215 protein-coding genes, 1 tRNA gene, 6 pseudogenes and 1 riboswitch (2 of these 223 cut by a window edge) are annotated in these 230,686 nt (G+C 69.2%); of the genes and pseudogenes, 109 read left to right on the forward strand and 113 right to left on the reverse strand.

Features of this window, described 5'->3' with window-relative positions; translation table 11 throughout:
• The 6 genes from QE449_RS14825 to dapE form a co-directional block, all read right to left on the reverse strand.
• Nucleotides 1-315 carry the beginning of a glucosyl-3-phosphoglycerate synthase gene (locus QE449_RS14825; protein ID WP_307109048.1) on the reverse strand. It extends 633 nt beyond the left edge of the window, so the window shows 315 of its 948 coding nt (coding positions 1-315); the start codon lies at nt 313-315; its stop codon lies off the left edge, out of view.
• Nucleotides 316-326: 11 nt separating this feature from the next.
• Nucleotides 327-1,139 carry a dihydropteroate synthase gene (gene folP / locus QE449_RS14830; protein WP_081821090.1) on the reverse strand — a complete coding sequence of 271 codons (813 nt, stop codon included), beginning with the start codon at nt 1,137-1,139 and terminating at the stop codon, nt 327-329.
• Between the two features lie 106 nt (nt 1,140-1,245).
• Nucleotides 1,246-3,018, reverse strand: a complete 1,773-nt coding sequence (locus QE449_RS14835; RefSeq protein ID WP_027503865.1) for a long-chain-acyl-CoA synthetase — start codon at nt 3,016-3,018, stop codon at nt 1,246-1,248.
• A gap of 57 nt (nt 3,019-3,075) precedes the next feature.
• Complete coding sequence (locus QE449_RS14840) at nt 3,076-3,654, reverse strand: TIGR00730 family Rossman fold protein (RefSeq protein WP_056447448.1); 579 nt, start codon at nt 3,652-3,654, stop codon at nt 3,076-3,078.
• Nucleotides 3,651-4,448 (reverse strand): TIGR00730 family Rossman fold protein, encoded by a 798-nt coding sequence (locus QE449_RS14845; protein ID WP_027503866.1) that lies wholly within the window; start codon nt 4,446-4,448, stop codon nt 3,651-3,653. Before QE449_RS14845 ends, QE449_RS14840 begins: the two co-directional genes overlap by 4 nt.
• 10 nt (nt 4,449-4,458) lie before the next feature.
• Nucleotides 4,459-5,571, reverse strand: a complete 1,113-nt coding sequence (dapE, locus tag QE449_RS14850) for a succinyl-diaminopimelate desuccinylase (protein WP_307109049.1) — start codon at nt 5,569-5,571, stop codon at nt 4,459-4,461.
• Between the two features lie 54 nt (nt 5,572-5,625).
• Between dapE and dapD the strand changes: the two genes are divergently transcribed.
• The 7 genes from dapD to QE449_RS14885 all read left to right on the forward strand — a co-directional run bounded on the left by dapD (nt 5,626) and on the right by QE449_RS14885 (nt 14,182).
• A complete protein-coding gene (gene dapD, locus QE449_RS14855) occupies nt 5,626-6,576 on the forward strand; it encodes a 2,3,4,5-tetrahydropyridine-2,6-dicarboxylate N-succinyltransferase (RefSeq protein ID WP_307109050.1) in 951 nt (316 codons plus the stop codon).
• Between the two features lie 33 nt (nt 6,577-6,609).
• Entirely contained in the window at nt 6,610-7,167 is a 558-nt protein-coding gene (locus QE449_RS14860) for a GNAT family N-acetyltransferase (RefSeq protein WP_051612925.1), read from the forward strand.
• Nucleotides 7,168-7,240: 73 nt separating this feature from the next.
• The gene (locus tag QE449_RS14865) at nt 7,241-7,864 is read left to right on the forward strand and encodes a TetR/AcrR family transcriptional regulator (protein ID WP_307109051.1); all 624 of its coding nucleotides are present in this window, start codon (nt 7,241-7,243) and stop codon (nt 7,862-7,864) included.
• Complete coding sequence (locus QE449_RS14870; protein ID WP_307109052.1) at nt 7,861-9,498, forward strand: acyl-CoA dehydrogenase family protein; 1,638 nt, start codon at nt 7,861-7,863, stop codon at nt 9,496-9,498. The genes QE449_RS14865 and QE449_RS14870 overlap by 4 nt, the downstream gene beginning before the upstream one ends.
• Complete coding sequence (locus tag QE449_RS14875) at nt 9,495-10,481, forward strand: crotonase/enoyl-CoA hydratase family protein (protein ID WP_307109053.1); 987 nt, start codon at nt 9,495-9,497, stop codon at nt 10,479-10,481. The genes QE449_RS14870 and QE449_RS14875 overlap by 4 nt, the downstream gene beginning before the upstream one ends.
• Before the next feature lie 91 nt (nt 10,482-10,572).
• Nucleotides 10,573-12,378: an ABC transporter ATP-binding protein gene (locus tag QE449_RS14880; protein ID WP_307109054.1), complete on the forward strand. Its 1,806-nt coding sequence runs from the start codon at nt 10,573-10,575 to the stop codon at nt 12,376-12,378.
• Nucleotides 12,371-14,182, forward strand: a complete 1,812-nt coding sequence (locus QE449_RS14885; RefSeq protein ID WP_307109055.1) for an ABC transporter ATP-binding protein — start codon at nt 12,371-12,373, stop codon at nt 14,180-14,182. Before QE449_RS14880 ends, QE449_RS14885 begins: the two co-directional genes overlap by 8 nt.
• A 15-nt stretch (nt 14,183-14,197) precedes the next feature.
• On the opposite strand, the gene QE449_RS14890 is transcribed toward QE449_RS14885, so the two are convergent.
• From QE449_RS14890 to QE449_RS14930, 9 genes are read right to left on the reverse strand one after another with little or no spacing between them, the layout of a single operon-like run.
• A complete protein-coding gene (locus tag QE449_RS14890) occupies nt 14,198-15,382 on the reverse strand; it encodes an alpha/beta fold hydrolase (RefSeq protein WP_307109056.1) in 1,185 nt (394 codons plus the stop codon).
• Between the two features lie 16 nt (nt 15,383-15,398).
• Nucleotides 15,399-16,415, reverse strand: a complete 1,017-nt coding sequence (locus QE449_RS14895) for an NADP-dependent oxidoreductase (protein WP_307109057.1) — start codon at nt 16,413-16,415, stop codon at nt 15,399-15,401.
• Between the two features lie 11 nt (nt 16,416-16,426).
• Nucleotides 16,427-17,824: an acyl-CoA synthetase gene (locus tag QE449_RS14900; protein WP_285188425.1), complete on the reverse strand. Its 1,398-nt coding sequence runs from the start codon at nt 17,822-17,824 to the stop codon at nt 16,427-16,429.
• Between the two features lie 13 nt (nt 17,825-17,837).
• A complete protein-coding gene (locus QE449_RS14905) occupies nt 17,838-18,050 on the reverse strand; it encodes a hypothetical protein (RefSeq protein ID WP_056447430.1) in 213 nt (70 codons plus the stop codon).
• A 56-nt stretch (nt 18,051-18,106) separates the two neighbouring features.
• Nucleotides 18,107-18,646 carry a DUF6584 family protein gene (locus QE449_RS14910; RefSeq protein ID WP_056447428.1) on the reverse strand — a complete coding sequence of 180 codons (540 nt, stop codon included), beginning with the start codon at nt 18,644-18,646 and terminating at the stop codon, nt 18,107-18,109.
• An 8-nt stretch (nt 18,647-18,654) separates the two neighbouring features.
• On the reverse strand, nt 18,655-19,743 hold the full coding sequence (dapC, locus tag QE449_RS14915; RefSeq protein ID WP_222650504.1) for a succinyldiaminopimelate transaminase: 1,089 nt from the start codon (nt 19,741-19,743) through the stop codon (nt 18,655-18,657).
• A gap of 53 nt (nt 19,744-19,796) precedes the next feature.
• The gene (gene fdxA / locus QE449_RS14920) at nt 19,797-20,120 is read right to left on the reverse strand and encodes a ferredoxin (protein ID WP_027503879.1); all 324 of its coding nucleotides are present in this window, start codon (nt 20,118-20,120) and stop codon (nt 19,797-19,799) included.
• An 11-nt stretch (nt 20,121-20,131) separates the two neighbouring features.
• Complete coding sequence (locus QE449_RS14925; protein WP_222638170.1) at nt 20,132-20,959, reverse strand: hypothetical protein; 828 nt, start codon at nt 20,957-20,959, stop codon at nt 20,132-20,134.
• Complete coding sequence (locus tag QE449_RS14930) at nt 20,956-23,523, reverse strand: bifunctional FO biosynthesis protein CofGH (RefSeq protein ID WP_307109733.1); 2,568 nt, start codon at nt 23,521-23,523, stop codon at nt 20,956-20,958. The genes QE449_RS14925 and QE449_RS14930 overlap by 4 nt, the downstream gene beginning before the upstream one ends.
• 60 nt (nt 23,524-23,583) lie before the next feature.
• Here QE449_RS14930 and QE449_RS14935 point away from each other — a divergent pair, with 60 nt between their 5' ends.
• From QE449_RS14935 to QE449_RS14945, 3 genes are read left to right on the forward strand one after another with little or no spacing between them, the layout of a single operon-like run.
• Nucleotides 23,584-24,102 (forward strand): PH domain-containing protein, encoded by a 519-nt coding sequence (locus tag QE449_RS14935; RefSeq protein WP_307109058.1) that lies wholly within the window; start codon nt 23,584-23,586, stop codon nt 24,100-24,102.
• Nucleotides 24,103-24,158: 56 nt separating this feature from the next.
• Complete coding sequence (locus QE449_RS14940) at nt 24,159-25,613, forward strand: PH domain-containing protein (protein ID WP_081821091.1); 1,455 nt, start codon at nt 24,159-24,161, stop codon at nt 25,611-25,613.
• Nucleotides 25,610-26,368 carry a uracil-DNA glycosylase gene (locus QE449_RS14945; protein WP_307109059.1) on the forward strand — a complete coding sequence of 253 codons (759 nt, stop codon included), beginning with the start codon at nt 25,610-25,612 and terminating at the stop codon, nt 26,366-26,368. The genes QE449_RS14940 and QE449_RS14945 overlap by 4 nt, the downstream gene beginning before the upstream one ends.
• Here the strand turns inward: QE449_RS14945 and QE449_RS14950 are convergent.
• From QE449_RS14950 to typA, 5 genes are all read right to left on the reverse strand, one after another.
• A complete protein-coding gene (locus tag QE449_RS14950; protein WP_027503883.1) occupies nt 26,341-26,742 on the reverse strand; it encodes a hypothetical protein in 402 nt (133 codons plus the stop codon). The genes QE449_RS14945 and QE449_RS14950 overlap by 28 nt on opposite strands.
• A gap of 28 nt (nt 26,743-26,770) precedes the next feature.
• Entirely contained in the window at nt 26,771-26,923 is a 153-nt protein-coding gene (locus QE449_RS14955; protein ID WP_162246780.1) for a glycoside hydrolase family 6 protein, read from the reverse strand.
• Between the two features lie 129 nt (nt 26,924-27,052).
• The gene (gene mshB, locus QE449_RS14960; protein WP_307109060.1) at nt 27,053-27,934 is read right to left on the reverse strand and encodes an N-acetyl-1-D-myo-inositol-2-amino-2-deoxy-alpha-D-glucopyranoside deacetylase; all 882 of its coding nucleotides are present in this window, start codon (nt 27,932-27,934) and stop codon (nt 27,053-27,055) included.
• Nucleotides 27,931-29,685: an ABC transporter family substrate-binding protein gene (locus tag QE449_RS14965; RefSeq protein ID WP_307109061.1), complete on the reverse strand. Its 1,755-nt coding sequence runs from the start codon at nt 29,683-29,685 to the stop codon at nt 27,931-27,933. Before QE449_RS14965 ends, mshB begins: the two co-directional genes overlap by 4 nt.
• A 2-nt stretch (nt 29,686-29,687) precedes the next feature.
• The gene (gene typA, locus QE449_RS14970; protein ID WP_037183854.1) at nt 29,688-31,619 is read right to left on the reverse strand and encodes a translational GTPase TypA; all 1,932 of its coding nucleotides are present in this window, start codon (nt 31,617-31,619) and stop codon (nt 29,688-29,690) included.
• Nucleotides 31,620-31,797: 178 nt separating this feature from the next.
• On the opposite strand from typA, the gene QE449_RS14975 reads away from it, so the two are divergent.
• Nucleotides 31,798-31,968, forward strand: coding sequence for a hypothetical protein (locus tag QE449_RS14975; protein ID WP_307109062.1), 171 nt, complete (start codon nt 31,798-31,800; stop codon nt 31,966-31,968).
• Here QE449_RS14975 and QE449_RS14980 read toward each other — a convergent pair whose 3' ends face one another.
• Entirely contained in the window at nt 31,969-32,361 is a 393-nt protein-coding gene (locus QE449_RS14980; RefSeq protein WP_269320087.1) for a (deoxy)nucleoside triphosphate pyrophosphohydrolase, read from the reverse strand.
• 9 nt (nt 32,362-32,370) lie between these two features.
• On the opposite strand from QE449_RS14980, the gene QE449_RS14985 reads away from it, so the two are divergent.
• Nucleotides 32,371-32,655 carry a 4a-hydroxytetrahydrobiopterin dehydratase gene (locus QE449_RS14985; protein WP_027503888.1) on the forward strand — a complete coding sequence of 95 codons (285 nt, stop codon included), beginning with the start codon at nt 32,371-32,373 and terminating at the stop codon, nt 32,653-32,655.
• Here QE449_RS14985 and QE449_RS14990 read toward each other — a convergent pair.
• Nucleotides 32,603-33,832: a mannosyltransferase gene (locus tag QE449_RS14990; RefSeq protein WP_307109063.1), complete on the reverse strand. Its 1,230-nt coding sequence runs from the start codon at nt 33,830-33,832 to the stop codon at nt 32,603-32,605. The two genes, QE449_RS14985 and QE449_RS14990, sit on opposite strands and share 53 nt — an antisense overlap.
• A gap of 350 nt (nt 33,833-34,182) precedes the next feature.
• Between QE449_RS14990 and QE449_RS14995 the strand changes: the two genes are divergently transcribed.
• Nucleotides 34,183-34,950: a hypothetical protein gene (locus QE449_RS14995; protein WP_155956892.1), complete on the forward strand. Its 768-nt coding sequence runs from the start codon at nt 34,183-34,185 to the stop codon at nt 34,948-34,950.
• A gap of 158 nt (nt 34,951-35,108) precedes the next feature.
• On the opposite strand, the gene QE449_RS15000 is transcribed toward QE449_RS14995, so the two are convergent.
• The 8 genes from QE449_RS15000 to QE449_RS15035 form a co-directional block, all read right to left on the reverse strand.
• Nucleotides 35,109-35,846 carry a DUF1906 domain-containing protein gene (locus QE449_RS15000; protein ID WP_307109064.1) on the reverse strand — a complete coding sequence of 246 codons (738 nt, stop codon included), beginning with the start codon at nt 35,844-35,846 and terminating at the stop codon, nt 35,109-35,111.
• A gap of 140 nt (nt 35,847-35,986) precedes the next feature.
• Complete coding sequence (locus QE449_RS15005) at nt 35,987-36,760, reverse strand: site-2 protease family protein (protein ID WP_222650262.1); 774 nt, start codon at nt 36,758-36,760, stop codon at nt 35,987-35,989.
• 18 nt (nt 36,761-36,778) lie between these two features.
• Nucleotides 36,779-38,113, reverse strand: a complete 1,335-nt coding sequence (locus QE449_RS15010; RefSeq protein ID WP_307109065.1) for a wax ester/triacylglycerol synthase domain-containing protein — start codon at nt 38,111-38,113, stop codon at nt 36,779-36,781.
• A gap of 1 nt (nt 38,114) precedes the next feature.
• Nucleotides 38,115-38,594 carry an SRPBCC family protein gene (locus tag QE449_RS15015; RefSeq protein WP_027503893.1) on the reverse strand — a complete coding sequence of 160 codons (480 nt, stop codon included), beginning with the start codon at nt 38,592-38,594 and terminating at the stop codon, nt 38,115-38,117.
• Nucleotides 38,595-38,617: 23 nt separating this feature from the next.
• Entirely contained in the window at nt 38,618-38,983 is a 366-nt protein-coding gene (locus tag QE449_RS15020) for a VOC family protein (RefSeq protein WP_027503894.1), read from the reverse strand.
• 9 nt (nt 38,984-38,992) lie between these two features.
• Nucleotides 38,993-39,607 carry a bifunctional 2-polyprenyl-6-hydroxyphenol methylase/3-demethylubiquinol 3-O-methyltransferase UbiG gene (locus QE449_RS15025; protein ID WP_027503895.1) on the reverse strand — a complete coding sequence of 205 codons (615 nt, stop codon included), beginning with the start codon at nt 39,605-39,607 and terminating at the stop codon, nt 38,993-38,995.
• Nucleotides 39,604-39,894 carry a hypothetical protein gene (locus QE449_RS15030; protein WP_027503896.1) on the reverse strand — a complete coding sequence of 97 codons (291 nt, stop codon included), beginning with the start codon at nt 39,892-39,894 and terminating at the stop codon, nt 39,604-39,606. The genes QE449_RS15025 and QE449_RS15030 overlap by 4 nt, the downstream gene beginning before the upstream one ends.
• 10 nt (nt 39,895-39,904) lie before the next feature.
• Nucleotides 39,905-41,143 carry an acyl-CoA dehydrogenase family protein gene (locus QE449_RS15035; protein ID WP_051612928.1) on the reverse strand — a complete coding sequence of 413 codons (1,239 nt, stop codon included), beginning with the start codon at nt 41,141-41,143 and terminating at the stop codon, nt 39,905-39,907.
• A gap of 108 nt (nt 41,144-41,251) precedes the next feature.
• Here QE449_RS15035 and QE449_RS15040 point away from each other — a divergent pair, with 108 nt between their 5' ends.
• Nucleotides 41,252-42,418, forward strand: coding sequence for a lipase family protein (locus QE449_RS15040; RefSeq protein WP_307109066.1), 1,167 nt, complete (start codon nt 41,252-41,254; stop codon nt 42,416-42,418).
• On the opposite strand, the gene QE449_RS15045 is transcribed toward QE449_RS15040, so the two are convergent.
• A complete protein-coding gene (locus QE449_RS15045) occupies nt 42,415-44,325 on the reverse strand; it encodes an alpha-amylase family protein (RefSeq protein ID WP_051612929.1) in 1,911 nt (636 codons plus the stop codon). The genes QE449_RS15040 and QE449_RS15045 overlap by 4 nt on opposite strands.
• A gap of 73 nt (nt 44,326-44,398) precedes the next feature.
• Between QE449_RS15045 and QE449_RS15050 the strand changes: the two genes are divergently transcribed.
• From QE449_RS15050 to QE449_RS15060, 3 genes are all read left to right on the forward strand, one after another.
• The gene (locus tag QE449_RS15050) at nt 44,399-44,593 is read left to right on the forward strand and encodes an antitoxin (RefSeq protein ID WP_037183861.1); all 195 of its coding nucleotides are present in this window, start codon (nt 44,399-44,401) and stop codon (nt 44,591-44,593) included.
• A gap of 8 nt (nt 44,594-44,601) precedes the next feature.
• Nucleotides 44,602-45,567, forward strand: coding sequence for an SDR family NAD(P)-dependent oxidoreductase (locus tag QE449_RS15055; protein ID WP_231476100.1), 966 nt, complete (start codon nt 44,602-44,604; stop codon nt 45,565-45,567).
• Nucleotides 45,568-45,865: 298 nt separating this feature from the next.
• Nucleotides 45,866-47,368, forward strand: coding sequence for a DUF222 domain-containing protein (locus QE449_RS15060; RefSeq protein ID WP_027503901.1), 1,503 nt, complete (start codon nt 45,866-45,868; stop codon nt 47,366-47,368).
• Nucleotides 47,369-47,375: 7 nt separating this feature from the next.
• On the opposite strand, the pseudogene QE449_RS15065 reads toward QE449_RS15060, so the two are convergent.
• Nucleotides 47,376-47,814 (reverse strand): annotated as a pseudogene (locus QE449_RS15065) (VOC family protein).
• A 71-nt stretch (nt 47,815-47,885) separates the two neighbouring features.
• On the opposite strand from QE449_RS15065, the gene QE449_RS15070 reads away from it, so the two are divergent.
• Nucleotides 47,886-48,905: an LLM class flavin-dependent oxidoreductase gene (locus QE449_RS15070; protein ID WP_027503903.1), complete on the forward strand. Its 1,020-nt coding sequence runs from the start codon at nt 47,886-47,888 to the stop codon at nt 48,903-48,905.
• Between the two features lie 9 nt (nt 48,906-48,914).
• Here the strand turns inward: QE449_RS15070 and ychF are convergent, their stop codons facing one another.
• Nucleotides 48,915-49,994, reverse strand: a complete 1,080-nt coding sequence (gene ychF / locus QE449_RS15075) for a redox-regulated ATPase YchF (RefSeq protein WP_027503913.1) — start codon at nt 49,992-49,994, stop codon at nt 48,915-48,917.
• Between the two features lie 37 nt (nt 49,995-50,031).
• A complete protein-coding gene (locus tag QE449_RS15080) occupies nt 50,032-50,460 on the reverse strand; it encodes a CD225/dispanin family protein (protein ID WP_027503914.1) in 429 nt (142 codons plus the stop codon).
• Nucleotides 50,461-50,659: 199 nt separating this feature from the next.
• Here QE449_RS15080 and QE449_RS15085 point away from each other — a divergent pair, with 199 nt between their 5' ends.
• The 4 genes from QE449_RS15085 (at nt 50,660) to QE449_RS15100 (ending at nt 55,444) form a co-directional block, all read left to right on the forward strand.
• On the forward strand, nt 50,660-52,933 hold the full coding sequence (locus QE449_RS15085; RefSeq protein ID WP_027503915.1) for a carbon starvation CstA family protein: 2,274 nt from the start codon (nt 50,660-50,662) through the stop codon (nt 52,931-52,933).
• 1 nt (nt 52,934) lies between these two features.
• Entirely contained in the window at nt 52,935-53,126 is a 192-nt protein-coding gene (locus QE449_RS15090; protein WP_051612930.1) for a YbdD/YjiX family protein, read from the forward strand.
• A 12-nt stretch (nt 53,127-53,138) separates the two neighbouring features.
• Nucleotides 53,139-54,050 (forward strand): DNA-3-methyladenine glycosylase, encoded by a 912-nt coding sequence (locus QE449_RS15095; RefSeq protein WP_051612931.1) that lies wholly within the window; start codon nt 53,139-53,141, stop codon nt 54,048-54,050.
• A 98-nt stretch (nt 54,051-54,148) separates the two neighbouring features.
• Nucleotides 54,149-55,444: an AI-2E family transporter gene (locus QE449_RS15100; RefSeq protein WP_082544615.1), complete on the forward strand. Its 1,296-nt coding sequence runs from the start codon at nt 54,149-54,151 to the stop codon at nt 55,442-55,444.
• Nucleotides 55,445-55,448: 4 nt separating this feature from the next.
• Here QE449_RS15100 and QE449_RS15105 read toward each other — a convergent pair whose 3' ends face one another.
• Nucleotides 55,449-58,430, reverse strand: coding sequence for an SMC family ATPase (locus QE449_RS15105; RefSeq protein WP_307109067.1), 2,982 nt, complete (start codon nt 58,428-58,430; stop codon nt 55,449-55,451).
• Nucleotides 58,427-59,611 (reverse strand): exonuclease SbcCD subunit D, encoded by a 1,185-nt coding sequence (locus tag QE449_RS15110; RefSeq protein ID WP_307109068.1) that lies wholly within the window; start codon nt 59,609-59,611, stop codon nt 58,427-58,429. The genes QE449_RS15105 and QE449_RS15110 overlap by 4 nt, the downstream gene beginning before the upstream one ends.
• A gap of 79 nt (nt 59,612-59,690) precedes the next feature.
• Between QE449_RS15110 and QE449_RS15115 the strand changes: the two genes are divergently transcribed.
• Both QE449_RS15115 and QE449_RS15120 read left to right on the forward strand, forming a co-directional pair.
• On the forward strand, nt 59,691-60,869 hold the full coding sequence (locus QE449_RS15115; protein ID WP_307109069.1) for a DNA recombination protein RmuC: 1,179 nt from the start codon (nt 59,691-59,693) through the stop codon (nt 60,867-60,869).
• Between the two features lie 20 nt (nt 60,870-60,889).
• Nucleotides 60,890-61,723, forward strand: a complete 834-nt coding sequence (locus tag QE449_RS15120) for a DUF6542 domain-containing protein (RefSeq protein ID WP_307109070.1) — start codon at nt 60,890-60,892, stop codon at nt 61,721-61,723.
• Between the two features lie 19 nt (nt 61,724-61,742).
• On the opposite strand, the gene QE449_RS15125 is transcribed toward QE449_RS15120, so the two are convergent.
• A complete protein-coding gene (locus tag QE449_RS15125) occupies nt 61,743-62,789 on the reverse strand; it encodes a 4-hydroxy-3-methylbut-2-enyl diphosphate reductase (protein WP_307095077.1) in 1,047 nt (348 codons plus the stop codon).
• An 87-nt stretch (nt 62,790-62,876) separates the two neighbouring features.
• Between QE449_RS15125 and QE449_RS15130 the strand changes: the two genes are divergently transcribed.
• From QE449_RS15130 to QE449_RS15140, 3 genes are read left to right on the forward strand one after another with little or no spacing between them, the layout of a single operon-like run.
• On the forward strand, nt 62,877-63,500 hold the full coding sequence (locus QE449_RS15130; RefSeq protein WP_027503920.1) for a lipid droplet-associated protein: 624 nt from the start codon (nt 62,877-62,879) through the stop codon (nt 63,498-63,500).
• Nucleotides 63,501-63,513: 13 nt separating this feature from the next.
• The gene (gene xseA, locus QE449_RS15135) at nt 63,514-64,755 is read left to right on the forward strand and encodes an exodeoxyribonuclease VII large subunit (protein WP_307109071.1); all 1,242 of its coding nucleotides are present in this window, start codon (nt 63,514-63,516) and stop codon (nt 64,753-64,755) included.
• A gap of 39 nt (nt 64,756-64,794) precedes the next feature.
• The gene (locus QE449_RS15140) at nt 64,795-65,004 is read left to right on the forward strand and encodes an exodeoxyribonuclease VII small subunit (RefSeq protein ID WP_027503922.1); all 210 of its coding nucleotides are present in this window, start codon (nt 64,795-64,797) and stop codon (nt 65,002-65,004) included.
• Nucleotides 65,005-65,013: 9 nt separating this feature from the next.
• On the opposite strand, the gene QE449_RS15145 is transcribed toward QE449_RS15140, so the two are convergent.
• Nucleotides 65,014-65,586, reverse strand: a complete 573-nt coding sequence (locus QE449_RS15145; RefSeq protein ID WP_222650248.1) for a DUF4245 domain-containing protein — start codon at nt 65,584-65,586, stop codon at nt 65,014-65,016.
• 193 nt (nt 65,587-65,779) lie between these two features.
• Here QE449_RS15145 and glpX point away from each other — a divergent pair, with 193 nt between their 5' ends.
• The 3 genes from glpX (at nt 65,780) to QE449_RS15160 (ending at nt 68,747) form a co-directional block, all read left to right on the forward strand.
• Nucleotides 65,780-66,820, forward strand: a complete 1,041-nt coding sequence (glpX, locus tag QE449_RS15150) for a class II fructose-bisphosphatase (RefSeq protein WP_027503924.1) — start codon at nt 65,780-65,782, stop codon at nt 66,818-66,820.
• A gap of 44 nt (nt 66,821-66,864) precedes the next feature.
• Complete coding sequence (locus QE449_RS15155) at nt 66,865-68,265, forward strand: class II fumarate hydratase (protein ID WP_204866711.1); 1,401 nt, start codon at nt 66,865-66,867, stop codon at nt 68,263-68,265.
• A gap of 71 nt (nt 68,266-68,336) precedes the next feature.
• Nucleotides 68,337-68,747, forward strand: a complete 411-nt coding sequence (locus tag QE449_RS15160; protein WP_222638193.1) for a hypothetical protein — start codon at nt 68,337-68,339, stop codon at nt 68,745-68,747.
• On the opposite strand, the gene QE449_RS15165 is transcribed toward QE449_RS15160, so the two are convergent.
• Both QE449_RS15165 and QE449_RS15170 read right to left on the reverse strand, forming a co-directional pair.
• The gene (locus QE449_RS15165) at nt 68,748-69,614 is read right to left on the reverse strand and encodes an acyl-ACP desaturase (protein ID WP_027503927.1); all 867 of its coding nucleotides are present in this window, start codon (nt 69,612-69,614) and stop codon (nt 68,748-68,750) included. It abuts the gene before it with no gap.
• A 146-nt stretch (nt 69,615-69,760) separates the two neighbouring features.
• Nucleotides 69,761-71,077, reverse strand: coding sequence for a PhoH family protein (locus tag QE449_RS15170; protein ID WP_307109072.1), 1,317 nt, complete (start codon nt 71,075-71,077; stop codon nt 69,761-69,763).
• 304 nt (nt 71,078-71,381) lie between these two features.
• Here QE449_RS15170 and QE449_RS15175 point away from each other — a divergent pair, with 304 nt between their 5' ends.
• Nucleotides 71,382-72,206, forward strand: coding sequence for an alpha/beta hydrolase (locus tag QE449_RS15175; RefSeq protein ID WP_261781646.1), 825 nt, complete (start codon nt 71,382-71,384; stop codon nt 72,204-72,206).
• Here the strand turns inward: QE449_RS15175 and QE449_RS15180 are convergent.
• The 3 genes from QE449_RS15180 to QE449_RS15190 are packed head-to-tail and all read right to left on the reverse strand — an operon-like array spanning nt 72,193 to nt 75,524.
• Nucleotides 72,193-72,996, reverse strand: coding sequence for a carbon-nitrogen hydrolase family protein (locus QE449_RS15180; RefSeq protein WP_307109073.1), 804 nt, complete (start codon nt 72,994-72,996; stop codon nt 72,193-72,195). The genes QE449_RS15175 and QE449_RS15180 overlap by 14 nt on opposite strands.
• A 6-nt stretch (nt 72,997-73,002) precedes the next feature.
• Entirely contained in the window at nt 73,003-74,307 is a 1,305-nt protein-coding gene (gene glyA, locus QE449_RS15185; protein WP_027503931.1) for a serine hydroxymethyltransferase, read from the reverse strand.
• Between the two features lie 23 nt (nt 74,308-74,330).
• Nucleotides 74,331-75,524: a DUF885 domain-containing protein gene (locus tag QE449_RS15190; RefSeq protein WP_307109074.1), complete on the reverse strand. Its 1,194-nt coding sequence runs from the start codon at nt 75,522-75,524 to the stop codon at nt 74,331-74,333.
• A 78-nt stretch (nt 75,525-75,602) separates the two neighbouring features.
• On the opposite strand from QE449_RS15190, the gene coaA reads away from it, so the two are divergent.
• Complete coding sequence (gene coaA / locus QE449_RS15195) at nt 75,603-76,535, forward strand: type I pantothenate kinase (RefSeq protein ID WP_027503933.1); 933 nt, start codon at nt 75,603-75,605, stop codon at nt 76,533-76,535.
• 30 nt (nt 76,536-76,565) lie between these two features.
• On the opposite strand, the pseudogene QE449_RS15200 reads toward coaA, so the two are convergent.
• Nucleotides 76,566-77,335, reverse strand: a pseudogene (locus tag QE449_RS15200) (isoprenyl transferase).
• A 156-nt stretch (nt 77,336-77,491) separates the two neighbouring features.
• Here QE449_RS15200 and QE449_RS15205 point away from each other — a divergent pair.
• Genes QE449_RS15205 through QE449_RS15215 form a run of 3 tightly spaced genes read left to right on the forward strand, consistent with a single transcriptional unit; the run spans nt 77,492 to nt 80,241 of the window.
• A complete protein-coding gene (locus QE449_RS15205; protein ID WP_307109075.1) occupies nt 77,492-77,932 on the forward strand; it encodes an SRPBCC family protein in 441 nt (146 codons plus the stop codon).
• On the forward strand, nt 77,929-79,530 hold the full coding sequence (locus QE449_RS15210; protein WP_307109076.1) for an NAD(P)/FAD-dependent oxidoreductase: 1,602 nt from the start codon (nt 77,929-77,931) through the stop codon (nt 79,528-79,530). The genes QE449_RS15205 and QE449_RS15210 overlap by 4 nt, the downstream gene beginning before the upstream one ends.
• 42 nt (nt 79,531-79,572) lie before the next feature.
• Nucleotides 79,573-80,241 carry a hemolysin III family protein gene (locus QE449_RS15215; RefSeq protein ID WP_027503937.1) on the forward strand — a complete coding sequence of 223 codons (669 nt, stop codon included), beginning with the start codon at nt 79,573-79,575 and terminating at the stop codon, nt 80,239-80,241.
• A gap of 7 nt (nt 80,242-80,248) precedes the next feature.
• On the opposite strand, the pseudogene QE449_RS15220 reads toward QE449_RS15215, so the two are convergent.
• From QE449_RS15220 to mca, 3 genes and pseudogenes are all read right to left on the reverse strand, one after another.
• A pseudogene (locus QE449_RS15220) lies at nt 80,249-82,259 on the reverse strand (thioredoxin domain-containing protein).
• Nucleotides 82,260-82,314: 55 nt separating this feature from the next.
• Nucleotides 82,315-82,554, reverse strand: coding sequence for a hypothetical protein (locus tag QE449_RS15225; protein WP_204866685.1), 240 nt, complete (start codon nt 82,552-82,554; stop codon nt 82,315-82,317).
• On the reverse strand, nt 82,555-83,403 hold the full coding sequence (gene mca, locus QE449_RS15230; RefSeq protein WP_037184227.1) for a mycothiol conjugate amidase Mca: 849 nt from the start codon (nt 83,401-83,403) through the stop codon (nt 82,555-82,557).
• Between the two features lie 136 nt (nt 83,404-83,539).
• Here mca and QE449_RS15235 point away from each other — a divergent pair, with 136 nt between their 5' ends.
• The 3 genes from QE449_RS15235 to QE449_RS15245 all read left to right on the forward strand — a co-directional run bounded on the left by QE449_RS15235 (nt 83,540) and on the right by QE449_RS15245 (nt 85,621).
• Nucleotides 83,540-83,971, forward strand: a complete 432-nt coding sequence (locus tag QE449_RS15235) for a DUF4307 domain-containing protein (RefSeq protein WP_027503941.1) — start codon at nt 83,540-83,542, stop codon at nt 83,969-83,971.
• 288 nt (nt 83,972-84,259) lie between these two features.
• Nucleotides 84,260-84,754, forward strand: coding sequence for a transcription elongation factor GreA (gene greA / locus QE449_RS15240; protein WP_027503942.1), 495 nt, complete (start codon nt 84,260-84,262; stop codon nt 84,752-84,754).
• A 144-nt stretch (nt 84,755-84,898) separates the two neighbouring features.
• On the forward strand, nt 84,899-85,621 hold the full coding sequence (locus QE449_RS15245) for an FAD:protein FMN transferase (protein ID WP_222638199.1): 723 nt from the start codon (nt 84,899-84,901) through the stop codon (nt 85,619-85,621).
• On the opposite strand, the gene ilvA is transcribed toward QE449_RS15245, so the two are convergent.
• The 3 genes from ilvA to QE449_RS15260 all read right to left on the reverse strand — a co-directional run bounded on the left by ilvA (nt 85,622) and on the right by QE449_RS15260 (nt 89,516).
• Nucleotides 85,622-86,839, reverse strand: a complete 1,218-nt coding sequence (gene ilvA / locus QE449_RS15250; protein WP_027503943.1) for a threonine ammonia-lyase — start codon at nt 86,837-86,839, stop codon at nt 85,622-85,624. It abuts the gene before it with no gap.
• Between the two features lie 55 nt (nt 86,840-86,894).
• The gene (locus QE449_RS15255) at nt 86,895-88,067 is read right to left on the reverse strand and encodes a cystathionine gamma-synthase (RefSeq protein WP_307109077.1); all 1,173 of its coding nucleotides are present in this window, start codon (nt 88,065-88,067) and stop codon (nt 86,895-86,897) included.
• 63 nt (nt 88,068-88,130) lie between these two features.
• Nucleotides 88,131-89,516, reverse strand: coding sequence for a cystathionine beta-synthase (locus tag QE449_RS15260; protein ID WP_027503945.1), 1,386 nt, complete (start codon nt 89,514-89,516; stop codon nt 88,131-88,133).
• Between the two features lie 118 nt (nt 89,517-89,634).
• On the opposite strand from QE449_RS15260, the gene QE449_RS15265 reads away from it, so the two are divergent.
• Both QE449_RS15265 and QE449_RS15270 read left to right on the forward strand, forming a co-directional pair.
• Nucleotides 89,635-90,609, forward strand: coding sequence for an SGNH/GDSL hydrolase family protein (locus QE449_RS15265; RefSeq protein WP_051613045.1), 975 nt, complete (start codon nt 89,635-89,637; stop codon nt 90,607-90,609).
• Nucleotides 90,610-90,673: 64 nt separating this feature from the next.
• Nucleotides 90,674-91,891, forward strand: coding sequence for an acetyl-CoA C-acetyltransferase (locus QE449_RS15270; protein WP_222638200.1), 1,218 nt, complete (start codon nt 90,674-90,676; stop codon nt 91,889-91,891).
• 78 nt (nt 91,892-91,969) lie between these two features.
• On the opposite strand, the gene QE449_RS15275 is transcribed toward QE449_RS15270, so the two are convergent.
• Entirely contained in the window at nt 91,970-92,818 is an 849-nt protein-coding gene (locus QE449_RS15275) for a Bax inhibitor-1/YccA family protein (protein ID WP_027503947.1), read from the reverse strand.
• A 200-nt stretch (nt 92,819-93,018) separates the two neighbouring features.
• Here QE449_RS15275 and QE449_RS15280 point away from each other — a divergent pair, with 200 nt between their 5' ends.
• Complete coding sequence (locus tag QE449_RS15280) at nt 93,019-93,474, forward strand: hypothetical protein (RefSeq protein WP_222638201.1); 456 nt, start codon at nt 93,019-93,021, stop codon at nt 93,472-93,474.
• Nucleotides 93,475-93,513: 39 nt separating this feature from the next.
• Here the strand turns inward: QE449_RS15280 and QE449_RS15285 are convergent, their stop codons facing one another.
• A complete protein-coding gene (locus tag QE449_RS15285) occupies nt 93,514-94,635 on the reverse strand; it encodes a class I SAM-dependent methyltransferase (RefSeq protein ID WP_222646082.1) in 1,122 nt (373 codons plus the stop codon).
• Between the two features lie 65 nt (nt 94,636-94,700).
• On the opposite strand from QE449_RS15285, the pseudogene QE449_RS15290 reads away from it, so the two are divergent.
• The 7 genes and pseudogenes from QE449_RS15290 to QE449_RS15320 all read left to right on the forward strand — a co-directional run bounded on the left by QE449_RS15290 (nt 94,701) and on the right by QE449_RS15320 (nt 101,387).
• Nucleotides 94,701-95,686 (forward strand): annotated as a pseudogene (locus tag QE449_RS15290) (NAD-dependent epimerase/dehydratase family protein).
• 106 nt (nt 95,687-95,792) lie between these two features.
• On the forward strand, nt 95,793-96,380 hold the full coding sequence (locus QE449_RS15295) for a biotin transporter BioY (protein ID WP_037183888.1): 588 nt from the start codon (nt 95,793-95,795) through the stop codon (nt 96,378-96,380).
• Between the two features lies 1 nt (nt 96,381).
• Nucleotides 96,382-97,512 (forward strand): thiolase family protein, encoded by a 1,131-nt coding sequence (locus QE449_RS15300; protein ID WP_027503951.1) that lies wholly within the window; start codon nt 96,382-96,384, stop codon nt 97,510-97,512.
• Nucleotides 97,509-98,189 carry an energy-coupling factor ABC transporter ATP-binding protein gene (locus QE449_RS15305; RefSeq protein ID WP_027503952.1) on the forward strand — a complete coding sequence of 227 codons (681 nt, stop codon included), beginning with the start codon at nt 97,509-97,511 and terminating at the stop codon, nt 98,187-98,189. The genes QE449_RS15300 and QE449_RS15305 overlap by 4 nt, the downstream gene beginning before the upstream one ends.
• Entirely contained in the window at nt 98,186-98,803 is a 618-nt protein-coding gene (locus tag QE449_RS15310; RefSeq protein WP_222627477.1) for an energy-coupling factor transporter transmembrane protein EcfT, read from the forward strand. Before QE449_RS15305 ends, QE449_RS15310 begins: the two co-directional genes overlap by 4 nt.
• Nucleotides 98,800-100,209, forward strand: a complete 1,410-nt coding sequence (locus QE449_RS15315; RefSeq protein WP_307109078.1) for a class I adenylate-forming enzyme family protein — start codon at nt 98,800-98,802, stop codon at nt 100,207-100,209. Before QE449_RS15310 ends, QE449_RS15315 begins: the two co-directional genes overlap by 4 nt.
• A 170-nt stretch (nt 100,210-100,379) precedes the next feature.
• Nucleotides 100,380-101,387: a substrate-binding domain-containing protein gene (locus QE449_RS15320; RefSeq protein WP_027503955.1), complete on the forward strand. Its 1,008-nt coding sequence runs from the start codon at nt 100,380-100,382 to the stop codon at nt 101,385-101,387.
• Nucleotides 101,388-101,467: 80 nt separating this feature from the next.
• Here the strand turns inward: QE449_RS15320 and QE449_RS15325 are convergent, their stop codons facing one another.
• Nucleotides 101,468-102,820 (reverse strand): MFS transporter, encoded by a 1,353-nt coding sequence (locus QE449_RS15325; protein WP_222627478.1) that lies wholly within the window; start codon nt 102,818-102,820, stop codon nt 101,468-101,470.
• 138 nt (nt 102,821-102,958) lie between these two features.
• Here QE449_RS15325 and QE449_RS15330 point away from each other — a divergent pair, with 138 nt between their 5' ends.
• Together QE449_RS15330 and QE449_RS15335 are read left to right on the forward strand one after the other, a co-directional pair.
• Nucleotides 102,959-104,344, forward strand: a complete 1,386-nt coding sequence (locus QE449_RS15330) for an FAD-binding oxidoreductase (RefSeq protein ID WP_222646087.1) — start codon at nt 102,959-102,961, stop codon at nt 104,342-104,344.
• Between the two features lie 23 nt (nt 104,345-104,367).
• Entirely contained in the window at nt 104,368-105,012 is a 645-nt protein-coding gene (locus QE449_RS15335; protein ID WP_307109734.1) for a class I SAM-dependent methyltransferase, read from the forward strand.
• Here QE449_RS15335 and QE449_RS15340 read toward each other — a convergent pair.
• Genes QE449_RS15340 through QE449_RS15350 form a run of 3 tightly spaced genes read right to left on the reverse strand, consistent with a single transcriptional unit; the run spans nt 104,988 to nt 108,065 of the window.
• Nucleotides 104,988-106,085, reverse strand: a complete 1,098-nt coding sequence (locus QE449_RS15340) for a prenyltransferase (protein WP_307109079.1) — start codon at nt 106,083-106,085, stop codon at nt 104,988-104,990. The genes QE449_RS15335 and QE449_RS15340 overlap by 25 nt on opposite strands.
• On the reverse strand, nt 106,072-106,824 hold the full coding sequence (locus tag QE449_RS15345; RefSeq protein WP_027503960.1) for a class I SAM-dependent methyltransferase: 753 nt from the start codon (nt 106,822-106,824) through the stop codon (nt 106,072-106,074). The genes QE449_RS15340 and QE449_RS15345 overlap by 14 nt, the downstream gene beginning before the upstream one ends.
• Nucleotides 106,818-108,065, reverse strand: a complete 1,248-nt coding sequence (locus tag QE449_RS15350) for a glycosyltransferase family 4 protein (RefSeq protein ID WP_056447340.1) — start codon at nt 108,063-108,065, stop codon at nt 106,818-106,820. Before QE449_RS15350 ends, QE449_RS15345 begins: the two co-directional genes overlap by 7 nt.
• 173 nt (nt 108,066-108,238) lie before the next feature.
• Here QE449_RS15350 and QE449_RS15355 point away from each other — a divergent pair, with 173 nt between their 5' ends.
• Nucleotides 108,239-108,718, forward strand: a complete 480-nt coding sequence (locus tag QE449_RS15355; RefSeq protein WP_027503962.1) for an SRPBCC family protein — start codon at nt 108,239-108,241, stop codon at nt 108,716-108,718.
• 8 nt (nt 108,719-108,726) lie between these two features.
• Here QE449_RS15355 and QE449_RS15360 read toward each other — a convergent pair whose 3' ends face one another.
• Genes QE449_RS15360 through QE449_RS15375 form a run of 4 tightly spaced genes read right to left on the reverse strand, consistent with a single transcriptional unit; the run spans nt 108,727 to nt 113,238 of the window.
• Entirely contained in the window at nt 108,727-110,820 is a 2,094-nt protein-coding gene (locus QE449_RS15360) for a xanthine dehydrogenase family protein molybdopterin-binding subunit (RefSeq protein WP_307109080.1), read from the reverse strand.
• On the reverse strand, nt 110,817-111,836 hold the full coding sequence (locus QE449_RS15365; RefSeq protein ID WP_307109081.1) for a xanthine dehydrogenase family protein subunit M: 1,020 nt from the start codon (nt 111,834-111,836) through the stop codon (nt 110,817-110,819). Before QE449_RS15365 ends, QE449_RS15360 begins: the two co-directional genes overlap by 4 nt.
• On the reverse strand, nt 111,833-112,390 hold the full coding sequence (locus tag QE449_RS15370) for a 2Fe-2S iron-sulfur cluster-binding protein (protein WP_307109082.1): 558 nt from the start codon (nt 112,388-112,390) through the stop codon (nt 111,833-111,835). The genes QE449_RS15365 and QE449_RS15370 overlap by 4 nt, the downstream gene beginning before the upstream one ends.
• Before the next feature lie 50 nt (nt 112,391-112,440).
• A complete protein-coding gene (locus QE449_RS15375; protein WP_222638212.1) occupies nt 112,441-113,238 on the reverse strand; it encodes a PIG-L family deacetylase in 798 nt (265 codons plus the stop codon).
• A 118-nt stretch (nt 113,239-113,356) separates the two neighbouring features.
• Here QE449_RS15375 and QE449_RS15380 point away from each other — a divergent pair, with 118 nt between their 5' ends.
• The 5 genes from QE449_RS15380 (at nt 113,357) to QE449_RS15400 (ending at nt 117,732) form a co-directional block, all read left to right on the forward strand.
• Nucleotides 113,357-113,692: a DUF3140 domain-containing protein gene (locus tag QE449_RS15380; RefSeq protein ID WP_307109083.1), complete on the forward strand. Its 336-nt coding sequence runs from the start codon at nt 113,357-113,359 to the stop codon at nt 113,690-113,692.
• A 278-nt stretch (nt 113,693-113,970) separates the two neighbouring features.
• On the forward strand, nt 113,971-115,209 hold the full coding sequence (locus tag QE449_RS15385) for a glycosyltransferase (protein WP_307109084.1): 1,239 nt from the start codon (nt 113,971-113,973) through the stop codon (nt 115,207-115,209).
• A 185-nt stretch (nt 115,210-115,394) separates the two neighbouring features.
• Nucleotides 115,395-115,787, forward strand: coding sequence for an STAS domain-containing protein (locus QE449_RS15390; RefSeq protein WP_051612937.1), 393 nt, complete (start codon nt 115,395-115,397; stop codon nt 115,785-115,787).
• Nucleotides 115,784-116,293, forward strand: a complete 510-nt coding sequence (locus QE449_RS15395; protein WP_204866650.1) for an ATP-binding protein — start codon at nt 115,784-115,786, stop codon at nt 116,291-116,293. Before QE449_RS15390 ends, QE449_RS15395 begins: the two co-directional genes overlap by 4 nt.
• 89 nt (nt 116,294-116,382) lie before the next feature.
• The gene (locus QE449_RS15400) at nt 116,383-117,732 is read left to right on the forward strand and encodes a PP2C family protein-serine/threonine phosphatase (RefSeq protein ID WP_307109085.1); all 1,350 of its coding nucleotides are present in this window, start codon (nt 116,383-116,385) and stop codon (nt 117,730-117,732) included.
• On the opposite strand, the gene QE449_RS15405 is transcribed toward QE449_RS15400, so the two are convergent.
• Nucleotides 117,712-118,263: a CinA family protein gene (locus QE449_RS15405; RefSeq protein ID WP_081821031.1), complete on the reverse strand. Its 552-nt coding sequence runs from the start codon at nt 118,261-118,263 to the stop codon at nt 117,712-117,714. The genes QE449_RS15400 and QE449_RS15405 overlap by 21 nt on opposite strands.
• 108 nt (nt 118,264-118,371) lie before the next feature.
• Between QE449_RS15405 and nadE the strand changes: the two genes are divergently transcribed.
• Nucleotides 118,372-119,196 (forward strand): ammonia-dependent NAD(+) synthetase, encoded by an 825-nt coding sequence (gene nadE, locus QE449_RS15410; protein ID WP_027503969.1) that lies wholly within the window; start codon nt 118,372-118,374, stop codon nt 119,194-119,196.
• 343 nt (nt 119,197-119,539) lie between these two features.
• Here nadE and QE449_RS15415 read toward each other — a convergent pair whose 3' ends face one another.
• The gene (locus tag QE449_RS15415; RefSeq protein WP_307109086.1) at nt 119,540-120,514 is read right to left on the reverse strand and encodes a ferritin-like domain-containing protein; all 975 of its coding nucleotides are present in this window, start codon (nt 120,512-120,514) and stop codon (nt 119,540-119,542) included.
• A 154-nt stretch (nt 120,515-120,668) separates the two neighbouring features.
• On the opposite strand from QE449_RS15415, the gene QE449_RS15420 reads away from it, so the two are divergent.
• Nucleotides 120,669-120,923 carry a hypothetical protein gene (locus QE449_RS15420; RefSeq protein WP_027503971.1) on the forward strand — a complete coding sequence of 85 codons (255 nt, stop codon included), beginning with the start codon at nt 120,669-120,671 and terminating at the stop codon, nt 120,921-120,923.
• Nucleotides 120,924-121,053: 130 nt separating this feature from the next.
• Here QE449_RS15420 and QE449_RS15425 read toward each other — a convergent pair whose 3' ends face one another.
• On the reverse strand, nt 121,054-121,521 hold the full coding sequence (locus QE449_RS15425; RefSeq protein WP_307109087.1) for an NUDIX domain-containing protein: 468 nt from the start codon (nt 121,519-121,521) through the stop codon (nt 121,054-121,056).
• 98 nt (nt 121,522-121,619) lie between these two features.
• Between QE449_RS15425 and QE449_RS15430 the strand changes: the two genes are divergently transcribed.
• Nucleotides 121,620-123,278, forward strand: a complete 1,659-nt coding sequence (locus QE449_RS15430; RefSeq protein ID WP_222638228.1) for a catalase — start codon at nt 121,620-121,622, stop codon at nt 123,276-123,278.
• Between the two features lie 253 nt (nt 123,279-123,531).
• On the opposite strand, the gene QE449_RS15435 is transcribed toward QE449_RS15430, so the two are convergent.
• Nucleotides 123,532-124,443 carry a manganese catalase family protein gene (locus QE449_RS15435; RefSeq protein WP_307095137.1) on the reverse strand — a complete coding sequence of 304 codons (912 nt, stop codon included), beginning with the start codon at nt 124,441-124,443 and terminating at the stop codon, nt 123,532-123,534.
• A 132-nt stretch (nt 124,444-124,575) separates the two neighbouring features.
• Here QE449_RS15435 and QE449_RS15440 point away from each other — a divergent pair, with 132 nt between their 5' ends.
• From QE449_RS15440 to QE449_RS15490, 11 genes are all read left to right on the forward strand, one after another.
• Nucleotides 124,576-125,922, forward strand: coding sequence for an APC family permease (locus QE449_RS15440; protein WP_307109088.1), 1,347 nt, complete (start codon nt 124,576-124,578; stop codon nt 125,920-125,922).
• Nucleotides 125,923-126,006: 84 nt separating this feature from the next.
• Complete coding sequence (locus QE449_RS15445; protein ID WP_027503975.1) at nt 126,007-126,264, forward strand: hypothetical protein; 258 nt, start codon at nt 126,007-126,009, stop codon at nt 126,262-126,264.
• Nucleotides 126,261-127,520, forward strand: a complete 1,260-nt coding sequence (locus QE449_RS15450) for a cupin domain-containing protein (protein WP_307109089.1) — start codon at nt 126,261-126,263, stop codon at nt 127,518-127,520. The genes QE449_RS15445 and QE449_RS15450 overlap by 4 nt, the downstream gene beginning before the upstream one ends.
• Before the next feature lie 8 nt (nt 127,521-127,528).
• Entirely contained in the window at nt 127,529-128,431 is a 903-nt protein-coding gene (locus QE449_RS15455; protein ID WP_307109090.1) for a sucrase ferredoxin, read from the forward strand.
• A gap of 51 nt (nt 128,432-128,482) precedes the next feature.
• Nucleotides 128,483-129,064, forward strand: coding sequence for an isopentenyl-diphosphate Delta-isomerase (idi, locus tag QE449_RS15460; protein WP_027503978.1), 582 nt, complete (start codon nt 128,483-128,485; stop codon nt 129,062-129,064).
• Between the two features lie 59 nt (nt 129,065-129,123).
• Nucleotides 129,124-130,782, forward strand: a complete 1,659-nt coding sequence (locus QE449_RS15465; RefSeq protein WP_307109735.1) for a phospholipase D family protein — start codon at nt 129,124-129,126, stop codon at nt 130,780-130,782.
• 51 nt (nt 130,783-130,833) lie between these two features.
• On the forward strand, nt 130,834-131,400 hold the full coding sequence (locus QE449_RS15470) for a DEAD/DEAH box helicase (protein WP_307109091.1): 567 nt from the start codon (nt 130,834-130,836) through the stop codon (nt 131,398-131,400).
• A gap of 22 nt (nt 131,401-131,422) precedes the next feature.
• Nucleotides 131,423-132,496, forward strand: a complete 1,074-nt coding sequence (locus QE449_RS15475) for a DUF3553 domain-containing protein (RefSeq protein ID WP_307109092.1) — start codon at nt 131,423-131,425, stop codon at nt 132,494-132,496.
• A 221-nt stretch (nt 132,497-132,717) separates the two neighbouring features.
• Nucleotides 132,718-133,578 carry a cyclopropane mycolic acid synthase family methyltransferase gene (locus QE449_RS15480; RefSeq protein ID WP_222646100.1) on the forward strand — a complete coding sequence of 287 codons (861 nt, stop codon included), beginning with the start codon at nt 132,718-132,720 and terminating at the stop codon, nt 133,576-133,578.
• 90 nt (nt 133,579-133,668) lie between these two features.
• Nucleotides 133,669-134,448: an MBL fold metallo-hydrolase gene (locus QE449_RS15485; RefSeq protein WP_373428303.1), complete on the forward strand. Its 780-nt coding sequence runs from the start codon at nt 133,669-133,671 to the stop codon at nt 134,446-134,448.
• An 86-nt stretch (nt 134,449-134,534) separates the two neighbouring features.
• Nucleotides 134,535-134,954, forward strand: a complete 420-nt coding sequence (locus QE449_RS15490) for a ChaB family protein (RefSeq protein ID WP_307109093.1) — start codon at nt 134,535-134,537, stop codon at nt 134,952-134,954.
• A 4-nt stretch (nt 134,955-134,958) separates the two neighbouring features.
• Here QE449_RS15490 and QE449_RS15495 read toward each other — a convergent pair whose 3' ends face one another.
• From QE449_RS15495 to QE449_RS15505, 3 genes are all read right to left on the reverse strand, one after another.
• Nucleotides 134,959-136,152 (reverse strand): acyl-CoA dehydrogenase family protein, encoded by a 1,194-nt coding sequence (locus tag QE449_RS15495; RefSeq protein WP_307109094.1) that lies wholly within the window; start codon nt 136,150-136,152, stop codon nt 134,959-134,961.
• Between the two features lie 10 nt (nt 136,153-136,162).
• Entirely contained in the window at nt 136,163-138,277 is a 2,115-nt protein-coding gene (locus QE449_RS15500; RefSeq protein ID WP_307109737.1) for a cation-translocating P-type ATPase, read from the reverse strand.
• A gap of 101 nt (nt 138,278-138,378) precedes the next feature.
• Entirely contained in the window at nt 138,379-138,660 is a 282-nt protein-coding gene (locus tag QE449_RS15505) for a DUF1490 family protein (protein ID WP_307109095.1), read from the reverse strand.
• Nucleotides 138,661-138,870: 210 nt separating this feature from the next.
• On the opposite strand from QE449_RS15505, the gene QE449_RS15510 reads away from it, so the two are divergent.
• Genes QE449_RS15510 through QE449_RS15530 form a run of 5 tightly spaced genes read left to right on the forward strand, consistent with a single transcriptional unit; the run spans nt 138,871 to nt 145,046 of the window.
• Nucleotides 138,871-139,656 carry an ABC transporter ATP-binding protein gene (locus tag QE449_RS15510; RefSeq protein ID WP_222627502.1) on the forward strand — a complete coding sequence of 262 codons (786 nt, stop codon included), beginning with the start codon at nt 138,871-138,873 and terminating at the stop codon, nt 139,654-139,656.
• On the forward strand, nt 139,653-140,429 hold the full coding sequence (locus QE449_RS15515; protein WP_307109096.1) for an ABC transporter ATP-binding protein: 777 nt from the start codon (nt 139,653-139,655) through the stop codon (nt 140,427-140,429). The genes QE449_RS15510 and QE449_RS15515 overlap by 4 nt, the downstream gene beginning before the upstream one ends.
• A gap of 35 nt (nt 140,430-140,464) precedes the next feature.
• Nucleotides 140,465-141,958, forward strand: a complete 1,494-nt coding sequence (locus QE449_RS15520) for an ABC transporter substrate-binding protein (protein ID WP_307109097.1) — start codon at nt 140,465-140,467, stop codon at nt 141,956-141,958.
• A complete protein-coding gene (locus QE449_RS15525) occupies nt 141,955-143,733 on the forward strand; it encodes an ABC transporter permease subunit (RefSeq protein ID WP_307109098.1) in 1,779 nt (592 codons plus the stop codon). Before QE449_RS15520 ends, QE449_RS15525 begins: the two co-directional genes overlap by 4 nt.
• A gap of 59 nt (nt 143,734-143,792) precedes the next feature.
• Nucleotides 143,793-145,046 carry an MFS transporter gene (locus tag QE449_RS15530; RefSeq protein ID WP_307109099.1) on the forward strand — a complete coding sequence of 418 codons (1,254 nt, stop codon included), beginning with the start codon at nt 143,793-143,795 and terminating at the stop codon, nt 145,044-145,046.
• Here QE449_RS15530 and QE449_RS15535 read toward each other — a convergent pair.
• The 9 genes and pseudogenes from QE449_RS15535 to QE449_RS15575 all read right to left on the reverse strand — a co-directional run bounded on the left by QE449_RS15535 (nt 144,994) and on the right by QE449_RS15575 (nt 155,428).
• The gene (locus QE449_RS15535) at nt 144,994-145,623 is read right to left on the reverse strand and encodes a hypothetical protein (RefSeq protein ID WP_222650219.1); all 630 of its coding nucleotides are present in this window, start codon (nt 145,621-145,623) and stop codon (nt 144,994-144,996) included. The genes QE449_RS15530 and QE449_RS15535 overlap by 53 nt on opposite strands.
• 556 nt (nt 145,624-146,179) lie before the next feature.
• Nucleotides 146,180-147,664 (reverse strand): 4Fe-4S binding protein, encoded by a 1,485-nt coding sequence (locus QE449_RS15540; protein ID WP_307109100.1) that lies wholly within the window; start codon nt 147,662-147,664, stop codon nt 146,180-146,182.
• A gap of 7 nt (nt 147,665-147,671) precedes the next feature.
• Nucleotides 147,672-148,580 carry a diiron oxygenase gene (locus tag QE449_RS15545; protein ID WP_056447281.1) on the reverse strand — a complete coding sequence of 303 codons (909 nt, stop codon included), beginning with the start codon at nt 148,578-148,580 and terminating at the stop codon, nt 147,672-147,674.
• A 109-nt stretch (nt 148,581-148,689) separates the two neighbouring features.
• Entirely contained in the window at nt 148,690-149,322 is a 633-nt protein-coding gene (locus QE449_RS15550) for a TetR/AcrR family transcriptional regulator (protein ID WP_056447278.1), read from the reverse strand.
• Between the two features lie 68 nt (nt 149,323-149,390).
• On the reverse strand, nt 149,391-150,044 hold the full coding sequence (locus tag QE449_RS15555) for a TetR/AcrR family transcriptional regulator (protein ID WP_307109101.1): 654 nt from the start codon (nt 150,042-150,044) through the stop codon (nt 149,391-149,393).
• Nucleotides 150,041-151,516 carry an MFS transporter gene (locus QE449_RS15560; protein ID WP_307109102.1) on the reverse strand — a complete coding sequence of 492 codons (1,476 nt, stop codon included), beginning with the start codon at nt 151,514-151,516 and terminating at the stop codon, nt 150,041-150,043. The genes QE449_RS15555 and QE449_RS15560 overlap by 4 nt, the downstream gene beginning before the upstream one ends.
• A gap of 105 nt (nt 151,517-151,621) precedes the next feature.
• Nucleotides 151,622-153,350: pseudogene (locus tag QE449_RS15565) on the reverse strand (cholesterol oxidase substrate-binding domain-containing protein).
• Nucleotides 153,351-153,503: 153 nt separating this feature from the next.
• The gene (locus QE449_RS15570) at nt 153,504-154,073 is read right to left on the reverse strand and encodes a TetR/AcrR family transcriptional regulator (RefSeq protein ID WP_056447269.1); all 570 of its coding nucleotides are present in this window, start codon (nt 154,071-154,073) and stop codon (nt 153,504-153,506) included.
• Nucleotides 154,052-155,428, reverse strand: coding sequence for an AarF/ABC1/UbiB kinase family protein (locus tag QE449_RS15575; protein ID WP_222627512.1), 1,377 nt, complete (start codon nt 155,426-155,428; stop codon nt 154,052-154,054). Before QE449_RS15575 ends, QE449_RS15570 begins: the two co-directional genes overlap by 22 nt.
• Nucleotides 155,429-155,628: 200 nt before the next feature.
• Here QE449_RS15575 and car point away from each other — a divergent pair.
• Nucleotides 155,629-159,181 (forward strand): annotated as a pseudogene (gene car, locus QE449_RS15580) (carboxylic acid reductase).
• A gap of 7 nt (nt 159,182-159,188) precedes the next feature.
• Here car and QE449_RS15585 read toward each other — a convergent pair.
• The gene (locus QE449_RS15585) at nt 159,189-160,544 is read right to left on the reverse strand and encodes an NADH:flavin oxidoreductase/NADH oxidase family protein (RefSeq protein WP_307109103.1); all 1,356 of its coding nucleotides are present in this window, start codon (nt 160,542-160,544) and stop codon (nt 159,189-159,191) included.
• A gap of 126 nt (nt 160,545-160,670) precedes the next feature.
• On the opposite strand from QE449_RS15585, the gene QE449_RS15590 reads away from it, so the two are divergent.
• The 4 genes from QE449_RS15590 to QE449_RS15605 all read left to right on the forward strand — a co-directional run bounded on the left by QE449_RS15590 (nt 160,671) and on the right by QE449_RS15605 (nt 165,236).
• Nucleotides 160,671-163,031, forward strand: a complete 2,361-nt coding sequence (locus QE449_RS15590; RefSeq protein ID WP_307109104.1) for an SDR family NAD(P)-dependent oxidoreductase — start codon at nt 160,671-160,673, stop codon at nt 163,029-163,031.
• An 81-nt stretch (nt 163,032-163,112) separates the two neighbouring features.
• Nucleotides 163,113-164,264, forward strand: coding sequence for a diguanylate cyclase (locus QE449_RS15595; RefSeq protein ID WP_307109105.1), 1,152 nt, complete (start codon nt 163,113-163,115; stop codon nt 164,262-164,264).
• A gap of 8 nt (nt 164,265-164,272) precedes the next feature.
• A complete protein-coding gene (locus tag QE449_RS15600; RefSeq protein ID WP_307109106.1) occupies nt 164,273-164,911 on the forward strand; it encodes a TetR/AcrR family transcriptional regulator in 639 nt (212 codons plus the stop codon).
• Between the two features lie 106 nt (nt 164,912-165,017).
• A complete protein-coding gene (locus QE449_RS15605; protein WP_027503999.1) occupies nt 165,018-165,236 on the forward strand; it encodes a hypothetical protein in 219 nt (72 codons plus the stop codon).
• A 1-nt stretch (nt 165,237) separates the two neighbouring features.
• Here QE449_RS15605 and QE449_RS15610 read toward each other — a convergent pair whose 3' ends face one another.
• Complete coding sequence (locus tag QE449_RS15610) at nt 165,238-165,849, reverse strand: TetR/AcrR family transcriptional regulator (protein ID WP_307109107.1); 612 nt, start codon at nt 165,847-165,849, stop codon at nt 165,238-165,240.
• A 267-nt stretch (nt 165,850-166,116) separates the two neighbouring features.
• Here QE449_RS15610 and QE449_RS15615 point away from each other — a divergent pair, with 267 nt between their 5' ends.
• The 6 genes from QE449_RS15615 (at nt 166,117) to QE449_RS15640 (ending at nt 172,066) form a co-directional block, all read left to right on the forward strand.
• Nucleotides 166,117-166,788, forward strand: coding sequence for an HAD-IA family hydrolase (locus QE449_RS15615; protein WP_027504000.1), 672 nt, complete (start codon nt 166,117-166,119; stop codon nt 166,786-166,788).
• A gap of 103 nt (nt 166,789-166,891) precedes the next feature.
• Complete coding sequence (locus QE449_RS15620; RefSeq protein ID WP_027504001.1) at nt 166,892-168,133, forward strand: sedoheptulose 7-phosphate cyclase; 1,242 nt, start codon at nt 166,892-166,894, stop codon at nt 168,131-168,133.
• Entirely contained in the window at nt 168,126-168,920 is a 795-nt protein-coding gene (locus tag QE449_RS15625; protein WP_307109108.1) for an O-methyltransferase, read from the forward strand. Before QE449_RS15620 ends, QE449_RS15625 begins: the two co-directional genes overlap by 8 nt.
• Complete coding sequence (locus tag QE449_RS15630; RefSeq protein WP_056447245.1) at nt 168,917-170,209, forward strand: ATP-grasp enzyme; 1,293 nt, start codon at nt 168,917-168,919, stop codon at nt 170,207-170,209. The genes QE449_RS15625 and QE449_RS15630 overlap by 4 nt, the downstream gene beginning before the upstream one ends.
• A complete protein-coding gene (locus QE449_RS15635; protein ID WP_307109109.1) occupies nt 170,202-171,287 on the forward strand; it encodes a D-alanine--D-alanine ligase in 1,086 nt (361 codons plus the stop codon). The genes QE449_RS15630 and QE449_RS15635 overlap by 8 nt, the downstream gene beginning before the upstream one ends.
• Complete coding sequence (locus QE449_RS15640) at nt 171,284-172,066, forward strand: TauD/TfdA family dioxygenase (protein ID WP_307109110.1); 783 nt, start codon at nt 171,284-171,286, stop codon at nt 172,064-172,066. The genes QE449_RS15635 and QE449_RS15640 overlap by 4 nt, the downstream gene beginning before the upstream one ends.
• A gap of 9 nt (nt 172,067-172,075) precedes the next feature.
• Here QE449_RS15640 and QE449_RS15645 read toward each other — a convergent pair whose 3' ends face one another.
• Nucleotides 172,076-172,984, reverse strand: coding sequence for a LysR family transcriptional regulator (locus QE449_RS15645; RefSeq protein WP_222627529.1), 909 nt, complete (start codon nt 172,982-172,984; stop codon nt 172,076-172,078).
• An 85-nt stretch (nt 172,985-173,069) separates the two neighbouring features.
• Between QE449_RS15645 and QE449_RS15650 the strand changes: the two genes are divergently transcribed.
• A complete protein-coding gene (locus QE449_RS15650) occupies nt 173,070-174,296 on the forward strand; it encodes an MFS transporter (RefSeq protein WP_307109111.1) in 1,227 nt (408 codons plus the stop codon).
• Here QE449_RS15650 and QE449_RS15655 read toward each other — a convergent pair.
• A complete protein-coding gene (locus QE449_RS15655) occupies nt 174,284-175,111 on the reverse strand; it encodes an SDR family oxidoreductase (protein ID WP_056447585.1) in 828 nt (275 codons plus the stop codon). The genes QE449_RS15650 and QE449_RS15655 overlap by 13 nt on opposite strands.
• A 64-nt stretch (nt 175,112-175,175) precedes the next feature.
• Between QE449_RS15655 and QE449_RS15660 the strand changes: the two genes are divergently transcribed.
• Together QE449_RS15660 and QE449_RS15665 are read left to right on the forward strand one after the other, a co-directional pair.
• On the forward strand, nt 175,176-175,904 hold the full coding sequence (locus QE449_RS15660) for a pirin family protein (protein WP_027504008.1): 729 nt from the start codon (nt 175,176-175,178) through the stop codon (nt 175,902-175,904).
• 220 nt (nt 175,905-176,124) lie between these two features.
• Entirely contained in the window at nt 176,125-176,925 is an 801-nt protein-coding gene (locus tag QE449_RS15665; RefSeq protein WP_307109112.1) for a HugZ family protein, read from the forward strand.
• 30 nt (nt 176,926-176,955) lie between these two features.
• On the opposite strand, the gene msrA is transcribed toward QE449_RS15665, so the two are convergent.
• From msrA to QE449_RS15680, 3 genes are all read right to left on the reverse strand, one after another.
• On the reverse strand, nt 176,956-177,492 hold the full coding sequence (gene msrA, locus QE449_RS15670; RefSeq protein WP_307109113.1) for a peptide-methionine (S)-S-oxide reductase MsrA: 537 nt from the start codon (nt 177,490-177,492) through the stop codon (nt 176,956-176,958).
• 85 nt (nt 177,493-177,577) lie between these two features.
• Nucleotides 177,578-178,378, reverse strand: coding sequence for a GAF and ANTAR domain-containing protein (locus tag QE449_RS15675; RefSeq protein WP_261769686.1), 801 nt, complete (start codon nt 178,376-178,378; stop codon nt 177,578-177,580).
• Between the two features lie 109 nt (nt 178,379-178,487).
• Nucleotides 178,488-179,003 (reverse strand): helix-turn-helix domain-containing protein, encoded by a 516-nt coding sequence (locus QE449_RS15680; RefSeq protein WP_056447228.1) that lies wholly within the window; start codon nt 179,001-179,003, stop codon nt 178,488-178,490.
• Between the two features lie 80 nt (nt 179,004-179,083).
• Between QE449_RS15680 and QE449_RS15685 the strand changes: the two genes are divergently transcribed.
• Complete coding sequence (locus QE449_RS15685) at nt 179,084-180,457, forward strand: MFS transporter (RefSeq protein WP_285188272.1); 1,374 nt, start codon at nt 179,084-179,086, stop codon at nt 180,455-180,457.
• A 185-nt stretch (nt 180,458-180,642) separates the two neighbouring features.
• Here the strand turns inward: QE449_RS15685 and QE449_RS15690 are convergent, their stop codons facing one another.
• From QE449_RS15690 to QE449_RS15725, 8 genes are read right to left on the reverse strand one after another with little or no spacing between them, the layout of a single operon-like run.
• Entirely contained in the window at nt 180,643-182,271 is a 1,629-nt protein-coding gene (locus tag QE449_RS15690; protein WP_307109114.1) for an ABC transporter ATP-binding protein, read from the reverse strand.
• Nucleotides 182,268-183,152 carry an ABC transporter permease gene (locus QE449_RS15695; RefSeq protein WP_027504014.1) on the reverse strand — a complete coding sequence of 295 codons (885 nt, stop codon included), beginning with the start codon at nt 183,150-183,152 and terminating at the stop codon, nt 182,268-182,270. Before QE449_RS15695 ends, QE449_RS15690 begins: the two co-directional genes overlap by 4 nt.
• Nucleotides 183,145-184,116: an ABC transporter permease gene (locus QE449_RS15700; protein ID WP_222638255.1), complete on the reverse strand. Its 972-nt coding sequence runs from the start codon at nt 184,114-184,116 to the stop codon at nt 183,145-183,147. Before QE449_RS15700 ends, QE449_RS15695 begins: the two co-directional genes overlap by 8 nt.
• A 1-nt stretch (nt 184,117) precedes the next feature.
• Complete coding sequence (locus QE449_RS15705; protein ID WP_307109115.1) at nt 184,118-185,746, reverse strand: ABC transporter substrate-binding protein; 1,629 nt, start codon at nt 185,744-185,746, stop codon at nt 184,118-184,120.
• Between the two features lie 45 nt (nt 185,747-185,791).
• Nucleotides 185,792-186,295, reverse strand: coding sequence for a GNAT family N-acetyltransferase (locus tag QE449_RS15710; RefSeq protein ID WP_051612945.1), 504 nt, complete (start codon nt 186,293-186,295; stop codon nt 185,792-185,794).
• 23 nt (nt 186,296-186,318) lie between these two features.
• The gene (locus tag QE449_RS15715; RefSeq protein WP_027504017.1) at nt 186,319-187,287 is read right to left on the reverse strand and encodes an ABC transporter substrate-binding protein; all 969 of its coding nucleotides are present in this window, start codon (nt 187,285-187,287) and stop codon (nt 186,319-186,321) included.
• A 36-nt stretch (nt 187,288-187,323) separates the two neighbouring features.
• Complete coding sequence (locus QE449_RS15720) at nt 187,324-188,106, reverse strand: amino acid ABC transporter ATP-binding protein (RefSeq protein ID WP_027504018.1); 783 nt, start codon at nt 188,104-188,106, stop codon at nt 187,324-187,326.
• Nucleotides 188,103-189,059, reverse strand: a complete 957-nt coding sequence (locus tag QE449_RS15725; protein ID WP_307109116.1) for an amino acid ABC transporter permease — start codon at nt 189,057-189,059, stop codon at nt 188,103-188,105. Before QE449_RS15725 ends, QE449_RS15720 begins: the two co-directional genes overlap by 4 nt.
• Before the next feature lie 169 nt (nt 189,060-189,228).
• A riboswitch (SAM riboswitch) is annotated at nt 189,229-189,325 on the reverse strand.
• A gap of 254 nt (nt 189,326-189,579) precedes the next feature.
• Here QE449_RS15725 and QE449_RS15730 point away from each other — a divergent pair.
• On the forward strand, nt 189,580-191,133 hold the full coding sequence (locus QE449_RS15730) for a GGDEF domain-containing protein (RefSeq protein ID WP_307109117.1): 1,554 nt from the start codon (nt 189,580-189,582) through the stop codon (nt 191,131-191,133).
• A gap of 38 nt (nt 191,134-191,171) precedes the next feature.
• Nucleotides 191,172-191,242 (forward strand) — tRNA-Cys (locus tag QE449_RS15735).
• Nucleotides 191,243-191,250: 8 nt separating this feature from the next.
• Here QE449_RS15735 and QE449_RS15740 read toward each other — a convergent pair.
• Nucleotides 191,251-192,873, reverse strand: coding sequence for a GMC oxidoreductase (locus QE449_RS15740; protein WP_307109118.1), 1,623 nt, complete (start codon nt 192,871-192,873; stop codon nt 191,251-191,253).
• 350 nt (nt 192,874-193,223) lie between these two features.
• Here QE449_RS15740 and QE449_RS15745 point away from each other — a divergent pair, with 350 nt between their 5' ends.
• Complete coding sequence (locus tag QE449_RS15745; RefSeq protein ID WP_056447203.1) at nt 193,224-194,303, forward strand: SDR family oxidoreductase; 1,080 nt, start codon at nt 193,224-193,226, stop codon at nt 194,301-194,303.
• Between the two features lie 310 nt (nt 194,304-194,613).
• Here the strand turns inward: QE449_RS15745 and QE449_RS15750 are convergent, their stop codons facing one another.
• Complete coding sequence (locus QE449_RS15750) at nt 194,614-195,696, reverse strand: tartrate dehydrogenase (RefSeq protein WP_056447200.1); 1,083 nt, start codon at nt 195,694-195,696, stop codon at nt 194,614-194,616.
• 142 nt (nt 195,697-195,838) lie between these two features.
• Here QE449_RS15750 and QE449_RS15755 point away from each other — a divergent pair, with 142 nt between their 5' ends.
• A complete protein-coding gene (locus tag QE449_RS15755) occupies nt 195,839-197,437 on the forward strand; it encodes a GMC oxidoreductase (RefSeq protein ID WP_307109119.1) in 1,599 nt (532 codons plus the stop codon).
• A 7-nt stretch (nt 197,438-197,444) separates the two neighbouring features.
• Here QE449_RS15755 and QE449_RS15760 read toward each other — a convergent pair whose 3' ends face one another.
• Both QE449_RS15760 and QE449_RS15765 read right to left on the reverse strand, forming a co-directional pair.
• Complete coding sequence (locus QE449_RS15760) at nt 197,445-198,086, reverse strand: ANTAR domain-containing protein (protein ID WP_285188248.1); 642 nt, start codon at nt 198,084-198,086, stop codon at nt 197,445-197,447.
• A 45-nt stretch (nt 198,087-198,131) separates the two neighbouring features.
• Nucleotides 198,132-199,109 carry a Gfo/Idh/MocA family protein gene (locus QE449_RS15765; protein ID WP_307109120.1) on the reverse strand — a complete coding sequence of 326 codons (978 nt, stop codon included), beginning with the start codon at nt 199,107-199,109 and terminating at the stop codon, nt 198,132-198,134.
• 62 nt (nt 199,110-199,171) lie between these two features.
• Here QE449_RS15765 and QE449_RS15770 point away from each other — a divergent pair, with 62 nt between their 5' ends.
• Entirely contained in the window at nt 199,172-200,182 is a 1,011-nt protein-coding gene (locus QE449_RS15770; protein ID WP_307109121.1) for a Gfo/Idh/MocA family protein, read from the forward strand.
• Here QE449_RS15770 and QE449_RS15775 read toward each other — a convergent pair.
• From QE449_RS15775 to QE449_RS15785, 3 genes are all read right to left on the reverse strand, one after another.
• Nucleotides 200,175-200,804, reverse strand: a complete 630-nt coding sequence (locus tag QE449_RS15775) for a class F sortase (RefSeq protein ID WP_307095228.1) — start codon at nt 200,802-200,804, stop codon at nt 200,175-200,177. The two genes, QE449_RS15770 and QE449_RS15775, sit on opposite strands and share 8 nt — an antisense overlap.
• Before the next feature lies 1 nt (nt 200,805).
• Nucleotides 200,806-202,080 carry an ice-binding family protein gene (locus QE449_RS15780; protein WP_307109122.1) on the reverse strand — a complete coding sequence of 425 codons (1,275 nt, stop codon included), beginning with the start codon at nt 202,078-202,080 and terminating at the stop codon, nt 200,806-200,808.
• Between the two features lie 445 nt (nt 202,081-202,525).
• On the reverse strand, nt 202,526-203,278 hold the full coding sequence (locus QE449_RS15785) for an IclR family transcriptional regulator (protein WP_056447183.1): 753 nt from the start codon (nt 203,276-203,278) through the stop codon (nt 202,526-202,528).
• Between the two features lie 193 nt (nt 203,279-203,471).
• Here QE449_RS15785 and QE449_RS15790 point away from each other — a divergent pair, with 193 nt between their 5' ends.
• Nucleotides 203,472-204,236: a CoA transferase subunit A gene (locus QE449_RS15790; RefSeq protein WP_056447180.1), complete on the forward strand. Its 765-nt coding sequence runs from the start codon at nt 203,472-203,474 to the stop codon at nt 204,234-204,236.
• Nucleotides 204,233-204,898 (forward strand): 3-oxoacid CoA-transferase subunit B, encoded by a 666-nt coding sequence (locus QE449_RS15795; protein ID WP_307109123.1) that lies wholly within the window; start codon nt 204,233-204,235, stop codon nt 204,896-204,898. Before QE449_RS15790 ends, QE449_RS15795 begins: the two co-directional genes overlap by 4 nt.
• Nucleotides 204,899-204,915: 17 nt before the next feature.
• Here the strand turns inward: QE449_RS15795 and QE449_RS15800 are convergent, their stop codons facing one another.
• From QE449_RS15800 to QE449_RS15810, 3 genes are read right to left on the reverse strand one after another with little or no spacing between them, the layout of a single operon-like run.
• Complete coding sequence (locus tag QE449_RS15800; protein WP_307109738.1) at nt 204,916-205,941, reverse strand: NAD(P)-dependent alcohol dehydrogenase; 1,026 nt, start codon at nt 205,939-205,941, stop codon at nt 204,916-204,918.
• 37 nt (nt 205,942-205,978) lie between these two features.
• On the reverse strand, nt 205,979-206,683 hold the full coding sequence (locus tag QE449_RS15805) for an iron-sulfur cluster assembly protein (RefSeq protein ID WP_307109124.1): 705 nt from the start codon (nt 206,681-206,683) through the stop codon (nt 205,979-205,981).
• 1 nt (nt 206,684) lies between these two features.
• Nucleotides 206,685-207,737, reverse strand: a complete 1,053-nt coding sequence (locus QE449_RS15810; RefSeq protein ID WP_056447174.1) for an amidohydrolase family protein — start codon at nt 207,735-207,737, stop codon at nt 206,685-206,687.
• Nucleotides 207,738-207,905: 168 nt separating this feature from the next.
• Between QE449_RS15810 and QE449_RS15815 the strand changes: the two genes are divergently transcribed.
• Entirely contained in the window at nt 207,906-209,369 is a 1,464-nt protein-coding gene (locus tag QE449_RS15815) for a helix-turn-helix domain-containing protein (protein ID WP_307095238.1), read from the forward strand.
• Between the two features lie 59 nt (nt 209,370-209,428).
• Entirely contained in the window at nt 209,429-210,196 is a 768-nt protein-coding gene (locus QE449_RS15820) for an ANTAR domain-containing protein (RefSeq protein ID WP_307109125.1), read from the forward strand.
• A 7-nt stretch (nt 210,197-210,203) separates the two neighbouring features.
• Here the strand turns inward: QE449_RS15820 and QE449_RS15825 are convergent, their stop codons facing one another.
• On the reverse strand, nt 210,204-210,983 hold the full coding sequence (locus QE449_RS15825) for a TIM barrel protein (protein ID WP_307109126.1): 780 nt from the start codon (nt 210,981-210,983) through the stop codon (nt 210,204-210,206).
• Nucleotides 210,980-212,026, reverse strand: a complete 1,047-nt coding sequence (locus tag QE449_RS15830; protein WP_307109127.1) for a Gfo/Idh/MocA family oxidoreductase — start codon at nt 212,024-212,026, stop codon at nt 210,980-210,982. Before QE449_RS15830 ends, QE449_RS15825 begins: the two co-directional genes overlap by 4 nt.
• A gap of 126 nt (nt 212,027-212,152) precedes the next feature.
• Between QE449_RS15830 and QE449_RS15835 the strand changes: the two genes are divergently transcribed.
• On the forward strand, nt 212,153-213,130 hold the full coding sequence (locus QE449_RS15835) for a LacI family DNA-binding transcriptional regulator (RefSeq protein ID WP_307109739.1): 978 nt from the start codon (nt 212,153-212,155) through the stop codon (nt 213,128-213,130).
• On the opposite strand, the gene QE449_RS15840 is transcribed toward QE449_RS15835, so the two are convergent.
• A complete protein-coding gene (locus QE449_RS15840; RefSeq protein ID WP_235578814.1) occupies nt 213,120-213,776 on the reverse strand; it encodes a TetR/AcrR family transcriptional regulator in 657 nt (218 codons plus the stop codon). The two genes, QE449_RS15835 and QE449_RS15840, sit on opposite strands and share 11 nt — an antisense overlap.
• A gap of 112 nt (nt 213,777-213,888) precedes the next feature.
• Here QE449_RS15840 and QE449_RS15845 point away from each other — a divergent pair, with 112 nt between their 5' ends.
• Nucleotides 213,889-215,343, forward strand: a complete 1,455-nt coding sequence (locus QE449_RS15845; RefSeq protein WP_307109128.1) for an MDR family MFS transporter — start codon at nt 213,889-213,891, stop codon at nt 215,341-215,343.
• Nucleotides 215,344-215,391: 48 nt separating this feature from the next.
• Nucleotides 215,392-216,144 carry a GAF and ANTAR domain-containing protein gene (locus tag QE449_RS15850; RefSeq protein ID WP_307109129.1) on the forward strand — a complete coding sequence of 251 codons (753 nt, stop codon included), beginning with the start codon at nt 215,392-215,394 and terminating at the stop codon, nt 216,142-216,144.
• Nucleotides 216,145-216,160: 16 nt separating this feature from the next.
• Here QE449_RS15850 and QE449_RS15855 read toward each other — a convergent pair whose 3' ends face one another.
• From QE449_RS15855 to QE449_RS15875, 5 genes are all read right to left on the reverse strand, one after another.
• Complete coding sequence (locus QE449_RS15855; protein ID WP_307109130.1) at nt 216,161-217,003, reverse strand: pentapeptide repeat-containing protein; 843 nt, start codon at nt 217,001-217,003, stop codon at nt 216,161-216,163.
• 177 nt (nt 217,004-217,180) lie between these two features.
• Nucleotides 217,181-217,792 (reverse strand): vitamin K epoxide reductase family protein, encoded by a 612-nt coding sequence (locus QE449_RS15860; RefSeq protein ID WP_373428304.1) that lies wholly within the window; start codon nt 217,790-217,792, stop codon nt 217,181-217,183.
• An 81-nt stretch (nt 217,793-217,873) separates the two neighbouring features.
• Nucleotides 217,874-219,415, reverse strand: a complete 1,542-nt coding sequence (locus QE449_RS15865) for an AMP-binding protein (protein WP_307109131.1) — start codon at nt 219,413-219,415, stop codon at nt 217,874-217,876.
• A 40-nt stretch (nt 219,416-219,455) separates the two neighbouring features.
• On the reverse strand, nt 219,456-220,040 hold the full coding sequence (locus tag QE449_RS15870) for a TetR/AcrR family transcriptional regulator (protein WP_307109132.1): 585 nt from the start codon (nt 220,038-220,040) through the stop codon (nt 219,456-219,458).
• A 48-nt stretch (nt 220,041-220,088) separates the two neighbouring features.
• The gene (locus QE449_RS15875) at nt 220,089-220,937 is read right to left on the reverse strand and encodes an SDR family oxidoreductase (RefSeq protein ID WP_222638274.1); all 849 of its coding nucleotides are present in this window, start codon (nt 220,935-220,937) and stop codon (nt 220,089-220,091) included.
• A 58-nt stretch (nt 220,938-220,995) separates the two neighbouring features.
• Between QE449_RS15875 and QE449_RS15880 the strand changes: the two genes are divergently transcribed.
• On the forward strand, nt 220,996-221,892 hold the full coding sequence (locus tag QE449_RS15880; protein ID WP_027504044.1) for an alpha/beta hydrolase fold domain-containing protein: 897 nt from the start codon (nt 220,996-220,998) through the stop codon (nt 221,890-221,892).
• 10 nt (nt 221,893-221,902) lie between these two features.
• Here QE449_RS15880 and QE449_RS15885 read toward each other — a convergent pair whose 3' ends face one another.
• Nucleotides 221,903-222,136 carry a hypothetical protein gene (locus tag QE449_RS15885; protein ID WP_155956902.1) on the reverse strand — a complete coding sequence of 78 codons (234 nt, stop codon included), beginning with the start codon at nt 222,134-222,136 and terminating at the stop codon, nt 221,903-221,905.
• 156 nt (nt 222,137-222,292) lie between these two features.
• On the opposite strand from QE449_RS15885, the gene QE449_RS15890 reads away from it, so the two are divergent.
• From QE449_RS15890 to QE449_RS15900, 3 genes are read left to right on the forward strand one after another with little or no spacing between them, the layout of a single operon-like run.
• Nucleotides 222,293-223,006 (forward strand): SDR family oxidoreductase, encoded by a 714-nt coding sequence (locus QE449_RS15890; RefSeq protein WP_307109133.1) that lies wholly within the window; start codon nt 222,293-222,295, stop codon nt 223,004-223,006.
• A 34-nt stretch (nt 223,007-223,040) separates the two neighbouring features.
• Complete coding sequence (locus QE449_RS15895) at nt 223,041-224,039, forward strand: NADP-dependent oxidoreductase (protein WP_027504047.1); 999 nt, start codon at nt 223,041-223,043, stop codon at nt 224,037-224,039.
• Nucleotides 224,040-224,069: 30 nt separating this feature from the next.
• Nucleotides 224,070-225,662, forward strand: a complete 1,593-nt coding sequence (locus QE449_RS15900; RefSeq protein ID WP_027504048.1) for an ABC-F family ATP-binding cassette domain-containing protein — start codon at nt 224,070-224,072, stop codon at nt 225,660-225,662.
• Nucleotides 225,663-225,674: 12 nt separating this feature from the next.
• Here the strand turns inward: QE449_RS15900 and QE449_RS15905 are convergent, their stop codons facing one another.
• Complete coding sequence (locus QE449_RS15905) at nt 225,675-226,889, reverse strand: EAL domain-containing protein (protein ID WP_307109134.1); 1,215 nt, start codon at nt 226,887-226,889, stop codon at nt 225,675-225,677.
• Between the two features lie 158 nt (nt 226,890-227,047).
• Here QE449_RS15905 and QE449_RS15910 point away from each other — a divergent pair, with 158 nt between their 5' ends.
• Complete coding sequence (locus tag QE449_RS15910; protein WP_307109135.1) at nt 227,048-228,307, forward strand: serine/threonine-protein kinase; 1,260 nt, start codon at nt 227,048-227,050, stop codon at nt 228,305-228,307.
• Nucleotides 228,308-228,353: 46 nt separating this feature from the next.
• Entirely contained in the window at nt 228,354-228,692 is a 339-nt protein-coding gene (locus QE449_RS15915) for a hypothetical protein (RefSeq protein ID WP_222627582.1), read from the forward strand.
• 22 nt (nt 228,693-228,714) lie between these two features.
• On the opposite strand, the gene QE449_RS15920 is transcribed toward QE449_RS15915, so the two are convergent.
• A complete protein-coding gene (locus tag QE449_RS15920; RefSeq protein WP_027504051.1) occupies nt 228,715-229,131 on the reverse strand; it encodes a hypothetical protein in 417 nt (138 codons plus the stop codon).
• Between the two features lie 24 nt (nt 229,132-229,155).
• Nucleotides 229,156-230,085 (reverse strand): glycoside hydrolase family 43 protein, encoded by a 930-nt coding sequence (locus QE449_RS15925; RefSeq protein WP_051612951.1) that lies wholly within the window; start codon nt 230,083-230,085, stop codon nt 229,156-229,158.
• Nucleotides 230,086-230,261: 176 nt separating this feature from the next.
• Here QE449_RS15925 and QE449_RS15930 point away from each other — a divergent pair, with 176 nt between their 5' ends.
• On the forward strand, nt 230,262-230,686 hold the beginning of the coding sequence (locus QE449_RS15930; protein ID WP_373428306.1) for a DUF3500 domain-containing protein. It continues 805 nt past the right edge of the window; only the first 425 of its 1,230 coding nucleotides appear in the window; its start codon is at nt 230,262-230,264; its stop codon lies beyond the right edge, outside the window.

Here is a 230,686-nt window from a genome sequence, read left to right on the forward strand (position 1 = left end):
CACCTCCCCCTTGCCGGGAGCGGGGGCGAGTTCGGGAACCGCCTCCTCCCGGGAGACGACGGTGGCTCCGGCGGCCGTCGCACGCACGGCGGTCCGGTCGGTCGACCCGGAGTCGAGCACCACCAACTCGTCGACCAGTCGCCCGAGGAGCGGCGAGATGGTGTCGAGGACACCGGCGACGGTCTCCTCCTCGTTCAGTGCGGGAAGCACGACCGAGACGGTCCGGTCACCCTTCGCCGCCTCGAGCTCCTCGAGGGTCCAGGAGGGTGATTCCCAGCTGTTCTCGCGATCCCAGTCGGTCGCGGGGGCAAGCATGCCTGCGAGTGTCATGCCAGACCCCGTACCGTCCGGGCGGGAGCCCTGGTGCCTGCTATCGCTGCCACCATGTCGACCACCCGTCTCGTCGCTGCCACCTCGTGCACCCGGAACATCCGAGCACCCTGTGATGCCGTCAAAGCTGTCGCGGCCAATGTTCCCTCCAACCGTTCGGCAAGTCCTACACCCAGAGTCTCCCCGATGAAATCCTTGTTGCTCAGTGCCATCAGGACAGGCCATCCGGTGTTTACAAGACTGTCGATCCGACGCAACAGTTCGAGCCCGTGATAGGTGTTCTTACCGAAATCGTGGGTCGGATCGATGATGATCCCGTCCGCTCGCACGCCCGCGGCCAGAGCGTTCTCGGCCGATCGAGTCACCTCGGAGAGCACGTCGGCGACCACGTCGGGGTAGCGAACGCGGTGCGGCCGGGTCCGGGGAACGGCTCCGCCGGTGTGCGAACAGACGATGCCGGCACCGACCTCGGCGGCGACGTGCACGAGCTCGGGGTCCGCGCCGGCCCATGTGTCGTTGATCAGATCGGCGCCCTCGGCGCACGCGAGCCGAGCGACCTCGGCCCGCCAGGTGTCCACGCTGATCACCAGATCCGGGTACGCGGCGCGGATGGCGGCGACGAACGGCACGACCCGTCGGGTCTCCTCGGCGGCGTCGACGGTGGCGCCGGGTCCGGCCTTCACACCGCCGATGTCGACGAGGTCGGCACCCTCGTCCACCGCACGGCGGACCGCGTCCATCGCGGCGTCGTCCTCGAACGTCGCGCCGCGGTCGTAGAAGCTGTCGGGGGTGCGGTTGACGATGGCCATGACCAGCGCACGGTCGGTCGCGACCGGTCGACCGCACAGGGTGTCGGCGGGGACGGACGTCTCGGGTGCGCTCACACCACCATGATGCCCGTCCCCGGGGGCCACCTCAGCCCTTGGGCAGCTTGCCGGCACCGACCTCGTCGACGTACTCGTCGTAGCTCTCGACGTAACCGCCGGACTTGCCCTTCAGGACGAACAGGTCGCCGTCCCCGTCGCCGTAGCCCACCTTGCGGAGCTCGACCTTCTTGCTCTTGAACGTGGACGTGGCCTCGAGCGAGTCCACGACGCGGATGAACAGCGGCACGGCGTAGCCGGGCAGGTTCTTGTAGGCGTGCTCGGCGAAGCTCGCGCCGTCGAAGCTCTTGTCGTGGCGCAGGGTCACCGCCGCCATGCCCGCCTTGCCGTCGGTACCGGGAACGTCGACACCGAAGACCACGGCCTGATCGACGTCGGGGTGCGAATTGAGCGCGCCCTCCACCTGGGTGGTGGCGACGTTCTCGCCCTTCCACCGGAATGTGTCGCCGAGACGGTCGACGAACGCCACGTGCCGGAAGCCCTGCTGACGCACCAGGTCTCCGGTGTCGAACCAGCAGTCGCCGTCCTTGAACCCGTCCTTGAGGAGCTTCTTGTTCGTGGCCTCCTCGTCGGAATACCCGTCGAACGGGGCGCGGTCGGTGATCTTCGACAGCAGCAGGCCCACGCCGCCGGACCCGACCTTGCGCAGCCGACCGTTGTCGTCCCGCTTGGCCTTGCCCGTCTCGTCGTCGTACTCGACGACGGCGTACGGCAACGGGCAGAAGCCTGCGGTGCGGTCGATGTTGAAGGCGTTGATGAACGCGATGTTGCACTCGCTGGCGCCGTAGAACTCCGCCACGCGCTCGATGCCGAAGCGGGTGGTGAACTCCTCCCAGATCTCCGGGCGCAGCCCGTTACCCACGATCAGCTTGATCGTGTTGTCGGAGTCCTGCGGGGTCTCGTCCTGCGTCAGCAGGTAGCGGCACAGCTCACCGATGTAGGTGAACGCGGTGGCCTCGTTCTCGCGTACGTCCTTCCAGAAGTTGGACACCGAGAACTGCTTGCCGATGGCGATGGTGGCACCGGACGCCAGCACGGACGACAGGGACACCGTCAGCGCGTTGTTGTGATAGAGCGGGAGGCAGCAGTAGAGGACGTCGTTCTTGTCCAGACGCACGCCCATGCTGCCGAGACCGGACATGGACTTCATCCAGCGGAAGTGGCTCATCAGGCTGGCTTTGGGCATGCCCGTGGTGCCGGAGGTGAAGATGTAGAACGCCTTCTCCTTGGCCTGGACCTCGGCCGTGGTGGCAGGGTTCTCCGCGCTCGCCGACGCCGCCTTCTCGTCCAGCTCGTCCGCGTGCAGGATGACCTTCTCCGGGAGCGCCTCGTCGAGGGACTCGAGGGCCTCGACGCAGTCGCCGTCCACGACGAGGACGCGCGCGTCGAGGATGCCGAGACTGTGCTCGAGCACGTCGCCGCGCTGATTGAAGTTCAGCATTCCGGCCGTGGCGCCGAGCTTGACGGTGGCCAGGGCCACCAGCAGCGTGCGCATCGAGTTCTTGGCCAGCACACCGACGACGTCACCGCGCCGGACGCCGCGGTCGGTGAGCACGCTCGCGTACCGGTTCACCAGATCGTTGGCCTGGCCGTACGTGAGGGTGTCGCCCTCGAAACGTACGAACGGGTGGTCCGGCGTCTTCGCCGCGACGCGCTGGAAGATGTGGCCGATCGACTCCTTGTCGTCGGGCTTGCGCAGGAACCCGGGCACACCCCGGAGGACACTGGGCAGCGCCGCCGTCATCTTCGGAAGTGTGGCGGCGATGTCGAGCAATCCGACCTTGTGACGAGCCTCGGCACCCATGCTGTGATTCCCTCCCCTGGCGAGCCGGCTGCGTCTCCGGCTGTGACGACGCTTACCTTACTGATTGGTAATGTTCACGGTGCGCGTGCCCTGCACGAGCCCACACGCCGTCAGAGCCGTGTCCACGTCCGCCGTGACGACCAGGCGATCGAGCGAGCGCTCGGAGACGAATCCCGTCCCGACGAGCGAGCGCATCCAGTCGAACAGCGGTGTGAAGTGGTTCACGGGATCCAAGACTACGACCGGTTTGTCGTGCATTCCCAGATATCCGGCGGTCCAGGTCTCGAACAGTTCCTCGAGCGTGCCGATACCGCCCGGGAGCGTGATGAACGCGTCCGCCCGGTCGTCCATGATGCGTTTGCGCTCGCGCATCGTCTCGGTGACCACCAGCTCGTCGGCATCGATGTCCGCCACCTCGCGGTGCACCAGGGCCTGCGGGATGACTCCCACCGTGAATGCCCCCGCGGCGCGTGCGGCCGCCGCGACGGCGCCCATCATGGAGACGTTGCCGCCCCCGGACACCAACGTGCCGCCGCGACGTCCGATCTCGGTGCCCACGGCGGCGGCCAGATCGAGGTGATGCTGCTCCACCGGGCCGGACGCGCAGTAGACACAGACCGCGATCGACCCGGTCACTGCTCGGTCTCGCTCGCCCGCGACTCGGTCGCCGCGATCTCGGCCGCCCGGCTCTCGTCGACCCAGCGGACCACCTCCGCGACACTGTCCGTGCAGCGGATCAGCTCGAGATCCGCCTCGGACACCGTGCCGGCGGCCACCAGCGTGGTGCGGATCCAGTCGAGCAGCCCGCCCCAGAACTGCGTGCCGAACAGGATGATGGGGAACCGGGTGACCTTGCGGGTCTGCACCAGCGTGAGTGCCTCGAACAACTCGTCGAGCGTGCCGAATCCGCCCGGCATGCAGACGAAGGCCTGCGAGTACTTGACGAACATCGTCTTGCGGACGAAGAAGTAGCGGAAGTTGACGCCGAGGTCCACCCACTCGTTGAGCGACTGCTCGAAGGGCAGCTCGATACCGAGGCCGACCGAGAACCCGCCCGATTCGCAGGCCCCCTTGTTGGCGGCCTCCATCGCGCCCGGTCCCCCGCCCGTCACCACGGCGTAGCCGGCGCCGGCCAACGCGGTGCCCAGTTCGACGCCGAGCGCGTACTCCGCGGACTCGCGCGACGTCCGTGCCGACCCGAACACCGTGACGGCCCGAGGCAGTTCCGCCAGTGCGCCGAAGCCCTCGACGAACTCGCTCTGGATCCGCAGCACACGCCACGGATCGGTGTGCAGCCAGTCGGCGGAGCCCCGCGAGTCGAGGAGCCGCTGATCGGTGGTGGACCCACCGAACTCCCGTCGGTCCATGACGGGCCCGCGGTAGTTCGTGGACCTCTCGCCGGCGTTCTCCCGGCTCTCGTGCGCTCCCATGAGGGAGAGGCTAGTGGGCGTCGGTGGCGATCAGATACCGGCGCAGGACGTCGGCGACATCGGTGATCTGCTGCACCGGTACACGCTCGTCGCGCTTGTGCGCGAGGTTGGGATCGCCGGGACCGTAGTTCACCGCCGGGATGCCCAGCGCGGAGAACCGGGAGACGTCGGTCCAGCCGTACTTGGCGCGGAACTCTCCCCCCGCCGCCGCGACCAGCGCCGCTGCCGCGGGTGCGGCCAGACCCGGCAGCGCGCCCGGCGACCTGTCGGTCACCTCGACGGTGAGATCGAGATGCTCCGCGTCGGTCGCCTCGCGCACGTGCTCGATCGCCTGCTCCACACTGCGGTCGGGGGCGAAGCGGAAGTTGACGTCGACGAATGCCTCGTCGGGGACCACGTTCCCGGCGACGCCGCCGCTGACACGGACCGCCTGCAGTCCCTCCCGGTACACGCAGCCGTCGATGTCCACGCTGCGCGGCGTGTACGCGGCGAGCCGGTCGAACAGCGGGCCCAGCTTGTGGATCGCGTTGTCTCCCAGCCACGATCGGGCCGAGTGGGCGCGCGTCCCCGTCGCGGTGAACCGCATGCGGAGCGTCCCCTGGCACCCCGCCTCGATGAAGCCACCCGACGGCTCGCCGAGAATCGCGACGTCTCCGCGCAGCCACTCGGGCATCTCCCGCTCGATGCGACCCAGACCGTTGGCCGACGCCTCGATCTCCTCGCAGTCGTAGAAGATCAGCGTCAGGTCCGCGGTGGGCTCAGCGACTGTCGCCGCCAGGTGCAGGAACACCGCGTCCCCCGACTTCATGTCGACGGTTCCGCATCCGTGGAGGACGTCGCCCTCGGCGTGCCCGCGCTCGCGACGACTCGGCACGTTGTCGGCGATGGGGACCGTGTCCAGGTGACCCGCGAGGATCACCCGCGTCGGGAGCCCCCGGTTCGTCCTGGCCAGCACGGCGTCGCCCGAGCGCACGATCTCGAATCCCGTGGTCTGCTCGCGCAGCGCCCGCTCCACCGCGTCGGCCAGCGTGGCCTCGTCTCGCGAGACGCTGGGAACGTCCACCAGCGCCGCCGTGAGGTCGACGGGATCGGCGTGCAGGTCCAGGGAGATCGGTGCGCTCACGCAGCCGACCTTACGTTCGCCCGGCCGTCCGGTCGTCCTCTAGGCTCGGTCCCCGTGACCACAGGAGCATCGGCAGTCGGCATCGCACACATCACCTCGTCGGGAACGGTGCTGGACACCTGGTTCCCCGCTCCCGAGCTCGCCGAGGTGGCCGAGACCGGCACCGCACGGCTCGACGCGGCGGACGTTCCCCCGGAACTGGCCGCGCTGGTCGGACACGACGACGCCCGCGACCTCGACATCGTCGCGGTGCGGACCACCATCTCCTCCCTCGACGACGCCCCGGTCGACGCGCACGACGTCTACCTGCGCCTGCACCTGCTCTCGCATCGCCTCGTCCGGCCGCACGGCCTCAACCTGGACGGCCAGTTCGGCCTGCTGTCCAACGTGGTGTGGACCAACCACGGCCCGGCGGCCGTCGACGGCTTCGAGGCGACGCGCGCCCGTCTCCGTGCACGGGGCGCCGTCACCGTCTTCAGCGTCGACAAGTTCCCGCGACTCGTCGACTACGTGCTCCCCACCGGTGTCCGCATCGGCGACGCCGGTCGCGTGCGCCTCGGCGCCCACCTCGCGTCCGGCACGACGGTCATGCACGAGGGTTTCGTGAACTTCAATGCCGGCACGCTCGGCTCGTCCATGGTCGAGGGCCGCATCTCCGCCGGCGTCGTCGTCGACGACGGCTCCGACGTGGGCGGCGGCGCCTCGATCATGGGCACCCTGTCCGGCGGCGGCAAGGCCGTCATCTCGGTGGGACAGCGTTGCCTGCTCGGCGCCAACGCGGGCCTCGGCATCTCCCTCGGCGACGACTGCGTCGTCGAGGCGGGCCTCTACATCACCGCGGGCACCAAGGTCACCGGCCCGGACGGCACCGTCGTCAAGGCGGCCGATCTCAGTGGGCAGTCGAACATGCTCTTTCGTCGTAACTCCGTTTCCGGTGCCGTCGAGGTCGTGCCGTGGAAGGGTACGGGCGTCGAGCTCAACTCGATCCTGCACGCCAACGACTGAGCGATTCGGCGGCAGGCTGCGTCCGGGGGGGCCGTGAGCCAGGAAGCGATACAGCAGGAACCGCGACTCGAGTCGGTGATCACCGACGATCTGGGTGACGCGGACGCCCACACGTGCGAGGGGCTGGTGCGCGGCGCCTTCGGCGAGCGCTTCACCCCGCACGACTGGCAGCACGCCCTGGGCGGTACCCACGTGATCCTCCGCGACGGCGACCGCATCATCGGCCATGCCGCCGTGGTGCCGCGCCTTCTCCACCACGGCGGCGACGAGTTCGACGGCGGCTTCGTCGAGGCCGTCGCCCTGGACCCGGAGTTCCGGGGCACCGGGCTGGGTGCGCGGCTCATGGCCGCGATCGAGGAGCAGATCGAGTCGGACGACGTGGTCGGCGTGCTCAATTCCCTTCCCGACGCCGTCGGGTTCTACGAGCGGCGCGGTTGGGTGCTGTGGCGCGGACTGCTCGGCGGCATCGGCAACACGGAGGAGCCGACACCGCCCGACGAGGACGACGCCGTCATGGTGTTCCGTCCCGAGTCCCGTCTCGATCCGGACGGCACGCTGCTGGTCAACAATCGCGTCGGGTCGCGCTGGTAGTCCTGCCCTCCCGAACATGTGAATCACCGTTCCGTCCTTGACACCAGTGCGGAACAGGCGTTCACTTCTTGCCATGGTGTACCGACGGACCGCTGCGGTCCAGGAGCGGCTCGATGCCGCCCGATCTCGAATCGTCACCGCTGCACTGTCTCTCGTGGCCGAGCGGGGGTACGCCGCATGTTCGATGGCCGACGTGGCCGCCCGCGCCGGCATCGGTGTGGGCACCGTCTACCGCTACTTCCCCGGCAAGGGCGAACTGTTCGCCGAGGTCTTCCGCGACGCCTGCAGCCGCGAGGTGGCCGCCGCGACAGCGGCGGGTGCGCGCGCCGCCGCGACCGGCACCCACACCGACAGCCTGCTCGCCTCGGTCCGCACCTTCTGCGATCGCGCCTGTCGCGCACCGACTCTCGCGTACGCGCTGCTGGCCGAGCCCATCGACGCCCTCGTCGACACCGAGCGTCTCGCCTTCCGGCAGTCGTTCGCGGACGCGTTCGCCGCCGCCATCCGTGCCGCCGCCCTGGCCGGTGAACTCCCGGACCAGGACGCGCCCCTGACGGCGGCGTGCATCGTCGGCGCCATCGGCGAGGCACTGGTCGTCCCACTCGCCCGCGGCGAGGCCGACGCTCGCGTTCTCGCCGCACTCGAGACCTTCACACTCCGCGCCCTCGGCGCCCCGACCGACAGGAGAGCGTCATGACCCCCACGCACACCGTCACCAATCAGGTTCCGCCACTCATCGGCCACGACGTCGCCGACCACCCGGTCGTCCTGGAGGCCCTGCACCGCGAGGGCGCCGACGACGCGCTCGACGAGCTGCACCGGCTCGGTCGGCTGGCCGGGAGCGAGCAGGCGCAGCGCTGGGGCGATCTCGCCGAGGAGCATCCGCCCGTCCTGCACACGCACGACCGCTACGGGAACCGCATCGACGAGGTGGTCTACGATCCGGCGTACCACGAGTTGATGCGCACGGCAGTCGAATTCGGCATGCACGGGGCGCCGTGGCGCGACCCGTCACCGAACGCGCATCTGATCCGTGCCGCGAAGTTCAGCGTGTGGGGCGCGGTGGACGCGGGGCACGGGTGCCCGATCTCCATGACGTACGCCGTCGTTCCCGCACTCCGAGCGAACGCGGAACTGTCCGCGCTGTACGAACCTCTGCTCACCTCGTCGACGTACGACCCCTCGTACCGTCCTCCCGCGACCAAGACGGGTCTGATCGCGGGCATGTCCATGACCGAGAAGCAGGGCGGTTCCGACGTCCGGGCGAACCGCACGACGGCCGTGCCGCAGCCGGACGGCTCGTACCGGATCACCGGCCACAAGTGGTTCACGTCGGCGCCGATGTCGGACGTCCTGCTGGTCCTCGCGCAGGCGCCCGGCGGCCTGTCGTGCTTCTTCCTGCCCCGCGTCCTCCCGGACGGCACCCGCAACGCCATGGCGATCCAGCGCCTGAAGGACAAGCTGGGCAACCATTCCAACGCCTCGAGCGAGGTGGAGTACGACGACGCGACCGCCTGGCTCGTCGGCGACGAGGGTCGCGGCGTGCGGACCATCATCGAGATGGTCAACATGACGAGGCTCGACTGCACCCTGGGGTCGGCCACGGGAATGCGGGCGGGCACCGCTCAGGCCGTGCATCATGCGGTGCACCGGCAGGCGTTCGGGAAGAACCTCGTCGACCAGCCGCTCATGCGGAACGTCCTGGCCGATCTCGCGATCGAGTCCGAGGCGTCGACGACCGTCGCCCTGTGGCTCGCCGCGCTCACCGATCAGGCAGCTGCGGGCGACGGGCGTGCCGCCGCACTGCGGCGCATCAGCCTCTCCGTCAGCAAGTACCTGGTGTGCAAGCGCGGCCCGGCGCATGCGGCGGAGGCCCTGGAATGCCTGGGCGGCAACGGGTATGCGGAGGAGTCGAGGATGCCGCGGCTCTACCGGGAGGCTCCACTGCTGTCGGTGTGGGAGGGTTCGGGCAACGTCGCGGCGCTCGACACCCTGCGCGCCGTGGCACGACAGCCGGAGACGCTCGCCGTGTTCTTCGACGAGCTCGACGGCTGCCGCGGAGCCGATGCGGCGCTCGACGCCGCGGTGCGGTCGCTGAAGGACTCCTTCACCGACATCGCCACCCTCGAACAGCGGGCACGCCGCGTCGTCGGCGAGATGGCACTGGCACTGCAGGGCTCGCTGCTCGTGCGGCACGGCCACCCCGCGGTCGCCGACGCGTTCACGACGAGCCGACTCGGCGGCGACTGGGGCAGCGTGTACGGCACCCTGCCTACCGGGGTGGACACGGCCGCCATCATCGAGCGATCGACGCCGAAGGTTCCGGCGTGACCGACGCACCCGCCCCGTGGCGGGAGGGGTGGGACGAGGGAGCCGACTCCCCCTTCACCGGCCGCACTCCACAGCAGGACTCCCCGACGTTCCGGACGCTCACCTACGAGGTCGACGGGCGGGTCGCCCGGATCACCTTCGATCGACCGGAGCACGGCAACGCCATCACCGCGGACACCCCCGTCGAACTGGCGGCGGCCGTCGAGCGGGCGGATCTCGATCCGCGAGTACACGTCCTGCTGCTGTCCGGTCGCGGCAAGGGGTTCTGCGGCGGCTACGACCTGTCGATCTACGCCGAGAATCTCGATCGGGGCGACAGCGGGGCCGTGGACACGACGGGGACGGTTCTCGACCCCGTCGTCCAGGCCCGCAACCACGATCCGTCGGGCCAGTGGGACCCGATGATCGACTACGCGATGATGAGCCGATTCAACCGCGGATTCGCCAGCCTGCTGCACGCGAACAAGCCGGTGGTGGCCAAGCTGCACGGTTTCGCCGTGGCCGGCGGTACCGACATCGCGCTGTACGCCGACCAGATCATCTGTGCGGACGACACGCGGATCGGCTACCCGCCGACCCGCGTCTGGGGCGTTCCCGCCGCCGGGATGTGGGCACACCGCCTCGGCGACCAGCGCGCCAAACGACTGCTGCTGACCGGTGACTGTCTCACCGGGGCGCAGGCGGCGGAGTGGGGTCTCGCCGTCGAATCGGTGCCCGCGGATCAGCTCGACGCCCGCACCGAGGAACTTGTCGCACGGATCGCGCGCATGCCGATCAACCAGCTGATGATGGTCAAGCTGGCGCTCAACAGCGCGTTGATCAGCTCCGGCGTGCACACCTCCACGATGATCAGCACGGTCTTCGACGGCGTCGCCCGGCACACCCGGGAGGGCTTCGCGTTCCAGACCCGCGCTGCCACCGTCGGATTCCGGCAGGCCGTCCAGGAACGCGACGAACCGTTCGGTGACGCGAAGCGGAGGTGACGTGAGAACGGGGGGAACAGGCCCCGCGATAAATCGGTTGGCTCCGAGTACGGCTCGATGAGACAGTCGAGCGGTACGTGAGGAGTCGTGTGTGTCCACCGGAGTGCTCGATCGCGGAACGAGACGTGCGGTCGAGGCGTCCTCCGCGACGGTGACCTCGTCGCTCCGCCGCTTCGCCCCGTTCCTGGCGCCGTATCGCTGGTACTTCGTCGGGTCCATCGTGGTCTCGCTGATCGCCACGCTCACCGGCCTGGTGATCCCGCTCGTCATCCAGAGCATCATCGACGGCCCGATCACCCGCGGCGACGTCGCCGGCGTGTGGTGGCCTGCGGCGCTGGTGATGCTGCTGGGAACGATCGATGCCGCCGGCATCTGGATCCGTCGCTACCTGGTGTCGGGGCCGTCGAGTCAGTTCGAGATCACGGCCCGCGCGCACGTGTTCGCGAAGCTGCAGCACGTGTCGGTGGCCGCGCACGACAGCTGGGAATCGGGCCAACTGCTCTCCCGCGCCATCTCCGACCTCTCCGCGCTGCGCCGCTTCGTCGCCTTCATCGGACCGTTCATCATCATCAACGCGGTGACCCTCGTCGTGGGTCTCGGTGTCCTGCTCTCCCGCGCATGGCAATTCGGCGTCATCATGCTCGTCGTGGCGATTCCGCTGGTGTGGGCGTGCGTCCGGTTCGAGGAGCTCTATCGCGTCGTCGCACGCGACGCCCAGGACCAGGCCGGCGACGTCACCACCACCGTCGAGGAGTCCATCCACGGCATCCGGGTGCTCAAGGCGTTCGGCCGCAGCGCCCACCTGGGACGCCGCTTCCTCGCGCAGGCCGCGACGCTCCGCACGACCGAGCTCACCAAGGTTCGGTACCTGGCGATCCTGTGGACCGTCATCGTCGGACTGCCACCGGTGGCCGTCGGCGGCATGCTCGCCTACGGGACGTACGCCATCGTGACGGGGACCCTGACGGCCGGAACTCTGGTGGCGACCATGGCCGTCGTCGCCTTCCTGCTGTGGCCCATCGAGTCCTTCGGTTTTCTGCTCGCCGAGCTGAACAACGCACGGACGGCGGCGGATCGGTACTGGGAGATCATGGACACCCCGGACACCATCGTGGATCCGGTCTCCCCCGTTCCCCTGCCCGACCCGGTGCGGGGGAACATCCGCGTCGACCACGTCTCCTTCGCATTCCCGGACGCATCCGACCACCTCCTGCACGACGTCACGTTCGAGGTGCGTCCGGGCGAGACGGTGGCTCTCGTCGGCAACACCGGAACGGGGAAGTCCGTCCTGACGACGCTGATTCCTCGGCTCTTCGACGTCGACGGTGGCGCGATCACTCTCGACGGTGTCGACGTCCGGTCGATGCGGCTGGCGGATCTGCGCTCGGTGGTCTCGGTCGCCTTCGAGGAGCCGGTGCTGTTCTCGGCCAGTGTGCGCGAGAACGTCGCGCTGGGCCGCCCCGACGCGACGGACGAGGACGTCGCGGAGGCACTCGAGATCGCGCACGCGACGGATTTCGTCGAGAAGCTGCCGTGGGGCCTCGACACCCGGATCGGCGAGCAGGGACTGAGCCTGTCCGGCGGTCAACGCCAGCGTCTGGCGCTGGCGCGGGCGGTGCTCGGCCGGCCCCGCGTGCTCGTGCTGGACGATCCGCTCTCCGCACTCGACGTGGACACCGAGGCGACGGTTCAGCGCAGGCTGCGCACCGTGCTCGCGCACTCCACGACCGTGCTGGTGGCACACCGCCCCTCGACCGCCGCGCTCGCGGATCGCGTCGTGCACCTCGGCCACGGCACGGTGATGGAGACCGGGACGCACGAGCACCTGCTCGCCACCTCGGCGGCGTACCGCGACGTGATGGGCTCGATGTCGGGAGCGGAGCGAGATCATGGCTGACACCGACTGGCGCGGCGTCGGCGGTGAGGACACCGACGTGGACCGGGCAGGCAACCTCGTCCTGGCCGGTCGCTCACGTCGACTGCTCTTCTCGCTGCTGCGTCCGCACCGCCGCCGCACGGTCCTCGCGATGGCGATCATCTTCCTGGACAACCTGGCGTTCGTCGCGGGACCGCTGTTCATCGCCCACGCTCTCGACACGGGCGTCGCCGCTGCCGTCGACGGACGATGGGCGCCGCTGGTGTGGACCGTGGCGGGATACGTCGTGGTCGGGTTCCTCGGCGCCGCCACCACGTACGCGTTCCTCATGGTCTCGGGCCGCCTGAGCCAGGACATCCTGTTCGATCTGCGCGAGCGGGTGTTCCGCCACGCGCAGGCACTGTCGCTGTCCTTCCACGAGAAGTACACGTCCGGCAAGGTGATCTCGCGGCTGACCAGCGACGTCGAATCACTGCAGACGCTTCTCGAGAGCGCGCTCAACGATGCGTTGACCGCGATCCTGTCGATGGTCTCGATCGCGATCATCCTGTTCTGGCTCGACGTTCCGCTGGCCCTCGTCGTGCTCGCGGGATTCGTTCCGCTGCTACTGACCACACGCTGGTCGCAGCGCCGCCAGCGCCGCGCCTACCGACGCACCCGGGTGTCCATCGCGCGCGTCGTGGTGCACTTCGTCGAGTCGATGGTCGGCATCCGCGCCGTCCAGGTGTTCCGCCGCGAGCGCCGCAACGACGCGATCCTGCTCGCGGAGGACACCGAGTACCGGGACGCCACCACCACTGCGCTGCGCGGAATGGCGAGCTACACCGGCATCGTGCGCTGGATCGGCAACGCCACCCTCGCCGTCATCGTGGTCGTGGGCAGCATGCGGGTCATCGGCGGTGCCCTCGACATCGGCGTGCTCGCCGCCTACGTGCTGTACCTCCGCCGCTTCTACGGGCCGCTCGACGAACTCGCGCAGGTGTTCAACGCGTACCAGTCGGCCGCGGCGGCGCTCGAAAAGATCTCGGGCGTGCTCGAGGAGGAACCGACGGTGGCGCCTCCCACCACCCCGGTGCCGATCGGAATCGCGGCCGGCGACGTGGAGTTCGACCGGGTCTCGTTCGGCTACGCCGCGGACGCGCTGGTGCTGCAGCCCTTCTCGCTGCACGTGCCGGCCGGACAGGTGGTCGCCATGGTCGGCGCCACCGGTGCCGGCAAGTCGACGGTGGCCAAGCTCCTCGCGCGGTTCTACGACCCCACGGACGGCCGGATCCGTCTCGACGGCATCGATCTCCGCGACCTGGCCGACGACGACCTGCGTCGCAACGTCGTCATGGTGACGCAGGAATCGTTCCTGTTCTCCGGATCGATCGCGGACAACATCCGACTCGGCCGACCGTCCGCGACCGACGACGAGGTGCGGGCGGCCGCCGACGCCGTGGGCCTCACCCCGTTCCTGGCCGCACTGCCGCGGGGCATCGACACCGACGTGCGCAAGCGCGGTGGACGTCTGTCCTCCGGACAGCGACAGCTGGTGGCCTTCGCGCGGGTGTTCCTCGCCGCACCGTCGGTGATCGTGCTCGACGAGGCCACGTCCAGCCTCGACATCCCCGGCGAGCGCCTGGTCCAGCGCGCCCTCGAGACGATCCTGCACGGCCGGACCGCACTGATCATCGCGCACCGCCTGTCGACGGTCGCGATCGCGGACCGCGTTCTCGTCATGGCCGACGGACGGATCGTCGAGGACGGCACCCCGGAGGCCCTCGTCGCCGGCGACGGCAGGTTCGCGCACCTGAACACGGCGTGGCAGGAGAGCCTGGTCTGACGCGGGACGGTGGTCTCACGCCACCGTCTCGTCCGGCTCGGTGACGTCGTCGATCTCGGCCGGTGTCGCGTCCGCCATGAGTTCGGTGAGGACGTCGAGCACCCGCGGATCCGACAGCAGCGCGAGGTGCCCGGTGCCGACGAGCGTGTGCAACTCCGTCATCGGCCCCCGTGCGCTGCGCAGCGTCACCAGTCCGTCTCCCACGGCGTCGGCCCACCAGGCCGTGTCGTCGGCGGCCAGGGTGGCGGCGACCGCGACGTGCCGGATCCCGGGGGCGAGCGCCACGTCCGTGGCCAGTCTCAGGTCGTCCACGCCGCGGCTGCGGACGTCGAGCAGGTCCGCCCACACCGCCGTCTGCCGCACCCTCCGCAGGGCACGGGAGAGGTGGTACACGCCAGTCGCGAGCGGTGCGCCCTCGTGCGGGGTGCCCAGGTAGCAGGCCGTGCGCACCAGCGGCAGCCAGGTCGCCCTGCTCGCCTCGATCGCACAGGCACGCCGCACCACGAGCCCGCCCATCGAGTGCCCGACGAGGTCGATCCGCTCGACGGGGACGGGCCAGACCGCGATCAGCTCGTCGAGGAGGCCGGCCAGTGCCGCCCCGTTGTCCTCGATCCCGGCGCCCGTGTTGTACCGCAGACAGACCGCGCTGATGCCGTGCGCGGCCAGCGCCTCGCCGTAGCTGCCCCGCCCGTCGTGGCGGTAGTACCAGGCCTGCTCGGTCTCCCCCAGCCCGTGCACGAGCACGGCGACGTGACCCGTGGCCTTCGGATACGCGGTGGTCAGCATCGCGGTGTCGTTCCCGACGATGCGGCGCTCGTGATGCGGCCCGAGTTCCACCGTCAGGTCGTTGCCCTCGGCGGCGAGCCGGTCGCCCAGCAGCCCGTTGACGGCGCCGACCACGACCGATCCGGCCGCGGTGGACGTGACCGCGTGGGACACGCGGTCCTCGGGCAACAGCCGGGACACCGCGGTGACAGCCTCGGCGGCCGCCACACCGCCCCCGCGCACGGCCTCGTAGACCAGGTCGGCGATGCCCTCGTTCAGGATGCGCACGGGTGCCGCGGAACGGCCCAGCACCCCGAACACCACGTCGTTGATCGCGCGGTGGGTCCCCTGGACAGGGCGGCTGAGGATGTCGATGGCCGTGGCCACGACGTCGGCAGCGCCCGCTACTTCGTTCCGATCGCGATTCGAGTGCACACGTGTACTCTAACCGTCACGCCACCTTGACGACGAGCTTGCCGAAGTTCTTGCCCTCGAGCAGCCCGAAGAACGCGTCGGGAGCGTTCTCGAGACCCGCGACCACGTCTTCCCGGTAGCGGAACGATCCGTTGTCGATCCACTCGGCGACCTCGCGCAGGAAGTCCTTGTAGAGCTCCGGGACGAATTCGCTCTGGATGAAGCCGCGGATGGTCAGGCTCTTCGTCAGCACGCGCGTGAAGAAGCCGGGCAGCCGATCCGGACCCTCCGGTGCCTGCGTGTCGTTGTACTGCGCGATGAGACCGCACACCGGCACGCGTGCGTAGAGGTTGAGCCGCGGGAGCACCGCCTTCGCGACGGCGCCGCCCACGTTCTCGAAGTAGACGTCGATGCCGTCCGGAGTCGCGGCCTTCAACTGATCCTTGAAATCCGGGGCGCGGTGATCGACGGCGGCGTCGAAGCCGAGCTCGTCGATCAGGTACGCACACTTCTCGGGACCGCCGGCGATGCCGACGGCGCGCGCACCCTTGATCTTCGCGAACTGGCCGACGGCCGAGCCGACGGGCCCACTGGCCGCTGCGACCACGACGGTCTCCCCCTGCTTCGGCTGCCCGATCTTCGTCATGCCGGAGTACGCGGTGAAGCCCGGCATCCCCAGCACGCCCAGCGCGGTGGACACGGGCGCCTTCTCCGGATCCAGCACTCGCACGGACGACGCGTCGACCACCGCGTGCGACTGCCACCCCGTGTAGCCGAGCACCACGGCGCCGACCGACACGGCGTCGCTTCGAGACTCGATCACCTCGGAGACCGTGGCGCCCACCATCGTGTCGCCCACCTCGACGGGCTCCGCGTACGACTCGGCGTCGCTCATCCGGCCGCGCATGTACGGGTCCAGCGACAGGTACAGGGTCTTCAGCGAGACCTGACCGTCACCGACCTCGGGGAGATCGACCGTCTCGGTCCGGAAGTTCTCGGCAGTGGGTGCGCCGGTGGGACGAGAGGCCAGGACGATGCGAGTGGAGGAGGTCATGTCTCCCGACGCTACTCCAACAGGTTCTTGCGGACCTTGCCCATCCCGTTCCGCGGCAACGAGTCCACCACGCGTACCTCACGCGGCCGCTTGTGCACCGAGAGCTGTTGTGCCACAGAGTCGACGACTGCTCGCGGCTCCACCTCGTCACCCACGACGAACGCCACGATGCGCTGGCCGAGATCGTCGTCGGGCAGTCCCACGACCGCCACCTCACGCACTCCGGGAACACCGAGGATCGCCGTCTCCACCTCGCCCGCGCCGACGCGGTACCCACCGGTCTTGATCAGGTCCGTCGACTCCCGGCCGACGATCCGATGGAAGCCCGCCGGGTCGATCGCCGCGACGTCTCCCGTCCGGAACCACCCGTCGTCCGTCCAGCAGGCCGCGGTGGCCTCCGGCTTGTTCAGGTAACCGTCGAAGAACCGGCCGCGCACCTCCAACGAACCGATGGACTCCCCGTCGCGTGGGACCTCCGACCCGTCCTCACCGCGCAGCCGAGTCTCGATGCCGCGCACCGGAACTCCGACCCAACCGGGTCGTCGCTCACCGTCGGCGCGCGTACTCAGCGTGATGAGGGTCTCGCTCATGCCGTAGCGCTCGATCGGTTCGAGACCCGTGAGAGCGGCGATCTTCTCGAACACCGGCACCGGCAGCGGGGCACTGCCCGAGATCAACAACCGAGCGTGCGACAGCGCCGCGGCGGACTCCGGGTCGGCCGCCACTCGCGACCACACGGTGGGAACCCCGAAGTACATCGTTCCCCGCGCCGCGGCGTACCGCTCCGCGGAGGGCTTGACGGTGTGGATCACTCGACTGCCGAGTCGCAGCGGACCCAGGACTCCCAGCACGAGCCCGTGCACGTGATAGAGCGGGAGTCCGTGCACCAGAGTGTCGTTCGCCGTCCACCCCCACGCCTCGGCGAGCGCGTCGATGCCGGCGGCGAGCGCACCGCGGCTGAGGATCACGCCCTTCGGAGGGCCCGTGGTTCCCGAGGTGTAGAGCACGAGACCGGTCGTGTCGTCCGACGGCTCCGCGTAGCTGTGCCAGGACCGTGCGTGCATGCGGACCGGGACGACGGGCAGACCGCCGTCGTGCTCGGGCGCGACACCCAGCCACCCGCGGGCACCGGAGTCCGCGAGGATGTGGTCGAGTTCGGTCGGCCCGGAGTCCGGGGGCACCGGCACCACGGCCACTCCGGCGATGAGCGCACCGACCACGGCGACGACGGTGCGGGCGGTCGGTTCGGCGAGGACGGCCACCCGGTCGACGCCCATGATGCGCTCGGCCACCGACGTGGCGGCCCCGAGCAGATCGCTTCGAGAGAGGACGACGTCACCGACGGTGACCGCGTCGTCGGCGTCGCCGCCATGGGTGATCGCGTACGAGTTCAGAGACCGGAGCAGCACACCGAGCAGTCTCTCACGACGCCCGCAGCTGCTCCGTGACCTCGATGCACGTGCAGCCCCCGGCGACCGCGGAACAGTCGACGACGAGGGTGTGCCGGACGGCGTGCAGCAGAACACAGGCGTCGTCGGTGCACTCGACCGCACCGTGCAGGTGGACGACGAGCGTGCCGTGACAGTGGTCGAGAGCGCCGAGACACTCGACGCATCCGGTCAGCGAATCCTTCATGACTCCATCTGTACCACCGGCCCCCGACACGTCCTCGGCCTCGCGGCGGCGCGTCGTCAGAAGAAGACGGTGAGAACGGTCGCGATGGACGCGGTGCCGATCATGGCGACCACGAGGACGGCGGCGACCATCTTCACACCGGACCGGGACGCGGCGGGAGCGTCCGACCACTCGTCGAACGCCTCGACGTCGACGCCCTCCTGCGCGAAGTAGTGCACCTCGCCGGGCGGCTCCCACTCCTCGCCGCTGGCACGCACTCGCGACTCGAGCACGGCCAGCCGCTCGCGAACGCGGGGCGGATAGGCCCGCGACGGCGCGTTGATGGGCAGTCGGCGCGCGAGCACCAGCGGTGTCGGGCACGCGGCGACGAACGAGTCGAGCGCGTGCCGCACCAGCGGGTCGGCGTCGTCTCGATCGGTGAGGAACCAGGCCGCACCGGCACCGGCCGGGTCGTCCATCGCCAGGCACGCGTAGCCGAGGAGGTCGAGCGCGGGTTGCGAGGCGGCGTCCTGATCCAGCAGCGCTGTCAGGCGCTTGCGCGCACTCCATGGTTCCCCGCGAGCCAGATCCTCCTGCGCGCGGTCGAGCGCTCCCATGGCCGGGCTCAGACCGTGAGACGGGCGACGGCAGCGGCGATGCGCTCGTCGGTCGCCGTCAGCGCGATGCGGACGTGGGTGCCGCCGTCGGGACCGTAGAACTCCCCCGGAGCGACGAGGATGCCGCGTTCGGCGAACCAGCGCACGGTGTCCCGGCACGGTTCACCGCGCGTGGCCCACAGGTACAGGCCGGCCTCGGAGTGATCGATGGTGAATCCGGCCGCCACCACGGCGGCGGCGAGCGCGGTCCGACGATCGCGGTAGCGCTCGCGTTGCACGTTCTCGTGCTCGTCGTCGCTCAGCGCCGCGGTCATGGCCGCCTGCACCGGAAGGGGAACCATCATGCCCGCGTGCTTGCGGACCGCGAGCAGTTCCGCGACCAGGGCGGGATCGCCGGCCACGAAGCCGGCGCGGTAGCTCGCGAGGTTCGACGTCTTGGACAGCGAGTGCACGGCCAGCAGGCCGGTGGTGTCCCCGCCGCACACCTCGTCGTCGAGGATCGAGACGGCGCGTCCCTCCCAGGTGAGTCCGAGGTAGCACTCGTCCGACACGACGATCGTGCCGCGTTCGCGGGCCCACTCGACCACCTTGCGCAGGTGGGCTACACCGAGCACCCGGCCACTGGGATTGGACGGCGAGTTGACGAACATCAGGGACGCGCGTTCGGGACCGAGACGCGACACCCCGTCCGCGCGCAGTGTGCGGCATCCCGCGAGCAGGGCCCCGACCTCGTAGGTGGGGTACGCCAGTTCCGGGATGACGACGAGATCGTCCGGGCCGAGCGCGAGCAGGGTCGGCAACCAGGCGATGACTTCCTTGGTTCCGATCACCGGCAGGATCGAGCGTTCGTCCAACCCACCGATGCCGTAGCGACGTGCGAGCGCACTGACGGCGGCCGCCCGCAGCTCGGGTGTGCCCACTGTCGTGGGGTACCCGGGCTGCGCGGAGGCCGCCGCGAGAGCGTCACGGACGACGTCGGCGACCGGGTCCACCGGCGTACCGACGGACAGGTTCACGATGCCGTGTGGATGCGACCGCGCCAGCGCGGTGACGTCGGCCAGCGTGTCCCACGGGAACTCGGGCAACAGGCTCGCCACGGATCGACGAACAGCGGGCGACCGACGCGAGACGACGGGTGCGTCCGTCACGCTCAGTTCTCACCCATGGGGGGCAGAGCCTTGATGAACGGCGGGTCGTAGTCGGTCTTTCCGACCTTGGCCGCGCCACCGGGTGAGCCCAGTTCGTCGAAGAAGTCGACGTTGGCGCTGACGTAGGCGGACCACTGCTCGGGGACGTCGTCCTCGTAGAAGATCGCCTCGACGGGGCACACCGGCTCGCAGGCACCGCAGTCCACGCACTCGTCGGGCTGGATGTAGAGCATGCGTCCACCCTCGTAGATGCAGTCGACAGGGCATTCCTCGATGCATGCCTTGTCGAGGACATCGACGCACGGTTCAGCAATCGTGTACGGCACTGAGGTTCTCCTTAGCCTTTCCGAACTCTGAGCGTGTCGCGGCCCCGCGGGGACGCGTTCGACGCGGACGTGCTGTTCTGCTCGACCCACCGGCGCCCCAGCTTCGCAGCTCGGGACAGTGCGCCGCGCTCGCCGAAGTACCCGGCGACCGCACCGACCACGGGCAGGTTACCGAGCCATCTGTAAACGGTACGGCTGCGGGGCCGCTTGTCCAATTCGTCGGTGACGGCCTTGAGGATCTTGGTGACCGACCACAAGGTCGACAGCAACGCGAACGGGGACCGGGACAAGCGACCGGACGGCTCGGTGACACGGCTGTCGTCCGTGACGCCGTCGACGTCGGGTTCGGGCGCGTGGATGCTGGCACCCTTCGGCAGCTCGCGGTTGCACAGCACCGATGCCAGCAGGCGGACCTGCTCGTCCTGCTCGGTGATGCCGTACTCGCGGGCGACGGCCACCAGGACGATGGCCTGGTTCGCGAACCCGAGGACGTCGCCGAGCGGGAGTCGGCGAGCGAGCACACCGAAGATGCCGGGGAACGCCACCGCCACGGTGCCGATCCCGCCGACGCGGCCGACCCACCACGAGACGCGCTGGTCGACGGTCATCGACTCCCACGCCTTGGTTCCCGGTGTGTCGGCGGCGTCGAACACCGACGCGACGGCGTTCAGCGCCGCGTCGACCTTCGTGCCGTTCGCGTCCGCCTGCTCGCGGAACGTGCGCTTCTTGAGGCCGAGCGGGTCGCGGTCCGCGAGCAGTTCGAGGACCGGCACGATCACGCGCACTGCGGCCTTGAGAACTCCGGCGACGCGCTCGTCGCCCAATCGATCAGCGCTCATGCTGCTTCCGTCCGGTCTGCGTAGGCGGTGGTGCGCTCGACTGCGCGTCGTCCGATTCCCTCGGCGATCGCGTGTAGTTCCTCGACGGTCTTCTCCGATCCGTGCTGCGATCCCGCCATCCGCGAGATCGTCTCCTCCATCAGCGTGCCACCCAGGTCGTTGGCGCCGCCGTTCAGCATCACCCGAGTTCCCGTCACGCCGAGTTTCACCCAGCTCGTCTGGATGTTGTCGATGCGGCCGTGCAGCATGATCCGCGCCAGTGCGTGGACGGCCCGGTTGTCGCGCTGCGTCGGTCCGGGTCGTGACGCCCCCGCCAGGTACAGCGGCGAACTCTGGTGCACGAACGGCAGCGGCACGAACTCGGTGAAACCACCGGTGCGGTCCTGGATCCGCTTGAGCACGTTCAGGTGTCCCACCCAGTGCGAGGGGTTGTCGACGTGGCCGTACATCATCGTCGAGCTCGACCGCAGTCCCACCTCGTGCGCCGTGGTGACGACGTCGATCCACGTCTGGGCGGGCAGCTTGCCCTTGGTGAGCACCCAGCGGACCTCGTCGTCGAGGATCTCCGCCGCCGTACCGGGGATGGTGTCCAGCCCGGCCTCCCGCAGTTCGGTCAGCCAGTCGCGCACCGACTGGCCACCGCGCGAGGCCCCGTTGACGATCTCCATGGGCGAGAAGGCGTGCACGTGCATCGACGGCACCCGCGCCTTCACCGCGCGCACCAGGTCTGCGTATCCGGTCACGGGCAGCTCCGGATCGATGCCGCCCTGCATGCAGACCTCGGTGGCGCCGAGGACGTGCGCCTCCCAGGCCCGGTCGGCGACCTCGCTGGTCGACAGCGAGAACGCGTCGGCATCGCCCTTGCGTTGGGCGAAGGCGCAGAAGCGGCACCCGGTATAGCAGATGTTGGTGAAGTTGATGTTCCGGTTCACGACGTACGTGACGTCGTCACCGACGACGTCACGGCGCAGCTGATCGGCGAAGGCGGTCACCGCGTCGAGCGCCGCACCCTCGGCGGTGGCCAGCGCCAGGTACTCCTCGTCGGTGCAGTTGCCGGGATCCTTCTCCGCGGCGCGGAGGGCGGCGACCACGTCGCGGTCGACGCTGTCCAGGGTCGCGAGATGCGCCACCTGCTCGCGGATGGACTCCCAGTCGCCGAACGCGCTGCCCATGTCGCTGCGCGTCTCGGTGTTGCGACCCTCGGTGTCGATGCCGGTGTTGAGGTCGACGCGGCCGGTGGACTCCCACACCTCGTCGGGTTCCTGCCACGGCAGACCGGACGGGATCGTCTCCGGCACCGCCAGCCCGGTCGCGTCGTCGGCGAGCGCACGCACGTGCGCCGAGATCCGCGGATCGATCCACGGTGAGCCCGCCAGGACGTACCGCGGCTGCACCGCCGTGCGTTCGGTCAGCGTGAAGCCGGCGTCCGCGGACAGCTGCGCGAGAGTGTCGAGGTTCGGCCACGGCCGCTCGGGATTGACGTGATCGGGGGTGAGCGGCGAGACACCGCCCCAGTCGTCGACGCCCGCGGCGAGCAACGCCGCGCACTCCTGCGCGGACACCAGATTCGGCGGCGCCTGGATGCGCATGGCCGGGCCGAGAAGGATACGGGACACGGCGATGGTGGCGAGGAACTCCTCCAGGCCGGCATCGGGCGCGGAGCGCATCGCGGTGTCATCCTTGGCCAGGAAGTTCTGCACGATCACTTCCTGCACGTGACCGAATGCCTTGTGCGACTTCCGGATCGCCATGATCGACTCGGCGCGGTCACGGATCGTCTCGCCGATGCCCACGAGGATGCCGGTGGTGAACGGAACGGTGAGACGACCGGCGTCGGTCAGCACGCGCAGACGCACCTCGGGGTCTTTGTCGGGGCTGCCGTAGTGGGCCTGCCCCTTCTTCTCGAACAGTCGACGCGAGGTGGTCTCGAGCATCATGCCCATCGACGGCGCGACCGGCTTGAGGCGCGACATCTCCTCCCAGCTCATCACTCCGGGATTGAGGTGCGGGAGCAGACCCGTCTCCTCGAGCACGCGGATCGACATCGCCCGCAGGTAGTCCAGCGTCGAGTCGTAGCCGCGCGCGTCCAACCACTCCTGCGCCTCGGGCCAGCGGGCCTCGGGGCGGTCGCCGAGCGTGAACAACGCTTCCTTGCATCCCAGTTCGGCACCGCGCCGCGCGATGTCGAGCACCTCGTCGGCCTCGAGGAACATCCCGTGCCCCTCGGCGCGCAGCTTGCCGGGGACCGTCACGAACGTGCAGTAGTGGCACGTGTCCCGGCACAGCCGGGTGAGGGGAATGAACACCTTGCGCGAGTAGGTCACCGTGCCGGGGCGGTTCTCGGCGAGCAGTCCCGCGTCCCGCACCCGCGCCGCGGACGCGCAGAGATCGGTCAGGTCGTCGCCGCGGGCGTGCAGCAGCGTGGTCGCCTCGTCGACACTGATCACCACACCGTCGCGGGCACGGCGCAGCGCACGCCGCAGCGCCGATGCGGTCGGTGCCGGGCTGTCGGGAGGCGTCACTCGGGTGTCGGCGCGCGCGGGAGTACTCGGATCGGGCAACATCGTCACCGTTCGATCATGCGCCCTCCGGCCGGAGGCGTGCCACAGCAGGGGTGATGCGACGTGTCCGACAACAGTCCCGGTGTGGTCCTCACCGATCCCGCGCATCGCCCCGATCCGCGGGCGAAGATTCTGTGGGCCGTGGCAGCCGCCCTGCTGTGGCTCCCGGTGGTCGTCGCCGTGATCGTGTGGGCCGTGGTGCTCGCGGTGAACGTCGAGCGCCCGTCCTGGACGCCCGTGGTGGCCGCTGCCGTCGCCGTGGCGGTCCTCGCGGGAGCGCACGTGACCATCGCGCCGCAGTGGCGCTATCGGGTGCACCGCTGGGAACTGAGCGACACCGCCGTCCACACGCGCACCGGCTGGGTGACTCAGGAACGGCGCATCGCTCCCCTGTCCCGAGTGCAGACCGTCGACACCGAGCGCGGGCCGCTCGACCGGGCACTCGGACTGGCCACCGTGACGGTGACGACCGCGTCCTCCGCGGGAGCTCTGGAGATCGCGGGGCTCGACCTCGCGACCGCCGATCGCACCGTCGCCGCCATCACCGCGGCGGCCGCACGCTCACGAGGCGACGCCACGTGACGCAGGACGCCGGCCTGCGCGTCGACGAGTTGCCGTGGCTGCGACTCGACAAGCGCATGCTCCTGATCCACCCGGTCACCGAGCTGGTCCGCCTGCTGCCGGTGCTCCTGCTGTCCCTCGTTCTCGGATCGCAGAGCGGCACGCACGTCTGGGGCCTGATCGTCGTGGTCCTCCTCGTGGGCGCGGCCATCCTGCGCTGGTTCACCACCGGGTACCGCATCGGCTCGGACGACGTCCAGCTGCGCCGCGGGCTCTTCCAGAAGAAGGTGCTCTCCATTCCGCGTGGTCGAATCCGCAGTGTGGACGTGCGAGCCGGGCCGCTGCACCGACTGCTGGGACTGTCGATCCTCACCGTGGGCACCGGTCAGCAGAAGTCGGACAAGGCCGACTCGTTCGAGCTGAACGCCCTCGCCTCCGACCTGGTCCCCGCCCTGCGTGAGGAGTTGCTGGCGAGCACCGGCCGGACGGTGGGAGTGGATCCGGTCGCAGTGACCGAACCCGCCGTGACGCCCGAACGTGAGATCGCCCACTTCCGTACCGGCTGGGTTCGATTCGCCCCCTTCACGGCCACGGGCATCGTCGTCGTCGGTGCCGGATTCGGGCTCGTGTTCCAGTCCGGGTTCGCCGGTGACATCGCCTCTTCGCCGGCCCTCGACGACACCTATCAGGCCGTTCTGCGCCTCGGCATCGTGGTCGCGGTGGTCGTCGCCGCGGCCCTGCTGCTCGTCGTGTCGAGCATCGTCTCCGTGGTGCGCTACCTGGTCGTCTACGGCAACCTCTCCGTGACCGACGACGGCACCAGGCTCCGCGTCGGCCACGGACTGCTGTCGACGCGACACACGACGCTGGACCGCGACCGCCTCCGCGGCGCGACGTTGCGTCGACCGCTGGTCCTGCGGTGGGCGCGCGGAGCGCGCCTGGATGCCGTCATGACCGGGGTGTCCGCTTCGGAGAAGGAGTCGTCGCTGCTCCTGCCACCCGCTCCCCTGCCGGCCGCCCGCCACACGATGGACGACGTGCTGGCGGGTCTGCCGGAGAGCGCGCCGGCCACGGTGACACTGCAGAAGCACGGACCGGCGGCTTTGCGGCGCAGGCTCACCCGCGCCGTCGGGCCGGTCCTGCTGGTCGCTGTCGCACTCCTCGTGGTCCGGTCGACCGGCCGGGACGTCCCGATCGCCGCGTGGATCGGCGTCGCGCTCCTCGTGGTGGCCGCCGTCGCCCTGGCGCTCGATCGGTACGCCGCCCTGGGCCACCGTGCCCACCCGGGAGTTCTGATCACCGAGCACGGCAGCCTCGACCGGCGACGCGTCGTCCTCGACACCGACGGCGTGGTCGCCTGGGGTGTCCGGCAGACCTTCTTCCAGCGACGGGCCGGTGTCGCGACCATCGTCGCCGCCACCGCGGCCGGCACGGGCCGCTACACGGTGCTCGACGTACCCGCCGACCACGCGTGGTCGATCGTCGAGAGCGCTCAGCCCGGTGCCGGCGACGTGTGGGCGGAGCGCCCGTGACACCCGACTCCGGTACACCCCGGAGCATCCCCGAACTCGATGTGGCGGTGTCGGAGTGCCGCGCGTGTCCGCGCCTGGTGGAGTGGCGTGAGCTGGTGGCGCGCGAGAAGCGGGCCGCGTTCCGTGACGAGACCTACTGGGGCCGACCGGTTCCGGGTTTCGGCCCCGTGGACGCTCGCCTGCTGATCGTCGGCCTGGCGCCGGCGGCTCACGGCGCGAATCGCACCGGACGGATGTTCACGGGCGACCGCAGCGGCGACGTTCTCTACGCGGCCATGCACGCCGTCGGCCTCGCCACGCAGCCCACGGCGACCCACATCGCCGACGGCCTCGAGTTGATCGGCACGCGCATCACGTCGCCGGTGCACTGCGCTCCCCCGGCCAACAAGCCGACACCGGAGGAGCGCGACCGGTGCCGTCACTGGTTGGAGACGGAACTGCACATCCTGGCGCCGACCGTTCGGGCAGTGATGGTCCTGGGCGGATTCGGCTGGCAGGCACTGCTTCCGGTCCTCGACGGCGCGGGGTGGACGATCCCCCGACCGCGCCCGAAGTTCGGCCACGGTGCGCACGTCGTGCTGACGTCACCCGAGAAGGAGTTGCCGGACCTGCATCTGTTCGGGTGCTTCCACGTCAGCCAGCAGAACACCTTCACCGGACGGCTCACGCCGGCCATGGTGGAGCAGGTGCTCGCCGCGGCGGCCGACGCCGCCGGAATCGACAGGAGTCAGCCGCGTCCGAGTTCGGCGAACTGACCCATGCGCAACGCGAACAGTTGCACCACAGCGGGAAGCAACCCGCCTGCCACGAGGACCAGGGTGCGCCAGTCGGCCACGACGAGCACGTCTCCACCCGGTCCCCCCAGCATGGCCAGCACGAGACCCACGAAGAATCCCGCGACCGGGAGAGCGGCGCGGGAGACGTTGTGCGTCACCGAGAACGCGACCCGCACGAGGATCACGTTGACGATGCCGGCGAGGACACCACTGACGGGGAACGGAGTGCTTCCGAGATACAGCGGGAGGAACAGCACTGCGGTCACGGCGCACAGGAACCCGTCGAGCACCAATGCGCCGACGATCGACGCCTTGATGCCGGACACCACGCCCTCCCCGGCGTGGCCCGTCATCGCGCCGATCCTGTCGGCGCCGTGAACGTCAGCGAGGAGGGAACCCTATCGACGTGAGGTAGTTGCTCACGAACGTCGCGAAGCCGCCCACGGAGTTCAGGTAGATCTCGCGCTGCAGATCGGCTGTGGGTCGCAGGGAATCCACGAACGCCACGATGGCGTACTGAAGATCGAAATTCATGGGAAGAGCTCCTTCGAGTCGAACTCACCGGGTACGTCCGACCCCGTCCGGTGATGCCGCTCACAGCATAACCCGGCACCGAGCCCGGTTCGGACCCGCACACCGTCCCCGGGCAGACACTGGGGGCCGTCACACGATCCCCGCGAACAGGTCGGTCTCGCGCCCCGACGAGTCGACCGGTCCGAGATCGCCGCGGACGAGGATGTACTGCTCGTCCTCGAGGACCGGCTGCGCGATGTCGTTCGACAGGGCGTAGACCCGACCGGACTCCGCGACGGTGACCTGAGTTCGGTGCGCGCGCAACGCGAGTCGTTTGAGATCGAGCACCGGGCGGACGTCGACGGACGTGGTGATCGTGTCGTCGGGCACGCTCGGCAGCTCGCCCTCGACAGGCATGCGCCACTGCCGGGGGACGTCGCCGAGGTCGCTCAGGCCTGCGGTCAACTGATGCAGACCGGTGACCGTCCAGTACATCTTGTCCACCGACCAGGCCGGCCCCGTCTCGGCGAACCGGGCAGGGTCCTCCGCCGCCTCGACGGCCAGTCCAGCCAGCCGGTGCACCTGCATGTGGTCCGGGTGGCCGTAGCCGCCCTCGGGGTCGTAGGCCACGAGGACCTGCGGGCGAACGTCACGGATGACCTCGACCATCGCGCCGACGGCCTCGTCCGGGTCGGCGTTGACGAAGGCACGCGGGTGGCGTGCCGCGGGGGTTCCGGCCATGCCCGAGTCGCGCCAGTGCCCGGCACCGCCGAGAAACCGCGGCGGCCGGCATCCGAGCGCCTCGAGCGCCACGGTCAGCTCGTGGATGCGGTACCCGCCCAACTGATCCGCGCGATCCGCGACCAGTCCGGCCCACGTCTCCCCGATCACCTCACCCTCCTCGCCGAGCGAGCAGGTCAGGACCGTCACGTCCACGCCCGCCCGCACGGCGCGGGCGATGGTGCCGCCGGTGGTGATGGTCTCGTCGTCGGGGTGCGCATGGACGACCAGCATCCGGGGCCGCTCCGTCACGGCGTCACCCGCATCCAGTCGTCCGCGTCCCCGAAGACACCGAGTTCGACGGGCCCCGCGAGCGTCGCGCCGCTCACGCCGGGACCGACGGCGACGACGGAACTGTCCTGCGCGATGGGGAGCACGGTGTGCAGGTTCCACAGCTGCGGCTGCGCCGCGATGACGGCCTCGGTCGGGTTCACGTCGCCTCTCAGGCTCTGGTCCATCACCGGCTCGAGCGACGGATCGCAGACTCCGGACAGGTTGCTCGCCGCCACCGGGTCGGCGTCGGAATCGGGTGCCGTCGTCGTCGACGTCGCGAGATCGGTTGCTGCACATCCGTAGCGCGACGACCAGGCGGTGGCCACATCGGTACCCACGTGGCTCCACCCGACGACGGCGTCGACCGTGCCCTCGAGCAGCGCGGTGCCGTACAACTCCTCCGGATCGGTGGGAGCGACGCTGGCGTCGACGCCCGCGTCGCGGAGTTGATCGGCGGCCGTGTTGGCCACCGCGACCGCGACCGCGTCGTTCTCGGGAGCGCCGATCACGACGGTCAGCGCGCGCGTGGTACCCGGCACCGGCGTCGTCGTCGCGGTGGGTTGGCCCGAGGTGGGAGCCAGGGCCGGCGGCAACGGCACCGGCACGAATCCCGCGTCGGCGAGCAGTTGCAATGCCTCGTCCCGCGGGAGAGTCTGCGGAGCCGTGGGGACGTAGCCGGGCTGGGACGGCGAGAGAACCTGCGCGCGAACGGTGTTCGCGGCCGTGCCGGTGCCCGACGCGACGGTGGACAGCAGGTCCACGTCCAGCAGACCCATGACGCCGCGGCGCACGTCGGCGTCCGCGAGCTCCGGCACCCGGCCGTTCAACGTCAGTTCGAGGGTCCGCGAACGGAACCGGGTGTCCGTACGGACGTTGGGGATGGCGCCCAGTTGCGCCAGTGTCGCCGAACCGCCACGCACCTCGGCGATCTGCGCGTCGCCGGAGCGCATCGAGTCGGCGAGCTGGGCGTCGCTGCCCCCGCGTCGGAGGAGGATCTGATCGGGCGTGGAGGGTGACCCCCAGTAGCGGTCGTTGCGCTCGAGCAGGATCTCGTCGCGGCCACGATCGATCGACTCGATGCGGAAGTGTCCGCCGGAGACGGACACGTTGTCGCGCAGTCCGCGCTCGAACCCGCCCAGCGAGTCCTTGAGCAGATGGGAGGGCAGCAGATTCGCGAAGAGCTCGCGCCACGCGGGGTACGGCGTCGCCATCGTGACGGTGACGGTCTTGCCGCCGTCCGAGGACGCGATGTCGTCGATCGCTTCGTAGCCTGCGGGATCCACCACGCCGGGCGCGTCGATCATCTGTTGCCACAGGTAGCGGAAGTCCTCGGCCGCGATGGGCGCACCGTCCGACCACTGCGACTCGTTGCGCAGCCGGTAGGTGATGGTGAACGGGGCCTGCGACGTCACCTCGGCCGAGAGCACCAGCGACGCGTCGGGCAGCCACTCGACTCCTGTCCCCACCGACGCGGGGCGGAAGGGGCTGGGGAACACCAGTGTGGACACCGCGGTGTTCGCGGGCGACTGGTCGGCCAACAGGTGCGGGTTGAATCCCGTACCGACGTCGTCGATGGCCACCACGACCGGATTACCCGTGGCCGCCGGCGCTGCGGGAGGCGTCGTCGTGGCCGTCTCGGTGCTCTGGATCGGCGGCGGTGGATCGGCCGTGCACGCGGACAGCGCGAGCAGGGCAGCGGCCAGCGCCGCACCCACCCGCGCCACCGACATGATTACAGAGCAGCCTTGTCACGCGACTTGCTGCGCGAACGCTCGCGCGCACGCTCGTTGGAGTCGAGGTGCACCTTGCGCACGCGGACGACCTCCGGCGTGACCTCGACGCACTCGTCGCCGGCACAGAACTCCATCGCCATCTCGAGGTCGAGCTTCTTCGGCTTGGCGAGGGTCTCCATCACGTCGGCGGAGGACTGACGCATGTTGGTCAGCTTCTTCTCGCGGGTGACGTTGATGTCGAGGTCCTCCTGGCGGGGGTTGATGCCCACGACCATGCCCTCGTAGGTGTCCGCACCGGGCTCGACGAAGAACGTGCCGCGGTCGGCCAGCTGGATCATGGCGAACGGGGTGACGCTGCCCTGACGGTCCGAGACGAGCGAGCCGGTGTGGCGCGCGCGGATCTCGCCGGCCCACGGTGCGTAACCGTGGAAGACGGCGTTGGCGATGCCGGTGCCGCGCGTGTCGGTGAGGAAGTCCGTGCGGAAGCCGATGAGACCGCGCGAGGGGACGATGAACTCCATACGAACCCAGCCTGCGCCGTGGTTCGTCATCTGGACCATCTTTCCCTTACGGGCGGCGAGCAGCTGCGTGACGCCGCCGAGGTACTCCTCGGGAGTGTCGATGGTGAGCTCCTCGAAGGGCTCGTGCAGCTTGCCGTCGACCTGGCGGGTGACCACCTGCGGCTTGCCGACGGTGAGCTCGAAGCCTTCGCGGCGCATCTGCTCGACGAGGATGGCGAGCGCGAGCTCGCCACGACCCTGGACCTCCCACGCATCGGGGCGACCGATGTCGAGGACCTTGAGCGAGACGTTGCCGATGAGCTCCTGGTCCAGACGCGACTTGACCATGCGGGCGGTCAGCTTGTGGCCGCTCACGCGTCCCACCAGGGGGCTCGTGTTGGTACCGATGGTCACCGAGATGGCCGGCTGATCGACGGTGATGCGCGGCAGGGCGACCGGGTTCTCGAGGTCGGCCAGCGTGTCACCGATCATGATGTCCGGGAAGCCGGCGACGGCGACGATGTCACCGGCGACGCCCTTCTGACCGGGAACGCGCTCGACACCGATGGTGGTGAGCAACTCGGTGATCTTGGCCTTCTGGACGACGGGCTCGCCGTCGACCTCGCGCATCCAGCTCACGGTCTGGCCCTTGTTGAGCTCACCGTTGTGGATGCGGACCAGGGCGAGACGGCCCAGGAAGGCGGAGGCGTCGAGGTTGGTGACGTGAGCCTGCAGCGGCGCCTCGACGTTGCCCTTCGGTGCCGGGATGTAGCTGAGCAGGATCTCGAACAGCTCGTCGAGGTTCTCCGCGTCGGGAGCGTGTCCGTTCTCCGGCTGCTTCGTCGACGCCTTGCCCTCACGGCCGGAGGCGTACAGGACGGGGAGGTCGAGGGCCAGCTCGGCAGCCTCGGAGGCCTCGTCGTCGAGGTCCGACGCCAGGTCGAGGAGCAGGTCGTGGCTCTCGGAGACGACCTCCTCGATGCGCGCGTCGGGACGGTCGGTCTTGTTGACCACGAGAATGACGGGCAGCGACGCGGCGAGCGCCTTGCGGAGCACGAAGCGCGTCTGCGGCAGCGGGCCCTCGGAGGCGTCGACGAGCAGCACGACACCGTCGACCATGGACAGTCCGCGCTCGACCTCGCCACCGAAGTCGGCGTGGCCGGGGGTGTCGATCACGTTGATGACGGTGGTGCTGCCGTCGGCGTTGCGCTTGTGCACGGCCGTGTTCTTGGCCAGGATCGTGATGCCCTTCTCCTTCTCCAGGTCACCCGAGTCCATCACGCGGTCGATGGCCTCGGCGCGTTCCTCGAAGGCACCGGACTGGCGCAGCATCGCGTCGACGAGCGTGGTCTTGCCGTGGTCGACGTGCGCGACGATGGCGACGTTGCGGAAGGTGGTGGGTACGGTCTGACTGGCGGTGGGGCTGGTCACGCGTGAAATCTCCTGGGTCGAATGCGGGGTGAAGAGCGAGCGGCTTCCTCTCCCAGAGAGCGCGCTGCGTCGCCGACGAGAAGCGCGACCGGATCAGTTTACTCGGTCGGCTCGGGTGACGGCGGTCACGCAGGCCGGGACGGTCGGCACGGGCTCCACCTCAGGGTACCCTCACCCGATGTCCTCGGCATCGAAGGTCGCTCGCGGCAAGGCCAAGAAGAATTGCTGCCGCAGCAAGACTCGCTGTCTGACGTGTCCGGTGGTGATCATGCGGATGAAGAAACTGGAACGAGCAGGTGTCACGGGCAAGGACCTGAAGAAGGGTCTGAAGAAAGCCCGCGCGGCCTGACTACAGCAGCGCCGCGAGATCCGGCAGCCACGCGGCGTCCGCCGGCACCAGATCGACTCCGTGCAGATCCGCCGCGTCGACCCAGCGGAGGGCTTCGTGCTCGAGCGCCGTCGCCGTCCCGGAGAACCGTGTGACCGCGTAGGCGCGCAGTGTCAGCGACGCCGAGAGTGCGACGTCGACACCGACGGGCTCGCCGACGGTCACCTCGATACCCAGTTCCTCGCGCAGTTCCCGGACCAGTGCGTCCTCGGGGGTCTCGCCGGGGTCGACCTTGCCGCCGGGCAGTTCCCAGAGTCCCGCCAGTTCCGGTGGGAAGGCGCGACGCGCGAGCAGCAGGCGCCCGTTCTCGACGAGGGCGCCCGCGACCACCAGCGCGGGCTCGGGAACTGGCACCATCGCAGTATGGCCGACTTGCTGAACGACACGGAGATCGACGACGCACTCACCCGCCTGACCGACTGGCAGCGAGACGGGGACACCCTGGTCCGCACCGTCGAGTCGGCGAGCTTCCTCGAGGCGATCGACCTCGTCCGGCGCGTCGCGGAGGAGGCAGAATCGGCGGACCATCATCCGGACATCGACGTCCGATGGCGGTCGGTGACCTACCGGCTGTCGACGCACTCCGCGGGTGGACTCACCGGGAAGGACGTCCTGCTCGCGGCCGCGATCGACCGCCTGGCGAGGTGACGCGGCGGCCCACCACCGCGATCCAGACGAACAGTGCCAGGGTGCCGACGGCGTAGACCGATCCCGCCAGAGCGAGTGGCCACGGGCGCGAGATGTCCCAGATGGACGGTTGTTCGAAGCTGAGGATCCACGGCACGCCGATCAGGGTGACCACGAGCCAGTACCCCGCGAGCACGCGCGCTCCCGGCGCACCCGACAACGGACCGTGCATCAGCCAGATCGACATGGGCACCACCCAGACCCAGTGGTGGGACCAGGAGATCGGCGAGATCATCAGGCCCACGAACGAGACGACGACGAGCGTCCCCAGGCGATCGTCGCGTGCCAGCGTCCGCCAGGCCAGGAATGCCGCGGCCAGCACCACGGCCGCCGCGACCAGCCACACCGGCCCCTGGCCGACGTCCTGCCCGGCCACGCGTGACAGCGCTCCGCGCAGGGACTGGTTCCACACCGAGCCGACGGGACCGATCCGGTCCGCGTCGCCCAGCAGGGTGGTGAAGTACGTCGTCGCGGCGGACCCCACGAGCAGGAAGCTGATCGCGACCGTCGCCGCGAAGGCGACGGCGGAGAACGCGGCGGCCGCCCACCGACGCTGCGCCAGGAAGTAGAGGCCGGTGATGGCGGGGGTGAGCTTGACGCCTGCCGCGACGCCGACCAGGGCACCCGACAGCCACCAGCGGGCGCTGCGGGCCGCGAGCATCGCCAGCAGAACCAGGAACACGTTGACCTGGCCGTAGTCCAGGGTGGTGCGCATCGACTCGGTCCACAGGCCCACCGTCGTCCAGAGCAACGCCGCCCGGTGTCCGGACCAGAGGCCCGACCCGACCATGCCCTGTGCGAGCCGGACCACCGCGTACAGCGCGGCGATCGTGGCGATCATCCAGGCAGCGCCCACCACCGGGAACGGCGGGAAATGCAGCGGATAGAACACGAGCGCGGCGAACGGTGGGTACGTGAAGGGCAGGGGGAAGTCGGGAGTCTCCTCCGAGTAGGTGAAGTCGTAGAGGTCGCCGCTGAACAGGCGGGCCGAACCGTCGACGTACACGTGGAGATCGACCCAGTTGCTGCCGTTGGGGGTGGCGACGGTCCACACCACACGCAGGATCAGCGAGATCACGAACAGGGCCGGTGCTGCTGCCAGCAACGTGCGCCCGGCCGATCGCCGTACTTCACTCACGAGTGTTCTTCCGATCGACGGGGGTCGAAGCCAGAGCGCAGCCTACCCGCACCGTGCGACGTGACTCTTCTGCACCACGGGGCCGCCGCGTTGTCACGCGACACGGCTCACAGCAGTAACGATCGCATCACTGTTCACTCTGACAACACCAGACACTCCATTAACAGACTACCGTTCGAATCGGAGCGAGCGACACGGGTCGATCGACCGGTGAGCTGCTGTACAACCGTCACTCCGTGTACATAGAGTGACCCCGCGCCCGACTGCCTCGCACGGCGGTGACGGGCAGATAGTGCATCGTGGGTCGCCTCGGAACGGTTCGAGGCGGCCGGAGGAGAAACGGGGACATCATGCGGGACATCGGGACAACGGGAACGCGCGCCGCAGCGCGACGTGTTCTGAGCGGAGTGGCCGTCGCCGCCGCCTGCGCCTTCGTCGCACCCGCTGCGGCAGGCGCAGCACCCGCCCCCGTCCTGCCGCTGCCCGCCGAGGTTCCGGTGGTGCCGGGCTACGAGGCACTGGCCGCCCTGGCCCCCACCCTGCTCGACGCCGCGGAGCGCGACGCAGCGTCGCCGCAGAGCGATCTGCTGGTGCGCGCGAAGGCGCTGCTGGCCACGGCCCCGCTGTCGGACCAGGCGAAGCGCATCCTCACCAGCATCATCACGTTCCTCGACGGCAGCGGTGGTGGCGGCCCCGAGATCCCCCAGAACGGCCCGGTCATCTCGCAGTTCTTCTACCCCACCGTCGGCAAGGGCTGCATCTCGGCCACGGCCGACTCCGTCGCGAGCGCGCTCGCGGTACCCGGCCCGGCACAGTTGCCGCCTCCCGGACCCGCAGCCGGTCAGGCCGGCTTCGTCTTCACGGCACTCGGCACCGCACCGCTCGCCGACGTGCAGGCAGCGCCGCTGACGGCGAACTGGGTCAACGTCGACACGGGTCGCACCGGAGCGACCGTGCTCACGGGTGCCGCGGGGATCAACCCCGACGGCCCGGCCACGCTCTCGGCACTCGCGGACACCGGGACCGGTCGCGTCCTGGCCGCCGTCTCCGGGTCGATCAGCACCGAGGCCGGCATCACGTGCAGCTTCCTGCCGACCATCGGTGCCTTCGTCGTCTGACGATCGGGACGAGAACGGTGTTCAGGAACCGAACGCGGTCGAGATCTGGGTGTAGATCGCTCCGGCGATCGCGTACAGGTAGTCGATGAACTCCATGGTGGTGCCTCTCCGTAGGTGTGACTGCTGTGACAGGTGTGTCGTGCGAGGTCGCCGCCGCGTTACGCGGACAGGCTCCACTGCCCGTAGTCCTCGCGCAGCACGGTGTTGACGTCCACACCCACTCCGTCGATCGCTCGCTTGTCGATCTCGATCTGATGCAGGTGGGCAGCCGGGTTCACGTAGCCCTTCGGCGTCCCCCAGTTGTGCTGCCAGTACCAGGCACCGAGTCCCGCTGCCGCCGCGAGGTCGATGGTCGGCGAGTTGGCGTACACGCCCGTGTTCTCGGCCCCGACCACCGACTGCCAGCCGAGCAGGTACGGCGCGATCATCGCGGCGAACTCGACCGCGGTCGGGTTGTCGTCGATCGACGCGTAGATGGGCCGGTCCGCCGGTCCGCCTGCCTCCGTGTGCAATTCGAGGCCGCGCGTCGCGTGCTTCACGCCGGCGGCGAATCCGCCACGCCAGTCGGCCGTCGCCCCCTTGCCGAACTGGTAGCACGACACCACCTGGAGACCGGCCGCGGTGAGCTCGTCCGCCTCGGCGGCGGTCATCGGCTTGCCCGTCATCCAGGCGGCACCGGGTCGACGGTCCGAGACGTAGCGGATGGCGCCCAGATGGCCGGCGGCGGCGATGGCGGAGGCAGACGGCACTCCCCCGGAGTAGTCGACGATCGTGCCCAACGCTGCGGGTGCTGCGGGCGCGGCAGAGGCGACGCCACGAGCGGCGACACCGGTGACCCCGACCGCGACGGAACCGGCGGCGGCATAGCGGAACAATTGACGACGCGACACGTGCACTGGGGTCTACCTCTCGATTCGCCCGGCGCGCCTTCCTCGACATGACGGCCCGGGCTGGTAAATTCTCACGATTTCCGGCGCTATTGCACCACAGACCTCAGGGACCCCGCTAGTCCCGTGAGTCCCCTCGTCCCCAGCGATCAGTACCATTGCGTCCAGAACCGCGTGAGCACGCCGCCGCTCTGGGCCCACCCCGCGGGGACGCCGGACAGCTCGTACAGGGAGTACACCGCGTCGAAGAAGACGCGGTTGACCTGCGGCACGAACAGCAGGGCCACCACGATGAGAACCCCGTAGGGCCCGATCTGCGCGAACGACCGCCGCGCACCGGGCGACAGGTAGGGCTCGATCGCCCCGAAACCGTCCAGGCCCGGCATCGGGATCAGGTTCAGCACCACGGCGACCACCTGCAGGAAGGCGAGGAAGCTCATGCCGAACCAGAAGGAGGCGTGCTCGCTGCCCGGGGCCCACACCGCGACGATCGTCAGAAGGATCACCGCGAGAACGAGATTGGCGAACGGGCCGGCCAGGGACACCGTCGTCCGCTGCCGCCTGGTCATACCGCTGGTGTTCAGCCACACGGCGCCGCCCGGCAGACCGATCCCGCCCAGCGCGACGAAGATCAGCGGCAGCACGATCGACAGTCCGGGCACCGTGTACTTCAGGGGGTTCAGCGTGAGATAGCCGCGCGCGGCGGTGTCGTGATCACCGAAGCGCCAGGCCGTCACCGCGTGGGCGAACTCGTGGAGACACAGGGACACCACCCATCCACCGATGACGAGGACGAAGACACCGGCGTACGACAGGACGTCGCCCGGCCTGGTCGAGTTCCAGGCCAGAACTCCGCCGATCACGGCGACGGCGACGACCGCGAGGAAGACGGGGCTGGGTCGTACCGACGTGGACAGTGCCATGTCAGCAGCGTAGGCGGGTCACCTGAGCGCTTCCCGCACTCGATCGACGGCCTCCCGCAGGCAGTCGGTGTACGCGTCGGCGTCCATGACGTCGTCGCTCGTCACGATCGAGAGGGTCACCACGTCGCCGATGCCGTGCACTCCGTGCGTGATGCCGACCGTCGGCGAGAGGGCCGGGAACCCGGCGCTCAGCACGACGGGCCGACCGCTCAGCGTGAGGTCGGCGACGCCTCGGTTCACACTGGAGACCACCGTGTGACCCGCCACCGTCGTCGGCGCCACCGACAGGTCGGCGCGGTCGACGTCGCGCCGGACGATCACCGCGGGAACGGTCTCCGTCGCACGATCGCCGACCCCGAACGCGGGGTGTTCCAGCCGTCTTCGCCGATCTCGCAGGGAGTCGTCGATCGCCCGTGCCCGAGCGCGGAGATCCTGCACGGACGGGTGCAGATCCACCCCCGCGTTGTGAAAAGCGTTGGCAGCAGCGGTGGTTCGACTATCCCCCGGTATGGCGATCATGACCTCGGCCCCGAGGTCGTCCGGAACCGGCTCGCCCAGGGACGCGAGATGCCGACTCATCGCGTCCGACACCACGACGAGCGCGGCCACGGTGACACTGACGGTGTCGGTGCGGAGGTCCGACGCCGGGCACACCACGCACCGGATGCGGGTGGTTCCGCCTGCCGGGCGGGACAGCAGCGTCGGCGCTCGGGGAAGCGGCGGGCCGGGGATGACGCCGGCCGCCGTGTCGGCCGTGCGCCGACGATCGGCCACCACCGCCTCACGTGCCCGACGCACCATGCCGATCACCCGTGCGGGAAGCTCGACGGCACCACGCGCGACCGCGAGGGGCGCCGGCACCACCACCGTGCGCACCGCCGCTGACGGCTCGTCCGACAGCAACGCGCGAGCCAGCGCCGACACCCGCCCGCCGTCCCCGAGAGCGTGCGCGATCTGCAGGACGAGCACCGTCGCCGACCCCGTCGTGCCGGGCACCCCGTCGACGCACGGGTACAGATGCACGCGCCACGGCTCGCGGCGCGGCTCGACCTGATCCCCGAAGGTCTCCGCCACCCGGCCGAGGCAGTCCTGCCACGTCCCGCCGGCGTGGACGCGGACCCGGTCGCGGGTCACCCCCGTGGGCACCCAGTAGGGGTAGTCGGCCGTCCACCGCGTCTCGCGAAGACGGACCGACAGCCCGTCCACCACACGCGCCCGACGCACGAGTGCCGTGGCGACGGCGTCCGGGTCGTCGAGCACACCGTCGAACGCGTAGAGCAGGAACTGGTCGCTCGGCAGGCGCCGCGACAGCCAGTACATGCGGGCGTCGGTGGCCGTGAGCCGACCGGTCACGTCAACGGTCCTGCTGCTCCGCCTGCAACTTCAGCGCGGCGAGTCCCTTCTCGAAGTCCCTGCCGATGAACCTGTCCATCGGCACGATCCTGCCGACGAGACGCGCGACGAGGTTCTGCTGTCCCGTCATCCGCCACGTCACCTCGGTGCCGCTTCCTGCCGGCGACAGCAGGAAGATGGTCACGTTCGTGGCCTTGAACGGTTTCGTGAACAGCAGATCGAGCACGACACGATCGTCCGTCGAATCCACGATGGTCATCGACCCGGCGCCGGCCTTGCGATTACCGGACCAGGCGTAGGACGCCCCGACCCCGGACTCCGAGCCACTGTAGGTGCGGGACAGATCGGGGTCGCTGCCCTCCCACGGCGACCAGGACGTCCACCGGTGCAGATCGTCGACGAAACCGTGCACGGTCGACGCCGGAGCGTCGACGAGGACGGAACGTTCGATCACGAACTCGTGGACCCTGTCGGTGGTCATGGGGTGATGGTAGGGCGCAGCTGTCAGTCGCGCCTGCACAGGCAGAAGAGGTGACCGACGGGATCCTGCAACACGCGGAAACCCGGGTGTTCGCCGTCGTCGTCCAGCACGCGGGCACCCTGCTCCACAGCGAAGGCCTGCGCCGCCTCCATGTCGTCGACCACGAGATCGAGGTGGATGCGGATGCCCTCCCGGGGCCAGTACAGCGGGACGAAGTCGGGCGCCTTCTGGAAGGCCAGACGCGAGCCGCCGGTGCCCTCGATCACGGTCCAGTCGGGATCGTCCTGCACCACCTTCCACCCCAGCAGAGCGGTGTAGAAACGCCCGAGCGCCACCGGATCGGGACAGTCGAGAACCGTGTAGTCCATGTCGATCGTGGGTCGTGTCATGTCCGAATTCTAGCCAGGCGTGCCGATGCCCGAGAGACTTCCCGCTTGTCGGTACCCGGTCAGGACAACCCATTCCGCACCCTCGCGCCACGGTGCCACCGACCAGGTGGAGAAGCGCTGCACGGCCGTGAAGCCGGCGTCCCGGACGTCTCGTTCGGCCCGGTCGGCGGTGTACTCGCGGTCCGTCGCGAACCCCAGGATCACCACCCCGCCCGGGACCACCGCGTCGTGCCAGCGCCGGAGCACCGTCGACTCGGTGCCCGGGGCGAGGAAGACCATGACGTTGCCGGCGGCCACGATCGCGTCGAACGACTGCGGCTCCAGATCCATGGTCGCCAGGTCGCCCTCCACCACCGTGATGCCGTGCTGTCGACGCGCCTCCTCGACCAGGACCGAGTCGAGATCCACGGCGGTCACCGTGTGTCCGCGCCGCGCGAGTTCCGCGCCCAGTCGTCCGGTTCCGCATCCTGCGTCGAGGACACGCGCGGCTCGGGGCAGCACGGCGTCGACGAAGCGGGCCTCCCCGTGCATGTCCGCGCCCGACGCCTCCAGTTCCCGGAAGCGGGCGACGTAGGCGTGCGAGTCCTCGGCACTGCGCTCGGCCGACCACCGGGTAGCGGTCACCGGTCGAGGTAGAAGCGCGCGGTCTCGGTCGCCACGTCGGACACCGCGGACGCCAGCCCGGGCTCGAGATCCAGGGCATCGGCGAGTTCGCTGCCGCGCAGCCCCTGCGAGCGCAGCAGGTCCCAGGCCTTCTCCACCAGACGTACCGACGTCGCGTGGTCGAGTTCCGGCCGGTTCGAGCGCAGGGCCGTCGCCGCCCAGTCCGCGTCGAATGTGCCGTTGGGCGGACCGAACACCCGCTCCCCCGTTGAGTAGGGCTTCGGGTCGGTGCCACCGGCGTGTGTCATGCCCGTGACGCTATCCCCTGCCCGTAGCGGGCGCCGCGATGCTCGTCTTGTTCCCCGCCGACCAGGCGTAGGGCAGGTCATCGCCGTTGAGCACGTGAGCACCCACCGAGCGCAATTTGTAGAGCACCGGGTTGTGCACGGAGATGGTGCGCGCGTTGCGCCAGTGCCGGTCGAGGGCCAGGGTCTCCGACACGATCGATGCTCCGCCGACCTCGAACAACTGCGTCGTCGCGTCCAGCACGAGGTCGACGACCACGGCCTGGGCGTGCGACGTGCTCAGCTCGGCCCGGTCGAGCGATGCGTCGTCGCCCACCTCGACGGCGCTCTCGACGTCCGCGGCCGCCGACAGGACCAGGGCGCGGGAGGACCAGGCGGCAGCTTCGAGCCGCCCGATGAGCTGCTGCACCACCGGATCGTGTCGCGGCAGGTCGGCGGCGGCGTGGGTGTAGCTGCGGGTGCGGGCGCGGACCCACGCGGTGACGTCGTCGGCGGCGCGGCGCGCGATGCCGGCCAGGACCGCGAGCTGGACCAGCTGCAGGTACGACGTCGCGTACGTGCGTCCGGGTGCGCCGTACCCCGGTCCGAGCAGGCGCGACTCGTCGACGGCGACGTCGGTGAACGTGGTGGTGCCGCTGACGGTGAGCCGCTGCCCGAAGCCGTCCCAGTCGTCACGCTGCACGACGCCGGGAGCGTCCGAGTCGACGAGCACGGACACCCGCTCGCCGTCGAGGTCGGCAGCGACCAGGATGTGGTCGGAGTAGAGACTGCCCGTGCTGTAGAACTTCTCGCCGTTCAGACGCAGACCGTCCGGGCCGCGCGTGACCGTCGTGCGGTAGTGGTCCACCGCCCCGACACCCGGCTCGGTGATCGCGTTGCCGACGAGAGTGCCGTCGGCGATCGCCCGCAGCCACGCGTCGCGGTCGGGTCCCGGTTCTGCCGCCACCTGGTCCTCGACGAAGCTCCAGTGCACGCGCAGCGCCTGCGGCAGATTCGACTCGGCGGCCGCGAGATCGACCAGCAGCGAGAACAACTGCGTCACCGAGGCGCCGTAGCCACCGTGCTCGACCGGCACGCGCAGTGCGCCGAAGCCGGCCTCGCGCAGCAGCGCGATCTCGTCGTGGGCGAGCCGTCTGTCCTTCTCGCGGGCCACCGCGCCCTCGGCGATGCGGTCGAAGACGGGCTGGAAGCGGGCGCGGAGGGCCTCGTCGGTCGCCGGGCCGTCGGTCACTCGGTCGTGTGTCGTCGTCACGGGAGACGAGACTGCACGTCGGCGCCGTCGGCCGACACCGTTGGACTCGAGGAGATTCTTGCCACGGCCGCTGCCCGAGGCAGTACGGTGACCCGAACGGGGGGAACCATGGCGCTGTCGCGCAGCATGAATCGACTGATCGCGGGGCGGATCACACCGGAGATGGCGGCGGATCCACACGCGGCCATCCTGCCGACCCCCATCGCCGGCGACTCCTTCTTCGACACGCCTGATCACGACCTGTCACCGGGTGTCCTCGTGCGCCACCGCGATGCGACGGGATGGTTCCCGCGACCACGAACCCGCCTGCGCCAGTTCATGGTCGGCTCCACCGACGCTCTCGGTCGTTCGGTGCCCGTCACCGCCACGCTGATGGAACCGAGGAGGCCGTGGCGCGGGTCGGGTACCCGGCCCGTGGTCGTGCACAACGTCGCGATCGACTCGCTCGGCACCCGGTCGACACCGTCGTATCGCATCGTCCACGGCGTCGGCCAGGACTTCCCCACGGTGGTTCCGCTCTGGCTTCAGCGCGGGTACGCGGTGCTGATCCCGGACCATCAGGGACCGCGTATGGCCTACGCCGAGGGGACCATGGCAGGGCACGCCGTGCTCGACAGCATCCGCGGACTCGTCGCGCTCGACCCGTCCTACGCGACGAGCCCGACCGCCCTCTACGGCTACAGCGGCGGTGCCATCGCGACGGCCTGGGCCGCGCAACTGCACCCCTCCTACGCGCCCGAGCTCGTCCTGCGCGGCGCCGTGGCCGGAGGATCACCGGTCGACGTCGGCTTGCTGCGCGGGACCATGAACGGCACCCTCGGAGCCGGCCTCTTCGGGGCGGCGATCATCGGCATGGCTCGCGAACACCCAGCCCTGGTCGAGCAGTTCAGCCCCACCGGCATCGTTCTCGCGTCGATGATCAAGGACCTGTCCGTCGTCCCGCTGGCCTTGTCCGGGCTGGCGCGGTTGCGACTGGAACGGCTGTCCGTGGACCCGGGCGTGTTCGAGTCCGCCACCGCGCGCGCCGTCATCGAGGCGAACACTCCGGGGGCGGACGCGCCCGTCGTACCCGTGGCGTTCTATCACGGTGCTGCGGTGCCCCGGTTCGCCGATCGGTGGATCCCCGAGCAGGGCGTCCTGAACCTGGTCGACGCGTGGCGCGGACGCGGCGCGGACGTGGAGTACCGGCCCGTGTTCGGCGACCACTTCGTGGGCGCGCTGTCCGGTCTGCCGTTCGCGATGCGGTGGATCGACGCGAGGTTCCGGGACGGCTAGCCGTCCACCACCCACCAGGCGGCGTACGGCGGGAGCCAGACGGTGTCGTCGTCGACCGACCCGACGCCCGTCAGCACCTCCCGCGGAGCGACGATTCCCGAGCGGCCGAGGACGGACACCGCCACCGGGCGGTGTGTGTCGCTCACGTTGAACAGGGCGACGAGTGTGCCGCTCGGGTGCCGACGGCGGACACCCAGCACTCCGTCGTCCAGATCGCCCAGAACGTCGACCGGCGCCTCGGCATGCAGCATGGGCAGATCCGACCGCACGCGGGCGATGTGCGCGATGCCGTCGAACACCCGCTGCGCGTCGGAGCCCTGCTCGTGGCGTCGCGCCCTGTCGGCGTCGGTCACGCGCGGTCGGTGCACCCACCGGTTGTCGTCCTCGTGGCCGGGTTCCGCCGCCCAGTCGGGATCACCCGGCGAGCCGATCTCGTCCCCGCTCCACACCACGGGGATCCCGCCCCAGACCGCGACGAGGGCGTGGGCGAGGAACAGCCGGGCGAACGCGCCGTCCGGATCCCGTCGCTCCGCACCGAGGCCCGAGAGCGCCGCCGCCGTCCCGCTGATCCGACGGTCGCCGGTGTCCGGATTGTGTTGGAACACCAGACCTTCCGCCCACGACTGCGGGAACTCTCCGGAATACCAGTCGGCGAGGAAGTGTCGGTGGCCGGCGCCGGACAGACCCATCGCGGCCGCGTCGCCGTCGTCGATCGCCCATCCGATGTCGTCGTGGCACCGCACGTACGTCACCCACGTCCCGCCCGGCGGAGTCGGTGGCAGTGTCGACAGGGCGTGGCGCGCCAGCTCGGTGCTGCCCGAGGCCAGCATCGACCACACCTGGACCATGAGGCTGTTGTGGTAAGCGATGTCGGACACCCGACCGGTGTGCGATCCGGTTCCTAAGTAGGGCAACAGATCTCGTGGTCCGACGATCGCCTCGGCCTTGAACAACAGCGCAGGCGAGGCCATGCGCGCCGTCGCCCGCAGGATCTGCGTGATCGCGTGCACCTCGGGCTGATTCTGACAGTTGGTTCCCAGCCGCTTCCACAGGAAGGCGATGGCGTCGAGACGGACCACCTCGATGCCCAGGTTCGCGAGAGCGGCGACGATGTCGACGAACTCGACCAGCACCGCGGGATTGGCCCAGTTCAGATCCCACTGCCACTCGTTGAAGGTCGTCCAGACCCAGCCGTCGACGCCGTCGTCCCACGTGAAGTTCCCCGGTGCGAAGTCGGGGAACACCTCGGGCAGCGTGCGCTCGTAGGCGTCGGGCGTCGACCTGTCGGGATGGATGTGGAAGTAGTCGCGGTGGACTGCGTCGCCCTGTTGCGCCAGTTCCGCCCACTCATGTTCGCGGGCAACGTGATTGAGGACCAGGTCGATCACGGGACTGATCCCGCGCTCGCGCAGGGTGGTGGCGAGCGCCCGCAGATCGTCGACCGTCCCGAGGTCCTCCCGCACCGTGCGGTAATCCATGACCGCGTACCCGCCGTCGTTGTCGCCCGGACGCGGCGTGAGCAGCGGCATCAGGTGCAGGTAGGTGACACCGAGATCCGTCAGGTGGTCCAGCCGATCCGCCAGACCGGACAGAGTGTCACCGAAACGGTCGACGTAACAGGCGTACCCGAACATGGTGGGCTGCTGGAACCAGTCCGGCTCCAGCAGACGCCGCTCGTCGAGCCGGTGCAGCTCGTCGGGCCGGTCCGCGAACGCGTGTGCCGCACGCTCGACGAGGGTGCGCGCCACCGCATCGGGCTCCGCGTACAGGGCGGTGACGGCCTCGTGGAGATCGGGCCACCAGCGCTCGACACGGAGAGTGAAGGTGTCCCGCCGGTGCGGCGGGAGCGGGGCGAGTGCCGCACCGATGATGTCGTGGATCGCGTCGGGTACGGCGGTGCGCGGCATGGTCGGGATTCTTCCACGCCCGGCAGTGGGTAGCCTCGAACTGCAGCTCACACGATCAACGAGAGGACGACCGATGGTGAACTTCGGCGAGATCAAGCGCAAGCTCGACCAGAACGAGGAGAAGGTCGAACAGGCACTGGACAAAGCGGGCGACGCGGCCAAGAAGAAGTTCGCCGGGCACGACTCCCAGATCGACGGCGCGCTGGACAAGGCCAAGGACGCCATCGGCGAGAAGAACAGCGACCGCACCGACGGTCCTCCCGCCTAGTGGTCGCGGTGGGGAACTTTCTGACAGGAGTGCTGGACGAGGCGCTCGACCGGACGGTCGTGCCCGGCTACTCCCGTATCGGGTCGGCCGTCCGTCGTCGATTCTGGGCGGCCGATCCGGCCCCGTTCCCCGCCCCCATCGACGTGATCGTCACCGGCGGCAGCTCGGGTCTCGGCGCAGCTGCCGCCCGACAACTGGCCGTCCTCGGTGCGCGGGTGCACCTGGTCGGGCGTTCGGCGCGGCGGCTCGACGCCTCCGCGACCGAGATCCGCCACACCGTGCCCGGCGCCGAGCTCGTCGCGCACGAGTGCGACATGAGCGACCTCGATGCCGTGGCTGCGCTGGTCACCACACTGACCGCTCAGCTGACGTCGATCCACGCGGTGGTGCACTGCGCCGGCGTCATGCCGCCCGAGCGCACCGAGACGGCACAGAAGCACGAGATGGCCTTCGCGACCCACGTGCTCGGGCCCGTCGCGCTCACGGTCGGGCTACGCGAGCTGTTCGACGCGGGGTCCCGCGTGGTGTTCGTCTCCAGCGGCGGCATGTATCCGGTGCCGCTGCAGACCACCGACGTCGAGTTCGCTCACGGCGACTACTCGGGCCTCACCGCCTACGCCCGCACCAAGCGCATGCAGGTGGTGATCACCGAGCAACTGGCGGAGCGCCTCACCGGGCCCGACGATCCCGTGGTGCACAGCATGCACCCGGGGTGGGCGGCCACACCCGGTGTCACGGACTCCATTCCGATGTTCGGCTCGGTGATGAAACCCATCCTCCGCACCGCCGACGACGGAGCCGACACCATCGTGTGGCTCGCGGCCGCCGATCTGCCACTCGCGTCCACGGGGATGTTCTGGCACGACAGACGACCGCGCCCCACGCACTACCCGTCCTGGCGGCGGGACTCGCCGGAGGCACGGGACGCACTGTGGGGCGCGGTCGTGGAGGCCACGGGTATCGACCTCGGCTGACGTCTCCGTCAGAGGAGATCGGTCAGGTTCGACACGATCGAGGACCAGACCCACGGTTGATTCCAGATCCAGAGCGAAAGCATGGCGGTAGTCCTCACTGCAGGGAACATCTGTCCCCGACAGTCAAGACGCGTCGTTGCAGGCGTGCACCTCGGACGGCGGATGTCGGTGACGAGTCACTGTCACGCTCGGTGCATCACGACATTCACGACGTTTCCGTCAGGAGCGCGCACGAGGAAGTCTCGGGTGAACTACGGGCGGCCTGTTCGTGTCGGTGCCCGCTGCTACCTTCGCACACATGTTCGAACAGGGGTGGGCGACGCGCGATCCGGAGGCCATGGGCCTACCCGGACACCTCGCCGACGTCACGGTCGACGGCGTCCTCGGCGCACTGACCCACGCCACCGCCGGCGCCGCGTACCTCGAATGGACCCGCTACCGGGCCGCGGCGGAACTGCACACCCGACTGGTCGCGCCGCTGGACACCGCCGACCGCCGCCGATTCGACGCCACCACTCACTGCGCCGCCCGCATCGCCGCAGTCCTGTCGATCACCCAGGGCGCAGGCGAGGGCATCCTCACCCGTGCCGTGGCCCTGCGAGATCGTCTGCCCGACGTTGCCGCCTGCCTCCGCGACGGCCTCGTGACCCCGAAGTACATCCACACCATCATCGCCCGCACCGACCTCGTCGACGGCACCGACCATGCCCACCTGGTCGATGCCGAGATCGCGGCGGCACTACGGCGACGCGGCTCCTGGTCAGTGGCCCGGATGCGCGACATGGTCGACCGCATCGTCTACCGCCACGACCCCGACGCCGTCCGCGAGCGTCGCACTCGCGCGAAGGACGACCGCGGCTTCTGGATCGACCCCGCACCCGACGGCATGGCTTATCAGTGCGCCACCATGCCCGCCGAGAACGCCGTCCTCGTCGCCGCTGCTGTCGACGACCTCGCCGGACGCGTCTGCCCGAAAGACCCGCGCAGCGCCGGCGCCCGACGCAGCGACGCCCTCTTCGCCCTCGCCACGCGCACCCCCTTCGAATGCCAGTGTGACCGTGACAACTGCGACGCTCCCGGCTGGACCGGCGAGGACGGTCTCCTGACCACCGTCATCGTGCACGTCGTCGCCGACGCCGCCACCGTGAACGGGGACACCGCCTCCGCGCAGCAGGGCAACCCGGGTTTCCTCGCGGGCCACGGCGTCATCTCCGCCGACCACGTCGCCGACCTCGCTGCGCGCCCCGACGCGGTTCTGAGGCCGGTCGCCGCCACCAACCCCGCCTCGCAACCCGCGGATCCCTACCGCCCGTCCAGTGCCCTCGACACGTTCGTGCGCATCCGCGATCAGTACTGCACCTGGCCCGGCTGCAGCAACGCCGTCTGGACCGGCGACCTCGACCACATCACCGAGTACGACCACGACGATCCCGCGGCCGGTGGACAGACGACCGACGTCAACCTCGGCGCCAAGTGCCGCTTTCACCACAACCTGAAGACGTTCGGCGACTTCGTCGACGACCAGTACCTCGACGGAGACACCGGACGAGTCGTCTCCACCATCGCCACACCCGAGGGACGCGTGATTCCGGGCCCGGCGCACAACGGGTACGACCTGTACCCCGGACTCGCCGACATCACCTTCGAACAGCCGGCGCAGGCCCCACCGGATGCCCCGCGCACATCACCGACCAGGCGAAGAACCCGCCTGGCGGACAAGCATGCGCGGCGGCGGTCCGAACGCTCCCGAAACCGACGTAGACGAGAGTTCGCCGACAACGACGACCCACCACCGTTCTGACGGGACGTCAGTCCAGGCAGAATTCGTTGCCCTCGACGTCCTGCATCACCATGCAGGACTTTTCTCCGTCGCCCGCGGACAGGAGCCGCACTCGCGTGGCTCCGAGGTCGACGAGGCGTGCGCATTCCGCTTCCAGAGCCCCGAGGCGCTCGTCACCGACCATGCCGACGCCCACACGGACGTCGAGGTGGACGCGGTTCTTGACGGTCTTCGCCTCGGGTACGCGTTGGAAGTACAGCCGTGGGCCCACCCCCCCCGTTCGGGTCCACGCATGCGAAGGCCGACCCCTGTTTCTCGGCGGGGAGCGAACGGTCGAACTCCGCCCAGTCGGCGAAGCCCGCGGGCGCCGGCGGCACCACGTATCCGAGAACCTCGCACCAGAATCGGGCGACTCGCTCGGGGTCCGCGCAATCGAAGGTGACCTGCACCTGTCTCACCTGAGCCATGGAACCACGCTAGGCGACAGTGGCAGCCGTCGGAAGGGAAATATTCGGGCGCCCTCAGCGTTCTCCGGTGCATGAAGAACATCGGGTTCCTGTCGTTCGGGCACTGGTCACCGTCGCCGCACTCGCAGACGCGCTCCGCATCGGACGTGCTGTTGCAGTCGATCGACCTCGCGGTCGCCGCCGAGGAACTCGGTGCAGACGGCGCGTACTTCCGCGTTCACCATTTCGCGAACCAGCTCGCGTCGCCGTTCCCTCTGCTCGCGGCCGTCGGTGCCAAGACCAATCGCATCGAGATCGGCACCGGCGTCATCGACATGCGCTACGAGAACCCGTTCTACATGGCCGAGGACGCCGGGTCCGCCGACCTGATCTCCGGCGGGCGGCTGCAGCTCGGTGTGAGCCGGGGATCGCCCGAGCAGGTCATCGACGGCTTCCGCTACTTCGGCTACGCCCCGGCCGAGGGCACCGACAGCGGAGACATGGCCCGTGACCACACGCGCATCTTCCTGGACCTGTTGGAGGGCAAGGGCTTCGCGGAGCCGAACCCCTCCCCGATGTTTCCCAACCCGCCCGGCCTGTTGCGCCTCGAGCCGCACTCCGACGGGTTGCGTGAGCGCATCTGGTGGGGTGCAGGTACTCGTGCGACCGCCGAGTGGACGGCGCAGCAGGGCATGAACCTCATGAGCTCGACTCTGCTGAGCGAAGACACCGGCGTGCCGTTCCACGAACTGCAGGCCGAACAGATCGAGCGCTTCCGCAAGACGTGGTCCGACGTCGGCCACTCGTTCGAACCGCGAGTGTCGGTGAGCCGCAGCATCTTCCCGATCGTCGACGACGTCGATCGCGCCTACTTCGGCCGCGAGGGCGGCGGCGGCGATCAGGTCGGCTACATCGACGGCGGCATCGCTCGTTTCGGCAAGACCTACGCCGGCTCACCAGACAAGCTCATCGCGGAGCTGGCGAGGGACGAAGCCGTCGCCGCGGCCGACACACTCCTCCTGACCGTGCCCAACCAGCTCGGCGTCGAGTACTGCGCACACCTCATCGAGTCGGTGCTGACGCACGTGGCGCCGGAGTTGGGCTGGCGGTAGCAGTCCCGCTCAGACGTTGAAGCGGAACTCCACCACATCCCCGTCGGCCATGACGTATTCCTTGCCCTCGATGCGGACCTTGCCGGCCGACTTGGCGGCGGCCATGGATCCGGCGGCGACGAGGTCGTCGTAGGACACGACCTCCGCCTTGATGAAGCCCTTCTCGAAGTCGGTGTGGATGACACCGGCGGCCTGGGGTGCGGTGTCGCCCTGATGGATGGTCCACGCGCGGGACTCCTTCGGCCCCGCCGTGAGGTAGGTCTGCAGTCCGAGGGTGTGGAAGCCGGCGCGAGCCAGAGCGTGCAGGCCGGGCTCGGTCTGGCCGATGCTCTCGAGCAGCTCCATCGCGGATTCGTCGTCGAGTTCGACGAGCTCGGACTCGATCTTGGCGTCGAGGAACACGGCGTCGGCGGGTGCGACAGCAGCCTTCAGCTCGGCGACCTTCGCGTCGTCGGTGAGCACCGACTCGTCTGCGTTGAAGACGTAGAGGAACGGCTTGGTGGTGAGCAGATTGAGCTCACGCAATGACGACGCGTCGAACGTGTCCTTCACCGAGTACAGCGTCGTGCCGCTGTCGAGGATCGTCTGCGCTTCCTTGGCCGCGGCGACCATCGGCGCGCGATCCTTCTGCGTGCGAACTTCCTTCTCGAGACGCGGGATCGCCTTCTCGAGGGTCTGCATGTCCGCGATGATCAGCTCGGTCTCGATGACCTCGATGTCGGCGGCCGGATCGACCTTGCCGTCGACGTGCACCACGTCGTCGTCGGCGAACACGCGCACGACCTGGCAGATGGCGTCGGCCTCACGAATGTTCGCGAGGAACTTGTTGCCCAGGCCGGCGCCCTCGGACGCGCCCTTCACGATGCCGGCGATGTCGACGAACGTGACGGGCGCCGGAAGGATCTTCTCGGAACCGAAGATCTTGGCCAGCTCGTTCAGCCGCGGATCCGGCAACGGGACGACGCCCTCGTTCGGCTCGATGGTGGCGAACGGATAGTTCGCCGCCAGCACGTCGTTGTTGGTCAGTGCGTTGAAGAGGGTGGACTTGCCGACGTTGGGCAGTCCGACGATTCCGAGGGTGAGGCTCACAGGGAGGAGAGTCTACGTGCCGCCCCCGACCGCCCTGTCAGTACGTGTAGTCGGTGCCCGATCCCGCCGAGATCGCGAAGGCGATGAGCAGCACGTAGAAGAGGATGAACAGCGCGAAGAGCCCCACGAAGATGTAGAGCGAGTACTTGCCCAGCTGCTTCGTGCGTTCCGACGCGTAGTGCGCACCCTGATAGTCGCCCAGCGACCACCGCGGGAACACCGAGCTCGAGTGGTTGAACGCCGAGAACGCCAGCGGCCAGAAGAAGATCAGCGCGGCGGCGGCCCAGCCGGCGTTGGTCGGCGGCAGCGGCGGCGGACCGTACTGCTGCTGGGGATAACTGGGGGGCTGCTGTGGGAAGGCTCCGCTGGTCGGGAACGCTCCGGTGTCCGTCGGCCCCTTCGTCAGGTCGGGCTCGTACGACGAACCGGTGTACGGCTGCTGCGGGTACTCGGGGTGGTCTGACACACGAGCATCGTAGGCAGTCGGGGCGCGCGAGTGGGGTCTCGTTGTCATGTCGTGACGTTCGGCGACGGTCCCGGACCGCTCGGCGCAATGATCCGCACACGCCAGGCTCACAACCGCACGAAATGTCGGTCGGTCTGCTTACAGTGACTGCGATCACACGATGATCGCCGCCCCTCCACCGCATGCCAGGAGCCCGCAGATGACTGCCGTGTCCGACAGGGGGAACTCGCACGTCGAGTTCCTCAAGACCGACGACGACCTTCCCCCCGTGGGCGTCGTCGACCGCTCACCGATGACGGTGCCCAAACGCATCGTCTTCGTCATCATCGGTCTGCTGGGCGCTGTCGCCTGGACCGTGATCGCCGTGATCCGCGGCGAGCAGGTCAACGCGGTGTGGTTCGTCGTCGCGGCGGTCTGCACCTATATCTTCGCGTTCCGGTTCTACGCACGCCTCATCGAGAACCGCATCGTCCATCCGCGGGACGATCGGGCCACACCCGCCGAGATCCTGGAGAACGGCAAGGACTACATGCCGACGGACCGTCGGGTGCTGTTCGGCCACCACTTCGCCGCGATCGCGGGCGCCGGTCCCCTCGTCGGTCCCGTCCTCGCCGCGCAGATGGGATATCTGCCCGGCACCATGTGGATCATCATCGGCGTCGTCTTCGCCGGCGCGGTGCAGGACTTCCTGGTGCTCTGGATCTCGACCCGCCGACGCGGCCGCAGCCTCGGTCAGATGGCCCGCGAGGAGCTCGGCGTGGTCGGCGGTGTCGCCGCCCTCATCGGCGTCTTCGTCATCATGATCATCATCATCGCGGTGCTCGCACTCGTCGTCGTGAACGCACTCGCCGAGAGCCCGTGGGGCGTCTTCTCCATCGCACTGACCATTCCCATCGCCCTCTTCATGGGCGTCTATCTGCGGTACCTTCGCCCGGGCAAGGTCTCCGAGGTCTCCCTCATCGGCGTCGTCCTGCTGCTGCTCGCCATCATCTCCGGCGGCTGGGTCGCCGAGACCGAATGGGGCGCCGACTGGTTCACGCTGTCCAAGGTCACCGTCGCGTGGTTGCTCATCGCCTACGGTCTCGCCGCGTCGATCCTCCCCGTGTGGCTGCTGCTCGCCCCGCGTGACTACCTGTCGACGTTCATGAAGATCGGCACCATCGTGCTGCTCGCCGTCGGCATCCTCATCGCTCGACCCGTCCTGCAGATGCCGGACATGACGTCGTTCGCCAGCGAGGGCAACGGACCCGCGTTCTCCGGATCGCTCTTCCCGTTCCTCTTCATCACCATCGCCTGCGGCGCGCTCTCCGGTTTCCACGCGCTGATCTCCTCGGGCACCACGCCGAAGCTTCTCGAGAAGGAGAAGCAGATGCGGATGATCGGCTACGGCGGCATGCTCACCGAGTCCTTCGTCGCCATCATGGCTCTGGTCACCGCCTGCATCCTCGATCAGCACATCTACTTCGCGCTCAACGCACCGACCGCACTCACCGGCGGAACACCCGAGACCGCCGCGGCGTACGTCAACGGGCTCGGACTGTCGGGCGGGGACGTCAGCGCAGCCGAGCTGTCGCAGGCCGCGACGGACGTCGGCGAGGAGTCGATCATCTCGCGCACCGGCGGCGCCCCCACGCTCGCGTTCGGCATGTCCGAGGTGCTGCACCAGGTCTTCGGCGGCGAGAGCCTGAAGTCGTTCTGGTACCACTTCGCGATCATGTTCGAGGCGCTGTTCATCCTCACCACCGTCGACGCAGGCACGCGTGTCGCCCGCTTCATGCTGTCGGACTCGCTCGGCAATCTCGGTGGCGGCGCGAAGAAATTCCGCGATCCGTCGTGGCGCGTCGGTGCCTGGATCTGCTCGGTCATCGTCGTCGCGGCCTGGGGCGCCATCCTGCTCATGGGCGTCACCGATCCGCTGGGCGGCATCAACACGCTCTTCCCGCTGTTCGGCATCGCGAACCAGTTGCTGGCCGCCATCGCGCTCACGGTCGTCCTGACCGTCGTGGTGAAGAAGGGTCTGCTGAAGTGGGCCTGGATCCCCGCGCTGCCGCTGGCCTTCGATCTCGTGGTCACCATGACGGCGTCGTACCAGAAGATCTTCTCCGACGTTCCGGCCATCGGCTACTGGGCGCAGCACAGCGACTTCAGGGAAGCGAAGTCGCAGGGCCTCACCGAGTTCCGGTCCGCCGCCACACCGGAGGCCATCGACGCCGTCATCCGCAACACCTTCATCCAGGGCACGCTGTCCATCGTCTTCGCGGTACTCGTCCTCATCGTCGCACTCGCCGGATTCGCCGTCTGCTTCAAGGCGATCCGCGCCGGTGGACTGCCCAGCAGCGAGGAGGCGGACGTACCGTCGAAGCTGTTCGCGCCCAGCGGTTTCCTCCCCACCGAGGCGGAGAAGTCGGTGCAGGCGGAATGGGACGTGCTCATCGCGGACGGCACGGTGCGCCGGCCGGGAACGGGCCACTGACATGAACGCCGTCCTGAAGTCCGTTCGCGCCGCGACGTGGTGGATCACCTCCGTCATGGGTGATCACGACTACGAGCGTTTCGTCGAGCACCGGAACCGAGTCCATCCCGGGCACCCGGTGCCGTCCGAGCGCGAGTACTGGAAGGCACGTCATGCGGAGGCGGACGCGAATCCGGGCGCACGCTGCTGCTGAGATCATGACGGGGTGACGTCGCCGCGCTGGACCCTCGACACCTCCGAGCTGCCGTACTCCGCTCCGTACGACACGGGGTGGATGCGGTGGTTCCTGGCGGGTCACGCGGTTCCGGGCATGGAGACCTTCACGGACGGCGTCTACCGCCGGGCTCTGCGCCTCGATCACGGCCCCGCAGTCGTCACGTGCCGGTTCGTCCCGGGTGACGGCGGCGCGGGAGTCGTCCGGGTGGAGACGCGAGCCCGGGACGCGTCGGACGTCCCCACCGCGCTGTCCCGAGTGCGGCAGGTACTGGCCCTGGACGTCGACGCGGCTCCCGTCGACGCTGCGCTCGCGGCAGATCCTGCGCTCACCGCGTCGGTGGCCGCGGCCCCGGGGATCCGCGTTCCCGGGGCGTTCGATGCCGCGGAGGTGCTCCTTCGCACGATGATCGGTCAGCAGATCTCGCTCGGTGCCGCGGCCACGCACACCGCCCGGCTCGTCGCGGCCCTCGGGGATCCGGTGGGCGACGACGAGGGCGAAGCCGACCACGGCATCACTCGCCTGTTCCCCACTCCCGAGGCCGTGGCCACACGCGGCACCGAGATCCTCACCGGTCCGGCGCGGCGGGTCGCCGCGATCGCGTCGACGGCCGACGCTCTGGCATCGGGCGCCGTGGACGTGCGCCACGACGGCGACGCGGCCACCCAGGAGCGTGCACTGCTGGCGCTGCGCGGTGTCGGCCCGTGGACCGCCCGCTACGTGTCGATGCGGTTGCTGGGCGACCCCGACGTGCTGCTCGACACCGACCTGGTGGTCCGGCAGGGCGCGGCCCTCCTCGACATCGATCTGTCGGACACCGCCCACTGGTCACCGTGGCGGTCCTACGCCTCCATGCACCTGTGGCGTACTGCCCTTCTCGCCCGCGGGCTCACCATCGGGTAGTCCCTCCGTCGCCATGCGTGCGGAATCGGCTTCCCGGGTACAGTCACAGCGCGTTCGACTCTGCGTTCGCCGCATCATCGTCAGACGAGAGGACACACGTGAGCGAGAACGCGCCCACCACTTCCGCAGGCTCCGCGTCGGGCCGTGATCGCAGCGACCTGTTCGGCGCCGGTGGACTCTGGCTGGCCAAGTGGTCGGCCGTGCTCCTCGTCGTCTCGGCAGCGCTGTGGATCGCCGGCTGGCTGGTCGGCCAGCTGTGGGTGATCATGCTCCCGGTTCTGCTGGCACTGGTGGTCGCGACGGTGCTCTGGCCGCCCACCAGGCTGCTGCGCCGCATCGGCTTTCCGCCCGCGCTCGCCGCACTGACCACACTCCTCGGCTTCCTCGCGGTACTCGCCGGTGTGGTCGCGTTCATCGTCCCCTCCGTCATCAGCCAGGCTCCCGATCTCGCAGACAGCGCCACCCTCGGCGTCTCGCAGGTCCAGGAGTGGCTCGAGGGCCCGCCCATCAATCTGGACGACGAGCAGATCGACAGCGCCGTCGAAGCCATCGTCACGCAGCTGCAGGACAGCGGCACGGCGATCGCCTCGGGCGTCTTCGCCGGCGTCGCCACCGCCGGGTCGATCCTGGTCACGCTCGGTCTGGTGCTCGTCCTGAGCTTCTTCTTCATCAAGGACGGCCCGCGCTTCCTCCCCTGGCTGCACGGACTGGCCGGACGCAAGGCCGGTGGTCATCTCGCCGAGGTACTCCGGCGGGTGTGGGACACCCTGGGTGGCTTCATCCGTACCCAGGCCATCGTCAGCGCGATCGACGCGATCTTCATCGGCATCGGCCTGGTGATCCTCGGCGTGCCGCTGACCCCGGTGCTGATGACGCTCACCTTCCTCGGTGGCTTCATCCCCATCGTGGGTGCCTTCGTCGCCGGTGCCCTCGCCGTCCTGGTCGCGCTGGTGGCCAACGGGTTCACCACCGCGGTCATCGTCCTGGCGATCATCCTGGCCGTGCAGCAGATTGAAGGCAATGTCCTGCAGCCGATCCTGCAGAGCAAGTCGATGAACCTGCATGCCGCGATCGTGCTGCTGGCCGTCACCGCCGGCGGTTCCATCTTCGGCATCATCGGGGCGTTCCTCGCGGTCCCGGTCGCTGCGGCCACCGCGGTGCTGCTGCGCTACATCAACGAGCAGATCGAACTTCGGTCCGACGAGGATCCCGGCGCGAACGACATCGCCGAACGCATCCACGACGATCTCGGCACACCCGGTGACGACGCGCCCGTCGTCGTCCACGACGAGAAGACCCGATACGCGCCGGCGCCCTCGGACCAGTCCGACGACGTGGCACCGACTCCGATCGACGTCGACACGCACGAGGACGACGAGAAGAAGGACGACTGAGCGGTCACACTCCCGCGTGCACTCGTACCGTGGATCCGTGACGTTCGCGGATCACCTCGAGGCGTGAGGGGACCCGGTCACGGATCTCGTCGACGTGACTGACGATGCCCACCGTGCGCCCACCGGACCGGAGTTCGTCGAGGACTCCCATGACGGCGTCCAGTGATCCCGAGTCGAGGCTTCCGAACCCCTCGTCGATGAACATCGTGTCCAGGGTGATGCCGCCCGCCTCGGCCGCGACGACGTCGGCGAGACCCAACGCGAGCGCGAGCGACGCGCAGAACGCCTCGCCGCCCGACAGGGTGCCCGCCGACCGGACCACCCCGGTGTAGTCGTCGCGTACGTCGAGACCCAGCCCGCCGCGGGTGCCTCGGGGGCCCACGTCGTCGGAGTGCACGAACTCGAACCGGCCCTGCGACATCAACCGGAAGCGCACGGATGCCGCAGTGGCGACGTCCTCGAGCCTCGCGGCCAGCACGTAGGACCGCAGCGACATCCGGCGCGCGTTGGCGCCCTTGCCGGCCACCACCTCCGCCAGCTGCTCGAGTTCCGCGTGCTCGAGGTGGGCAGGTCCCAGACGGTCCGCAGCGGCCCACAGTTGGGCGACGAGGTCCTCGAGCATGCGTAGCCGACTGTCGGCGTCTCCGGCCGAGGCGATGGCCTCGTCCAGCAACCCCCGCAGTCGGATCTCCTCCGCATCGACGGCAGCGGTGTCGACGGTCTCCCCCACCATCGCCTCCACCACGTCCGGCTCCGTGAGCACGGCCGCAGCCGCGGAGCGCTGCTTCTCGGCGTCGAGAACGGCGTTCTCCAGCACCGTGCACCGGGCCCTGTCACGGACCGCCGCCAGGGCTTCCGTGACCTCGGTGAATCCGTGCTCGCGCGCGCACTCCACCAGGTCGGTCTCGAGCCGCATCACCGCCTGATCGGCCGAGTCGGCGTCGCGGCGCGCATCGCGCCACGCCACCGCGGCTGCGATGGCCGCGTCGAGTGCGGCACGCCGTTCCGCCACGGTGGACGTCGTCCCCACGGCGGCCGTGATGCGCGCGGTGGCCTCCGCGATCCGAGTCTCCAGCGCCTCGGTACGCCCGCGAGTGACGCCCAGTTCGGTCGTGATCGCATCGGCCCGCACCCGCAGACCGGCGGTCTCCTCGTCCAGCGCCGCCAGCGAGGTGTCGATCGCCGCGAGACGATCCGCGGCACGCCGCGCCTCCGCCAGTGCCGTCGTGGCCGCGTCCAGTTCGGCCGCGAGTTCCGCTGCGGTGCGATCCGCGCACCGGGTCGCGAGCTCGTCCACACGCTGTCGGCAGCGCTGCACCGCGGCGTCCGCCGTGGTGCGTTCCGCCTCGGCTGCACCGACCCGCTGTCCCGCGCGGTTCTCGTCGTCCCGGGACACCCGCCCCGCGGTCGGAGATGCGGGCGCCGGATGTTCCGTCGCGCCGCAGACTCCGCAGGGGGCGCCGTCCTCGAGTCCCGCCGCGAGCTCCGCGGACATCCCCTCGAGACGGCGTTCCCGCAGGTCCAACCATTCCGTGCGCAGATCGTCGTAGCGGGTCCGGGCACGCTCGGCCGTCGTGACGGCCGCCGCGAGGCGCTCGGACTCGCGAGCCCACTCGACGTGTGCGCGTGCCGCGTCCTCGGCACCGTGATGCCGCGCCTCCAGGCCGGCGAGACCCGCACGAGCCGCGACGGCTACTCGATGCTCGGCGTCCAGCGCCGCGCGCTCCTCGGGCACCGCGTCGAGACGTACCCGTACCGCCCGCAGGTCCGTCTCCAGACCGCGCACCCGGCCGACGGCGCGTTCCCGATCGGCCACCGCCGTCCTTCGATCGGACTCGTCGCCGGCGACACTGTCCAGCACCGCGCACTCGCCGCTCCACCGGTGCACCGCGGCATCGAGCACCTCCGCATCGGCAGGACGGGGCGGCCACGACAACGTCCCGACGAGCACGGCGGCCTCGGTCTCGGCAGCTGCCCGCTCCCGGCGCCGCATCGTCGCGGCGGCGGCGTCCGCGCGCTGACGGTGCTGGTCGAGGGTGACGGCGCGATCGCGCACCGGCAGCGCCCGACGCGCACGGTCCAGCTCAGCGATCTGCTGCGCGCGATCGGCGTCGCCGTCCGCCAGCACCGTGAGTCGTGCTGCTGCCGCGGCCCCCCGCTCGCGTGCCTCCCGGCGGCGGTGCGCGATCCGAGCGGTCTCACGAGACGCGGCGTGTTCGGCGCGCGCTGTCCGCAGATGCTCTGTGCGCCCACGGGCCAGCTCGCGGGCACCGCCCAGAAGATCCGTCCCCCACTCCACCACGTCGGTGCCCGTGAAGAGGTCCACGCCGGCGGCGGTGGCCACCTGGGCAGCCAGTCTGTCGACGGACTCCGATCGCCCGGCGAGACGCTCCGCGCTGGCGCGACGCTGATCCTGGAACCACGTCTCGATGTCGCGGAACCGATCGGTGTCGAACAACTGCTCGAGCAGCGCACCCCGTTCTTCGTTGCGCGCCCGCAGGAACCGCGCGAAGTCCCCCTGCGGCAGCAGGACGACCTGGAAGAACTGGTCCACCCGCATGCCGAGCAGGCGCTCGACCTCGAGCGCGATCTCGTCGATGCGCGTCAGGTTCTCGCCCCGGCCGTCGTGCCACGTCAGCGTCGCCTTGGCGTTCTGTTTCGTGGTTCCCACCCCGCGCCGCTTGGGGCGCAGGAACTCCGGCTGCCGGACGATGGTGAGGCGGCGGCCACCCAACGTCGCGTCGAGTTCGACGCGCGGAACCACACCCGGCGCAGCGTGATCCGACAACAGGCGTCGACTCTCTCGGCGCGAGCCGGGGAGAACGCCGTAGAGAGCGAAGGCGATGGCATCGAGAACGGACGTCTTTCCCGCTCCGGTGGGGCCGTGCAGGAGAAAGAGGCCGTCGGCCCCGAGATCGTCGAAGTCGACGTCGACCGTGCCGCCGAACGGCCCGAACGCGGTGACCGACAACGCATGCAGTCTCACGCCGAGCGCACCCACTCGTGCTCGACGGGCGATGCGGACGTCGAATCCCGCTGACCCGTGACGTTCTCGACCGCACGATCGAGCAGCTCGACCTCGGACGACGAGGGCGCGCTGCGCACGTCCGCGAGGAAGCTGCTGAGCACCTCACGGTCCGACCTACCCTGCACCTTCTCGCGGTAGCTCCCGGAATCGACACCGGCCGGGCGCTTCCACTCGAGGTGCACCGCGTGCGGGAAACGCTCCTGCAGACGGCGCATCGCGTCGACGGGCCGCACCGCATCGGTGAGCACAGCGGAGACGTAATGCTCTGTCGCGGAGTCGAACCGGTTCTCCGTGCAGAGCTCCTCGAGCGTTCCCTCCAGGACGGACAGGCCCCGCACCACCGGCAGATCGACGCGCGTGACGACGCGGCCACCCGAGCCGTCGATGTCGACGAGCCACGCAGCCTTGCGATGCGAACGCTCGCCGAACGAGTACGGCAGCGGCGATCCCGAGTACCGGATGTGGTCGTCGATGGTCTGCGGAGAGTGCAGGTGGCCCAGCGCGACGTAGTCGATACCGCCGAAGATCGAGGCCGGCACGGTCTCGACGCCACCGACGGAGATCGAACGCTCGGAACCCGTACCCTCGCCGCCGATCACGAAGGCATGGGCCAGCACCACCGAGCGGACCGACGAGTGCCGCGTCGCCAGATCGGCCGCGATGCGGCCCATCGCCGCCTGCAGCACCGCGGCGTGCGAACGAGCGCCGGGTACCCCGAGCTCGGCGCGGGTGGCGTCCGGCTCGAGGTACGGAATGCCGTAGAACGCCACGTCACCGTGCTCGTCCGCCAGCACGACCGGTCGGTCGACGGCGTCGACGGTGGTGAACAGATGCAGACCGCCGGCAGCGGAGAACGCCGACCCGGCACCGAGCCGGGCGGGCGAGTCGTGATTGCCCGACGTGGCGACGATGACGGCCCCCGCGTCGCGGATGGCCTCGAATGCCTTGTTGCACAGCCGGACCGCGTCCGCATTGGGCACCGCACGGTCGTAGATGTCCCCGGGGACCACGACGACGTCCACACTCTGTTCTCGGACGACGGTGGCGAGAGCCTCCAGAGCACAACGCTGATCGGCCAGCAGGTCGACACCGTGGAAGGTGCGCCCGATGTGCCAGTCCGAGGTGTGCAGGATTCTCATGTCGCCGACGCTAACGGAGACCTACGACAAAGACGCTCGGGCCGAAGGTGTGTCGGTACCCCGGTTCATAGTGAGCCTCATGACCGCCCTCACTGCCGTGACCACTCTCGTCACCCTTCTCGTCGGCCTGGGGTTGGGCTGGTGGTTGCGGGCCGCACGCGGCGACGTCGAACTCGCCCGTGCGGGTGAGCGGCTCGCGGTCTCCGCGGACAACGAGGAGACGCTGCGGCGGTCGTTGTCGCTGCTCAACGAGGACTCCGCGCGGCGCCACTCCGGCGCCATCGGTCAACAGGTCTCCCACCTGGTCGACCCGCTGCGGGAGGCGGTCGACGCACTCGAGGAACACGTACGGCTCGTCGAGCGCGACCGTGTTCACGCATACGCGGGACTGACCGAGCAGGTCGCCGGGATGCACCGCGCCTCGCGGCAGTTGGCGTCGCAGACGGACCAGCTCGTCACCGCGCTGCGGGCGCCACAGATTCGTGGCCGGTGGGGCGAGATCCAGCTCGAGCGGGTCGTGGAGCTGGCCGGCATGACGCGCCACTGCGACTTCGACACCCAGGTCGCCGCACCCGGCGTGCGCCCCGATCTGGTGGTCAAGCTCGCCGGTGGCAAGCGCATCGTCGTCGACGCCAAGGTTCCGCTGGTCGCCTTCCTCGACGCGAGCGCCGAGCAGGATCCCGAGACCATCGATCGGCATCTCGAACGCCACGCCAAACACCTGCACACACACGTCGACCAGCTCGCCGACAAGAAGTACTGGCACGCGTTCGACCCGTCGCCGGAATTCGTCGTCCTCTTCGTTCCGGGCGACCCGTTCCTCGATGCCGCGCTGACGCGCGACCGCGGCCTGCTCGAACACGCCTTCTCCCGCAACGTGGTGCTCGCCACCCCGACCACTCTCATCGCCCTGCTGCGGACCGTCGCCTACACGTGGAAACAGGACGCACTGGCCGAGGACGCCGCTCGCGTGCGTGTGCTGGGCCGTGAGCTGTACGAGCGCCTCGGCACGGTCGGAGCCCACGTGGATCGCTTGGGATCACAGCTGGGCAAGGCCGTGGACTCGTTCAACGCGGCGGCGGGATCGTTGGACGCTCGCGTCTTCGTCACAGCACGCAAGCTGCACGAGATGTCCCTCTTCGACGGCGAACCGCCGCAGGTCACGAGTGTGGACCAGCGGCCACGAACCATGACCGCGACTGCGATGGAGGGCACCTCGTCTACGTGTCGCGGGCATGCCGACGACGCAAGTCGTTGAATCAACGCTAACCTCGCTGTGTGTCTTCCCCCCAACGCGCACGCTCGGGAGTGCCTCTCGACCAGCGCTCCGCTGTGCCGTCGGTACCCGGAATCCCCGCATGGGGCGCCGTCGCGGTGGCAGTGGGCGCAGCCGTCCTGGGCTTTCTCGTCGATGCCATGCGTGGCGACGAGCTGGGATCGACGTTCGCCGTCCTGTACGTGCTCGGTGCACTCATCGCCGTGGTCGCGGTCCGCCATCGTGGACTCTTCACCGCCATGGTGCAGCCGCCGCTCATCATGTTCCTCGGCGTCCCCATCGCATACCAGATCCTCACCGACGGAGCGGGCACCTCGATCAAGGACATCGTCCTGACCGTCGCCGTGCCGCTCGTCGATCGCTTCCCGCTCATGGCGCTGACCACGCTGTTGGTCCTCGGCGTCGGTGGCGCCCGGCTTGCGCTCGATCGTCGCCCCACTCCGGTCCGGAAGCCGGCGCGCACAGCGCGACCGGCCGCGGCAGCGCGTGACGCCGCACCCCGACGGTCGCGCTCCGAACGTCCCGCCACTCGCGAGACGGCGGGACGGGCGGAGGAACGCCGCAGGACCCGCCAGGAACCGCGGACGGACGCACCCGACGCTCGACACGACCGCACCCGGCGTGCACGGCCCGCCGCACCGCAACCGCGCGAGGAGTCACGCGCTGCTCGGCCCGCCCCGCGCGCCTACGAGGGCCAGGTCGCGGCTTCCGACAACGGTCGCCCACGGGAAGCTCGCCCCCGGTACGAACCCACGCCGTACGAACCCCGGCGCACCGGTGCGGAGAATCTGTCGCCGTACCCCGCACCACGGGTGCGCTACCGCGACCGGGACTGATCTCCCGGCCGCGGTCGGCTCACACCCGGCTGGTGGTCCGCAGCTCGCGAGGAAGCGCGAAGACCAGCGTCTCGTTGGCCGTCGTCACCGACTTCACGTCGCCGAAGCCATGTGTCTCGAGCAGGTCCAGCACTCCACGCACCAGCACCTCCGGCACGGATGCGCCGGACGTGATGCCCACCGTGCGGACGCCCTCGAGCCAGGCGAGATCGATGTCCTTGGCGTAGTCGACCAGGTAGCTCGCGCGCGCGCCCGCGGCGAGCGCGACCTCGACCAGACGGACGGAGTTCGACGAGTTCGTCGACCCCACCACGATCACCAGGTCGCATTCGGGCGCCATCGCCTTGACGGCGACCTGACGGTTCTGGGTGGCGTAGCAGATGTCGTCGCTGGGCGGATCCTGCAGGTTGGGGAACTTCTCCCGCAGTCGCGCGACAGTCGTCATGGTCTCGTCGACACTCAACGTGGTCTGCGACAACCAGATGACGCGGTTCTCGTCCCGGACGGTGACGGCGTCGACGGAATCCGGCCCGTCCACGACCTGCACGTGGTTCGGAGCCTCGCCCGCGGTGCCCTCGACCTCCTCGTGACCCTCGTGGCCGATGAGCAGGATGTCGAAGTCGTCGCGAGCGAACCGCTTGGCCTCCTGGTGCACCTTCGTCACCAGTGGGCACGTCGCGTCGATGGTGCGCAGGTTCTTGGCGGCCGCGGACTCGTGGACCGCCGGTGAGACACCGTGCGCGGAGAACACGAGCAGTGCGCCGTCCGGCACCTCGTCGGTCTCGTCCACGAAGATGACGCCCTGATCGGACAGCGTCTCCACCACGTGGCGGTTGTGCACGATCTCCTTGCGCACGTAGATCGGGGCGCCGTGCTTCTCGAGCGCCTTCTCGACCGTCTCCACCGCTCGGTCCACACCGGCGCAGTACCCGCGCGGCTCGGCGAGCAGAACGCGCAGCGGGCCGTCGTAGACCTCACCGGTGACCGCCGGCCGGGCGATACCCAGCTCGAGCGGGATGGCGGAGGAGGTGGTGGAGGACGAGGACACCGGAAGAGCCGAAGACATACCACGAGGATACGGGTAGTCGGGTGGGCGTCGCTTCCCGCGCACGTCGACTGGGAAAAATGCGCGACGTGGGGCACTCTGTGAGACATGATCCGTCCACCCTTCGCCGCCCGCGTCGCGCTCGGAATCGCCGTGACCGTCGTCGAGGAGGCTCGGCGTCTCCCCACCACCGCCATCTCCCTGCCGATGACCGCCGTGAGCGAGGTCCTCCAGACCGCGATGCGTCTGCAACAGACCGTCACCGAGCTGGCCATCAAGGGCGACCAGGTGTTCTCCCTGATCGGCTCCCGCCCGGTCGAGACCGCGGAGTGGGCGACCTTCGACGACGACGCGGACGTCGCACCCGCGCGGTACACGCAGGTGCCGCTGTCCACCGAGCCCGAGCCGGTCGGTGACCCGGCCGGAGAGATCGACGTGCCGGAGCCCGGTGCGCCCGCAGGGCGGTTCGCCCTGTACTCGACCCCGCCGTCGGAGATCGAGACGACCGAACCCGTTCCGGCCCCGGCTCTCGCGACCGCGCCGACCGCGACTCCCGAGATCGTGGAGTACCTCGACTACGACGCCCTGACGCTGGCTCAGTTGCGTGCCCGTCTGCGGTCGCTGTCGGTCGAGGACCTCACGTCACTTCTCGAGTACGAGACGTCGGCCTCGGACCGCGCGCCGTACCGGACCATGCTCGAGAACCGCATCACCACCGCCCGAGCGAAGTGATTCTCGGACCACGATGACCACGGCCGCCACCAGCACCGCCGAGAACCCGCTCCCCGTCCGCACGGTCGCGACGAAGGTCGCCGGGTGGATCGATCGCCTCGGCAGCGTGTGGGTCGAGGGCCAGATCACGCAGATCTCGGTGCGTGCGGGAACGCGCACGGCGTTCCTGACGCTCCGCGACCCGTCCGCCGACATGTCGCTGTCGGTGACGTGCTCACCGATGCTCATCCAGAACTCTCCCGTGCCGTTGACCGAGGGCGCTCGCGTCATCCTCTACGGCAAGCTCAGTTTCTTCACCGGTCGCGGCACACTGTCGTTGCGCGCCACGGAGATTCGAGCGGTGGGAGTCGGCGAGCTGCTTGCCCGCATCGAGCGCCTGCGCGGTCTTCTCGCGGCCGAGGGACTGTTCGATCCGCGACTCAAGCGGCCGCTCCCCTTCCTGCCTCGCGTCGTCGGGCTCGTCACCGCACGCGCCAGTGCTGCCGAACGGGACGTGCTCAGCGTCGCGGAACGGCGGTGGCCGGCGGTGCGCTTCGAGGTACGCAACACTCCCGTGCAGGGCCCGTCGGCGGTGCCCGGCATCCTGCGCGCGCTGGCCGAGCTGGACGAGGACCCCACGGTCGACGTGGTGATACTCGCCCGTGGCGGCGGCAGTGTCGAGGATCTGCTGCCGTTCTCCGACGAGGCGCTCTGCCGCGCGATCTCCCGTGCGACGACGCCCGTAGTGAGCGCCATCGGACACGAACCGGACAGTCCGCTCAGCGATCACGTGGCGGATCTTCGTGCGGCCACCCCCACCGATGCCGCCAAGCTCGTCGTGCCCGACGCCGTGGCCGAACGGGAACTGGTCGCCGAGCTGCGGAGCCGCAGCGCCGCAGCGCTCCGCAGTTGGGTGCAGCGCGAGGCGCGCGCACTGGACGCCCTGCGGCACCGGCCCGTGCTGGCCGATCCCCTCTCCGCGGTCGCCCGCCGCGAGGAGGAGATCGCCGAGATGCGCCGCGTCGTCCGCCGCGACGTGGAGCGCGCGGTGTCGCGAGAGGCGACGACGGTGGAGCACATGCGCGCGCGTCTGACCACGCTCGGACCGGCGGCGACTCTGGCGAGGGGCTACTCGGTGGTGCAGCGCATGGTCCCCGGATCCGACCCCGAGGTGCTCCGGTCGGTCGACGACGCCGCGCCGGGTACGCAGCTCCGGGTCCGCGTCGCGGACGGCGTGGTCACGGCCGTCACGATGGGTCGCAGTTCCGCCACCTGACTCGTCCGCTGTCGGACTCTCGAGGCAGCATGGGGACTCATGAACGAGACACCGATCGCCGAGCTGGGCTACGAGGACGCGCGCGACGAGTTGGTCGACGTGGTCAAGCTGCTCGAGCAGGGCGGCCTGGATCTCGATGCCTCACTGGCGCTGTGGGAGCGCGGCGAAGCACTGGCGACGCACTGCGAGCAGCACCTGGCCGGCGCGCGCACGCGCATCGAGAAGGCGCTGGCCCGCGACGAGGAGTGAGCGAGCGCGTCAGCGCTTGTCGAGTACCGGAGCCGTCGCCGTGGCGGATGCCAGCGCGACGAACTCCTCCTGCGACCCGGAACCGGTGAGCATCGCGCGGGTGTCGCCGAGATCGGCCACCCAGTACGGTTCCGTGTCGTCGTTGCCGTAGACCACCCAGTTCAGCCCGGCGATGGCCTCCGCGCCGCCGGCGGACACCCGTGATCCCTCGGTCCTCGAGCGGACCAGCTCGTCCTCGGAGGCGTCGCTCTGGGTGAGCGAGAGGAAATTGCCGTTCTCGGTGACGAAGCCGACGGTGCTGGACTGGAACTCCGAGCCCGAGACAGGGCCACGGTTCGCCGAGTTCGGGATCCACTGATCGGGCACGTCGGGACTGCGCACCGGGAAGGTCAGCGCATTCGCGTCCGCCTGCAGGGACGCCCCCAGATCGATGCGAGGAACCTCACCCGCCTCGGGGCCGCCCACACGCAACGAACACTGACCGGCGATGGCCGCGATCACCAGGCATGCGAGAAGAAGCGGGATCAGGGACCAGGCCATGTCCTTGTTGTTCTGCAGGTACCTGGGTTTCTTGTCGGCCACCTCTCCAGTATCGCACCGAGCGCGCGGGGGCTCGCCATCCGCGCAGCTCCGCGCTTCCCCCGGCAGGCCGGGGCCGTGCGACTAGTGCGACAATCACGCCGAGTCTTTTTCGCCCGAGTCGATGTTCATTCCGTGCGGACGACGCCCGTCAGTCGGGCTGCGAACCGCGCCATGTGCAAGGAGGCACAGCCCCATGACGGCCAACACCGACGTTCCCACGCAGATGGCGCCGGATCGAAACCTCGCGCTCGAACTCGTCCGCGTCACCGAGGCCGGGGCGCTCGCGTCCGGGCGTTGGGTCGGCCGCGGCGACAAGGAGGGTGGCGACGGCGCTGCCGTGGACGCCATGCGCCAGCTGGTGAGCTCGGTGTCGATGCGCGGCGTCGTGGTCATCGGAGAGGGCGAGAAGGACGAGGCGCCCATGCTCTACAACGGCGAGCAGGTGGGCAACGGCAACGGTCCCGAGGTCGACTTCGCCGTCGATCCCGTCGACGGCACGACGCTGATGGCCAAGGGCATGCCCAACGCGATCTCCGTGCTCGCGGTGGCCGAGCGCGGTGCGATGTTCGATCCGTCGGCCGTGTTCTACATGGAGAAGATCGCCGTCGGCCCCGACTACGCCGATGCCATCGACATCACCGCTCCGGTCGCCGAGAACATCGCCCGGATCGCGAAGATCAAGAAGGGGTCGTCCTCGGACGTCACCGTGTGTGTGCTCGACCGTCCCCGCCACACCGAGCTGATGCAGCAGATCCGCGACACCGGTGCCCGCATCCGGTTGATCTCGGACGGTGACGTCGCCGGCGCCATCGCGGCCGCCCGCCCCGATTCGGGCACCGACATCCTGATCGGCACCGGCGGCACGCCCGAGGGCATCATCGCCGCGGCGGCCATGCGCTGCATGGGGGGAGCACTGCAGGGCCGGCTCGCCCCGACGGACGACGACGAGCGCCAGAAGGCCGTCGACGCAGGCCACGATCTCGATCGCATCCTGAACACCAATGATCTGGTCGCCGGGGAGAACGTCTTCTTCACCGCGACCGGCGTCACCGACGGCGATCTGCTGCGCGGAGTGCGCTACTCCGGCGGCGGTGCCCACACGCAGTCCATCGTCATGCGCTCCAAGTCGGGCACCGTGCGGATGATCGACGCGTACCACCAGCTGAACAAACTGCGGGAGTATTCGTCCGTGGACTTCGACGGGGACACCTCCGGCGCCGTCCCGTCCTTCTGACGCGCACTCCGACTTCCCGACCCATCTACCGAGGCACGAGGTACATGACAGACAACGATCAGCAGTTCCGCATCGAGCACGACACCATGGGAGAGGTTCGCGTACCCGTCGACGCGCTGTGGCGTGCGCAGACACAGCGCGCCGTCGAGAACTTCCCCATCTCGGGCCGCCCCCTCGAGCGCACCCAGATCCGCGCGATGGGGCTGCTCAAGGCCGCATGTGCACAGGTCAACAAGGACCTGGGTCTGCTCGATGCGGACAAGGCCGACGCCATCATCGCGGCGGCCGGCGAGATCGCGGACGGCAAGCACGACGATCAGTTCCCCATCGACGTGTTCCAGACCGGCTCGGGCACCAGCTCCAACATGAACGCGAACGAGGTCATCGCGAGCATCGCGAAGAACGCGGGCGTCGAGGTGCACCCCAACGACCACGTCAACATGTCGCAGTCGTCCAACGACACGTTCCCCACCGCGACGCACGTCGCCGCGACCGAGGCCGCGGTCACCAGCCTGATCCCGGCCCTCGAGTACCTGCACACCGCTCTGGCGGCCAAGGCGACCGAGTGGAAGACCGTCGTGAAGTCGGGCCGCACCCACCTCATGGACGCGGTGCCCGTCACGCTCGGCCAGGAGTTCGGCGGCTACGCACGTCAGATCGAGGCCGGTATCGAGCGCGTGCAGTCCACGCTCCCCCGCCTCGGCGAACTCCCCATCGGCGGCACCGCCGTCGGCACGGGTCTCAACGCCCCCGACGGCTTCGGCCCGAAGGTCGTGGCCGAGCTGGTGAAGTCGACCGGCGTCGACGCCCTCACCGCGGCGAAGAACTCGTTCGAGGCCCAGGCGGCTCGTGACGGTCTGGTCGAGGCGTCGGGCGCGCTGCGCACCATCGCCGTCTCGTTGACCAAGATCGCCAACGACATCCGCTGGATGGGGTCGGGCCCGCTCACCGGCCTCGGCGAGATCCGGCTCCCCGACCTGCAGCCCGGCAGCTCGATCATGCCCGGCAAGGTCAACCCGGTTCTCCCCGAGGCGGCCACCCAGGTGGCGGCGCAGATCGTCGGCAACGACGCGGCGATCGCCTGGGGCGGCGCAGCCGGAGCCTTCGAACTCAACGTCTACATCCCCATGATGGCGCGCAATCTGCTCGAGTCGTTCACGTTGCTCGCCAACGTCTCCCGCCTGTTCGCCGACAAGTGTGTCGACGGCCTCGTCGCCAACGAGGAGCACCTCAAGCAGCTCGCCGAGTCGTCGCCGTCCATCGTGACACCTCTCAACAGTGCGATCGGCTACGAGGAAGCTGCGGCCGTCGCCAAGCAGGCCTTGAAGGACAAGAAGACCATTCGCGAGGTCGTCCTCGAGCGTGGACTCGTCCCCGAGAAGTTGTCGGAAGAAGAACTCGACAAGCGCCTCGACGTCCTGGCGATGGCCAAGGTCCAGGACTGACCCAGCACTCCCCGCCCCGCATCACGGCGAAACGCTGTGGTGCGGGGCGATCAGGAGGAGTGTGACGTGTCATGACACGAACTGCAGTGGCACTCCTCGGCGGCGCCGCCGCGATCGGCGCGGCGCTGGCCGCCCCCACGCTGGCGTCCGCCGGACCCGTTCCCGACGGCGTCTACGTCGGCACCACGCCCGAGGGCGCTCCCGTCCCGCTGTGGGACGGCAAGACCATCACCGGCGACACGACGGTCAACCGACTTCTCGGCGTGAACGCGATCCCGGGCGACGTCTACCGCGCCCCGAGCATCGCGACCGGGGCCGACGTGGTCCACGTCGACTACTCGCGCCTGTCCCCCGCCTTCGGAGCCGTCTTCCACGACGAGATGACGCGCGACGCCGTGAACCCGAACCGTTGGAACGGCACCGTGTACTTCGTCGGTGCCGGTCAGCCGGTGGTGGTGGGCGGGTTCGCGATCACGCGCTGATCAGGACGCGGCAGTGGCGAGTGCGCTCTCGAGCTCTGCGCGGGCCGCGAGGCCGTCCTCGCCGAGGCCGTCGAGGGTGAACACGTTCCACGCCTCGAGCAGGGGCTTGATCACCTCTTCGGTCTCGATGGTGCGGTCGTAGAGCCCGATGCCGGCGAGCAGTTCGGCGCTGCCACCGCGGCCGGGGAGATCGACGGTGGGGACCGAGAAGGACGCGACGGTGTCGGCGATGGCGCGGACGGCGCCGTCGGCATCGACGCGGATCGCGGCGGAGACCAGGTCGGTGAAGAGCGTGGTCTGCAGCTCGTCGTCCTCGGCGATGCGGTCGAGGATGCTCGACAGGAGAGCGTCCTGCGACGACGCGGAGGCGCGACGGTGGCGCACGGCCGCTGCGCGCTCGTCGAGGGCGAACTTGGCGAGGATGTGCAGCACGTGCAGAGACGGTGCGGAGTAGCCGGTGGTCATGTGCTCGATGCGCACACGCTCGAGATCCACCGGGTCGACCGCGCGAGTCGTCATGAGGTAGTTGCGCAGCACGATGGCATGCCGGTTCTCCTCCGCGGTCCACCGGCCGATCAGCTTCCACCAGACGTCGCTGCTCCGGAGAGCGAACGCCAGGTCGCGGTGGTACTCGGGCAGGTTGTCGGCGACCAGCACGCTGACGGTGGCACCGACGACCTCGGCGTCACCGAGAGTCACCTGCTCCGGAGACCAGTCCTCGCCGCCGAGGAACGCGAAGTTGCGACCCGAGTCCCACGGGACGTAGTCGTGGGGCTGCCAGTCCCGAGCAGCGTCGATGTGCTTCTGCAGCAGGTGCGCGGCATCGGCTTCGAGCTCGCTCAACAGGTCCTGGTCACTCTTCGGCATCACAGCAGCATAACGGCCGTAGGTGTCCACTCCGAACCTTCGGACCGCGCGACGCGGATTCCGGTGATCTCCCTGACAAAGAGGTCGGTGATAGTTCGGCGTCACACCGCGCCGGGCGGTCCGTGCCGCCCGGCGCGAACGGTGACTCAGGCCGGCCCGAACTCCTCGAGCATCTCGGTGACCAGTGCGGCGATGGGCGAGCGCTCCGAACGGGTCAGCGTGATGTGGGCGAAGAGAGGGTGCCCCTTCAACTTCTCGATCACGGCGGCGACACCGTCGTGGCGTCCGACCCGCAGGTTGTCGCGCTGTGCCACGTCGTGCGTGAGCACCACGCGTGATCCCGTGCCGAGCCGCGAGAGCACCGTCAGCAGGACGTTGCGTTCCAGCGACTGCGCCTCGTCCACGATGACGAACGAGTCGTGCAGCGACCGTCCGCGGATGTGCGTGAGCGGCAGCACCTCGAGCATGCCGCGTGCGGTGACCTCCTCGATGACCTCCGGACTCGCGAGACCGTCGAGCGTGTCGAACACCGCTTGCGCCCACGGGCCCATCTTGTCGCTCTCGCTGCCGGGGAGGTAGCCGAGCTCCTGGCCGCCGACCGCGTACAGCGGCCGGAACACGACGACCTTGCGATGGGTCCGTCGTTCGAGCACCGCGTCGAGGCCCGCGGTGAGCGCGAGCGCGGACTTGCCGGTGCCGGCCTTCCCGCCGAGCGAGACGATGCCGATGCTCTCGTCGAGCAGCAGATCCAGGGCGACGCGCTGCTCGGCGGACCGGCCGTGCAGGCCGAACGCCTCACGCTCGCCGCGCACCAGCTGCACCTGCTTGTTCGCCGTCACCCGACCCAATGCGCTGGACGTGCCGCCGAGCAGTCGAACACCGGTGTGGCACGGCAACTCTCGCGCTTCGTCGATGTCGGCGAATCCCTCGGCGAACAGGCCGTCGATGGTCGCGCGCGACGCCTCGATCTCGGCCATGCCCGTCCATCCCGACGGGACGACGTCGTGAGCGTGGTACTCGTCGGCCGGCAGACCCACCGCACCGGCCTTGACGCGCAGCGGGATGTCCTTGCTGACCAGCACCACGTCCTTGCCCTCGGCGGCGAGGTTCAGTGCGCACGCGAGGATCCGCGAGTCGTTGGAGTCGGTCCGGAAGCCGACGGGAAGAACAGCGGGGTCGGTGTGATTGAGCTCGACCTGCAGGGTGCCGTTCTCGGTGCCGATGGGCACGGGCTGATCGAGGCGCCCGTGGCGGATCCGCAGGTCGTCGAGCATCCGCAACGACTCGCGCGCGAACCACCCCAGTTCGTGATGATGCCGCTTGCCCTCGAGCTCGCTGATGACGACGAGTGGAAGGACGATCGCGCGCTCGGCGAACCGAGTCACGGCCCAGGGGTCCGAGAGCAGAACCGAGGTGTCCAGCACGTAGGTGCGGACGGAAGAACCGGAGCGAGCTGCAGTCACGTGGGGCTCCTAAGGACGCGCGGTCACCGCGCATCCGTCGATCGCTGGACCGGTCGATCCCGACACCGCAGGGACCGGGGCCGGCCCCTCCCGACCGAATGACTCAGTCATGTGTGAGGACCTCCCGTACGGACGGCTTCCCCGCCACCCGCACTGCTGACGCTAGACCGGATCGGGGGCGCAGGCTCGGCGACACGTGGGGACGTGTGGGTGAACTCTGCGTTACACGCCCGTGCGCCTTTCGCGCATCCAGGAGTACGCAAAAGGCGCACGGGGCCGAAGGCCACGGTGTTAACTTCGGCCGATGCAGAACGCGCAGGAAATGCAGCAGCTCAGGGGAACCCACGGCACCGTCGCCTACCGTTCCTGGCCGTCCACCACGCCGGGATTCGTCGCGCTGCTCGCGCACGGGTACGGCGAACACTCGGGTCGCTACGGCCACCTGGCGTCGACCCTGACGTCGGCCGGAGCGGCGGTGTACGCCCCCGACCATCACGGGCACGGGCGGTCGGACGGGACGCCCGCCGAGATCACGGACGTGGACGGCATCGTCGCCGATCTGCACTCGATCGCGGACATCGCCCGCGGCGAGCACCCCGATCTACCGGTGATGCTGCTGGGCCACTCGATGGGTGGTCTCATCGCCACGCGCTACGCGCAGACCCACCCCGGCGAGCTGGCGGCACTCGTGCTGTCCGGTCCGCTGGTCGGGCAGAACCCGGCCTTCTCGATGCTGCTGTCGATGGACGAGATCCCCGAGATCCCGATCGACCCGTCCGTGCTGTCCCGCGACCCCGAGGTCGGCGCCGCCTACCAGGCGGACCCGCTGGTCTTCCACGGCCCCTTCGCGCGCGTCACCCTCGAGACCTTCACGGCCGCGGTGGAGACGGTGGCGTCCTCCGGCACTCTCGGCGACCAGCCGACGTTGTGGCTGCACGGCGGCGACGATCAGCTGGTGCCGCTGGAGCCGACGACCGAGGCGATGCGCTCACTGCGCGGCCCGTCGTTCGAGGAGAAGGTCTACCCCGGTGCGCGGCACGAGATCCTGAACGAGACCAACCGCAGCGAGGTCGAGTCGGACATCCTCGACTTCCTGGGCCGCGCCGGCCTGCCGCTCACTCGCGACTGAGGTCGCGGACGATCGACGAGTAGAGGCCGGGGCGGCGGTCCACCAGGTAGGGGTTGTCTCGATGGGCCGCCGCCACGACCTCGGTGTCCACCGTGCCGAGAATCAGGCCGGTCTCGTCGTCGAGCCGGTCGATCACCTCTGCGTCGGGGCCGACGATGCTGCTACGGCCGACGTAGGTGGTGGCGCGCTCGGTTCCGACGTGGTTGACGTACGCGACGTAGAGCTGGTTCTCCCATGCGCGCGTGCGGATGACGACGTCGGCCACGAACGTGAACGGCACCATCTGCGCGGTGGGAACGAGCAGGGCGTGCGCGCCCGCGAGGGCCGCGGCTCGGACGTTCTCGGGGAACTCGACGTCGTAACAGATCATCAGACCGAGCCGCACCCCGCGGAAGTCGACGACCGTCACCGAGTCGAGACCGGGCGAGTACCACTCCCGGTCGAGCTCACCGTAGAGGTGCGACTTGCGGTGCTGCGCGATCACAGTGCCGTCCGCATCGACGAGTGCGACCGTGTTGTACACCGCTCCCGCCTCGGTCTCCGGCAGACCCACGAGCAGCGCGATGCCGCGGCGGCGCGCCAGTGCGCACACCTCGGAGAGAAGGTCCCGTGACGTCAGCTCAGCGAGGCGGTCACCGATGTCGTACCCGGTCACGAACATCTCCGGCGTGACCAGGAGGTCGGCTCCGCGCGCCAGAGCCGCCCCCGCGGCTTCGTCGAGTTCCGTCAGATTGGCGTCGACGTCACCCGGTGACCCCGCCGTCTGCAGACCCGCCACGGTGAGCCGCATGTCGGATCAGCCCAGCAGTCCCCAGCCCTCGAGTCCCTCGTACAGCGGGAAGTCGTGGGCGAGCGTGCTGACGCGACCACGCAGGTCGTCGGTGGCCTCGCCGGTGGCGAGCGCCGTCGCGATGATGTCGGCGACCTCGGTGAACTCGGCCTCGCCGAACCCACGGGTCGCGAGCGCCGCGGTACCGATACGCAGACCGGAGGTGACCATCGGCGGGCGCGGATCGAACGGCACCGCGTTGCGGTTCACGGTGATGCCGACCTCGTGCAGCAGATCCTCGGCCTGCTGGCCGTCGAGCTGCGAGTTGCGCAGGTCCACCAGCGCGAGGTGGACGTCGGTTCCGCCCGTCAGCACCGAGACACCCTTGTCGGAGACGTCGGCGCCGGTCAGCCGCTCCGCGAGCAGCGACGCACCGAGCAGGGTGCGTTCCTGACGCTCCCGGAACTCGGGAGTGCCGGCGATCTTGAAGGCGACGGCCTTGGCCGCGATCGCGTGCATGAGCGGACCGCCCTGCTGGCCGGGGAACACCGCGGAGTTGAGCTTCTTCGCCCACTCCTTCTTGGCGAGGATGATGCCCGAGCGGGGCCCACCGAGGGTCTTGTGGACGGTGGAGGACACGACGTCCGCGTAGGGCACCGGCGACGGGTGCACACCGGCGGCGACGAGCCCGGCGAAGTGCGCCATGTCGACCCACAGAAGCGCACCGACCTCGTCGGCGATGGAGCGGAACGCGGCGAAGTCCTGGTGCCGCGGGTAGGCCGACCATCCGGCGATGAGCACCTGTGGGCGTGCGTGCAGCGCCTGCTTGCGCACCTCGTCCATGTCGATGCGGTGGTCTTCCTTGCTCACACCGTAGGACTCGACCTCGTAGAGCTTGCCCGAGAAGTTCAGCTTCATGCCGTGCGTCAGGTGGCCGCCGTGCGCCAGGTCCAGACCCATGATCTTGTCGCCCGGGTTGATCAGAGCCATGAGAACGGCGGCGTTGGCCTGGGCGCCCGCGTGTGGCTGCACGTTGGCGAACTCGGCACCGAACAGCTCCTTCGCCCTGGTCCGAGCCAGATCTTCGACGATGTCGACGTGCTCACACCCGCCGTAGTACCGACGACCGGGGTAACCCTCGGCGTACTTGTTGGTGAGGACGCTGCCCTGCGCCTGGAGCACCGCGCGGGGAACGAAGTTCTCCGACGCGATCATCTCCAGGGTGTCGCGCTGGCGTCCCAGCTCGCCGGCCATCGCCGCGGCGACCTCGGGATCCACCTCGGCGAGGGAGGCGGTGTCGATGTTGGTGGCAGAGACGGGCGCAGCAGTCATGCCGCCGAGTCTAATGCCCGTGATCAGCGCAGTTGAGACGGGATGAGGGGTTCGTCGAGCAGCCGCTCGAAGCGGTCGGCTCGGCCGTCCGCCGAGTCGGCCCGGTGCAGCCACGAGTGCAGCAGGCGATACCCCTCGACATAGGTGCTGGTGTAGGCACGCCAGAGCGGTGAAGAAAGGAATCGCAACATCTGACGGGCGCGTTCCGGTGTCGCGAGCGACCACTGCCCCAGGAACGCGGCCACGTCGTCCTCGCTGCGGTGCTCGTCGTGCAGCAGCAGCGCGGCGTCCTGACGCACCCCCAGCAGCTTCGCCGACGCGGTCTGCAGCGCCTCGGCGCGTTCCCCGTCGAATCGCAGGCCGAGATCGGCGTAGATCTCCTGCGCCCACACTCCCCAGCCCGGCCCGACGATCGACTCGAGCGCCAGGTCCGCAAGGCCCTCGGCCATCAGGCACTGCGGAGTGTTGACGACGAAGAGCGTCTGCTCCGCCTGCCCGGCACCTCGCACGAGCCCGGCCTCCTTGCGGCAGTGCTCGGTGTGGTGGCCCGGGTACGACTCGTGTGCGATGAGATGGGGCAGATGCGCCATGTGCTGCTTGAGGTCCGAGTTGATCGCGACGGTGGACCGGTAGTCGCCCAGGTAGTAGTTGAACCCGGACCACGGCTTGTCGCCCACCACCTCGTAGGTGACCTTCTCGGTGTCGGGCAGCGGGTACCGGCCGCGCACCTTGTCGCGCAACGCACTGGAGAACGCCTCGACGCACTCGGCGAGCCGCTCGGGCGGGATCTCGTCGGCCACGCGGTGAGCGCGCACCCGCTCCCCCAGTGGCCCCGCCCCGGCCAGCACCTCGTCCATCAGGCGATGTGCCTCGCGGTAGTCGTCGGTGTCGCCCGGTGCGATCGCGACGTCGAAGTAGTCGTGCACCTCAGCGACGAATCCGATCTCGTCACCGGCCAATTTCCGTGCCGACGTCTCGAGCGCGCGCAGGTGGACGTCGAGGAACGCGGCGCGGTCCTCGGAGAGCCCCGACGAGGGCAGTTCGGCCCGCAGTTCCGCCGCCCGCCGCGCCAGCGCGCGGGGTTCGGGCGGGGGCGCGTTCTCGACCTGGCGTCGCAGAGCGGGGTCGCCGGTGTAGGCGTCGACGAACCCCTCCTCGAGGCGATCGAAGGACAACCCCAGCACGAGGTAGTCGTGGACGAGAGTGTCGGCGTGCATGACGCTCGACTCTAGTCACGCACCACCCGGCTGTCGGTTCGCCGGAGCCACCCAGCACAATTCAGTCATGGAGGCAGCGTGTCCCGAGTGAGCGAGTCGAGTCCGTACGTCGAATTCGACCGTCGACAGTGGCGCACACTCCGGAACGCGACACCCCTGGTCCTGACCGAGGACGAGCTCACCGGCCTGCGCGGCCTGGGCGAACAGATCGACCTCGACGAGGTCGCGGAGGTCTACCTCCCCCTCGCTCGACTCATCCATCTCCAGGTGGCCGCCCGCCAACGCCTGTTCGCGGCGACGGCCACGTTCCTCGGGGAGAAGACGCCGGACCGCCAGGTCCCGTTCGTCATCGGCATCGCCGGCAGCGTCGCCGTCGGCAAGTCCACGACCGCGCGCGTGCTGCAGGCACTGCTGGCGCGATGGGAGCACCACCCGCGCGTGGACCTGGTGACGACGGACGGGTTCCTCTACTCGTCGGCCGAGCTGGTGCGTCGAGGAATCATGCACCGCAAGGGTTTTCCCGAGAGCTACGACCGGCGCAAGCTTCTGCGCTTCGTCACCGAGGTGAAATCCGGCGCCGAATCCGCACGCGCACCCGTGTACTCGCACGTCTCGTACGACATCGTGCCGGGCAAGTACACCGAGGTGCGACAGCCGGACATCCTCGTCATCGAGGGACTCAACGTCCTGCAGACCGGTCCGCGCCTCATGGTCTCGGACCTCTTCGACTTCTCCATCTACGTCGACGCCCGCATCGAGGACATCGAGAAGTGGTACGTCGACCGCTTTCTCGCCCTGCGCTCCACGTCGTTCGCCGACCCGGCCTCGCACTTCCACCACTACTCGGGACTGTCCGACGAGCACGCCAGGATCGCGGCCGCGGACATCTGGCAGTCGATCAACCGGCCCAACCTGGTGGAGAACATCCTGCCGACGCGCCCCCGCGCCACCCTGGTGCTGCGCAAGGACGCCGACCACACCATCAACCGTCTGCGCCTGCGCAAATTGTGACGACCGGCCTCCGGCCTGCCCGGCTCCGGCTCAGGTGCCGAATCTCCGGTGCCGCGCGGCGAAGTCGCGCAGCGCGCGCAGGAAGAGTCGACGCGGCGGAACTCGGGCCAGTAGGCCTCGGTGAACCAGATCTCCGAGTACGCGCTCTGCCACAGCAGGAACCCGGACAACCGCTGCTCCCCCGACGTGCGGATCACCAGATCCGGATCCGGCTGGCCCGACGTGTAGAGGTGCGAGTCGATGCCCTCGACGGTGACCGAGCGGAGCAACTCCTCCCCGTCGGCACCGTCGGACAGCCGTTCCGCGATGAGCGACTGCACGGCGTCGGCGATCTCCTGACGGCCGCCGTACCCGACCGCGACGTTGACGTGCGTTCCCGAGCGGCCGGCCGTGCCGGCGGCGGCCTCCTTGAGGCGGCGGGCGGATTCGGCGGGAAGCAGATCCATCGTGCCGACGATCTTCACGGACCAGTTCTTTCCCGGTCCGCTGATCTCCTCGACGACGTCGGTGATGATCTCGAGCAGCGAGTCGAGCTCGTCCGGTGACCGGCGCAGGTTCTCGGTGGACAACAGGTAGATGGTGGCCATCTCGACGCCGGCCATGTCACACCACGTGAGCAGCTCCGCGATCTTGAGCGCGCCCATCCGGTGCCCGTGGCTGACGTCGGTGAAGCCGTTCTCCCGGGCCCAGCGACGATTGCCGTCGCACATCACGGCGACGTGCCGAGGGTGCTGAGCGCCCTCGAGCTGACGCAGCAGGCGCCTCTCGTAGAGCGTGTACAGCAGACCGCGAGCCTTCACCCAGCTCCCCACTTCGACAGAATTGTTCAGCAGGTGATCACCCTACGCCCGCAGTACGACGCGATCGGCGTGACCGACTCGTCACCGCGCCGCATGATGGTTCCGTGGCGTACGGGGTACCCGGCTCCGACCGCACACGAGAGAACAGGAGCAGTCATGACTGTTGTCCGGGACACCACGGCGAGCGTCGATGCCGTGTGGAACGTGCTCTCCGACGGGTGGAGCTACGCGACGTGGGTGGTGGGCGCCTCGCGCATCCGCGCCGTCGACCCCGAGTTCCCCGCGCCCGGCTCGCGGATCCACCATTCGGTCGGGCTGTGGCCCGCCGTGCTGAACGACGAGACGCGGGTACTGAGCATGACGGAGGGACGCGAGGTGACACTCGAAGCGCGCGGAATGCCGGCAGGCAAGGCGACGATCGTCCTGCGCCTGACGCCGCGAGGCTCGGGGTGCCGGATCGAGATGATCGAACACGCTCGGACCCTCCCGTTCTCGCTCGTTCCCGAGTCGGTCCAGCACGCACTCGTGTATCCCCGCAACACCGAGGCGACACGTCGACTCGCGCTGCTGGCCGAGCGTTCCGCGGTTCCCCGATGACCACCACGACGGTGGACGCCGTCGTGATCGGAGCGGGCCACAACGGACTCGTCGCGGCGTCCGTGCTCGCCGACGCAGGATGGGACGTCGTCGTCCTGGAGTCCGCCCCGGTGGCCGGCGGCGCGGTCCGCAGCGCCGAGCTCACCCCGGGATACGTGAGCGACCTGTTCAGTGCCTTCTATCCCCTCGGTGCGTCGTCCCCGGCGTTCACGGCGCTCGAGCTCGACCGCCACGGACTCCGCTGGACCCACTCACCCGTCGTCTTCGGTCACCCGCGCTCGCCCGACGACGAGGACGCCCCGGTGGTCCACCACGATCCCGAGGACACCGCCGCCATGCTGGCGGAGCACGATCCGCGCGACGGCGAGGCGTGGATGTCCGTGGTGGATCAGTGGAACCGGATCCGCGATCCTCTGCTGCACTCGCTGTTCGGCAGCTCCTTCCCGCCTGTCAAGGGTGCCGCGACGCTCTTCCGGCGCCTCGGGACCGCGGAGACACTGCGATTCCTGCGCTTCGCAGTACTCCCGGCCCGGGCGATGGCGCACGAGTTGTTCCACAGCGAGGCGGCGCGATGCCTGCTGCTCGGCAACGCCATGCACGCCGACGTCCCCACCGACGCACCCGCGAGCGGCATCATGGGCTACCTGCTGACGATGCTCGCGCAGGATGTCGGCTACCCCGTCCCGGTCGGCGGTGCGCAGGAGCTGACCAGCGCGCTCGTGCGCCGTGCCGAGAGCGCCGGGGCGCGGGTCGTCTGCGGAACCGAGGTGACCTCGATCGACGTCTCCGGCGGTGTCGCCCGCGGCGTGCGGACGGCAGGCGGCGACACGTACGTCGCACGGCGCGCCGTCGTCGCAGACGTGTCCGCTCCCGCGCTGTACGGCTCGCTGTTGCCGCGGGACGCGGTTCCCGCCCGGGTGCACAGCGATCTCGAGAAGTTCGAGTGGGACACCCCGGTGGTGAAGATCAACTACGCGCTCGACTCCCCGATCCCGTGGCGCTCGAAGAGTCTGAACGAGGCGGGCACGGTGCACGTCGGCGCAGACGACGACGGTCTGGTGCGATGGAACGCCGACCTGGTGACAGGCCGCATCCCGGAGCGGCCGTTCATGCTGTTCGGTCAGATGACGACCGCGGACGCCACCCGCTCCCCGGCCGGGACGGAGAGCGCATGGGCGTACACACACCTCCCCCGCGGTGTGACGGACGACGCCTCGGGCGACCTGCTCGCCGAGCGGGTCGACACCGTCCTCGAGGAGTACGCGCCCGGGTTCGCGGCGTCGATCGTCGGCAAGCACGTCCAGCGGCCGGGCGACCTGACAGCGGACGACGCCAACCTGTTCGGTGGCGCGGTGAACGGCGGAACGTCGCAACTGCAGCAGCAGTTGGTGTTCCGGCCCGTTCCCGGACTCGGACGTACGGAGACTCCCGTCGGTCGGTTGTTCCTCGGGAGCGCGTCCGCCCATCCGGGCGGCGGCGTGCACGGGGCACCGGGACTGGCTGCGGCGAGGGCCGCGTTGGCGAGCGACGGTGTGCGCGGATGGGTTCACCGCACGACGATCAGTGCCCTGATGGATCTGACACTCGGTGACCGCTAGTTCGGCCACGGTCGGAGCGCGAACCTACGGTACCGTAGGTTCGTGACTGTCTTCGGGCTCGACGAACTGCCGGTGAAGCCGCGCATGCGCGGATGGATCCACCTGTACGCCTTCGGGGTGTCGGTGGTCTGCGGGATCGTGCTCGTGGTGCTCGCCTACTCGGCGGTGTCCGTCCGGGCCGGTCTCGCTATCACTGTCTACGCCGTCGCGACGTGCGGTCTCTTCGGAGTGAGCGCGACATACCACCGCGTCCACTGGCAGACCGTGCGCAGCCGGACGTGGATGAAGCGCGCCGATCACTCGATGATCTTCCTGTTCATCGCCGGCAGTTACACGCCGTTCGCAGTGCTCGGGCTGCCGAGCCGCACCGGCACCATCGTGCTGATCGTGGTGTGGGCCGGTGCGCTGGCCGGAGTGACGCTGAAGATGCTGTGGCCCACGGCCCCTCGCTGGCTGGGCGTGCCCCTGTATCTCGTGCTGGGCTGGGCCATCGTGCCGGTCGCGGGCGAACTCACCCATCGTGTGGGCGTCGGACCGATGGCACTGCTGGTGGCGGGCGGCGTGTTCTACAGCATCGGCGCGATTCTCTACGCAACGAAGTGGCCCAACCCGTGGCCCACCACGTTCGGCCATCACGAGTTCTTTCACGCCGCGACGGTCGTCGCCGCGGTGTGCCACTACATCGCCGTGTGGCTGGTGCTCTTCACCTGATCCGGCGTCACCGGACCAGGAGTGCGGTCAGGTCCTCGGGGTCGGTGACCGGTCGGTCGCACACGAAGCCGTGACACACGTACGCGGCCGACTCGCCGCTCACCAGCGGGCGATCCGCGAGCAGCGGGACCGAGTCGGGCGGACCCGCGACCACCACCGTGCCGCCGGCGGCGACGCGGCGGGCGGTGCGTACGAGGTCGTCGTCGACCGACTCCGTGGCGATCGCCACCTGCGCCGGTCCCGCCACCGCGGCTTCCGCGACGGTCAACCAGTGGCCGGCCGACCGGGGTGCCCGCTCGAGCAGGATCGACGCTCGCGCAAGCGACCTGTCCGCCGCCGCACCGAACCGCGAGGAGTTCTCGCTGGACGCGGCCACCGTCAGCAGAGCCTCGGTGATCAGTGCCGCTCCGGACGGGGTCGCGTTGTCGAGTGGATCGCGAGGCCGGGTCACGAGCGTCTCCGCGTCGTCGGCGGTGTCGAACCAGCTGCCCGGCTGCTCAGGATCGGCGAAGTGGTCGAGCGCGACGTCGAGTACCTCCTCCGCCGCCGTCAGCCAGCGTGCCTCCCCGGTCGCCTGGTGCAGCGCGGCGAGAGCGACGGCGAGTGCGCCGTGATCCTCCGCGATGGCCGCCGCATCGCCCACGACACCGCCCAGGGACGCACGCCGTAGTCGGCCGTCGACGCGGTGCAGGTCCAGGATGCGGTCCGCGCAGCGTGCTGCCGCATCGACCCAGTTCCGGTACCCCAGCGCGGCGCCGCCCTCGGCCAGCGCCGTGATCGCGAAGCCGTTCCAGGCGGTCACCACCTTGTTGTCGCGCCCCGGCTGAGGACGCGTGGCACGCGACGCGGCCAGTGCTGCGCGCATGCGTGCGAAACGCTCCGGGGTCCGTCGGTTCGGCCCGCAACTGCAACACGGACGCCCCCTCCTCGAACGTGCCCGTGTCGGTCACCCCGAACACCTGCGCGGCCCGGGCCCCGTCCTCGTCGCCCAGTACCTCGACCAGCTGCGCGGGTGTCCACGCGTAGGTCAGACCCTCCACCCCGTCGGTGTCGGCGTCCAGGGCGGAGGCGAAGCACCCGTCGTCCGTGCCGAGATCGCGCAGGAGGAAGTCGGCGGTGTCGACGGCCACACGATGAGCGAACGCATCGCCGCGGCGCGCCAGGTGAGCGTAGAAGCGCAGCAGCAACGCGTTGTCGTAGAGCATCTTCTCGAAGTGCGGCACCACCCAGTCCGCATCGACGGAGTACCGGGCGAAACCGCCCCCGAGCTGGTCGTACATCCCGCCGCGGGCCATGGCGTCGGCGGTACGGCCCACCGCAGCGCGGGCAGGCTCCGACCCGGTGCGCTCGACGTGGCGGAGCAGCCCCTCCACGAGAGACGACGGTGGGAACTTCGGTGCTCCGCCGAAGCCGCCGCGCGGCACGTCCTCGTCCGCCAGAACGCGCGCCACCGCCTCGTCGAGCAGGGCGGCGTCGACGACTCGGTCGCCCTCCGGGATGCCCGCGGCGGTCCTGCGCAGTTCCGCGACCACCGAGGCCGACGCCTGCTGCACCTCGTCACGACGGGTGCGCCACGTCTCGGAGATGGCTTCGAGTAGCTGCGTGAACGACGGCATCCCCTGCCGAGGTGTGGGCGGGAAGTAGGTGCCGCAGTAGAACGGTTCCGCGTCGGGGGTGAGGAACGCCGTCATCGGCCAACCGCCCTGACCCGTCATCGCGACCGTCGCGTTCATGTAGACGGCGTCGATGTCGGGACGTTCCTCGCGATCGACCTTGATGCACACGAAGTTCGCGTTCATGATCTCCGCGATGGCGTCGTTCTCGAACGACTCGTGTGCCATCACGTGACACCAGTGACACGCCGAGTAGCCCACCGACAGCAGGACCGGGACGTCTCGTTCGCGAGCCCACGCCAGGGCGTCGTCACCCCACTGCTGCCAGTGCACGGGATTGTCGGCGTGCTGACGCAGGTAGGGGCTCGTCGAGTCGGACAGGGTGTTGCGCTCACGGGTGGCCACCCCTGCAGTGTCCCCCGTGACAGCCGGCGCAATCACCGCTCGGGTCGCAAACCCCTCACCGCTCGGGTCGGAAGCCTCCGCGGTCCGTGCCCTCGTCCGCCGCCTGGTCCGGCGTCGGATCCTCCGGCTCGAAGGACGCCGGGAGCTTCTTGAAGTGCGCGTTCATCGACCGCACCAACAGGGCGGTACCGATGAGCAACAGCACGATGATGACGAGACCGACGGGTGACGCCTTACCGAACTCGGGCCCGGTGTTGTTCTGCGCCAGCATGATCGACGCGCTGAGCACGGTCATCTAGGACTCGATCCCGGCGAACAGGTCGGTCTCGGGCAGCGACGTGCGCACGCGGGTCCGCGCGAGCTCGTACTCCTCGGTCGGCCACAGCTTCTTCTGCACGTCGACCGGGACCGCGAAGAAGCGGCCGTTCGGATCGATCTGGGTGCGGTGCGCACGCAGTGCGTCGTCGCGCTGCTGGAAGTAGTCCGCGCACTCCACCTGGGTGGTGACGCGCTCCATGATCTCGCCGCGATCCTTCGGCCACTGCGCGAGCCATTCCGTGAACGGCCCTTCCTGACCGGAGGCGATCATCTCGTCGTCGAACAACTGCATGCGCTGGCGGATGAAGCCGTGGGAGTAGTAGAGCTTCGAGACCTCCCACGCCTCGCCCGTTCCGGGGAACTGCTCGGGATCGCCGGCCGCCTCGTACGCGGCGACCGACACCTCGTGGCAGCGGATGTGGTCGGGGTGGGGGTAGCCACCCTTCTCGTCGTAGGTCGTCATGACGTGCGGCTTGAAGTCGCGCACCACGCGCACCAGAGCCTCGGTCGACTCCTCGAGCGGCACCAGCGCGAAGCATCCCTCGGGAAGCGGCGGCAGCGGATCGCCCTCCGGCAGACCGGAGTCCACGAACCCCAGCCACGTCTGCTGCACCCCGAGAATGGCTGCGGCAGCGGCCATCTCCTCCTTGCGCACCTCGGACATGCGCTCGCGCACACCGGGGATGTCCATGGCCGGGTTGAGGATGTCGCCGCGCTCACCGCCGGTGAGCGTGACCACCAGCACCTCGTTGCCCTCGGCCGCGTAACGCGCCATGGTGGCAGCGCCCTTGGAGGACTCGTCGTCGGGATGGGCGTGCACTGCCATCAGTCGCAGTCCGCTCACGTGTGCCTCACTTCAACTATCGGTGGTGCTCCGGTTCCGGTCCGGGCACCTCCAATAGTTCCACTTCGTCCGGTACCCCGCCGAGGCGGTACCGGGTCCGCGGGTAAGTTCGACGGCGATGTCCACCACGCCGCAGAGTCTCCCCGAGGGTCGCTACCCCACCAGTCGGGGAATCGCCCCGTCCCGTGTCCTCGCCGTGGCTCTGACGCTGCTGGTCATCGCGCTGGGCGTGGCCGTCGCCTACCTCGGATACACCAAGTTCACCACCCCCGACGTCGACGGGACCATGGTGTCGTTCGACATCGTCGGCGAGGACCGCGTCGACGTACGCCTGAACGTGACCAGGGACGACCCGTCCCAGCCCGCGGTCTGCATCATCCGATCGCGATCGCGCGACGGAACCGAGACCGGGCGACGCGAAGTACTGATCCCGGCGTCCGAGAACGGCACCGAGGACGTCCGCAGCTTCGTGATCACCTCGGCCGCGCCGGGCCTCGCCGACCTCTACGGATGCAGCCTGGACGTACCGGAACATCTCACACCTCGGTGACCGTCGGGTGCCGACCAAGAAACCACGAAGTTCATTCGTGGTAAAATCGCTTCGTACACGGCTCACCCAGTGGGGCCGTGTATTGCTGCATTGACGGGCGTAACGCGAGCACTCGAGCCAAGGGCCGTTCGCATCGACCGCGTTCCACCCCGGCGGAACGCCCTGCTCGTGACGGAGCTCGCGCACCAGCGCGGGCTCTCTTTCACGTGTGGGCTCGGTGACACCACCGCACGCCGCCTACGAATACCGGAGCCGAACGGCTCTGAAGAACACGAGGGAGTGATCGAGATGAGCGAGACCCAGGTGACCTGGCTGACCCAGGAGTCGCACGACAGGCTCAAGGGCGAACTCGACCAGCTCATCGCCAACCGACCCGTCATCGCCGCGGAGATCAACGAGCGACGGGAAGAGGGCGACCTCAAGGAGAACGGTGGATACCACGCCGCCCGCGAGGAGCAGGGCCAGCAGGAGGCGCGTATCCGCCAGCTGCAGGAGCTGCTGAACAACGCCAAGGTCGGCGAGGCTCCCACCCAGTCGGGCGTCGCGCTCCCCGGGTCGGTCGTCAAGGTCTACTACGACGGTGACGAGTCCGATTCCGAGACGTTCCTCATCGCCACGCGTGAGGAGGGCGCACGGGACGGCAAGCTCGAGGTCTACTCCCCCAACTCGCCCCTCGGCGGCGCATTGATCGACGCCAAGGTAGGCGACACGCGCGAGTACTCGCTGCCCAACGGCAAGACCATGAAAGTCACGCTCGCGAGCGCGGAGCCGTACCACAACTGATCTCGCACAACGCATGTCGTTCGGCCCCGCACGTTCGCGTACGGGGCCGAACTGCGTTTCCCATCCGTGTGGCCGCCGGGCTCGAAGCCCTGGTGTAACAGGCACGCGCTCGCCGAGCGATGAACGCCATGGAGGTGCCACCAGATGAGTCTCGCCACGAAGGCATTCGCAGGGTTCGACATCGACGACCGCCACGTGCGGGTGGTCGTCACCGACGCGGCCGTGATCACCGATGCGGCAGCCGCGGCGCGCACCGCCCTGGACACGTGGCTCGACATCGTCTCGCTCACCCGTGCGGACTCCGAACTGCAGCGACTGAACCGCTCCTTCGGCCGGACCGTGCGCGTCTCCCCTGCTCTGGCGGACCAGGTGCGACACGCCCTCGCCGCCGCGGACCTGACGGCCGGCGCCGTCGATCCGCTCCGCAGCTCGGGCACGGACACTCACGAGGCCATCGAGGTCGACGGTCTCGGCGTGCGCCTTCCCGGCTGGGCCACAGTCGATCTGGACGCGACAGCGCTCGCCGTGGTCGTGGAGCGCATCGCCGCGACGATCGCACGCCGCTTCGCCTGCGGGGCACTGGTGTCGGTGTCGGGTGCGAACTCGACCGACACCGACATTGCCGTCGCCGGGCCGGAACCCGTTCGTGGATGGCAGATCTCGGTGATCGACGGCTCGGCGGAACGCCTCGTTCCGATCGCCTCGGGAACCACGATGGTGACCACCACGGGCACCACCACGGCCACGGTGGCCGCGTCCTCCCCCGTGGTGGCAGCCGCGCTGTCGCGCGCCGCGGCAGCGGGCGCCGACGCGCTGGTCGATCGCGCCGCCGACCACGCCTCCGCCGCGGTCTTCATCGCCGCCTGATCACTCCTGAACTTCGGCCTCGTATCCTGCGGCCGCGAGACCCGACAGCACGGCGGCGCGGTGATCCGGGCCCCGGGTCTCCAGGGTCATCATGATCTCGACCTCGTCCATCGCCAGCCGCCCTGCCGTGCGCGCGTGCACCACGTCGACCACACTCGCGGCCGTGTCGCGTGCCACGCCGAGCACCCCCACCAGGCCACCCGGGCGGTCGGGGATGACGATGCGCACCGTCAGATAGCGACCCGCCGCTCGCAACCCGTGCGCGACGACGTGTGTCAGCAGGAGCGGATCGATGTTGCCGCCGGACAGGACAGCGACGATCGGGCCGTCACCGTGGAACTGTTCGGGATGGTCCATGAGCGCAGCGACGGCAGCCGCTCCGGCGGCTTCGACGATGAGTTTGGCGCGCTCCATACACAGCAGCAGTGCCCGCGACAGCGCGTCCTCGCTGACGGTGATCACGCGGTCCACCATCTCGGTGACGTGTGCGAAGGGCACCGCCCCGGGACGCCCCACGGCGATGCCGTCGGCCATCGTCGACATCCGTTCGGCGGAGATCGGCATACCGGCCTCGAGCGATCCGGGCCACGCGGCTGCCTGTTCCGCTTGCACCCCGACGATGCGAATGTCCTTGCCGCTCAACGCGACGGCAGCGGCGATGCCGGCGACGAGACCGCCGCCGCCGGTCGGCACCACGATGGTGCCCACATCGGGCATCTGATCCAGGATCTCGACACCGACGGTGGCCTGGCCCGCGACCACGTCGATGTGATCGAACGGGTGGATCAGCACCGCGCCGGTCTCGTCGGCGAAGGCCATGGCCGCCAGGAGAGCCTCGTCGATGGTGGTGCCCACCTGGTGAATGGTGGCCCCGTACGCCTTGGTGGCCACCAACTTCGGCAGCGGCGCACCGTTCGGCATGAACACCGTCGACGCGGCCCCGAGTTCCGACGCCGCCCACGCGACGCCCTGCGCGTGATTGCCGGCACTGGCCGCGACCACCCCACGAGCGCGCTCCTCGTCGGTCAGACCCGCGATGCGGTTGTACGCACCCCGCGGCTTGAACGATCCGGTGCGCTGCAGGTTCTCGCACTTGAGCCACACCTGGCGGTCGGTGCGATCGGACAGGACACGGGACGCCACGAGGGGTGTGCGGCGCATGACCGGGGCGAGCAGCGCGGTGGCGCGGTCCAGCCGGTCGGCGGTGAGGAGATCCATGGCTGGAACCCTAAACCCGAATGCCCCTAGGCGAGCGCCTGTTCGCCGTCGAGCGTCAGGCGAGCGCCTGTTCTATGTCGCCCACCAGGTCGGCGGCGTCCTCGATGCCGACGGACAGGCGCACCAGGTCGTCCGGCACCTCGAGCAGCGAGCCGGCGGTGGAGGCGTGGGTCATGGCGCCGGGATGCTCGATCAACGACTCGACGCCGCCCAACGACTCGGCGAGAGTGAAAATCTCGGTGCGCGCGCAGAGGTCCAGCGCCGCCTGGCGGCCACCCTTCAGACGGACCGACACCATGCCGCCGAACCGACGCATCTGCTTGGCGGCGACGGCGTGGGACGGGTGGCTCTCGGATCCCGGGTAGATGACCGAGGAGACGGCGGGGTGACCCGTCAGCAGCTCGACGATCTTCTCGGCGTTGTCGCTGTGCCGCTCCATGCGCAGGGCGAGCGTCTTGATGCCGCGCAGTGTCAGGAACGCGTCGAACGGTCCGGGAACACCGCCGGCGCCGTTCTGCAGGAAGGCGAACGACGCGTCCAGTTCCTCGTCGTTGCACACGAGGGCGCCGCCGACGACGTCGGAGTGTCCACCGATGTACTTGGTCGTCGAGTGCAGCACCACGTCGGCGCCGAGCGTGAGGGGCTGCTGCAGGTACGGCGACGCGAACGTGTTGTCGACGACGATCTTCGCGCCCGCCTCGTGTGCGACGCCCGACAGAGCCTCGATGTCGCCGACGTTGAGCAGCGGATTGGTGGGCGTCTCGACCCAGACCAGCTTCGTGTCGGGGCGAATGGCCTCGCGCACGGCGTCGGCGTCCGACACCGCGGCCACCGAGTACTCGATGCCCCACTGGGTGAACACCTTGTCGATGAGCCGGAAGGTGCCGCCGTACGCGTCGTTCGGGATCACGAGGTGGTCGCCCGGGCGCAGCGACGCCCGCAGGAGGGCGTCCGTCGCGGCCATGCCCGAGGAGAACGCGCGACCGTAGTGGCCGTTCTCGAGGGCTGCCAGGTTGGCCTCGAGCGGACGCCGGGTCGGGTTGCCGGTGCGGGCGTACTCGAACCCGCTGCGCATACCACCCACACCGTCCTGGGCGAAGGTGGAGCTCGCGTAGATCGGGACGTTGACCGCACCGGTCAGCGGGTCGGGCTCGTACCCGGCGTGCACCGCGCGAGTGGAGAACCCCTGCCAGGACGTCGTGTCGGACTTGCTGCGCTGCTCACTCATGCGCACCAGCCTAACGAGCGGGCAGGCCGGAGGCCGGTCGGGATGGGTCAGTAGTTCCGTGTGTCAGGACGCGGTGGTGACGAATCCGAGGAGATCGTGGCGGGTGATGACGCCGACCGGCTTGCCGTCGTCGACGACCATGACGGCGTCGGTGTCGCCGAGCGTCTTCGTCGCGGCCGAGACCGGCTCACCGGCACCGATGAGCGGGAACGGCGCACTCATGTGCGTCTTCACGGCGTCGGACAGGTTCGCCCGGCCCTCGAACACGGCACTGAGCAGATCGCGCTCGCTGACACTGCCCGCGACCTCGCCCGCCATGACCGGCGGCTCGGCGCCGACGACCGGCATCTGGGAGACGCCGTACTCGCGCAGGATCTCGATGGCGTCGCGCAGCGTCTCGGACGGGTGCGTGTGCACGAGGTCGGGCAGTGCGCCGGACTTGCCGCGCAGCACGTCACCGACGGTGGGCTCGGCGGTGCCGCCGTCGAGCCGGGTGCGCAGGAAGCCGTAGGAGCTCATCCACTTGTCGTTGAAGATCTTGCCGAGGTAGCCGCGACCACCGTCGGGCAGCAGGACGACGACGAGGGCGTCCGGGCCCTCGCGCTCGGCCACCTGCAGCGCGGCGACCATGGCCATACCGCAGGATCCGCCGACCAGCAGGCCCTCCTCGCGGGCCAGGCGACGCGTCATCTCGAACGAGTCGGCGTCGGACACGGCGATGATCTCGTCCGGGATCGACGGGTCGTACGCGCTGGGCCAGAAGTCCTCGCCCACGCCCTCGACGAGGTACGGCCGGCCGGTCCCGCCCGAGTAGACGGAACCCTCGGGATCGGCACCGATGATCTTCACCGCACCGCCCGACATCTCCTTGAGGTAGCGACCGGTTCCGGTGATGGTGCCGCCGGTACCGACGCCGGCGACGAAGTGCGTGATCTTGCCGTCCGTGTCGTTCCAGATCTCGGGTCCGGTGGTCTCGTAGTGGCTCTGCGGACCACCCGGATTGGCGTACTGGTTGGGCTTCCAGGCACCGTCGATCTCGCGCACGAGGCGGTCCGAGACGCTGTAGTAGCTGTCCGGATCCTCGGGGGCGACCGCGGTGGGGCACACGACGACCTGCGCGCCGTAGGCACGTAGAACGTTGCGCTTGTCCTCGCCGACCTTGTCGGGGCACACGAAGACGCACTTGTAGCCGCGCTGCTGTGCGACGAGGGCCAGGCCGACTCCGGTGTTGCCGGAGGTGGGCTCGACGATGGTGCCGCCGGGCTTGAGTTCACCGGACGCCTCGGCCGCCTCGATCATCTTGACGGCGATGCGGTCCTTCGAACTGCCACCGGGATTGAGGTACTCCACCTTGGCGGCGAGGAGTGCGGACCCGGGGGCGACGACGGTGTTCAGCTTCACCAGCGGGGTGTTGCCGATGAGGTCGACGACGCTGTTTGCAATGCGCATGCGTCCATCCTCCCAGATGTCCGGCCGGACACCCACCGAGCCTGGTCGCGCTGCGGCGATCGCACTGCACGGCACCACCGTCGGCGCACCTAGAATCGGACAGGTGAACGGAGGTGCGATGCAGCAGGGCGGCTCGGGTCGCGGTGGGTGGCGACAGGCAGCGGTGGCGGGAGCCGCCACCGTCGTCGCGGGATCCGGCGCGGGAACGCTGTCCTGGGCCGCGTACCGGCACCTGCTGGCGCAGGCGGCCGCTGCCCGGACCGTGATCGGCCGCAGCACGGACCGGCCGCCCGAGGCCGACGGTGTGTACGCCCCGGGTGCGCGCGTCCCGCAGCGGTGGCGCCCCGGCGTGCAGTCCGACCTGCACCTGATGATCTTCGGCGACTCGACGGCGGCCGGCATGGGCTGCGTCGTCGCGGACGAGGTGCCGGGCGTGCTGATCGCGCGGGGTCTCGCCGACGAGAGCGGGAAGCGGATCCGTTTGAGCACCAAGGCCATTCCCGGCGCGACATCCAAGGGACTCGAGGGTCAGGTCGATGCGATGCTGGTCGCCCACCACGACCGGCCCGACGCTGCCGTCGTCTTCATCGGCGCCAACGACGTCACCAAGAAGCATGCGGTGGCGGCCTCGGCCGAGCGTCTGCGTACCGCGGTGCGTCGCCTGCGGGCGGAGGGCACCGTCGTGGTCGTCGGAACGTGCCCGGATCTCGGTGTCGTCACCGCCATCCCGCAGCCGCTCCGCGCTGTCGTGCGGACGTGGGGCCACCGACTCGCGCGGGCTCAGACGTCGGCGACGCTCGCCGCCGGCGGCCACCCCGTCGCGCTGGCGGATCTGCTCGCCCCGGAGTTCCTCGCGGCACCGGAGCGGATGTTCTCGGCCGACCGTTTCCATCCGTCCGCGGCCGGATACGAACTCGCTGCCCAGCAGATCCTGCCCGTGCTGGCGGCCGCGCTGGGCGAATGGGCGGGCGGCCCCCTGCCGACGCTGCCCACGGTGTCGGACGTCGCCGAGCAGCGTCGCCTCGTCTCCCGCCTCACCGCCTCGGCCAACCGCCACGTGTCGCGGCTACGGCCGCGAGACGCCCTGCAGTGACCGGGGGCCCACCGGACGAGAGTTACCCTCCAGTCATATCGTCGCCAACCCCAGGAGTCCTCCCATGCCAGAAGCAGTGATCGTGTCCGTGGCCCGTTCGCCCATCGGGCGCGCGATGAAGGGGTCGCTCGTGAGCATGCGTCCCGACGACCTCGCAGCGCAGATGGTCAAGGCAGCCCTCGACAAGGTGCCCGCCCTCGACCCCACCATGATCGACGACCTCCTCATGGGGTGCGGTCTGCCCGGCGGCGAGCAGGGCTTCAACATCGGCCGCAACGTCGCCATCCAGCTCGGCTACGACTTCCTCCCCGGCACCACCATCACCCGCTACTGTTCCTCGTCGCTGCAGACCACCCGCATGGCACTGCACGCCATCAAGGCCGGCGAGGGCGACGTGTTCATCTCCGCCGGAGTCGAGACCGTCTCCCGCTTCGTCAAGGGCAACTCCGACTCCTACCCGGACACCCAGAACCCCATCTACGCCGACGCCCAGGCCCGCACCGAGAAGATCGCCGAGGGTGGCCAGACCTGGTCCGACCCCCGCGAGAACGGCAACCTCCCCGACGCCTACATCGCGATGGGCCAGACCGCGGAGAACGTCGCCCAGCTCACCGGCATCAGCCGTGAGGAGCAGGACCACTGGGGCGTCCGCAGCCAGAACCGCGCCGAGGAAGCCATCGCCAAGGGCCACTTCGAGAACGAGATCACCCCGGTCACGCTGCCCGACGGCACCGTCGTCAGCACCGACGACGGCCCCCGCGCCGGCACCACCTACGAGAAGATCTCGCAGCTCAAGCCGGTCTTCCGCCCGGACGGCACCATCACCGCCGGCAACGCCTGCCCGCTGAACGACGGCGCCGCGGCACTGGTGATCATGTCCGACACCAAGGCCAAGGAGCTTGGGCTGACCCCGCTCGCCCGCGTCGTGTCCACCGGCGTCTCGGGCCTCTCGCCCGAGATCATGGGCCTCGGCCCCATCGAGGCCTCAAAGAAGGCGCTCGCGCTCGCCGGCAAGACCATCGACGACATCGACCTGGTCGAGATCAACGAAGCCTTCGCCGTCCAGGTGATCGGCTCCGCACGGGAATTGAAGATCGACGAGGACAAGCTCAACGTCTCCGGCGGCGCCATCGCCCTCGGACACCCCTTCGGCATGACCGGTGCCCGCATCACCGCGACCCTGCTCAACAACCTGCGCGCCCACGACAAGCAGTTCGGTCTCGAGACCATGTGCGTCGGCGGCGGACAGGGCATGGCCATGGTGCTCGAGCGCCTCAGCTGAGTCGGTCTCGTACAGCAGACAGCCCCCGCCCTCCGAGAGGAGGACGGGGGCTGTCGGCTGTGACGACTACCGCTGGAACTAGTCGTTGTTGAAGTAGCTCAGCAGTCGCAGGATCTCGACGTACAGCCAGACGAGGGTGATGGTCAGACCGAGCGCGACGCCCCAGGCAGCTTTCTCCGGTGCCTGGGCACGGATCAGCTGGTCGGCCTGGTCGAAGTCCAGCAGGAAGCTGAACGCTGCGAGGCCGATGCAGACGAGACTGAAGATGATGGCGATCGGTCCGCCGTCGCGCAGACCGAAACCGCCGTCCATGAAGAAGCTGGCGATCAGGTTGCCGAGCATCAGTACGACCACGCCGATGAGGGCGCCGACGATCATGCGGGTCAAGCGAGGAGTCACGCGGATCGCGCCGGTCTTGTAGACGATCAGCATGCCGAAGAACACGCCGAACGTACCGAGCACAGCCTGCACGATGAGCGAGCTGCCGTTGCTCACGCCGAACATCGGACCGGTGAAGAGGAGCGACAGGGCACCGAGGAACACGCCCTCGAAGGCCGCGTACGCGAGCACCAGGGGCGCGCTGTCCATCTTGCGGCCGAACGTCGCCACGAGGACGAGGACGAAGCCGATGAGTCCGCCGCCGATGACGAACATCGGGGCCAGGCCGGGGTTGTTGCTCGCGAGCACGTAGGACGCGATGGCGAACACCGTCAGGACACCGAGGGTGGTGGCCGTCTTGGTGACGACGTCGTCGATCGTCATCGCACGCTGCTGCGGACCGGTCTGGTACGGCTGCGGCTGTCCCTGCGGGGAGCCGTACTGCTGGGTGACCGCACCGGCACCGGCGGCGGCCGAACCGAAGGAGGCATATCCGCCTCCCGCCTGCTTGGGCAGATTGCGGAACACCGGGTTGCTGGAAGTGCGCACCGTGTCTCATCCCTTTCGTGTGGTGGAGCCTGTGTATCTCTCAACGTTCGGATGCGACGGAAAAGTTCCCATCGGACAAAACGGACTGTACCGGGCGGACGTCGCCGTTCCCCCAGCGCAGTACCGCATCAGTACACACGGTCGGCGCACGTTTGTCCGCTCACGTTTGTCGCTCGGGCGATCCGGGCACCTTCTTCCTCATGAGCATCGAAGACGGACCCGGAGACACGCTGGACCAGAGTGAGAGTCTCGACTCGGACGAGATCCGAGGCACGGACGACGTCGACGACGTGGTCACCCCGCCGGACTCGTGGACCGAGGCCGACAAGTTCGGCACCACCGAACGCGAGGCGCGTGAGGGTGAGAGCCTCGACCAGAAGCTGGCCGAGGAAGTCCCCGACGTCCCGCTCGAGGAGGAGCTCGACGTTCCGGTCGCGGCGACACCCGACGACGATCTGACCGAGGAGCTCGTCGACCGCATCATCGACAGCGACGACGAGAACGACTACATCGCGGACGCCACGGAGGACGACGGCACCGACGGCGCCGCCGTGAAGGACGCGGACGTGGTGGACGGAGTCGTGGTGGAGAACTCCGCGACGCACCGCGGCCAGATCGACGGTACCCCCGAGGACGCGGGCTCCTACTTCGACTGAGTCACGTCCGCCTGACTTGTGCGGCCGACACATTCACCGTCACCTGATCGACCGGGTGACGGTGAATTTGTCGTTGCGGCCCATCACCTCCGTCGGCCCGACCATGCGCGCGAGCATGGAGCGGAACCGCAGGTGTGAGTTGTGCACCGCCCACAGTTCGCCGCCGGGGCGCAGGACGGTCCGCGCGGCCGCGAACAGTTTCTCCGCTCCCCCGGTGTGCACGGCCGCGTTCTCGTGGAACGGTGGATTGCACAGGATCACGTCGGCGCTCGCGGGCGCCTCCGACGCCATGGCGTCGTCCCGACGCGCCGTGACCCGCACGCCGGACGCCTCCGCCGTGGCCGCCGCCGAGGCCACCGCCGCGGCCGAGCGGTCTGTGGCGACCACCTCCGCGTCCGGCCGCAGGCGCGCGGCGAGGACCGCGAGAATGCCGGTCCCGCACCCCAGATCGACGATGCGGCGCGCGTCGGGCGACATCCGGTCGAGGAACGTGCACAGGTACCGGGTGCCGATGTCCAGCCGGTCCCCGGAGAAGACGGCACCGTGGGCGACCACGGTGAGGTCCAGATCGGCGAGAACGGTCGACACGGGGTACGTCGCGCTCTCGCGAGGCAGCGGCCCGGTCGCCACCAACCCGCGGGACTTCTGCGCCGCGCGGGTGGCCGCCACGTCGGTGAAGTTCGCGGCGAGCACGTCGTTCATCGACCGACTCATGTGTTTGAGTCGACCCGCCGAGATGACGCGGACCGACGGATCCGCCCAGCGGGCAACGGCTTCGGCGATCTCGGTGAGCTCGGCGAGGGCGCGGGGAAGCTGCAGCAGCACCACGGTCGCACCGTCGAGCAACTCTCGGTCCAACGCGTGGCTCGTGTAGACGTCGCCGAGGCCGAGCGCGCCGGCGTTGCGGGCCAGCGCGAGCTCGGAGGTGAGGGGATCCTGGTGCACGCGAATGCCGGTGAGGCCGTGCGCAGCGGCGGTCCCGAGGGTCAGCGCGCCGTACCGGTCGCCGATCACCGCGACCGACCCGGGCTCGGCGGTGGAGGTCGACTCCGCGGCCTCGGCCAGGATCAACCGGTCGGAGGCGTCGACGGCGTGGAGATTGGGCGCCTCGGCATCGGGTGAGCGACGGAGCGCGCCGAGAACATGGTCCGGATCCTGCATCGTCGCAGTCTCTCACTCCCACCGAACCTTGCTTGAATCCCGACGTCAGCGGGCATCATCGACCCATGGGACTCACAGTGGCAGTGACAGGTCCGACCGGCGAGATCGGCATGTCGGCGGTGGACGCGCTCGAGCGCGATCCGGCCGTGGACCGCATCCTCGGCATGGCGCGACGACCGTTCGACGTGGACGAGCACGGCTGGACGAAGACGGAGTACCGGCAGGGCGACATACTCGATCGTGAGGCGGTGGACGCCTTCGTCGCCGAGGCGGATGTCGTGGTGCACCTCGCCTTCCTCATCATGGGATCGCGTGCCGAGAGTTCACGGATCAACCTGGCCGGGACTCGCACCGTCTTCGAGGCGACGGTGGCCGCCGCGCGGCCGACACGGCTCGTCTACACCTCGTCCGTCGCCGCGTACGGCTATCACTCGGACAACCGGGTGCCGCTGACCGAGGACACGCCGACGCGCGGATCGAAGGAGCACACTACTACTCCGAGCAGAAGGCCGAACTCGAGGAGGTCCTCGACGAGGTCACCGCGGGATCGGACCTCGAGGTGTACGTCCTGCGGCCGTGCATCGTCGCCGGCCCGAAAGCGCCCGCCCTGGCCGACTCCATGCCGTGGCGCTCGATCGCCGCCCAGCTCCCCGCACCATTGGGGGCCGTGGTCGGCGCGGTGCGTCCGGTGTTCCCCGACCCGGGACACCCGCTGCAACTGGTGCACCACGACGACGTGGCGACGGCCATCGCGCTCGCCGCGACCACGGACGCACCTCCCGGCCCGTACAACATCGCGGGCGACGGGGTGGTGTCCCTGTCGCAGGTGGCGGCCGCGCTGGGCGCCTTCCCGGTGCGGGTGCCGTCCCTCCTCGGGTCTGCGGCGTCGGCGGTGATCCGCACCCTCCCGTTCGTCCCGTCGATGGTGGAGTGGGTGCACGTGGGACGGACGTCCGTCGTCATGGACACCTCGAAGGCCAAGCGCGACCTCGGGTGGCATCCCGCGCACAGCAGCTCCGCCACTCTGAACGCCCTCGTCGCGTCGCTGTGACACGACGGGGAGTTGCACCGGGTACGAGCACCCCACTAGCGTGACTCCGCGCACTTGAACACCGTTCAAGTGGTCCTCGCTCACGCCACGCACAGGAGTCCCGACCGTGTCCCCTCGTTTCTCGGCTCGTGACCTCGCTCAGGTCGCCGTCTTCGCGGCACTGATCGCGGCACTCGGCCTTCCCGGCTCCATCACGGTCGGCATCAGCGGTGTGCCCATCACCCTGCAGACCCTCGGCGTCATCGCCGCGGGCGCGGTTCTCGGCGCCCGCAAGGGTGCGGCCGCGGTACTGGTCCTGCTCGCACTCGTCGCGATCGGCCTCCCGTTGCTCGCCGGCGGACGCGGCGGTCTCGGCGTCTTCGCGGCCCCCAGCGTCGGGTACCTCGTCGGATGGGTCGTGGGCGCCTTCGTCATCGGCGCGCTCACGCGGCTGATCGTCCCGTCCTACCCGCTGTGGGCCGGTCTGCTCGTCAACGCCGTGGGCGGCATCGCCGTCATCTACGTCTTCGGCGTCCTCGGCCTCCTGCTGCGCACCGACCTCGGCGTAGGGGCGGCCATCGCGTCCACGGGCGCCTACGTTCCCGGCGACGCGGTCAAGGTCGTCGTCGCGACCGTCGTCGCGAAGGGCGTGCACCGCGCCTACCCCGGTCTCGTCGCGCCGCGGCGTCGCGCGACCGTCGGGTCCGCCGCCTGACATGGTGCGCTCGTCCCCGCGCGATCCGATCCTGCTGGCGGGACGGCGGACGGCGATCGGCACGGCGGGGCATGCGTTCGCCGACCTGACGGCCGCCGACCTCGCGGCACCCGTCCTCGCCGACGTCGCTCGCCGGGTGCACCATCTCGGCCGCATCGACGACGTCGTCCTGGGCAACTGCCTCGGTCCCGGCGGCGACCTCGCTCGGGTCGCCGCGCTGCAGGCCGGTCTCGGTCACCACGTTCCCGGCGTGACGGTCGACCGCCAGTGCGGCTCGGGCCTCGACGCCGTGGCCCTGGCCTCGTCCCGTGTCCGCGCGGGTGACGACGCCCTGATTCTCGCGGGGGGAGTCGAATCGGCGAGCACGGCGCCGTGGCGTTTCCACGCCCCGGTCGGCGACGGGGGTCCGCAGCGGTACACGCGCGCACCGTTCACCCCGCGCGGTCACCCCGACCCCGACATGGGCACGGCCGCGGACGATCTCGCCCGCACGCTCGGCATCGACCGGGAGCGACAGGACGCGTACGCCGAACGCTCGCACCGACTCGCCTCGCAGACGGACTTCTCGGCGGAGATCGTCACCGTCGCCGGGATCGATCGGGACGAGCGGGTGCGCAGCGGACTCACCACGGCGCGTCTGAGCAGGCTGCGTCCGGCGTTCTCCCCCGACGGCACCGCCACCGCGGGCAACTCGTGCGGCATCTCCGACGGCGCGGCCGTGCTCGCCGTGACGACCGCGGACCGGGCCGACGGCCCTGCCCTGCGTGTACTCGGCTGGGCCGTCGCCGGGACGGATCCCGCGCTCCCCGGACTGTCCCCCGTGCCCGCGGTCCGCGCCGTCCTCGACCGCTGCGGAGTGGACCTGTCCGACGTCGGGATCGTCGAGATCACCGAGGCCTTCGCCTCGGTGGCCCTGGCGGCCGTCGACCGGCTGGGCATCGATCCGGACATCGTGTGCCCGCACGGAGGGGCCATCGCGCTCGGACACCCGTGGGGCGCCTCCGGAGCGATTCTCCTCGTCCGGTTGGCTGAGCAGATGGCCACGACCGACTCCCCCGCTCTCGGTCTTGCGGTCTGCGCCATCGGCGGTGGTCAGGGCATCGCCATGCTCGTGGAACGAGTCGGAGCATGAGCGTGATCCGGTTCGATCACGTCTCGCACGGATACGGCGATCGGCCCGTGCTGCGCGACATCGATCTCGAGATCACCGAACACCGCGTCGGCATCGTCGGATCCAACGGCTCCGGGAAGTCGACCCTGGCCCGCATGATCAACGGTCTGGTGTCGCCGAGTTCCGGCACCGTCACCGTCGACGGTCTGAACGTCGCGCGCAAGGGTGGCCAGGTGCGACGGAAGGTCGGGTTCGTGTTCACGGACCCGGACAACCAGATCGTGATGCCGACCGTCGCCGAAGATCTGGCGTTCTCGCTGCGCCGCACCGGAGCGTCGAAGGACGAGGTGGCGGACCGCGTCGCCGACATGCTCGACCGTTTCGGGCTGGCCGGTCACGCCGATCATCCCGCGCACCTGTTGTCCGGCGGACAGAAACAGATGCTGGCGATCGGCGCAGTGCTGATCCGCCGACCCGAGGTCCTGGTGGCCGACGAACCCACCACGCTTCTCGATCTCCGCAACTCCCGCAAGGTCGGCGCGGTGTTCGACACTCTCGAGCAGCAGGTCGTCGTGGTGACACATCACCTCGATCTCCTGACGAACTTCGATCGCGTCATCGTGATCCACGACGCTCGGGTCGCCCACGACGGACGGCCCGCCGACGCCCTGCCCGCGTACGAGGCGCTGCTCGAATGATCGGCCTCTACCGACCCGGTCACTCGCTCCTGCACCGACTTCCGGCCGGGTGGAAGCTTCTGCTGCTCATGGTCGGCGTCATCGCGGTCATCGCCCTCGTTCGCCGACCGGTCGACGTCGCGGTCGCTGCCGGCGTGGTTGCCGTTCTCTTCGGGATCGGGGGCATCGGCCCGCGGACCGCACTCGCGCAGATCCGGCCGCTCTTCTGGATGATCGCGATCATCGCGGTGTTCCAGGTGATCATCACGACCCCGGCCCGCGCCGTGGTCGTGTGCGGGATTCTCGTCGTCACGGTGGCCGCGGCGAGTCTGGTCACCCTCACCACCCGGGTGACCGCGATGCTCGACGTGTGCGGCAGGGTCCTGGAACCGTTGCGGCGCTTCGGCGTCGACCCCGACCGCATCGGACTGCTGCTGGCACTGACGATCCGGCTCGTCCCCGTCCTCACCGGCATCGTGCACGAGGTCTCCGACGCACGGAAGGCCCGCGGACTGCAGTGGTCGATGACCGCGCTGGCGACACCCGTGGTGGTCCGCGCGCTGCGGACCGCGGATGCGCTGGGAGACAGCCTCGTCGCCCGCGGTGTGGACGACGACCGGGACGATGACGCGTGATCGCGGACTCGATCGACGAGCGCATCGGTCGTCGCGCCCGGGACCGTCCGGACTCGCTCGCGGTCGTCGCCGCGGACGGCAGTCTCACCTATCGTGAGATGTGGGATCGGTCGGGACGCGTCGCCGCACGCCTGCTCGGTGCGGAGCGAGTGGCCGTACTCCCGGCGTCCGATCTCGGTTCCGTCGTCACGGTTCTCGGCGCGATCCGTGCAGGTTGCTCGCTCGTCCTCCTGCACCGCCACCTGCTTCCCGACCACCTCGCATCGGTTCTCGAGATCGGTCGCCCCGCTGCGGTGATCGCCACGGAGCGCGGGCGGACCCGGCTGCGTCGACTCGGCGTCACCGGCACGCTCACCTCGCCCGACGACCTCGCCGCCGCGCCCGCGGTCCCCCTCCCGGCACCGGACGAGGCCGGAGAACTGCTGGCGGGGTTGACTTCCGGCACGTCGGGCACCCCCAAGCTCTTCGTCCGCTCGCGGCGGTCGTGGTCGCGCACGCTCGATCGGTCCGACGAGGAGTTCACCGTGGACCGGCACTCCCGGGTGGCCGCACCGGGCGTCCTGGACCACACCCACTTCCTCTACGGACTGGTGCACGCGCTCACGCGAGGTGCTGCCGTGGACCTACGACCCCTCGAGTCGTGGTCCTCCGCGGGAGATGTCGACCCGACGCACGTCTACACCGTGCCCACCCTCGCACACGACATCGCCGTGTCCACCCGACCCGGGCTGGCGCAGGTCCGAGAAGTGTTGTCCTCGGGTGCTTTCTGGCCGCGCTCCGGTCGCGACGCCCTGTCCGCTCGCGTTCCCGGCGCTCGGCTCGTGCACTTCTACGGAGCCTCGGAACTGTCGTTGGTGGCCGTGGACTCCTCCACCGAACCGGTTCCCGACGGCTCCGCCGGGCGGCTCGTCTCGGGTGTCCGCACGAGAACTGTGGACGGCGTCGTCAGCGTGCACAGCGACATGCTGTTCGACGGATACCTGACCCACCCCGACCACGCGGAACCGTCCGACGGGCCCGTGAACGGGTGGACGAGCGTGGGCGATCGGGGCGAGATCCACGGCGGGTGGCTGTTTCTCGCGGGCCGCAGTTCCGACACCATCGTGCGCGGCGGCCTCAAGGTGGAGCCACTCGATGTGGAGACCGCCCTGCGGGGGTTTCCCGGCGTGCTCGACGCGGCGTGTATGGGCGAGCCGGATCCGAGGATGGGGCACGTCCCGGTCGCGGCGATCACGGTCTCGGAGCCGGTCGACCGCACCGCTCTGCGGCGTCATCTGCGGGCGCACCTCGAGGCACCGGCGATGCCCACCCGCGTGGTCACGGTAACCGCGCTCCCCCGCACGGCCCGCGGCAAGCTCGACCGCCCGGCCGTCCTGGCGATGATCGCGACCGGACCTCGATCCTGACGGCTCGCTGTGCTGCGGACGTATTGTCCGAACAAACTATTGACTTCCCTTGTGATGTGGATTACACATATGTCGGGCCGCGACCGAAGAGGTCACCGGCTCGATCCATTCCAGTCGTACCCAGTATGTCGCCGCGTTGTTCTCTCGTCGGCGTTCGAGAAAGAGACCGAATGACACGTCATTTCACCCGTCGGGGCACTGCTGTCGCTCTCGGCGTGGCACTGAGCGTCAGCCTGGCAGCGGGCTGCTCCAGTTCGGGCGGCGCACCGGAGTCCTCCGGTGACGGCGGCGGCAACGCCGGCACGGCCGACACCCCGCGCGCCACGATCGCGATGATCACGCACGAGGTTCCCGGTGACACGTTCTGGGACCTCATCCGCAAGGGCGCCGAGGCGGCTGCGGCCAAGGACAACATCGAGCTGCGCTACTCGGCCGATCCCGAGGCACCGAACCAGGCCAACCTGGTGCAGAGCGCCATCGACTCCGACGTCGACGGCATCGCGGTCACACTGGCCAAGCCCGACGCCATGGCACCCGCCGTCGAGGCCGCCACGGCCGCCGGCATCCCGGTCGTCGCCTTCAACTCCGGCTACGACGCGTGGAAGGACCAGGGCGTCCAGCAGTACTTCGGCCAGGACGAGACCATCGCCGGCCAGGCCGTCGGTGCGCGTCTGACCACCGAGGGTGCGAAGAAGACCCTCTGCATCATCCAGGAGCAGGGCCAGGTCGCCCTCGAATCCCGTTGCGCGGGTGTGACGCAGGGCTTCACCGGCGGTTCCACCGAGATCCTGAACGTCAACAGCAAGGACATGCCGTCCGTCGAGGCCACCATCACGGCCAAGCTGCAGCAGGATCCGACCATCGACCACATCGTCGCCCTGGGCGCTCCCATCGCGCTGACCGCGGTGCAGTCCAAGGCGAACGCCAACTCCGAGGCCACGGTGGTCACCTTCGACACCAACGCCGCACTCGTCGAGGCCATCCAGAGCGGCGACGTCGCGTGGGCCGTCGATCAGCAGCCGTACCTCCAGGGCTACCTGGCCGTCGACTCGCTGTGGCTGTACCTGAACAACGGCAACACCATCGGTGGCGGCACGCCCGTTCTGACCGGCCCGGCCTTCATCGACTCGACGAACATCGACGCGATCGCCGAGTACGCCAAGGGCGGCACTCGCTAGCCTCCACGCACACGAGATCCGGTGCAGAGATCCGCGTTCACCGCGGATCTCTGCACCGGATTCGTCGTCGTGGGGTCAGGTCAGGTCAGGTCGTTGTTCTTCGTCTCCACCAGTGCTCGCGTGCAGATCAGACTGAGCACCGACAGGAGCGCCAGCATGACGCCCACGGCGATGCTGCCGAACTGCGCCGTCAACGGAGCCGCCAGCAGCGGTGGGATCGCACCGCCGAGCACGCCCGCCAGGTTGTAGCCGAGACCGGCACCGGTGTAGCGGAACCGGGTCCGGAACAGCTCCGGGAGCAGCGCACCGGTGGGGCCGTAGGCGATACCGAAGATGGACAGGGTCACGCACATCGCGATCACGTACGCCGTACTCGATCCCGTGTCGAGGATCGGGAACAGGGCGAGCGACCAGGGAACGGCCGCCGCGCAGGACACCATGATGACGCGGCGCCGACCCACCCGATCCGAGAACGTCGCCGACAGCGCGATGGTGATGCCGAAGATCACCGCACCGACGATGCCGGTCCACAGCACGAACGGCCGGTCGAAGCCGAGGGTCTTCGTGCCGTAGCTCGTGAGATACGCGGTGCCCATGTAGAACAGCGAGAACAGCGACGCCAGCGCACCGGCCGCGAGCAGCACCTCGCGCTTCTGCACGTGCCACGCCTCGAGCACCGGGAGCCGGGTGGGAGCGGACGGCGTGGTCGCGGCGGCGGCCTGATCGGCCTTGAACACCGGCGTCTCCTCGATCGCGAGGCGCATGTAGAGACCGATCAGCACCAGCACGGCGCTGAAGAGGAACGGGATGCGCCACCCGTAGTTCAGGAACGTGTCGTTGGTGTCGCCGAACACGGCGCCGGTCACCAGGAACGTCGCGCTGGAGAGGATGAAGGCGGCGGCCGGACCGAGCTGCGGGAACATGCCGTAGAAGCCGCGCCGCTTCGCCGGTGCGTACTCGGCGGTCAGCAGCGTCGCTCCCGCCCATTCGCCGCCGACGGCGAACCCCTGCCCGAACCGCAGCACCACCAGGATGATCGGTGCGGCGACGCCGATGGTCGCGGCACCGGGGAGCAGCCCGATGACGAAGGTGGAGACACCCATCAGCAGCAGCGTCGAGATCAGCGTCTTCTTGCGGCCGATGCGGTCGCCGAAGTGACCGAACAGCACGGCTCCCGCGGGACGCGCGACGAAGGCGACGGCGAAGGTGGCGAACGAGGCGACGGTGCCGGCCGTCGATCCCAGTGCCGGGAAGAACACCGTCGGGAACACCAGCGCGGCCGCGGTGCCGTAGATGAAGAAGTCGTAGAACTCGATGGTCGTTCCGATGCCGCTGGCGACGGCCACCTTGCGGACGCTCGTGGCGGGCGGTGCCGCGACGGGTGGTGCCGAGGTGGCGCGCGCCGTCGCGTCGTCCGGCGAAACTGTGGTCATGGTTCTCCATCCGAGGTGAGGATCGTCCGAATCGTCGGACTCGGGAGGAACGTATGTGACCTGAACCACTCCCACCACCCTCCGAAGAGGGGGGCGGGATCCGGCGGGCGGGCGGTCGCCCGGCGCTACGCTCGACCGATGATCGTCGATGCCCTGCTCGCCGTACTCCCCGCCGATCGGGTGGTGGTCGATCCCGACGTCATGGCGTCCTACCAGCACGACGAGGCCGAGTGGGCGCCGTCCGCGACCCCTCTCGCGGTGGTGCGTCCGGCCACGGCCGACGAGGTCCAGGCGACGGTACGGGCGTGCCTCGACCACGGCACCGCCGTGGTGACGCGCGGCGCCGGGACAGGGCTCTCCGGCGGCGCGAACGCCACCGCGGGGTGCATCGTCCTCGCGCTCGACCGCATGACCGCGATCACCGAGATCGATCACCTCGAGCGGTACGCCGTCGTGCAACCGGGCGTGATCAACGACGATCTGCGCGCTGCCGTCGCGGAGGTCGGCCTCTGGTACCCACCGGATCCGGCGAGTTCGCCGTGGTCGACCATCGGCGGCAACGTCGCCACCAACGCCGGCGGCCTGTGCTGCGTGAAGTACGGCGTGACCCGCGACTACGTCATGGGCATGGAGGTGGTCACGGGCACCGGTGAGAAGGTCCGACTCGGCCGACGCACCGCGAAGGGCGTCGCGGGGTACGACCTCGCCGGACTGATGGTCGGCTCGGAAGGAACACTCGGCGTCATCACCGAGATCACCGTCAAACTGCGCCCCCTCCAGGACCCGCAACGCACCGTCGCCGGCTACTTCGACTCGATCGTCGACGCGGGCCGAGCGGTCGCCGCCGTCGCCGCCGCCGGGCTCACCCCCTGCGCTCTGGAACTGGTGGACAAGCAGTGCCTCCTCGCGGTGGACGCGTGGAAGAACATGGGACTGTCCGTCGACGCCGAAGTGGTGCTGCTCGGCCGCGTGGACACCCCCGGGCAGATCGGTGACCAGGAGGCGGAGAAAATGCTCGCCTGCTTCGACGAGGGCGGCGCCACCTGGTCGGCGGTGTCCACCGATCAGGAGGAGGCGGACGCGCTCTTCGCGGCGCGGCGCCTGGCCTACCCGGCCATGGAACGACTGGGCCCGGTGCTCACCGAGGACGTGTGCGTCCCCAAACGCCATGTGCCGGAGATGCTGTCGCGGATCGAGAAGATCGGCATCGCCCACGACGTCGTCATCGCCAACATCGCCCACGCCGGCGACGGCAACCTGCACCCACTGCTCATCACTCCCCCGGGCGACGACGCCGCCCGAGCACGCTCGCAGGCGGCGTTCGCCGAGATCATCGACGCCGCACTCGCCCTCGGCGGCACGGTCACCGGCGAGCACGGCGTCGGCCTGCTCAAGATGCACGGACTCGTCCAGGAACTCGATCCGGTGGTCCTCGCGATGCACCGCGCGGTCAAGGACGCACTCGATCCGCAGGGCATCCTCAACCCGGGCAAGGTGTTCGACCAGCTAGGCTCGCCCGTGTGACCGACACCCCCGCACGTCCCGTCATGCCCGACGACCTGCGCGAGTTCGCCGAGGCGGCAACAGGATTCATGCCCGCCGACGAGGGACTCGCGCTCTTCGACGCCGCCGCCGAGTTCCTGGGCGACGGCGTGGTGGTGGAGATCGGCACCTACTGCGGCAAGTCGACCGTGTACCTCGGCGCCGCGGCGCGCGCCACGGGCGGCCGTGTGGTCACCGTCGACCACCACCACGGATCCGAGGAGCACCAGGTCGGCTGGGAGTACCACGACACCACGCTCGTCGACCCGGCCACCGGTGCGCTGGACACTCTCGGACGATTCCGCCGCACCCTGGCGGGGGCGGGCCTCGAGGACGTCGTCGTCGCCGTCGTCGGCCGTTCCGGCGACGTCGCCGCGCTGTGGAAGCATCCCGTCGACGTGCTGTTCATCGACGGCGGCCACACCGACGAGGCGGCCACGGTCGATTTCCAGGGGTGGGCGCCGTGGGTCGCGGTCGGAGGCGCCCTGCTCATCCACGACGTGTTCCCGGATCCGGCGGACGGCGGGCAGGCCCCGTACCGCATCTACCGGCGCGCCCTCGACAGCGGCATGTTCACCGAGAACCGCGTGGTCGGCTCACTGCGAGTGCTGGTGCGGACCTCGGGTCAGCCGGGCACGCTCGCCGGGTAGGACTCCCCCGCGCAGCCGCAGCTGCGATGCGCACCGGAGAGCCCGACGGGCAGATCGTCCCCCCGGAAGATGCCGGATCCGGCACTGGACCGGGACAGGGCGTCGGCCGCCAGAATCATGGCTCCGGTGGTCCACGTCGTCCTCTCGACGGGCCACCGCTTGCCGTCCGCGTAGACCAGCCCGGTCCAGTACGACCCGTCGTCCTCCCGCAGGTGCTGCATGCTTCCGAGCAGGTCCGTCGCCACGTCGACCCGGTCCATCGCGTCGAGAGTCAGAACCAGCTCACACGTTTCGGCACCGGTGACCCACGGTCGGTCGTCGACACAGCGGATGCCGAGCCCCTCCACGACGAAGTCCGACCACCGGTCGTCGATGCGCCGCCCGGCCGCCGGTCCGCGCACGGCGCCGCCCAGGATCGGGTAGTACCAGTCCATGGAGTACGACGGCTTCGGCGTGAAAGCCGAGAGGTGATGCCGCAGAACATGACCCAACCGGCCGACGGCGACCTCCCAGTCCGGCTGCGGGTCGCCGATGTACGCCGCGAGGGCCAGCGCGCACCGCAGACTGTGGTGGATGCTGGCGTTCCCGGTGAGCAGGGCCTCGGCACGCGATCCGTTCGGCCCTGCGGCCCAGGCGATCTCGCCGCGGTCGGTCTGCAGACCGAGGACGAAGTCGACGGCGCGGCGCACGGTGGGCCACAGGGCCAGGGCGAAGTTGTCGTCGCCGGTGACGAGGAAGTGGTGCCACACTCCCACCGCGATGTACGCGCAGAAGTTGGTGTCGGCGCCGGCGTCCTCCACGACGTCGCCGCGCAGCCGGATCGGCCAGGTGCCGTCGCTGCGCTGCGTGCGCCGCGACCACTCGTACGCGGCGTCGGCCTCCTCGACGAGGCCCGCGGCGCTGAGCGCCATGGCCGATTCGACGTGGTCCCACGGGTCGAGGTGCCCGCCCTCGGACCACGGAATCGCCCCGGACCGGACCTGGACGGCGGCGATGCTGCGCGCACTGGCGAGACACTGCTCGGCGGACAGGATTCCGGGAATCGACGGCGTCACGTGATCAGTGAGCGCCACGTCCGGCCCCCGGTCCGCCGATCCCGGTCTCCGGCTTGCGCAGGTAGATCACCACGGACTTGCCGATGACGGGATTCAGGACCTGCTCGAGCACTCGGGTGGTGCGCGGGGCCTTCATCATGTCCCACACCAGCATCGAGTGATAGCCGCGCACCAGCGGGTGATCGTCGTTCCGCACCCCGACCGCGCACTTGAGCCACCAGTACGGAGCGTGCAGTGCGTGCGCGTGGTGGGTGTGCGTGACCTCGAGGCCCGCCGCGGTGAGTGACGCCGCCAACTCACTCGCACGGTAGATCCGGACGTGGCCACCCTCGTTCGCGTGGTACTCGTCGGAGAGGGACCAGCAGACCCGCTCGGGCAACCAGCGCGGGACACTCACCGCCACCGTGCCGCCGGGGCGCACCACGCGCGCGATCTCGGCGATGGCCGACGCGTCGTCCGGCACGTGCTCGAGCATCTCGGACACGATCACCCCGTCGAACCACTCGTCCGGGAACGGCAGGGACAACGCGTCGCCGACGACCGTCTCCGCCGTGGCGGACTCCGGTACCTGCTTCTCCTCGGCCATCGCGCCGAACATGACCTTGACCTCGTCGAGTTCGTCCGCGTTCTGGTCGAAGGCGGTGACATGGGCCCCGCGGCGGTACAACTCGTAGGAGTGGCGCCCCTGGCCGCACCCGATGTCGATGACGCGATCGCCCGCACCGAAGCCGAGCCGGTCGAAGTCCATCGTCAGCATGTCGTCTCTCGATTCCCTCGTCCACGGCGATCGGCGATCGCCTTCTCGTACTCCGCGACGGTCGCGGCGGCCACCGCCGGCCAGCCGTAGGTCTGCGTGGCCCGTTCCCGCCCGCGCTCGCCCATGGCGCGTCGGCGGGGCTCGTCGTCCAGCGCGCGCATCAGGGCCCGCGCCAGGGCGTCGCTGTCACCGGGAGGTACCAGATCGGCGCAGAGCCCGTCGGGCCCCACGACCTCGGGGATCGCCCCGGTGCGGCTCACCACGAGGGGGGTCGCGCAGGCCATGGCCTCGATGGTCGGGAGCGAGAAGCCCTCGTACAGCGACGGCACGCAGGCCACGTCGGCCGACGCCAGCACGCGCGCCAGTTCGGCGTCGTCGAGACCGCTCCGCGTCCGCACGATGTCGTCGATACCGAGATCGTCGATCAACGTCCGGGTCGGCCCTGCGGGGTCCACCTTCGACACCAGTTCGAGTTCGACATCCCGCTCGGTGCGCATCTTCGCGACCGCCTCGAGAAGGTGCCGCACACCCTTGAGGGCGACGTCGGCACTCGCGACGGCGACGATGCGGCCGGGAACTCGCGGCGCCGCGCCGGGGGTGAACACGGTGGTGTCGACCCCGAGCGGGACCACCGTCACCGCACCCGGAGCGACCCCGAACGCGTCCACGATGTCCACCGCGGACGAGCGGGACACGGTCAGCAACCGCGGGATCCGGCGCGCCACCCGCCGCTGCATGGTGAGGAAGCCGTACCAGCGCCGCACGGTGATCCGTCGTCGCCACGGCGCCGCCGCGAGGTCGAGGGCACGGTCGCGGGTGATGGGGTGATGAATGGTGGCCACGAGCGGCAACGGGATGCGCAGCAATCCGTAGCTCAGCGACTGGTTGTCGTGCACCACGTCGAACTCGTCGGCTCGCGCGCGCAGCAGACGAGCGGCGCGCGCCCCGAACGTGCGGGGCTCCGGGAACCCGGCCGTCCACATGGTCAGCACCTCGGACACGTCGACCAGGTCTCGGATCTCGGAGGGCCGCGGGGTGCGGAACGGATCGTCGTCTCGATAGAGGTCGAGGCTCGGTACTCGCGTGAGCCGCACCCGCGGGTCGAGATCGGGATAGGGCTGACCGGAGAACACCTCGACCTCGTGCCCCTCGTCCACCAGCGCTCGACTCAGACGCGCGACGTAGACACCCTGACCGCCGACGTGGGGCTTGCTCCGGTAGGACAGCAGAGCGATACGCACGTGGGTCCCCCGAGCTGTCGCGGCAGTGTGATGGCAGACACCCTCGCCGCGGTGGAACCGGCGATCATGTCCCGATGTGTCTACCACCTTCCGTTCTTCTCGAATCCACACGACCGACGACCAGCACTGATTCACACTGGACCTCCCCGCCACCCGAGATCGAGGAGACGACGATGACCGGAACCGGCGACAGGGCGCTGCACATCCATTCACCGGCGGGTCTGCCGTTCATCGATGTCCGGCGCGAGTTCGACGCACCCGTGTCCGCGGTCTTCCGGGCGCACGCGGAGCCCGAACTGGTGTCCCGCTGGCTCGGTCCCGCCGGCTACGAGATGTCGGTCGAGGAGTACGACTTCCGCGGCGGTGGCCGGTACCGCTACGTCCACCGTGATCCCGGCGGTGCGGAGTACGCGTTCCACGGCGTGTTCCACACGGTGCGGACGAACGAGTTCGCCGTGCAGACCTTCGAGTACGAGGGCTTCCCCGACGTGGTGAGCATCGAGTTCCTCACGTTCGTCGACCTGGGTGACCGCTGCCGGCTGGAGGGCCACTCGGTGTACCCGACACTGGAGGCGCGGGACTCGATGGCAGCGAGCGGCATGGAGAAGGGCATGCGGGAGGGCTACGAGCGCCTGGACGATCTGCTGGGCTGACCGGGTGGTCACAGGCGCAGCGCGGGGTCCATCCGCTCGATCAGGGTGTCGAGAGTGATGGGCAGGTCTCGCACCCGGACACCGCACGCGTGGAACACCGCGTTGGCGATGGCAGCAGGCGACCCCACGATGCCGATCTCGCCGATCCCCTTGCTGCCCATCGGGTTCAGATCGTCGTCGTGCTCCTCGACCCAGATCGCCTCGATGTCGGCGACGTCGGCGTCCACCGGGACGTGGTACTCCGCGAGGTCGGCGTTGAGGAAGCCGCCGTGTCGTCGATCCACGATGCTCTCCTCCATGAGTGCCATGCCGATACCGAACACCATGCCGCCCAGGAGCTGTGACCGAGCCAACCGAGGGTTCAGCACACGGCCCACGGAGAAGACGCCCAGCATCCGCGTCACGCGGACCTCCCCCGTGTCGACGTCGACGTGCACCTCGGCGAAATGGGCGCCGAACGCCTGCCGCGCCAGCGCCGCACGCTCCTCGAGGTCGTCGGTGGTGTCCGCGGTGGCCGTCGCACCCGGTGCGAGGTCTCCGTCCGCGCGCAGCGCACGACAGGCCTTGGTCACCGCCCAGCCCCACGACGAGGTACCCGAGGACCCGCCTGCGCCGGGCGCCGTGGGCAGCGCACTGTCCCCGACGTGGATGTGGACCCGGTCCAGCGCGACCTCGAGCGCGTCGGCGGCGATCTGGGCGAGCACCGTTCGTGCGCCGGTACCGATGTCCGACGCGGCGACGGACACGTCGACCGTCCCGTCGTCACGGACGGTCGCCCGCGCCGTGCTCGGCGACGTCATCGCGGGGTAGGTCGCCATCGCGACACCGGTCCCGACGAGGGTGCGTCCGTCTCGGCGTATCGCGGGCCGCGGGTCACGACCGGCCCAACCGAAGCGCCGCGCGCCCTCCTCGAAGACGGCGCGGACGGTACGTGAGCTGTAGGTCTGCCCGTCCGCGGGATCGACCGACGGCTCGTTCCGCAGCCGCAACTCGACGGGGTCCGTTCCGAGCGCGTGGGCCAGTTCGTCCACCGCGCACTCCAGAGCGAACATGCCGGGCGCCTCACCGGGAGCGCGCATCCAGCGCGGTGTCCCGACGTCCAGCGCGACCGCGCGATGCGTGGTCGAGACGTCGTCGATGTCGTACACGTGGCGACTGCCCTCGGACGTCTGCTCCACGAACTCCATCACGGTGGAGGTCTGCTGGAGCGAATCGTGCAGCAACGCCGTCATCGAGCCGTCCGCGTCCGCCGACAGTCGGACCCGCTGGATCGTCGGCGTCCGGTAGCCGACGAAGTCGAAGGTCGACCGGCGTGGAACCGGAAACGAGACCGGTCGACCCACGACGGACGACGCCATGGCCGCGACGACCGCGTTCGGTCGCGTGCTCCCTTTCGATCCGAAGCCGCCGCCCACGTGCCGGGCGATGACGCGCACGGCGTCCGAGTCGACGCCGAAGAGCTCGGCGAGATCTCCGGCCACGCCGGACGGCGCCTGCGTCGAGTCCCAGACCGTGAGGGTCGACCGGTCCTCGCTCCACGCGGCGATCGACGCGTGCGGCTCCATGGGCGCATTGTGTTCGGGCGGCGTCGTGTAGCGGACGTCGACGCGCACCGCGGACTCCTCGAAGCGCCGCTCCGGTTCCCCGGTGACGACATCGGTGTCGAAGCCCGCGTTCACCTGCTCGGGTGCGTAGATGCCCGGGTGATGCTCCCGTAATTCGTTGTCGCACTGGCGACTCTCGTACGTGACGTCCAGAACGGAGGCCGCACACGTCGCCTGCTCCGACGTCTCCGCCACGACCACGGCGACGATCTGCCCGCGGTAGGCGACGACATCGGACTGGAGCACCTGCAACTCGCCGTCCCCGGCGGACCCGAGCGTCGGAGCGTTACCGTGCCACAGCACGGCGAGGACACCCGGAAGCGTCAGCGCCGAGGCACGATCCACGTCCAGCACACGCCCCGCCGGAACGGCGGCGCCGACGATCGCCGCGTGCGCTGGTTCTCCACCGACGTCCCGGTACTCCGCCGCGTACCGGGCGGCTCCGGTGACCTTGTCGCGGCCCTCGAGCCGCTCGACCGGTGTTCCCGTGACGGTCATCGGGTGGCCGCCTCGTCCGCGGCCGCGTCGGCGAGGGACGTCACGGTGGAGGCCACCGTCGACGCGAGGAGTGACAACTTGTAGTCGTTGTCGGGGAACGTGTGTGCCGCGGCGAGCTCGCGCTCCATCGCAGCGATCACGCCGCTCCGGGACGGGATCGCCCCGAGCAGCTCGGACTCGGCGACCGTGGCCCGCCACGGCTTGTGAGCGGCTCCGCCCAGCGCGATGCGCACCGTGGTGAACACCCCGTTCTCCACGACCACGACGGCGGCGACGGACACCCTCGCGAAGGCGTAGGACGCACGGTCCCGCACCTTCCGGTAGGTCGAGCGCGCACCGGGTGGAAGCGGCGGTATATCGAGATGTGTCACCCACTCGTCCTGTCGCAGAGTCGAATCGCGTTCAGGTGCGGACTCGGGAAGCCGATGCAGATCGGCGAACCGGATCTCGCGCACTCCGTCGGTCCCGACGACGGTGACAGTGGGATCGAGCACCGCGAGACCCACGGCCATGTCCGAGGGATGGGTGGCGATGCAGTGCTGCGATGCGCCCAGCACCGCGGCGTTGCGCCGATCGCCGTCCAGGGCCGAACAGCCCGAGCCCGGTTCACGCTTGTTGCACGCTGTGTCGACGTTCATGAAGTACGGACAGCGGGTGCGCTGGAACAGGTTCCCGCCCGTGGTCGCCATGTTCCGCAGTTGACCGGACGCACCCGAGAGCACAGCGCGCGACAGGACGGGAAACCGCGAACGCACGACGGGGTCGGCGGCCAGATCGCTGTTGCGGACCAGGGCCCCGACACGAAGACCCGGCACCCCGCCGCCACTGCCGTCGTTCCACTCGATGTCCGCCAGGGCCAGACCCGTGATGTCGACGAGCCGGTCCGGGGTCTCGATTCCCAGCTTCATCAGATCCACGAGGTTGGTTCCGCCGGCCAGCACGCGGGTGGACCCCTCGGCGAGTGCGGACGCGATGGTCGACGCGTCGGCGGCACGGTCGTACGCGAATGTTCTCACTGTTCCGCGCCCGTCTCCATCGTCCGATCGGATCTGCCGTCGATGTTCTCTCGCACGGCATCGACGATGTTGGGGTAGGCGCCGCACCGACAGATGTTGCCGCTCATCCGTTCTCGGATGTCCGCGTCCGAGGCCGTCGGCACGCCGTCGAGGTCCTCGGTGACGGCGCTGGGCCATCCGTTCTTCACCTCGTCGAGCACGGCGACGGCAGAGCAGATCTGACCGGGGGTGCAGTAGCCGCACTGGAATGCGTCGTGCGCGAGGAACGACGCCTGCACGGGATGCAGGTCCTCGCCGTCGGCGAGCCCCTCGACGGTGGTGATGTCGTCGTCCTGTGCCGCGACGGCCAGCGTCAGGCAGCTGACCACGCGCCGACCACCGGACAGCACCGTGCACGATCCGCACTGACCGCGGTCGCACCCCTTCTTGGACCCGGTCAGCCCGAGCCTCTCACGCAGCGCGTCGAGGAGGGTCGTCCGGACGTCGCACTCGATCCGGTGCTCCTCGCCGTTGACCGTGAGGCGTACTCCGACATCTCCTGTGACGAGGCTCATGCTCCGGGCTACCCTGCGCTCCCGCCACCAAACCGCCCCCGGTGCCGGATTTACAGGGGCAGTGCGGTCTCCCGCACGGCGCCGGGCGCGTCGACCGGGGGCACGATGCGTCGGAACCACTCGGTGCCGAACGCGGACGCGAGATCCTCGTCCGACATGGGGATGAACGGGCCGAAGTCACCGATCTGCGACTCGTGCACCACCATCGCCGCACGCTTGGCGGCCAGGACACCGGACACGTCCACCGCGGTGGTGAGTTCCGACTCGGGCAGGCCGAACGCCTCGATGTCGAGCTGCGAGGCGTCCTCGTTCTCGCCCGGATCCCAGTTGGGGTTCGCCGTCATCATCTCGCGCATGCGGTCACGGTTCATCGTCGCCTCGTAGACGAACGGCACCTCGGCGATGACCGCGGCGCGCACCCCCACGTGGTGCACCTGCACGTGGTCGGGATGGCCGTAACCACCGTGCGAGTCGTAGACCGTCAGGACACGGGCCTGCTCCTCGACGAGAACGTCCGCGAGCCGCCGAGCGGCCTCCTCGACATCCACGTTGGCGAAGGCGTGCGGGTTCGTGTTGCCCTCGGTCCCGGCCATCCCCGAGTCCGCGTATCCCAGCACGACCACGCGCTGTGCCCCCAGCACCTCGGCCGAGCGCTCCAGTTCACGTTGCCGCCGATCGTGCAGCGACTCGCCCTCGGTCAACAGGCCGTCGGGCACCTCACCGAGCGCACCGTCCGTCGCCGTCACCAGCACCACTCGGTGGCCGGCGTCGGCCGCCGACCGCATGATCCCGCCGGTGCCGAACACCTCGTCGTCGGGATGGGCATGAAAGCACACCAACACACTCATCGGCAGATGGTCGCACGGGCGCGGTGCGCGGGCGCGGTCACGTCGGGTGTCGACCCGCCGCGTCGGTGCGCCGACAGATCGTGATTGTCGCCGTCGCTTCCGGGGAACGCGATGCGTCATGACGCAGAGGAACGAGACGGTGGACGACGTGTGGGACGACTGGAAGGACGCGGTCACCATGACCAGGAAGGAGCTCGAGGACTGGCTGACGACCGACGAGTCCCGCTCCGTCGGTGACTCGAAGGACGGTGAGTCGACGGGGCACGAGATGGGGCGGCGCATCACCTCGATCCTGGACACGAAGAAATCCGATCTCACGGACGACGACATCGCCGCGATGCGCAAGGTCGTCGGATACGTGCACCGACATCGCGCCCAGGGCCCCTCGAAGGACGTGGAGCACTCGCGGTGGCGCTACTCGCTGATGAACTGGGGACACGATCCGCTGAAGTGACACCCACGTCAGATGAGGAGCAGGCATTCGGAGCCGATCGGCGTTCGGATGTTTTCTTCTCTCGATTCGGGATATTCACGACCTAGCTCGTCGGCGTGTTCATCACTCACGGTGTTCGACGGCCCGCGTACTTCCGCCTGCTCTCGACATACCCGCGGGCCCGACGTTCTGTCCGATCCGGTCTCCAGCCGACCTCGACTTGCACCACCGACAGCAGCGAGACGTCGTTCAGTCACCAGCGACGACTCGGAACGCACGATCCGAGGGACGGATTCCTCATGCGCATCGCCATGGTGTCAGAACATGCAAGTCCGCTCGCCGCGCCCGGCGGTATCGACGCCGGGGGGCAGAACGTCCATGTCGGATGCCTCGCCGCCGCCCTCGTCGACCGCGGCCACGAGGTGTCTGTGTTCACCCGACGCGATTCGGGCGAGCAGCACGACGAGGTCGTCGTCAGTCAGGGCTACCGCGTCGTACATGTTCCGGCGGGTCCGCCCGAGCCGGTACCGAAGGACGAACTCCTTCTTCACACGGGTGACTTCACCTCTCAGCTGGCCGAGCACTGGACGCGAGACCGGCCCGACGTCGTCCACGCCCACTTCTGGATGTCCGGCCTCGCTACCCAACTCGCGGCGCGGCCGCTCGCGATTCCCACCGTGGTGACGTTCCATGCGCTCGGTGTGGTCGAACGCCGGCACCAGGGACCTCGGGACACGTCACCGCCGAGCCGGGCGAAGATGGAGCGGCTCGTCGCACGCGGAGCCGATCACGTCGTCGCGACGTGCTCGGACGAGGTCACCGAACTGGTCCGGATGGGCATACCGCGCCGACGGGTGTCGGTGGTGCCGTGCGGCGTAGACCTCGAGAAGTTCCAGCCGGCGCCGGTCAGCTCTCCCGGCCCCGCGCGACGGCGGCGGTTGGTCGCGGTCGGCCGTCTGGTGCCTCGCAAGGGTTTCGACCTGATGATCGCGGCTCTCGCGTCGATTCCGGACACCGACCTCATCATCGCCGGCGGCGAGCGCAGCGACGTCTCGGACGACGACGAGGCTCGACGCCTGAAGCAGATCGCGATCGCCCACGGTGTGGCCGACCGCGTCCGCCTGGTCGGGCAGGTCTCCCGTGAGGCGATGCCCGACCTTCTCCGCTCCGCCGACATCGTGGTCTGCACTCCCACGTACGAGCCGTTCGGCATCGTGCCGCTCGAGGCGATGGCGTGCGGGATCCCTGTGGTAGCCACCGCGGTCGGCGGTTTCCTCGACACCGTGATCGACGGTGTCACCGGCGTGCTGGTTCATCGCCGCACACCTGCCGCCGTCGCCGACGCCGTCCGTCGCCTGCTGAACGACGAGGGTCGACGCACCGGCTGCGGCATGTCGGCCGCCGATCGCGCTCGCGCCCGGTATTCGTGGGAGCAGATCGCCGTCGACACCGATCGGGTCTACCGGTCATTGCTTCCGGAGCCGACCTCCACCGACACCGCGGACGTATCGGGGGACGACCAGCTGGACCGGGTGTGAGGCCCTGTCACCAGCCCGCGACGAGAACGCGTCGGCCGTCCGTACCGATGCTGCTCATCGGGGCTCGATACCCTGGAAAAACCCCGTCAAACTCCCCACCCGGCGCTCGGAGCCGGTGTGGCATCGGTCGGACTCGGCTGCTTGAATGGCCTTTCTGGACCGAACACCGAAAGGCAGGACATCCGATGTCGATCGCCGAGAACACCACGGACGCATTCCGTGTCGACACCGAATGGCACGACGACGCAGCGATCCTGACAGTCGTGGGCGAACTCGATCTGGCCACCGCGCCGATTCTTCAGGACGCGGTGGACGCCGTACGGACCACGGCGTCGAGCGCGCTGATCATCGATCTGACGGGTGTCGATTTTCTCGCGTCCGCCGGTATGACCGTGCTGGTGACCTCGCATCAGGCGGTGGGCGACGACGTCGCCTTCGCCGTCGTCGCCCGCGGTGCGGCCACCGCTCGCCCCCTGCAGTTGGTCGGTCTCGACGAGACGTTCCCCGTGCTCGACACCCGCGAGGCGGCGCTCGCGGCCGTCACCACGTCCGGTTCGCCCGTCGACGACCTCGCATGAGCAGCGCTCCCGGTGTGAGGACCGGGCACGCGTGGGGTACTCCTCCCCTCGTGATCGACGACGCGACGACTGAGCACCACCAGCCCCCCACCCAGTTGTCCCTCACCGATCTCGACGCCGAACCGCAGCGCATCACCGACGCACGCGTCCGCTTCGGTGCGTGGTTGACGCACACGCCCTTCGACACGGCGCGGACGTACGACATCGTGCTCGCCGTCTACGAGGCGATGGCCAACGTCGTCGAGCACGCCTATGCCGCCACCACCGGTCGACGCGTCTTCGACCTCCAGGCCACCTACGACTCCGCGCGGCTCGAGGTCGCCGTCCGTGATCACGGAACGTGGTCCGACTCGTCGCCGGGGCCCCTCCGTGGCCGCGGTCTGCCGCTGATCGAGACCCTGTCGGACGACGTCACGCTGTCGTCCGCCGACTCGGGCACCACCGTGACCATGGCATGGGACGTGGCACCGACATCCGGCATCGACACCGACGATCAGGTCTCGTAGACTCGTACGCGATTGCTGAGGCTCCCCGTGAGTCTCTCCTCCTCCAGCCCCGGGGAGAGCATTACCGCTCTCGTCTCACCGGAGGCTTCGTGACTGCACTCTCGTCCCACGCGTTCGACTCCCCGCGCCGTGCCACGTCGAGAACGGCGATCGATGCCCTCGATCTCGGTCCCGACCTCGCGCAGGCCGCCGAGGCGGCACGCCTGGCCGCGTTGGCCCGGTACGACGTCGAGCACACCGCCGCCGACGGCGCCTTCGACCGCATCGCCCGCCTCGCGGCCCGCTGGTTCGACGCGCCGTACGCGTCCGTGTCCATCATCGATGCCGACCTGGTGCGGTTCACCGCCACCTACGGCGACGGGCTCCCGGACCACACCGAACGTCACGACGCCCTGTGCACGATGGCGATGACGCACGACGGGCCTTTCGTCGCGTCGGACACCCTGGCGAACCCGGCCACCGCCGGTAGTGCCTTCGTCCGCGGCGATCTCGGCATCCGCTTCTACGCCGGCGCCCCCATCGTGACCGCCGACGGCTTCCGGCTCGGCACGGTCAACGTCTACGACGTGGTGCCGCGCACGGTGTCCGACGATCGCGCGGACATCCTGATGGAACTGGCCGACATCGCGATGGACGAGTTCGAGTTGCGACTGTCGGCCGCGACCACCGTGCGCGCCGAGCGGGAACTCCGCACGCGCGCCGAGGCGGACTCCGCGATCATCGGTGACTACGCCGCCGTGCTGCAGCGCACGCTGCTCCCACCCTCCCTTCCCACCATCGAGGGTCTGACGCTCGCGTCGCACTACCACGCCTCGTCACCGCTGCAGGTCGGCGGCGACTTCTACGACGTCTTCGCGCTGGGCAAGGACCGGTGGGCGTTCTTCCTCGGCGACGTCCAGGGGCACGGCGCCGGCGCCGCGGCCGTCACCTCGCTGGTCCGCTACACCCTGCGGGCCGCGGCGCTGCACCACGACGATCCGACGGAGGGGCTCGCCGAGCTCAATCGACTGTTGTTGATGGACACCTCGCATCAGCGTTTCTGCACCGTGCTGTTCGGTGTGATCACCCCGGATCCTCGCGGCGGTTTCCGCGTCACACTGGCGACGGGCGGGCACCCGCCCGCCCTGCTCCTCGATCCCGCTCGCGGCGAGGTGCACGAGATCCGTTCCAGTACAGGCATGTTCGTCGGCGCTCTGCCGAACGCGACCTTCAGTGCGTGCAGTTTCCGGTTGCAGGAGGGGCAGACACTGCTGCTCTACACGGACGGCATCACCGAGGCACGTCCCGACGGGCGCACCATGTTCGGCGAGGACGGTCTCGCGCAGTTCACGCAGGCCCGCCTCGGACTGTCCACGACGAAGATGGTCGAGGATCTGGTCGCCCTCATCCCCGACCTCTCTCCGATCGACGACATCGCCCTACTCGCGCTGGGCGCCTGACCGGGCGTGGTCGCGCAGCAGACGTAGCGCGCGTTCGATGGTCGCGGCCAGGACGTCCTTCGGGTCGCCCTCGAAGACCACGCGCTCCGCGCTGGTCGTCCCGTGGTCGGCGATGCCGAACCAGACCGTTCCGGGTTCCACGTCCTCGTTCGTCTCCGGTCCCGCCTCACCGGTGACGGCCACGGCGAGATCCGCGCCGAGCGCCGACGCCGCTCCGCTCGCCATGGCCGTGGCGGCCTCCTCGCTCACCACGGGGCCGCGGGGTACCTGCAACAGCGAGTACTTCACCTCACTGGCGTAGGCGACGATCGACCCGCGGAACCACGTTCCGGACGACGACGCGCGGCCCAGGTTGGCAGCGATGTTCCCGGCGGTGAGCGACTCGGCGGTGGCGATACGGAGGTCGCGTTCGAGTGCGAGTTCCGCGATCTCCGAACAGAGCTCGGCGAGATCCTCGTCGGTGTCGACGCGCTGCTCCGGTTCGGCCGCCTCGCCCTCGATGAGTTCCTCGGTCTCGACGTGGTGAGACATGTGTCTTCCGTTTCCTCTCTCAGTGCTGCACGGACCGGTAGTCCTTCCCGCTCCGTCCGGTGACAAACATCCCCGGCACGCGCGGAGGATCGGCGCTAGCGTTGAGTCATGCCAAGCCTTCGCGACACCATTAGAACCGAACTCGAGGTCCGTCCGACCATCGATCCCGCAGCGGAGATCGACACGCGGGTGGGCTTTCTCGCCGACTACGCCGTCGCCACCCGAACTGCCGGCTTCGTACTCGGCATCAGTGGCGGACAGGACAGCACACTCGTGGGACGCCTGTGCCAGCTCGCCGCGGAACGCGTTCGCGCCGGCGGCGGCGACGCGACGTTCATGGCCGTACGACTCCCCTACGGTGAGCAGGCGGACGAGGCCGACGCGGCGATTGCGCTCGATTTCATCCGCCCCGACACCACGGTGACGGTGGACATCAAGCCGTCCGCGGACGGCGCAGGCGTGGCAGCTGCCACGGCCCTCGGAGTCGATCGACTGCGCGACTTCGTTCGCGGCAACATCAAGGCACGCGAGCGGATGGTCGCCCAGTACGCGCTCGCGGGCGAGCGGAACCTGCTCGTCGTCGGTACCGATCACGCTGCCGAGGCCGTGACGGGGTTCTTCACCAAGTACGGCGACGGCGGTGTGGACCTCACACCGCTGACCGGCCTGACCAAGCGCCAGGGTGCGGCCCTGCTGCGCGAGCTCGGTGCCCCGGAGAGCACGTGGAAGAAGGTACCCACGGCCGACCTCGAGGACGACCGGCCGGCGCTGCCCGACGAGGAGGCACTGGGTGTGACGTACGCCCAGATCGACGCCTACCTCGAAGGCGAGGACGTGCCCGACGAGGCCGCCGCCACCATCGAGAACTGGTTCGTCAAGACCCGGCACAAGCGCACCACTCCGGTCACCCCCAGTGAGACGTGGTGGCGCTGACCGTCTCGGTCGGTCGGTGTGATCCTGCTCCGAACGGGTAATCCCCCTCACAGCGCTCGAGAAGTGAGGCGTCGACGCATTCCGGTGTTTCGACAGGAGATGAACAGATGGACATCGACACGGTGGTCTGGACCGAGTCCGGTCCGCGGCAGGAATGGTGGGAGGCCGTGATGGCACAGTGCGGAACGGCGACTGCACGACCGGTTCCCCTCGACTCGGCACCCTCCCGCCGAGAACGACCGGGGCATGCCGACACCCCGACCAGGCGTGCGGGCTGACCGGACCGACGAACGACGAAGCCCCCGAGGATCGATGATCCTCGGGGGCTTCCGTGTGACGTGGATCAGGAGATGCCGACGATGTCCTTCGCCAGCGCTGCCAGACGAGTCTGCGCGCCGGAGACCACCGAGTGGCGGTTCTTGTTGCGCTCCTCGTAGGCGACCACGGTGCGCAGATCTGCCGGATCGGTCAGTTCCTTGATCTCGGCGACTGCTGCGGCGACGTTCAGACCGTCGTAGTCGGCGATGGGAAGTTCGTGCTCCTCGAGCGTCCCGCCGGCCGCACGGGTGCGGTGGATCGCGTCGGCGACACCGGTCGCGCCGCCGTCACGAGTGACCTCCTCGGCCGTCTCGAGTGCCGCGTCGCGGCTCGCGGTGACGGTGTCGACGGCCAGTTCGGTCGCGCGCTGGCCGCGGCCGATGAGGGTGGACACCTTCGCGGGAACGTCCTTCGCCGTGCCGACGACGCGGTCGACACCTCGCGACGACCAGGTGACCGGCGTGTTGATGAGACGCACGGCAGCACCGGTGGCGGCCTGGATCGGCGTGCGACGCAGTGCGGCCGGTCCACCGAGGGCGTCCTCGGCGAGGACGGTGGTGAGCCACTCGACGGTCGCCGTGTGGGCGGTCACGAGATCGTCTGCGAGCGACACGACGCCCGGCGTGGACGCGGTCGTGGCGAGAGCCTTGACGTAACGGGCGCGGTCGAGCAGCTGGTGCTCCAGCGCGAGATCGCCGAGAAGGGCCTCGTCGAACGGCTGCGCCTGCTCGCCGATGGCCTTGAGCAGCGCGGTGAGGCGCCCGACGACGGGTGCGACGACGCCGGGGAAGCCGCCGAGTTCACGAATGGCGGCATCGATGCGAGCAGCGCGATCGCGTCCGTTCGACGCGTTCTGCAGCAGTTCCTCGCGGACAGCTTCCGTCCGAGCCTGTGCGACGCGGGTCTCGGCCACCTGAACCTCGGTGTTGGTGAGCGCGAGCAGAGCGCGAAGCTGGGCGACGAGCGTCGCCCGTTCGGTGTGTGCGGTGGTGCTGACCATGTGATGTGCCCCCTGTGATGGAAGTTGAGTCTCGGTGCAAGAGCAGCCGGAACGACCGCTCCGTGTCATTCGGTGACAGATCGTGGTTACCCGCCGGTACAACGGGGAAAACGCAGTGTGACGAGGCACATTCCCCGCGATCGAAGGAGTTCTCATGGCCGACGAACTGGACGAGACGATGCTCGACTCCGTGCAGGAGAAGATCGACGAGGCCAAGCAAGCGGCGGGAGACATCCCCGAGCGGCGTGAGGGCGGGCCGGATCAGGACGATCTCCACGATTCCTCCGACGGTGCCGCCGAACAGACCGGCGACGCGGCGGAGGCGACACTCGACGAGTTCCGCAACGCCGACGGTGACCGTGACGAGGGCATGACCGAGGGCGGCGGCGGAGGTCAGGGCGCCGCCTGAGTGGGCTGAGCGATCCGTCTCATCACGTCGGCGACCAGTCCGCTCCGCGATGCGTCGACGGTCTGTGTGCAGAGATCCGCGTTCACCGCGGATCTCTGCACACAGGTTCTCCGCCCGCGCGACGTGCGCCTCAGAGCTGCTCGAGGTGGCGGTCGAGGGCGTCGAGAAGCGGAACCTGCCCGCTCAGCAGCCGACGCCGCGCGGACTCGCGATCACACCACTCCACGCGGTCGACCTCGGGAAACACCAGCCGTCGCCCCGATCTGGGTGGCCACTCCATCTCCACACTGTTGCTCACGGCGGTCGAGGGGTCGAGTTCGCCGCGCACGGCGAACGCACGAACCGACTTGGCTCTGGACTGCGCGACCGTGCCGAGATCGATCCAGTCCCCGTCGGGCACCGGGGACCCGAGTTCCTCCACGAACTCTCTGGCCGCCGCTGTGCGCGCATCCTCGGTGTCGGCGTCGTACTCGCCCTTCGGTATGGACCAGGCGCCGGCGTCCTTGCGCGCCCAGAAGGGTCCGCCGGGATGAGCCAGCAGCACCTCCAGCTCGCCCCCACCCCCGCGGAACAGCAGCACACCGGCACTCGTCCTCATTCCGGGATTCTGTCCGATCACGTTTTCTCGCGATCGTGTCGGGTACGCGGTCCGCTGCACGAAGCCTCCGTTCCACAGAGCAGTCAAGGAGCCGACACATGACAGACGTCGCGTCGCAAGGGTCGACACCGGCAGACGACCGGGACATCCTCACCAATCGTCAAGGGCATCCCGTCTACGACAACCAGAACCAGCGCACCGTGGGCTCACGCGGTCCGGCCACCCTCGAGAACTACCAGTTCCTCGAGAAGGTCAGCCATTTCGATCGCGAGCGCATCCCGGAGCGCGTCGTCCACGCCCGCGGAGCCGTCGCCTACGGCTATTTCGAGGCCACCGGGAAGTGGGGCGACGAACCCATCGAGCGGTACACCCGCGCGAAGCTGTTCGCCGAGGCCGGCAAGCGCACGGACCTTGCCGTCAGGTTCTCGACGGTGATCGGCGGGCGCGATTCGTCCGAGGCCGCGCGTGACCCCCGCGGCTTCGCGATCAAGTTCTACACCGAGGACGGCAACTGGGACCTCGTCGGAAACAACCTGGGCGTCTTCTTCATCCGTGACGCCATCAAGTTCCCCGACGTCATCCACTCGCTCAAGCCGGATCCGGTGACGTTCCGGCAGGAGCCCGCGCGCATCTTCGACTTCATGTCGCAGACGCCCGAGGCGACCCACATGCTCGTGAACCTGTTCTCCCCCCGCGGGATTCCGGCCAACTACCGGACGCAGCAGGGTTTCGGAGTGAACACCTACAAGTGGGTCGACGCCGAGGGCGAGACTCACCTGGTGAAGTACCACTGGATCCCGAAGGCGGGAGTCGCGTCGCTCACCGAGGCGGACGCCGCCGCGATCCAGGCGAACGATCTGGGCCATGCGAGCAAGGATCTGTACGAGCACATCGAGCGCGGCGATTTCCCTGAATGGGAACTGCGCGTGCAGGTGATGAGCGACGACGAGCATCCCGAGCTGAACTTCGACCCGCTCGACGACACGAAGGTGTGGCCGGAGAACGAGTTCCCGCCGAAGGTGGTGGGCCGCATGGTGCTGGACCGCAACGTCTCGAACCACTTCGCCGAGAACGAGCAGATCTCGTTCGGCACCGGTGTGCTCGTCGACGGCCTGGACTTCTCCGACGACAAGATGCTGGTCGGCCGGACCTTCTCGTACTCGGACACCCAGCGCTACCGCGTGGGGCCGAACTACCTGCAGCTGCCCGTCAACCAGGCGAAGAACGCGCGGGTGTCCACGAACCAGCAGGGCGGCCAGATGCAGTACTCGGTGGACAACACCGGCAGCAATCCGCACGTGAACTACGAGCCCTCCATCACGGGCGGTCTCCGTGAGGCCGAGTACCCGACGCACGACGAGCAGGGTCCGGAAATCCACGGCCGCCTCACCCGCAAGCGGATCGATCGCACCAACGACTACGAGCAGGCCGGTCAGCGGTACCAGCTGATGGACCAGTGGGAGAAGGACGACCTCGTGGCGAATCTCGTCGCGAACATCTCGGAGGCGACGCGCGAGGTGCAGGAGCGGATGGTCTGGCACTTCTTCATGGCCGACGACGAACTCGGCGCCCGCGTGGGAGAGGGGCTGGGCATCTCGGCCGACGACGTCCGCGGACTCGAACCGCTCGCATCGCAGACCCTGTCGGAGGAGGAGGACCGGCGGCGCGCGAATCTCGGGAAGAACGGCCCCCGCGACGTCGCCGACCTGCAGATGACGCACTGCGTCCCGAACGAACGCGCGACGACTGCCGGATGACGTCGTCATGACGCAGGTGTGGACAGCGTCACTCCGCGGGGTTATCGTCGGAGACGCAAGCCGAACAGGTCGTAGGACGAACTCGAGGCAGGTGGTGCGTATCAACGCGGTGACGACGAGACACGTGTTCATTCCGACGCGAGGACGATCACGCGGAGCCTGTTCTCCGGATCGACTCGCACCATCCACATCAACCTGACAGAACCCCGGCGCCGTATCGGCGCCGGGGTTCTTCGTCGTTCGGGTCGGCCGATCAGCCGGCGTCGGGGTCCAACGTCTCCTTGATCTTGCCCATGACGCCCTTCTCCGTGCCGAGAGCCGCGTTCGACGGTTCGCCGAGTCCACCGTCGTAGGTGGCGTAGAGCTTCGGGTCCGGCGGCGGTCCGCTCTGCTTGTTGCCCAGCGGCTGCGGATCGGCGAGGAACCTGTTCTCGTGGCGGCCGTCGGGTGCGGTGCCGTGCGCCCACCGGCCCTTGTCGGACTCGGTGCCGTCCGACAGATGCCACAGCGTGCTCGCGTGCTCGTCGTACTCCTCGTCGAACAGGTCGTTCGGCGCCACCACACCCTCCAGACCGTCCGCCTGCAACTCCTCGATGGCCGCGAGCCACATGTTCTGGTGATACGTGTCGCGGGCGAGGTTGAACTCGAGCATGTTCTTGACACCGGGATCGTCGGTCATGTGCCACAGGCGTGCGGTCTGCACGCGGCCCTGCGCCTCCGCCGCGACGTTGGCGCGGAAGTCCGCCAGCAGGTTGCCGCTGGCGACGATGAAGCGCCCGTTCCACGGGACACCGTTGCTGTCGGCGAGGGTGGGTCCGCCGCCGGACACGATGGCCTGCTGCGGATCCATCCCGCCCAGCACCGCGGCGACGACGGGATCGGCGGCAGCGTTCTTGGTGGACTCGGTGGCCGGTGCGCCCTCGAGGAGCCGCGCGACCATGGTCGCGATCATCTCCACGTGACCGATCTCCTCGGTCGCGATGTCCATGATGAGGTCCTTGTACTTGCCTTTCATGCGACAGTTCCATCCCTGGAACAGGTACTGCATCGTGACGGTCATCTCGCCGTACGCGCCGCCGATCAACTCTTGCAGCTTGCGGGCGTAGACGGGATCCGGCTTCTCCGGCTTCACGTCGAACTGGAGGTGGTCGGTGTGACGGAACATGAAGGCTCCCGACAGTGCTCGGGGGTCGTGCTCTTGTCGCGCCCCGGCTACCCGGAGGCGGACCCGACAAACGACCCGGATCGCCGGATCGTGCGCGTGGGTAACGGCCCCGCGAACGGGTAACCGGCTGCGATGAGCACCGACCTGAACGACCCTGCGGCCCCGGGCGACTCCCCCGGTCTGCGTCGCGCCGTCACCGGCAAACTCCTGTTCGTCTTCATCCTGGGTGACGTTCTCGGAGCGGGCATCTACGCACTCGTGGGCGAGATCGCCGGCGAGGTCGGCGGTGCCGTGTGGGTGCCGCTGCTGGTAGCCCTCGCCATGGCCATGCTCACCGCGGCCTCGTACGCCGAGCTGGTGACCAAGTACCCGCGTGCGGGTGGCGCCGCCGTGTTCGCCGAGCGAGCCTTCGGACGGCCGGTGGTGTCGTTCCTCGTCGGATTCTCGATGCTGGCGGCGGGTGTGACGAGTGCGGCAGGGCTGTCCGTCGCCTTCGCCGGTGACTATCTGGGCGCCTTCCTCGACGTCCCGACGGTTCCTGCCGCGCTGGTGTTCCTCGCCGTCGTCGCTCTGCTGAACGCGCGTGGCATCAAGGAGTCGATGCGGGCGAACCTGGTCATGACCGTCGTCGAGGTCAGCGGACTCGTCCTCGTCGTCGTCCTCGCCTGCATCGTGCTCGGTCGCGGCGACGGCGATCTCGGCCGCACCCTCGAGTTCACCGACGCCGTGAACCCTGCCGTGGCGGTCCTCGCGGCGGCACTGCTCGCTTTCTATTCGTTCGTCGGGTTCGAGACCTCGGCCAACATGGCGGAGGAGGTCCGGGACGTGCACCGCGTCTACCCTCGCGCGCTCTTCCTCTCCCTGGCGGCGGCCGGTTCGGTCTACGTCGCGGTCGGACTCGCAGTGAGTGCGGTCGTGCCCGCGAGCGACCTCGCGGACACCTCGGCGCCCCTGCTCGCCGTCGTCTCGGCCGCCGACGTCGGTGTCCCCGACAGGCTGTTCGGACTCGTCGCGTTGATCGCCGTTGCCAACGGCGCCCTGCTGACCATGATCATGGCCAGTCGCCTCACGTACGGCATGGCCGGACAACGACTGCTGCCCGCCGTCGCGGGCCGGGTGTTGCCACGGCGGCAGACACCGTGGGTGGCCATCGTCGCGACCACGGTGGTGGCCATGATTCTCGCGGCCACCGGCACGGTCGCAGCACTCGCGGAGACCGTCGTCCTGCTGCTCCTGATCGTGTTCGTCAGCACCAACCTCGCCGTGCTGGTGCTGCGCAAGGACCAGGTGGACCACCCGCACTTCCGCACCCCGGTGATCCTTCCGGTGCTCGCTCTGATCAGCTGCGGCGTGCTCGCGACGCAGCAGACCGCACAGACATGGCTGCGTGCCGGCGTGCTGCTCCTGGTCGGCGGCGTGCTCTACGCGGCGATGCGGTGGACACGGAGTTTGAGAAGTCCCGAAATCGTCAACACGTGACCTGTCTCCTGTAGAACGGGGACGTTCGATGTGTGTCCGACGCCGGAATTCCGGCGTCCGGTCGTGACGACTGAAAGGTAGACGATGGCTATCAACGACGACGACATCACCACTTCCGGAGCAGCAGGCGGCGAAGGCCCCGCCGACGGCGGCTCCAACCCGAACGGTCACGACGGCGGCGCCGACGGCACCGCGTCCAGCACGGAGGGCCCCGCGGACGGCGGCTCGAATCCGGGTGGACACGACGGCGGCGCGGACGGCTCCGCGGCCAGCGGCGAGGGCCCGGCCGACGGCGGCTCGAACCCCGACGGCCACGACGGCGGTGCGGACGGTACGGCTTGAGCCGACCGACCGATGACGAGCGCGGACCGGGAGACCGGTCCGCGCTGCGTCGTCTTCTGAGCATCGAGCCCCGCGCCTTCGCCGAGGACCACTGGGGTCGCGCGCCGCTCCTGACGCGCGCGGTCGATCTACCCACTCCGTTCACCGATCTGCTGTCGACGGACGCCGTTGACGAGCTGGTGTCCGAACGCGGCGTGCGCACTCCGTTCGCCCGGATGGCCCGGAACGGCGCACTGACCGACCGCAGTCAGTTCACCGATTCGGGTGGCTTCGGGGCCGAGGTGACCGACCAGCTCGACTCCGCCGGAATTCTGGCGGCCTTCGCGGACGGCCACACCCTCGTCCTGCAAGGACTCCATCGACTGTGGCCTCCCCTCATCCACTTCGCCGGCGACCTGGTCGCCGATCTCGGCCACCCGGTGCAGGTCAACTCGTACATCACCCCCGCGTCCTCGCGGGGATTCGATCCCCACTACGACGTGCACGACGTCTTCGTCCTCCAGATCGCCGGCGAGAAGCGGTGGATCCTGCACCCCCCGGTGCACGAGCATCCACTGTCGAACCAGCCGTGGTCGGATCGCCGGGACGCCGTCGCCGCCATGGCGCGCACGGACCCGACCCTCGACGTCGTTCTGCGCGAAGGTGATTCGCTGTACGTTCCGCGTGGCTGGATCCATTCCGCCGAGGCCCTGGGTGACACCTCGATCCATCTGACCGTCGGAATGTCGGCCTTCACCCGGTACGACCTGCTGCATCACGTGCTGGGCACCCTCGCGGACGACGCGAGCTTCCGGGCCCCGCTGCCCGTGGGGCTCGATCTGACCGATCCGGACGCCGTCGCACCGCACGTGCGCGCGCTGATCGCAGACCTGACCGCGGCCCTCGCCGAGACCGACGGCCGCGACAGTCGAGCGCGGGCGGCAGCAGAGCGAGTCGGCCGTCGCTTCGTCGAGGTCACGCGGCCGGCCCCGGTGCGTCCTCTCGAGACCGTCCGCACGATGGCCGGCCTGACCGCGGCCACCGTGGTGACGTGGCGATCCGGGCTCGCCGCGCGGGTGACGCAGTCGCCCGAGTCGGTCGCCGTGACGACGCGGACCAAGACGGTCACGTTGCCCTCGATCGCGGCGGACGCCGTTCGGCAGCTGCACAGCGGAAAAGACTGTGCGGTCGGCGACCTCACGGGTCTCGACGATCAGGACGCGATCGTCGTGGTGCGTCGCCTGCTCCGCGAGGGTCTCGTCGTCGCCCGATCGTGACGACGCCGGTGAGCACCACCGCGGCGTGGCGCCCGTGCAGCGACAATGCTCGTGATCGGGGAGACACGTTGGCGGGAAGCGGTTCTCGCGGAGAACGATGGTTCCTCGTCGAGCTCGCGGGAAGCTGGGGCCCGTCGGCGTTCCTCGATTCCCCGTCCGTCCTCGATCCCGTACTGGGTGGAGCGCTCGTGCGCCGCATCGAGAGTGCCGGATTCCGCCCCCTCGCCGTCCGGGAGCCCGGCCGTCGCCGAGGCCGCGGCCGGTGGCGGTGGGCGTCGGTGGACGCACGGCCGGGGCACGAGAGCGTGCACCGGGGCGAGGTGTCCGACGCGGCCGAACTGCTCGACGTCCCGCTCGACGGATCGTCGGGTACCGCGTCGACGGAGACCATCGTGGCCGTGTGCACCCACGGCAGGCACGACCGCTGTTGCGCCGTCCGCGGTCGCACGATCCTCGGGCCGGCCGTGTCGGCGTACCCCGGCGAGGTGTGGGAGTGCTCGCACCTCGGTGGCGACCGGTTCGCCGGCACGATGATCGTCCTGCCGCACGGTCTCTACTACGGCAACGTCGACGACGCGGACGTCGTCCGCATCCTGCGCCGCCACCACGACGGACTCGTCACCCCGGAGTTCCTGCGCGGCCGCAGTGCGCTCTCGGGGGCCGTGCAGGTGGCCCAGCACGCCGCACGAACCGTCCTGCAGGACTTCGCCATCGACACCCTGCATCCCCTGTCGGAGGCTCCCGGCCCGGACGGTCGGCGACACGTCCTCCTCGACCACCACGGGGACACCGTCGAGGTGGTCCTCCAGGAGTCTCGGTCGGCGCCGATCCTCACCACGTGCCACGCCCGCGTCGCCGGGCCGGTGCGCACCCACGAGGTGGTGTCCGTCCGCCCGTCTCGGCCCCGCTGAGCGACCACTACTCTGGACCGGAGGCCGGTCGTACATCCGGAAGGGACACGTGTGGAACTCGTAGTACTGCTCGATGAGGACGGCCGTGCCATCGGCACCCACGACAAGGCCACTGTGCATCACGACGCCACACCGCTGCACCTGGCGTTCTCGAGCTACGTGATCAACCGCGAGCGCGAGGTCCTGGTGACACAGCGGGCGCACGACAAGCGCACCTGGCCCGGAATCTGGACCAACACGTGCTGCGGACACCCCGCGCCGGGTGAGCGTCTCGACTCCGCGGTTCTGCGGCGCCTCGATCACGAACTGGGTATCGGTGCGGACAGCGCGGCTCCGGTGCTCCCGTCGTTCCGGTACCGCGCCGTGATGGACAACGGCGTGGTCGAGTACGAGATCTGCCCGGTGTTCCTCGTCCTGCACGACGACAGGACCGTCGATCCGCGACCGGACGAGGTGGCCGACTACCGCTGGGAACCGTGGAACGAGTTCGTCGCGACCGTGTTGGCGGGCGAGAGCGATCTGTCGCCGTGGTGTCAGGACCAGGTCCGTCAGCTGCACGCCCTGGGTTCCGACCCTCTGGCGTGGCCCACCGGCGGCACCGAGTCCCTCCCACCCGCGGCACGCGTCGCGTGACGCACGGGTCGGGACGACGCGCGGTCGAGACGGGTGCACCACCGCGCGGCAACGTGCTGATGACGGCGGTCGACCGCATCTCGAACGCTCTGGGTCGGTCGTCGATCTTCGCCGACATCGACTTCGACGACGAGACGCATCCCTGGTTCCTGTCCGCGGAGGAGCGCGCCAACCCGGACACTCGCATCCGCGCCTGGACGGAGGGCAACCGTTGCGTCGCTCTCGTGCACGGCGACACCTACTTCCGCGTGCTGAACGAGCACCTGGCCGACGCGAAACCGGACGATCTGGTGTTGTTCACCGATTGGCGCGGCGACCCGGAGCAGGTGCTCACCGACCGCGGTCCGACGGTCGAGGACGCGCTGACCGGTGCCGCGACGCGCGGTGTCGTCGTCCGAGGTCTGCTGTGGCGCTCGCACGCGGAGGGCCTCGGATACACCGGCGGCAAGAACAGTGCCCTCGCGACCGCGCTCGAGGACGCGGGCGGTGAGTGCGTTCTCGATCAGCGCGTTCTGGCCTTCGGGTCCCATCATCAGAAGCTCGTGGTGATGCGCTCCGCGTCGCGGCCCGGCGGCAACGTCGCCTTCGTGGGCGGGATCGATCTGGCCCGGTCGCGACGCGACGATGCGCACCATCACGGCGATGCCCTGAGCCGACCGTTTCCGCCGGAGTACGGGGAGACCCCCGCCTGGCACGACCTGCAGCTCGAGATGCGCGGTCCGGCCGTGCGCGACGTCGAGGACACCTTCCGGGAGCGCTGGGAGGATCCGGCGGCGCTGTCGCGGCTGCCGTGGCACGTGGTGAGCGACGTCGTCCGCCGGCACCGGCGCGAGCCGTCCGAGCTGCCCGCTGCCCTCCCCGACCCGGAGGCGACGGGAACGTGCTCGGTGCAGTTGCTCCGCACCTACCCGCGTCGCCGACCGTCCTACCCGTTCGCGCAGGACGGCGAGCGCAGCGCCGCCCGTGCATACGCCAAAGCCCTCGGTCGCGCCGAGCGCCTGATCTACATCGAGGACCAGTACCTGTGGTCCGTGGACGTCGCGCGGGTCTTCGCGCGTGCGCTGCGGCGCTCGCCCCGGCTCCGCATGATCATCGTGGTACCCCGGCACCTCGACGACGACAGTGCGATGACCATCCCGCCGTCGCTCCTGGGTCACGCCGCCGCGTTGGACCTACTACGCGACGCGGGCGCCGACCGGGTGCTCGTCCTCGACGTGGAGAACGACGACAGCGTGCCGGTCTACGTGCACTCCAAGGTCTGCATCGTCGACGACGTGTGGGCGGCCGTCGGTAGCGACAACTTCAATCGCCGCTCCTGGACGCACGATTCGGAGCTCACGGCGGCCGTGGTCGACGAGGAGCGGGATGCGCGCGAGCCCGTCGATCCCGGTGGCCTGGGTGACGGTGCGCGGGTGTTCGCCCGAGATCTCCGCCTCGAGCTCCTCGCCGAACACCTGTCCCGTGGGAGCGGCGCGGACGCCGACGTCGCCGACCTCCTCGACCCGGACGACTGCTTCGACGCGGTCGCCGAGCAGGTCAGCGAGCTCGACGCGTGGCACGACGGGGGCCGCGACGGTGATCGCCCGCGGGGACGGTTGCGCATGCATGCCATCGAGGTGCCGCCGCTGTGGAAGCAGCGGGTGTTCTCGCTCCTCTACCGGCTGGTGGTCGACCCCGACGGCCGACCACTGCGGCTGCGGTTGACGCGCCGCTTCTGACGGTGCGGCCGCGCAGGATTCGCACGCCCACTCGCGGGTACCTGGGCGTTCGTGAGCCCCGACACCGTCCCACCGCCCGACATCGATGCGGCCGCGCGGGCGCTCGATCATGCCGAACTGCATCCGCGACAACGTGACTCGATCGATGCCGTCGTGTCCGGACGAGACGTGCTGGCACTGCTGGCGAGCGGTTTCGGCAAGTCGGCCATCTATCAGGTCGCCGCGTCGCTGCTCGACGGGCCGACCGTCGTCCTGAGCCCGCTCATCGCGTTGCAACGCGATCAGGTGAACGGTCTGCGTCGTCGGTCGACACACGTGCGGGCGGTCGCGGTGCACTCCGGGCAGAGCGACACCGAGAACGAGCGTTCGTGGGAGTCCCTCGCTCGCGGTGAGGCGACCATCGTCTACCTGACGCCGGAATCAGCCTCTCGGGACGAGGTGCAGGATCGGCTGCGCGCACTCGGCGTCGCGTGCATCGCCGTCGACGGGGCCCACTGCATCGCCGCCCGGGGCCACGATTTCCGTCCGGCCTACCTTCGTCTCGGTCACGTGGCCGAGGCGATCGGACGCCCGCCGATCATCGCCGTCACCGCGACGGCTCCCCCCGCCGATCCGTGACGAGATCACGACGCGCCTCGGCATGCTCGATCCGTTGACGGTGGTCGGCTCCTTCGATCGGCCCGAGATCCGGCTGTCCGTCGTCCGGCACCACGACGCGGACATGACACTCCGGGCGGCCGTGGACGATGTCGTCCGGCGCTCGGAGTCCGGCGGCCGGTCGGAATCAAACGGGCAGGCTGGAACCGGTCTCGTGTACACCGCCACTCGCGTGCAGGCGGAGGAGTTCGCGGCTCTGCTGGCGGAGCGCGGCCTCCGAGCGCTCGCGTACCACGCCGGTCTGCCGCGGTCCGCGCGCGACGAGGCGCACGAGGCGTTCGCGGCCGGGACGGTCGACGTCGTCGCGGCCACGTCGGCGTTCGGGATGGGCATCGACAAGCCCGATGTCCGGTTCGTCGTCCACACTGCACCGCCCGATTCGCTGGAGCGGTACTACCAGGAGTTCGGCCGCGCCGGTCGCGACGGTGCGGACGCCGCTGCCGTCCTGCACTTTCGCGCCGAGGACCTGGGGCTGCCGTCGTTCTTCGCCACTCGCCGACCGCGCCGAGATGCGCTCGAGGCGGTGCAGGGGGCGCTGCGGTCCGCCACGGAACCGATGTCGACCGAGTCGCTCACGGGGTTGCCCGACCTGTCACCGCGCGCTGTGGAGACCGCCCTGGAGCTGCTCGATCACGTCGACGCCGTGCACCACACGGACGCCGGGTGGGTGCCCGGCAGCCTCTCGACGACCGAGGCCGTCGAGCGCGCACTGGAGGCGGCTCGCCGGCAGGAGACGGCGGCGCGATCGCGGGTGGAGATGGTGCGGACCTACGCCGAGACACGGCGATGCCGACGACAGGTGCTCCTCGAGTACCTCGGCGAGGTGACGGAGCAACTCTGTGGTCGGTGCGACACCTGCGAGTCCGGCACCGCGGCCGAGTCCGACGTCAACGGCGGTGACACGAGCTACCGGCCCGGCGACACGCTGCATCACCGCGACTGGGGCGCGGGGAACGTGGTGTCGGCCGATGCGGAGCGCGTCACCGTGCACTTTCCCGAACACGGTTACCGCACCCTGGCGACCACGATCCTGGAGGAGCGCGACATCACCGAGTGACAGCCTCGAAACGGACCTTCGACAACCTGCGGGAGCCGAGAACCGGGGCCGACCACGACGGACGCGCGAGACTCGGACCGCAGGTTCGTTTAGCGCGTCGACCTGGCGGTTCCGAGCGCGGATCGACTGGGAAGACCGTAGATTCGCGCATGACAGACATCCCCGGGGGAGGGTGTGCCGTCGCTCCTTCCTGCCCGTCGAGTGTGAGGTTGCTAGACCACATGACAGACCTGAAGCCCTTCTTCAAGAACGTTCAGTCGCACTACGACCTGTCCGACGACTTCTTCGCGCTCTTCCTCGACCCCACGTGGACGTACAGCTGTGCGTACTTCGAGCGCGAGGACATGACGCTCGAGGAGGCACAGCTCGCGAAGATCGATCTGGCCCTGGACAAGTTGGGCCTCGAGTCGGGCATGCGCCTGCTCGACGTCGGCTGCGGATGGGGAACCGCGATGATCCGCGCCCGCGAGCGGTTCGATGTGGACGTGGTCGGCCTGACGCTCAGCGAGCACCAGTTCGGACGCGTCCAGTCCCGTCTGGACGACCTCACGGGCGACCGCAAGGCCGAGGTACGCCTGCAGGGCTGGGAGGAGTTCGACGAGCCGGTCGATCGAATCGTCAGCATCGGCGCCTTCGAGCACTTCCGTCGCGCGCGCCACGTCCCGTTCTTCGAGAAGGCGCACTCGCTGCTCCCCTCCGACGGAGTCATGTTGCTGCACACCATCGTCGGCTACGGACTGGACGATCTGGAGGAAAAGGGTGTCGCCGTCGACAAGCGCGACGCCGTCTTCATGCGCTTCATCCTCCGGGAGATCTTCCCCGGCGGGGAGCTCGAGCGCCCGGGCACCATCCAGGAACGCGCGACGTCCGTCGGGTTCTCGGTCGACCGGGTGCACTCGTTGCAGCAGCACTACGCCCGCACGCTGGAGATCTGGACGGAGAACCTCGAGGCCCGCAAGGACGAGGCCATCGCGATCGCCGGCGACGAGGTCTACGAGCGCTACATCAAGTACCTCGGCGGATGTGCGAAGCAGTTCCGCCGCGGAACCATCGACATCATGCAGTTCACGCTGTCCAAGTAGAACCAGGTCGTTTGGGACCATGTCGGCAGGGAAGCCGCCGGCATGGTCTCCCACGGCAGCTAAACGTTCATCGGTAACGCGACCGGGTTGGTGAGCTACGGCGATATCACGCTGCTCACCGATCCGAACTTCCTGCACGTCGGCGAGCGTGCCTATCTCGGTCACGGTCTGTTCTCCACACGCCGTCTCGATCCGGCCGTCTCGATCGACGAGTTGCCACCGCTGTCCGCGATCGTGTTGTCGCACATGCACGGAGACCACTGGGACCGGCGCGCACAGAGCGGGCTCGACCGGTCGCTGCCGGTGTTCACCACGGGTCACGCTGCCTCGAAACTGACCCGTCGCGGCTTCGAGGCGGCGACCGGACTGTCGACGTGGGAATCACGACGCCTGCGAGTCGGAGAGCAGGTCGTGACGATCACGGCGATGCCCGGTCGGCACGGCCCCGTCTGGGCACAGCGTCTGCGGGTGCTTCCGCCGGTGATGGGCACGATGCTCGAGTTCGGATCCGCGGAGTCCGACACCGTCGACCTGCGCGTGTACGTCTCCGGCGACACCCTGATGGTCGACGAGCTTCGGGAGATCCCCACGCGCTGTCCGGACATCGACACCGGTGTCGTGCACCTCGGTGGCACCACCCTGCCGTTCGGGCAGAACCCGCGCTGGGGAGCGATGGTGACGATGGACGGCCGCCAGGGCACCGACGCCATGCAGCTCGTCGACCCGGCGCAGGTACTGCCCGTGCATGTCGACGACTACGGTGTCTTCGCCTCTCCCCTGTCCGACTTCTCCCGCGAGATGCGCGCGCGAGGTCTCGGTGACCGCATCACCTACGTCGGGCGCGGCGAGACGGTGCCGCTGAGACGGTGACGTCGGCAGGGTTTTCGCGTCTCGGGACGCGGGTAGGCCACCTGGACACGAGACCCGACGTCAGGACCCGAGAGAAGGAGGCAGTCGTGCCCACCACGAACGACGACGGCAAGCCCATCGAGTCGGAGCTGCCCTCCACCCTGCAGAAATCGGACGACAAGGCGCAGCGCACCTTCGCGAAGACACTCGACTCCGCGGAGGAGGAATACGACGACGAGCAGCGGGCGCACCGAGTCGCCTACTCCTCGCTGAAGCACAGCTACGAGAAGGTGGGCGACCACTGGGAGCCGAAGGACGAGAAAGGCCCCTCCGACGAGCGCGCCGAGAGCGGCGGCCCGAATCCGAAGGGCCGCAGCGCGGGCGGCGTCGACGCGAACGCGTCGAAGAAGCATCTCGAGGAGGTCGCTCGCGACCTCGACGTTCACGGCCGCTCGACGATGACCAAGGACGAGTTGGTCGACGCCATCGACAAGGAGAACAGGAAGCAGACCGCGAAGAAGCGGTGACAGGTCAGCGGAACGCCTGTTGTCCCGTCAGCGCCTTACCGATGGACAGCATGTGCATCTCGCTGGTCCCCTCGTACGTGAGCACGGACTCCAGGTTGTTGGCGTGCCGCAGAGGTGAGTACTCCAGAGTGATGCCGCTACCGCCCAGGATCGTGCGGCACTCGCGGGCTATGGCGATGGCCTCGCGGACGTTGTTGAGCTTGCCCAGACTCACCTGATCCGGCGTGATCTCACCGCGGTCCTTGATCCTGCCGAGGTGGACGGCGAGAAGGAACCCCTTGCCGAGCTCGAGTGTCATGTCGGCCAGCTTCTGTTGCGTCAGCTGGAAACTCGCGAGCGGCCGGTCGAACACCTCGCGAGAATTCGCGTACGCGATGGCGGTCTCGAGGCTGTCCCGCGCTGCGCCGAGAGCGCCGAACACGATGCCGAACCGCGCCTCGTTGAGGCAGGAGAGCGGAGCTCCGAGGCTGGTGGCACCGGGCAGCATCGCCGACGACGGAAGCCGGATGTCGTCGAGGACGAGTTCCGCTGTCACCGAGGCGCGCAGCGACAGCTTCTTACCGATGGCGTGCGCGGCGAATCCCGGTGCGTCCGTGGGCACGACGAACCCACGGAAGCCCTCGTCGGTCCGCGCCCACACCGTCGCCACGTCGGCCAGGGTGCCGTTGGTGATCCACATCTTGGAGCCGGAGAGGATCCAGTCGTCGCCGTCCCGTCGCGCACGGGTGCGCATCCCGGACGGGTTGGAACCGAAGTCGGCCTCGGTCAGTCCGAAACACCCGATGGCCTCCCCGGTGGCGAGACGCGGGAGCCATTCCTGCTTCTGCTCCTCCGACCCGTAGCGGTGGATCGAGAACATGGACAACGAGCCCTGCACGGAGACGAAACTCCGGAACCCGCTGTCACCCGCCTCGAGTTCCATGCACGCGAGGCCGTAGCTCACCGCGTTGGTCCCGGCGCAGCCGTACCCCTCGAGGTGCATGCCCATCAGACCCATGCCGCCGAACTCGCGAGCGATCTCCCGCGGCAGCGTGCCGGCCTCGAACCAGTCCCCCACCTCGGGCTTGAGCCGCTTGTCGACGAACGCGCGGACCGTGGCCGCGATGTCCCGCTCGTCCTCGTCGAGCAGGGAGTCGGCGGCGAAGAGATCGAGTGGTCCGACGGGTGCTGCGGTGGTGCGCGGTGCGGTGGTCGTCATCCTGTCGAACCTACCCGGATCCGGGCCTGTACTCGATGAGTCTCGCGCTGTTTCCGACGACGATGACGGACGACGCGTTGTGCAGGATCGCCGCGAGTACCGGTGACAGCGCTCCGCCGGCACTCACGGCCAGCCCGATCGCGTTGACCGCGATCGACATGGCGTAGTTCTGGCGGATGACGGCCACCGAGCGCCGCCCCAGCGCGCGCACGTCGAGCAGTCGCGCCAGGTCGTCCCCGGCGAGAGCGACGTCCGCGGTCTCCACCGCGACGTCCGTCCCGGCGGCGCCCATCGCGATGCCGATGTCCGCGGCCGCGAGCGCCGGCGCGTCGTTGGTGCCGTCGCCGACGACCGCGACGATGTGGCCCTCGGCCTGCAGGGCGCGGACGACGTCGAGCTTGTCCTCGGGCATGACCTCGGCGCGCCACTCGTCGATACCGAGCTCGGCCGCGACGGCGGCGGCCGTGGCCGGGTTGTCCCCGGTGAGCATCACGATGCGGTACACACCGTCGGCCCGCAACGCGCGCAGTACCTCGGCGGCGTTGTGGCGGATCTCGTCGCGCAGACTGACCAGCCCGACCAACACGCCGTCGACCGCGAGGAGCAGTGGCGTCTCGGCACGGTGCTGCAGACGGGACACCCAGTCGGACGCCTCCTCGGAGACCTCGACGTTCTCTCTGCGCAGCAGCGACGCACCGCCCAGCAGCAGCGTCCGGCCGTCCGAGACGGTCCGCATGCCCAACCCGACGAGCACCTCGCACTCCTCGTGCGGTGGAATCTCGATGCGACGTTCCTCGGTACTGCGAATCACGGCTTCCGCCAACGGATGCCGAGAGTGGATCTCGGAGCTGGCCGCATAGGCGAGCACCTGCTCCGGCTCCCACGCGTCGTGGAACGCGATCACGTTGGTCACCACCGGGCGCCCGACCGTCAGCGTTCCCGTCTTGTCGAAGACGACGGCGTCGACACGGCCTGCCTGTTCGAGGTGGGACCCGCCCTTGATGAGGATTCCGCGCCGGGCACCGTTGCCGATGGCAGCGCTGATGGCGGTGGGGGTGGACAGACCGACCGCGCACGGGCACGCGACGAGCAGCATGGTCATGGCCCGGCGGACGTCACGGGTGACGAGCAGCGTGGCGGCCGAGAGCAGGAACGACGCGGGCACGAAGCGACGGGAGAAGTTGTCGCCCACCGTCTGGATGGGCGCGCGATCCTCCTGCGCCTCTTCGACCCGGGCGATGATGCGGCCGATCGCCGTGTCGCGACCCACGGCCGACGCGCGGACGACGACGCGGCCGCGCAACACGACGGATCCGGCCGACAGCCGGGTCCCCACGGTCACAGTGACCGGCAGCGTCTCGCCGGTGATGGCGGACTGGTCGACGACGGCGTCGCCCTCGATCACGGTGCCGTCGACCGGGACTCCGACGTGGTCGTGCACCACGACCTCGTCGCCGACCTCGAGCGAGTCGATGTCCACGGAGACCTCGGCACCGTCACCGGTCCGGATCCACGCGGTGTCGTGGGTGCCGCTGAGCAGATCCGAGATGGCACGCCTGGTGCGGCGCAGCGTCAACTCCTGGAGGTACTCGCCGATGTTCAGCAGCCACAGCACGGTGAGGGCGACGACGTTCTCACGCAGGACGAGGCTCGCGACCGTCGCCGCGGACACCAGGGCGTCCGTTCCGGCCGCGCGGCCTCCCGTGAGGGACCGCACGGCGCCCTTCAGGAAGGGATAGCCGGTGAAGACGGTGACCCCGGTGGCGACGAGCCGACTGGTGGGGCCCAGCACGGGAGGTCGGCGCAGCGCGTACCGGCGCAGGCCCAGCAGGACCAGGGCCGCTCCGCCCACCGTCATGCGCAGCAGCTCGCCGGTACCGACGTCTGCCGACCGTGGTGTGCGCACCGCGGCCTGGCCCGGCGTGAGCGCGGTCGCCGCGGGTACGGCCGTCAGCGCGGCCAGCACCGACGCGGCGTCGGTACGGGAGCGGGAGTACCAGACGACGACGGACGCCGTCCGAGGGAAGGCGTGCACGGCGCGGACACCGGGAACGGCGTCGAGAAAGTCCTCGACCGCGACCGCGCGGACGTCACTGCCGGCGATCCAGTCGAGTCGGACGCGCATCCTGCCGGCGCCGTGGGACAGGACCTCGGGTGCTGCGGGTGTCGGCGTCTCGGCGGGATCGGTGTCCGTGCGAGCGGCGACCGCGGTGCTCACGTCGGCGCTCAGTGGTCGTGGCCGTGACCGACGTCGGACGCCGCCGGGGGCCGCACCTCCTCACCCATGCGATCCTTCGCCTCGGCGACCACCTCGGAGACCGCGAGACGGGCGGACTCGGCCTTGACCTCCGCCTTGCGCACCCCCCGCAGGCTCACCTCGGTGACCCGGACGGCAGCCTCGCGCAGCGGTGCACGCTCGACGACCTTCTTCACACCGTTGTAGGCCGCGACGCCCACGACCCCGGTCACGACGGTGGACGCCGCCTTGGCGATGACGGGAAACATCATGGTGGGACTCCCTCTGCACCGCGCTGCGAGCAGCTGCGGATCGGTGACGGTGGATCGCCTGCGAGGACGACGTGCAGCGATCATAGCGTTACCGACAACCGTTGTCGGATCGGACGGGCGACGTCGGCCGGTTTGCCCCCATCGTGACGAACCCCTACTGTCTCGACGACAACGATTATCAGTATCGACAGAAGGCGGAGGAACACCACCGTGCTCGAGGTCGAGGACCTGACCGTCCGGGTCGGCGTCACCACGCTCGTGACCGGAATCACGTTCGATGTCGTTGCGGGACACCGTGTCGCACTGGTCGGCGCGTCCGGCTCCGGGAAATCCGTGATCGCGTCCGCCGTCGTCGGCGTCACTCCTCCCGACCTGGTCGTCGCCGGTCACGTGCGCATCGGTGGTCACGACGTGGCGGGCACGCCCGTCCCCCGCCGCCCCCGTGACGCCCGGGCGGCGATGGTCTTCCAGGACGCGTCGTCCGCACTCGCCCCCTTCCGCACCGTCGGACGGCAGCTCGATCTCGCACTGCGCCATCGCGGCGAGGCGAGTCGGCGACGTGCCGATCGAGAGGAACTGTTGCGGGGCATGGCTTTCACCGATCCCGAGCGCATCGCGGCAGCGCGTCCGGCCCAGCTCTCCGGCGGGCAGCGTCAGCGTGTCTGCATTGCGATGGCACTGGCCTCGAATGCCCCGGTGATCGTGGCCGACGAGCCCACCACGGCACTCGACGTGGTCAGCCAGAGCACCGTCGTCGCGACTCTCGGCGCCGCGACCGGCGGCGATCGAGGACCCGCCCTGCTGTTCGTCACGCACGATCTGGCCGTCGCCGCCGCTCTCTGCGACCGCGTCGTGGTCGCCGACCGGGGAACGATCATCGAGACAGGCACCGTCACAGACATTCTCGCAGCACCGCGCCATCCCGTCACGGCGAGGCTCGTCTCGCGCGCACGGTCCGCCGACGCGGCGCTGCACTCCGCCCCGGTCGCATCGTGACGTCGGGATCTCCCGGTCTGCACGGCCGCGCACTGACGCGCCGGTACGACGGACACACGCTCGCGGTCGACGACGTCACCGTCTCCCTCGCGCCCTCGGAGCGAATAGCACTCGTCGGCGCCTCCGGCTCGGGCAAGTCGACCCTGCTCCGGATGCTGCTGGCGATGGAGACACCCGACTCCGGCGAGGTGACACTCGACGGCGCCGCGATCCGGCCGGGACCGGCCCGCTCGACCCGCTGGTTCCGCCGCGAGGTGCAGTACGTTCCGCAGGATCCCGGTTCCTCACTGGACCCGCGTCGCACCGTGCTCGACTCGGTCGCCGCACCGCTGCGGTGGCTGCGGTGCGAGGGCGATCACCGCGCTCGCGCCCTCGCGGCCCTGGACTCGGTGGAGGTGGCCGCGTCGATGGTCGGCGCCCGCACCGGTGAGCTCTCGGGCGGCCAGAGACAACGGGTGGCCATCGCTCGCGCCCTCGCGTGCCGACCCCGCTACCTCGTCGCCGACGAACCGGTCAGTGGACTCGACCTGCCCCTGCGAGATCTCGTCCTGGACGTCCTCGAGACCGTGTGCGACCGCAACGGCACCGCGTCGCTGCTGGTGACGCACGATCTCGCCGTCGCCGCCCGCACGAGTGACCGTCTTCTGGTCATGACCGACGGCGTGATCGTCGAGACTGGCTGCACCACCACGGTTCTCGGGTCCCCGCAGCACACCCACACCCGCGCCCTGGTCGATGCGGTACCGCGTCTTCCCGTCCGCGCGCACCTGTAGTTCGTTCCGTCCGACCTTCCCTCGAAAGAATGCCCATGATGCGGTCCCCCCGCCGAATGCTGCCCCTCTCCGCCGTTCTCACCGTGTCGGTGCTCGCGCTGTCCGGCTGTTTCGCGGCATCACCGTCCGCCGACGACGGGAGCGGCCGAGTGCGTGTGGCGATGCTGCAGCCTCCGCGCTCCGGGCTGACCCCGCTGAGCGACGACGCCTTCAAGTTGTCCCGATGGTCGACGGCCGAGACCCTCGTCGTACTGGACGATCTCGGCGAGGCACAGCCTGCCCTCGCCACCTCATGGACTCGCGTGGACGACACGACCTGGAGCATCGACCTGCGGCCCGACGTCCGGTTCCACGACGGGACGCCGCTCGACGCCGCCGCGGTGGTCACCGCACTCACCGCGGCCACCACCGCCTCGCCGAAGCCCCGCATTCTCGACGGTGTCGACATGACCGTCGAGGCGGACGGCACGGACACCGTGACCGTGCGCACCGCGACGGTCGATCCGCTGGTACCGCAACGACTGTCGAGCCCACAGCTGGCCATCCTCTCGCCGGTCGCGTACGCGGGCGGTGGTCCCGTCGATCCCGTCGGACACGGCACCGGTGCGTTCGTGCTCACCGCCGTCGACGGCACGTCCACGGCGACACTCGATCGCAACGACGACTACTGGGGTGGTCCGGCGAAGGCCTCGGGCATCGACGTGAGTTTCGTCCCCGACGGCACGGCCCGGGCCGCGGCGCTGCGGAACGGTACCGCCGACATCGTCGAGGCGGTGCCGGTGTCGCAGGCGGCGCTGGTCGATCCGGCACTCGTGCACGAGGTGCCCATGCCGCGCACCAACACCCTGTATCTGAACAACAGGACGGGCGCCTTCGCCGACCCGTCGATGCGTGCCGCGGCGCGGGAGGCCGTCGATGCCGATCGACTCGTCGACCAGGTGTACGAGGGCCGAGCCGACGTCGCCCGCGGACTTCTGGGACCCGCCCTGCCGTGGACGGCGGATCGGCCCGCACGCACGACCGCCCCGGCCGGCGATCCCGCGGGACGACGGATCACCCTGGGCACCTTCACCGATCGCGCGGAACTACCCGAGGTGGCGGTGCTGCTGCAGCAGGAGCTCGAGGCCCGCGGTTTCGTGGTGGAACAGGTGGTCCGGGAGTACCAGTTCATCGAGGCCGATGCTCTCGCCGGCGCGTTCGACGCGTTCATCCTGTCGCGGGCGACCGTGCTCGACTCGGGTGACCCCGTCGCCTACATGTACTCCGACTTCGCCTGTGCCGGATCCTTCACGATCGCGCAGTTCTGCGACCCTGCCGTCGATTCCGCTCTGGCCACCGCCTCGGCGACCGAGCCGGGAGCAGCGCGCCGCGCCGCCGTCCTCGAGGCGGAGCGGCTGATACTCGAGCGCGATGCGGTGGTGCCGATGCTGCACGAGCGCGTCGTGCAGGGTGAGGCCGCGTCGGTGTCGGGTGCGGCGCGCGATCCGCGGGAACGGATGTTGGTCACCACCGACACCACGGTCGGATGACGTCCGGCCGCGTCCTCGTCTCCGCCTCTCGCCTGCTGTCCGTCTCGGGCGTGATCGTGGTGGTCGCACTGCTGCCGTGGCTGTCGGGCCGCGACCCGGCGTTGTCGATCCTGCGTGCGCGCTCCGCCGACCAGGAGCCGACACCCGCCGCGCTCGCCGCGATCCGCGCCGATCTGGGACTCGATGCGGGTCCGATCACGCTGCTGCGCCAGTGGTTCGGCGGAGTCCTGCGGGGCGATCTCGGTACGTCGTGGAACACCGGCAGGCCCGTTCTACCCGGCGCCCTCGACGCGCTCGCCGTCTCGACGACCCTGATGGGCTTCGCCCTCGCGGTGGCCTGTGCGGTGGCGACGGTGATCGTGGCTCCGGCACTGCGCGCCGGGCTGCGGGGGCGGCCGTCCCGCTCGTCGGGTGTCGGCGCCTCGGTTCTCACCTCGGTGCCGGAGTTCCTGCTGGCATCCGTCGCAGTGATCGTCGGCAGTGTGTGGCTGTCGCTTCCGTCGTACGGCTGGACCGGTCCGACCTCGGCGATCCTCCCGGCTCTCGCACTCGGCCTCCCGGCCGGCGGGCTGCTGGGTCGTCTGCTCGCCGATGCCGTGTCGGTGTCGTTCACCGAGGCGTGGGTGACCACGTGGACGGTCGCCGACGTGGATCGCGGCACGCTCGCCAGTGCGGTGCTGCGCCGCGCGGCCTCGTCGCTCACCTCCCAGATGGCCCTCGTAATGGTGGGGCTCCTCGGTGGGGCCGTCGCGGTCGAACGCGTCTTCGCCATCCCGGGGATCGGACGATCGATGCTCGGAAATGCTCAGTCGCAGGACCTTCCGGCACTGCAGGCCGACATCCTGCTGCTCATGGGGGTCAGCGTCCTCATCGGTGTGGCCGCGCAGGCCGCCCGCCGGGCACTGCTCGGCCGGTCGGTGCACGATCGCGCTGTCCCGGTACCCACCGCACGAGTCGCCGCGGGTCGGTTCCCGTTCGCCGTGCCCGCCGTCGCCGCGAGCGCGCTGGGCATCATGGTGCTCGTCGGCCTGCCCCGCGACCCGTTCGCCACCACGCGAGGAAAATTCCTGCCGCCGTCCCTCGCACATCCTTTCGGCACCGACGCATCGGGACGCGACGTGCTCGCCCGCGTCGCTCACGGTGCGGCACACACCGTCACCGTGTCCGCGACGGTCGCTCTAGGATGTGTGGTCGTGGGTCTGGTTCTCGGTTCGGCGGCGCGGGTGTTCACCGGTCCGATCGAGGTGACCAACGCTGCGCCTCCGGTCATCGCCGGCGTGATCGTCGCCTCCGTCGTGGGCCCCGGTGCCGCAGCAGCGGCCGTGGCCGTCCTGTCGGTCTCGTGGGCGCCCCTGGCCGCGCACACCGCAGCGCTGTCGGCCGAGGTCGCGGCCAGGCCGTACGTCGCCGTCCTCCCCACCCTCGGCGCAGGTCGACTCCGCGTGCTGTTCGGATCGGTGCTGCCGGCGGTCGGCCCCGCCGTTCTGCGTCACGGAGTGCTACGGCTGCCGGGCATCGCCCTGGCGCTCGCCGCCCTGGGCTTCCTGGGGCTCGGACCGCAACCACCCAGTCCCGACTGGGGTCTCGTGCTGGCCGACGGGGTGTCCACGGTGGAACGGGCGCCCTGGGTGGCTCTCGCGCCCCTGGTGAGCCTCGTTCTACTGTCGGTCACGGCGGTCTCGCTGTCGAGCGCCGTGCGATCCCGCCGTGGGCGTCGGCCCACCGGCGATCCTGCCGCACAGGCCGACCGTCCCACCGCGCTCTCCGCGTGCTGAGGGCATCTCGCCGCGGTCGGGTGCTTCCCTGGCACGACCTCCACGCGGCCACCCCCACCGTGAGACTCCTCGTCCTGACGCAGATGGCGTTCAACATCGGCTTCTTCATGGTGTTGCCGTACCTGTCCGTGCACCTGACGTCCGATCTCGGTCTCGGCGCAGCGGTGGTCGGTGTCGTGCTCGGAGTCCGCACGTTCTCGCAGCAGGGACTCTTCGTCGTCGGCGGAACGCTGGCGGACCGCCTCGGCATCAAACCTGTGGTGCTGACGGGGTGCGTCCTGCGCGTGCTCGGATTCGTGGGACTGGCGTTCGCCCAGAGCCTTCCGGCCGTCCTGGCGGCCACGGCCCTCACCGGTGTGGCCGCGGCACTGTTCTCGCCGGCGGTCGAGAGCGCAGTGGCGCTGGAAGCGGGCGAGGGTGAACGTGCGGGTGGCCAGTCCCGCCTCGACGCGATCGCGTTGTTCACCGTGTTCGGCCAGATCGGCGCGTTCACCGGTCCGTTGCTGGGCTCCGCGCTGCTCGCGGTGGACTTTCGCCTCACCTGCCTCGTCGCTGCCGGGGTGTTCGTCGTCATCACGCTCGCGCACGTGGCGCTGCTGCCCGCTCGACGTGCCGACTCGACCACGGACTCCTGGCTCGACGACTGGCGTGAGATCGCCCGCAACCGCCTCTTCCTCGTCTTCGCCGCAGCGATGAGCGCGCAGCTCGTCGCATACAACCAGCTCTATCTCCTGCTGCCGTTGCGGGTCGAGCAGGTGTGGGGATCGCAGGCTCCCCTGGGATGGTTCTTCGCCGCGGCATCGGCACTCGTCGTCGTCGGCCAGATGAGCGTGACCCGAGCACTGCGCCGGTTCTCGCTGGTACGTGTGCTCCCACTGGGTTTCGCCGTCATGGCGACCGCGTTCGCCGCGGCGGCCGTGGCAGCACTGCTCGGCACCGAGGGTGCCGCAGGGCTCGTGGGGCCCGCCGCGTTCGTCGTGCTGCTGACGGTAGGTCAGATGATCGCCATGCCGTTCGCGCGCGACCTGGTGCCGCGGATGGCGCGGGAGCGCAGCACGGGCTCGTACTACGGCCTGCTGGCCTCGCTGGGCGGGATCGGGGTGCTCGTGGGGTCGGTCGCGCTCGGCGCGATCATCGACGCGATGCCGGACACGCCTGCAGGCGAGGCGGTTCCGTGGGCGGCCGCGGCGGTCCTGCCGCTCGCGGCGGCAGTGACGTTGCGCTCGGTGGCTCGCCGACTGGTCCCGGTGACCCCGGCGATCACGCCGCCAGAACCAGGTCGCGGCCCGTCAGCACCTCCGTCTCGCGAGTGATGCGTGCCCACACGTCCTCGGTCACGTCGTCCATGATCGAGAACCGGTCCCACCACATCATGCGGGTCCGGTAGCGCTCGTCGGGGTACGCGGCCGGGGCGATGTTCTCGGCCACGCGGCCGCCGCCGGACTCCCACCGTCGCAGCACGTGATCGGCCGCCGTGGCCATGACGTACCGGGCGCCCGTGAAGACCATCGTGGGCAGCGCCGTACGGGACAGCAGTGCGGAGAGCGCACCGGGATGCTCGGCGTCCGCGGAGACGAACGCGGTCTTCATCTCCACCACACCGGCGGGCAGTCGACCGTGGATGAGTTCCGCGACGTCGGGCCGGGCGGCGTTGCCCTCCCACTCCACCAGAGCGTGCGACTGGTCCGCGCTGAGGTACGGGCCCTGACCGCGGACGCCGGCGACGACCTGCCCCGCACGGTCCACGGCCGCGTAGAACACAGCGGTGTCCGCACCGTCGGCGACGCGCTCGACGTCGAGCGCGACGCCCACTCCGTGGCGCTCGTAGGACCGCGTGGCGCAGGCGAGGTACTCGTCCCAGAGCCCACGATCGGCGGACGGGGAACTCATCACCAGAACGGTCCCACTATCACGATCTGCAAGGCGCGTGCTCCCTTGTGTGATCAGGCGGGTGGGGGCGAGCAGAGTCGTCGACATCGGACACCTCTCGGACAGAGTTGTCGGATCGCCGTCCGGCGCCCCGACCAACAGACCACGGACTCGCCGGACGACGAATCCACACACTTATTGTCCCGCTTCCCGAGCAAAAAGTGGATTCCGCCCCGAAATCGGTGACATGCGACGGATGTGCCCTTTTCGAGGCCCGAGAACGAACCGCAGGTCATTGACCCGTTACGACAACCTATATCCGAGTTACCCGTTCGTATTCCGGGTCGCTTTGGTGACTCCTCGTAGAACTGCACCGACGAAGCAGACTGAATTTCGTGAAAAGCCACGAACGGCGGGTCGGCGATTCGTGGCGAATTCGCGCTCCACGACGGCCACTGGGGCGCTCTCACAGCGCCACACCGACACCTCGGAACGCAGTCAGCCCCGGACCACACCTCCCGAGAGGTACGGTCCGGGGCTGCTGGAGACCCGGGAGTGGAGCGCGGGAACGGCTCGCCTATCGGCCGGCGCGGCCGAACAATGGTCGTCTGCCGGCCGTCTCGCGACGCGACGACGTGGCTGCGGAGAGGGAGTCCGCGAGCATCAGCTCGACGGTGCGCTCGGCATCGAGCTTGTTGTCGCCGATACCCCCCGTGGCGCCACGCTTGGCCCATCCCACGACGTAGGCCCCGGCCACCGGGCGGTCCTCGGAGTCCACGACTCGACCCTCGACGTTGCGCACGGTTCCGCGGTCCGCGTCGAAGGGAAGTCCGGGCAGGGCGGACCCGCGATACCCGGTCGCCTGCAGCACCAGATCGGCGGGAATCGAGCTCGCGATCCCCGCGTCGGACGTGCCGGATCCGCGGACGTCGAGCGCTCCCGGGCGTACCGCCACCGGTGCGCGCCCGAACGAGAAGACGATGCGCGGCGCGCTGTCACCCGTCTCGGCCTCGTCGGCGCGCGGTGCGGCGGCGAGCGGTGCAGCGGACGCGGACAGCGGCAGCGCCGCCAGGACCGAGGAGAGATCGTCGTCGCCCGCGACCAGAACGGGCACCGATGTGCGATCGACGAGCGCCTGGCACTCGGACCGAGTGAAGGCGGCGACCTCGGGGCCGCGTCGACCGAGCACGGTGACCTCCCGCACCGCACTGTCCCGTAGCGCCGCGAGCGCGTGGGCCGAGATGTCCGTGCCCACGAGGTCCTCGACGGGAGCTGTCAGAATCCGCGCCGCGTCGAGCGCCACGTTCCCGTTGCCGATCACGACGACGCGCGTCACGCCGCGCAGATCCACGGCGTCGGCGGGGACGTCGGGGTGACCGGTGTACCAGCCGACGAGGGTGCGGGCACTCATCGGGACGACCTCGGACTCGAGGGGAAGCTGCCTGTCCTGATCGGCACCCACCGCGTAGACCACCGCGTCGAAGGTCCGCGAGAGTTCCTCCACCGTGACGTCGACCCCGACCTCGACCCCGAGGCGCATCGTCACGCGCGAGTGCACGAACAGCGACCGAAAGTGTTCACCGATGCGCCGGGTACTCGTATGATCCGGTGCCACACCGTATCTCGCGAGACCACCCGGCACGGGCAGCTTGTCGAAGAAGGTCACCGCGGCATCGGTCTGCCGCAGGAGCGCCGTCGCGGTGTAGCAGGCGGCCGGCCCGGTTCCCACCACGGCGACCCGTTTCAGCGACACGGAGCCGATGTCCGCCGGCGGGAACGTCGGTGCGCCCCATGCATGATCGACCGGCCGGTCCCGGTAGTAGTCGGCGTTCAGTTCCGCGTAGATCGCCTGCGACGGCGACAGCCGCGACACCCGCGTGATCGCGTCCACCGGGCACGCGTCCGCGCAGGCGCCGCAGTCGATGCAGGACCGCGGATCGATGTACAGCAGGTCGGTCTTGCCGAAGTCCGGCTCGTCCGGCGTCGGGTGGATGCAGTTGACCGGACAGACCGACAGACACGATGCGTCGTTGCAACAGTTCTGGGTGATCGCGAAGGCCATGGGAGCGTCAGACCATGTGGATGGTGCGGTAGACGGCCGCAGCGGGCTTGGTCAGCAGTCCACAGTCGCTGAGGAACGCCATCAGGTGCTGGCTGCTCGTGCGCATCATGACGTGGTGGTGCGTGTTGTTCTTCGCCTCGCGCACGGCGCGGTCCCGGTCGAGACCGGCCGCGGCGTAGACGTCCTTGTTCACCATGTTGGACACGATGACTCGGGCGGCGATGGCGATGAGCAGGGCCGCGGACTTACGGCGGGCGGTGGAGATTCCCGCCATGTTCTCGCGCATCTGCTGACGCGCGAACGTCATGTGCCGCGACTCCTCGACGACGTGGATCTTGCTGGTGGTGCGTACCAACGGGAGCACGTTCTCGCCGCGCATCCAGTCGCGCTGCATGACGTCGAGGACCTCCTCGGCGACGAGGATGCCGCCGTAGGCGGCCTCGGACACGGCGAGGGTCTTGAAGCCACGACCGAGCTCGATGCTGAGCCGGCGCGGGACATACGCCTTGATGCCCATGGTGCGGCACGCCTTGGCGAACATCAGGGAGTGGCGGCACTCGTCGGCGATCTCGGTGAGCGCGAACTGGAAGTCCGAGGACGACGAGTCGCTGCAGTACTGATCACGCAGGACCATCTGCTGCAGGATCATCTCGAACCAGATGCCGGTGCTCATGATCGAGCAGACCTCGTGGCGGGTGAGGGTGACGCGCTGTTCGGGCGTCATCTCCTTCCACAGATCAGTGCCGTAGAGGGTGCTCCACTCAGGATTGAGGCCGAACTGCTCCGGGTCGAGTGGAGCCTCCCAGTCGACCTCCTGCATGGGGTCGTACGAGAGCGCTGCGACGGAATCGAGCAGCCTAGCAGACACGTCCTCGGCGTCCGAGACGGTGAGTTCCGGGTCGAGTGTGCTGGTCATGGCGTCGTCCTTCCGTGGGCGGGTACATCTCCGTGACTAACTGTGACACAGGTTATCAGGTACTCGCCGTCACGGGAAGACGTCGCCGGGTCGGGACGGTCCCGAATCGTCAGGAGATCTGTGGCATCTCCAGGTCCGTGTGCGCCACTGCCCGAGCGGTGTCGGGGTCCGTTCCGAGCATCACCAGCAGCCGCTCCGCTGCGTCGTCGATCCGGCGATCGTCGACGGAGCCCGGGTCCTCCAGCCATCGGTGTACCAGGGCGAACAGCACACCCGCCGTCATCGCCGTCGCGAGAGACAGGTCCTCGATCTCGAGTCGTCCGGCGTCCACCGCCGCCGCGAGATCCCGGCGGGCCCGCGGCCCGAGACCACCGGGCGCGTCGAGCAACGCGAACCCCGACCGGTCGACGATCTCCGCGGCCTGACGATGCGAGACGGCGGCACGACCGGTCCGCCTGACGGCGTCGCAGAAGATCTGCACCGGATCGTCCGAGCGCGGCGAGACTCCGTCGAGCGTCTCCCCCATCTGCTCGAGAACCTGCTCCACGGCGGCGGCGAAGAGTGCGGGCTTGTCCTCGAAGTGGTTGTAGAAGCTCCCGAACCCGACGTCGGCGGCGGCCGTGATGTCGGCGATGCTCGCGGTGGAGGAACGCCCGTCGGCGATCATCTCGCGCGCGGCGTCCACGAGAGCCTGGCGCGTGCGCGCCTTCCGTCGCTCGAGCCTGTTCCCGGCAGTCTGCATCCGGAAAGTCTAGGTCGACGGGTGCCCGGTCGTCGGCGCGGCGAGCCCGCTGACGACGCGTCGCGACGTCAGCGGGAGACAGGAGCGGACCAGATCCCCACGATGGCGTCGACGAGGTCGATGCCGCACGCCGTCCAGTACGCCGTCGGATCGGCGCCCGATGCGGCGAACTCCGACTCTCGTTCGGCCATCACGTGCGTCAGCAGAGTGCGCGCCATGGCCCCTCTGGCCGAGCGGACGTCGGCAGGAATCGGGGGCAGACACGAGGTGACGCCGGCGACCGTCTCTCGCAGCGTCGCCGAGGACAGCGCCTCGTCCACCAGGATCGGCCGCAGCACCGGATCCGTCATGACCTGGGAGGCGAACCGCGCGTACCAGGTGGGGGCGCCGAACTCGGCGAAGTACTGCGTCGACGGAAGGACCAGTGCCGACACCCACGCTCGCAGGTCGGCGCCCTCTCCGATCGCCGCGACGTGGGCGGAGCGGATCCGTTCGACGTCGCCCGTCCGGCGGACGACGATCGCGCGGACGAGATCCTCCTTGCTGCCGAAGTGGTAACCGACCACGGCGCTGTTGCTCTGCCCCGCCGCGTCGCCGACCTGACGGTTCGACACCGACACGACACCGTTCTCCGCGTACAGCCGCTCGGCGGCACCCAGAATCGCCTCGCGCGTCGCCTCGGAGCGCGCGGACGGGGCTCGCTTCGACCGGGCCTGGCTCATTCCACCGTCTCGGTGGCCCGGTCGGTGACGGCACCTCCGACGACCTCCGACGCCTCGCCCTCGCCGTCCTGGTGACGCGGAAGGAAGGAGGCGAGTACGACCGAGAGGATCGCCGCGCCGGCGGCGATGGCCATGGTGATCCGGAAGGCGGCCTCGGACGGCACCGCGGTGGATCCGAACGACACGGTCATCGACGCGAGAACGACCCCCGCGACCGCACTGGCGAACGACGTTCCGAGGGACCGCATCAGCGTGTTGAAGCTGTTGGCCGCCGCTGTCTCGGAGGCGGGCACCGTCGACATGATCAGGGCGGGCATCGCTCCGTACGCCAGTCCGATGCCCGCACCGATGACGAGCGAGACCACGATCAGCTGCCACACCGCGCCCATCATCACGATGCCCAGCAGGTAGCCGACGGCAACCGTCGCCGCGCCGGCCATGAGCGTGATCTTCGGTCCGCGCGTGGTGGTGATGCGCGAGGACACCGGCGCGACGGCCATCATGATCAGTCCGGACGGCGCCATCACCAGGCCCGCGACGAGGATCGACTGTCCCCGGCCGACACCGGTCGCGGCGGGCAACTGAAGGATCTGCGGCAGAACGAGACTGAGTGCGAACATCGCGAAACCGAGCATGATCGACGCGGCGTTGGTGAACAGCACCTGCCGCCGCAGCGAGACCCGCAGGTCCACCAGTGGCTGGGGAGTGCGCAGTTCCCACACGATCCACGCCGCGAACGCGAGGACGGACACCAGCAGCAGGCCGAGGATCGACGCGCTGCTCCACCCCCAGTCGGAACCCTTCGAGATCCCGAGCAGCAGGGTCACCAGGGCGACCGACAGCGTGAGCGCTCCACCGATGTCGAACGTGCCGCCGGTGCGCACCGTCGACTCGGGAACGACGACGACCACGGCGACCGCCACCAGTGCGCCGAGCGCAGCCGCCGTCCAGAACAGGAAATGCCAGTCCGCGTACTCGGCGATGATCGCCGCGGCCGGAAGACCCAGGGCGCCGCCCACTCCGAGCGACGCACTCATCAGCGCGATCGAACCGGGAAGCTTGTGGCGAGGCAACACGTCCCGCATCACGCTGATGCCGAGGGGAATCACACCGGCGGCGAGACCCTGCAGTGCCCGCCCCACGACGAGGGGCACGAGGCTGTTCGCAAGGGCACCGACCACCGATCCGGCGACGAGCAGCGCCAGGCTGACCAGCAGCATGCGCCGCTTGCCCACCATGTCGCCGAGTCGGCCGGTCACGGGAACGGCGACCGCACCCGCCAGCAGGGTGGCCGTGATGGCCCACGCGGTGTTCGCGGCCGAGGCGTTCACCAGAGCGGGGAGCTGGGGAACCAGCGGGATGATCAGTGTCTGCATCAGGGCGACCGTGATGCCGGCGAAGGCCAGTACCGCGACGATGCGTCCGGTTCCGGTCTCCTCCGTCTCGGCCGTGGCAGCGATGGGTGAGGACATGGGTCGAGTCTCTTCTCAGCTAGTTTGAAACAGCTGTTTTAAAATTAGGCACCGATCCTTACCCACGTCAACGTTCTCGCCGCTCCTGTGGCCCGCATCACCGCTTCACCGGACGAATCGGTCGAGGAAGGCATTGCCGAACACGCGGTGCGGGTCCAGTCGGTCGACGGTGCCGACGACGGAGTCCCAGTCCCGCTCGCCCGAGTACCCGTCGCGGAACGAGTCGGGGATGGTGGCCGTGAGCGCCTGCACGTCTCGGTAGGGGCGGTCCTCGTCGAACGCCCACCCCTTGGACCACTCCGGCCGGAACACCGCATCGGCACCGTCGAAACGTTCTCGCATCCACTGCTCCATCTCGCGATAGAACGCGAACATCCCGGGCGTTCCCGGAATGCCCAGCACGTTGAGCCACACTGCCGTGTCCCACTCGGGACGATCGGGTACCGGACGCATGGCCGAGATCGTCGGAGGGCCGGCCGAGTCGACGAGGACGTCCGAGCCCTGGTCGAGACCACAGCACCGGATCTCGACTGGGCCGTTGATCGGGAACTGCCCCAGGGACGCGTAGTGCTCGGTGCGCTCTCGGAACCAGCGGGTGAAGTCGTGCAGGACCGCAGCCACGTTCGCGCGAGCCGTGATCACCGCACCGCCGCCCTCCGTCAGGAGCAGTGTGCTCGGACGGATGTAGAACTGCGTGTTCTTCGGCGCTCCCCAGATGTCCGACGACCCCGTGGCCGCGAGCCCCGCCACCGTCGTCGCGAGGAACACCTGACCCAACGCGGGCGTCAGTTCCGTCCGCCCGGACACGACAGCACCGATCGCGTCGGACACCGCTTCCGGGAGGGTGTCGGAGAACGTGTAGTTGTACGGTCCGTCGACCTCGTGGGAGGACGGCGGTCGCACGGGAGTCGGCGTCCACACCTTGAGCCACGGAGTGTCGGTGAACGGGTACCAGATCGCCTCCGCGCGGCCGGACCGGTCCAGGAAATCGACGTACGTACGCCCCGGTGCCCCCGGCGCTCCGAACAACTCCGCCCAGCCGATGTCGGTGATGCTCTCGCATCGCAGAGGAGTCGCCGGATGCGCCTGCATCGTCACCTCGGTGACGAACGCTCGGCCGAGATGGACCGCGAGATCCGGCGCGTCGGCCTCCGACCGGGCGACGGTCCGCAGTGCGTACCCGGTACCGTTCCACGCGACCACCGTCATCGAGGTCATCAGATTGCTCAAGGATCCCGACGACGAACCGATCGGAACCTGTTCTCCCACTGCGCGTACCACGGCGCCGTGCGCCCCGACAGCCAGAGCGCCCGCGATGGACAGAACCCCCGGCGCGGGCACACTCGACCATCCGAGACCGTGGTCCTCCAGCGCCTGGAGGACGTCGGACAGAGTCGCGCCGGCACCGGCGGTGACGGTGGACGACGCGGTGTCCACGGTGACACCGGTCAGCGCGGTCATGGTGTCCACGAGCACGACCCGGTCCAGGTTCTCGCCGTTCTCGATGGTGAACGGGGTCCACCCGTGCATCGCGCCGCGCGGCCGCAGCCGGTGACCGGAGGCGTGAGCCCAGTTCGCGAGCGTCACCACGTCGTCGGCGGATCGCGGCGAACACGTCCACACCGCGTCGACCACGATCTCCTTCGACCAGTTCTGGTATCGCTGCCGGAACAGCGGGATTCCCGGCGGGAAGTCGGGTGGAACCGGCCCGGAACCCGTCGGTCCCCGCCGGAACGGCGTTCACGAGAGCAGGTCGAAGCACTCCCGCGAGCGTGGCGGCCACGGCCGAGGCGGCGGATGCGGACAGGAAGGATCGACGGTCGAACGATGGCATGAGTCCCCGATGCGCGAGATGCGGATGATGTGAGCCCCACGCCTCGTGAGCGCACTGCTGGGCAGTCCGGATCTGCTTGCCCCCCCCGGAGGGTTTACACCTTTGACATACCCGTAAAGATTGTCAAGTCCGGGAGGGTCTCGGCCGGGTGGGTCACGCGCCGGGCAGGTCGAGGACCGGCACGAGGCGACGGCGCAGATAGCCCCGGAGCGCGTCGTCGGAGCGGGTCGCCTCGCTGTCGAACTGCACCACGGACAGGAACATGCGGATGCAGAGGTCGGCGACTTCGTCGAGGTCGCCGCCGGCCTCGGCGGGCGCTCCCACCAGAGGCGTGAGGAAGGACCGCGTCAGGCTCAGCGCGTCGATCCCGAAGGCGGATCCGTCGTAGATCACCGTTCCACGGCCGGGATGCACCAGCGGCGCCAACGCCGGCGACGACCGGAACGCCGCACGCGCGGCGACCATGGCCTCGACGACGAACTCGGACACCGACTCCCGCTCGCCGACCGCGGACACGACGGACCCGATGACACGCGAACTCACGTCCTGCAACGCGTCCGACACCAGGGCGTCGCGGGTACCGAAGTGCGCGTACACCGTCGGGCGGGAGACACCGGCCTCGTCGGCCACGGAACTGATGGTCACGCCGTCGAAACCACCGAGCTCGAGGCGTCGCACCGCCGCCGCGAGGATGCGTTCCCTCACGCGGGCGGTGGCTGCCATGCGGCGATGTCCACACCCATGGCGGTGCTCGGCGGTTCGTCGTACAACCACTCGCGCGCGATCCGCCCCCAGTTCGCGGTGGCACGAAGTTGCCCGAGGATGCCGAACGTCAGGAAGTCCGCGCGACGGGAGAAGACGTGCTCGGGCGGCAACCACTGCTTGGTCATGGTGCCGAAACTGCCCGATCGCGGGTCGACGGCGAGGACGAAACACGCCCCCGCCATCTCTGGCGTCACGGTGACCGACCCGTCGTTCAGACTGAGTTCCGCTGCTGCGCAGACGTAGTCGAGACAATCGCTCGCCGTCACGGCGGCGCCGGGGTCGAGAATCCCCCGCGCGGACATGGCGATGAGCAGATCGTCTCCGCGCCCCTCGATCGCCGCTCGCAGGCACTCTCTCTCGAAACGGACGTCCGCCGGACTCATCCGCAGGTACAGACCGAAGTCGACGAAGGTGACGCGCCCGTCCCGAGCCAGCAGGACATTGCCCGGATGGGGGTCACCGCAGAACTCGCCGAGCGTGTGCAGAGACCCGATGTAGAAGCGGAACACCGTCTCACCCACCCGGTCTCGCACCTCCGCCGACATCGCACGGATCTCGTCGAACGGCACCGCGTCGACGAACTCGGTCGTCAGGACCGCCGCGCCGCACCGCTCCGGCACGGTGTCCGGGACGAAGAAGTGCGGGTGCTCCCGATACAGTGCCGCGACGCGGCGCTGCGTCCGCTCCTCCGCCGGGTAGTCGAGTTCCGCCTCGAGGTTTCGGCGCAACTCGTCGACGACGGCACGGGAGGACAGCATCGGGATCGACGCCGGCAACAGCTTGACGTAGAACGACAGATTCTTCAGGTCGGCCCGCACCGCGTCGTCGATACCGGGGTACTTCACCTTGACGGCCACCTCCCGGCCGTCGTGCAAGCGGGCACGATGCACCTGACCGATCGACGCGGCGGCGAACGGGCTCTCGTCGAACTCGGCGTAGAGCGACTCGATCGACTCGCCCAGATCCGCCTCGATCACAGTGCGCACGTCGTCGAACGAGACGGTGGGCGCGCGGCTCTGCAACTCGGCGAGCTTGCGGTGGAACTCGTCGCGGTGCTCGTCGGGGACGAACGACAGGTCCAGCATCGACAGCATCTGGCCCAGCTTCATCGCCGCTCCGCGGAGACCGCCCAGGACGGTCACCAGCCGCTCGGCCGAGCGGACCGCCTCCTTCGCCGTGAGGGCGGCACGCAGTTCCTCGGTGCGACCCGCCATGCGTACTCGCATGGTGGCGTTGCGCGCCGTGCGACCCGCGACGAGGCGACCCACCTCGGCGCCCCGGGCCACCCTGGACGTCGGCATCTTCTCCGGCACTTCCCCAGTATCCCGCACCGTGCCTGCGCTCGATCGATCGCGGCACCGCAGACCCGGAAGTTTCTGGCGCACCGGACATCTCGGGCACGCTATGTCGCACATCACGTTTCCGGAGGTCCGCGAGGGCTTACTCTTACTTCGAGTAACGATATATCGCGCGACGGGGACCGCGCGACGTCGATCAGAGGGGGAAACACAGCATGACCAGCACCATCACATCAGGAGACACACGGACCGACGCTGTCGCCGCCCGCGCGGCACACCTGTTCGACACCGACGCCGAGGTGCGCGCCGCGGCCGCCGATCCCGCGGTGTCGGCACAGGTGGCGGACCTGACGCCCGATCTGCACGCCATGGTCGAGGTGGTCATGGACCGCTACGCAGACCGGCCCGCGCTGGGTCGCCGGGCGTACGACGTCGAGCCCGCGGACGACGGTCGCCGGGTGCGTCGGCTCCAGCAGCGCATGGACACCATCACCTATGGATCGCTGTGGTCCGATGCCCTCGATCTCGCGACCGCACTCGGCGACGTCGCCACTCCGGACACCTTCGTCGCGACCCTGGGATTCGCCGGTGCCGACTACGTCGTCGCCGAACTGGCGACGGTCCGGACCGGTGCCGTTGCCGTTCCCCTCCAGTCCGGCGCGGCTCCCGGACGCCTCGCCGACATCGCCGCCGAGGTCGAGCCTGTCGCACTCGTCGTCGACAGCGAACAGTTGTCCACCGCCACGGCTGTGGCCGCCGCGTGCCCGAGCATCCGCCGCATCGTCGTCCTCGACCACGACGATCGTGTGGACGACGACGAGGACCGCCTCGCCGAGGCTCGACGATCCGCACCGGGCACGGTGCTCGCGATCGAGACGCTACGGGAGGCGATCGCACGCGGTCGCACTCTCCCCCGGCTCGCCGGCCCCGAGGCCGTCGATCCCGACCGGATCGCCACGTTGATCTACACCTCCGGCAGTACCGGGACCCCGAAGGGCGCCATCCACACCCAGCGCATCGTCTCGCGCCTGTGGTCGACGTCCCACTGGTACGACCAGAGCGCGGAGTCCGACGAGGCCGGGCGACCCGGTGCGATCACGCTGGACTACCTGCCCATGAGCCATCTCGCCGGGCGCGCGGTGGTGTTCACGACCCTGGCAGCCGGCGGCATCGTGTACTTCGCGAGTTCGAGCGATCTGTCCACGCTTCTCGACGACTACGCACTCGCCCGGCCGACCGTGGCCATGCTGGTTCCCCGCGTGTGTGATCTACTGCGTCAGACAGCCCTCGGACGCATCGAGACCCGGGCGCACCGCACCGGCGAGAGCGCGGACGCCGTCCGCGCCGAGGTCCTCGAGGACATGCGATCCACCACTCTCGGTGGCCGCATCCTCTCCGCAGTGGTGGGTACCGCGCCGACCTCCCCCGAGGTCATCGACTTCGTCTCCGAACTCCTGGACACGACGGTGCAGAACAATTACGGCTCCACCGAGGCCGGCATGGTGTTGTTCGACGGCGTCGTCCAGCGGCCGCCGGTGCTCGAGTACCGCCTCGACGACGTTCCGGAGCTCGGGTACGCGGTGACCGACCGCCCCTACCCGCGCGGTGAGCTTCTCCTCAAGACCGATTCCCTCGTGCCCGGCTACTACAAGCGGCCGGACGTGACGGCCGAGATGTTCAGTGCGGACGGCTTCTACCGCACCGGCGACGTGGTCGCGGAGACGGAGCCGGACCATCTCGTGTACGTCGATCGCCGCAAGAACGTGCTGAAACTGGCGCAGGGCGAGTTCGTCGCCCTCTCGCGCCTGGAGTCGATCTACGCGTCCGCCGACGCCGTCGACCAGATCCATCTGCACGGCAGCGGCGAGCGGTCCTACCTCCTCGCCGTGGTCGTGCCCGCCGACGGAGCCGACACCGCCACCGTGCTCGACTCCCTGCAGGCGCTCGCGCGCGAGGAGCAGCTCGAGTCCTACGAGGTCCCGCGCGACATCGTCCTGGCCGCGGAGCCCTTCACGCAGGAGAACGGTCTGCTCTCGGGAGCGAACAAGCAGCTGCGTCCCGCTCTGACGGCGCGCTACGGCGAGGCGCTCGAGGACAGGTACCGCGAGATCGACGAGGGCCAGACGGCGAAGATGAGCGAACTACGCCGCCGCGGCGCCGACGCACCCGTCCTGGAGACCGTCGGCGAGGCCGCCGCGGCGTTGCTGGGATGCGCCGGCACGGAGGTCTCACCCGATGCGCACTTCACCGACCTCGGCGGTGACTCGTTGTCCGCGTTGACGTTCGCCACCCTGCTGCAGGACATCTTCGAGGTGGACGTCCCCGTCACGGTCGTCATCGCGCCGTCGTCCGACCTCGCGGCGATCGCGACCCACATCGAGCGGCGACGCGGCGACGCGGATGCCACGGGAGCCGCGACCTTCGCCTCGGTGCACGGAGCGCACGCGACGCAGGCCCGTGCCGATCAGCTGACGCTGAGCGCCGTCCTCGGCGACGAGTTCCTCTCGTCCGCGGCTGACGTGGGACCGGTGCGCACCGACACCCGGACCGTGTTGCTCACGGGCGCCAACGGATACCTCGGGCGCTTCCTGTGCCTGGAGTGGCTCGAACGCCAGGCCGCGGTCGGCGGCACCGTCGTGTGCCTCGTGCGCGGACGCACCGCGGCGGACGCTCGTGCCCGTCTCGACACCGCGTTCGACACCGGCGACCCCGGCCCTGTGGTCGCGGTGGACGACGCTGGCCGACACCGCGCTCGAGGTCGTCGTCGGCGACGTGGGCGAGGCGAACCTGGGCGTGAGCGTCGAGGAGTACGCGTCGCTGGCCGAGCGGGTCGACCGCATCGTGCATCCCGCGGCGCTCGTCAATCACGCGCTGCCGTACGAGCAGTTGTTCGGCCCCAACGTGATCGGCACCGCCGAGATCGCCCGGCTCGCCCTGACGCATCACCTCAAGCCGGTGACCTACCTGTCCACCGTGGCCGTCGCGGCGGGCGTCGAGGCCTTCTCCGAGGACGGCGACATCCGCGAGATCAGTCCGGTCCGCGCCCTCGACGAGTCGTACGCCAACGGATACGGCACCTCCAAGTGGGCGGGTGAAGTGGTGCTGCGCAACGCCTCCGACGCCTTCGGACTCCCCGTGACCGTCTTCCGTTCGGACATGATCCTGGCGCATCCCCGGTGGACCGGTCAGCTCAACGTCCCGGACATCTTCACCCGCACGGTGCTGTCGCTGATCGCCACCGGAATCGCCCCGGAGACGTTCTACCGGCAGGACACGGGCGCACCCGTCGACGATGCAGGGCGGCCGCGCGCACACTACGACGGACTCCCCGCCGATTTCACCGCAGCGGCGATCACCGAGCTCGGTGGCAGCGCGACGTCGGGACACCGGACTTTCGACGTGCTCAATCCGCACGACGACGGCATCTCTCTCGACACCGTCGTCGACTGGATCATCCAGTCCGGCAGAACGATTCGGCGCATCGCCGACTACGACACGTGGTTCGCCGAGTTCTCCGACGCGCTCGAGTCCCTGCCGTCGGCGCAGCGGTCCGCCTCGGTGCTGCCGCTGCGGCACGCCTACGCGCGGCCGGACCTGCCGACCGCCGGGTCACCCCTGCCGGCCGAGGTGTTCCGTGCCGCAGTCCGCGACACGTCGACACCGGGGTCGGCACTGGCGGACATCGACGACATCCCGCACCTGTCGCGCGATCTCGTCGCGAAGTACGTGCGTGATCTCGAGGCGCTGGGGTTGATCCCGACGCTCTGACAGCCGATCAGCGTCCGGTGCGTGACCGAACGAGCCGGACGGCGGGATCGAGGATCCGATGGCGTGCGAGCGCGAACACTGTCCCCACGGGGGAGCTCGCACCGCCACCGGATCCTCGCCGCGCCGCGGTGAAAGCGTCGATCCCGTTGCGCTGCAACGACGACAGCATCGTCTTCGCCACGGGCCGAGCCGGATCCGGATCCTTGCCGGCTCCCATCAGATGCAACTGATCGGTGTGCCACTGCAGATCGAGCAGTCCCCCCAGCGACCGGACCGAGCGGTGGGTCGCGAAGCGGGCCGGCACCGGGACGGAGATGGACGGGCTGGGCAGTACGCTGACGGTGCCGTCGAGAACGTCCCGTGCCGCTCCGGGCAGGACGGCGGTCGGGCGGCCGAGTCCCACCATCTGACACGCACCGGACCGCACCGCGTCCGACATTCCGTCGCGCGTGCGGAACCCACCGGTCACGGCGAGCGGGATGTGGGGAGCGAGGTCGCGCACCGTGACGGCGTAGTCGAGGAAGTACGCCTCGCGCGACGCCGTACTGGCCGACACCGCGGTGCCCATCATCGCGGGCGACTCGTAGCTACCGCCGCTGATCTCGATGAGATCGACCGGCAGATCACCGATCATCGAGACCACCTCACGGGACTCGTCCTCGCTGAAACCGCCGCGCTGGAAGTCGGCCGAGTTGAGTTTGATGCCGACGGCGAAGCCCGAGGAGACGGCGGCCCGTACTCGTCGCACCACCTCGAGCAGGAAACGCGCGCGGCCCTCGATGTCGCCGCCCCACTCGTCGGTCCGCAGGTTCGTCAGGGGCGAGAGGAACTGGCTGACGAGATAACCGTGGGCGGCGTGGATCTGCACTCCGTCGAACCCCGCCTCCTCGGCCACCGCGGCCGTCGTCGCGAACCGCGACAGGATGTCCTCGATCTCCGCGCCGCTGGCCGCGCGGGGCGCCGGGATCCCGGGGATGTCCAGGCCCACCGCGGACGGCGCCAGGGTGCCGCCGACCGTCGTCACCGGGTTGCCCTGACGGCCGGGGTGGTTGATCTGCATCCAGATCGGACTGCCACCGTCCTGCGCCGTCTTCGCCCAGCGGGAGAGGGCGTCCAGGTCGCGTCCGTCCGCGACCGCGACGTTGCCGGGCTCGCCCAGATGCCGGTGGTCGACCATGACGTTCCCGGTGACGAGGAGCCCGTAGCCACCGTCGCCCCAGCGGCGGTAGAGACGCGACAGTCTCTCGTCCGGGGCGTTGTCACGGGTACCCAGCGCTTCGCTGAGCGCGGACTTCATGATCCGGTTCGGCAGGACCTGTCCGTTGGGCAACGTCAGCGGTGCGGACAGCGACACGTCAGGCATGGAACCCCTCGTCGGGTGAATGGGTGGGTGGATCCGTTCCCCGGAGTACACCAGATGTGGTGTGATGATAGCTGTCATCACTTGCCGCGGTGTCCGTGAACGGGCGCCCCACCACTCGGGAGCGCGATGCGCAGCGTCACGGTCGTCATCATCGGCAGCGGGTTCGGTGGGCAGTGCGCCGCCATCGAACTGCTGCGTCGCGGCATCGACGACATCGTCGTCCTGGAACGACGCGAGTTCGCCGGCGGAACCTGGCGGCAGAACTCCTATCCCGGAGCGGCCGTCGACGTGCAGAGCCCGCTCTACTCGATCGCGTCCGAGCCGTACGACTGGTCGCAGATGTTCGCGGTGCAGAGCGAGCTCGAGGACTACACCCGCCACGTCGTGGACAAGCACGGTCTCGACGATCTCACCGTGCTCGGCGCCGAGGTGCAGCGTATCGAGTGGGTCGACGACTCCTGGCACGTCACGACCACAGCGGGTGACTATCGTGCGCAGTTCGTGGTCAACGCGACCGGGCCGCTCAGCACCCCTGTCGTTCCGCCCTTCCCGGGTCGCCAGAGTTTCGCGGGCGCCCAGTTCCACACCAACGCGTGGGACCACGACGTCCCCCTCGCCGGCGCGCGTGTCGCCATCGTCGGCAGTGGTGCGAGCGCGGCGCAGATCATCCCGGCCGTTCAGCCCGAGGTGGGTGAGCTCCACGTCTTCCAGCGGTCCCCGCACTGGGTGATGCCCCGACCCGATCGGAAGTTTCGACCCTGGGAACGCCGCGCCCTGCGGGTGGGCTTCGTGCGTCGAGCACTGCGCGCGGCCATCTACTGGAAGCTCGAGGCCCGGATCATCGGCTTCAAGTACTCGAAGGTCGGCCTCTGGCTGTTCGCCGAGCGTCACGCACGGAATCTGCTCCGCGACCAGGTGGCGGACCCCGATCTCCGGGCCAGGCTGACACCGGACTACACGATCGGGTGCAAGCGGATCATCCTGTCCAACACGCTGTATCCCGCCATCAGCTCCGCGAACACGACGCTCCACGACCGTGACGACGGCATCGCCGAAGTCACCCCCACCGGCATCACCACCCGCGACGGGCCGCGAGATCCCCCTCGACGTGATCGTGTGGTCCACCGGATACGACGCCACCGACGGCGTCATCTCCTACCCGGTCATCGGCCGGGACGGCACAGCGCTCCGCGACGTGTGGTCCGACTACCCGAGGGCCTATCTGGGCACGACCGTCCCCGACTTCCCGAACCTGTTCATCGTCACCGGGCCGAACACCGGGATCGGCCACACGAGCGCCATCTTCGTCATCGAGGCCCAGATGCGGTACATCATGTCGGCCATCGAGCACGCTCGGCGGACGTCGTCGCGCACGGTGGAGGTCACCCGCGCCGCCGAGGAGCGCTATACCGCGATGATCCACGACGAGATGACACGCACGGTGTGGCAGAACGGTGGCTGCACGAGCTGGTACAAGTCCGCGTCCGGACGCGTGATCGCCATGTTCCCCGGCTTCAGCTTCACCTACCGCAGACTGGCCGGCTCGTTCCGGGACGACGACCACGTCCTGCGGCCCGCGTCGACCGACACCGAGACAGTGGCAGCGTCATGACCCCCGGCACCCCGGGCATGTTCCGGAGATCCCCGCGGCTCCGCCTCGACGGGCGCGTGGCCGTCGTGACGGGGGCCGGCGGCGGCATCGGATCCGCCGTCGCGCGCGAACTCGTCTCCCGCGGCGCCGCGGTCGCGCTGCTCGACGTCGCTCCGTCCGTCGACGACGTCGCTCGTGCCCTGGGCGACCGGGCGATCGCGCTCCGCGTGGACGTGACGTCTCCCGACGAACTCCGTGCGGCCGTCGCCTCTGTCCACGACCGGTTCGGCGGGATCGACGTGGTGCACGCCAACGCGGGCATCTCGAGCGGCGACACCGCGTACACCGTGGCGACCGTTCCCGACGGGGTCTTCGAGCGTGTCGTCTCGGTCAACCTGAACGGCGTGTGGAACACGATCCGGGCGACACTGCCGGACATCGTCGCCGCCCGCGGCCACGTGCTGATCACGTCGTCGACCTACGCCTATCTCAACGGCCTGGCGAACGCTCCGTACGCCGCGACCAAGGCCGCGGTGGAGCAGATCGGTCGCGCCCTGCGTGCCGAGCTCGCTCACACGGGCGCGACCGCGGGAGTCCTGTACCCGGGGTGGGTCGCGACCCCCATCGCGGACGTGGCCTTCGGCGCCGACGACATCGCGACCGCTCTGGTGGCGCGAGCCTTCCCCGCACCCCTTCTCACGCCCATCTCCCCCGAGGCTCTCGCGGCGGGAGCGGTGGACGGTATCGAGCGACGAGCAGCACGGATCCAGCTTCCGGGACGGTGGCGGGCCTATTCGGCGATGCGCGGGATCGCGAACCCGCTGTCCGATGTCGTACTGGAGAAGGACCGGACGATCCGGACGCTCGTCGCGCGGCTCGAACGCCGCCGGCCCTGATTCGGCTATTTCCCCGTTTGTGACCCGCACACTGGTGATTAGTACCGACAGTGTCTGTTATCACGGGTATCGTTCCGATGCATGATGCTCGCCGCCCTGCTCCGGGAATGCTGGTCCGCCCAGCGTGACACGCAGCAGTTGCGGCTCTTCGTGGAGTCGCGCGGCCTCGCGCGATGGATGCGCGGCCTGATCTCCTGCCTCACCCTCGTCGTCACGGCCATCGCTGTCCTGTCGCTCGGATCGCCGTCCGGAGCCCAGGGTCTCGCGGATCGAGCCGTCGTCGTCGTCACCATCGTGGGTGGAATCGGCTGGGCCGTGCGCTGGAACGTGGCGCACTGGCCGTCCTTCCGCGAATCGGTCGTCTTCTTCGCCTACGCCGATGTCGCCATCGCCGTGGTCTGCTTCCTCGACTCGAGCTCGCTCGCCGGCTTGAGCGGCGCCGGACTCCTGGTGCTCCTCGGGACCTACGCGACCTTCCTGCTGGGGCCACGGGTGTTACTCGCGCACGTCGTGTGGTGCGCATTCACCATCGCGGTGCTCGCCGTCAAGGTCGCGCTCGACCCCGAGTACGACCTGGCGATCGCCGCCGCCAAGGCGATCATGCTGAGTGTCGTCGGCGTGGTGGTCCCCATCGTGATCGAACTGGGTGTCCATCTCATCCGCGTCGACGCGGACAAGTCGTTGACCGATCCGCTCACCGGCCTCAGCAACCGCCGGGGGCTCGAGTCGCGACTGATGCTTCTCGCCGACGACATGCGTTCCACGACCACCCGCGCCGCCGCTGCCCACCCGGTGGCCGCCGTGATCGTGCTCGACCTCGACAAGTTCAAGGCGATCAACGACGAATTCGGGCACAACGTCGGCGACGAAGTGCTGGTGCGCGTCGGACAGAGCCTGGTGCGCGCGGCCGGATCCGCCGCCGTGGTCACACGCCACGGCGGCGAGGAGTTCCTCGTCTTCGATCTGTACGACGACGCACTCGCGGCGTTGCGGGCCGCCCGCGCCGTCCGCGACGCGGTGGCGGAGAGGATCCCGGGGCCGGCGGTCACCGCGAGTGTCGGGCTCGCGATGGCGAGCACGACCGCCCTGCTGCACGATCGCCGGCGCCTGTCGGCCACTCTCACCGAACTCGTCGATCGGGGCGACACCGCGATGTACCGGGCGAAGCGATCGGGTGGGCACTGCGTCGCCGTGGACGGGGGAACGGCGCGCGGTCTCGCGTCGACCGGTTGAATGGTGGCGTGACCGATCCATCGCCCGCACGTACCTACGGCGGGGAGAGCGCCGAGGAGCGCACGGCTCGTCGCCGGCGCCAACTGCTCGACGCGGGGCGCGCGTCCTTCGGATCGGTGGGTTTCCGAGCGTCGACGGTGCGCGGCATCTGTCGTGACGCGCATGTCGCCGATCGCTACTTCTACGAGCTGTTCCCCACTCTCGAGGACCTCCTGGTCGAGGTGTACCGCGAGTGCATCGCCACACTGACCCGATCCACCACGGCGGCGGTCGACGACCTGCCCGCCGGGACGGACCCGCTGACGCTCTCGCGTCGCGGCCTCGACGGCTTCTTCCGCGCCGTGGAGGACCGTGAGCTCGCACGGATCGTGTGGCTCGAGGTGCTCGGGGTGAGCCCACGGGTGGACCGCACGTATCTGGACACGATGCACGGATTCGGTGAGCTGATGGTGCGGCTCCTCGGCCGCCACACGCCGGACATTGCCGTCGGTAGTTCCCTCGACAGATTGGCCACCGCCGCTGTCGGCGGCATCAGCCACACCGCCATGACCTGGCTCATGGACGGGTACCGAGCGGACAGAACCGATCTCGTTCAGGGGACCGCCCAGTTCCTCGCCGCGGTGGTCGGTGCGGCCGAGCCCGAGTAATTCGGTCGACGCGGTCCCCTCTCGGGTGTTTCAGTGGTGCGAACCGACCACCGGGAAGGCCGGAGGCCGGCCGACATCGAACCGACCACGACACGAGGACGCACGCATGTATCCCACCGATCCCGACGTGTTCCTGCTCGTCCGACGGCAGGAACACGCGACCTTCACCCGCGACGCCGAGCACCGGCGCGTGGCTCGCGCCCGCGCACGCCTCGCCCACGACGAACTCCGCGTCCAGCGCGCATGGGAGGAACTGACGGCGGCACTGGCCGAGTCCGCGCAGTCGCGGCAGTCCCTGGCCGACCTGGTGCACAGCAGCCGCTGAGTCAGCGTTCGTTGCCCCGAAGTTCGATGCCCCGAAGGAGGATGTCGACGGCGGCCTCGATGGTGGCGTCGTCGGGCAGCGTCCCGTACATCAGCGTCGGGCAGACCACGGAGCCGGACAGCATTGACACCGCCGCCTCGAGCTCCGGGCCCTGGATCACCGCACCGAGCATCTGCCGAGTGCGCTTCTCGCCGTCGTCGACGATGCGGCGGCGCACCCGGCCGATCTCGGCGACGGTGGCCCCCCACTGCGCCATCGCCATGAGCACGCGATCGAGGCGCTGCGTGGCGATGGCGTCGCGGAGCATCCGCAGCTCACCGATCAGGTCCGTGCGGACGTCGCCGACCAGGTCGTGATGCGGCATGTCGCCGATCGCCTCGAGAGCCATGGTGAGCAGGTCGGAACGGGACGGCCAGTGCGTGTACAGCGTGGTCTTGGAGTAACCGGCCACCCGTGCGACGTGCGCGTGGGTCACCGCCTCCCACCCCTCGCCTGTCAGCACCTCGAGCGCGGCGCGCGAGACGTCCGCGCGTGTGCGAGCGACGCGGGCGTCCTCTGCCACGGCGTCGGGCTCTGTTCCGATTCCGTTCACGTCCGACGGGGTATCACTCATCGCGTCACTCACCTCCTCGGTCGCTGTGCTTCGAAATTCAGGCTTCGAAATTCAGGCTTCGAAATTCGGGTATCGAAGTTCGAGGGTTGAAGTTACGCGAATTTCGGGTGCAGACCTATTGAACTAAATGTTCATTACTGTACTGTTGGACCAGCTTCGTGCACGGCATTTCGACCGCGAACTCCCCCACCATCATTCGCGACGGGTCATCCGTCGCCTCGGGCCACGGCGCAGCACAGCGTCGGGCCGGTCCACGGAAGGACACCGATGTCTGCCATCCTCTTCGGCTCCATCAGCACTCTCGCCGACACGTCCGAGCTCCAGCGACGCGCCTTCAACGAGGCGTTCTCCTCACACGGGCTCGACTGGAACTGGTCTCGCGACGACTACCGGTCCATGCTCGGTTCCAACGGCGGCGCGAACCGGATCGAGGACTTCGCGGCGTCCGAGGGCGTCGAGGTCGACGCCTCCGCGGTGCACGCGACCAAGTCGGAGATCTTCCGGTCCCTCCTCTCCTCGGCCGGTGTGAGCCCGCGACCCGGCGTCGTGGACACCATCGCCGCGGCGAAGAAGTCGGGCGCCAAGCTCGGCTTCGTCACGACCACGTCGAAGGAGAACGTCGACGCCGTGCTCGAGGCGCTGTCCCCCGAGGTCACTCGCGACTCCTTCGACGTCCTCGTCGACGCGGACGACGTCGAGCAGGGCAAGCCCGACCCCGCGTCCTACGCCTTCGCCCTCGACAAGCTGGGCGAACAGCCCTCCGCTTGCGTCGCGATCGAGGACAACGCCGGTGGTGTGGCCGCCGCAGCCGCAGCCGACATCACCTGCGTCGCGTTCCCGAACGAGAACACGGCCGGCAGCGACTTCTCCTCGGCATCGGAGACGGTCGAATCCCTCGACCCCGCTCGCATCGAATCTCTGGTGACGGCTCGACAGTGACCTTCACCGGTCGACTTCACATCCTGTCGAGTCACATCCACGCCAACCCCGGTTCACCCGTCGAGCGCGATGCTCGCGAACCGTTTTCCTCGGGAGAGAAGTAGTGAGCAACCTCCAGGCACGTGTCACCGCAGACGATCGCACCTTCCACGTCGAGGGATACGAGAAGATCGAGTACGACCTCGTGTACGTCGACGGCGTCTTCGACACCGCGAACACCGAGCTCGCGGACAGCTACCGGCCGTACGGCCGCTGCCTGATGGTGGTGGACGACAGCGTCCTCGCGCTGTACGGCGACGCGATCCACACCTATTTCCGCCATCACGACATCGCGCTGACCATCGTCCCGGTGCAGATCCGCGAGACGGCGAAGTCGATCGAGACCTTCGAGCGGATCGTGGGCGAGTTCGATCGCTTCGGCCTGGTGCGCACCGAGCCCGTCCTGGTCGTCGGCGGCGGACTCACGACGGACGTCGCCGGCTTCGCGTGCGCCAGCTACCGCCGGAACACGCCGTACATCCGCATCCCCACGACGCTGATCGGTCTCATCGACGCCAGCGTCAGCATCAAGGTCGCCGTCAACTACGGCAAGCACAAGAACCGTCTGGGCGCGTACCACGCCTCGCAGAAGGTGTTGCTGGACTTCAGTTTCCTGGGCACCCTGCCGGAGGACCAGGTCCGCAACGGCATGGCGGAGCTCATCAAGATCTCCGTCGTGGGAAATCTCGAGATCTTCGAGATGCTCGAGAAGCACGGCCCGGAGCTGCTGGCGACGCGATTCGGTCACCTCGACGGCACCGCGGAACTGCGTGAGATCGCCGACCGCCTCACCTACAAGGCCATCGCGACCATGCTGGACCTGGAAGCGCCCAACCTCCACGAGATCGACCTCGATCGCGTGATCGCTTTCGGCCACACCTGGAGTCCGACGCTCGAGCTCACCCCGCCCGCGCCGTTCTTCCACGGACACGCCATCAACATCGACATGGCGCTGTCCACCACCCTCGCGGAGCAGCGCGGCCACATCACGGCCGACGACCGCGACCGCGTGCTCGGCGTCATGAGCGGGATCGGGCTCGCGCTCGACAGCTCGTACCTGACGGCCGACCTGCTCGCCGAGGCCACGTCGTCCATCCTCAAAACCCGAGACGGGATTCTCCGCGCGGCGGTGCCGGCGCCCATCGGGTCCTGCGAATTCCTGAACGACGTGACCGTCGACGAGCTGTCGGACACGCTCACCCTGCACAAGAAGATCTGCCTCGAGCACGACCGCGACGGCGACGGCGTGGACATGTTCACCGCGCCGCAACCGGAGGTCGCGGTCGGTTCGTCCCACGATGAGTGATGCACGGCCGGTCACACCGACCACCATCGCCGCGGCCGAGCTGACGGAGCTGTGCCGGGACCTCGACGACCTCGGGGTCCCGGCAGCCGTTCTCGGCCGCGCTCGGCGTGCGCGTGACGTGATCGCGGGCCTCGACCCGTACCTGGACGAGTGCACCACCCCGGAATCACCCGCTCTCGCGGATCTGGCCGCACGCACCCGATCCGCGGAATGGTCCGGCAGCGCGCTCGAGCAGGAGATGCTGTCCGGCCACGTCGAGGGACGTTTCCTCGACTTCCTCGTGCGGATGACCCGCGCCACGTCGGTCCTCGAGATCGGCATGTTCACGGGGTACTCCGCTCTCGCCATGGCCGAGGCACTTCCACCCGGCGGAAGCATCGTCGCCTGTGAACTGGACGAACCCGTCGCGGCGTTCGCCCGACAGTGCTTCGACGCGTCGTCGGCAGGCGACGCGATCGAGATTCTCGTCGGTCCTGCGGCGGAGTCCCTCACCCGTCTCGCCGACGAGGGACGCCGGTTCGACCTGGTGTTCATCGATGCCGACAAGGCCGGGTACCTCGGATACCTGACGGCGCTTCTCGACTCCGAGCTGCTGACGCCGGACGCCGTGGTCGCCGTCGACAACACACTCCTGCAGGCCGAGCCGTACCTCGGTACGGCCATGTCGGACAACGGTTCCGCCATCGCGGAGTTCAATCGCGCCGTGGCGGCGGACCCCCGCGTCGAGCAGGTCCTGGTCCCGCTGCGGGACGGACTGACGCTCATCCGTCGATCGAGTGCGTCGTGACGAGCGTCGGCCGGTCCGTGGCGGTCCTCGTCGGCTCGCTCGTCACCGCCCCGCTCGACCTCGTGCCCGTCCTGGCGGCGCTAGCCCGACCGCGCACGGCACCCGGTTCGCCTGCCGCACAACGTAGGACGGTCGTGATCAACGGCGGCAAGATGACCAAGGCGCTACAACTCGCGAGATCGTTCCACGGCGCCGGCCACCGGGTGGTACTGGTCGAATCGGCCAAGTACCGGTACACCGCGCATCGGTTCTCCCGAGCGGTGGACGTGTTCCACACCGTCCCCGAGGCGTCGGAACCCGGATATGCGCGCGCGATCGCCGACATCGTGCTGAGCGAGAGAGCGGACGTGTTCGTGCCGGTGTCGAGTCCGGCGTCCAGCGTGCCGGACGCCGAGGTCGGTCGTCTGCTCGACGGGCGGTGCGACGTCGTCCACGTCGACTCGGCCACCGTGCGCATGCTCGACGACAAGGTGCAGTTCTCGAAGGTCGCGGAGTCGCTCGGTCTGCGCGTGCCGGAATCACACCTCGTCACCGACCGTCGGCAGGTCGAGGACTTCGACTTCCCCGACGGCCGTACCTACATCCTCAAGCGCATCGCGTACAACCCGGTGGGTCGTATGGACCTCACGCCGTTGACGGGACGGGACCGCGCGGCGAATGCCGCGTTCGTCTCCGGGCTCGACATCTCGGACGAGGATCCGTGGATCATGCAGGAGTTCGTCACCGGTCAGGAGTACTGCACCCACTCGACTGTCCGCAACGGGCGCGTGCAGGTGTACGGGTGCTGCGAGTCGTCGGCGTTCCAGATCAACTACGCCATGGTGGACAAGCCCGAGATCCGGTCGTGGGTGGAGCATTTCGTCGGCGAGCTCGGGCTCACGGGCCAGGTGTCCTTCGACTTCATCGAGGCGGCGGACGGCCACGCCTACGCCATCGAGTGCAATCCGCGAACGCATTCGGCCATCACCATGTTCCACGATCACCCGGACGTGGCGGCTGCGTACCTCGACGACGGGCACCCCGTCATCACGCCGCTCCCGTCCGCCCGGCCGACCTACTGGATCTACCACGAGATCTGGCGGCTGCTCACCCAGCCTGGCCGCCTCGCCCGCGCACGCACCATCGCCACCGGGAAGGACGCGGTGTTCACGCGGTGGGATCCGTTGCCCTACTTCATGCTTCACCACCTCCACATGCCGTCGCTGATCTGGGCGAACCTTCGCGCCGGTCGCTCGTGGAGCCGCATCGACTTCAACATCGGCAAACTCGTGGAGGCCGGCGGTGACTGACGACACGGCTTTCGTCCACCCGACCGCACGGGTGACCGTGCTGCACCTCGCGGGGTCCGCCGAGGACGAGTTCCACTCGGACCTGTCGCGGGTGTACGCCTCGGACGCGCTGTCCGCGCTCGCCGATCCCGCACGGTACGAGTTCCACGTCGCACTGGTCTCGCCCGACCGCACGTGGCGCTTCCCGGTCGATCTCACCGACGACGCGGTGGCGGCGGCTCCGCCTCTGTCGCTCGCGGGCGCGCTGCGTCACATCGAGGCTCTGGGTGTCGACGTCGTCGTGCCGCAGATGTTCTGCCTGCCCGGCATGACGTCCTACCGGGCGCTGGTCGACGTCGTGGGTCTCGCTCTGCTGGGCAACACCGCCGACGTGATGGCACTCGCGGCGGACAAGGCGCTGACCCGAGCGGTGGTCGCTGCGGCGGGCGTTCCGGTGCCGGAGGGCCACGTCGTCGTCGTGCCCCCGGACGCACCACGGTCAGGCACGCGGTCGCCCGTCCCGTTACCGGTGGTCGTCAAGCCGGTGGACTCCGACAACTCGGTGGGGGTGTCGCTCGCGCGCACTCCTGACGAGTACACCGACGCGCTCGCGGACGCTGCGCGGTTCTCCCGCCGGGTGCTGGTGGAGCGCTACGTCGAGTTGGGACGTGAGGTGCGCTGCGGCATCGTCGTGGTGGACGGTGAACCGGTGTGCCTGCCGCTCGAGGAGTACGCCGTGGACGCGGACGATCGTCCGATCCGCACACGCGAGGACAAGTTGTCCCGCGACGAGGACGGGGCGCTGTACCTGGTGGCCAAGAACGCCACGAAGGCGTGGATCGTCCCCGAGGACGATCCGATCACCGAGCGGATCCACGCGGTGGCCCTCGAGTGCCACCGAGCGCTGGGGTGTCGGCACTACAGCCTCTTCGACTTCCGGGTGGACCCCGACGGTCGACCGTGGTTTCTCGAGGCAGGCCTGTACTGCTCCTACGCGCGGGGCAGCGTGGTCGCGGTGATGGCCGCGGCCGCGGGAATCAGTCTCGAGGACCTGTTCGCCGCAGGACTGCGCGAACTCTCGATCGAAGGAGCACGATGATGCGACACACCACCCTCGAACCCGTCGGCGCACACGTCGAGGACGTCCGGGTGGAGGACCTCGACGCGGCGGGAATCGACGAGACACGCCGCCTCGCAGCAGATCACGGCGTCGTCGTCTTCCGGGGGCAGTCGCTCGACGACGACCGTTTCACCGAGTTCCTCCGTGCGTTCGGCGACCTCGTGTTCACCGAGGGCGAGACACCGGTCCCCGGACACCCGGATCTCAATGTCATCAGCAATGTCGGCCGGACGACGACGCCGCGCTCCACCTTCCACGTGGACACGAGCTATGTGGCACACCCACCGGCGTACACCTCGCTCCGTGCGGTCACCGTGCCGTCGGAGGGAGGACAGACCGTCTTCAGCAACCAGTACCGCGCGTGGGACACACTGCCCGACGACCTTCGCGACGAGCTCGTCGACCGCACGCTCACGCACGTCGTGACCGGTCTCGATCTCGCCGACGATGCCGAGTCGTCCGCAGTGCATCCGCTCGTGGCGACCCATCCGATCAGCGGACGGCGCTCGCTCTACCTGTCGACTCCCGCGCGATGCGCGTCGATCAGCGGAATGTCGCCCGACGAGACCGCCGAGACCGTCCGGTTCCTCTACGACCACTCCACCGCCGAGGACAACGTGCACCGGCACACGTGGCAGCCGGGCGACGTCGTCGTGTGGGACAACCGGTGCGTCATGCACCGGGCCGACCACAGCGGAGTGGTGGGCGACCGGGTGATGCACCGCGGGATGGCAACCGACGGTCGCGCTCGCTCCTGAGGCCGATCGTCAGCGCGCCAGGACAGCGGCCCCTCGCCGCACCACCATGTCGCGGAAGGCGAGGGCCTGCGCCGGCAGGGTGCGTGCGGGCCACACCACGCCGATGCGCCGCCGCGCCGCGGGGTCGTTCACCGCGATGTCGACCGTGGGCAGCGGGCCGGCGGGAGTGGTCGTGCGAGGGAGGACGCTGACGCCGAGGCCCGCCCCGACCAGCCCGCGCACGGTGTGGATGTCCTGCCCCTCGAAGGCGATGGTCGGGGCCATTCCCGCAGCGGCCCACAGTGTCTCGCAGAGAGAACGCATGCCGTACCCGTGTTCCATCGCCACGTACGGGTCGTCCGCCGTTTCCACGAGGTCCACCGATCGGCGGCCCGCCAGTCGGTGATCGGACGGGACGACCAACACGAGCCTCTCGTCGTACAGCCCGAAGGACGTGTCGGTGCCGTGTTCGGTGCCGAGCGCCACGAATGCGAGGTCCGCGCTCCCGTCCTCCAGTCTGTCGAGGCACCGGGCCCGCGCGCCCTGGTCGAGGGTGAACGTGACGGCGGGATGATCGGCGAGGAAGCGCTTGATGAGCAGCGGGAGCACGCCCTCGCCCACCGTGTTCTGGAAGCTGACCGAGATGCGGCCACGAGTGCGGGCGTCCTGCTCGGTCATGGCGTCGAGCCCGGCCTCGAGTTCGCGGACCGCCCGGTCGAGGAAGGGCATCAGTGCACGTCCCGCAGGCGTGAGGGCGATGCCCCGACCACGACGCTCGACGACCGCCACTCCCAACGCGGCCGAGGCGCGAGCGAGTTGCCGGCTCACCGTCGGCTGCGGGAGGCCGAGGACGTGCGCCGCCTCGGTGATGTGTTCGGTCTCCGCCACGGCGAGCAGTGTCGGGATCAGAGGCAGGAGTGCCTCGGCTTCCTCACGCATGAATCGAACGATACGTCACGATCATGATTGTGCGAGATGCAATGCATTGGACGAATAGGTCGCGTCCGGCCTACCGTCGGATCCCGTGACCATCGACGAGGCGACCGACACCGACTGGGACGGACACACCCGTGGGTCCCGCGAGTACCGCAGGCTCGTCGCCGGGCTGCTTCTCGCCGGTGTCGCCACTTTCGCCCAGCTGTACTCCGTCCAGGGCATCCTCCCGCTCATCGCCTCGAACCTCTCGATCACGCCGTCGCAGTCCTCGCTCGCGGTGGGCTGCGCCACGGTCGGCGTCGCGGTCGCCGTACTGCCGTGGTCCGTGGTGGCCGACCGCGTCGGCCGGGTGCGTGCCATGAGCATCTCGATCGTCACGGCCACCGTCCTGGGCCTCGTCGTCCCGCTCTCCACGTCGTTGCCGATGCTGCTGACGGTGCGGTTCGTGGAGGGCGCCGCCCTCGGCGGGCTGCCGGCCATCGCGATCGCCTACCTCAGCGAGGAGGTGCACCGCCGGAACACCGCGGTGGCCGCGGCCACCTACGTCTCGGGCACCACGCTGGGCGGGCTGCTCGGCCGCATCGTCGCCGGACCCGTCGCCGAGTACACGAACTGGCGCATCGGAACACTGACGGTCTCGATCATCGCCGCCGTGGCCGCGATCGCCTTCCTGCGCCTCGCCCCCGCACCGCGGCGCGCGCTCCCTGCGCGGGATGGCGGCCCGGGGCTGGGGAAACGCGTCACCACACACCTCCGGGACCCCGGCACGCGCGCGCTGTTCGGGCAGGCGTTCCTGCTCATGGGCGGCTTCGTCACCGTCTACAATTATCTGGGCTTCCGCCTCGAGGCAGCCCCGTTCGGACTCCCCCAGTCGCTGATCAGCCTCATCTTCATCGCCTATCTCAGCGGAACCGTCTCGTCTCGCGTCGCCGGACAGCTGGCCGGCCGGTTCGGACGCTCCGCGGTGCTCGCCGGGTCGACGGGCGTCATGATCGCCGGGGTCGCCCTGACGATCGCGCACTCGCTGATCGTCGTACTCCTCGGCCTGGTGGTGTTCACGATGGGATTCTTCGCCGCGCACGCCATCGCGTCCGGATGGACCGGGCATCGCGCGACGGACGGTCGCGCTCAGGCGGCGTCGCTCTACAACCTCTTCTACTACGGCGGTTCGAGCATCGTCGGCTGGACGGGCGGCGTCGTGTATCAGGCCTACGGCTGGTCGGCCATGGCCGCGTTCGTCATCGCACTGGCCGTCGTCGCCGCTCTGTGGGCACTGGTCCTGCGGTCGCCCGGCGCCGAGGCTCAGTCGGCGTAGTCGCCGGGGTCCAGGATGTCGTTCATGTCGCGACGGACGAGCCGGACCATGAGCGGGAGCGGCAGGAACCGGGCCCCGAAGGCGACCTGGCGCGACCGGTGTCCGGTGACGATGCGCATCCGTCCGGACTCGACGTCCCGCACCACGCGCTCGGCCACCGCCTCGGGCGAGGTGGCGTAGTACTTCGCTGCGAACTGCTGGGATCCCTCGGCCCGCGAGATGTTGGTCGCCACGCCGCCCGGATGGACCAGGTGGACCGAGACGGTGGACCCGGCGAGTTCGGTCGCGAGGGCCTCGGTGAATCCCCGCACCGCGAACTTGCTGGCGCAGTAGTCGGTGTGGTTCGGCGTGCCCTGCAGTCCGAAGATGGAGGACACGTTCACCAGCGCAGCCGCCGGCCGCGACATCAGCTGCGGCAGGAAGGCGCGCGTCCCGTGCACCACCCCACCGAGATTGACCGCCATCACCCGGTCGTAGGACGCGTCGTCGAGATGCCAGGCGGGCCGGAAACCGCCCTCGATGCCGGCGTTGTTGACGACGACGGTCGCCGGGCCCACCTCCCGGGCGACGCGGGCGGCGAAGGCCGCGACGGCGTCGCGATCGGCCACGTCGTACACCTCGGTGAGCACCGTGCCGCCAGAGGGCAGGCTCGTCACCGTCTCCGCGAGGGCGTTGCCGTCGATGTCGCCGAGCGCGAGGACCGCCCCGCGTGCGGCGTAGGCCGCCGCGTACGCGCGGCCCATGCCGGATCCGGCTCCGGTGATCACCACCACCTTGCCTGCGAGGTCCGCCAACGGTCTCCGTCGTCCCACCATCATCTGATGATAGCTGTCATCACATCGCCTCGCAGTGTCGATGTGCCCGGGTACTGTGCGTGTCATGCCCGACGTCGTCGTACCCGCTGCCGATCGAATCCACTGGCGCAACGAGTGGCTGGACTCCTGGCAGTCCTTCCCCGTGGCGGGCAACTTCGATCTCGCCGCGAATGCGCACGGGTTGCTGCTCGTCCACAACGACGACACCGTCGACGCGGGCGAGGGATTCGACAGCCACCAGCACGCCGACGTCGAGATCGTGACCTGGGTGCTGGACGGATCACTGGTGCACCGTGACTCGCTCGGGAACGAGGGGACCATCACGCCCGGGTTGGCGCAGCGGATGAGTGCGGGCTCCGGCGTCGTCCACTCCGAGCGGAACGGGGCCGGATATTCCGCCGGGACACCGCTGCGGGTCGTCCAGATGTGGCTTCCGCCGGACGAGAACGGGCGGCCGCCCGGGTACGAGGAGTACGCGGCGGCAGGCGAACTGGCCTCCGGCCGCCTGGTCACGGTCGCGTCGGGACTCGACCGTGACCGCGGTGGCACGGCCGTCGGACTGGGCCAGAGCAAGGCGGCGCTCCACGTGGCGCGGCTGCGGCCGGGCACGCCCGTCACCCTCCCCACCGCGCCGTTCCTCCACCTCTTCGTCGCGCGCGGCACCGTCGAGATCGACGGCATCGGAACACTCGGTCCCGGTGACGCGCTCCGCGGTACCGACACCGGCGGACATGTCGTCCACACGACGTCGTCGGCCGAGATCCTGGTGTGGGAGATGCACGCTCATGCGTGAGTGTTTGCGGTCACACGGCCGGGGGTAGAGATCTGTCCACACGGGTCGCGATGTGGACGTACCCGCCCGGAAGACGGAGAACGAGATGGCCAACGTCGTCATGCTGCTGATGTTCATGGTGGTCGGTGTCGGTTCGGGCGCTGCCCTCCTGCTGCGACCGCCCGTCCGCTAGGGCATTCCGGCGCCACCGGTCGGCGCCGGGCGCCGGTAGTGTTCGCCCATGGCCACTCTCGATCACGGCGACCCCGGCGACGCCCCGTCGATGCCGACGCCCACCGCTCCCGTCACCCACCCTCGCCGGCCGTCCGCGGCGGAGGAGGCGCGCACGGTGGCCGCGTCGACCAACACGGCCACGCTCGCGAGCCTCTCGGCCGACGGACATCCGTGGGCGTCCTACGTGACGTACGGCCTCCTGGGCGGGAACCCCGTGCTCTGTGTCTCCCACATGGCGGAGCACGGTCGCAATCTCGCGGCGGATCCACGGGTGAGTCTGTCCGTCGTCGCTCCGGGCGAGAACAGTGATCCGCTCGCGAGCGGACGTATCACGCTGGCGGGCACCGTGCTTCGGCCGTCGGGCTCGGACGTCGAGGCTGCGCGGGAGGCGCACCTGGCGGCCGTCCCGGCGGCGCGGTACTACATCGACTACAGCGACTTCACCGTCTGGATCCTGTCGGTGGACCGAGTCAGATGGGTGGGCGGCTACGGCCGCATGGACTCGGCCACGGCGGCGGACTACGCAGCCGCCGTACCGGATCCGGTACGGCCGGTGAGCGGGCCTGCGGTGGAGCACCTGAACGCCGACCACGCGGACGCACTCACCGCGATGACCGCGGCATTCGGCGGATTCCCCGATGCGACGTCCGCTGTGTGCACCGGCGCCGACCGCTACGGACTCGACATCACGGTCACCACACCGAGAGGCGTGTCCTACACGCGAGTCGGCTACACGTCGCCGTTGGCGTCACTCGACGATCTCCGTGCCGCGACGATCGAGCTGACGAGAAGCGCCCGCCGCCCCTGAGGGGACGACGGGCGTCGATGGTCGAACGGCTCAGCTGACCGCAGCGTTCCGACGCGGCAACTTCCAGTCGGGGCGGACCCAGTGGCAGGTGTATCCGTTGGGGATCCGCTGCAGGTAGTCCTGATGTTCGGGCTCGGCCTCCCAGAACTCGCTCGCCGCGGTGACCTCGGTGACCACCTTTCCGGGCCAGATACCGGACGCGTCGACGTCGGCGATCGTGTCCAGCGCGACGCGCCTCTGCTCGTCGGAGGTGTAGAAGATCGCCGAGCGGTAGCTCACTCCGCGGTCGTTGCCCTGACGGTTCTTCGTCGACGGGTCGTGAATCTGGAAGAAGAACTCCAGGATGTCGCGGTAGGTCGTCCGGGTCGGGTCGAACACGATCTCGACCGCCTCGGCGTGCGTGCCGTGGTTCCGGTACGTCGCGTTCGGCACGTCTCCGCCCGAGTACCCGACGCGCGTGGAGAGCACGCCCGGCTGCTTGCGGATCAGTTCCTCGACACCCCAGAAGCATCCACCCGCCAGGATGGCCGTCTCGGTCGTGGAACCTGCCTGTGTGCTGTCCGCCATGGTGTCTCCTCTTGTCGCAGTAACACTCTGTTCCGACAACGTCCGCGCGCACCGCGTTGTTCCGACGGGCAGTTCCGGCGGGCCGTCACGCGACGGGCGGAACCTCGACGGACCTCGTGGGATGCGACTCCTCGATCAGAGACAGCGCGACCTCCCGCAGCGGGCGGTTCTCGGACTGGGAGATGTGGGCGAGCATCGTGAAGGCCTGCACGGCATCGACGTCGAATCGCTCCATGAGGATCCCCTTGGCCTGGCCGATGATGTCGCGACTCGCGAGGCCGTCCCGGAAGTTCTGGTCGTCGCGGGCACTGAGCAGCGCCACCGCGCCGTGGGCGGCGAGCGCGGATCCGACCATCTGAGCATCGGCGTCGAAGGCGTCGGCAGTCCTGCTGAACAGCAGCAACACGCCGAGATCACGCGCCGACGGATCGGTGTAGAGGCGGAACGCCGCCATCGACTCGATTCCCCTGTCGCGTGCGGCCGCGGCGAAGGAGGGCCACCGCCGCTCGCTGCCGAGATTCTCGGCCACGACGGTGTCGATCTGCCAGATCTCGTTCTCGGTGGGCCCCTCACCCAGTTCGAACTGCACGCGGCAGAGATCGGCGGCGACGTCGTCGGTGCGGGCGTGGATGGTGCGCCGCGCACCGGTCATCACGGTGACGCACGCATGGTCGACGCCGGGCATGAGCTGCGTGGCCGACCGCACCAGGGCTGTCAGCGTGTCGTCCACCGATCGACGGGTTCCGCGGAGAGTGCGGGCCATCTCGGCGATTTTGCCGAGCGCCGACGCCTGCTGATCGACGGAGGTGTCCTCGTCGATGGTGCGGACGAGATCGCCGCGATCGCCGTACGGCACCGTCATGTGTTCCCCACTCTCGACGCCCATGACAACCGACCGTGTCGCGGACCTGTGTTTCCGACCCGGTCCAGAATAGAGCGAGGCCCCGGGGGCCGTCGCGCGACCGCCCCCCTTCACCTCGCGCCGGGTGTCGCCGTCACCTGATCGGCTCGAGCAACCGACGAGGTGCGCGGAGCGCGCGGGACACGGTGTTCGGCCGCGGGGTCGCGGTCACACCCGGCCCCGGCGACATGACGACCCGACCGGCAGCGGGCACGGTCCCGCACTGCGGGCAGCTGCCGTGATCGTCGAGCTCACCGCCGCACGGTTCGTGTCGGAACACCCGACGGGGGCCGTCCTGCGCGGGCACTGCTCGTTCACCCCACACCGTCAGCGCGTGCAGCGCGGGCCACAGGTCGACGAGGATCTCGGTGGGACGATATTCCTCACGCCCACCGACACGTTCCCTGCTCAGCAACCCGTGGTCCACCAGGGCCGACAGGCGCTGCGACAGCACTGCCTTCGACATGCCGAGGTGGTGCTGGAAGTCGGAGAACCGGCGCACACCGAACAGGGAGTCCCGCACGACGAGCAGTGTCCACCGCTCCCCCACGATCTCCAGGGCGCGAGCGAGCGAGCAGTCCTGCGCGGCGTAATCCGTTCCCATCGCCATGGCCCGAGCCTACCTCGAACGGTCTGTTGACCGAACCATATCGGCGGGTTACGGTTCGCTCACCGAACCGAAGGACGGGCATGACTCAGCAGCGATCCGCACCACCTCTCGCCCGTCCCCTGCCCGTCGCAGCGTTCGGGACCCTCCTCGCCCTGGCTGCGTTCACGTTTCCCCTGGCGACCATCGGCAGCACCGCCGCGACGCTCGGGAGCGACGCGTCGGGCAGAACCTGGATCCTGAGCTCGATGAGCATCGGCCTCAGTGCCGCGTTGCTGGTGTCCGGCGCACTCGCCGACGACATCGGCCGTCGCCGCACCTTCGTTCTCGGTCTCGTCGTCCTCGCCCTCGCGTCCGCTGTGTGCGCGGCCGCGCCGTCCACGCTCGTGTTCGTCCTCGCCCGCGTGGTCCAGGGCGTCGGGGCGGGCGCGGTGCTGGCGTCGAGTCTCGGCGTCATCGCGCACGCCTTCGAACCCGGCCCGCTGCGCGCCCGTGCCAGCGGCATCTGGGGCGCGGCCGTCGGCGCGGGCATCACCCTCGGTCCCCTGCTGTCCGCGACCTCGGATCGTCTCGCCACGTGGCGCGAGGGGTACTGGCTGCTCACCGCGCTGACACTCGTCGCCGCGGTCGTCGCAGGGCGCCTCCTCGCCGAATCCCGCACGGAGACACCGCGCGGGCTGGACCTGATCGGCGCCGTCGCCCTGTCCGGGGGTCTGTCGGCCCTCCTCGCCGCGCTCGTCGAGGGCCGTGCCGGGTGGACGCGACCCCTACCCCTCGTCCTGCTCGCCGTGGCCGCGCTGTTGCTCGCGGGTTTCGTTCTGCACGAACGCCGGACCGCGTCGCCCATGCTCGATCTCACGCTGCTGCGCCAACCCGCCTTCCTCGCCGCCACCGTCGCCGCACTCGCCACCGGAGCCGGGGTGATCGCGCTGATGTCGTACATGGCCGGATTCGTCGGCGCCGCATTCGGTCTGGACGCACTCCACAGCGCCTTCCTGCTCTTCGGCTGGTCGGCGACGAGCGTTATCACCGCCCTGCTCGCGCGGCGCATACCCGCGTCCGTCTCCGGCCGAACGCAACTGGCCCTGGGCCTCGTCGGTGTCGCCGTCGGGACGGGGCTGTTACTCGGACTGTCCGAGACGTCGTCGCCCCTGCGCCTCGTGCCGGGTCTCGTCCTGGCCGGCGCCGCGACAGGAATAGTCAACGCCGCCCTCGGCCGCGAGGCCGTCGCGAGCGTCCCAGCCGGGCGCGCCGCCATGGGAAGCGGGGCGAACAACACCGCGCGCTACCTCGGCTCGGCGATCGGCGTGACCGTGGTGTCGGTGGTGGTCCTGTCGGCCGGCACCGCGCCGTCCGCGGTGTTCGACGGCTGGAACCACGCCGTGATCGTCGTCATGGCGATCACCGCGCTGGGGGCCGCGGTCGTCGCGGCGACCCGGCCGAGAGCCGCACGCTGACAGCGTCGTCGCGCGCCCTCAGAACGAGGTGCGCACCGCGGCCTCGACGCAGCCGGCGGCAGACTCGTCGCTCCAGTCGGACACCCAGTGACGGATCGAATCGATGATCGAGTTCCAGGTCATGGCCCGACGCTAGAGCCGCGCGGCGCGCGGAGACACAGTTCTGCTCGGCGTGATCGGAAAGGTCACGACGGTCGTGCGTCGACTCCCGTTCCCGGAACGGCGTTGCGCAGTTCCCTGGTGTACTCGTGCTGCGGTCGATCGAACACGTCCTCCGCCGACCCGGACTCGACCACTCGCCCGTTGCGCATCACCAGCACCGTGTCGCTGATCTGCCGCACGACCGCGAGATCGTGGGAGATGAACAGATAGCTCAGATCCAGCTCGTCCTGCAGCCGAGTGAGGAGTTCGAGAATCTGCGCCTGCACCGAGACGTCCAGTGCGGACACCGGTTCGTCGAGCACGAGCAACTCCGGGTGGAGAGCCAGCGCGCGGGCGATGGCGACCCGCTGGCGCTGCCCACCGGACAGCTCGGCGGGGCGCCTGTCGAGGTACTCCGGCGCCAGGGCGACCTGCTCGAGCAGTTCGGCCACCCGGGCGGGACGCGTGGAGCGTGATCCGAGCCCGAACGCGACGAGCGGTTCCGCCACGATGTCCCGCACGCGCAGTGCGGGATTCAGCGATGCGTACGGGTTCTGATACACGATCTGGAAGCGTCGCCTGAGGGTGCGCAACTCCCTGCCGCGTGCGGACGTGATGTCGTCGCCGTCGAAGACGACCGACCCCGCCGACGGGTTCTCGAGCCGTAGGGCGATGCGAGCGGTGGTGGACTTTCCCGAGCCGCTCTCCCCGACGATCGACACCGTCCGTCCGCGCTCGACGTCGAGCGACACCCCGTCCACCGCCGTCAGGTTCTGCCCACGACCGATGCGGAACGTCTTGGACACGTGTCTCAGCGACAACAGGACCGGCTGCGCCTCGCGCGTCGCACGCGGCAGCCGTACCGACGTCAGAGACGGCGCGGACGCGATCAGGCTTCTCGTGTAGTCGGCGGTCGGGTTCTCCAACACCTCTCGCGCCGGCCCGATCTCGACGATCTCACCGTCACGCATGACGGCGATCCGATCGGCGCGGTCGGCCGCGACCCCGAGGTCGTGCGTGATCAGCAGTACCGAGGTGCCGTGCTCGGCGATCCGATCCGCGAGGTGGTCGAGAATGCGGCGCCGCACGGTCACGTCCAGAGCGCTGGTCGGCTCGTCGGCGATCACCAGCTCCGGCTCGCACGCCAGCGCGATACCGATGAGCACGCGCTGACGCTGCCCGCCGGACAGATCTTGCGGATACTGCCGAGCACGGAGCTCCGGATTGTCGATCCCCGCCTCGTCGAGTATCCGCACGGCCGCCGCCGCGGCGCTGCGCCGGTCGGCCCGGCCGTGGATGCGGAGCACCTCTGCGACCTGCTCCCCCACTCGCTTCACGGGATTGAGCGACGTGGTCGGGTCCTGCGGCACCAGACCGATGTGCGCACCGCGAAGCTTCTCCCACCGACGGTGTCCCGCGTCGTCGACACGGTCACCGTCGAACGTGACGGTGCCCCCGGTGACGGTGCCCGATCCGGCGAGCAGACCGATGATCGCCTGGGCCGTGGTCGTCTTGCCGCTGCCCGACTCGCCGACCAGGGCGAGCACCTCACCCCGCGCGATCTCGAAGTCGACACCCCGCACGGCCTCTGTCGCCCCGTACGACACGCGCAGACCGTCGACCCTGAGCAGGCTCGACCGGGTCGTTCCGCCGGCTCCACTCCTGCTGCTCATGCTCGATCACCCCGATCCAGCGCGTGGCCCACTCTGTGCGCCGACAGCACGACCGCCACGATGACGAGACCGGGCAGCGTGGTGAGCCACCAGGAGGTGGCGAGGAAGTTGCGCCCCTCCGACACGAGCGAACCCCATTCCGGTGTGGGCGGTACCGCTCCGAAACCGAGGAAACTGAGCGACGACACAGCGAGCACGGCCATGCCGAACTGCACTGCCGCCAGGGCGATCACGGGTGGGTACGCGTTCCGGAGAATGTGGGTCCACAGCACGGTGTGCCACCGCGAACCCGACGCGAAGGCGGCCTCCACGTACAGCGACCGCCTTACGCGCAGCACCTCGGACCGCATCACGCGCGCGAAGCTCGCGACGAGGGTGACACCGACCGCGATCGCGACGTTCACGGTTCCGAAACCGAGAGCGGTGACCAGGGCCAGGGCCAGCAGCAGAGTCGGGATGGACAACAGCACGTCGACGAGACGCATGAGCACCGCGTCGACGATTCCGCCGACAGCGCCTCCGATCAGGCCGAGAATCGATCCCGCCACGAGCGCGATGGCCACGGCCATCAGCGTCGCGCTGAGCGACAACCCGGCACCGTGCACGACCCGGGTCCAGACGTCGCGGCCGATGTTGTCGGTGCCGAACCAGTGAGCGGCGCTGGGTCCCTGCAACTTCTCCGCCGGGACGCCGCGCAAGGGATCCCCACTGGCGAAAAGAGACGGGACGACGGCGAACCCGATGGCGACGATCAGGACGGCCACCGACACCGCCACGCCGATCCTGCCGCCGACGGCCCGCGGGGTCACTCGCCGTCGACGGGACGTTGGCTCGGGCGAGACGCTCGCGTGGACCGTCTCTCGTACCAGGACGTCAGACATGGGCCGGCTCCTTCGTGGGTCGGGTGGTGCGCTGGACGATCCGGGGATCGATCAGGGGGTACACGATGTCCACGGCCAGCGTGACGACCACGAACACCAGCGACGTGAGGACCACGATTCCCTGCACCACCGGGATGTCCTGCGCGAGAACCGATGTCTGCGTCAGTCGGCCCACGCCGGCCCGGGAGAACACGGTCTCGACGACCACCGAACCGGCCAACAGTTCGCCGACGAGGACGCCGGCGATGGTGAACGCCGGAACGCTGGCCAGGCGCAGCACGTGGCGAGTCTGGATCCGCCACCGGGACGCACCCTTCGCCTCGGCCGCGGTGGTGAACGGTTGCCGCCACGTCGTGGTCAGGCTGGTCGCGAGCACCTGCGCGATGACGGCCCCGGTCGGTACCGCCAGCGTGATCGCCGGCAGCACCAGCGATCCGAACCCGCGGTCGCCGAACGCCGGGAAGATCGGCAGCCCGAACGAGAACACCTGCAGGAGCAGGAGTCCCACCCAGAACGTCGGCACCGCGACGCCCAGCGGAGGGAGGGAGAGCAGCGCGGTACGCAACCATCGTGCGCGGGTGTAGGTAGCGAGAAAGGCGAGCCCCCCACCGACACCGACGGCGAGCATCAGCGCGAGACCGGCCAGGGCGAGGGTGCTCGGAACGGCGCCCAGGATCGCGGTGGTCACCGGCTGACCCGTGGAGATGGACGTGCCGAAGTCACCGCGGATCGCGCTGGTGAGCGATGTCCAGTACTGCTCGAGGACAGGCTTGTCCAGTCCGTACCGGGCCTGCAGCTCGGCGACCGCGGCCGCGTCCACCGGGGTGCCACTGCCGCCGCCGGAATCGACCGCGATGCTCACCGGATCGGAGGGCAGCAGGAACAGCACCACGAAGGAGATGGTGAACGCGGCCCACAGGACACCGATCGCCTGCAGGACGCGCAGGCCGAGGTAGCGAAGCATGTCAGCTCCTGCTCAACCAGGTGTCGAAGAACTGCAGCCGAGCAGACGCGTCGAACCTCTGGTCCTGCACCGCCGAGCTCGCGCCGACCGCCTGCGACAGTTCGACGGTCGGGATCCACAGTCCGTTGTCGAGCACCTGCTGCTGTGCGTTCGCCAGGTACTCGCCGCGCTGCGTCGTGTCCGTCGTGCGCAGCTGATCGGTCAACGAGGCATCCAGATCGGCGATCGGGCCACGCTGGTTGAGATTTCGGCCGTCCGCCGCGAACGACGTCCGCAGGATGTCGCCGTCGCCACGCGTGCTGTTGTAGTACGTCGCGTCGAAGTCACCGGCGTTCTGTCGTGCGATCGACTCGGGCACGGACGTCAGCTCGAGCCGGGCATCGACACCGACGTCCCGCAACTGCTGCTGCAGCAACTCAAGAATTGCCTTATTGCCCGCGAACACGGCGCTGAACAGGATCGAGAAGCTGAGCCGCTGACCGTCCTTCTCGCGGATCCCGTCCGCGGCCGGTACCCAACCCGCACGGTCGAGCACGGTCCGCGCCGCGTCGGCGTCGAAGGTCACGTCGGGCAACGACACGTAGCCGGGCGTCCTGCTCGCGAGAGTGCTGGTCGCCGGCAGGAAGTTCGGGCCGAGGACGGTGTCGACCAACTGCTGACGGTCGATCGCGGGGACGAGTGCGCGGCGCACGTCCGGGTCGGCCAGTACGCCTCGCGAGACATTGGGCGCGATACCGAAGGGTGTTCCGGGATTCGACGTCGTCAGCACTCGACCGCCGGTCGCCTCGATGGTCGGTGCGTCCTGCGGGAGCGCGTCGCTGACGGCGTCGAGCTGACCCGACGACAGGCTTCCGGTCCGGACGCCCGATTCCGGCACCACCGTGAACTCGATGCCGTCAAGGTAGGCCTCACCGGTGTGACCGAACGCCGGCGAACCCCAGGAGTAGCCGGCTCGCCTGGCCACACTCACCGATCGATCCTGCTGGTAGTCGGTGTACGTGAACGGGCCACTGCCGATGTTTCCGCCCTGGCAGCGCTCCTCGGCGGACAGCGACGTGGTGGCATCGGCCTGCAGTCCCAGCTGTGAGGTCGCCGATGCCTGCAGGAACTGCGCATTGGGCGACGAGAAGGTCACCTGCGCGGTCCGCGGGTCGACCACGGTCGTCCCGACGTATCCCGCGAGATAGCTGGCGGCGAGCGGCGCCTTCGCCGCCCCGAGCGTGCCCACGATGGCGTCGAAGTTGTTCTTGACCGACTGCGCGGTGACCGGTGTGCCGTCGCTGAACGACACCCCGTCCTTCAGTGTGAACGTGAACGACGTCGCATCCGCGTCGGTCTCCCACTTCTCGGCGAGCCACGGCACGATCTCGCCAGTGTCGGGATCCTGATCGGTGAGTGAGTCGACCACGGCGCGCGTGACGTAGATCGTCTGGTTGGTCCCTGCCTGCGCGGGATCCGAGCACGTCGGCGCTGTGGAGAGTCCGTAGTTCAGGGTGCCTCCCGGCTGAGCGGGGCCGGCGTCGGCGCCCGCCGAACCAGCAGCGCCGCCGCAGGCGGTGAGGGCCGTGGTCAGGGCAACGAGGCCGATCGCGGCACTGACGGCGGGTGTCCGTTGATGGCGGTCGATCACTGGGTCAACTCCAAGAGGTGTGTGTGCAGGAACGAAGAACGGGGGTCAGTTGGTGGGTCGAGTCGTCTTCCGGAACGCACGGGGCACGCCCTCGGCCGGCGGGGCCACCGGGTCGAACAGCGGTGTGTACCCCGCCGCCAGATACAGGCCGACAGCCTCCGGTTGGCGCCACCCGGTGGTGAGGTGGATGCTCTCGTAGTTTCGGACAGCGATCTCCGATTCGAGTTCGGTGAGAACGCGCCGAGCGAGTCCTCGTCGGCGGTGCGATGCGGACGTCCAGATGCGCTTCAGTTCGGCGGTCTGCTCGTCGTGACGCCGAAACGCCCCGCCGGCAACAGGTTCACCGTTCTCGAGGAGCACGATCAGCCCGCCGTGCGGCGGCGCGAAGTCCTCTGCCGGATGGGTGGACAGAGCCGAGTACATCTGGTCGGCGGTCCCGCCGTAGCGGGTGCTGTACTCGATCGCCAGCTCCGCGAGCAGGGGTCGTGCCAGCGGATCGCCCTGGTCGACTCGCGCGACCTCGAGCTGCGGGCGATCGCTGCCGGCCACGGGTGCTCCTTGTCGGACCGAGGTCACTTCTTCGGGAGCCCGGGTGGATTGATCTCCGAGGCCGACACGGCCTCGCCGCCGAGCCCCCACTTGTCCAGCACCTGCTGGTAGGTCCCGTTCTCGATCGTGTGATCGATGGCGTCCGCGAACGCCTCGGCGAGCCCGCTGTCCTTCTTCACCAGGACGGCGATCTCACCCTGGAGCGCCTCGCCCGCACCGGAGAAGGTGCCGATGATCTTCGACTCCCCTGTGCTCGACGAGTGGTACTGCGCGGACGGATTGGGTCCGAGGTACCCGTCGATGCGCTTCGAGGACAGGGCGAGGTAGTAGTCGGCGGCGTTCTGGTAGTAGACGATCTCGGCGGGCGCGATGCCCTCCGCCCCGTTCTGCGTGTTCCAGTCGACGAGCAGTTGTTCCTGGTTGGTACCGGACGAGACACCGATCTTCTTGCCGGCGATGTCCTTGCGGTCGGTGAACGTCCAGTCGGAGTCCGTCGGAACCTCGAGGGCGACGTTGTCGAGGCGGTAGGTGGCGAAGTCGTACTTCTCCTTGCGCTCCTCCGTGACCGTCACGTTCGAGATGAAGGCGTCGTTCTCGCCCGAATCGATCTTGACGAAGTTCTGGGCCCAGTCCGCGGTCCGGCGGTCGACCGAGAGACCGAGGACGTCGGCGAAGAGGCTCGCGAGATCGATCTCGGATCCGACGACGGTGGTGTCGTCGGTGGCATAGAAGCCGAGAGGCGGAGTGGCACCCGCTGTTCCGGTGACGACGAGGGTTCCGCGATCACGGATTGCCTGCGGCACCTTCGCCGCGATGTCGTCCACCTTCTCGGTGTGGATGCGCCCGGACTGCTCGGGCGAGAGATCATAGGAGACACCGGCTTCGGACACCACGGTGTTCTCGGCTGCGGGTTCGCCGCACGCGGACGCGACGAGCGCGAGGACGGCGACGGAGGACAGGACCGACGCGAGGCGACGGGACGATCGAGACATGGGAGAGGTCACTTTCGGGAGAGGTGTGCGTGGGAATCAGAGAACCCGGGAGAGGAATTCTCGAGTGCGACTGTGGGTCGGGGTGTCGAACACCTCTACAGGAGAACCCTGTTCGAGGACGACGCCGCCGTCCATGAACACCACGGTGTCGGCGACCTCGCGTGCGAAGCCGACCTCGTGCGTGACGATGACGAGCGTCGCGCCGTCTGCGGCGAGACCGCGGATGACATCGAGCACCTCGCCCACCAGCTCGGGATCGAGTGCCGACGTGGGTTCGTCGAACAGGATCACCTTCGGGCGCAGCGCCAGCGCCCGGGCGATCGCGACGCGTTGCTGTTGTCCGCCGGACAACCGCCGCGGGTAGTCGTGCGCCTTGTCAGCGACACCGACCCGCGACAGGAGTGCGAGAGCCTCGGGTTCCACCTCCGACCGCGGACGTCGCTGTGCGGACACGGGTGCCTCGACCACGTTCTCGAGCACCGTGAGGTGCGGGAACAGGGTGAAGTTCTGGAAGACGAAGCCGATCTGCGAGCGCTGGCGCCGGATCTCCTTCGGCGTCAGTTCGTGCAGTTTCCGGCCTCTGCGGCGGTATCCCACGAGGGCACCGTCCACTCGGACGGATCCGGCGTCGACCTTCTCGAGGTGGTTCACCGTGCGCAGCAGAGTGGACTTGCCCGACCCCGAGGGTCCGAGAATGGCCGTGACCTCCCCCGGCCGCACGGCCAGGTCCACGCCTTTCAGGACCTCGAGGGCACCGTAGGACTTGTGCACTCCCCGTACCTCGACCGCATACCGCGCAGTCTCGATCTCGGCGGTCATCGAGTTGCTCCCCTCGGTGGCAGCGGCAGCGCGGCGATGCGCGAACGCAACTTCTGGATCGGCGTGAGCGGCACCGTGCGCAGTGCACCCTTGGAGTAGTGCCGCTCGACGTAGAACTGCACCACGGACAGGACGGACGTCAGAATCACGTACCAGACCGTCGCGACCATGAGCATCGGGACGACACGGCCGGTCCGTCCGTAGATCACCTGGACCTGATAGAACAGCTCGGCGATGGCCATGACCGAGACGATCGAGGTGCCCTTGAAGAGACTGATCACCTCGTTGGCCGCGTTGGGGAGGATTCCCCTCATGGCCTGCGGCAGCACGATCGCGAAGAATTCGCGTCGCTTCGGGATCCCCAGCGCCGCAGCGGCTTCGAGCTGCCCCTGATCGACCGAGATGATGCCGGCGCGCACGATCTCCGCCGAGTACGCCGCCTGATGCAGGGCCAGACCGATGATCGCCGCAGTGGACCCGCTGATGACACTGTTGACGTCGAACTCGACGAAGCTCGGTCCGAACGGAATGCCCAGGGACAAACGCTGATACAGGTAGGCGATGTTGAACCAGAACAGCAGTTGCACGATCAGCGGGATCGACCGGAACGCCCAGATGTAGAACCAGGAGATGATCTGCAGGACCGGGTTCTGCGACAACCGCGCCGCCGCGAGAGCGATGCCGAGTGCGAACCCGATGAGGGTGCCCCAGAAGGTCAGCTGGATCGTGAGCCACAGAGCAGTGACGACGGACCGCGCCGTGAAGTACTGAGCGAAGGTGCCCCAGTCCCAGCCGGCGTTGGTCACCAGCCCGTGGACGAACTGTGCGAGAAGGACCAGGGTCGCGACGGCGATGATCCACCGCCACGGGTGCACCGTGCGTGCGACGACGAGGTCGTGATCCGAGACGTCACCGGCGTCGGTGGCGACCGGTCGATCGTGGAGTTGAGTCACCGGCTGCACCGGTGCGTGAGGGCAGCGAACATCGCTGTGCCTTTCGAGAGGACGAAGTGAGGGACCCGGTCAGCGCCGCGTACAGGCGCAGCAGCACTCTCGACACGACTCGAGGTGCAGGCGAAGGACGTGCGGGCGTCGGCTCGTCACAGTGTTCATCGGCGGATCTCCTCCATCGGTCCTGGCGGTAGCACCCACACACTCGAACTCGAGGCGGGTTGCTGCGACGTCGACGAGCCAGGTCTCTCGGTCGCTCTGGATGGTGAGGAAAATGTAGCGCCGCCGTCTCGAGACGTCAAATCGCGCAACAGTTTTCGGCTCCGTCGAGTTCGAATCACGATGACCGGAAAGGGTGACAACCGCACCGACCGCGTGTTCGCGGTGGTCACGCGCCCGAGGTCTCACGGCCAGACGTGCGCCGGATCGCCGCGACGGAACCGTCCCGGTCGGTACATTCACGGGGTACACGGTGGAGGTCAGCCGACGACGGATCACCGGTGACGGGGACCGGGGTGCTCGCGTGACGCCACACATCGACAGAGCGCACCGCGGCGCGCGGACGTCGCTCACCGAGTCGCCTCTCGAGACACCCGCACGGCAGGTGCTCGACATCCGGTCGATCGCGATGGGAACGGCGATCACCGGTTCCGCCCTGTCACTGGGAGCGGGCTGGGTGGTGCCCGGGCTGTTCTTCCCCGGCATCGCCCCGATGCTCGCCACCGCTCTCGCCGTCGCTGCGGCCGTGGTGGGAGCCGGCATCATCTGGCGCTCGGGGCGGCTGGCCGAACGCCAGTTCGTCGCCATGGGCATGGTGATGCTGTGCGGTACGACGTTCTCCGCGGTGGCGGTGACCGATCCGGCGGGTTCCCTCGCGATCGCTGCGCTGCTCACCATCGTCCCGGTGCTCTCCGCGGCCGCGTCGCCGCCCGCGACCGCGTGGTCGTTCACCGTGGCTGCCGGTGGAGCCGCCGTCGTGGTGTCGTTCGCCTCGGCAGGATCTGCGGCCATCGCGTTCATCAGTGCCGGCGCGTCCCTGACCATCGTCGTCGTCCCCGTCGTGTTGGTGTGGGGCCTGCGGCGGTCGATGGTGCGGGTGAGTCACCGATTCGACGTGCTCGCACGCACGGACGTCCTGACCGGCCTGCTGAACCGCCGGGGCGTACTCCCCCGTCTGACGGAACTGCTGGGTGCCGCGGCGTCGCGGCACGAATCGGTCACCACCCTCGTCATCGACATCGACAACTTCAAGGCCGTCAACGACACCCACGGACACACCCACGGTGATCGGACGCTGCAGTCCGTCGCGCGAGCGGTGGTGCTGGCGACTCCGGCGGGCGCCGTCGTCTCCCGTCTCGGCGGCGAGGAGTTCCTGGTCGTCGCCCGCGGTGCGCGTACGGCCGATCTCGCGGACCGTGTCCTGCGATCGGTGCGCACACGGTGCTCGGTGACGGTGAGCATCGGCACCACGACGGCCGTGGCCACGGCTCCCGACGGCGCCGCGCTCGCCCTCGGCGACGTGGAGTCGACGCTCGACTCCTTCATCTCCTGCGCGGACGATGCGATGTACCGGGCGAAGCGTCTCGGTCGTGACCGCGTCGAGCACGGCGACACGACCCGGTTCCACCCGCCGTCACTGCTGCGAGCACGGTCGTCTGACCACCTCCGGTCCCGTCGACGGCAGGCTGTGCAGAGACGCGCGCGCACCGAGGCCGCCGCGGCGGTCGCTGCCACCCTCGTCGCGCTGCAGACCCGCGGACACGGGCCGGAACACACGGCCGTCCGACTCGCGATGCTGTCTCGGCGCCTCGAGACGGAGATCGACGTGGCGACGACGTCCCGTTCGGATCGATACTCCGCGGCACTGCGCTCCGCGGCCGCGCTCGATCAGAGCATCGGCATGGCGATGGAACACCTCGGGGTGAACCGGGACACCGCGGCGGCACTCCTGCAGTCGGCCGCGCACGCCGAGGGAACCTCACTCGGCGCACTGTGTCGAGCGCTGGCGTCACTGGCGGACGAGAACCCGGCGGCGGCCGCGAGGTATCTCACCGCGACAGCCCGAGAATCACCGTGAGCGCAACCCTGTCCCGACAGGTCCGGGTTTCCTGACGTGGGATGGCCGAGTGGTGAGGCAACGGCCTGCACAGCCGTGCACACGGGTTCGACTCCCGTCATTCGCTCCACGGGGCGCTCAGCGATCGGCGATCACCGTCGCGATGTTGCGTTCGGCGAGCGCCGCGATGGTGAGCGACGGATTGACTCTGCCGGTGCTGCCCGGGATCAGCGCTCCGTCGACGACGTGCAACCGGTCGTGGCCGAGGACGCGGCCGTGCGCGTCCGTGGCTCGGCCCAGCACCACCCCTCCCAACGGGTGCGCCGTGAACGAGGTGTTCACGTCCGGAACCCGCAGGGGCGCATACCCCACACCGATTCCGGAGCGCTCCGCGATGCGGTCGTGCACCGGTCGCAGGGCGTCCGAGACGGCGATGTTGCCGGCCTCCGGCCAGTCGAGCCGTACCGACCGCGTCGACTCGTCCCACACGAACCGCCCTCTCGTCGGGTCGATGACCATGCCCAACGAGCCGATCAGCGTCAGATCGACGGGCGATCCGGGGACGAACCAGTTCTCGAGGGTGAGCGGGGCGCCCGAGTCGTCGGAGATCCTCGACGCCGAGGGCGACGCCTGCACGATGCCGTTGCCCTCCGGGCTCATGCCCCGGACGAGTGCCGCGTCACCGTTGGTGCCCCATCCCTCACCGACGTGTTCGTTCAGGTCGGGGAGCAGTCCGGTGTCGCGGGCATGCACGAGAAGCCGCGACGTTCCCATCGACCCGGCGCCCAGGAACAGGTCGTCGCAGGTCACCGTGCGGGTGGAGAGGACCTCGGCGGACGGGTCGAGCAGATCCACGGTCAGCGCGTAGCGACCGTCCGCCTCCCTGGTCACGGCGGTGACCTCGTGACGCGCATGGATCGTGCACCGGCCAGTGGCGCGAGCAGCGGCCAGATAGTTGCGGTTGAGGTCGAACTTGGCGCCGTTGGAGTTGCCGAGATTCGACTCCCCGATGATCGCGGACGGACGGAACCGACCGGCCATCTCTCCGCGCACCACGTCCCAGTCCCAGATACCGTCGATGCGCTGTGGTGTGTACCCGGCGCGGCGGACCTGGTGATCCCACACCCGTGAATGCGTGAACGGCAGCGACTGATAGACGTCCTCCGGCATCGGTGAGAGCCGCAGCTCGGAACGGACGAGCGGGTAGTGCAGAGCCTGCATCTCGTCGTACGAGACGAGCCCGGTGAAGAGCTGGTCGAAGAACCGTCGTTCGGGGGCGATCATCACGCCGGTGAACACCAACGAACCACCGCCGACCGCGGCTCCGGACCACACGTCGATGGTGCCGTGTTCGCTCACGTCGAAGATGCCGCCGAAGCGGTCGGTGGGAACCGTGGGCAGTCCGGTCAGCGGAGCAGTGCCACCGCGACGCCAGAACGCGCGCCCGTCCGGCAGGAAGTCGTTGGCGAAGATCTGTCGACGCGGATCCGTGGGCCACTGCGACCCGCGCTCCAGGACGGTGACGCGAACGCCGGCCTCGGCGAGGCGCCGCGCGGTGACCGCGGCACCGAAGCCCGACCCGACCACCACGGCCTCCGAATGCGACGGCGCCGGATCGATCGGTGCGTAGAGCTCGGGCACCGCCGACCGGTACAGACCGTCGAGTATCGGAGCCGCGCGGGACACCGCTCCCGGTCCCGTCGACCCGATCAGGCCCGCGACGCCCATCGCGCCCAGGAACTGTCTCCTCGACCACTGCATGTCGACGCTTCTCTCCACCCGGTGCAGGTGATCGCGGGTGTCGCGGACGGGCAGCGGATGCGCTGAAGCTTCCTTACTCGCCGGTAAGTTGTCCACTTCGCCCGGCTCGATGAGAGGCGATCGGCCGTGACGTCGACGAGTGCGCCGCACCACTCGAGCTGTTCCGACGCCCGCGCGCTGCGCACGGCGTTCCGCGCACGGTGCAGCGCGCGCTCGGCACCGGGCGGTGCGCGCGGCGCCTCGTAGCGGACCAGTGCGCCGCGCCACTCGGCCCCACTGGTTGCTCCGTTGCCCCCACGGGTAGCCCATGCAGGATCGAGACACGATCACCGATCGGAGGCATCACACACATGGCAGCACGAAGTCCGGGCACGGCGCTCGTCGTCGGAGCCACCGGCATCTCGGGGCAGACCATCTGTCGACGACTCGTCGACGCGGGGTGGCGCACCTACGGGTTGTCGCGCAAGACCGAGTTGCCGGTCGACGGCGTGACACCCGTGACGGCCGACCTTCTCGACGCCGATGCTCTGAGTGAGGCACTGCGCGGAACGGCGCCCGACCTCGTGTTCTTCACGGCGTGGATGATGCAGGACTCGGAGGCGGAGAACATCGAGGTGAACACCGCCACCCTCCGGAACACGTTCGACGCGCTGGCGCCGGAGAACTCGGTGAAGCACGTCGCTCTCATGACGGGTCTGAAGCACTACCTCGGCCCGTTCGACGCCTACGGCGCCGCGGTGACGGCGGAGACCCCGTTCCACGAGAGCGAGGAGCGCCTCGACACACCGAACTTCTACTACGCCCAGGAGGACGAGTTGTTCTCGGGCGCAGAGCGACTGGGCTTCACCTGGAGCGTGCACCGGGCACACACCATCTTCGGGTTCGCCGTGGGCAACGCCATGAACATGGCACTCACCCTGTCGGTGTACGCCACTCTCTGCAAGGAGACCGGCGAGCCGTTCGTCTTCCCCGGTTCGGAGACCCAGTGGAACGGTCTGACCGATGTCACCGATGCCGATCTGCTCGCCGAGCAGATGATCTGGGCCGCCACGAACGAGAACGGCGCCGACGAGCCATTCAATGTCGCGAACGGCGACGTGTTCCGTTGGCGATGGCTGTGGCCGCGCATCGCCGACCATTTCGGTGTCGAACCCGTCGGTTTCGACACCGAACCACGACCGTTGGCGACGCGAATGGACGATGCACCCGACGCGTGGCGGCGCATCGCCGAGAAGTACGACCTCGTCGAGTCGGACGTGACTCGACTCGCATCGTGGTGGCACACCGACGGCGACCTCGGCCGCGACATGGAGTGCCTGACCGACATGACGAAGAGCCGCAAGGCGGGGTTCCTCGGATTCCGCTCGACCAGTGAGAGTTTCGCGGAGAACCTCGCTCGGTACCGGGACGCGCGGATCATTCCTCGCTGACGTCGGACGCAACGGCCGGGCGGGTGGACCCGCCCGGCCGTCGGCGTCAGGACGCGATCGAGAGGCTCTTCAGAATGTTCAGGAAATCGGTCAGAGGCAGCAGATCTCCGAACGAGAAATTGAGGAAGCTGAGGCCGTTGAGAATGCTGAGCATGATGTCTCCCGAGTGAGTGATGTCGCGATTGTTTCGCGCACACAGATCATGAAGGACCCGTCGTCACGGACGACGATGAACGGTGTGGTGACCTGTCACTGACTTGGTCGTGCTCACAAACAACGCCCCGAAACGGTGTCAATTTCGAGAACATCATCAGCGAGCGAGAGCGGTCACCTCGTCCGCGATGATGCGCCCCAACTCGTCGGTCCCCGACGTTCCGCCCATGTCCGCGGTGAGCGCGGCGCCGCCCCGTGCCAACACGTTCTCGACCGCGGTCAGGACCGTGCGCGCGGCATCGGGTTCGCCGAGGTGATCGAGCATCATGCTGCCGCTCCAGATCTGTCCGATCGGATTGGCGACGTTCTTGCCCGCGATACCCGGTGCCGATCCGTGCACCGGCTCGAACAGACTGGGAAAGAGCCCCTCCGGGTTGATGTTTCCACTCGGGGCGATGCCGATGGTGCCCGCGATCGCCGGTCCGAGATCGGACAGGATGTCCCCGAACAGATTGCTCGCGACGACCACGTCGAACCAGTCCGGGTGCAGCACGAAGTTCGCCGTGAGGATGTCGATGTGATAGCTGTCGACGTCCACCGTGGGGTGATGCGACGCCATGGCGGCGACCCGCTCGTCCCAGTACGGCATCGAGATGGAGATGCCGTTGCTCTTGGTCGCGGACGTCAGGTGGCGTTTCGGCCTGGTCTCGGCGAGTTCGAAGGCGTACTTCAGGATTCGGTCGACGCCGATGCGCGACATGACCGTCTCCTGGATCACCGTCTCACGCTCGGTCCCCGCGAACATCCGGCCGCCGAGATCGGTGTACTCCCCCTCGGTGTTCTCCCGCACCACGTAGAAGTCGATGTCGCCGACCTCGCGTCCCGCGAGCGGGCTGGTGACGCCCGGCATGAGCCGGATGGGCCGCAGATTCACGTACTGGTCGAAGTGACGTCGGAACTGGAGCAGACTGCCCCACAACGAGATGTGGTCCGGCACCACCTCCGGCCAGCCCACCGCTCCGAAGAAGATCGCGTCGAACGGTCGAAGCTCCTCGAACCAGCCGTCGGGAAGCATCTTTCCGTGCTCGACGTAGTAGTCGGCGCTGGCGTAGTCGAAGTACTCGTACTCGAGGTCGAGGTCGAACGCCGCCGCCGCGGCGTCCAGTACTTCGATACCGGCGGGAACCACCTCCTTGCCGATGCCGTCACCCGGGATCACTGCGATGCGTCTGGTAGCCATCGTTCGAGCCTAGTCGGGGCGAAACCTTGACACTCGCTGATAGAACTGTCTAGGTTCTGAGCACCCGGCATCGAGATCGGGTGTTCGCCGGGGGGTGCCCACAGGTATCGGCGGACTCCACGAACGATCCGGGGGAAGCCGCATGTCACCGTTCACTCGCCGCACGTTCCTCTCCGGCGCCGCCGCGGCCGGCGGTGCGCTGATCGCCGGCAACCATGCCGCCCGCGCCTCTGCTCACGGCATCGCCGCACGCACACAACGAGTTCCGCTCTCCCGCGAGGATCACCGCGTGGTGATCGTCGGCTCCGGGTTCGGCGGCGGCGTCGCCGCACTGCGCCTCGCACAGGCAGGCGTTCCGGTGACCGTGCTCGAGCGCGGTCTGCGATGGCCGACCGGTCCGAACGCCGAGACCTTTCCGCACGCTCGCTCACCCGACGGTCGTTTCCTCTGGTACGGATCCGCGAAGAACGTGTTCGGACGTCCGATCGACGTCCCGGCGTTCACCGGCCTCGTCGAGGCGGTTCCCGGCGAGAACATGACCGCGCTGTGTGCGGCCGGGGTCGGCGGCGGGTCCCTCGTCTATCAGGGGATGACGCTGCAGCCGGCCGAGGCGGTGTTCGCGTCGCAGTTCCCCGGCGCACTGGACTGGGGCCTGCTCGATCACGTCCATTACCCGCGGGTCGCCCGGATGCTGCACCTCGCGGTCGCGCCCGACGAGTTGGTCGACAGCCCCAATTACGCTGCACCACGAGCATTCCGGGACAGTGCACGACGACTCGGACTCCCCGTGTCGAAGATCCCGATGCCCATCGACTGGAACTTCGCGCTCGACGAACTTCGTGGCGAAATGGCCCCGTCCTACACCAACGGCGACGGCGCCATCGGCGTCAACAACGGCGGCAAGTTCTCCGTGGACGTCACGTACATCGCCGAGGCGGAGGCGACCGGGCTGGCGACGGTACAGACCCTGCACCAGGTCACCGACGTCGAACGGGCGTCCGACGGCCGGTGGACGGTCTACGTCGACCGCATCGACACCTCGGGGGCGGTCGTGGAGAACAAGATCCTCACCACGCCGACCCTGATCATGGCTGCGGGCAGCATGAACACCACGCGACTGCTGATGCGGGCGGCAGCGTCCGGCCGGATCCCGGACATGCCGGACGCGCTCGGCGACGGCTGGGGCACCAACGCGGACAGGATCTACTCGTGGACGACGTTCGACCAGGACTTCGGACCCGCACAGGGCGGCCCGGTGGTCTTCGGCAGTCTCGACTGGGCGGACCCGTCCCGCGCGATGACGGTCATCCAGGCGTCGTTCCCCCCTCTCGGGGTGGATGCCCGAACCACCGTTCTGGTCGGCTACGGCGTCAGCGACGCCCGTGGGCGTTTCGTCTACGACGGTGCGCGGGACGATGCGATCCTGCGGTGGCCGCACGAGGGGGATGCGGCCATCCAGAGTCACATCGACCCGCGTGTGCGCGCGATCGCCGGACCGAACAGCCTCGTCGTGGACACCAACGCGGTGTTCCCGTCCACCTGGCACCCGCTCGGCGGGGCCAACATGGGAACGGTCTGTGATCTGGAGGGTCGAGTCCAGGGACAGCGCGGCCTCTACGTTCTCGACGGCGCCCTGATCCCGGGCAACTGCGCCGCCTGCAATCCGTCGATGACCATCGCCGCAGTCGCGGAGCACGCTCTCGACAGCATCGTGGCCACCGACGTCGGCACCGTCATCTGAGCCGGCGTCAGTCCAGCATGGCATCGGTCAGCTCGACCCGCCGCGCGACGATGTCGTCCGCGAGCTGGGTGACGCGGACCCCGTCTGCGTAGGCGAGGGACCGGAGCCGAACCACGGCCTCGTCGGCGGTGATCCGGAACCGTGCTGCCATCATGCCGGCAGCCACGTGCACGGAGGCGCGGGACAACGGATCGTCCGCGGCGTCGTCCCCCACTCCGGCGACGTCGCGGCGCACCGCGGACGCGAGTTCCCCGGCGCACCGCACGGCACGCGCCGCGGTCACCGGCGACCACGGATGCGCGTCGCGGCGATAGAGCTCGAGCACGCCCACCGTCGGCTCCGTGCCCACCGGAAGCGCGAACACGGCACCCACGTCGAGAGCTCGAACGGCGTCGTCGAACAGCGGCCACGGCGAGCCCTCGTCGGTACCGACCATGCTGATCATCGTCTGTTCACTCCGGAAGGCATCGAGGCACGGCCCGGTTCCCAGCGTGAACTGCAGTTCGTCGATGCGGGTCGCGACGTCGTCGCTGCTGTAGACGAGGTCGCGGATCGCCGCGGTCACGATGACTGCCACCGCGATCCCGTCCACACCCAGCGACGGCGCGTACCGCTCCACCACGGCGCGGGTGGCGTCGAAGGAATCCATGGATTCTGGTGCCCGAGTCGGACATGGATAAACGTACCGCCGAGATCACTCCACGACGACGGTTCGGCCGCCCTCGTTCATCGAGGCGACGAGAGCGTCGGCGACGAGACCTGCACGCAGCCCCGCGTCCGCGTCGGCGAGCTCCGAGACCCGGCCGGCCTCGAGGGAATCGACCCACTCCTGGAGTTGCAGGCGATACGCGTCCGCATAGCGGGGAACCCAGTCGGCCGGGTAGGCCACGGACCGCCGGCGGTCGCGGTCGGTGACCACGTGAGTGGGCAGCACGAGCGCAGACGCTCCGATATCGCCCACCACCTCGCACCTCGTGTCGTATCCGTAGCGGGCGTTGAGGAAGATCTCGACCGTCACCAGAACGTCGGACTCGGTCCGCAACAGCATGATCTGCGGATCCTGGCGCGTTCCGGAGTGCGCGGACGTACGACCCGCGTGCCAACTCACCTCCGTGATCGGCGACGACAGCAACCACGGCACGATGTCGAGTTCGTGAATCGCGGAGTTGGTGATGGTCGACGCGGACGTGCCGCCGGGGTAGGCCTCGACGGTGCGACTCACGCAGTGGGCGACGAGGGGTTCACCCAGTTCACCGGAGGACACCACGCGCTTCAGTTCCACGTAGGCCGGATCGAACCGACGCATGAAGCCGACCGTGATCAAGGTGCGTTCGCCCTGCGCGGCGATGATCTCGCGGCACTCCGCCGCCGTGGGCGCGAGCGGCTTCTCGCACAGCACCGGCTTGCCCGCGGCCAGCGCCAGGTGCACCAGTTCGGCGTGGGTCGAATCGTGCGAGGCGATGACGACGACGTCGACGTCGTCGCGCTCGATCAGCGCCGGGCCGTCCGCCGCGACGGTGGCGCCGCGCAGGGTGGAGGCGACTGCACTCGCCCGTGCTGCGTCGAAGTCGGCGACAGCGGTCACCGCCGCGCCCGACACCCGCCGATCGAGGGACAGGGCATGGTCCGCTCCCATGACGCCGACACCGATGATTCCAACCCGCACAGTCATGATCGAAAGTATTACATCTTAATGTCCTGACAAATATGCTTTCGTCTGATTGGCTCTGCCGCATGACGCAGAGCGCCTCCCTCCCCCTGTCACGAGTTCCCGATCCCCGTGACGCGCCCGTGCTCCGATGGGCAGTCCTCGGGCCGGGCTGGATCGCGCACCGGTTCGTCGAGTCACTGCACCGGCACACGACCCAGACCGTCGTCGCGGTGGGATCGCGCTCACCGGAGCGCGCACGCGCCTTCGCCGACGAGCACGGCGTCGACCGCGCGCACGGCACCTACGAGGCCGTCTTCGCCGACGACGACGTCGACATCGTGTACATCGCCACGCCGCACACCGAGCACCTCGCGAACGCCCTCGACGCCATCGCCGCGGGCAAGCACGTGCTCGTCGAGAAACCGCTCGCCGTCGACGCGGTCGGCGCGGCCCGTATCGCGGAGGCCGCACGGTCGGCAGGAGTGTTCGCGGGAGAAGCGATGTGGACGAGATTCCTGCCGAAGTTCGACGTGATAGAGCAGGTGCTCCGCAGCGGCGTCCTCGGACCGATCCACACGGTGCTCGCGGATCACGGCGAGTTCTTCACCACCGATCACCGCATCTACGATCCGGCGCTGGCCGGTGGCCCGCTCCTGGATCTGGGAACGTACGTCGCGTCCTTCGCCTACTCGGTTCTCGGTGCACCGGAGACGGTGGATGCTCGGAGTCGACCTGCCAATGACCAGATCGACGGTCAGATCTCGGCCCTTCTCACCGGCGAGTCCGGACATGCGGTGCTCAACACCACGATCCTGACGAACACGCCGACGACGGCGGTCGTGTGCGGCCGGGACGGCACGCTCACCATCGCCGGGCCCTTCTTCATGCCGGGGCCGTTCACCGTCGCACTCCGCGACGGCATCACCCTCGCCTACGACGAGACCCCCGGCCTCCAGGTCGACGGACTGCATCTCGCCGCGGTGGAGGCTGCGAGGAGGATTTCCGTCGGCGAGGTCGAGTCCGCCGTCCATCCCCTCGCCGACGCGGTCGCGACCCTGGAGATCATCGACCGGATCCGCGACCGGATCAGCTGATCAGATCGGCGTAGACCACGATGTTGTCGTCGTAACTGGCTGCGTCGCTGTCGAATCGACCGCCACACGTGATCAGCCGGAGTCCCGGGTGGTCGATGTCGCCGTACACCGTGGTCGTCGGGAACTCGGCCTTCGGGTACTGATCGACCTCCGTGACCCGGAAGCGCGACGTGGTGCCGTCCTGCAGAGTGACGATCACGTCGTCGTCCGGGACGAGGTCACCGAGCCGGGAGAACACACCCGGCGCACCGTCCCAGTCCACGTGACCGGCGATCACGGACGGCCCCATCGCGCCGGGAATCGGTGAACCCGTGTACCACCCGGCCGGAAACGCGCCGGGTGGTACCTCCATCGTCCCGTCCTGCTGCAGACCCAGGCCCATGAGGTCGGAACTCACGGAGATCGCGGGAACGTCGATGCGGACCGGCGGCGACGAGAGGGCCACGGCATCAGGGACACCGGTGGTGCCCTCGTCGACCACGCCGACGTCCGCCGACTCGGTCGCGGCCGGCGCCGGCGGGGCGGTGCCGGCAGCAGTGGAGCATCCGGAGATCAGCGCCAGCGCGAGCAGCACCGCAGCGCACAGTGAGCGCGCCGCGGTGGTGACGGAACGTGATGCCATGTCAGCTCTTTCGACGACGCAGCACCAGGGCCGACCCGATGATCGCCGCGGCCGCGAGGCCGATCGACGCGGGCCGCCAGTGGTCGGCCGACCGGACGGTGCTGCCGTCACCCGTGTCGACGCCACCACCCGGGACCTGAGTGATCTGGCTGCCCGGCGAGTACCGGCCCGGCGCGTCCGGACCCGTGGGGACACCGGGGGTTCCGGGCGTGTTCGGGGTTCCGGGCGTGTTCGGGGTTCCGGGAGTGTTCGGGGTTCCGGGAGTGTTCGGATTTCCCGGCGTGTTCGGGGTTCCCGGCGTACCGGGAGTGTTCGGGGTTCCCGGCGTACCGGGAGTGTCCGAGGTGGGCGGGATCGCCGGTGCGGTGGGCACCGACGGGGTGGGCGGTGTACCCGGCAACCCCGGAAGACCCGGGATGGTGATCACGGGCGGGACACCGGGGATCGACGGCAGTCCCGGGATCGACGGGATCGGAATCACGATGGGAGGCACCACGACTCCCCCGTCGCCGACCGGGGTGGTGGTCGTCCGCGGGGAGCAGTCGTTCGCCGTGATCACGTTGTCGTCCAGGGTGACCGCGCCGTTGCGCGCCAACACACGTCCGGAGACGGTCGCACCGTTCTGGACGCTGATCGAGGTGAGCGCCAGTACCGTTCCGACGAACGTCGTGGAGGTACCGATGGTCGCCGAGCTGCCCACCTGCCAGAAGACGTTGCAGGGATTCACGTTGATCAGTGCCACTCTGCTGCCGGACCCCGTGATCAATGTGGACGGTGCCTGAAAGACGAAGACGGCGTCGGGATCCGATCCACCGTCCAACGTGACGGTGCCGTTCAGGGCCAGTGCGCTGGAAGCCTTGTAGACCCCCGGGGCGAGGGTGCTGCCGGTGATGTCGGCAGCGACGTTCGCCGAGATCGGCTCCGCACTCGCCTGGTCGTATGCCGTGGTGAGGTCCGACTGCGCCTGCAGCGCAACCGCGTCGGCGGCATGGATCGTGCCGTTGTTCACGAGACCGGGAGGGAACCCCGTGACGGCCGCGGTCGGACTGGTTCCGAGGTCACCCGAGATGACCGACGGGCCGGTGTTGGTCACGCCCGCACCGGCCAGGACCGCGTAACTGGCAGCGGTGCCGAGTCCCACCGGAGTGGCGGCGTCGGCGGTGCTCGCGCCGACGATCATCAGAGCCGCCGTGGCGACGGCGACGGTACCCAGTGCGGGGAGGCGGCCTCGCTTCGCGGCGTCGAAGGGAGAGCGGTCGAGGTGTGTCCTGATCATGCGGTTCCTTGCGCGATATGGTGAATGTGCCGCATCCGAGATGCAGCACATGTGGTGCGCAGACTCTGTCCCCGACGACGCAGAGCGGTGCGATGACGCCCCCGCGACGTCGGCGCGTCGATGACCGTCCGAGAAGACGACCGCGGCGCCGAGATGTGGCGGGGGCAGGTGTGAGATCGAGCCGACTCCGTCGAATGCGACGTAGATTTACGGCATAAATGAGAGTGAACAGGACGATAACGGTAATGTCAATGCATGCCGGAATTGCGACATTCTGTCGAGTCCGGACAATCACGTGATGGACGAGTTAAATTTCTGTGCGACAACAATTCTCGGACTCTGAGGTCGACATCGATACGATATCGGGCATGCATTCACGATATAACGGGTGAATAACTTGGATGTACCGCCCGAGTTCTGTCCGACCGACCGCATCGACCTCCGATCACCGCAGACGCGAGGTCAACGCGTGTGCGGCCCGCAGCAGCTGTTCGCCGAGAACAGGGCGCCGGACATCGTCGAAACGGCCGGCGACACCCGTCAGACTCAGCGCCCACGCCGGGGCGTCGCGGCGATCGAACACCGCGGCCCCGAGACCCCAGCTACCTTCCACCAACAACCCGGGATTCACCGAGTATCCCTGCACCAGAACTTGTTCCACCCGTTCGGCGATCTCGCGCGGCGCGTGACGTTCTCCCCAGCCGCCGAGCTCTGCACGGTCGAGGTACTCCCTCCGCTCACGTTCGGGCAGGTGCGCGAGGATGACCAACCCGGCGGACGCGACTCCGAGGGGCATGCGCAGGCCGACGTGCAGGACGTGCGAGCGCAGCGGGAAACTGCCCTCCTCGCTCGCGATGCAGACCGTCTCGTCGCCCCGACGTGCCGACAGGAAGGCGCTCTCCCCCGTCGTTCGGGCCAGATCGCGCAGGATGTCTCCCGCGCTCGACGTGATGTCGTACCGCTCCGCTGCCATCGATCCGAGAAGGAAGGTCTCGGGCCCCAGCGCCCACCGGCCCGACTCGTGCCGATCGACGAAGCCCTCCGCCGCCAACGCGGTGACCATCCGGTGCACGGTGGGCCGCGCCAACCCGGCGGTCCTGGCGATGTCGGTGGTCGACGCGCCGTCCGGCTCGTGATCACCGACGGCACGCATCACGGCCGCGACTCGCGCGATGACCGACCTCGCTGCCTCCGCCATCACCACAGTCTAGGGCTCGCGGGGTGTCCACTCAGTGAACACCGTGCCGCCGATCGTTCCACGAGTCGAGCAGTTCGCCGTCCGGACCCCGTATCGCCTGCGAAGACGCCGTGGTCCTGATCGAATGCAGAGAGTGCGCACGTCCACTCACCGGACCGTACATCTGATCAGTACTCGATCTCAGGAGGAACTCGTGGCCACCGAAGTCCTGTCCACCCCCGCCGACGCGATACGCGGCGTCACGGACGGCGCCACCCTGGCCGTCGGCGGCTTCGGGCTCTGCGGTATCCCGGACGCACTGATCGACGCCCTCGCCGCCACCGACGTCACCGATCTGGAGGTCTTCTCCAACAACTGCGGAGTGGACGACCACGGCCTCGGCATCCTGCTCGCAGCGCACCGGATCCGTCGCGTCACCGCGTCCTACGTCGGCGAGAACAAGGAATTCGCCCGGCAGTACCTGTCCGGCGAGCTCGAGGTCGAGCTCACTCCCCAGGGCACTCTCGCCGAGCGACTACGCGCCGGGGGCGCGGGCATCCCGGCGTTCTTCACCCCGGCCGGTGTCGGCAGCCCCATCGCCGACGGCGGGCTCCCGTGGCGCTACGCCGCCGACGGATCCGTCGCACTCGCGTCCCCCCCGAAGGAGACCCGCGTCTTCGGCGACAAGCGGTACGTCCTCGAGGAGGGCATCCGCGCCGACTTCGCGCTCGTGCACGCGCACCTGGGTGACACCGACGGAAATCTCGTCTTCGACAAGGCAGCCATGAACTTCAACCCGCTCGCCGCCATGGCCGGCCGCATCACCGTCGCTCAGGTCGAGCATCTCGTGCAGCCGGGCGAGATCGACCCGGCGCACGTGCACCTGCCCGGCGTGTTCGTCCAGCGCATCGTGGAGACCGGCCCACAGACACCCCGCATCGAGAAGCGCACCACCCGACCCGCAGGAGACGCACGATGAGCACCGACACCGGATGGACCCGCGAGAACATGGCTCGGCGCGCGGCGGCCGAACTGCGCGACGGTGATTACGTGAACCTCGGCATCGGGCTGCCCACACTGATTCCCGGCTTCCTCGATCCCGCGATCCGCGTCACGCTGCACTCCGAGAACGGCATCCTCGGTACCGGCCCCTACCCCACCGAGGACGAGGTCGACGCGAATCTCATCAATGCCGGCAAGGAAACCGTCACCACCCTGCCCGGCGCGGCGTTCTTCGACTCCGCGCTGTCCTTCGGCATGATCCGCGGCAGCCACATCGACACCGCCGTCCTCGGCGGCATGCAGGTCTCGTCGACCGGCGACCTCGCCAACTGGATGGTCCCGGGAAAGATGGTCAAGGGCATGGGCGGCGCCATGGACCTCGTCCACGGCGCCGCGCGCGTCATCGTCGTCATGGAGCACACCGATCGGGACGGCAACCCCAAGATCGTCGACGCGTGCACGCTCCCCCTCACCGGTCAGGCCGTGGTCGACCGTGTCATCACCAACTACGCCGTCATCGACGTCGTCGGCGACGGCACCCTGGTCCTGCGGGAGACCGCGCCCGGTGTCACGGCGGCGCAGGTGCACGACGCCACCGGCGCCACCCTCACCGACGCCGACGACCTCGTCACGCACTGACCGGCGGCGGGCCGTTCTCACGGCGTGAGGATGGCCCGCCCTCGCACCGTGCCCGCGTCCAGATCGTCGATGGCGCTCTGAAAGTCGTCGAGTGCGTACTTCGCGGTGTGCAGAACGACGGACCCGCGTGCCGCGAGAGCCATGAGGTCGCACAGGTCGTTGTAGGACCCGACCAGGTTGCCGATGACGTTGATCTCCGACGACACGATGTCGATGGTAGGGACGTCGATGTTCTCGCCGTATCCGACGACGTGGTAATTGCCCGCCTGCCGCAACATCGCGATGCCCTCCGCCGTCGCGCCGCCTTCACCGACGAAATCGATGACCGCTTCGCCGCCCTGCCCACCGGTGAGCTCGATCACCTGCTCGATGTGGGTGCCGTCGGCGACGACGCCGTGATCCGCCCCGATGGACAGGGCCAGCTTCACCGCGTCGGCGTTACGGTCGACGACCACGATCTCGGCCGCGGTCAGCGCCTTCAGCACCTGAATCCCGATGTGCCCCAGCCCACCTGCGCCGATCACCACGACGCGGTCTCGGGGGGTCAGATGCCGGGAAGCCTTCGCCGCGGCGTGATAGGCCGTCAGCCCGGCATCGGCGAGGGCGGCCACGTCCGCCGGCTCCAGCGAGTCGTCCAGCTTCACCACACTGCGTGCCGACGTCTTCAGGTACTCCGCGTAGCCACCGTTCGTGTCGATGCCGGGGAACTGGTTGATCTCGCAGTGCACGTCGTCGCCGGATCGGCAGGCGCGGCAGAGCCCGCACGTGATGAGCGGGTGGACGATGACCTTGTCACCCTCCTGCACGTTCGTCACGGCGGAACCGACGGCGTGGACCCAGCCGGCGTTCTCGTGACCGATCGTGTACGGCAGGGTCACGTTCGACTTCTCGGCCCACTGCCCCTCGAGGATGTGCAGATCGGTACGGCACACCCCCGCTCCACCGATCCGGACGACCACGTCGAACGGCCCCGTGGGAGTGGGAACGGGCACCTCGGTCATTCGGAGTTTCTCGTGGTACCCCACGACCTGGACTGCGCGCATGGTGCTCATGATGTGTCTCCTCGGCTTCTCGGGAAGGTCAGGCGTCGACCGTCGTGCGGTCCGGGTCGTCGTAGCGGGTACGGAGCAGTCCCCGGCAGAAGTGGGCGTTGCCGTCGATCGAGATGCGGGTCGATCGAGCCCGACGCAGTGCGAGCGGCACGTCGAGCTGCGTGTAGCCGGCTCCGGTGTGATCGACCATGACGATGCTGTCGGGCACGTCGTCCAGGCCGAGGGACCGTCGCCGCGACCGCAGCGCCCTGGTGGTGTCGTCGTCCGGGAGATCGCCCAGCACAACGGTTCCCATGTCCTCCATGCGCCGGGACGGATCCCGCTTCAGCAGCGCGGTCAGGCACCGCTCCATCGCCGCGACGTGAGCCTTGCGCCGGAACGTCGTCCGGAGCTCCTCCAGATCGTTCTCCGCCTCGTGCGCGAAGGTGCCCCGGTACCCCGCGTCCGCGGCGAGTCCCGCGTTGATGATCGGTGAATCGTGGTGGTCGTCGAGTTCCACCGTCACGTTCCGCGTCCAGGGCAGGCCGGTGAGCACGTCCTTCGCGTCGGAGGCCATGAGGTAGGCGAAGTTCGGCGCGCAGAAGGACGTCGGCAAGCGCAGGTGCACCACGACGTCACGGTCCTCGGAGACGGTGAGCGACTGCACGAAGTCGAGGTCGGTGATCGGCTCGTCGAGCTCGGGGTCGATCACCACGTCCAGAGCCCGCATCGCCGAGTCGGCACGGGTGGTCATCTCACGCTCCCACGAGAACGTCGTCGGCCGCACGGTCGGCGCCGCGCGGGCCGGTGGCCGTCTCGTCGGCATCGGCGATCTGCAGCTCCGCCGGAACCGGGATGTCGTACATCTTCGCGGCGTTCAGGCCCAGCACCTTGCGCTTCTGGTCCATCGTGATCTCCGGGTACTCGCTCAGCTCCGCCGGGATCTGGAAGTCGACGAACGACTCGATCAGCCAGCGCGGTGTCCAGAGGGCGTAGTCGGACGAGAACTGGATCCGGTCCTCACCGAGCCAGTAGAGCAACTCGCCCATGATCTGGCCGAAGTACTTCGGCCGGGAGTGGATGAACGGCATCGCGACGGCGAGCCCGGCATGCACGTTCGGCTCCTGGGTGGCTATCCAGCAGAAGTCCTCGAGCCGCGGGAGACCGCAGTGCTCGACGACGAAGTTCAGATCGGTGAAGTCGGTGGCGACATGATCGACGTCCGCCACGTCGAAGGCATCGCGATCGAGCGGCCTGATGGTCGGTCCCTTGTGGACGTGGATGTTGGTGATCCCGAGCTCGCGGCAGACCTCGAGGTAACGCCGGGTCCAGTCGTCGTCGAGCTTGTAGCCGCGAGAGTCTCCGTGCCACTCCGCCGTGTAGAGCTTGACGCCCTTCAGTCCGAACCGTTCGGCATCGGCGCGGAGCTGATCGAGCCCACGCTCGCCGTTGCGCGGATCGAAGTGGTGGTTGTAGGTGAGCTTGTCGGGATTCTGCGCCGTGAGGGCCCATGCCTCCTCCGTCTGCCCGAACCCGTTCACGTAGAACTCCCCGAGGTGGGCCGGCTGGAAAATCGCATGATCGACGTACCCGTCCTCGAAGAGGTCCTTCATCAGGCGGTCGCCGCCCTGGTAGAGGTACTCGTCGTACGGCCACAGCTCGCTCTCGGGCGACAGGTTGCGGTGGTAGTCGTAGAAGCAGTCGATGAACTGCTTGCCGTGGATGTTGCGCTGGTTCTCGGGCCGCGCGTCCCACAGCGCGACGTGCGCGTCGACGATGAAGAAGCTGTTGTCGCCCTTGGTGTACATCGAGGTCCCTTCGTCGTGTGACTGGCGTCACCTTCACTGGCTCGACGCTAGAGCGCGACGGACGGGAAGCGGGCGTCCCCGGCGTCTCAATCTGAGACGGTCGACCACCCCTCGGGCGCTGTAACCTGGATCACAACCCGACCCGCTTCGACCCACCAGGACGCCCGCGTGCCAGCACAGCTCCCCGAACACCGGACCGGCTCCGGCCGCGAGGTGGACGCGGTCGCCGGTGCGGTACCCCCTCGGCTCCGCGCCTCCTGGCTTCGGAGTCGGCGCTACGGCATCCCGGTCGATCATGTCGAGCCGGTCTTCGCCGGGACGGAACGGCAGGAGTCGCTCTTTCGGCAGTGCGGTGACGAAGTGCTCGCCGACCTGCAGCGGACGCTCACCGCCGAGCCGGTGGGCCTCATGCTCACCGACGCCGACGGCCTCGTTCTGTCCCGCCTGAGCGGGGACCACACGTTGCTCCGCGCGCTCGACGACGTCCACCTCGCGCCCGGTTTCGGCTACTCGGAACGGGAGGTGGGGACCAACGGTCTGGGTCTCGCGCTGGCAGACCTGGCACCCACCCTGGTCCGAGCGGAACAGCACTACTCCCACAGCCTCACCGGCTTCACCTGCGCAGCCGCCCCGGTGCTGGATCCCGCGACGGGTCGTCTGCAGGGTGCCGTCAATCTCACCACCTGGTCCCGGACGTCGAGCGACCTCCTACTCACACTCGCACGGTCGGCCGCGAGCACCATCTCGCTGTCGATGTCGTCCCGATCGACCGGTCGACGAGAGCGACCGACGGTGCGTCGCAGCCTCTTCCGTATCGAGCACGGGTCCACCGGCACAGGCGTTCGACTCGGCGCGGAGTGGTCAAGACTGGAGGCGGACGCCCACTCCGCGATGGCCGCGGGATCGACCGTCGCGGTGATCGGCCGCCCCGGCTCCGGCCGCTCGTCGCTGGTGACGCACGCTGCGCGGCGCGCCTTCCCGCGCCACCGCATTCTCTCGGCAGCGGCCCCCGCACCCGACGACGTCGACACGTGGCTCGACCTGTGGACGTACGAGGCGGATCGCACCGACACGGTCGTCGTCCTGCGCGACGTCGACACGCTCCCCGACTTCGCCGCGCAGTCACTCGTCGACCTGCTGCGGTCCGCCGAGACCCGGATGCCCTTCGCGGTCACCGCCGAACGACTGCACGACATCCCGGCCGCACTCGCCTCCGCGGTCGCATCGGTCGTGTCGCTGCCCCCACTGTCGGACCGACCGGACGACGTCGTGCCGTTGGCTCACGAGTTCGCGCGCGCGGTGCGCGGACGCGACGTGCACATCACCCCCGCGGCGGAACGCGCTCTGCAGCACCACGACTGGCCGCAGGGCGCGGCGGAGCTCCGCGAACTCGTCACGCGAGTCGCGTCGCGTGCGGACGTCGTCGACGTCGCGATGCTCCCCGCCGAACTGCTGGCGGGCCGGACGCGCCGATTGTCGAGCATCGAGGCGTTCGAGCACGGGGAGATAGTGCGGGTCCTCGCGTCGGGCAAGGTCACGATGAGCCAGGCGGCCCGTCAGCTGGGGATGAGCCGCGCCACGCTCTACCGCAAGACGGCCTACTACAAGATCGATCCGCGGAACCCCGGCTGACGCACGTCGGCCGCGTAGTCTCGTCCCGGACGACTCGATCTCACGGGAGGGGCGCGGACATGGACGACGAACTCACGCGACGTCTGTTCGCACTGCGCGACCTCCCCCACTTCCGTCGGGCCCGCGAACGGGACTCGACGGCGACGACCACGGTCTCCGATTTTCTGACCGGCTCGGTGGACGACGATGCCGCTCTGCTCGTCGTGCTCGAGCAGGGCGCGGCGGCGGCGGTCCGATCACTCGACAGCGTGGCGCACGCCGGCATCACCGCCACCGTGGACGGCCACCCCTTCACCGTGTCCCCCACCGACGCCGTCGTGTTCGCGCTCGACGCCCAGCAGTACGACCTCGACGACGGACCCTGCCTGCGCGCGCTGCGGACACACTCGTCGCTGCACTTCTCCCACGACGAGGTGGCCCGACTCTGGCCGCCGCTGGCCGCCCTCGCGGCGAGGGCAGGCGTGGACCGGGTGCACGCGTGCGCGCTGACCGTCGACGGGGCGGCCGCCGGATCGGTCAACCTGTACGCCGCGGGGCCTCCCCTGTCCTCCGCGCAGGTCGAGGCCGAGGACGATCTGGTGTGCGTCCTCGTGGACCACCTCGACACCGCCCTGTGGTCCTACGGCCGCGGGCGCGACCTCGTCGCCGGAGTCCGACGGATCGGTGCGGCCATGGCGGACCGCCGGGTCGTCGGCATCGCGGTCGGCATCCTCATGGTGCGGGACGATCTCGACATGGGCGAGGCCCGAGCACTACTCGAGAAAGCCGCTGCCGCAGCGGAACTGCCACTCATCGACGTGGCCCGCCGGATCACCGAGGACAGCTGACCGACGATCACGGCGCCGTGAACGCCGCCTCGAAGGCGTCGAGTGCCTCGTCGGGATCGGCGCGTGCCCACCCCTCGAGACCGACCACACCGTCGTACCCCATCTCGCGCAGTGCGGCGGCGACGACCGGGTAGGCGATCTCCCCGGTGCCCGGTTCGCAGCGCCCCGGAACGTCGGCCACCTGGATCTCGCCGATCCAGGGAAGCGAGCGCCGCACCGTCTCGATGAGGTTCCCCTCGCCGATCTGAGCGTGGTACAGGTCCAGATTCAGGCGCAGGGCCGCACTGTCCACCGCGGACACGAGTGCGAGCGTGTCCGCCGCGGTGGCGAACGGTGTACCGGGGTGATCGACCGCGGTGTTGAGGTTCTCGAGGGTGAACACGCGACCGGCACGCTCGCCCAGCTCCGCGACCCGGCGCAGTGTGTCGGCCGCCCGGAGCCACATGTCGGGGGTCACCCTGTGCTCGGGGTGGACCGGCAACCCCTCGGAATCGAGACCTGTGCCGTGCAGATTCAGGCGCGGGCAGTCGAGCCGATCGGCCACGCGCAGCGACTCCGCGGCGGTGCGGAGCAACTCGTCGATGCCGTCCGGGTCGGTGAGGCTTCCGCTCAGGTACCCGGTCATCGAGGAGAACCGGGCACCCGTGGCCCGCAGATCGTCGATGTTCTTCGTCGACCAGTTCCAGATCTCGACCTGCAGGCCGCGGTCCGCGATCCGTCGGACCCGATCGACGAACGGCAGATCGAGGTGGAGCATCTCGGCGCTGGCCGCCAGCGTGTACGTCATCGGACACCGTCCGAGTCGAGATCCGCGACGGTGACCGCGGCGCCGGACCGCACGCTCTCGATCGCGGCGAGCGCGATCGACAGGGCTACCCGTGCGTCGGCTCCACCGACGACCGCGGGCGTCGAGTCGCGGACCGAGGACACGAACGCGGTGAATTCTCCGATGTAGGCCTCGCGCAGCAGATCGGTGTCGCGACGGGCGGTGCCCACGGTGATCCCGCGAGCGTCGTACAGGGTCATGTCGCTCGACGCCGCGGTGCCGGCAGTGATCATGCCGCCGGATCCGAACACCTCTCCGCGGACGTCGTAGCCGTACAGCGCGGAGAAGTTGGCCTCGGCCGTCGCGAGGGCGCCGTTGTCGAACGCGATGGTGACGACGGCGGTGTCGAGGAAGCCGTCGTCCCTGGCCTCGGGCCGGATCAACGCGTCGGCCATGGCGTGCACACGCACCGGAGCGGCTCCCGGGTTGAGGAAGCACAGCGTGTCGAAGTCGTGGATCAGCGTCTCCAGGAAGATGGTCCACGCTGGAACGCGGCTCGGATCTCCACCCCACGGGCCGGGATCACGGGTGAGCGACCGCAGCAGCTGGGGCGTACCGATCCTGCCCTCGTCGACGGCCCGACGTGCCGCCGCGAATCCCGGTGCGAAGCGTCGGTTGAAGCCCACCTGGAGTGTCACTCCCGCGGCCCGTGCGGCGGCGATGGCACGGTCCGCGTCCTCGAGGGTCACGGCCATCGGCTTCTCGACGAACACGTGCTTCCCGGCCTCCGCGGCCGCGACGACGAGTTCGGTGTGACTCCGCGCGGGGGCGGAGATCACGACCGCGTCGACGTCGTTACGCCGCAGGGTCTCGTGGATGTCGGTGGACGCCGTCGGTGCACCGAGTTCCCCGGCGAGCCTGTCGGCGGCGCCGGGCACCGGATCCGCCACTGCTCGCAGTGCGGCACCCGGTACCCGGCGCGCGACGATCTCGGCGTGGTTGGCGCCGATCCTGCCCGCACCGAGCACCGCGATGCCCACCACCTCCGAACGATCGACTGCCATGACGCCTCCTACTAGTACGTTCTAGTTTGCCTGTTCGCAGAGGCTAGAACGTACTAGACGCCGGCGTCAACACCCCCGTACGATCGGTGCGTGACCACCAGGAGACGAACCGAGCGTCCCGTCACGATGACCGACGTGGCACGGGCGGCGGGAGTCTCCACCGCCCTGGTGTCCATCGTCTTCCGCGACTCCCCCGGTGCCAGCGACGCGACCCGCGCACGGGTACGCGAGATCGCCGACGAACTGGGATACGTCCGCGACAGACGGGCGAGCAGTCTGCGGCAGTCGCACTCCCGGCTTCTCGGGGTCGTCTTCGAGCTGCAACAACCGTTCCACGGGGATCTGGTCGAACACGTCTATTCCGCCGCGGCTCGACGGGGCTACGAGGTGGCTCTCAGCGCCGTCGCACCCAGCAGAGGTGAGACAGCGGCCATCGACTCCCTCCGTCACGATCGCTGCGAGGCAACGATCCTCCTCGGCAGCCGACTGCCGGAGGACGAGCTGGCCGCGCTCGCCCGCACCGTTCCCACCGTCGTCGTCGCTCGCCGTGTCGACACCCCGGACACGGTGACGGTGCGCAGCGACGACGTCGCCGGCATCACGCTGGCGGTACGGCATCTCGAGGAGCTCGGCCATCGGCGCATCGCCTTCGTCGACGGCGACGGCGCACCGGGCAGCGAGGACCGATCCGCCGGTTTCCTGGACGCCCTGTCCCACATCGACGACTCCCGAGCCGAGGTGGTGAGGGGCGGCCTCACGGAGGACGACGGAGCGCGAGCAGTCGAGGGACTCCTCGACACAGAGCACCCTCCCACCGCCGTGATCGCCTTCAACGACCGGTGTGCCACAGGCGTTCTCGCCGCACTGGTCGCTCGCGGACTCGCCGTGCCGCGGGACATGTCGGTGATCGGGTACGACGACTCGCGCGTCGCCGGACTGGACCACGTCGCACTCACCACGGTGTCCCAGGACGCCGAGAGCCTGGCCGACGCGGCGGTGGACGCCGCACTCACCCTCACCGTCGACGACAGTGCGCCGAGCATCGTGCTGACGCCCAGCCTGGTGTCACGGTCGACCACCGGCGCACCGAGGGCTACGTCGTGACGTCCGGGGCGGCACCGGTCACGACGGTCCGCAGATCACGGCACGCGACGCGATAGATCTCCGCCAGGTCGGCGTCCTGATCCCCGTCGTCCACGCGCGCCGCCCACGAGTCGAACGCGACCCGGACGGTCATGATCGCCGTCTCGGCGGTCAGGCGGGAGGGCGATCGCGGAACTCGCGCCGCCAGCGCGTCGGCCAGGCGAGCGATGACCACTTCGTCGAGGGCGATCGCCGCGGACCGTAGGTGCGCATCCGACACGATCAGCCGACGGATGCGCATCACGCGGTCGGACGACGCCGTGTTCGCCGCACTCATGCGCCGGAGGAACCGCTCCACGATGTCCTCGATGCCGGCCAGACCGACACCCGCGAGGTCGGCCTCGGTCACCCACGCCAGGATCTCGCGCTCCAGCCCGGCATCGAAGCCGACGACGGACTGCTCCTTCGTGGGGAAGTGACGGAAGTACGTGCTCTGCGAGATGCCCGCGTCGCGAGCGATGTCGCCGACGGTGGTGGACGCGAATCCCTGACGCTCGAAGAGTTCCAGCGCCGCCAGTGAGATCTCGGAACACATGTCGCGACGCCGACGTTCCCGCAGATCGGGCACCGGTGTCGCCGCCACCTCGGTCGAGCCGTCTCCACTCACGACATCACTCCTCTCCGAATGGCCGTCACCCTACATCAACAACCAGTTTGACAGTGATTGTCATGCAGGAAGACACTGTTACCACACCGAACGACAGAGAGGCCCCACGACGATGCAGGTTCAGCAGACAGAGGTGGACGCGCCGCGCGTCACGGACGGGCCTCTGCCACGGAGCAGTCGGCTGTTGATCGCGGTGCTCGTGGTGTCGGCATTCGTCATGATCCTCAACGAGACGATCATGAGCGTCGCGCTGCCCACCCTGATGGTCGATCTCGCCATCGACGCCGGCACCGCGCAGTGGCTCACCACCGGCTTCCTCCTGACCATGGCCATCGTCATCCCGACCACGGGCTTCCTCTTCCAGCGCTTCACTCTCCGCCAGGTCTTCTTCGCGGCGATGTCGCTGTTCTCCGTGGGCACCGTTCTCGCCGCGTCGGCGCCCGGCTTCCCGCTGCTGCTCACCGGTCGAGTCGTCCAGGCAGGCGGCACGGCGATCATGCTTCCCCTGCTGATGACGACCGTGCTGCGACTGGTTCCCGCCGATCGGCGCGGCCGCATGATGGGCGTCATCTCCATCGTCATCGCCGTGGCTCCGGCCGTGGGGCCGACCATCTCGGGTGTCATCCTCAGTGCGCTCGACTGGCGGTGGATGTTCTGGCTCGTGCTCCCGATCGCGTTGTTGGCCTTCGCGATCGGATTCCGCCTGGTGGAGAACGCCACCGCGGCGAGCACGGTGGCCCCGTTCGACGCCGTCTCGGTGGTGCTGTCCGCGCTGGCGTTCGGCGGCATCGTGTACGGACTCGGCAGCCTGGGTCACGCCGCCGAGGGCACCGCGGTCCCCGTGTGGATCCCGTTGGGTGTCGGAATCGTGGCACTGGTCGTGTTCGTCCTCCGGCAGATCGCTCGTCAGGACTCGGGCCGGGCCCTGCTCGACCTGCGTCCGCTGCGCACCCCCACGTTCAGCATCGGCCTGGGCATGCTCTCCATCAGCATGATGGCGCTGTTCGGTGCCCTCATCCTGCTGCCGATGTATCTGCAGAACGTCCGCGGGCTGGACACGTTGACCACGGGCCTGATGCTCCTTCCCGGCGGTCTGATCATGGGCGGTCTCGCTCCCGTCGTCGGACGGGTCTTCGACCGGGTCGGCCCCCGCCCACTGGTGGTCCCGGGCGCCGTCGTCGTCAGCGCCGCACTGTGGTCGATGACGATCCTCACGGCCGACACCGCCCTCCCCGTGGTCGTCGCGATCCACTCGCTGCTCAGCGTCGGACTCGCTCTGATCATGACTCCGCTGATGACCTCCTCACTGGGTTCGGTTCCGCCGCAGTTGTACTCGCACGGCAGCGCGATCTTCAACACCGTGCAGCAGTTGGCGGGAGCGGCCGGCACCGCGCTGTTCGTGACCGTGATGTCCACCGCTGCGGCCTCCCGACTGGCCGGTGGCGTGGGCGACGTGGCGGCGCAGCAGTCGGGGATCCACACCGCGTTCCTGTGCGGCGGTGCCGTGTCCCTGCTGGCAGTGGGCGCCTCGTTCTTCATCCGTACGCCTGCGGCCGACCGGGGGTGACCTGGTCGTTGCCGGAAGGTTGTCGCCCCGTCGTGGTGCAATGGTGCCGTGAACTTCTCTGACTCCTTGCCACTCGCGGTCGTGATCGGTAACGCCGTCCGCTCGTTGAGCGCGGCGGGCACCGACGACGACCATGCTGCGGAGTTGATGCACCGGCTGGTCGACGCCGCCTGCGCGTGCATCCCCGACACGGACATGTGCGGAGTCACCGTCGAGCTGAACGGCGCACCCTTCGCGGCCGCGACGTCGTCGGCCACCGTCTCCGCCATCGACCTCGAGCAGTACGACGCGGACAGCGGTCCGTGCCTGCACGCCGCTCGCGAGGGCGAGACGGTGCTGGTCGACTGCGAGGCGGGAGACGCCCGGTGGCCGGAATTCGGCACCACTGCGCGCGCCGCGGGGATCGCCGCGATGATGTGCACCCCGGTGCGGGTGGGTGACCGCACCATCGGTTCGCTCACCCTCTTCGCCCACACCCCGCACTCGTTCGACGACCTGGACCGTCAGGTTCTCAGCACGCTGGTCGGCGCCGTCTCGGACGCGCTGGAGCGCGATGACCAGCACCGCGACCTCTCGACCACCGTCGACGGCCTCCGCGATGCCATGGCCCACCGCGCACCCATCGAGCAGGCCAAGGGCATCCTCATGGCCCTGCGCGGCATCGACGACGCCGCGGCGTTCGAGGTGCTCTCGACCGAGTCGCAGCGCACCAACCGCCGACTGCGGGACATCGCCCGCGAATTCGTGTCGTCGGTGACGGACGTCGCGCCGGCCGAGATGACCGGCGCGCGCCCCGCCTGACGCACAGTTCGACCGGTCACCACCCGGGCGGAACCTCCAGGTCGACCGGAACTCGGGTGTTCCGGTCCCCGCTCGCGGACGCCAGTTGCGTCCGGGTGAGAAACAGCGCGTCACGCAGGTCCGCACCCCGGACGTCCGCGCCGCGCAGATCGACCCCGAGAAGGTCGCATCCGGTGAGGTCGGAACGGCGCAGATCCGCCCCCACCAATGACGCCCCGCGCAGGTCGGCACCGACGAGCCACACGTCACGCAGGTCCGCGCCCGCCAGGTCCGCTCGCGGGACGAGCCGTGCGTCCGTCGCCGCCCCGTCCGCGAAGTAGGCCGCGCGCACCTCGGCGCTCACGGTGTCGAGCACCTGCCTTACGCGCCCTCGAACGAACGTCACGTCCACCGCGAGAACCGAGGTGGCGCCAGCGTCGACGGCGGCAGAGATCTCCGCGCACAGCAGATCGACCTCGTCGGTCAGGTCGCTGTCGTGGGAACGCGTGCGCACCCGCGTCAGATGCCACAGCATCTCGTGCAGGTCCATCACGACCTCGAAGGCCGAGAAGACGGTGCGCGCGGTCGCGTCACCGTCGCGCCACGACGCGGCAGGGAACATCGTCGTGCTGACGCGTTGGCCGGCTCCGAAACAATCGAAGGACACGCAACCGCGGTACCCGCGTCGAGGCAGAGCGGAGTGGATCGAACACCGGAACGTCGTGTCCAGATGGGCACACGGGACGCCCGGTGGTTTGTCGGTCGCGAACTCCACCGATCGCGAGAATCCGAGGGCGGTGCAGCACAGGCCGGTGCACCGCGCGCAGTCGGCGCGCAGTGTGGACGGATGCGGGACAGGGGCCGAGAACGGCTCGTTCATGAGGTACTCCGGAGAGAAGTGACAGGGGCCGGAGGCGGCGGAGCCCTCGGAAGGGTCCGCCGACACCGGCGCACGCAGTCACCACCGAACGCACGGAGTGCGCTCGGTCGGAGCCACAGGGCCTGGTCAGGACATCATGAAGAGATCACTGCGCGCAGAGTAGCGCACCGACCCCGGTCAGCCGAGCACGAACCTCTGCACGACGAGTCCTGCCAGCACGAGATACCAGAGGACGAGGGGGACGGCGTGGTACCGCGTCGGCAGGTCTCTCGTCCGGCCCGGTCCCGCCAGAGCCGACACGTTCACCACCGTCACGTACCAGAAGACGGGCACCGTGACGGCCCACACCACCATGCAGTACGGGCAGAGCGCACCGATCTCGTACAGGCTCTGCACGATGAGCCAATGCACGAAGGCGACGGCCGCGGTGACCCCTACCTGCAGCCCTGCCCAGAACCACCGATCGAGACGCGTGCGCATCAGCAGGGCGACGCCCACCATGGCGACGATGGCGAAGCCGCCCACCCCCATGAAGGAGTTGGGGAATCCGAGGACGGCCGCCTGGCGTGATGCCATGACCGAGCCGCAGTTGACCACGGCGTTGAGGTTGCACGTCGGCGCGTACGACGGGTCCGCCGTCAGTCGTATCTTCTCGTAGGTCAGCACACAGGCGGCCGCGAATCCGACGACCCCGCCGATCAGCAGGACCCACGGCAGCACGCGCGCCGGGGTTCCGCGAGACGGACGGTCCACGTCGACGTCGTCGTCGGACAGCGAGGACATCGTCATCGGTGGGATCCCGTCGGAGAGTCGGAGAGTGGTCGAGTCCCCGAGTGTAAACAGCCTCCCTGAGAGATCGGCTCCGGCGAGTCAGTTGACCTCGCGGTCCATCCCGTCCCAGTAGGGCGTGCGTAACTTGAACTTCTGCAGCTTGCCGGTGGCCGTGCGCGCCAACTCGTCCCGGAACTCCACGGTGGTCGGCGCCTTGTACCCGGCCAGTCGCTGCTTGCACCACGCGATGAGGTCGACCTCCGTCTCCGGGCCGGCGTCCACGTCCGGCGCGAGCACCACCAAGGCCTTGATCGTCTCGCCCCACTTCTCGCTCGGCACCCCGATGACGGCGACCTCGCTCACCGAGGGATGGGAGAAGAGGCAGTCCTCGACCTCGATGGACGAGACGTTCTCGCCGCCGGTGATGATCACGTCCTTCTTGCGGTCGGCGATGGTGAGATAGCCGTCGTCGCCGATGAGGCCGCCGTCACCGGTGTGGAACCAGCCGCCGTCCAGCGTTCTGGCGCTCTCCTCGGGCCGCCCCCAGTAGCCCTCCATGACGACGTTGGATCGCGCCAACACCTCGCCGGTCGGGTCGACGTCGAGTCGGACACCCAGTGCGGGGGCGCCGGCCCGAGTGAGCTTCGCGGCACGCTCCTCGGGTTCCAGATCGTCCCACTCCTGGCGAGTGCGGTTGACGGTCAGCAGAGGGGACGTCTCGGTGAGCCCGTAGATCTGGATGAACTCCCACCCCAGTTCACGCTCCACGCGCGCAACGGTCTTCGTCGGTGGCGGCGCACCGGCCATGATGATGCGCACCCGATCCCGGCCGGGGATCTCGCCCTCCCACGACTGCGCGGCATCGAGCACGGCTGCCGCGACGGCGGGGGCCGCACACATCACCGTCACGCCGTGATCGCGCACGCGGCGCAGGATCTCGGCGCCGTCGACCTTGCGCAGGACGATGTGCTGCGCACCGACTCCCGTCATCGCGAACGGCTGTCCCCAGCCGTTCGCGTGGAACATGGGCAGGGTGTGGAGGTAGACGTCGCGATCGCTGACGCCGACGTGCATGCCGAAGGTGACCGCGTTGACCCAGATGTTGCGGTGCGTGATCTGGACGCCCTTGGGGCGAGCCGTGGTCCCCGACGTGTAGTTGATGGCAGCGGTCGCGTTCTCGTCCGGATCCCACGGTGCCGGAGTCGATCCCGGCGGAGCGTACAGATTCTGGTCGTCACCGAGAACGACGACGTGTTCGCACTCGACGTCGCCGAGCGAGTCCTTCAGCTCCGGATCGATGTAGAGCACGCGCGCACCGGAGTCCTCGACGATGTACCGCACCTCGTCCGGCCGGAGTCGAAAATTGACGGGAACGATGACGCGGCCCCAACCACTGATTCCGTAGAACGACGTGAGCAGACGGCCCGCGTTGTGGCTGACGATCGCCACTCGATCGCCACGCTCGATACCCAGATCGTCGAGTTTCGCGGCCTGCCGCCGGGCGAGGTCCGCCATCTCGGCATAGGTCGGCGATCCGAGGCTCGGAGCGGGCTGATCGGGCTCGTCGACGAACCCGACCCGGTCTCCGTACACGGCGGCGGCGCGGTCGAGGAAGTCGGTGACACTGAACGGGACGAACATTCGACCGACACTAACAAGGCTCCGCGCCGTGCGGCGCAGTTCACCGAGAGGCGGTGCCCAGCAGGTCGGCCATCATGCCGACGAGCCACTCCTCGACGACGTCGAGCGGCCGCGTGCTCCGTTGCGCCTTGCACATGAGGAGGGCGCCCTCGATGGCCGACAGGGCAAGGGTCGCACCGCGTTCCGCGCCGTCACGAGCGACACCGCGCTCGCACAGAGAGTCCGCGATGATCTTCTCCCACGACGTGAAGGCCGCACCTGCCGCGTCGCGGGCACCCGGGGTGTTGGGCCCCTCGACGGCCGCCGCACCGACGGGACACCCCGCGACGTGATCCGTCGCGACGAGTTGGTCACGGAACGACCCGACGATGGAGGCCATGGTGTGCTCGGGTCCCCGCGACGCGAGACCCGCCGAGATCATCGATCCCATGAAGTCACCCGCGCCCCGTGTCGCTTCCTCGACGAGCTGCGGGCGCCCTCCGGGAAAGTGGTGGTAGATCGATCCGCGCGGCGCATGGGCATGCTCGATGACGTCGGCCACCGAGGTGGCCTCGACACCCTTCTCCCGGAACAGCAGCGCCGCGCTGCGCAACATGTCGGTACGGGCGGTGCTCTGCCTGGGCATGGGATTCCTCTCGTTCTATGCAGTGCACTATACCGACCGTGCTCGTGCTCAGCCGACGGTGAGAAACTCCCGGAACGAGAGCGGTCGGCGTCCGGTGATCTCCTCCACGTCACCCGAGACGTCGGCGAGAGCTCCCGAGGCGATGGCCGTGTACGTCGACACCCACGCGTCGTTCTGCCAGGCGGGTGCCGCCCACCGTGCCCTCGACTCGTAGGCCTCCGCCACCGTCTCGTCGTGGAACCGCACGTCGACTCCCCGGACATCGGACAGTGTGGCGGCCACCTCCGTCATCGACAGCGCCTCGGGCCCGGTCAGATCGTAGGTCCGGCCGATGTGACGGGCCGGGTCGCTCAGCACCGCCGCAGCGGTGCGCGCTACGTCGACGCGGGCGACGAGCGCGGCACGCCCCTCCCCCGCCGGTCCGCGCAGAACACCGTCCTCCCCCACGAAGTGCTCCATGACGTCGAGGTAGAAGTTGTCCCGGAGGAACGTGAACCCGATACCCGTGGACCGGATGTGACTCTCCGTGGCGTGGTGATCTCGGGCCAGGGTGAAGACGGCGTCCGGCGCGGCGCCGACGAACGACGTGTAGACGATGTGGCGCACGCCGGCGGCGACGGCCGAGTCGACGAACGTCCTCTGCTGGTCGACACGATCGGCGCTCTCGGAGGCCGAGACCATGAACAGGACCTCGATCCCGGCGAGTGCCTGCACCGCGGCGGTCGCGTCCGAGTAGGAACACTGCGCGACGTCGGCACCCGGGTGTGACGGCGCGCGACCGGCGTTCCGCACCAGCAGACGCTGCGACGCGCCCGCGGCGGCGAGCGACGCGGCGACGGCGCCGCCGAGTGCGCCGGTCGATCCGGTGACCGCGACGGGAGTTCGGATGACGTTCACGGGCTTTCCTCTCGTGACACGATGGCCGCCGGACGATCACCGACCAGGAGACTTTTTCATGGCGACGTGGCAGATGCGCGCGGTGGCGCTGTACATGCGGGCGACGGCGAAGCGGACGATGGCGTCCGAGGCTCGTGCCGACCGCCGGATGCGGCGGCCGAAGGACTCTCCGACTCCGCCGGCGCGCATGGCGGGACGGCACGACATCGAGCGGTTCGAGGTCGCGGGACGGCCCGTCGACGTGGTGCGTCCGCGCGACCGACCCTGCGTCGGCGGCGTCCTGCATCTCCACGGCGGAGCGTTCGTCAGCGAGATCGCCGCTCAGCACTGGTCGCTCGTCGATCAGCTCACCGAGGCGGGGCTCGCTGTCGCGGTACCGCACTACGGTCTGGCTCCGGATCACACCGTGGACGACGCCTACCCCCTCCTGACGTCGGTCCACGAACGGATGGTGTCCGAGCACGGGATCGACCACACCGCGATCATGGGCGATTCCGCCGGCGGCACCCTCGCCCTCGGGCTCGCGCAACGGCTCGCGGCAGCCGGCAGACCGGGGTCTCATCTCTGCCTGATCTCCCCGTGGCTCGATCTCGCGCTGACGAACCCGGCGATCCCCGATGTCGAGGCGCGCGACCCGTGGTTGTCGAGCGTCGGCCTGCGACATGTGGCGCGGACGTGGTCGAACGGTCGAGACCTCGACGATCCCGTGGTCAGTCCACTGCGCGGGCCCACGCGCGGACTACCGCCCGTTCACGTCCTGATCGGGGATAGAGATCTGTTCCTGCCCGACGTCCGGGCGTTCGTGGACGAGGCGCGCGCAGCGGGCGTCGACATCCGCAGCACCGAGTGTCCCGGGGCGATCCACGTCTACCCCCTGCTTCCCACACCCGAGGGGGCGAGCGCGCGGCGCAGCATCGTCGACGCCCTGATACGCGATCTCACGACCGCGCCCTGACGTCGCTGCGTCAGGTGTCGCTCACCGCATCACGACGCGCGCGGAGACGCCGGAGACGAACGACGACGACCACGGCGAGCAACAACCACCCGGCGCCGATCACACTGCAGCCGACCACGACCATGGTGCGCAACGGATGATCCTGGTCGAGGCGTGCACCGACGAGCGCCCAGAACAGGCCCAGCACCGCGAACAAGGCCATCGCCTGCGCGACGGATCGCTTGAACGTCACTCGTCTCGTCACCAGCGGGGTGTACCCCGCTCCGGACGCGGACTACCCCCGAGGGGGGTGCGAGTCTCGTCACGCGGGAACGACGACGGTGCAGCAGCGCGGAACAAAACATGACCGTGCTCGGTTCTGAGTACAGTCATATAAACCCGTCACAGAATCGAGCTCGTCATGACCGCTCTCGCCGGATCCGTCGTCCTCGTCACCGGAGCCAACGGTGGCATCGGTACGCAGTTCGTCCACGACGCCCTCGCCCGCGGCGCCGCCAAGGTGTACGCCAGCGCCCGGACGCCGCGCGACTGGGACGACGACCGCATCGTTCCCGTCACCCTGGACGTGACCGACCCCGCGTCCGTCGAGGCCGCCGCCGCACAGGCCGCGGACGTCACGGTGCTGATCAACAACGCGGGCGCACTTCCGCCCGGCGCCAGCCTGCTCGACGTCGAGGTCGCCGACATCCGCGCCACCATGGAGGTGAACTTCTTCGGTCCCCTGCTCGTGGCGCGAGCTTTCGCGCCGGCACTGACAGCTCACGGCGCGGGCGTGCTGATCGACGTGCACTCGGTCGCCAGCTGGTACCACTTCGGTGGCGCGTACAGCGCGTCCAAGGCGGCCCTCTGGGCGGCCACCAATTCCCTGCGTCTCGAACTGGCGCCCCACGGCGTGCTCGTCACCGGTGTGCACATGGGGTACGTCGACACCGCGATGGCGGCGGGCGCCGACGGGCCGAAGTTGACGACCGAGCAGCTCGTCGCGGCCGTTCTGGACGGAGTCGAGGCAGGTGAGACGGAGGTGCTCGCCGACGAGCTGACCGTCAGCACCAAGGCCGCACTGGCCGGACCACTCGACGCCCTGTACCCCGGATCCCGCCCCACCACAGTCTGATTCGACCGGCCGAAGAGAACTCAGGAGGCTCACGATGCGCGCACTCGTTCTCACCCGCTACAAGCACCCTCTCGTCGAACGGGATGTTCCGGAGCCGATCGTCGGTGATCACGACGTCCTGATCAGAGTGGAGGCGGCCGGTCTCAACGTGCTCGACGAGAAGATCCGTCTCGGCGAGTTCACGCAGATACTTCCGTACACCCTTCCCCGCACACTCGGTCACGACGTCGCCGGCACCGTTCTCGCAGTCGGCTCGGCGGTGCGGTCCTTCGCACCGGGGGACGAGGTCTGGTCGCGGCCACCGACCGATCACATCGGCACCTTCGCCGAGCGCATCGCCGTTCCCGAGTCCGACGTGGCACCGAAACCGGCCGGCATCAGCATGGCCGAGGCCGGGTCGCTGCCCCTCGTCGCGCTCACCGCGTGGCAGGCGTTGGTCGAGCGAGGCGGCCTGCAGGCAGGTCAGACGGTGCTGATCCATGCGGGGGCCGGTGGTGTGGGCACCATCGCCGTCCAGCTTGCGAAACATCTGGGAGCGACCGTGGTGACCACGGCCAGTGCCCGCAACGCCGACTTCCTGCGGGCACTGGGCGCCGACGTCGTGATCGACTACCACACCGACGATCTCGACACCCTGTCCGGCGTCGACCTCGTGCTCGACAGCGTCGGCGGTGAGACACTCGAGACCTCGCTCCGCGTGCTGAAGCGAGGTGGCAAGGCCATCGGGATCACCGGCCCGCCGGACCCCGCCTTCGCCTCCGACGCAGGCCTGAACATCGTCGTCCGCACGGCCATCGCGGTGATCAGCCGGAAGATTCGTCGACAGGCGGCGAAAGCCGATGTGTCGTACGAATTCCTGTTCATGCACGCGGACGGCGGTCAGCTACGGGAGATCGCCGCCCTGATCGAGAACGGGGCGCTCCGTCCCGTCGTCGGCCGCACCATCACCTTCGACGAGATACCCGAGGCGCTGTCGACGATGTCCGCCGGCGGCAACCGCGGAAAGATCGTGGCCACCCTTCCCGTCACCTGACCGGCGGCGGCTCCCGGTAGCGTCGTCGCGATGAGCTGGATTCGCATGAACGACGTCACCGCCGGGTACGAGCAGAAAGTCGTTCTCCGCGAGGTGTTCTTCCGTCTCTCCGACGGAGACAGGGTGGGCCTCACCGGCCGTAACGGGTCGGGCAAGACCACGCTCCTGCAACTGCTCCTGGGTCGCGTCGCGCCGGACTCCGGCACGGTGGACGTCACCGAGGGTGCTCGGATCGGCTACTTCTCCCAGTTCTCCGAGCTCGACGGCGATCGCAGCATCACCGCCGAACTCGAGTCGCTCTTCGGGGACATCAGGGCGGTGGAGACCGAACTGGCCGAGGTCGAGACGGCGCTCGGAGGCGACATCGACGAGAAGGAGATGTACCGCCTCGTCGACCGCCAGGCCGAGCTGCTCGAGCAGATGGAGGTCGGCGGTGGATGGACGTACCACCAGCAGATCGACACCGCCCTGTCGATGCTGGGTTTCGACGCCGAGCGTCGAGAACTGCCGGTGGACAAGCTGTCCGGTGGATGGCGCAACCGAGCCGCGCTGGCCCGCATCGTCCTGGAATCACCCGACGTCCTCCTTCTGGACGAGCCGACCAACTTCCTCGACGTCGCCGGGATCACGTGGCTCGAGCGGTGGCTCCGTGACTTCCGCGGCGCACTGCTCCTCGTCTCCCACGATCGCCATTTTCTCGAGCAGGTGGTGACCACCATCGTCGAGATCGAGAACAACCGGTTGCACACCTACGACGGGAGCTACTCGGAGTACGTGCAGCAGAAGCAGTTCCGACTGAAGAACCTCGAGAAGGAGTTCAGCACCGAGCAGCAACTCCTGGCCTACGAGCAGGACGCGATCACCGACCGGAAGGAAGCCGCGAAGAATCCGAGCGGCGTGCTGAAGCGGCGACTGGCGTCGATCAAGAAGAGCAAGACCCCTCGACCGGTCGATCAGATCATCACGTCGATCTACAGCGGACTGCACGTGCACGACGACCTCTGCGTCGTCGACGGCGTCACGAAGGGGCACGGCGGCGATCCACTGTTCGCGGATCTCTCCTTCGAGATCCATCGGGGCGACCGCATCGCGATCACCGGCCCCAACGGCTGCGGGAAGTCCACGCTCCTCGACGTGCTGACCGGGCTCGCACCCGCCGACTCCGGAACGGTGAAGTGGAAGGTCAAGGCGCCCGCGTTCATTCACTACAACACGGTGCTCGCGAACCTCGATCCGGACGACACCGTCACGCACGCGGTCAACGCGATGCCGGACAGTCTGGCACTGACCGCGACCCGGAAGGACGTGGCACGCTTCCTCGCTCTGCTGCAGTTCTCCGAGGCCGAACAGAAGCAGCGCATCGGAACGCTGTCCGGAGGTCAACAGGCACGCGTCGCGTTGGCCCAGTGTCTCCTGTTCGGAGCCGGCGTCATCGTGCTGGACGAGCCGACGAACCATCTCGACCTCCCGAGCGCGCACGTCCTCGAGCGAGCGCTGACGGCGTTCCCCGGGGCCGTCGTGGTGGTGAGCCACGACCGCTTCTTCATCGAGAAGGTGGCCTTCCGCCAACTCGCCTTCGACGGCCGGGGCGGAGTGCAGAAGATCGCCGGCGTGCAGATGTAGCCCGGGGTTCGCTCAGCGCGGCGGCACCCGGTGCAGAAGCAGCGTGGCCGCGTCGAGCACCTGATCACGGTCGCGGGTGAGTCGATACTCCACACACGGCTCCCCGTCCGCGGTGCACGGCACCGCGGTCAGCGCCGCGGCGAATTCCGGGTCCACCACCACGATCGAGTGTTCTCTCGCCAGCGGCTCGCTCTGTCCGATCACGACGATTCGATGGTGGCCGGCCAGCGATCGCGCGTCTCCCGCGGTGAACAGCACGGTCAGAGCACTTCGCTCGGACAGCTGATCGAGCAGCTGCCGCCGAGTCCCGATCATCGTCTCCGGCTCCGGGACCGTGACGAGCACCAACGATGTCGGCCCACACTCCAGGGCACGACGGAGCAGATCCGCCTCCAGGTCGGCCAGCGCGGCCGGGGTGGTCCGCACCGCGGACCCGCGGCCGTGAGTGAGCCCGAAGGGTGTCACGGCCACCGGGGCACGCACCGTCACAGCGGGGCCGGCCAGCCCTGGATGCGGTCGACGCGGCACGGCGTCGAAACGCGGTAGCGGGCCGGGTGCGCCGAAGTACCAGCCCTGCCCCCACGAGGCACCGAGCTCGAGGGCGCGGGCCTCGTGCGCAGCATTCTCGATTCCCTCGGCGACGACGACGGAGCCCGTTCGCGCGGTCTCCGCGGCCACCGCGGCGAGGAGCGCGATCGTCTCCGGCGTGGAAGGTTGCTGGACCAGGCGCATCTCCAGCTTGACGACGTCCGGTCGCAGCAACGCCAGCAGCGCGAGGCTCGACGAGTCCGCCCCCACGTCGTCGGCGGCGATACGCCACCCCAGGTCTCGGGCGTGCGCGACCGCACGCAGTATTCCGGCCGGATCCGCCATCAGGTCACGCTCGGTGATCTCCACGACGATGGACTGGTCGGCGGCGTCCACGAGCGCACCGCGTGCAAAATCCGGCGGTGGGGCGTCCAGGGCGGCGGGTTCGGAGTTCACGAACAACGCCAGTTCACTCGGGAGTCCCGCTTCCGCTGCGCCACGCACTGCGGACACGCGGCAGAGCCAATCGAACTCGGCGGTCACACCCCGGCGCTCGGCCTCGGCGAACAAGTCCTCGGGTGAGCCGCCGGACGCCGGCCTGGTCAAAGCCTCGTAGCCGACGATCGAGCGATTCCTCAGATCGACGATGGGCTGATAGACGGTGTCGATCGGTCCGGGAAGAAGAGGGGGTGCGTCCACCACATGCCCTTTCCGATCCACAACTGCTCCGACGTCCCCACCCGGCCACACAGTGTGCCTCGAGTTCCGTTCGAGTCGGACATCGCGGCTCTGCGTGACCAATGGCCGACCCGCCCTAGGATCAATGCCCATGGTGAACCGGTCGACAGGTGCGATGAATGGCTGAGCAGGTGGCCGCACCCCGCATCGTCGCCGGTCGCTACCTCCTCGGACCTGTCCTGGGCCGCGGTGGCGTCTCGGACGTGTTCCGGGCGACCGATCGGACGCTGGGCCGGGCCGTGGCGGTGAAGTTGTTCCGCAGCGACGACCACACGCCGCACGACCGTCGACGCATCGACAGCGAGATGCGCACCCTCGCGTCGCTGACCCACCCCGGCCTGGTCACGCTCCACGACGCCGGCTCCGAGTCCGACGTCGTCGGCTACGACGGGCCCTACCTGGTGATGGAGTTCGTGGACGGCACCACGCTGTCCACGTTCCGCGCGGGCGGCACCCTGCCGCCCGAGGTGATCCGGCAGATGGGCCACCAGGTGGCGCAGGCACTGGCACACATCCACGCGTCGGGCATCGTCCACCGCGACGTCAAGCCTGCCAACATCCTGATCACCCGCGACGACGACGCGGGACTGCGAGCGAAGCTCACCGACTTCGGTATCGCGCGCATCGTCGACTCCGACCCGATGACCGAGCACGGCACCGCCGTCGGGACGGCGCACTACCTCAGCCCGGAGCAGGCGACCGGCGAGGCGACGGGGCCGGCCTCCGACGTCTACTCGCTGGGCCTTGTCCTGACCGAGTGCCTCACGGGACGAATGGTGTTCGAGGGCAGCGCGATCGCCGCCGCGATAGCCCGTCTGCATCGCGACCCGGTGATCCCCGTCGAACTCGGGCCTACGTGGGTGTCGCTGCTGACCGACATGACCTCCCGGACGCCGACGGCGCGCCCGACCGCCGCCGACGTGGCTCACCGGCTGCACACCCTCACCGAGGACACCGACACCGCGGTCCTCGCGACCCCGATGGCGACGCCGGCCGCCGTCGTGTCGGGCCGTCGATCCGCCGTGCCGTGGGTACTCGCCGCGCTGGGAATCTGCGCGGCGCTCGTCACGGTGCTCGCGATCCGCGGAGCGGGGTCGGACGGTGAACCGACGACGGAGCCGCCGCTGCCGAGCACGTCCGTGGTGGTCGAGACGACGTCGGAGCCGACGGCCACCCCTGTCCCGGTTCCCGAGACGGTCCCGGAGGTCGCGCCACCAGTCGTCGAGACGACGACGGTCGCTCCCGCACCCGTCGTTCCGCAACCCGCAGCACCCGGCAACGGCAACTCTGGCAACGGCAATTCCGGGAACGGCAACTCGGGCAACGGCAATCCCGGGAACGGCAACGGTAACTCCGGGAACGGTAATGGCAATCGCTGACTGATCACCCTCGTTTGTGGCGTGACAGCTCGGGTAGGCCGCACCCATGACTGCAGACGACGCGACCACACCACTACCCGACTACGACCAGCTCACGGTGGGGACCATTCAGCACCGTTGCCGAGCGCTCGATCAGGATCAGATGGAGCGGCTGATCGCTCACGAGCGCGATGCGGCGAATCGCCCTCAGGTCTTGAAGATTCTCACTGCTCGTCTCGGCGAACTGCGCGCCGGAGCCGAACCCTCCGGAGGGGACCCGTCCGCCGCTCCCGAGGTGTCGGACACCCCGCGGCAGTCGAACGTCGGTCCGGAGCACTCCCCCACCGACCACACGCCGCTCCGGCACGGCGTCGCGTACCAGACCCCGGCACGCGGCAAGCCCTGACGACGCTGGGTCCGCGCGGCGTTCACCGGTCGGTGTGCGCCCAGCGTCGTGCGCCGGCGAAGGTGCTCGCGAGGACGAGCACGACGACGATCGTCAGGGCGGACCACATGGTCACGGATGCGTCGAAGGAGAACAGCAGGCCTGCTCCCAGTGCGGCCGCCGTCGCGACCACCGCGCCGAGGGGAAGCGCCACTGCCACCGCCGTCGTCGTGCGCCGGACCAGAGGATCGGAGGTCAGCCTCAGCGTCAGGAACACGGCGAGCAGCGCGAGAACGTATGCCGCCGCGACGCTCCCCACGTAGAGGATGAGCAACCCGTCCACGGGGAACGCCACGGACGCGTCGGGCGGCAGACCGACGAAGGCGGACACGATCCACAGCAGCCCGGGCAGCAGACCGAGCAGGACACCGGTGAGTCCCGCGGCGACGACTCGTCCCACGTCGTCAGCGACGTCCGGTGCGGATCACGCGGGTTCTCGCATCACACCGAAGTGCCGCGCGGTTCCGGACACCCCGGGCAGCTCCTGCACCGGGGACCATGTGGCGAGACCGTCCGTGCTGTCGGAGTACAGGTACTTCCCGTCGATGTAGGCATCGAGGTAGATGCGCCACACGTCGTTCGGCAGCTGGACCAGAGCCGGACCCTCGACCATGGAACCCCACGCGCCGGGGGCGACGAAGCGGTAGGGCCCGAGCACGGTCGGCGCGACGGCATGCTCGACGAACTTCTTCGTCTCGTTCTTGGTGAACGCGTGGTACGTGGATCCGACCTTCACGATCGTCGTGTCGATGTGGTCGGCTCCGATCCCGTCGAGTGGCACCGGAATGCTCCACGAACTCAGAGAGTCGTCGAGTGCCGTCATCAGGTACGGCACGAAGCCGCCACCGGTCGACAACGACAGGACGACGTGCACCCTGTCGCCGTCGACGAACCATTCCGGAGCCCAGGCCTTGGTGACGAACGGCGACAGCGACGGGCCGTCGGCGAAGCCTGCCGACTCGGAGAAGAACGGGATGCGTGGGCCCTTGCCGTCTCCGGTGCCGGGCATGAACGCGCAACAGAACGGCACCGGCTGGGTACCTGTGAACGTCCAGTTCACCCGGTCCGGGCTGCGAGCGAAGCCGATGTTCGCACCGTCGGCCGTCGTGTAGGTGAGGCGGTACGACCCGTCGGTGTGGCGAAAGATGCTGGGGTCCCGCATCAGTCCCGACGGCGGTCGGAACGCGGACGTACGCTCCGGCGTGAACGTGGTCCCGTCCGACGACCGATACACGTCGAGGTCACGGTCGCTGGCATTGCTGAACGCGACCATCGTGTAGGTCCATTCCGCTGGAGCGGCAGCACTGCTCGCCGGGGCGGCGACGAGCAGGCTCGCCACGGCGAGAAGCACCATCGGTAGGCCGGACAGTCGCCTGCGTCGGAGGGTCGTCACCGATGCAGTCTCCCAGTCCCATCTGTCTCATCTGCACCATGATTCACATCGGTGCGGGATCGTTACGCAGGTCGTTCACAGGAAACGTCCAGCGTCCTCGCACCGCGGGTGCAGGAAGCATTCGTAACGTCCGACCCATGATGTTCTACAGAACCCCCACACCCGCCGGCTTCCCGCGAGGCGGCCGCACGGCCCTCGCCTCTGTTCTCGTGGCCGGCAGTCTGCTGCTCGGCGGCTGCAGCGCCGCCACCGAGAACGCGGCGACACCGGCCTCCGCCACCACGAGCCAGGAGGCCGCCGTGTCCACCGCCTCCGTCACCGAGGGCGCGACCACCACCGCGGCCACGATCAGCGACAGCGCCACGGCCGCCGAGGCCTTCCTGGCGACGCTCACCGACGCGCAGCGCGAGCAGGTCACCTATGCCTACGACGACGAGACCAAGACGACGTCCTGGTCCAACTTCCCCGTCACGTTCGTCGACCGCGCCGGCCTGAACCTCGCCGACCTCACCGACGAGCAGCGCGCCGCCGCCATGACCGTGCTCGAGTCGATGCTCGGCGA

It is taken from the genome of Rhodococcus sp. SORGH_AS_0303 (genome assembly GCF_030819335.1).
In the GTDB taxonomy this organism is placed as follows: Bacteria; Actinomycetota; Actinomycetes; order Mycobacteriales; family Mycobacteriaceae; genus Rhodococcoides.

Coding starts and splice junctions, on each gene's coding strand:
- QE449_RS15625 (WP_307109108.1), top strand. CDS start 168,126: ATGAGTGATGCACGGCCGGTCACACCGACCACCATCGCCGCGGCCGAG.
- QE449_RS15005 (WP_222650262.1), bottom strand. CDS start 36,760: ATGGCACTGTCCACGTCGGTACGACCCAGCCCCGTCTTCCTCGCGGTC.
- QE449_RS15495 (WP_307109094.1), bottom strand. CDS start 136,152: ATGACGACCACCGCACCGCGCACCACCGCAGCACCCGTCGGACCACTC.
- QE449_RS15830 (WP_307109127.1), bottom strand. CDS start 212,026: ATGGCAGTCGATCGTTCGGAGGTGGTGGGCATCGCGGTGCTCGGTGCG.
- QE449_RS15125 (WP_307095077.1), bottom strand. CDS start 62,789: ATGTCTTCGGCTCTTCCGGTGTCCTCGTCCTCCACCACCTCCTCCGCC.
- QE449_RS15855 (WP_307109130.1), bottom strand. CDS start 217,003: ATGAACGAGCCGTTCTCGGCCCCTGTCCCGCATCCGTCCACACTGCGC.
- QE449_RS15615 (WP_027504000.1), top strand. CDS start 166,117: ATGTCTGCCATCCTCTTCGGCTCCATCAGCACTCTCGCCGACACGTCC.
- QE449_RS15870 (WP_307109132.1), bottom strand. CDS start 220,040: ATGCCCAGGCAGAGCACCGCCCGTACCGACATGTTGCGCAGCGCGGCG.
- QE449_RS15425 (WP_307109087.1), bottom strand. CDS start 121,521: ATGAGGACGAGTGCCGGTGTGCTGCTGTTCCGCGGGGGTGGGGGCGAG.
- QE449_RS15760 (WP_285188248.1), bottom strand. CDS start 198,086: ATGGATTCCTTCGACGCCACCCGCGCCGTGGTGGAGCGGTACGCGCCG.
- QE449_RS15860 (WP_373428304.1), bottom strand. CDS start 217,792: ATGACGATGTCCTCGCTGTCCGACGACGACGTCGACGTGGACCGTCCG.
- QE449_RS15655 (WP_056447585.1), bottom strand. CDS start 175,111: ATGGTGGGACGACGGAGACCGTTGGCGGACCTCGCAGGCAAGGTGGTG.
- QE449_RS15525 (WP_307109098.1), top strand. CDS start 141,955: ATGACGTCCGGCCGCGTCCTCGTCTCCGCCTCTCGCCTGCTGTCCGTC.
- QE449_RS15445 (WP_027503975.1), top strand. CDS start 126,007: ATGGCTATCAACGACGACGACATCACCACTTCCGGAGCAGCAGGCGGC.
- QE449_RS15585 (WP_307109103.1), bottom strand. CDS start 160,544: ATGCCTGACGTGTCGCTGTCCGCACCGCTGACGTTGCCCAACGGACAG.
- QE449_RS15740 (WP_307109118.1), bottom strand. CDS start 192,873: ATGCAGTGGTCGAGGAGACAGTTCCTGGGCGCGATGGGCGTCGCGGGC.
- QE449_RS15605 (WP_027503999.1), top strand. CDS start 165,018: ATGTATCCCACCGATCCCGACGTGTTCCTGCTCGTCCGACGGCAGGAA.
- QE449_RS15390 (WP_051612937.1), top strand. CDS start 115,395: ATGTCGATCGCCGAGAACACCACGGACGCATTCCGTGTCGACACCGAA.
- QE449_RS15245 (WP_222638199.1), top strand. CDS start 84,899: ATGAGTCTCGCCACGAAGGCATTCGCAGGGTTCGACATCGACGACCGC.
- QE449_RS15155 (WP_204866711.1), top strand. CDS start 66,865: ATGACAGACAACGATCAGCAGTTCCGCATCGAGCACGACACCATGGGA.
- QE449_RS15345 (WP_027503960.1), bottom strand. CDS start 106,824: ATGCTGACGATGGACTTCGACCGGCTCGGCTTCGGTGCGGGCGATCGC.
- QE449_RS15165 (WP_027503927.1), bottom strand. CDS start 69,614: ATGCCGAAGAGTGACCAGGACCTGTTGAGCGAGCTCGAAGCCGATGCC.
- QE449_RS15190 (WP_307109074.1), bottom strand. CDS start 75,524: ATGCACGCCGACACTCTCGTCCACGACTACCTCGTGCTGGGGTTGTCC.
- QE449_RS15915 (WP_222627582.1), top strand. CDS start 228,354: ATGACTGCAGACGACGCGACCACACCACTACCCGACTACGACCAGCTC.
- QE449_RS15260 (WP_027503945.1), bottom strand. CDS start 89,516: ATGCGCATTGCAAACAGCGTCGTCGACCTCATCGGCAACACCCCGCTG.
- QE449_RS14930 (WP_307109733.1), bottom strand. CDS start 23,523: ATGTTGCCCGATCCGAGTACTCCCGCGCGCGCCGACACCCGAGTGACG.
- QE449_RS15765 (WP_307109120.1), bottom strand. CDS start 199,109: ATGACTGTGCGGGTTGGAATCATCGGTGTCGGCGTCATGGGAGCGGAC.
- QE449_RS15210 (WP_307109076.1), top strand. CDS start 77,929: ATGACCACCACGACGGTGGACGCCGTCGTGATCGGAGCGGGCCACAAC.
- QE449_RS15805 (WP_307109124.1), bottom strand. CDS start 206,683: ATGACCACCCGTGCCGACTCGGCGATGCGGGCTCTGGACGTGGTGATC.
- QE449_RS14975 (WP_307109062.1), top strand. CDS start 31,798: ATGTCCTCGGCATCGAAGGTCGCTCGCGGCAAGGCCAAGAAGAATTGC.
- QE449_RS15660 (WP_027504008.1), top strand. CDS start 175,176: ATGCCCGACGTCGTCGTACCCGCTGCCGATCGAATCCACTGGCGCAAC.
- QE449_RS15545 (WP_056447281.1), bottom strand. CDS start 148,580: ATGACCAGCACACTCGACCCGGAACTCACCGTCTCGGACGCCGAGGAC.
- QE449_RS15825 (WP_307109126.1), bottom strand. CDS start 210,983: ATGACGTACACGCTGGCGGCCAGCGCCGAGATGCTCCACCTCGATCTG.
- QE449_RS15715 (WP_027504017.1), bottom strand. CDS start 187,287: ATGTCTCGATCGTCCCGTCGCCTCGCGTCGGTCCTGTCCTCCGTCGCC.
- QE449_RS15405 (WP_081821031.1), bottom strand. CDS start 118,263: ATGTCTCACCACGTCGAGACCGAGGAACTCATCGAGGGCGAGGCGGCC.
- QE449_RS14885 (WP_307109055.1), top strand. CDS start 12,371: ATGGCTGACACCGACTGGCGCGGCGTCGGCGGTGAGGACACCGACGTG.
- QE449_RS15175 (WP_261781646.1), top strand. CDS start 71,382: ATGCAGAACGCGCAGGAAATGCAGCAGCTCAGGGGAACCCACGGCACC.
- QE449_RS15835 (WP_307109739.1), top strand. CDS start 212,153: ATGACCGACGTGGCACGGGCGGCGGGAGTCTCCACCGCCCTGGTGTCC.
- QE449_RS15890 (WP_307109133.1), top strand. CDS start 222,293: ATGACCGCTCTCGCCGGATCCGTCGTCCTCGTCACCGGAGCCAACGGT.
- msrA (WP_307109113.1), bottom strand. CDS start 177,492: ATGGCGGACAGCACACAGGCAGGTTCCACGACCGAGACGGCCATCCTG.
- QE449_RS15570 (WP_056447269.1), bottom strand. CDS start 154,073: ATGGCAGCCACCGCCCGCGTGAGGGAACGCATCCTCGCGGCGGCGGTG.
- QE449_RS15440 (WP_307109088.1), top strand. CDS start 124,576: ATGAGCACCGACCTGAACGACCCTGCGGCCCCGGGCGACTCCCCCGGT.
- nadE (WP_027503969.1), top strand. CDS start 118,372: ATGCCAAGCCTTCGCGACACCATTAGAACCGAACTCGAGGTCCGTCCG.
- greA (WP_027503942.1), top strand. CDS start 84,260: ATGAGCGAGACCCAGGTGACCTGGCTGACCCAGGAGTCGCACGACAGG.
- QE449_RS15720 (WP_027504018.1), bottom strand. CDS start 188,106: ATGACCGCCGAGATCGAGACTGCGCGGTATGCGGTCGAGGTACGGGGA.
- QE449_RS15160 (WP_222638193.1), top strand. CDS start 68,337: ATGACACGAACTGCAGTGGCACTCCTCGGCGGCGCCGCCGCGATCGGC.
- QE449_RS15925 (WP_051612951.1), bottom strand. CDS start 230,085: ATGGTGCTTCTCGCCGTGGCGAGCCTGCTCGTCGCCGCCCCGGCGAGC.
- QE449_RS15750 (WP_056447200.1), bottom strand. CDS start 195,696: ATGGCTACCAGACGCATCGCAGTGATCCCGGGTGACGGCATCGGCAAG.
- QE449_RS14845 (WP_027503866.1), bottom strand. CDS start 4,448: ATGGGAGCGCACGAGAGCCGGGAGAACGCCGGCGAGAGGTCCACGAAC.
- QE449_RS15540 (WP_307109100.1), bottom strand. CDS start 147,664: ATGGCCTTCGCGATCACCCAGAACTGTTGCAACGACGCATCGTGTCTG.
- QE449_RS15045 (WP_051612929.1), bottom strand. CDS start 44,325: ATGCCGCGCACCGCCGTACCCGACGCGATCCACGACATCATCGGTGCG.
- QE449_RS15015 (WP_027503893.1), bottom strand. CDS start 38,594: ATGACCACCGACAGGGTCCACGAGTTCGTGATCGAACGTTCCGTCCTC.
- QE449_RS15205 (WP_307109075.1), top strand. CDS start 77,492: ATGACTGTTGTCCGGGACACCACGGCGAGCGTCGATGCCGTGTGGAAC.
- QE449_RS15865 (WP_307109131.1), bottom strand. CDS start 219,415: ATGTTCGTCCCGTTCAGTGTCACCGACTTCCTCGACCGCGCCGCCGCC.
- QE449_RS15140 (WP_027503922.1), top strand. CDS start 64,795: ATGAACGAGACACCGATCGCCGAGCTGGGCTACGAGGACGCGCGCGAC.
- QE449_RS15910 (WP_307109135.1), top strand. CDS start 227,048: ATGGCTGAGCAGGTGGCCGCACCCCGCATCGTCGCCGGTCGCTACCTC.
- QE449_RS15700 (WP_222638255.1), bottom strand. CDS start 184,116: ATGCTTCGCTACCTCGGCCTGCGCGTCCTGCAGGCGATCGGTGTCCTG.
- QE449_RS15795 (WP_307109123.1), top strand. CDS start 204,233: ATGAGCACCGACACCGGATGGACCCGCGAGAACATGGCTCGGCGCGCG.
- QE449_RS15880 (WP_027504044.1), top strand. CDS start 220,996: ATGGCGACGTGGCAGATGCGCGCGGTGGCGCTGTACATGCGGGCGACG.
- QE449_RS14995 (WP_155956892.1), top strand. CDS start 34,183: ATGCGGGACATCGGGACAACGGGAACGCGCGCCGCAGCGCGACGTGTT.
- QE449_RS15320 (WP_027503955.1), top strand. CDS start 100,380: ATGACACGTCATTTCACCCGTCGGGGCACTGCTGTCGCTCTCGGCGTG.
- QE449_RS15785 (WP_056447183.1), bottom strand. CDS start 203,278: ATGGCGGAGGCAGCGAGGTCGGTCATCGCGCGAGTCGCGGCCGTGATG.
- QE449_RS15385 (WP_307109084.1), top strand. CDS start 113,971: ATGCGCATCGCCATGGTGTCAGAACATGCAAGTCCGCTCGCCGCGCCC.
- QE449_RS15270 (WP_222638200.1), top strand. CDS start 90,674: ATGCCAGAAGCAGTGATCGTGTCCGTGGCCCGTTCGCCCATCGGGCGC.
- QE449_RS15050 (WP_037183861.1), top strand. CDS start 44,399: ATGGTGAACTTCGGCGAGATCAAGCGCAAGCTCGACCAGAACGAGGAG.
- QE449_RS15895 (WP_027504047.1), top strand. CDS start 223,041: ATGCGCGCACTCGTTCTCACCCGCTACAAGCACCCTCTCGTCGAACGG.
- QE449_RS15335 (WP_307109734.1), top strand. CDS start 104,368: ATGCCCGACGACCTGCGCGAGTTCGCCGAGGCGGCAACAGGATTCATG.
- ilvA (WP_027503943.1), bottom strand. CDS start 86,839: ATGGATCTCCTCACCGCCGACCGGCTGGACCGCGCCACCGCGCTGCTC.
- QE449_RS15070 (WP_027503903.1), top strand. CDS start 47,886: ATGAAGAACATCGGGTTCCTGTCGTTCGGGCACTGGTCACCGTCGCCG.
- QE449_RS15640 (WP_307109110.1), top strand. CDS start 171,284: ATGATGCGACACACCACCCTCGAACCCGTCGGCGCACACGTCGAGGAC.
- QE449_RS15380 (WP_307109083.1), top strand. CDS start 113,357: ATGACGCAGAGGAACGAGACGGTGGACGACGTGTGGGACGACTGGAAG.
- QE449_RS14950 (WP_027503883.1), bottom strand. CDS start 26,742: ATGACGGGCCACGCCGGGGAGGGCGTGGTGTCCGGCATCAAGGCGTCG.
- QE449_RS14985 (WP_027503888.1), top strand. CDS start 32,371: ATGGCCGACTTGCTGAACGACACGGAGATCGACGACGCACTCACCCGC.
- QE449_RS14940 (WP_081821091.1), top strand. CDS start 24,159: ATGCTCCTGATCCACCCGGTCACCGAGCTGGTCCGCCTGCTGCCGGTG.
- glyA (WP_027503931.1), bottom strand. CDS start 74,307: ATGACTGCTGCGCCCGTCTCTGCCACCAACATCGACACCGCCTCCCTC.
- QE449_RS14895 (WP_307109057.1), bottom strand. CDS start 16,415: ATGACCTCCTCCACTCGCATCGTCCTGGCCTCTCGTCCCACCGGCGCA.
- QE449_RS15900 (WP_027504048.1), top strand. CDS start 224,070: ATGAGCTGGATTCGCATGAACGACGTCACCGCCGGGTACGAGCAGAAA.
- QE449_RS15115 (WP_307109069.1), top strand. CDS start 59,691: ATGACCGCCCTCACTGCCGTGACCACTCTCGTCACCCTTCTCGTCGGC.
- QE449_RS15680 (WP_056447228.1), bottom strand. CDS start 179,003: ATGGCGATGGGAACGGATTACGCCGCGCAGGACTGCTCGCTCGCTCGC.
- QE449_RS15465 (WP_307109735.1), top strand. CDS start 129,124: ATGACGGCGGTCGACCGCATCTCGAACGCTCTGGGTCGGTCGTCGATC.
- QE449_RS15685 (WP_285188272.1), top strand. CDS start 179,084: ATGACTCAGCAGCGATCCGCACCACCTCTCGCCCGTCCCCTGCCCGTC.
- QE449_RS15430 (WP_222638228.1), top strand. CDS start 121,620: ATGACAGACGTCGCGTCGCAAGGGTCGACACCGGCAGACGACCGGGAC.
- QE449_RS15590 (WP_307109104.1), top strand. CDS start 160,671: ATGCGCAGCGTCACGGTCGTCATCATCGGCAGCGGGTTCGGTGGGCAG.
- QE449_RS15300 (WP_027503951.1), top strand. CDS start 96,382: ATGGTGCGCTCGTCCCCGCGCGATCCGATCCTGCTGGCGGGACGGCGG.
- QE449_RS14910 (WP_056447428.1), bottom strand. CDS start 18,646: ATGGGAGCGCTCGACCGCGCGCAGGAGGATCTGGCTCGCGGGGAACCA.
- folP (WP_081821090.1), bottom strand. CDS start 1,139: ATGGCCATCGTCAACCGCACCCCCGACAGCTTCTACGACCGCGGCGCG.
- QE449_RS15520 (WP_307109097.1), top strand. CDS start 140,465: ATGATGCGGTCCCCCCGCCGAATGCTGCCCCTCTCCGCCGTTCTCACC.
- QE449_RS15780 (WP_307109122.1), bottom strand. CDS start 202,080: ATGATCAGGACACACCTCGACCGCTCTCCCTTCGACGCCGCGAAGCGA.
- QE449_RS15610 (WP_307109107.1), bottom strand. CDS start 165,849: ATGAGTGATACCCCGTCGGACGTGAACGGAATCGGAACAGAGCCCGAC.
- QE449_RS15085 (WP_027503915.1), top strand. CDS start 50,660: ATGACTGCCGTGTCCGACAGGGGGAACTCGCACGTCGAGTTCCTCAAG.
- QE449_RS15550 (WP_056447278.1), bottom strand. CDS start 149,322: ATGCAGACTGCCGGGAACAGGCTCGAGCGACGGAAGGCGCGCACGCGC.
- QE449_RS15435 (WP_307095137.1), bottom strand. CDS start 124,443: ATGTTCCGTCACACCGACCACCTCCAGTTCGACGTGAAGCCGGAGAAG.
- QE449_RS14870 (WP_307109052.1), top strand. CDS start 7,861: ATGACCCCCACGCACACCGTCACCAATCAGGTTCCGCCACTCATCGGC.
- QE449_RS15255 (WP_307109077.1), bottom strand. CDS start 88,067: ATGAGTGAGCAGCGCAGCAAGTCCGACACGACGTCCTGGCAGGGGTTC.
- QE449_RS14905 (WP_056447430.1), bottom strand. CDS start 18,050: ATGAAGGATTCGCTGACCGGATGCGTCGAGTGTCTCGGCGCTCTCGAC.
- QE449_RS15800 (WP_307109738.1), bottom strand. CDS start 205,941: ATGCGCGCAGTCCAGGTCGTGGGGTACCACGAGAAACTCCGAATGACC.
- QE449_RS15555 (WP_307109101.1), bottom strand. CDS start 150,044: ATGAGCCAGGCCCGGTCGAAGCGAGCCCCGTCCGCGCGCTCCGAGGCG.
- QE449_RS15675 (WP_261769686.1), bottom strand. CDS start 178,378: ATGGGCGTCGAGAGTGGGGAACACATGACGGTGCCGTACGGCGATCGC.
- QE449_RS15645 (WP_222627529.1), bottom strand. CDS start 172,984: ATGCGTGAGGAAGCCGAGGCACTCCTGCCTCTGATCCCGACACTGCTC.
- QE449_RS15040 (WP_307109066.1), top strand. CDS start 41,252: ATGGCGCTGTCGCGCAGCATGAATCGACTGATCGCGGGGCGGATCACA.
- QE449_RS15030 (WP_027503896.1), bottom strand. CDS start 39,894: ATGACACACGCCGGTGGCACCGACCCGAAGCCCTACTCAACGGGGGAG.
- mca (WP_037184227.1), bottom strand. CDS start 83,403: ATGGCAGTGCACGCCCATCCCGACGACGAGTCCTCCAAGGGCGCTGCC.
- QE449_RS15020 (WP_027503894.1), bottom strand. CDS start 38,983: ATGACACGACCCACGATCGACATGGACTACACGGTTCTCGACTGTCCC.
- QE449_RS15310 (WP_222627477.1), top strand. CDS start 98,186: ATGATCGGCCTCTACCGACCCGGTCACTCGCTCCTGCACCGACTTCCG.
- QE449_RS15355 (WP_027503962.1), top strand. CDS start 108,239: ATGACCGGAACCGGCGACAGGGCGCTGCACATCCATTCACCGGCGGGT.
- QE449_RS15595 (WP_307109105.1), top strand. CDS start 163,113: ATGATGCTCGCCGCCCTGCTCCGGGAATGCTGGTCCGCCCAGCGTGAC.
- QE449_RS15500 (WP_307109737.1), bottom strand. CDS start 138,277: ATGCGCGTCCGACTCGACTGGATCGCCGGCAGTGACGTCCGCGCGGTC.
- QE449_RS14865 (WP_307109051.1), top strand. CDS start 7,241: ATGGTGTACCGACGGACCGCTGCGGTCCAGGAGCGGCTCGATGCCGCC.
- QE449_RS15770 (WP_307109121.1), top strand. CDS start 199,172: ATGACGCAGAGCGCCTCCCTCCCCCTGTCACGAGTTCCCGATCCCCGT.
- QE449_RS15695 (WP_027504014.1), bottom strand. CDS start 183,152: ATGTCTGACGTCCTGGTACGAGAGACGGTCCACGCGAGCGTCTCGCCC.
- QE449_RS15370 (WP_307109082.1), bottom strand. CDS start 112,390: ATGAGCCTCGTCACAGGAGATGTCGGAGTACGCCTCACGGTCAACGGC.
- QE449_RS15325 (WP_222627478.1), bottom strand. CDS start 102,820: ATGACCACAGTTTCGCCGGACGACGCGACGGCGCGCGCCACCTCGGCA.
- QE449_RS15415 (WP_307109086.1), bottom strand. CDS start 120,514: ATGGTCAGCACCACCGCACACACCGAACGGGCGACGCTCGTCGCCCAG.
- QE449_RS15375 (WP_222638212.1), bottom strand. CDS start 113,238: ATGAGTGTGTTGGTGTGCTTTCATGCCCATCCCGACGACGAGGTGTTC.
- QE449_RS15505 (WP_307109095.1), bottom strand. CDS start 138,660: ATGATGTTTCCCGTCATCGCCAAGGCGGCGTCCACCGTCGTGACCGGG.
- QE449_RS15845 (WP_307109128.1), top strand. CDS start 213,889: ATGCAGGTTCAGCAGACAGAGGTGGACGCGCCGCGCGTCACGGACGGG.
- QE449_RS15110 (WP_307109068.1), bottom strand. CDS start 59,611: ATGAGAATCCTGCACACCTCGGACTGGCACATCGGGCGCACCTTCCAC.
- QE449_RS14955 (WP_162246780.1), bottom strand. CDS start 26,923: ATGAATTTCGATCTTCAGTACGCCATCGTGGCGTTCGTGGATTCCCTG.
- QE449_RS15820 (WP_307109125.1), top strand. CDS start 209,429: ATGGACGACGAACTCACGCGACGTCTGTTCGCACTGCGCGACCTCCCC.
- QE449_RS15745 (WP_056447203.1), top strand. CDS start 193,224: ATGGCAGCACGAAGTCCGGGCACGGCGCTCGTCGTCGGAGCCACCGGC.
- QE449_RS15420 (WP_027503971.1), top strand. CDS start 120,669: ATGGCCGACGAACTGGACGAGACGATGCTCGACTCCGTGCAGGAGAAG.
- QE449_RS14965 (WP_307109061.1), bottom strand. CDS start 29,685: ATGTCGGTGGCGCGGGTGGGTGCGGCGCTGGCCGCTGCCCTGCTCGCG.
- QE449_RS15775 (WP_307095228.1), bottom strand. CDS start 200,804: ATGGCATCACGTTCCGTCACCACCGCGGCGCGCTCACTGTGCGCTGCG.
- QE449_RS15180 (WP_307109073.1), bottom strand. CDS start 72,996: ATGCGGCTCACCGTGGCGGGTCTGCAGACGGCGGGGTCACCGGGTGAC.
- QE449_RS15475 (WP_307109092.1), top strand. CDS start 131,423: ATGCTCGATCCGTTGACGGTGGTCGGCTCCTTCGATCGGCCCGAGATC.
- glpX (WP_027503924.1), top strand. CDS start 65,780: ATGACGGCCAACACCGACGTTCCCACGCAGATGGCGCCGGATCGAAAC.
- QE449_RS15690 (WP_307109114.1), bottom strand. CDS start 182,271: ATGAGCAGCAGGAGTGGAGCCGGCGGAACGACCCGGTCGAGCCTGCTC.
- QE449_RS15560 (WP_307109102.1), bottom strand. CDS start 151,516: ATGTCCTCACCCATCGCTGCCACGGCCGAGACGGAGGAGACCGGAACC.
- QE449_RS15130 (WP_027503920.1), top strand. CDS start 62,877: ATGATCCGTCCACCCTTCGCCGCCCGCGTCGCGCTCGGAATCGCCGTG.
- xseA (WP_307109071.1), top strand. CDS start 63,514: ATGACCACGGCCGCCACCAGCACCGCCGAGAACCCGCTCCCCGTCCGC.
- QE449_RS15395 (WP_204866650.1), top strand. CDS start 115,784: ATGAGCAGCGCTCCCGGTGTGAGGACCGGGCACGCGTGGGGTACTCCT.
- QE449_RS15360 (WP_307109080.1), bottom strand. CDS start 110,820: ATGACCGTCACGGGAACACCGGTCGAGCGGCTCGAGGGCCGCGACAAG.
- QE449_RS15235 (WP_027503941.1), top strand. CDS start 83,540: ATGTCCACCACGCCGCAGAGTCTCCCCGAGGGTCGCTACCCCACCAGT.
- QE449_RS15755 (WP_307109119.1), top strand. CDS start 195,839: ATGTCACCGTTCACTCGCCGCACGTTCCTCTCCGGCGCCGCCGCGGCC.
- QE449_RS15280 (WP_222638201.1), top strand. CDS start 93,019: ATGAGCATCGAAGACGGACCCGGAGACACGCTGGACCAGAGTGAGAGT.
- QE449_RS15480 (WP_222646100.1), top strand. CDS start 132,718: ATGACAGACCTGAAGCCCTTCTTCAAGAACGTTCAGTCGCACTACGAC.
- QE449_RS15305 (WP_027503952.1), top strand. CDS start 97,509: ATGAGCGTGATCCGGTTCGATCACGTCTCGCACGGATACGGCGATCGG.
- QE449_RS15810 (WP_056447174.1), bottom strand. CDS start 207,737: ATGTACACCAAGGGCGACAACAGCTTCTTCATCGTCGACGCGCACGTC.
- QE449_RS14925 (WP_222638170.1), bottom strand. CDS start 20,959: ATGAGCGCTGATCGATTGGGCGACGAGCGCGTCGCCGGAGTTCTCAAG.
- QE449_RS15285 (WP_222646082.1), bottom strand. CDS start 94,635: ATGCAGGATCCGGACCATGTTCTCGGCGCGCTCCGTCGCTCACCCGAT.
- QE449_RS15535 (WP_222650219.1), bottom strand. CDS start 145,623: ATGAGTTCCCCGTCCGCCGATCGTGGGCTCTGGGACGAGTACCTCGCC.
- QE449_RS15090 (WP_051612930.1), top strand. CDS start 52,935: ATGAACGCCGTCCTGAAGTCCGTTCGCGCCGCGACGTGGTGGATCACC.
- QE449_RS15665 (WP_307109112.1), top strand. CDS start 176,125: ATGGCCACTCTCGATCACGGCGACCCCGGCGACGCCCCGTCGATGCCG.
- QE449_RS15265 (WP_051613045.1), top strand. CDS start 89,635: ATGCAGCAGGGCGGCTCGGGTCGCGGTGGGTGGCGACAGGCAGCGGTG.
- QE449_RS15060 (WP_027503901.1), top strand. CDS start 45,866: ATGTTCGAACAGGGGTGGGCGACGCGCGATCCGGAGGCCATGGGCCTA.
- QE449_RS15225 (WP_204866685.1), bottom strand. CDS start 82,554: ATGACCGTGCTCAGCGCGTCGATCATGCTGGCGCAGAACAACACCGGG.
- QE449_RS15330 (WP_222646087.1), top strand. CDS start 102,959: ATGATCGTCGATGCCCTGCTCGCCGTACTCCCCGCCGATCGGGTGGTG.
- QE449_RS14835 (WP_027503865.1), bottom strand. CDS start 3,018: ATGGGTGCCGAGGCTCGTCACAAGGTCGGATTGCTCGACATCGCCGCC.